The following is a 180,810-nucleotide window of genomic DNA, read 5'->3' as shown; positions in this document are numbered from 1 at the left end:
GGCCCCCCCCGGGGCCGGCCCGGCGGCCCCCCGCCGCCCCGCCGCGCGCGGCGGCGCCGGCGTCCGGCGGGTGGATCAGACGGCCGTCCGGGTGTGGACGTAGTCCACGAGACGGGTCAGGGCGTCCGGGTCGGTGGTCGGCAGGACGCCGTGGCCGAGGTTGAACACGTGGCCCTCCAGACCCGCGGCGGCGGCCAGGACCTCGTCGGTCTTGGCCTGGACGGCCTCGGGGGTGGAGAAGAGGACGGCGGGGTCCAGGTTGCCCTGGAGCGCCTTGCCGGGGCCGACGCGGCGGACGGCCTCGTCGAGGGAGACCCGGTAGTCGACGCCCATGACGTCCGCGCCGGCCTCGCCCATGAGGCCGAGGAGCTCGCCCGTGCCCACGCCGAAGTGGATGCGCGGGACGCCGTACGAGGCGACGGACTCCAGGACCTTCGCCGACGCGGGCATCACGGAGCGGCGGTAGTCGGCCGGGGCGAGCGCGCCGACCCAGGAGTCGAAGAGCTGCACCGCGGAGGCGCCGGCCTCGATCTGGACCTTCAGGAAGGCGGAGGTGATCTCGGCGAGCCGGTCGAGCAGCTCGGCCCACAGTCCGGGGTCCCCGTACATGAGGGCCTTGGTGTGTTCGTGGTTCTTCGAGGGACCGCCCTCGACGAGGTAGCTCGCGAGGGTGAAAGGCGCTCCGGCGAAGCCGATCAACGGGGTGCCGCCCAGTTCACCCGTGAGCATGCCGATCGCCTCGGTGACGTAGGAGACGTCCTCCGGGGTGAGGTCGCGCAGCTGTGCGAGGTCCTCGCGGCGGCGGATCGGCTGGGCCACGACGGGGCCGATGCCCGGCTTGATGTCGAGGTCGACGCCGATGGCCTTCAGCGGGACGACGATGTCCGAGAAGAAGATCGCCGCGTCGACGTTGTGGCGCCGCACGGGCTGGAGGGTGATCTCGGTGACCAGGTCGGGGCGCATGCAGGACTCCAGCATGGCCGTGCCCTCGCGCACCTTGCGGTACTCGGGGAGTGAGCGGCCGGCCTGCCTCATGAACCACACCGGGGTGTGCGGCACCGGCTCCCGCCGGCACGCCTTCAGGAAGGCGGAATCGTACGTCTGACTCGGCTGGCCCTTGAGGGGTTCGTTGGCGCTCACGACCCAAATCTTCGCACGTATGAAGAAGTGCCCGGCCCGGCCCGGGTGTCCCTGCGCCGTACGGCCGCTCGTTCCGCCTAGTCTTCCCGGCATGGCTGCGGCTCAGGGACGATTTTCAGATGGTGCCGACGGTACGGACAGCGCGAAGGAGACCTCCGTCCCGCTCCCGTTCCGACGGGCGGTCGAGGGCTTGAGGAAGGCGAGACTGCGGCCCGGGATCGAGATCGACCCGACGAAGCCGCCGCAGCGCCTGGCGCCGTACGCGTACGCGCTGGAGGCGGCGGTCGTCGACGGTGAGGACGATCTGGCCGACGGGCGCCTGATCCTGCTGCACGATCCCGACGGGCACGAGGCGTGGCGGGGCACCTTCCGGCTGGTGACGCTCGTCAGGGCGGAACTGGAGCCGGAGATGGCCTCCGATCCACTCCTGCCGGAGGTCTGCTGGTCCTGGCTGACCGGGGCGCTGGACGCGCGCGGGCTGACGTACGGGGAGGCGAGCGGCACCGTCACCATGGCGAGCTCGCACTACTTCGGCGGGCTCGGGGAGCGGCGTCCGGCCACCCAGATCGAGATCAGGGCCTCGTGGACGCCCCGCGAGGGGATGGGCGGGGTGCCGGACACGCCCGCGCACCTGTCGGCGTGGTGCGAGCTGCTGTGCCAGGTCGCGGGGCTGCCCCCGGTGGGGCCGACGGACACGGCGACGGGCGTGGTGTCCCTGCCACAGCGTCGGGGTCCGCACCACCCGTAGGCGACGGGGCGCGCGGGGCCGATCGGACGCGGCCCGGCGGCCGTCCGGGGGCGCGCGCGAGGGGGGCGACGGCCGGTCGCGGCGTTGACGGGCTGTCAAAACCGTGCGCGCGCTGCGGGCTTCTGACCGTACCGTGATCGATCGTGCGTCCGAATTGCCCGAATTGTTACTCACCAAATCGTGATCATTCCCTAAAGCCGGGCGGGTGACGTGCCGAAGGAGTCAGTGACCATCCGCACGGTTCGCACCGGCTTCCTTCCCCGAGCCGGCCCGTCCCGCCACTCCCCCAGGAGGCCTAGGTGTCCGTTCTTCTCGAGCAGCCCGCAAGCCTGGTCGCCTACCGCCCGAACAAGCCGACGGCCATGGTCGTCGTGGCCGACCCGCGCGTCCGTTCCACCGTGACCCGCCATCTGTGGGCCCTCGGAGTCCGTGACGTGATCGAGGCGTCGTCCATCGCGGAGGCCCGCCCCCGCGTCGGCAGCCCGCGCGACATCTGCGTGGCCGACGTACACCTGCCCGACGGTTCCGGTCTCACCCTGCTCTCCGAGACCCGCGCCGCCGGCTGGCCGAACGGCCTGGCCCTGTCCGCCGCCGACGACATCGGTGCCGTGCGCAACGCCCTCGCCGGCGGTGTGAAGGGCTACGTCGTCACCGGTACGCGGACCAACATCGGGCTCCCCACCCGGCCCGGCGCCGCCCCCATCGGCGCCGCGGCCGCCCGCATGCACCGCCGCCCCCCGGGTGCCCCGAGCCACCCGGGGGGCTACCGCGAGCTCTCCGGCCGCGAGGTCGAGGTCCTGCGCCTCGTCGCGGAGGGCCAGTCCAACAAGGCCATCGGCGTCTCGATGGGCCTGTCCGCCCTCACCGTCAAGTCCCACCTCGCCCGGATCGCCCGCAAGCTGGGCACCGGCGACCGGGCCGGAATGGTCGCGGTCGCCCTGCGGACGGGGATCATCCACTGAGCCCGTCCGGAATACCCCGGGCGAACCCCCGGGGAACCCCCGGAAACGCCCCCTCTCCCCCCTCGCGCCCGTCGACGGAACGTTCCGGCGACGGGCGCGTCACATCCACCGATACCCTTGACCGGTGACCGACGCCCAAGAGACCGCAGCACACCTGCGCACCACCACCGGGGGCGGCCCCCCGGACGAAGAGGTTTCGTCCGATGGGCCCATTCCCCTGCTGGAACCCCGTGAGGGGATCCCTCCGGTCGTGGCCGACCCCGAGTCCCTCGCCCGGGTGGTCGCGGCCTTCGCCGCGGGCACCGGCCCCGTGGCCGTCGACGCCGAACGCGCCTCCGGATACCGCTACGGCCAGCGCGCCTACCTGGTGCAGCTGCGCCGCGAGGGCGCCGGGTCGGCGTTGATCGACCCGGTCGGCTGCCCGGACCTGTCGGCGCTCGGCGAGGCCCTCTCCGACACCGAGTGGATCCTGCACGCCGCCACCCAGGACCTGCCGTGCCTGCGCGAAATAGGCATGGCCCCGACCACGCTGTTCGACACCGAGCTCGCGGGCCGACTGGCCGGCTTCCCCCGGGTCGGACTCGGCGCGATGGTCGAGAGCGTCCTCGGCTACGTCCTGGAGAAGGGCCACTCCGCGGTCGACTGGTCCACCCGCCCGCTGCCCGAGCCGTGGCTGCGCTACGCGGCCCTGGACGTGGAGCTGCTCGTGGACCTGCGCGACGCCCTGGAGAAGGAGCTCGACCGCCAGGGCAAGCTGGAGTGGGCCCGTCAGGAGTTCGACGCCATCGCCGCCGCGCCGCCCGCCCCGCCCCGCAAGGACCCGTGGCGGCGCACGTCCGGCATGCACAAGGTCCGCCGCCGCCGGCAGATGGCGGTCGTACGGGAGCTGTGGGAGTCCCGCGACCGGATCGCGCAGCGCCGTGACGTGTCCCCCGGGAAGGTGCTGGGGGACGCCGCGATCGTCGAGGCGGCCCTGGCCCTGCCCGCGAACGTGCACGCGCTGTCGGCCCTGCCCGGGTACGGGCAGCGGATGGGGCGCCGCCAGCTGGACCAGTGGATGGCCGCCGTGGACCGGGCCAAGGAGCTGCCCGAGAACGAGCTGCCCCAGCCGGGTGCCACCCCGGCCGGTCCGCCGCCGCCGCGCTCCTGGGCGGACAAGGACCCGGCCGCCGCGGCGCGCCTGTCGGCGGCCCGCACGGCCGTCACCACGCTGGCGGAGCGGCTGAACCTGCCGCAGGAGAACCTGATCACCCCGGACACCGTGCGCCGGCTGTGCTGGGAGCCCCCGCAGCGACCGACGCCCGAGACGGTGGCGGCGGCCCTCGCCGGGTACGGCGCCCGCCCCTGGCAGATCGAGCAGGTCACCGCCGCCCTGGTCACCGCCCTCGGCGCGACCGCCTGAGCGGACCCCCGCGTAACAGAAGAGCCCCCGGCTTCCCGCCGGGGGCTCTTCTGTTACGCGGTCATGACATCCACACCCTTTTGAACACGCTCAAGAAGATCTATGTTCTTGAACATGATCAAAAATCTGTACGCGTCATGGGTCCGCGACTTCGAGGCCGAGCGGGAGCGGCGGGCCGGCCTCGGGGACCCCGACTGGAGCGTCGGCGCCCACCTGCCCCCGGAGCTGGTCCGCAGCCTCCAGACGTTCCAGGTCGGCGAGGACGGCGACGGCTCCGCGCTGCGCGCCAAGGCCGACGGCGCCGGGGACGCCTCGTACTCCGCGGCGATCCGCCTGTTCATCGCCGAGGAACAGAACCACGCCCGCCTGCTGGCCCTGCTCCTCGAGGCCGCCGGGGCGCCGACCCTGACGGGCCACTGGAGCGACGCGGTCTTCGTGAGGGCCCGGCGACTGATGGGGCTGCGGCTGGAGTTGATGGTGCTGATGGTCGCCGAGTCGGTGGCCCTCGGGTACTACCGGGCCCTGCGCGACGGGGTCGGCGATCCGCTCACCGCCGAGGTCGCCTCCCGGCTGGTGGCGGACGAGGAACGCCACGTCCCCTTCCACTGCCGGCGGCTGCACGAGGGCCTGGCCCCGCTCCCCCGGCCGGCCCGCCGCGCGGTGGTCGCGGGCTGGCGGGCCATGGTCGCGGGCGGGGCCGTCGTGGTGGCCGCCGACCACGGGCCGGCCCTGCGCGCCCTCGGCACCGACCGGCGCTCCTTCGTCGCGGGCGTGGTGCGCGACTCGGCCGCGATGGCCTCGGCGATGTGCGACGGGAGCGCCGGGGCGGGGGTGGGGCGACCCTCGGCGACCACGGCGCGGGCGGAAGGCGGAGTGTGACGTTCGCCGCTCCTCGGCGAGGGGGTGTCCACACCAGTTACTCGCAAGTAGCATGGCGGGGTGAGCGGGCGCTCAGCGATGGACGCCCCCGCGCGGCAGTGCACACCCGCACCTGGAGGAGAGCCAACGTGCCTCGTACCGTCAGGGACGTCGTCTTCGTCGACGGCGTCCGCACCCCGTTCGGCAAGGCGGGCCCGAAGGGCATCTACCACGAGACCCGCGCCGACGACCTCGTCGTGAAGGCGATCCGGGAGCTGCTGCGCCGCAACCCGGACCTGGACCCCAAGAAGATCGACGAGGTCGCCATCGCCGCGACCACGCAGATCGGCGACCAGGGCCTGACGCTGGGCCGCACGGCCGGCATCCTCGCGGGCCTCCCGCAGTCCGTCCCGGGCTACTCCATCGACCGCATGTGCGCCGGCGCGCTGACCGCCGTCACCGCCGTCGCGGGCGGTGTGGCCTTCGGTGCCTACGACGTCGCCCTCGCCGGCGGTGTCGAGCACATGGGCCGCCACCCCATGGGCGAGGGCGTCGACCCGAACCCGCGCTTCGTCTCCGAGAAGCTGGTCGACGAGTCCGCCCTGTTCATGGGCATGACCGCCGAGAACCTGCACGACCGGTACCCGACGATCACCAAGCTCCGCGCCGACGAGTACGCCGTGCGCTCGCAGGAGAAGGCCGCCAAGGCGTACGCCGACGGCAAGATCCAGCAGGACCTGGTCCCGATCTCGGTGCGCAACACCAACGCGGAGGTCGGCGAGACGGGCTGGGGCCTGGTCACCACCGACGAGCCGATGCGTCCGGGCACCACCCTGGAGAACCTGGCCGGCCTGAAGACCCCCTTCCGTACGCACGGTCGGGTCACCGCGGGCAACGCCGCCGGTCTCAACGACGGTGCCACGGCCGCGATCATCGCGTCCGAGGACTTCGCCCGCGAGAACAACCTCCCGGTCAAGATGCGCCTGGTCTCGTACGCCTTCGCGGGCGTCGAGCCGGAGGTCATGGGCTACGGCCCGATCCCGGCCACCGAGAAGGCCCTCGCCCAGGCGGGCCTGTCCATCGAGGACATCGGCCTGTTCGAGATCAACGAGGCCTTCGCCGTCCAGGTGCTGGCCTTCCTGGAGCACTACGGCATCGCCGACGACGACGCCCGCGTGAACCAGTACGGCGGCGCGATCGCCTTCGGTCACCCGCTGGCCTCCTCCGGCGTCCGCCTGATGACGCAGCTGGCCCGCCAGTTCGAGGAGCAGCCGCACGTCCGCTACGGCCTGACCACCATGTGCGTCGGCTTCGGCATGGGCGCGACCGTCATCTGGGAGAACCCGAACTTCACCGCCGAGGGAGACGCCAAGTGAGCACCACCGCCGAGCTCCTGAAGGGTGCGGCCGAGCTGTTCCCGGACGAGGTCGTCACCTCCGCGCACGTCCGTCACCTGGACCTGCCGTTCGGCGCCGGGCGCTTCGCGCTCGTCACGCTGGACAACGGTTTCGACCACACCAAGCCGACCACCTTCGGCCCGCAGTCCCTCGCCAACCTCAACGCGGCGATCGACCAGGTCGAGCAGGAGGCCCTCGCGGGCTCCATCGTCGGCGCGGGCATCACCGGCAAGCCGTTCATCTTCGCGGTCGGCGCCGACCTCAAGGGCGTCGAGCTGCTGAAGGCGCACGACGAGGCGCTGGCCATCGGCAAGGGCGGCCACGACGTCTTCAAGCGCCTCTCGGCGCTGGCCGTCCCGACCTTCGCGTACTACAACGGCGCGGCCATGGGCGGCGGCGTCGAGGTCGGTCTGCACTGCTCGTACCGCACCGTCTCCAAGGCCATCCCGGCCTTCTCGCTGCCCGAGGTCTTCCTCGGCCTGGTTCCGGGCTGGGGCGGCTGCGCCATCCTGCCGAACCTGATCGGCGCGGAGCGCGCGGTCTCGGTCATCATCGAGAACTCGCTCAACCAGAACCGGCAGCTCAAGGGCAAGCAGGTCTTCGAGCTCGGCATCGCCGACGCGATCTTCGAGGGCGCCGACTTCCTGGAGCAGTCGCTGATCTGGACGGCGAACGTCCTGAACGGCACCACCGAGGTCGTCCGCGCCGACGTCGACCGCGGCGAGGCCTGGGACGCGGCCGTCGCCAAGGGCCGCTTCGTCGCGGACTCCAAGGTGCACGGCGCCGCTCCGGCCGCCTACCGCGCGCTGGACATCATCGCCGCGGCCAAGGACGGCGACCTCCAGGCCGGCTTCGACGCCGAGGACCAGGCCCTCGCGGACCTGATCATGGGCGGCGAGCTGCGCTCGGGCATCTACGCCTTCAACCTGGTGCAGAAGCGCGGCAAGCGCCCCGCCGGTGCCCCGGACAAGTCGCTGGCCCGTCCGGTCACCAAGGTCGGCGTCGTCGGCGCGGGCCTGATGGCCTCGCAGCTGGCGCTGCTGTTCCTGCGCCGCCTGGAGGTGCCGGTGGTCCTCACCGACATCGACCAGGAGCGCGTGGACAAGGGCGTGGGCTACGTCCACGCCGAGATCCAGAAGCTGCTCGGCAAGGGCCGCATCAACCAGGACAAGGCCAACCGCCTGACCGCCCTGGTGACCGGCGTCCTGGACAAGGCCGAGGGCTTCGCGGACGCGGACTTCATCATCGAGGCCGTGTTCGAGGAGATGTCCGTCAAGCAGAAGGTGTTCGCGGAGGTCGAGGCGGTCGCCCCGGCGCACGCGATCCTCGCCACCAACACCTCCTCGCTGTCGGTGTCGGAGATGGCCTCGAAGCTCAAGCACCCCGAGCGCGTGGTCGGCTTCCACTTCTTCAACCCGGTCGCGATCCTCCCGCTGCTGGAGATCGTCCGCGGTGAGCTGACCGACGACGCCTCGCTGGCCACGGCCTTCGGTGTCGCCAAGAAGCTGAAGAAGACCGCGGTCCTCACCAAGGACGCCCCGGCGTTCGTCGTGAACCGCATCCTGACCCGCTTCATGGGCGAGATCCAGAACGTCATCGACGAGGGCACCCCGGTGGCCACGGCGGAGAAGGCCATCGAGCCGCTCGGCCTGCCGATGTCCCCGCTGGTGCTGCTGGAGCTCGTCGGTCCGGCGATCGGTCTGCACGTCTCCGAGACCCTGAACCGGTCCTTCCCGGAGCGCTTCACGGTCTCCCCGAACCTGGCGGCCGTGGTCAAGGCCGGCAAGCGCGGCTTCTACGTCTACGATTCCGGCAAGCCGGAGCTGGACCCCGAGGTCGCCGCCCTCCTGGTGCAGGGCGACTCCGTCCTGACCGAGGAGCAGGTCCGCGACCGCGTCCTCGACGCGGTGGCGCAGGAGATCGGCCTGATGCTGGAGGAGGGTGTCGTGGCCGAGGCCCAGGACATCGACCTCTGCCTCATCACGGGCGCCGGCTGGCCCTTCCACCTGGGCGGCATCACGCCGTACCTGGACCGTGAGGGCGTCTCGGAGCGGGTGAACGGCAAGCGGTTCCTCGCCCCGGGCACCGCGAGCGTCCCCGCCTAGTCCGCGCGACAGTGGAAGGGCCCGTCCGCACCAGGGGTGCGGGCGGGCCCTTCCGCGTGCGCGGCCGGCGGCCGACCGGCGGGCGTACGCCGCCGGCCGGCGGGTTCACTTCCTGCGGCCGAGACGGCCCGGCTTGACCAGACGTTGCGCGGCGGGCGACTCGGGGTTGATGCGCAGGGCGTTGCGGCCCGCCTCGCGGCGCATCTCGTCGCCGGCCCGGCCCATCTTCGCGGCGGTCTCCGCGATCCGCAGCCACACCAGGGCCCGCCCGCTGTCGGCGGAGATCTCCATCGCGCGCCGCAGGCGCCGCTCGGCCTCCCCGGTCTCCTTGCGGCGGATGTGCGCCTGGGCCATGCCGACGAGCAGGTCGAGGTTCTCGTACTCGGCGAGGAGGCGGGCGCCGACCTCCAGCACGCCCCGGTCGTCCCTGGCCTCCACCAGGGAGGCGAACCCGGCGAGCGTGATGTCGGTGAACGGCGCGTCGTCCAGGCCGCGCTCGCGCGTGGCGAGGAAGGTCCAGCCCGTGCCGCGGCGCCACTTCCAGGTCCGCGGGCCCGGCAGGTCCAGGCGGACGCGGGTGCGCTCGTTGAAGTGCATGGACAGCTCGGGGCGTTCGTCCCACCGCTCGACGGCGGCGGCCACGTAGGTCTCGGCGACCTCGCGCAGGAAGGCGTACCGCTTGGGCTGCATGCAGTAGCCGACGGCCTGGACGTACGGGGTGACCTCGGAGCGGATGTGCGCCACGTCCAGCACCCGGTCCTCGACGGCGCCCGCCTCCTCCTCCAGGTCCGGCAGCAGGGCGTGCGTGAGGGTGGCGGGGATGCGGTTGCTGTTGGCGTACGGCCGCATCCGGCGGATGACCTCCAGCGCGCCGATCTGGGCCACGGGGATCCCGTAGAGGGCGCGGGCGGTGAACAGGCCGGTGGAGAAGCAGCCGATCACCCGGCGCGGTGCCAGGTGGGCGAAGACGGCCTCGGCGAGGACGGGGACGTCCAGGACGAGGAAGGGGACCTCCGCCGCGCGGGCCGCCTCGCCGAGGGTGTCGGCGAGGCTGGAGGGGGCGCTGGGGTGCGGTTTGAAGACCACGGAGGTGAAGCCGAGCCGCAGCGCGCCGTGGAACATGCGCAGGTGCAGCTCCTCCTCTTCCTCCTCGGTGAGGATGCCGAGCGGGGAGAGGTACTGGCCGAGCAGGACGGCGGTCTCGGGGCCGCGCGCGGCCAGGTCGGCGGGGATCACCCGTTCGAGGATCGGCCGGCACTCCTCGGTGACCTCCGCCATCAGCTTGAGGACGGCGCCGGTGTGCACGGGCTCGGAGGGGATCCCGTACTCGGTCAGGAGCATGGGCGCCAGCGTGGGGACCAGGTCCAGGTAGAGGACCCGGGTGATGCGGCCGTGCAGGGAGCGGGGCAGGTCGTTGCGGGTGGGGCCGTAGCTCATGACGCCGTCGGCGTAGACGGCGAGGGTGGCGTCCGAGAAGATCTTGCAGAGGGTCTGGGCGGGTTTGACCTGGATGGACTCGACGACGAGTTCCAGGGGGCCGGGGCGCAGCCCCATCTTCTCGGCCATGACGGTGCGCCACAGGGGGGCGTCCTCATCGCGGGGGGACCACAGGGCCGGGTGGAACGGGTAGATCAGGTCGTTCCAGTAGACGACGCGGTGGAAGCGTTCGAGGACGGGGGCGGCGCCGGGCATGTGGTGCAGCGGTGTGGCGACTTCGGGGATGTCCACGTTGTTGCACACGAGCAGGACGCGTTCGCGGTCGTCGTCGCCGAGTTGACCGGCGTCGACGGCGGCGGCGACGGTCATGGCGCCGTAGAGGGTGGAGGCGGCGAATATGCGGGTCATCGGCCGGCGACGCCCTGCCGGTGGGAGAGCAGCGCCCTGAGCTTGTTCACGCGTACGGAGTCCATTCCCTCCAGTGTCCCTTCGAGGACGTCCCGGGGCAGTTCTTCGAGGAGCAGTGCGGATCGCTCCATGAGCAGGGTCCGGGTGAGTTCCTCGTAGGACTCGGCGCGGTCCATGTGAATGACGACGAGGGCGCACAGAGTTCGCATCGCCTTGAAGGAGAGTTCATATCCGCGGGGGTGGCGGGCGAGCTCTTCGAAAATCAGTCGGAAGGCGGGGAGGAAGTCGAGCTGTCGTTCGTCGGGGGCCTTGGTGAGCGAAGTCGACACGTCGCGTCGGTAGAAGACCCCGTGGAGGTCGACGACCCCGAAGGAACGGGTGCGCAGGTGCAGCTTGTAGAACCAGGGTCGGTCCTCGGCGGTGCGCAGGCTCTCGTCGAAGAAGAGGGCGTCGACCTCGCGCAGGCGCTCGCGGTCGTAGATGCCGGCCCAGGACTGCGGGTAGTCCATGAAGGTGGAGGCGTCGACGGGTCCGATGTAGTCGGTGGGGTCGAGGGGGAGCGCGCGGGGGGCGAGCGGCGCCGTGACGATCTTCCGCTTCCTGCCGTAGACGCGGACGTGGCCGGTGCGCAGGAAGTCGACGCCGGACTGACCCATCCAGCCGACGAGTTGCGCGAGATATCCCGGGGCGTACCAGTCGTCCCCGTCGAGGAAGGTGAAGAATCGCCCGCGGGCGGCCGCGAGACCGATGTTCCGGGTGGCCGATATGCCCAGGTTCCGCTGATTGCGTATCAACAGGGCGCCGGGAATCCGGGGCACCATCTCCTGGAGAATCTCTGACGTTCCGTCAACGGATCCGTCGTCCACGACGATGAACTCGAAATCCTCCCGGGCATTGAGCGCCAGGGATTTGAGTGCCGTCCGGCAGTAGTCCCTGACGTCACACATCGCGACGATCACCGAAAGGGTCACCATCGGAAGCACTCACCATCTCCCCATTTTCACCACACCCTCGCCAGGCCGCCCGGACGGGATGTCCGCGCACTCCACCGGCCTACGTTCGGGTAACACATCGGCCATCATGGCAGAAGCCGTACGCGACCCCGAACGATCACCGGGGTGTGACGTACAACTCCTTCTCCATCGAAGCGTCTCCGTGACATGTAAAGCCGAGATCAGCATGTATGGTTCTGTCGGACTGCGCGGCGATCCAGGCTGTGCCACCGCCCACCTGTGGGTATGTCGAAGGCAGTTGGGCCTCCCCCACCGAACCGGGAATCACCAGTGCGCATCCACGTGCTCGCAGACTCCGACACCCGCTGGAAATGGGGCGCGGGGCTCGCGGTGGGTCTGGCACCGGGCAGCGAGGTCCACGCCCACATGCTCCGCGGCCGGAGCACCCCGACGGCCCGCCAACTGGCCGAGGTCGGCATCGCCCCCGCCTCCCTCACCGAGGCCACGCTCGCCGAGTTCGCCGCGGCCCCGGAACTCGACCAGGCGGACCTGATCATTCTGGGCACGGTCGGCGGCGCCACGCACGCGGCCCTGCACGCCCTCGCCCGCCGCTTCGCCGGATCCCCGCGCCGGCCGATCCTGATGACCGGCTACGTCGGCGTGGTCTACGAGAAGATGGCGGACGGCCTGCTGCTGCGCGCCGGCGCCGACATCGTCCTCGCGAACAGCCCCTTCGACCGGCGTCGTTTCCGCGAGACGTACGAGCCCCTCGGAATTCCCGGATCCTGCGTCGTGCAGACCGCCCTGCCCTTTCTCGACCAGCGGCCCTACGACATGAACCGGACGCACGCCGAACACCCCTATACCGTGTGTTTCGCCGTCCAGCCGTCCGTACCCGCCGACCGGAACGGCCGCCTGTACATGCTGCGCCGCGCGATATCCCACGCGCGACTGCGCCCCGGCCGGGACGTCCTCGTCAAACTCCGCAGCAAGCCGGGCGAGGCGACCACCCATGTGGAGGCCTATCACTACCAGTCGCTCGCCGAACAACTCGACGAGCCGCTGCCGCCCAATCTGCATTTCGTGTACGGCAACATGTCCCAGACCCTCGACCGCACCGACCTTTTGGTGACGGTGAGCTCCACGGCCGCCCTGGAATCGATGCACCGGGGAATGCCGACCGCGATCCTGAGCGATCTCGGCGTACGGGAAATACACGGAAACCACTATTTCGTCGGCTCGGGTTGCGTCACCGACTGGTCGGCCATAGACGAGGGCGCCGCTCCCCTCGCGCACGAATCCTGGACGGTCGACCAGGGAATCCGCTCGGCCGATCCCTTCGGTGAACTCCGCGAACGGATCGTCGCGTTGCGCGGGATTCCACTGCCCCCGATCTCCCCGTACTACACGGCCGACAGCGCCCCCGAGTACGTCGGTACGCTGCTGCGCCGCCGCGGCCTCGACCCCGACGGCTCGCCCGGCGCGGGGGCCCTCCCCGGGCATGGTTCCGGACCGATGCGGCGCACCTCGCGCCGCGTCCTGCGGGTCGCCTACCGGTTCGGGGTCCAGCGCGTGGCCCCGAAGATCCAGCAGTGGGGCGGCGTGTGAGCGCCGTCCGCGCCCGGGCCTCCCGGGCCGCCCGCCTCCGGGCCGCCCGCCCGCGCACCACCCGCCCTGCCACCGTCGACACCCCGGGGAGAACCTCGTGAACGTCACCGCCGTCATACCCGCCCGGGGCGGCTCCAAGGGCATCCCCGGGAAGAACGTCGCCGAGGTCGGCGGGATCCCCCTCGTCGCCCGCGCCGTCCGCGCCTGCCGGGACGCCGCCCACGTGACCCGGGTGGTGGTGTCCACCGACGACGGGGCCATCGCCGCCGCCGCCCGCGCCGCCGGCGCCGAGGTCGTCGAGCGCCCGGCCGAACTCGGCTCGGACCTGGCCTCCAGCGAGTCGGCGCTCGCGCACGCCCTGGACCGGCTGGAGGAGGGCCAGGCGCCCCCGGTGGACGTGCTGGTGTTCGTCCAGTGCACCAGCCCGTTCCTGACGGCCGAGGAGGTCGACGCCTGCGTCCTCGCCGTCCTGCGGGACGGCGCCGACTGCTCCTTCACCGCGGCGCCCTTCCACGGCTTCCTGTGGAGCGCCGCGCCGGACGCCGGCCCCGGACACCGGGCGGACGGCGTCAACCACGACAGCTCCTTCCGCCCGCGCCGCCAGGACCGTACGCCCGAGTACCTGGAGACGGGCTCCGTCTACGCCATGCGCGCCGACGGCTTCCGCGCGCACGGCCACCGCTTCTTCGGACGCGTCCAGCTCGTGCCCACGGCCCCCGAGCGGGCCATCGAGATCGACGAACCGGGCGACCTCGCCCGGGCCCGCGCCCTCGCCCCCCTGCTGGACGCCCCGCCCCCGGGCGGGGTGCCGGCGGCCCGGCAGAACCCGGCGGCCCCCTCCCCGCCGCGGACCCCGCAGTACCCCCGAAAGGAACTCTGAACAGTGGTGCACAGCAACCGGATCCGCCGCATCGGGAACCGTGAGGTCGGCCCCGGCCGGCCCACCTACGTGATCGGCGAGATCGGGATCAACCACAACGGCGACCTCGCATCCGCCCTCGCGCTGATCGACGCGGCCGCCGACGCGGGCTGTGACGCGGTGAAGTTCCAGAAGCGCACGCCCGAGATATGCACGCCGCGCGACCAGTGGGACATCGAACGCGACACTCCCTGGGGTCGGATGACCTACATCGACTACCGCCACCGCGTCGAGTTCGGCGAGGACGAGTACCGCGCCGTCGACGCGCACTGCGCCGAGCGCGGCATCGACTGGTTCGCCTCCCCCTGGGACACCGAGGCCGTCACCTTCCTGGAGAAGTTCGACGTGCCCACCCACAAGGTGGCCTCCGCCTCCCTGACGGACGACGAGCTGCTCCTCGCGCTGCGCGCCACCGGCAAGACGGTCATCCTGTCGACCGGCATGTCCACGCCGCAGCAGATCCGGCACGCCGTGGAGGTGCTGGGCAGCGAGAACACCGTCCTGCTGCACGCCACCTCGACGTACCCGGCGAAGGCGGAGGAGCTGAACCTGAGGGTGGTCAACACCCTCCAGGACGCCTACCCGAACGTGCCCATCGGCTACTCGGGTCACGAGACCGGCCTCCAGACCACCCTGGCCGCCGTCGCCCTCGGCGCCTGCGTCATCGAGCGGCACATCACCCTCGACCGCGCGATGTGGGGCTCCGACCAGGCCGCCTCCGTCGAGCCCGGCGGCCTCACCCGCCTCGTGCGCGACATCCGCACCATCGAGACCGCCCTCGGCGACGGCGTCAAGCGCGTGTACGACTCCGAACTCGCCCCGATGAGGAAGCTCCGCCGGGTCCCGGGCGTCCTCGCCGGCGAAGGCGTGACGGCCTCGGCATGACCGAAACCCTCGCCCTGGTGGAGAGCCCGGCTCAACTACTGAACGTCCTGGAGTGGGCCCACGTCCACCCGGGCGAGGCAGCGTCCCTCACCATCGCCGTCCTCCAGCCGACGGACCCGCGCTCCCGCGCGCAGGTCCGGCGGCTGTGCGCCTTCGCCTCCCGCGCCCGCCTGGTCTGGCGACGCTACGAGGTCCGCGCCGGCTACCTCGGGCGGGCGCACGAACTGGTGCGGCTCGGACGGGCGGTGGCGGGCGCGGACCGACTGGTGATCGGGGACCTGTTCTCCCGCACCATCCAACTGCTGCTGCCGCGCTCCAAGGCCCGCGAGGTCGTCGTGGTCGACGACGGCACCGCCACGACCGAACTCGTCAGCCTGCTCACCGAGGGCGCGCAGCTCACCCGGTGGCACCAGGGCGAGGCCAGGCCGGCCGCCAAGGGCGGGGCCGTGAACCGGTGGCTGGCCCGCGCCGAGCTGGACCGCGCGACCTTCTTCACCTGCATGCCCGTCACCGCCCCGCCGGGCACCGAGGTGCGGGCCAACGAGTACGCGTGGAGCCGGGAGACCTTCGGGCCGGTGCGCGTGCGGGCGGGGGCCGACCTCGCGGGCAGCTCCCTGGTGGAGACCGGGGTCGTCGACCAGGACCGGTACGTCGAGGCCATCGGCTGGATCGCCCGCACCCGCGCGGCGCGCCGCTACCTGGCGCACCGCCGGGAGAGCCCGCCGAAGCTGGAACGCATCGCGGTCGCCACCGGCCTGGAGATCGTCCACCCGGAGCTGCCGCTCGAACTGACCGCGCTCACCGAGCCGATCGGGCAGACGGTGCTGACGTTCGCGTCGACCGTCGCCTACACCCTGCCGATCGTCCTCGCGGGCTCGCCCGTGCGCGTGGAGCTGTGCGAGCTCGACGAGGCGTGGATCACCCCCGACACGGCGGAGCGTTCGGTGGACTTCCTGCGCCGGATCTCCGCGCTGGCGGTGGCCCGGCACGGCCTGGCGAGCGTCCCGCCGCAGGGCCGGGGGCGGGCGCACGACCGTCAGCAGCGGTGCCAGGAGCCCAGCGACAGGGACGCGCTGTCCTTCTGACGGGTCACCAGCAGCTCGCCGCGGACCCCGATCGAGGCGACGACCACCCGCCCCAGGGCGTCCACGGCGAGGGCCGGCGCCCCCAGGCCCTCCTCGCCGATCTCGGTCCACCACAGCCCGGCGGCCTCGTGTTCCGTGGGGTACGCGGCCAGCGCGCAGCGCCCGTCGGCCGCGCGGTGGGCCAGCACCGTGCAGTCGTAGCCGTCGACGACCGCGCGGACGGCGGCGAGCGCCCCCGGGCCGGCCGGGCCCCCGCCCAGGGCGAGGACGCCGGCCCCCTCGCGGTGGCCGAACACCCCGCTGCCGTCGGCCGCGTGCCAGAAGAGGGTGGTGCGGCCCGGCGCCGTCTCCACCAGGCACAGCGAGCCGTCCCGCGCCGGGTGGGGGACGTCCGCGCCCTTCGCCGGCGGGCCGCCGTCGCGTCCCTGCGCCCACAGGGAGACGCCCTTCTCGCCGGGCGCGGCGAGCAGGACGCGGCCCTCGGAGGTGGAGCCGGCGCAGCCCCCTTCGAAGGTCTTGCTGCCGTGCAGGTCCTGCCAGGCGACCCAGGCACCCTTCGCGTCCTGGCGGCGTACGTGGAAGCCGCGCCCCGCGTTGCGGACGAACACGTACGGGGCTCCCCCGCCGTCGACCGCGACGGTCGGCGGGCCGCCCCGGTGGGACTGCTCGCGCCGCTGGTAGAGGGTGCCGAGGGATTCCCAGGGGCCCAGGGGCCGGCCGCTCTGGTACTGGACCGCGTGGTGGTAGGTGACGGTCTCGGCGTCCCCGTCGCGGGTGCGGCGCCGGCCGACGAAGTGGGCGTACCCGTCAAGTCCCTGACCCACCGCCAGGTCGGTCAGGGCGTCGGTGGGGAAGAGGTCGGGGCCGTCCCAGTCGGGGCCGCCGGGGCTCCGCTCGGTCCAGCGCAGCAGGCCGCCCTCGGCGCGGGCGTAGGCGCTGAGGCGACCGTCCTTGCCGGCGAGGAGCCAGCGCCCGGCCAGGGGGCCCGCGGCGGCGGGGTCGCGCTCGTGCGCCGGGGAGGCCCCCGGTCCGGACGGTCGGGTCGCGGAGGTGCGCGTCCCGCTCTTCGATCGCGTGCCCATGGACCCCGGACAGTCCTTTCCCGTCGCCCTCAAAGAGAGAACGAGGATACCCCGGGGGCTTTCTGACGTGTTCCTGCCCTATGTTGTAGCCCGCGAGAATCCACACATCCGTTCGGAAGGCCGGTCCCCGGGCATGACAGCAGACACCAGCGCCACGACGAAGACCGTCGAGGACGCGGACCCGGCGTCGCGGCCGGACACCCCCCGCCCGCCCCGTTCGCGCGCCCGCCGGATCCGGCGGGGCCTGGCCTGGACCGCGGCCGGGCTGGTCCTCGTCGCGGCCGGCGGCGGCTGGTGGGCGTACGAGCACCTCAACGGCAACATCGACAGCGTCGACCTGGACCAGGCCATCGGCACGGACAACCGCCCCGCCAAGGTGGTCGCGGACGCGCAGAACATCCTGGTGCTCGGCTCCGACTCGCGGGCCGGCGCCAACGGCGACCTCGACCACGGCGACGTCAGCGGGGCCCGTTCCGACACGGCGATGCTGGTGCACCTGCCCAAGGGCCGGGCCCGGGCGACCGCGGTGAGCATCCCGCGCGACACCCTGATCACTCGACCCGAGTGCAAGGACGCGGACGGCGAGACGGTCGCCGGGGCGCAGCGGGTGATGTTCAACTCCGTCTACGCGCTGGCCGGTCCGGCCTGCGTGGTCAAGACGGTGGAGCAGATGTCCGGCATCCGCGTGGACCACTTCGTCGAGGTGGACTTCGCCGGCTTCAAGGGGCTGGTGGACGCCCTCGGCGGGGTCACGGTCACCCTGGACAAGCCGATGAAGGGATCGAAGGGCGGCCTCAAGCTGGACGCGGGCACGCACCGGCTGAACGGCACCGACTCGCTGAAGTTCGTCCGGACCCGCTACGGGTACGGCGACGGCAGCGACCTCGGGCGCATAGGCCTCCAGCAGCAGTTCATGCTGGCCATGCTGAGCGAGATCAAGAAGCAGGACGCCTTCGGCAACCCGGCCCGCCTCTACAGGCTCGCCGACGCCGCCACCAAGTCGCTGACCACCGACAAGGAGCTGGCCTCCCTGACGGCCCTGTCCGACTTCGCGCGGAGCGTGAAGGGCGTGGACCCGGGGACGATGGAGACCATCATGCTGCCGGTGGACTACGACAAGGTCGACCGCAACCGGGTGGTCGTGGCCGAGCCGCAGGCGACGGGGCTGTGGGAGGCCCTGCGCAACGACGAGAAGGTCCCGGCCTCGGCGAAGGACTCCCCCGCCAAGGCCCCCGCCAAGGGGTGAGCCCCGGCGCCCGACGCGGCAGGGCGCGGCGGGCCCGTACGGGAGGTGCTTCCCGCGGGGCCCGCCGCGCCCTGCCGGACGGTCGGCGGGTGTTCAGAACTCCGCGTCCCGGCCGGTCTTGTGCAGGCGGCTGTTGCGGTAGCCGTAGGCGAAGTAGACGAGGAACCCGAGGGCCATCCAGATCGCGAACCGGATCCAGGTCTCGGCCGGCAGGTTGAGCATCAGCCAGAGCGAGGCGGCGATCGAGAGGATCGGGACCACGGGGACCCACGGGGTGCGGAAGGAACGGTGCAGGTCGGGGCGGGTCTTGCGCAGGACCATCACGCCGAGGGCGACCACCACGAAGGCGAACAGGGTGCCGATGTTCACCAGTTCCGCGAGCTTCGCCAGGCTGGTGAACCCGGCGACGACCGCGATGACGCAGCCGAGCAGGAGGGTCGCCCGGTACGGGGTGCGGTACTTCGGGTGGGTGACGGAGAAGACGCGCGGCAGCAGTCCGTCACGGCTCATCGCGAAGAACACGCGCGTCTGGCCGAGCAGCAGGATCATGCAGACCGTGATCAGACCGACGGACGCGCCCAGACTGATGGCACCGGCGAAGAACGGCTGGTTCACGGATTTGAAGGCCTCGGCGAGCGGCGCGGTCGGCGACATCTCCGAGTACTTCTGCATGCCGGTGACCACCAGCGTCACGGCGACGTAGAGCACCGTGCAGATGAGGAGCGAGCCGAGGATGCCGCGCGGCATGTCCCGCTGGGGGTTCTTGGTCTCCTCGGCCGCCGTGGCCACGACGTCGAAGCCGATGAAGGCGAAGAAGACGAGGGAGGCCGCGGTGAAGATGCCCATGACGCCGAAGTTGGTGGGCTCGTAGCCGAAGAGGAGCTGGACGAGCGGCGCGTGCAGGCCGCCGCCGGCCTCCTGCGGCTGGGCGGGCGGGATGAACGGGCTGTAGTTGTCCGCCTTGATGAAGAACAGGCCCGCGATGATGACCAGCAGCACCACGGTGACCTTGATCGCGACGACCACCGCGGTGATCCGGGCCGAGAGCTTCGTGCCCACCACCAGGATCGCGGTCAGCACCAGGACCAGCAGGAAGGCCAGCAGGTCGAAGGTGCCGCCGGCATCGGGGCCGGACAGGGAGGCCGGCAGGTCCCAGCCGAGGTTGGTGTGCATGAGATGGCGTACGTAGCCGGACCAGCCGACCGCCACGACGGCGGTGCCGAGCGCGAACTCCAGCACCAGGTCCCAGCCGATGATCCAGGCGGGCAGCTCGCCGATCGAGGCGTACGAGAAGGTGTAGGCCGAGCCGGCCACCGGGACGGTGGAGGCGAACTCGGCGTAGCAGAGCGCCGCGAGGGCGCAGACGATGCCCGCCGCCACGAAGGCCAGGGCGGTGGCCGGACCGGCGTTGTTCCGGGCGGCGATGCCCGTGAGGACGAAGATGCCGGTGCCGATGATGACGCCCACACCGAAGACCGTGAGGTCCCAGGCGGAGAGCGACTTGCGGAGCGCGTGTTCCGGCTCCTCCGTGTCGCGGATGGACTGCTCCACCGTTTTGGTGCGGAATGGGCTGTTCAGATCCTTGCTCACCGACGCCTCCGAGAGGTGACGACGCACGAACGGGCCGGGAGGCCCACCCTTCCAGGGTGATCTCCCGGCCCGTGACGTGCAACCGCGCGATCCGGCCGCCGCGGCGGCCCCTCGGCTAGTCGACGGTGGCGGCCTGCTCGCTCTCGTAGCGTCCGTCCAGCTTGGCGACGAGCCCGGTGACCTGGCGGGCGATGTCCGGGGCGGTCAGACCGATCTCGGCCATGATCTCCTTGCGGAGGGCGTGGTCGAGGAACCGCTGGGGGATGCCGAAGTCGCGCAGCGGGACGTCGACGCCCGCGTCGCGCAGCGCCTGCGCGACGGCGGAACCGACGCCGCCCGCGCGGCCGTTGTCCTCGACGGTGACGACGACCCGGTGGCGGTCGGCCAGCGGGGCCAGGGCCTCGTCCACGGGCTTGACCCAGCGGGGGTCGACCACGGTCGAGGTGATGCCCTGCTTGTCGAGGAGGTCGGCGATCTCCAGGCACATCGGCGCGAGGGCGCCGACGGCGACGACGAGCACGTCCGGACGGGTGACCTCGGGGGCCGGGGCCCGCAGGACGTCCATGCCGCCGATGCGACCCACGGCCGGGACGGCCGGGCCGACGACGCCCTTGGAGAACCGCACGACGGTCGGTGCGTCCTTGACCTCGACGGCCTCGCGGAGCTGGGCGCGCAGCTGCTCGGCGTCGCGCGGGGCCGCCAGGCGCAGGCCGGGGACGACCTGGAGGATGGACATGTCCCACATGCCGTTGTGGGACGCGCCGTCGTCGCCGGTGACGCCCGCGCGGTCCAGGACGAAGGTGACGCCGCACTTGTGCAGGGCCACGTCCATCAGGACCTGGTCGAAGGCGCGGTTGAGGAAGGTGGCGTAGACGGCGAAGACCGGGTGGACGCCGCCCGTGGCCAGGCCGGCGGCCGAGGTGGCGCCGTGCTGCTCGGCGATGCCGACGTCGTAGATCCGGTCCGGGAAGGCCTCGGCGAACTTGTTGAGGCCGACCGGGTGGAGCATGGCGGCGGTGATGCCGACGACGTCCTCGCGGTCGTGGCCGAGCTTGACCATCTCGTCGGCGAAGACGGAGGTCCAGCTCGCGGCGGCCGTCTTCACCGGCAGGCCGGTGTCCGGGTGGATGACGCCGACCGCGTGGAAGCGGTCCGCCTCGTGCTCCAGGGCCGGGGTGTAGCCGCGGCCCTTCTGGGTGAGGCAGTGGACGATGACGGGGCCGCTGAAGCGCTTGGCGCGCTGGAGCGCGGACTCCAGGGCCTCGATGTCGTGGCCGTCGATGGGGCCGATGTACTTCAGGCCCAGGTCCTCGAACATGCCCTGCGGGGCGATGAAGTCCTTCAGGCCCTTCTTGGCGCCGTGCAGGGTCTCGAAGAGCGGCTTGCCGACGACCGGCGTGCGCTCCAGGAGCTCCTTGCCGCGGGCCAGGAAGCGCTCGTAGCCGTCCGTGGTGCGCAGGGTCGCGAGGTGGTTCGCGAGGCCGCCGATGGTGGGGCCGTACGAGCGCTCGTTGTCGTTGACGACGATGACCAGCGGGCGGTCCTTGGCGGCGGCGATGTTGTTCAGCGCCTCCCAGGCCATGCCGCCGGTCAGGGCGCCGTCGCCGATGACGGCGGCGACGTGGTGGTCCTCGCGGCCGAGCACCTCGTTGGCCTTGGCGAGGCCGTCGGCCCAGCCGAGGACCGTGGAGGCGTGCGAGTTCTCGATCACGTCGTGCTCGGACTCGGCGCGCGAGGGGTAGCCCGAGAGGCCGCCCTTGGAGCGCAGGTTGCCGAAGTCCTGGCGGCCGGTGAGCAGCTTGTGGACGTAGGCCTGGTGGCCGGTGTCGAAGAGGACCTTGTCCTTGGGCGATTCGAAGACCCGGTGCAGGGCGATCGTCAGTTCGACCACGCCGAGGTTGGGGCCGAGGTGCCCGCCGGTCTTGGAGACGGCGTCGACGAGGAAGGACCTGATCTCGTCGGCGAGCTGGTCGAGCTCCTCGCGGCCGAGCCGGTCCAGATCGCGCGGTCCCTTGATGCGGGTCAGCAGCACCCGTGCCTCCTTGCAGTTGCTTGCTGGTCTGTCGAGTCTAATGTTCCGCTCGCGCGGGCCGTCATCGGGCGGTACCGCCAGGGTCACACCTTTGTCATACCTGTACACCCCGTCGCTCCGTCACACCTCTCATACGGGCGTATACCCGCACGGCTGTGCGCACAGGTGTACGCACGGGTGCCCGGTGCCACACGGAGTGTGGCACCGGGCACCGTGACGGGTACGTCCAGGTGGGGCCGGGTGTCAGGCGCGCCCGGCCGACTTCTGGGTCTTGCGGGTGACCGAGTCGATGACGACCGTGGCGAGCAGCACCGCGCCCGTGATCATGTACTGGATCGGGGTCGCGATGCCCTCCAGGGCCAGACCGTACTGGATGGAGGTGATGACCATCACGCCGAGGAGGGCGTTCCAGGTCCGGCCCCGGCCGCCGAAGAGGCTGGTGCCGCCGATGACGGCCGCGGCGATGACGTTCATCAGCAGGTCGCCGGCGCCGGCGCTCTGGTTGGCCGCCGCGATCTTGGAGGCCCAGAAGAGGCCGCCGATGGCCGCGAAGGTGCCCGCGATCGAGAAGACCGCGATGCGGATCCCGGCCACGTTGATGCCGGCGCGGCGGGAGGCCTCGACGCTGCCGCCGAGGGCGAAGACGTTGCGGCCGAAGGTGGTGCGGCGCAGCAGGAAGTCGGTGCCGACCAGCGCGAGGATGAAGAGCACGACCGCGAGCGGCAGGCCCTTGTACTGGTTGAACACCACGGCCGGGCCGAAGGTGAAGACGGCCAGGACGCCGGTGCGCAGCAGGATCTCGGTGAGGGGCCGGGAGGGGACCCCGGCGGCCTCGCGGCGACGGTTGTCGAAGTAGGTGGCGAGGAAGTACGCCACCACGGCGACCGCCGCGAGCCCGTAGCCGGCGGCCACGTCGGAGAAGTAGTACGTGGTGAGCTTGCCGACCACGCCCTCGGAGTCGAGGTTGATGGTGCCGTTGCTGCCGAGGATCTGGAGCATGGCGCCGGACCAGAACAGCAGGCCCGACAGGGTGACGGCGAAGGCGGGGGCGCCGACCTTGGCGAAGAAGAAGCCGTGGATCGAGCCGATCAGCGCGCCGCCGGCGATGGCCGCGAGGATCGCGACCCATTCGTTCACGCCGTTGGTGACGGCGAGGACGGCGACGATCGCCCCGGAGACACCGCTGACGGAGCCGACCGACAGGTCGATCTCGCCGAGCAGGAGCACGAAGATGATGCCGACGGCCATCATGCCGGTGGCGACCATCGTGATCGCGATGTTGGTGAGGTTCTCCGGGGAGAGGAAGTTCGAGTTCAGCCCCTGGAAGATGCTCCAGATGACGATCAGGCCGAGGACGACCGGTACGGAGCCCAGGTCACCGGCCTTCAACTTGCGACGGAACTCGTTCAGGTAACCGGAGAGGCCCTGCTCGCGCACGAGCAGGCGGGGGTCGACCGCGGGGATCGCGTCGGCCGCGGCCGCCGGGTTGACCGGGTCGACGTGTCCGCGGTCGGCCGGCTCTCCGACGGGACCCTTGCCCAGCGGATCGACGACGGGGTCGTGGGTGCTCACTTGCGGGCCTCCCCGGTGCGGGCCGCCCGGCGGGTCACGGCGTTGTCCGTGGCCCCGGTGATGGCGGAGATGATCTCTTCCTGCGAGGTGTCGGCGACGCTGAAGACACCGTTGTTGCGGCCCAGCCGCAGGACCGCCACCTTGTCGGCGACGGCCTTGACGTCGGCCATGTTGTGGCTGATGAGGATCACGGCGTGACCGCGCTCGCGCAGCCGCTCCACGAGGTCGAGCACCTGTGCGGTCTGCTCGACGCCGAGGGCGGCGGTGGGCTCGTCGAGGATGACGAGCTTGGGCTCGCCCAGCATGGAGCGGGCGATCGCCACGGTCTGGCGCTGACCGCCGGAGAGCGAGGCGATGGGGATGCGGACGCTGGGGATCCGGATGGACAGGGTGGTCAGGAGCTCGCGGGCGCGGCGCTCCATCTCCACCTCGTCGAGGATGCCGAAGCGCTTGAGTTCGCGACCCAGGAAGAGGTTGCCGACGACGTCGATGTTGTCGCACAGCGCGAGGTCCTGGTAGACGGTCGCGATGCCCAGGTTCTGGGCGTCGTGGGGCTTGCCGATGGAGACCGGGCGGCCCTCCCACTCGATGACTCCGTCATCGATGGGGTGCACGCCGGCGATCGTCTTGACCAGCGTGGACTTGCCGGCGCCGTTGTCGCCGACCAGGGCGACCACCTCACCGGAGTGGATCTCGAGTTCTACGTCGGTCAGGGCCTGGACGGCGCCGAACCGCTTCGAGACCCCTCGCAACGCCAGCACGGGCGCAGCGGACACATGAACCATCTCCTTCGCCGCCTGACCGGCGGGGATGTCGTGCAAAAGAGCAGGAGCGGGGCGGATGGGGGGTACGAGCGAGAAAGAGGGGAAACGATTCTGCCCGGCGCCCCGCGGGTGGCGGGGTGGAGAGGGCGGGGCGCCGGGCAGGGCAGGAGGGGCCGGGTCCCCCGGAGGGGAGGCGGCGGGGCCTACTTCAGGCCGAGGGTGGCGCAGGCGGCCGCGTACTTGTCGGTGCAGATCTCCTCGACCTTGTAGACGCCGTCCTTGACGACGGTGTCCTTGATGTTGGCCTTGGTCAGGGAGACGACCGGGATCAGCACGGACGGGACGCCCTTGGTGGTCGGGCTGTCGACCTTGTTGTTGATGACGCCGTCGATCTTCTCGCCCTTGGCGAGGGCGACGGCCATCTCGGCGGCGGCCGCGGCCTCGGGGGCGTACGGCTTGTAGACGCTCATGAACTGCTCACCGGACACGATCCGCTGCACACCGGCGAGTTCGGCGTCCTGGCCCGTGACGGGGGGCAGGGGGGACAGGCCGGCCGCCTTGAGGGCGGTGATGATGCCGCCGGCCATGCCGTCGTTGGCGGAGTAGACGCCGATGACCTTGTCCTTGCCGAGCGCGGAGAGGGCGCCCGCCATGTTGGTGTTGGCGTTCTCCGGCTTCCACTCGACGGTGTCGTACTCCTTGCCGATGTTCACCTTGCCGTCGAGGACGGAGTGCGCGCCCTTCTTGAACAGGGCGGCGTTCGGGTCGGTGACCGAACCGTTCATCATGACGATCTGGCCGTCCTTGGCCTTGTCGCCCAGCGCCTCCAGCAGGGCCTTGCCCTGGACCTTGCCGACCTCTTCGTTGTCGAAGGAGGTGTAGGCGTCGATCGGACCCTCGGCGAGGCGGTCGTAGGCGACGACCGGGATGCCCGCGTCCTTGGCCCGCTTGACCGCGCCCGCGATGGCCTTGGCGTCTACCGCGTCGAGGATCAGCACGTCCACCTTGTTGGTGATCATCGTGTCGACCTGGGAGTTCTGCGTGGTCGCGTCCTGCTTGGCGTTGGCGTAGACGACCTCGGCCTTGCCGCCGGTGAGGTCCGCGACCTTCTTCTCGATCAGCGGCTTGTCGAACTTCTCGTAGCGCGCGGTCTGGTTCTCCGGCAGGAGCAGACCGACCTTGATCGCGTCACCCTTGGCCGCGCCCGATTCCTTCGGCTTGTCGCCCGCTTCCTTGGCACTGCCACAGGCGGCCAGCGAAACGGCCATGGCGCCGGCGGCGACGGCAACGGCGGCTCTACGCATACGCGTGTTCATGGGTTGAACCTCCCTGACGAGGCCGCAACACCGCGGCCGAGGTGGATGTGAGTCAACCCCGGCCGCGAGTTTGCCGTCAAGGAGTGAATCCTTAACGAGATGACAACGGTGCCATCCGTTATCTGTTTGAAGACATGACCGCGGGTGCCCGCACCCCAGTCCCATTTTCCGCCAAAAGCGTTGAATCGCCCATCTCGCTCAGGACGAGGGCCAGCGCGCCGAGGACCTCGGCGCGGCTGCCCAACGACCCGGTGAGGACCGACAACCGGCGTGCGGCGCTGGGGATCGCGTACCTCCCCACCGATTCACGGATCGGAGCCAGGACCAGTTCACCGGCCTCGGCCAGGGAGCCGCCCAGGACCACCCGGCTCGGGTTCAGGAGGTTGCACAGGCTGGCCACCGCGCTGCCGATGTGGCGGCCCACGTCGGTCACCACCCGACGGCATCCGGGGTCCCCGTCGCGGGCCAGCTCGACCACCCGCTCCATGGTCAACTCCGGTCCGTGGCTGCCCTGGAGGAGGGGCAGGACGTAGCGGGCCGCGGCGAAGGTCTCCAGGCAGCCGCGGTTGCCGCAGCGGCAGACGGGACCCGATTCGTCCAGGGTGATGTGCCCGATCTCCCCGGCGGTGCCGCCCGGACCCCGGTAGATCTGACCGTTGATCACCAGGCCCGCGCCGACGCCGCTGGCGACCTTGATGTACGCGAGGTCCTTGACCCCGCGGCCGCTGCCCCACACCGACTCGCCCAGGGCCCCGAGGTTGGCGTCGTTGTCCACGTGGACGGGCACCCCGAGGCGGCGCGAGAGCTCCTCGCGGGGGTTGATACCGGCCCAGCCCGGCAGGATGGCGGTGGAGCCGAGGGTCCCGGACTCCACGTCGATGGGACCGGGGACGCCGAGGCCGACCCCGATGACCTTGTCCCGACTGACGCCGATGCCCTCGACCAGGCGTCCGACCAGCGCCTCGGCCCGGTCGAAGCCCTCCACCCAGGAGGCGTCCACGTCCAGCGGCTCGGACTCCTCGGCCAGCACCCGGTGGGCGAGGTTGCCGACGGCCACCCTCAGGTGGGTGTGGCCGAAGTCCACCCCGATGACGATGCCCGCGTCCCCGCTGAGGGAGACGCTGCGCGCCCGCCGACCCCCGGCGGAGGTGTCGGTGACCTCGACCGTCCCGCCTTCCTTGAGCTCACGGACGATGTTGGAGACCGTGGCCGCCGACAGTCCGGTGGTGCGGGCGATCTCCGCCTGCGTCAGCGATCCCGCGAGGCGCACGGCCCGCACGACCCGTTCGAGATTCGCGCGATGCAGTGACGACTGCGATCCGGGAGTCTGCACGACTCATCCACTCCTGCCCATAAGCGACGGCCGGCCGTCGCCCCCCGGCCGGGCGTCGCGGATGCGAGTTCCAGGACCCCGGCGTCTCTCCAACTTGTGAACCTTAAGTCGAGCCTTTGCCCCTCCCGACGTCAAGAGGCTGACGCGGCACGAACCGGACACGTCCGACCAAAAGTATGAACAACGGTGCTCCGAGATCGTGCTACGGTCGCTAAGGCGCCGGTCATCTGCGACTTTTCCGGTCGGATCGGGCGCCCGCCATGACAGCGCTACGCAAGGAGGTGTTCGGGATGAGTCCCGACCGAAGTCCTCGCAGCGCTCACGTCCGCTGACCCTTCCGGGCCGGCCGACCTTCCGCGCGTACGTGCGGCACCGCCTTTCGCCGCTCCGTGCATCTTTTCATTCCTCGCGCATGCCCCGCATTTCGTGTCGGGCACGCGCCCCCATGCCCCTCGGCTCGGCCGTGGCCCCTCGCGCCACGCCGCGCCGCACCATGACCACTCCACGTGACCGCGCGGCCGCGCGCCGCTCCGGCACCGTGGAGGGAGGGATTCGTCATGACCATGCTCACCCCCCGTACCCCGACCAAGCTCGCGCCGCCGGGCCGCACCCGCCGCGAGCGCAGGGCCGCCGAACTGGAGGCCGGGACCCGCCGGGTCGCCGAGCGCCTCGCGGCCGTCGCCGCCCGCCCCGTCGTGCGGGTGCTCCAGGACGTCGACACCTCGCGCGAGGGCCTCACCCACGCCGAGGCCGCGCTGCGCCTGGAGCTCCACGGCCCGAACGCCGTCGACCGCGAGCGCGCGCCGCGCTGGTTCGCCCAGCTCGCCAAGGCGTACTGCAACCCCTTCATCGGCGTCCTGGTCTTCCTGGCGGCCGTGATGTTCTGGCAGGACCCCGCCGACCCGGGCGTCGTCATCCTGGGCGTGATGGTCGGGGTCAGCGGTCTGCTGCGGTTCTGGCAGGAGTACCGCTCGGGCCGCGCCGCCGACGCGCTGCAACGGCTCGTCACCACCACCTGCGCGGTCCAGCGACGGGTCGGCAGCGGCGCGGCGCCCACCACCTTCGAGGTGCCGATGGACCGGGTGGTGCCGGGCGACATGGTGAGGCTCGCGGCGGGCGACATCGTCCCCGCCGACCTGCGGCTCGTCACCGCCAAGGACCTGATGGTCGCTCAGGCCGCGCTGTCGGGCGAGTCGTTGCCGGTCGCCAAGGCCGACACCCGGCCGGACGACCTCGGCCGGGAGGGCTCCGGCGACCCCGTCGAGGCGGACAACCTCTGCCTGATGGGCACCTCGGTCACCTCCGGCACGGCGACCGGCGTCGTCGTGGCCACGGGCGCCGACACCTGGTTCGGTTCCATGGCCGGCTCGCTCGTGGGCGAGCGCCCGCAGACCAACTTCGACAACGGCGTGCGCCGGGTCAGCTTCCTGCTGATCCGCTTCATGCTGGTCATGGTCCCGGTCGTCTTCATGGTCAACGGGTTCACCAAAGGCGACTGGAACGAAGCCTTCCTCTTCGGTGTGGCGGTGGCGGTCGGCCTGACCCCCGAGATGCTGCCCATGGTCGTCTCCGCCAACCTGGCGCGCGGAGCCGTGGCCATGTCCCGGCGGAAGGTCGTCGTCAAGCGGCTCAACGCGATCCAGAACCTGGGCGCGATGGACGTGCTGTGCACCGACAAGACCGGCACCCTGACCGAGGACCGCATCGTCCTGGACCGCTACCTCGACGTGCACGGCGCCGAGGACGGCGAGGTCCTGGAGTACGGCTACCTCAACGCCCACTTCCAGACGGGCCTGCGCAACCTGATGGACCAGGCGGTCATCGACCGCGTGGACGAGGCCGAGGAGGTTGTCGTCGACGCACGGTTCTCGATGGTCGACGAGATCCCCTTCGACTTCGCCCGACGCCGCATGTCCGTGGTCCTGTCCCGCAACGCCCTCGCCGCCGGCGCCGGCCCCGCCGAGCACGTCGTGATCACCAAGGGTGCGGTGGAGGAGGTCCTCGCCCTCTGCACCCACCTGCGCGACCGCGGCGAGACGGTGGAACTCGACGAGCGGCTGCGCGACCGCGTCACCCGCGTCGCCGAGGACCACAACCGCCAGGGCCTGCGCGTCCTGGCCGTCGCCACGCGCACCGTCGACGCCCCGCGCGACACCTACACCGTCGCCGACGAGGACGGCCTGACCCTGGTCGGGTTCCTGGCCTTCCTCGACCCGCCGAAGGCCTCCGCCGCCGCGGCCCTGCGCGGCCTCGCCGACAAGGGCATCACGGTCAAGGTGGTCACCGGCGACAACGAGCTGGTCGCCGCGCGCGTCTGCGCCGACGTCGGCATCGAGGTCGGCCACGTGGTCTCGGGCGGCGAGGTCGACGGGCTCGACGACACGGCGCTGCGCGCCCTGGCCGCGCGTACGAGCGTCTTCGCCAAGGTCAACCCGGTCCAGAAGGCCCGGATCGTACGGGCCCTCCAGGCCGAGGGACACACCGTCGGCTTCCTCGGGGACGGCATCAACGACGCGGCCGCGCTGCGCGACGCCGACGTCGGCGTCTCCGTGGACACCGCCGTGGACATCGCCAAGGAGTCGGCGGACATCATCCTGCTGGAGAAGGACCTCACCGTCCTGGAGCAGGGCGTCGTCCAGGGCCGCACCACCTTCGGCAACACCATCAAGTACATCAAGATGACGGCGTCCTCGAACTTCGGCAACGTCTTCTCGGTCCTGGTGGCGAGCGCGTTCATCCCCTTCCAGCCGATGCTCGCGATCATGCTCCTGGTGCAGAACCTCGTCTACGACATCTCCCAGCTCGCGACCCCCTGGGACCGCATGGACGAGGAGTACCTGCGCAAGCCGCGCAACTGGGACGCCAAGGGCATCCTCCGCTTCATGGTCACCATCGGCCCGATCAGCTCGATCTTCGACATCGCCATGTTCGCGATCATGTGGAACGTGTTCGCCGCGAACAGCGAGGCGCACCAGGCGCTCTTCCAGTCCGGCTGGTTCGTCGAGGGACTGCTCTCGCAGACCCTGATCGTCCACATGATCCGCACCCGGAAGATCCCCTTCGTCCAGTCCCGCGCCTCCTGGCCGGTGATGGTGATGACCGTCCTCGCGGTGCTGACGGGACTGTGGCTGCCGTTCTCGCCGCTGGCCCCCTCGCTGGGCTTCGTGGCCCTGCCCGCCTCCTACTTCCCGTGGCTGGTCGGCGTGCTGCTCGCGTACTGCACCCTCACGCAGTTCGTGAAGACCCGGTACATCCGCCGCTTCGGCACCTGGCTGTAGCCGGAGCGGACACCGCGCCGGGAGGCGGGGAAGGAGGACGGCGATGAGCACGATCATCGGCGAAGGACAGATGGCCGCGCACCTGGCCGCCGCGCTCGGCTTCGGCTCGATCATCGGCCTGGAGCGGCAGTGGCGGGCCCGGATGGCGGGCCTGCGGACGAACGCCCTGGTCGCGGGCGGGGCGGCGCTGTTCGTGCTGCTCTCGCAGTACGGCTTCCTGAGCACGGTCTCGGAGGTCGGGTACGACGGCTCGCGGGTCGCGGCGCAGATCGTCTCCGGGATCGGCTTCCTCGGCGCCGGGGTCATCATGCGGGACGGGCTCGGCATCCAGGGCCTGAACACGGCCGCCACCCTGTGGTGCTCGGCGGCCGTGGGCTGCCTGGCCGGGGTGGGCCTGTTCGTCCTGGCGGCCTGCGGCACGGCGGGCGTCGTCGGGGCCAACCTGCTGCTGCGCCCGCTGGGCCGGCGGCTGGACCGGGCGCCGCGCGGCGGGGCCGAGGTCGCCCGTGACTACCACTTCGAGGCGGTCTGCCCCGAGGCGGAGGAGGCCCACCTCCGCCGCCGCGTGGTCGACGCGCTGGGCCGGCCGGGCTGCCGACTGCGGGAGATCCGCAGTGTCGACGGCCCGGCCCCGGGCCTGGTGACGGTCTCGGCGCTGCTGACCGCCGAGGGCGAGGAGGGTCGCGCGTTGGAGGAGGCGGTGGGCAACCTCTCGCTCGACCCTGCGGTCTCGGCGGTCGGCTGGTCGCTGGTCCCCGACGGCGCCCGCTGACGGCGCGCCCTGACGGCGCGCCGCCGAGGCGGGGCGCCGCCGCGGGGCGCGCTACTTGAGGGTGGCGGAGGTCAGTCCGGCCTGGATCTGGCGCTGGAAGGAGAGGTAGACCACCAGCATGGGGATCATCGCGATGGTCACGCCGGCGAACAGCACCGGCAGGTCCGTCTCGTAGCCCATCTGGTACTGGAGTTGGATCAGGCCCTGGGTGAGCATGTAGCGCTCGGGGTCCGATCCGCTCTGGGGCTGCATCAGCACGGAGGGCAGGATGTACTGGTTCCACTGGCCCAGGACATTGAATATCCCCACGCTGATCAGGCCGGGCTTGGCCATCGGCAGCATCACCTGGAAGAAGATCCGGGTGTCGGAGGCCCCGTCGATCACCGCCGCCTCGTGCACCGCCGTCGGCAGGGTGCGGAAGAAGGAGTGCATGAAGAAGACGGTGAAGGGCATCGAGTAGGCGACGTAGACCAGGATCAGCCCCTGGTACGTGTTCAGCATGTCCAGGCGCTTGACCATGAAGAACAGCGGTACGAGCGCCAGGAACACGGGGAACATCGCCCCGCTGACGAAGAAGTAGTAGACGATCCGGTTCCCCCGGAAGGGGTAGCGGGCCAGGACGTACGCCGCCATCGAGCCCAGCAGCATGGTCAGCGGCACGGAGAAGGCCAGCACGATCAGCGTGTGGCCGAAATAGCCGCCGATGCCCTTGTCCCAGGCGCGGGCGAAGGCGTCGAAGTGCCAGTTGGAGGGCCAGCTGAGGGCCGAGCCGCCGATCTGCGAGTCGGTCTTGAACGAGCCGAGCGCCAGCCAGATCAGGGGCAGGACGATCAGTATGGCCCACAGGGCGAGGAAGCCGTGGGAGAAGACGTTGAGCACCACGCCCTCGGAGCCGGTCTTCCGGTCCCCCTTCGGACTGCCGTCGCCGCCGGACTTCTCGGCCGCGGACTCGCCGGGTGCCTTGATGACTGTGGTCACGGTGTCTCCCGCTCAGAACTCGATGCGCTCGCGGCGGGTGGCGCGCAGCGTGATGACGGAGAGGATCATCGTCAGGACCAGCATCACGACGCCCATGGCGCACGCGTAGCCGCTCTTGCCGAAGTACAGGAAGTTGCGCATCAGGACGGTGGCCATGACCTCGCTGTGGTGGTCGGGGCCGCCGCCGAACTGGCCGGAGGTCATGGTCGACACCAGGACGAACATGTCCATCGCGGCGATGCCCAGGTAGACCGCCGAGGTCTGTACGGAGTCCCAGAGCAGGGGCAGCGTGACCTTGACGAAGGTCTGGGCGCGGCCGGCGCCGTCGAGCAGGGCGGCCTCGTAGATGTCCTTGGGCACGGACTGCATGGCGGCCGAGAAGAGGACGAGGTAGAAGCCGACGCCGTGCCAGACCACGACGAGCAGCAGGCACCACAGGACCAGGTTGGGCTGGTTGAGCCATTCGACGGGACGGGCCGGGTCGACGAGGCCGATTTTGGCGAGGAACCCGTTCAGCAGGCCGCCGGCGTCGCTGCGGTACACCGCGCCGAAGAGGACCGCGAGGATGGCGAGGGAGAGGACCTGCGGGAAGAAGTAGACGATCTTGTAGACGGCCGATCCGCGGACCCCGCGCACCCCGCCGGCCCCGCTGCGCCCTCCCGCGTTCACCATGAAGGCGAAGAAGAGGGCGAGCAGGATGGTGATCGTCGGGACGAACACCAGGAGCAGCAGGTTGTGCCACAGGGCGCCGCGGAAGACCTCGTCCTTCATCAGGGCCGAGTAGTTCTCCAGGCCGACGAAGTCGAACGTCGGCGACTGGCCCGACCAGTTGGTGAAGGAGTAGCCGAACGTCTGAACGTACGGCCAGATGACGAAAGTCAGATACAGGGCGAGCGGCAGGATGAGGAAGCCGGCGATGAAGCCGGTCCGTCCCCTGCCCCTGGCTACTTGGCTCATGGTGTCCGTCCCTGATGACGCTGCCGGTGGACGTGGGGTCAGCTGCGGTGGTTGTTCTTGGCGTTGGGGTCCTTGGCAGCCTTGTCTACCGCAGCCTGTGCCCGCTTGATCCACTCCTTTGGCTGGATCCGCTGGGCCATCAGCTCATTGGACGCGTTCTGGATCTCGGTGTCCATCTCGCTGTACCAGTCGGGGTAGAGGTAGTTGAAGGTGTTCTCCCCGGCCGTCTTGACGGCGGCCACGGCCGACTGGGTGCCCGGGCGGAGCTTGACGCTCGGGTCCACGCCGTCCTTGACGACGGTGAGCGAGTTGGCCTGCTGAGCGAAGATCGTCGACCATTCGCGGGAGAGCATGGAGCGCAGGAACTCCAGGCCGCCGGCCTTGTTGGCGGCCTTCTCCGGGACGATGAAGGGCTCGTTGGCACCGGCGCGGATGGCGGTGAAGGGCAGCTTGCTGTCGGCGAGGACCGGCACCGGCAGGAACTTCATGTCGAAGTCGTCGGGGGTCTGCTTGAGCTGCTCGTTCTCCAGCCAGGAGCCGGAGGGGATGAAGGCCGCCCGGTACTGGTTCCAGGCGGTCTGGGACTCCGTGTGGGTGAGGCCGTTGGTGCCGGGCATGAGGTAGCCCTTCTCCACCACCTCGTAGACCGCCTCGACGGCGGCCAGGGCGGCCGCGTTGCCCTCGAAGGCGTTCGGCTCCAGGTTGTCGATGGCCTTCATGGCCTCCAGACCGCCCTTCTTGGCGATCAGGTCCATGATCACGACGTTGATGTAGTACGGGTACTTCCCCTGGTGGGCCAGGCCGCCGATGCCGGCCTCCTTGGCCTTGGCGCACACGGCCAGGAACTCGTCCCAGGTCTTGGGCTCGGTCCAGCCCTTCTCCTTGAAGAGCTTGCCGGAGTACCAGAGGCCGAACACGGTGTAGACGTAGTTCAGGGAGACGAACTTGCCGCCCTGGGTGCCCTGTTCGACGGTGCCCGCAATGAGGGTGTCGCGCACCTTCTTGGTCGGGTCGTCGAGCGAGGGGGCGTCGAGCACGACGGTGAGGTCGGCCAGCTGGCCGCCCTTGGCGAGTACGTCGACCTTGATCTGCTGGGCGCCGGAGTCGTCGACGACGTCCGGCGGGTTGCCGCCGTTGAAGCGGGGCTGGAGCTTGGCGGCGATCTCCTGGGTGCCGAGGTGGGAGCTGGTGGTGCCCCACTTCTTGTCGAAGGCGGCCTCCCAGGCCTTGGCGTAGTCGTCGCCGAAGCCGCCCTTGAAGACGACCACGTCGAGTTTGCCGCCCTTGGCGACGCCGAACGGGTTCTCCTTGGACACGAGCCCCTTGTCCGGGCCCTTCGTGGAGGTGTCCTCGCCGCCGGAGGCGCAGGCCGACAGGAAGCTCATCGTCGGCACGGCGATCAGTCCGAGCGCCGCGGAACGCTTGATCAGATCACGGCGGCCGAGGCCCTCACCAGTGGATCCCATGCTCATGTCCTCGCCTTCGTCAGAAGTGTGAAGGAGGCCGGAAATCACGGCAGTTGCTGCCCAGGAGGGCATCATCGCAGGTCACCGCCATCCCCCGGTCCGGGCCCGCTCGTCGCGCGGTGGCCCCGGACGGGCACAGGTATAGTCCACTTCCGCTCGCCGGAGCAAGATCGTGCACAAGGATCGTTCCCGGCTTTTCCGAGTTGAGACCTGTCCGTCATCTGGGACCTCGCCGCGAAAAGCGGAAGGGCCGTATCCCCTTCGCAGGGGATACGGCCCTATGGTGCCGACTGTCGGCGCCGGGGAGACTGATTGGCCTCCGCCTGGCGTGCCCTGGTCCTTAGCCGCGGATCAGGTTGCGCAGCACGTACTGCATGATGCCGCCGTTGCGGTAGTAGTCGGCCTCGCCCGGCGTGTCGATGCGGACGACCGCGTCGAAGGAGACACCGCTGTCGGTGGTGACCTTGACGGTGCGCGGGGTGGTGCCGTCGTTCAGCTCCTCCACACCGGTGAAGGAGAAGGTCTCCTCGCCGGTGAGGCCGAGCGAGGCCGCGGTGGCGCCCTCGGGGAACTGCAGGGGCAGGACGCCCATGCCGATCAGGTTCGAGCGGTGGATGCGCTCGTAGGACTCGGCGATGACGGCCTTGACGCCGAGCAGCGCGGTGCCCTTGGCGGCCCAGTCGCGGGACGAGCCCGAGCCGTACTCCTTGCCCGCCAGGATGACCAGCGGGATGCCGGCGGCCTGGTAGTTCTGGGAGGCGTCGTAGATGAAGGAGACCGGCGCGCCCTCGACGGTGAAGTCGCGGGTGAAGCCGCCCTCGGTGCCCGGCGCGATCTGGTTGCGCAGGCGGATGTTGGCGAACGTACCGCGGATCATGACCTCGTGGTTGCCGCGGCGGGAACCGTAGGAGTTGAAGTCGCGGCGCTCGACGCCGTGCTCCGTGAGGTACTTGCCGGCCGGGGTGTCGGCCTTGATCGCACCGGCCGGGGAGATGTGGTCGGTGGTGACCGAGTCGCCCAGCTTCGCCAGCACGCGGGCGCCGGCGATGTCGGAGACCGGGGTGGTCTCCATCGTCATGCCCTCGAAGTAGGGGGGCTTGCGGACGTAGGTCGACTGCGGGTCCCACTCGAAGGTGTTGCCCGTCGGGATCGACAGCGCCTGCCACTGGGCGTCGCCCGCGAAGACGTCCTGGTAGGACTTGCTGAACATGTCCTCGCCGATGGCGTTCGCCACGACGTCGTTGACCTCGGCCTCGGAGGGCCAGATGTCCGCGAGGAAGACCGGCTTGCCCTCGGCGTCGGTGCCGATGGCCTCGCTGGTGATGTCCACCTTCATCGAGCCCGCGATGGCGTACGCGACGACCAGCGGCGGGGACGCCAGGTAGTTCATCTTGACGTCGGGGTTGATGCGACCCTCGAAGTTGCGGTTGCCCGAGAGGACCGAGGTGACCGCGAGGTCGTGCTCGTTGATCGCCTTCGAGATCTCCTCGTCCAGCGGACCGGAGTTGCCGATGCAGGTGGTGCAGCCGTACCCGACGAGGTTGAAGCCCATCTTGTCGAGGTACGGGGTCAGGCCGGCCTTGTCGAAGTAGTCGGTGACGACCTTCGAGCCCGGGGCCAGGGTGGTCTTGACCCAGGGCTTGCGGGTCAGGCCCTTCTCGACCGCCTTCTTGGCCACGAGCGCCGCGGCGACCATGACGTAGGGGTTCGAGGTGTTGGTGCAGGAGGTGATCGCGGCGACGGTGACGGCGCCGTGGTCGATCTCGAAGGAGGTGCCGTCGGCCAGGGTGACCTGGGTCGGACGGGTCGGGACGCCGTTGGCGGCGGCCGGGGCGTCGGACGCCGGGAAGGACTCCTTGCCGGCCTCCTCGTCGTCGCTGACGTAGTTGCGCACGTCCACGGCGAACTGCTCGGCGGCGTTGGCGAGGACGATGCGGTCCTGCGGGCGCTTCGGGCCGGCGATGGAGGGGACGACCGTGGAGAGGTCGAGCTCCAGCTTCTCGGAGAAGTCCGGCTCGGCGGCCGGGTCCAGCCACAGGCCCTGCTCCTTGGCGTACGCCTCGACGAGCGCGACCTGCTGGGCGTCGCGGCCGGTCAGGCGCAGGTACTTCAGGGTCTCGCCGTCGATCGGGAAGATCGCGGCGGTGGAGCCGAACTCCGGCGACATGTTGCCGATGGTGGCGCGGTTGGCCAGGGAGGTGGCGGCGACGCCCTCACCGTAGAACTCGACGAACTTGCCGACGACGCCGTGCTTGCGCAGCATCTCGGTGATCGTCAGCACGAGGTCGGTGGCGGTGGTGCCGGTGGGCAGCTCGCCGGTCAGCTTGAAGCCGACGACGCGCGGGATCAGCATGGAGACCGGCTGGCCGAGCATCGCGGCCTCGGCCTCGATGCCCCCGACGCCCCAGCCCAGCACGCCCAGGCCGTTGACCATGGTGGTGTGCGAGTCGGTGCCGACCAGGGTGTCGGGGTAGGCCTGGCCGCCCCGGACCATGACCGTGCGGGCCAGGTGCTCGATGTTGACCTGGTGGACGATGCCGGTGCCCGGGGGGACGACCTTGAAGTCGTCGAAGGCGGTCTGGCCCCAGCGCAGGAACTGGTAGCGCTCCTTGTTGCGGCCGTACTCCAGCTCGACGTTCTGCGCGAAGGCGTCCTTCGTGCCGAACTTGTCGGCGATGACCGAGTGGTCGATGACCATCTCGGCCGGCGACAGCGGGTTGACCTTCGCCGGGTCGCCGCCGAGCGCCTTGACGGCCTCGCGCATGGTGGCGAGGTCGACGACGCAGGGGACGCCGGTGAAGTCCTGCATGATCACGCGGGCCGGCGTGAACTGGATCTCCTGGCTGGGCTGGGCCTGGGAGTCCCAGCCACCGAGCGCCCGGATGTGGTCGGCGGTGATGTTCGCGCCGTCCTCGGTGCGGAGCAGGTTCTCCAGCAGGACCTTCAGGCTGTAGGGAAGGCGGGCGGCGCCTTCGACCTTGTCCAGCCGGAAGATCTCGTACGACTCGTCGCCCACCTGCAGCGTGCTGCGGGCGTCGAAGCTGTTCGCCGACACGACAGTCTCCTTCATGCATGATTCGCGCGTATTACCGCAATCCTGCCGCCACGCCCTCTGGCCAATCCGCTAAGGTAAGGCTAAGTTAGGTAACCCTTACCAGCGGGGGCGGCTGCGGTACGCCTTCGGCAGATATCTCGATGTCGAGATAACTCTAGTACATGTCCGGGGCGACGACGAGGCGCGCGCCCCACGACCCGTCGCGACCTTCCGTCGACCGGGGGCACGGGCCTGCCCGGACGCGCGCGGCGGACGCCCTCGACCGAGGCGGCACGGGGGCCGCGGACGAGGCCCACCCCCCTCCCCCGGACGGCCGCGCGCGGGGCCGGCGGTCGGGACGGACGAAGGGGGCGACGAGGCGCCGGGGCCGGGAGGCCTGGCACCACCGAACGGCCGAACCCGCCGGGCGGACCCCCGTACACCATGCTCCAATTCATCACAGGACACGCAAAACGGACCAACTTCCTTTTGCACCCTGGAAACAACAGCAGCCCCACCCGCCCCGACGGACAACGACGCAGCTCACACCCCGCACACCCGCCGCACCGGGACCGCGAACTGACGGGCAGTAACACCCGTCCGCCACGTCCGAAGCGATCTCCATCTCATATCTGAGATACCGTGCACCCATGGCAGACGACTACCTCGTACGCATCGGCAAGCTCATCCGTGACGCCCGGCAGCACCGTGGCTGGACACAGAGTCAGCTCGCCGACGCGCTCGGCACGAGCCAGAGCGCCGTGAACCGCATCGAGCGCGGCAACCAGAACATCAGCCTTGAGATGATCGCCCGGATCGGCGAAGCGCTCGACAGCGAGATCGTCTCCCTGGGTTACGCCGGCCCGATGCACCTGCGCGTCGTCGGCGGCCGACGGCTCTCCGGCGCCATCGACGTCAAGACGAGCAAGAACGCCTGCGTGGCCCTGCTCTGCGCCACGCTGCTCAACAAGGGCCGTACGGTCCTGCGTCGGGTCGCGCGCATCGAGGAGGTCTACCGCCTCCTGGAGGTGCTGAACTCCATCGGCGTCCGCACCCGCTGGATCAACGACGGCGTGGACCTGGAGATCGTCCCCCCGGCCCGCCTCGACATGGACGCCATCGACGCGGAGGCGGCCCGCCGCACCCGCAGCATCATCATGTTCCTGGGCCCCCTGCTGCACCGGATGGACCAGTTCCGCCTGCCGTACGCCGGTGGCTGCGACCTCGGCACCCGCACCATCGAGCCGCACATGATCGCCCTGCGCCGCTTCGGCCTGGACATCACCGCGACCGAGGGCATCTACCACGCGCAGGTCGAGGCGGGCGTCTCCCCCGACCGCCCGATCGTGCTGACCGAGCGCGGGGACACGGTCACCGAGAACGCCCTGCTGGCCGCGGCCCGCCACGACGGCGTCACCGTCATCCGCAACGCCTCCTCCAACTACATGGTCCAGGACCTGTGCTTCTTCCTGGAGGCGCTGGGCGTCGAGGTCGAGGGCATCGGCACCACCACCCTCACCGTCCACGGCGTCCCCGTGATCGACGTCGACGTCGACTACTCCCCCTCCGAGGACCCGGTCGAGGCGATGAGCCTGCTGGCCGCCGCCGTGGTCACCGAGTCGGAGCTGACGATCCGCCGGGTCCCGATCGAGTTCATGGAGATCGAGCTCGCGGTCCTGGAGGAGATGGGCCTCGACCACGACCGCTCCGCGGAGTACGTCGCCGACAACGGCCGCACCCGCCTGGTCGACCTGACGGTGCGCCCCTCGAAGCTCGAAGCCCCGATCGACAAGATCCACCCGATGCCCTTCCCCGGGCTGAACATCGACAACGTCCCCTTCTTCGCCGCCATCGCGGCCGCGGCCCAGGGCCAGACCCTGATCCACGACTGGGTGTACGACAACCGGGCCATCTACCTGACCGACCTCAACCGCCTCGGCGGACGCCTCCAGCTCCTGGACCCCCACCGCGTCCTGGTCGAGGGCCCCACCCGCTGGCGCGCGGCCGAGATGATGTGCCCGCCGGCCCTGCGCCCCGCGGTGGTCGTCCTGCTCGCGATGATGGCGGCCGAGGGCACCTCGGTCCTGCGCAACGTCTACGTCATCAACCGCGGCTACGAGGAACTCGCCGAGCGCCTCAACTCGGTCGGCGCCCAGATCGAGATCTTCCGCGACATCTGACCCGGTCGCAGGCCATGACGTCCGCCGGAGGGCGGTCCCCCGTACGCCGCGGGGGGCCGCCCTCCGGCGTCTTCGGGGCGGGGCGGCGCGTACGTGCCAAAGGTGCGGCGAGCCGGTGCCTTTTGGCCGGATGACCTGAACGCGACCTCGCCGGAACACGGGTTCGAGCGTCAGAATCGGTCCGTCGGTACGGTTTCGAGGGGGCGGCCATGGCAGTGGACACCGGGCACGGCACGGGTACGGGTACGTCGATCCCCGACCTGGAGGGGGTCCCGCTGCTCGGATCGCTCCCCGACCTGAAGGCCGACTCGCTCGGCACCTACCTGCGCGCCAACCGGCGGCACGGGGACGTCGTACGGGTCCTCGCCGGCCCGCCCGGCCTGCGCGCCGAGCTGTACTGCGTGTTCTCGGCCGAGGGCGCCCAGCGGGTGCTGGCCGGCGAGGCGGCCAACTTCCGCAAGGACAACACCTTCTACCAGGAGGTCCGCACCTCCTTCGGCAACGGGCTGCTGACCAGCCAGGACGAGGACTACCTGCGCCAGCGCCGGCTGGTGCAGCCGCTGTTCACCCGCAGGCGCGTCGACGGGTACGCCGCGGCCGTCGCCGGCGAGACCGACGCCGTCCTCGCCTCCTGGGCGCGGGCGCGGGACGGGATCGTCGACGTCTCCTCCGAGATGATGCACCTGGCCCTGCGCGCCGTCGCCCGCATCCTCTTCGGCACCGACGTGGAGACCACCGTGGACGTGGTCGACCGGTGCTTCCCGGTCATCACCGAGTACGTGCTGCGCCGCGGCTACTCCCCCGCCAACATCCCGCGCGGCTGGCCGACCCCCGGCAACCGGCGGGCCGCCGCCGCGATGGACGAGTTGTACGCCGTCTGCGACGCGATCATCACGGGGCGGCGCGACGCCTCCCACGGCGAGGGGCTGGGCGAGGACCTGCTGACGCTGCTCGCCGCCGCGCAGAGCGCGGACGACGCCGCCTTCGACGCCACCGAGCTGCGCGACCAGGTGCTGATCTTCCTGCTGGCCGGTCACGAGACGACCGCGACCTCGCTGGGCTTCGCCCTGCACCTGCTGGGCCGTCACCCCGAGGAGCAGGCGCGGGCCCGGGAGGAGGTCTCCCGCGTGCTGGGCGACCGTACGCCCGAGGCGGCGGACCTGGACCGTCTGCCGTACCTGACCCGGGTCCTCAAGGAGGCCATGCGGCTCTATCCGGCGGCCCCGGTGATCGGGCGCAGGGCCGTCGCCGCGACCGAGATCGGCGGGTACACCATCCCGGCGGGGGCCGACGTGATCCTCTCGCCGTGGGTGACGCACCGCCACCCCGCCTACTGGAGCGAGCCGGACCGCTTCGACCCGTCCCGGTTCACCCCCGAGGCGGAGGCGGCACGGCCGCGCTACGCCTGGTTCCCCTTCGGCGGCGGGCCGCGCGCCTGCATAGGTCAGCACTTCTCGATGCTGGAGTCGGTGATCGCGCTGGCCATGATCCTGCGCGCGTACGAGTTCGAGGCCGTGGACACCGAGGTCCCGGTGAGCGCCGGGATCACCCTGCGCACGGAGGGTCCCTCGCGCTGCCGGATCCGTCGGGTGGACCGCTGAGCCCGGCCGTGTCGTCCGCCGCGGTACCGCGCGGCGCGGGATTCCCCGGGTTGGCGGTCGCGGGCGGGGGGCGGCGCGGGTTGGATGGCGGGGTGGAGCAACTGCTGAGGGTCCAGAACTTCAACGTCTCGCGCGACGGGTTCGGCGCCGGCGAGGGGCAGAGCCTGGAGCGGCCGTTCGGGCACGCCGAGCCCGCGAAGATGTTCGCGTGGGCCGGTGCGACGGCGAGCTGGCCGGGGCGCACCGAGCCGGGCGGCAGCCGCGGCCTCGACGACTACTTCACCCGGGACTTCGGGCACAACATCGGGGCCGAGATCATGGGCCGCAACAAGTTCGGACCCCAGCGCGGTCCGTGGCGCGACCACGACTGGCGCGGGTGGTGGGGCGACGAGCCCCCGTTCCACACCCCGGTGTTCGTCATGACCCACCACGAGCGGCCGTCGTTCACGCTCTCCGACACCACGTTCCACTTCGTCGCCGGCGAGCCGGCCGCCGTGCTCGCGCGGGCGCGGGAGGCGGCGGGGGGCAAGGACGTGCGCCTCGGTGGCGGGGCCGGCGTCATCCGGGAGTTCCTCGACGCCGACCTCGTCGACACCCTGCACGTGGCGGTGTCCCCCGTCGACCTGGGGTCGGGGGCGCGGCTGTGGGAGTCGCCCGCCGAGCTGCTCGACCGGTTCCACCTGGAGGTGGTGCCGAGCCCGGGCGGCGAGGTCACGCACCACCTGTTCTGGCGGAGGTGACCCCGGGCCGGGGTCGAGGTCGAGGTAGGGGTCGGACTAGCGGTAGTCGTCCGGGTGGTCCTGCATCCAGCTGTTGATCTCGTCGCGGGTGGAGATCAGGACGCTCTGGTGCTTCTTCAGGTTCTCGAAGGTCCGGTCCCCGCCGAGTTCCTTGTCGAGCTTCGCGATCAGGGCGATCGGCTCGGGGAAGTGGCCCGGCCCCTTGGCGTCGGCCTTCATGGCACGGTCCATGCGGTGGAGCTCGTCGTAGACCCGCCCGAGGAAGTACGCGCAGTTGCCCGGGGTGCACGACTCCTGGAGGGTGGCCTGGAGCCCCGCGAAGGCGTCGCGGACCAGTTCGGGCGGCGTGCCGGTCGTGCCCCCGGAGGCCGAGGGGGCCGCGGAGGCGCCGCGCGGGCTCGACGGGGAGGCCGAGACGGAGGCGGAGGCGGAGGGGCTCGAAGCCGGAGCCGATGCCGGAGCCGAGGCGGGCGCGGAGGCCGACGACTTGGCGGTGGGCGCGGTCGGCTTCTCCTCGCCGCCGCAGCCGACGGCGAACGCCGCCAGCGTGACGGTGAGCGTCGCGAGCGCCGCGCGGCGCATGGTCGATCCGTACATTGGTGTCCCCCCGTGGTCCGATGATCCGTCGACCCTACAGACCCTTGTCGCCCGGGACGGGTGCCGGGGTGTGGTTGCCCTGAAGTCGTGCCAGGTCGGAGGGGCGGACCTGGATGACGAACACCGCGATCACCGCGCCGACGAGGGTGAACAGCGACGCCGCGACGAAGGACGCGCTCACGCCCGAGGTGAGGACCCGCTCGGCCCACGGTCCGGGCAGCTGCCCGGTGCGCGCGAAGAGGGCCTTCTGTACGGGTCCGGCCGTCTCCAGGAAGGCCGGCACCTGCACCTTGGCCTCGTGCCGGCTCGCCGTGCCGAAGACGGTGACCAGGATGGACAGGCCGAGCGACCCGCCGATCTGCTGCATCGTGTTGAGCAGGCCGGAGGCCGCGCCCGACTCCCGGTCGGGCACGTTGGACAGGGCCATCAGGGTCAGCGAGACGAACTGGAGGCCCATGCCGGTGGCGAAGACCACCATCGGCCCCAGCACGCTGCCCAGGTACGTGGAGTCGACGTCCGTACGCGTCAGCCAGGCCAGTCCGACGGCGCAGCACAGCGCGCCCGCGACCATGAAGGGTTTGGGTCCGAAGCGGGGCAGCAGCTGGGAGGCGAAGCCGGCCGCCAGCGCGATCATCACGCTGACCGGGAGGAAGGCGAGGCCGGCCCGGAGCGGGCTGAAGCCGAGGACGTTCTGGACGAAGAGGGTGAGGAAGAAGAACATGCCGAAGATCGCGCAGGCGAGGAAGAGCATGATGCCGTAGGTCCCGGCGCGGTTGCGGTCGGCGAACATGTGCAGCGGCGTGATGGGTTGGGGGGAGCGGCGTTCGTTGAGGACGAACAGGGCGAGCAGGACGACGGCGGCGGCGAAGGAGCCGAGCGTCACCCCGTCGCGCCAGCCCTCCTGGGAGGCGCGGATGAACCCGTAGACGAGGGCGACCATGCCGCCGGTGGACAGCAGCGCGCCGGCGAGGTCGAAGTGTCCGGGGCGGCGTTCGGATTCGCGCAGGACGCGGGCGGCGAGGACGGCGATGAGCGCGGCGATGGGGACGTTGACGAACAGGACCCAGCGCCAGTCGAGCCATTCGACGAGGAGGCCGCCGGCGAGGAGGCCGATCGCGCCGCCGCCCGCCGACACGGCGGCGAAGACGCCGAACGCGCGGTTGCGGGCGGGGCCTTCGCGGAAGGTGGTGGTGATCAGGGCCAACGCGGTCGGGGAGGCGATGGCGCCGCCGACTCCCTGGAGGGCGCGGGCGGCCATCAGCTGGCCGGCGTTCTGGGCGAGGCCGCCGAGGAGGGAGGCCAGGCCGAAGAGCAGGACGCCGAAGATGAAGACCCGTTTGCGACCGAGGATGTCGCCGGTGCGTCCGCCGAGGAGGAGGAGTCCGCCGAAGGTGAGCGTGTAGGCGTTGACGACCCAGGACAGGCTCTCGGTCGAGAAGTCGAGCGCGGTCTGGATGTGGGGCAGCGCGATGTTCACGATGGTGATGTCGAGAACGACCATGAGCTGGCAGGAGGCGATGACGAACAGGGCCAGTCCGTTTCCGCTCCCTCGGACCGTGCCGTCGGTCCCGTTGTTGGTCGGCTGAGCGTTCGGGTCCACTAGTCGACGCTATGTCCGGTTTTCAAGGACCACCACTCGAATGGGCTAGGCCATGTGATATTTCACATGCCACACTGCCGTTATGGACCCCTTCCTCAGGCTCTCCGCCGACACCGCACGCTTCACCCACGGAGCCCCCCGCGCCTTCTCGTTCGGCGACGACGGCCGCCTCCTGTGGTTCCTGCGCTCGTCCGGCCCCACCGACCCGCTCGACGCCCTCTGGGTCCTCGACACCACCACCGGCGCCGAGACCCTGCTGGCCGACCCCCGCGCCCTGCGCGTCCCCGGAGGCCGACTCCCGCTCGCCGAACGCCGGTTGCGCGAACGGACCCGCCTGGTCGCCGACGGGATCGGATCCTACGCCCTGACCGCCGACGGCCGGCGCGCCGTGTTCTGCCTCCACGGACGGCTCCACGCGGTCACCGCCGGCGCGGACGCGCCCCCCGAGGAACTGCCGACCGCCGTTCCCGCCTTCGACCCCCGCCCGAACGCCGACGGCTCGCGCACCGCCTACGTCGGCGACGACGACGCCCTCCACACCGTCCCGGGCGGGCGGATCAGCCCGGACGACGGGGCCCGCTGGGGCATCGCGGAGTTCGCCGCCGCCGAGGAACTCGGACGCGCCCGGGGCCACTGGTGGGCACCGGACGGGCAGAGCCTGCTCGCCGCCCGCGTCGACGAGGGCGCCCTGCCGCGACGCTGGTTCGCCGACCCGGCGCACCCCGAGCTGCCGGCCGAGGACTTCGCCTACCCGGAGGCCGGCGGACCCAACGCCGACGTGCGGCTGTGGGTGCTCGGCCCGGACGGCCCCCGGGTGCGCCTCGACTGGGACGTCGAGGAGTTCCCGTACGTCTCCGACGTCGACTGGACCGGCGACGGCGCGGGCCCGGGCGAGATCCTGCTGACCGTCCAGGACCGGCTCCAGCGCACCGTCCTGCTGCTCACCGCCGACCCGACCACCGGCCGCACCCGCGAGCTGTCGCGCACCACGCACCCCCGCTGGGTGGACCCGATGGTGCCGGGCACCCCCGCGCGGCTGGCCGACGGACGGACGCTCACCGCCGTCGACACCCCCGACGGGGCCGCCCGCGGGCTCGCCGTCGACGGCAAACCCCTCACCGACGACGGGATCCAGGTGCGCCGCGTGGTCGGCGTCCACCAGGGACGCCTGATCGTCGAGGCCGGCCTGCGCGACCCCTCCGAACAGCAGGTCCTGCTGCTCGACCCCACCACGGGCGAGCGGACCCCGCTCGCCGACGGCCCCGGGGTGCACTCCGTGGCCACCGCCGGCGCCGGGGCCCTGCTGCTGACCTCCGCCGACGCCGACGGAGTGCGCTTCGCCGGACGCACCGCCGACGGCCGGGAGTTCGCCCCGGCCGACCTGTCCTCCCCGCTGCCCCACCGGGTCGTCCCCCTCCTGGAACGCGTCACCGAGCACGGCCTCCCCACCGCACTCGTACTGCCCCGCCACCACGTGCCCGGACACCGACTGCCCGTCCTGATGGACAGCTACGGCGGCCCAGGCTTCCAGGACGTCTGCGCCGAGCCCCGCCGCTGGCAGGCCCGCCAATGGTGGGCCGACCAGGGCTTCGCCGTGGTCACCGTCGACAACCGGGGCACCCCCTACGTCTCCCCCGCCTTCACCCACGCCGTGCACCGGGGCTTCTCCGACGTCACCCTGGAGGATCAGGTCGCAGCCCTCCGGGCCCTGGGCGCCCGCCACCGCGACCTGGACCTCGGCCGGGTCGGCGTACGGGGCTGGTCCTACGGCGGCTACCTGTCCGCCCTGGCCGTGCTGCGCCGGCCCGACGTCTTCCACGCGGCCGCCGCCGGGGCCGCGCCCACCGACTTCCGCCACTACGACACCGCCTACACCGAGCGCTACCTGGGCCTGCCGCAGGAGCACCCCGAGGTGTACGAGCGGGACTCGCTGATCCCCGACGCGCCCTCGCTGAGCCGGCCCCTGCTGCTGGTCACCGGCCTGACCGACGACAACGTCCACCCCTCGCACACCCTGCGCCTGTCCCGCGCCCTCACCGACGCGGGCCGCCCGCACCGGCTGCTGGCCCTGCCCGGTGTCACGCACATGACCCCGCACGGCACCCGGGAGAAGGTCATGGCCCAGGAGCTGGCCTTCTTCCGCGAGGCCCTGGCCCTCTGACGGCTCCCACGCGGAAGGGCCCCGGAGGCTTCATCGGCTCCGGGGCCCTTCCTCTTCCCGTGGATCCCCGTCAGTCACCCGGGAAGTGACACGCCACCTCGCGCGAGGCGGCCGTTCTCAGTACCGGCCGTTCGGTGCGGCAGACCTCCTGCGCCTTCGGACAGCGCGGGTGGAAGCCGCACCCCGGCGGCGGGGAAGCCGGGCTCGGCGGATCACCGAGGAGCACGATCCGCTCGCGCCGCCGCTCCGCCGCCGGGTCGGGCAGCGGGACCGCGGACAGCAGCGCCCGGGTGTAGGGGTGCTGCGGGTCCTCGTACAGGGACCGCTTGTCCCCGATCTCGACGATCCGGCCGAGGTACATGACGGCGACCCGGTCGGACACGCGCTTGACCACGGACAGGTCGTGCGCGATGAACACGTAGGCGAGGCCGAGTTCGGCGCGCAGCCGCTCCATGAGGTTGACGATCTGCGCCTGCACCGACACGTCGAGGGCGGAGACCGGTTCGTCCGCGACGACCAGCCGGGGGTTGGTGGCCAGCGAGCGGGCGATGCCGATGCGTTGGGCCTGTCCGCCGGAGAACTCGTGCGGGTAGCGGTCGATGTGCTCGGGGATCAGTCCCGTCAGCTCCATCAGGTCGGCGGCCCGGCGGCGGGCGTCGGCCGCGCTCCACCCCTGGACCAGCAGCGGGTCGGAGATGATCCGGGCCACCGTCTGGCGGGGGTTGAGGGAGGAGTGCGGGTCCTGGAAGACCATCTGGATGTTCCGGCGCAGGGGCCGCAGGGCCCCCTGCGAGAGCCGGCTGATGTCCCTGCCCTCGAACGTCACGCTGCCGGAGGTGGGCTCCAGCAGCCGGACCAGCATCCGGCCGGTGGTGGACTTGCCGCAGCCCGACTCCCCGACGAGCCCCAGGGTCCGGCCCGCCTCCAGGTCGAAGGAGACCCCGTCGACGGCCCGCACGGGCGCCCCCCGGCGCCCGGTCAGGGTCCGCTTCCCGGGGAAGGTCATCGTCAGGTCCCGTACGGACAGCAGGGGCGCGGCGGCGCCCTCGGTGGGCGGGTTCGGGCTCATCGGGCCGCCTCCTCGGCGCTACGGGTCCCCGCGCCGGCCGGCCGCGGGTCTCCCGGGAAGTGGCAGGCGACGCCGCGCTCCGGGCGGTCCCCGTACGTCTCGAACGGCGGCCGCGTCCCGGTGCAGGGAGCGGCCGCGCGGGGGCAGCGCGGGGCGAAGGCGCAGCCCGGGGCGGGGGCGAGCAGGGACGGCGGGGAGCCGGGGATGGAGGGCAGGGGGACGTCGTCGGCCGTGTCCAGGCGCGGCAGGGAGTCGAGCAGTCCGCGGGTGTAGGGGTGGGCGGGGTCGGCGAACAGCGCGTCGACGGGCGCTCGTTCGACGGCCCGGCCGCCGTACATGACGAGCACCTCGTGGGCGACGCGGGCCACCACGCCCAGATCGTGGGTGATCATGACGACGCCGAGGCCGCGTTCCTGTTGGAGGCGGGCGATCAGTTCCAGGATCTGGGCCTGGACGGTGACGTCGAGGGCGGTGGTGGGTTCGTCGGCGATCAGCAGGTCGGGCTCGCAGGCCAGGGCCATGGCGATCATCGCCCGCTGGCGCATGCCGCCGGAGAACTGGTGCGGGTACTCCCCGGCGCGCCGGGCGGGTTCGGGGATGCCGACCTCGCCGAGCATGTCGACCGCGCGTCTGCGCGCGGCGGCCCGGCCGGCCTTGAAGTGGACCCGGAAGTGCTCGGCGATCTGCTCGCCGACGGTGTAGTAGGGGTGCAGGCTGGAGAGCGGGTCCTGGAAGATCATGGCCATCCTCCGGCCGCGCACGGCGGAGAGCTCCTTCTCGCCGAGGCGGTTCAGTTCCCGTCCGGCGAGCGTGACGGAGCCGGTGACCTCGGCGCCTTCGCGGTGCAGGCCCATGACGGCGAGGGAGGTCACGGACTTGCCGGAGCCGGATTCGCCGACGATGCCGAGGGTGCGTCCGGCCTCGACGGTGAAGTCGAGGGAGTCGACGGCGCGGACGGTGCCGCGCGGGGTGGTGAAGGTGACGCGCAGGTCGCGGACGTGGAGCAGCGGGGCGTCGGGGGTGGCGGTGGGAGGGGGCATCAGTACCTCACCCTCGGGTCGATGACGGCGTACAGGAGGTCGACGACGAGGTTGGCGACGACGATGAAGAAGGCGGCCAGCAGGGTGACGCCGAGGACCACCGGCTGGTCGGAGTTGACGAGCGCCCCGTAGAAGAGGCGGCCGATGCCGGGCAGGCCGAAGATGGACTCGGTGATGACGGCTCCGGCGAGGAGGCCTCCGAGGTCCATGCCGAAGATGGTCAGGATGGGGGTCATCCCGGAGCGCAGGCCGTGTTTGACGACGACGGTGCGCTCGGGCATGCCCTTGGCGCGGGCGGTGCGGATGTACGGCTCGGCCATCGCCTCGATCATCGAACCGCGGCTCTGGCGGGCGTACATGGCGGCGTAGAGCAGGGCGAGCGCGATCCAGGGCAGCAGGAGGTTGCCGGCCCAGGCGAGCGGGTCGTCGGTGAGGGCGCGGTAGGTGGGGTACGGCAGGAGTCCGGCGATGCGGATGACTCCGTAGATGAGCATGACGGAGGTGAAGTAGACCGGCAGGGAGGCGGCGGCGACGGCGCCGACCATCAGGGCCTTGTCGGTGGCGGAGTCCTTGCGCAGGGCGGCGGTGACGCCGGCGCCGAGGCCGAGGACCATCCACAGGACGGCCGCGCCGAGGGCGAGGGAGGCCGAGACCGGGAGCCGGTCCATCAGCAGGTCCCAGACGGGCAGGGAGTTCTCGTACGAGTAGCCGAGGCAGGGGAAGTCGCAGTGCAGGGCGTACTGGCCGGTGCCGAGGGTGCGGCCCGTGAAGATGCCGGTGACGAAGTCCGCGAACTGTCGCCACAGGGGCTGGTCGAGGCCCAGGTGGACGCGTACGTCGGCGAGGCGTTCGGCGCTGCACGTCTTGCCGCAGGCGGCGGCGGCCGGGTCGGAGGGCAGGACGTAGAAGATGAGGAAGGTGACGGCGGCGATGGCCAGGAGCACCGCGGCCAGGGCGATCAGGCGGCGCAGGAGGTAGAGGATCACGTGCGGCCGCCCCTCGGGTCGAGGATGTCGCGCAGGGCGTCCCCGAGGAGGGTGAAGGCGAGCACGGCGAGGAAGAGGAAGACGCTCGGGATCACGAAGTACATGGGGTCGGTCTCGTAGAAGGCGACGGACTCGGCGATCATCTGGCCCCAGGACGGGGTGGGCGGGCGGACGCCGACGCCGAGGTAGCTGAGCGCGGCCTCGGTGCTGATCATGCCGGGGATCAGCAGGGTGGTGTAGGCGATGACCGGTCCGGACACCCCGGGGAGGATGTCGCGGGTGAGGATGCGCCAGGAGGTCGCGCCGCCGACGCGGGCGGCGTCGACGTACTCGCGGTGTTTGAGGGAGAGGGTCTGGCCGCGGACCACGCGGGCGACGCCGGGCCAGCCGAAGAGGCCGATGACGGCGGTCATGAGCACGATCCGGTTGACGTCCTTGGCCACCGACAGCATCGCGATCATGAAGATGAGGGAAGGGAAGGACATGGTGAGGTCCATCAGCCGGGAGAGCGCGGCGTCGACGCGACCGCCGAAGTAGCCCGCCGCGATGCCGGCCGCGGTGCCGGTCAGGACCACGATGGCGGTGGCGGCGAAGGCGATGAGGAGGGAGACCTGGGCGCCGTGGACGACGCGGGCGAACAGGTCGCGGCCGGTGACGGGTTCCACGCCGAGCCAGTGTTCGGCGCTGATGCCGCCGAAGGAGCCCAACGGTTGTCCGCCGAGGTAGGGGTCGATGGCGGTCTTGTCGAACTCGTCCGGGGACCAACCGCCGAGCGCGCCCAGCCAGGGCGCGGCGACGGCCATCAGGACGAACAGGAGGACGACGCAGAGGCTGACGCGGACGGCGGGGCGGCGGCCCAGTTCCCGTCGGGCCAGTTGCCAGGGGCTGCTGCCGGGGGCCGTCGCGCGGGCGTCCCCCTCGCGGGCGGCCTCCTCGCGGGCGGCCGGGGTCGGTGCGCCGTCCGGGGTCGGGAGCGTGGGCCCGCCGGCGTCCGGTGCGGTGGTGGTCATGGTGTCGTCGGCTCCGGCTTCCTCAGCCCTGGCTCTTCGACGGGTCCTTGAGGCCGACGGTGGCGTAGTCGATGCTGCCGGTCCACACGGGGTGGCCGTGGGCGCCCGCGACGTTGGGTCCGACGAGCAGCGGCTTGCGCTCCAGGAGGAGCGGGACGGACGGCGACTTCTTCATGATCTCGGCGTCGAGGTCGATCCAGGCCCGGTTGGCCTGCCCGGCGTCGGCCATGGCGTTGATCTCGTCGATCCGCTTCATGGTGGCCTCGTCGCGGAACTGGCTGTTGTTGCCCTGGTTGCCCTTCTCCTTGATGGTGCGTCCGTCGAAGACGAAGGGGATCCAGGTGGAGCCGGAGGGGTAGTCGGGGCACCAGCCGGAGAGGGTCATGTCGGGGGTGGTGGAGAGGTCGCCGATGACGTCGTAGTAGGCGCCGGGGTCGATGGTGTCGACGACCACCTCGACGCCGGCGCGGGCCAGGCCCTGCTGGAGGGCCTCGGCCTTGCCCTTGTCCCCGGTGGAGACGGCGAGGGAGACCTTCAGTTTGTCCTTGCCGGCGGCCTTGAGGAGTTCCTTGGCCTTGGCCGGGTCGCCGGCGGCGGGGATCTTCAGGGTGTCGGCCTGCTTGCCGCCGGAGAGGGCGGGCGGCAGGTAGGCGGTGGCGACCTCGTTGAGGGCGGGGCCGCCGCCGGCGGTGATGACGGCCTCCTTGTCGACGGCGTACTGCATGGCCTCGCGGACCTTGGGGTCGTCGAAGGGGGCGCGGGAGTTGTTGAGGTGGAGCATCTCGGTGCAGCCCTGGGACTCGGCGAGGAGGCGGGCCTTGACGTCGGGCTTGGGCAGCACCTTGGGGGCGCTCTCGGGGCGCATGTCGGCGTACTGGACGGTGGAGGCGTCGGCGCCCTCCCCCGCGATGATGCGGTCGTCGATCTGGCCGCCCTTGAGGCCCATGACGACGACGAACCGGTCGGGGTAGGCCTTGCGGACGGTGTCGGTCTTCGGGTCCCAGTGCTCGTTGCGGACCAGGACGAGCTTCTTGTCGCGGTCGTACGAGTCGATCCTGTACGGGCCCGAGGAGAAGGGGCGGGCGTCGTACTGGGTGCCCTTCTCCTGCGACTGCGGGACGGGCGCGAAGGTGGGGAGGGTGGCGGTGGCGGAGAACTCGGCGACGGGGCGCTTGAGTTCGAAGACGATGGTGCGGTCGTCGGGGGTCTTGATCGAGTCGAGGTGCTGCCCCTGGAGGGGTCCCTTGTAGCCCTCGGTGCGGGCCAGGTACTGGGCGGCGTAGTCGGGACCGCCGGTGAGGTCGGGGGCGAAGGAGCGCTCGACGTTGTACTTGATGTCCTGGGCCCGGATCGGGGTGCCGTCCTCGTACTTGACGCCCTCCTTCAGGGTGAAGGTCCAGGTCTTGCCCCCGTCGGAGGGGGTGCCGAGGTCGGTGGCGAGGTCGGGGACCAGTTCGCTGCCGGCCTTGCCGGGCTCGGCCTTGAAGGTGACGAGGGTGCGGTAGAGCAGGCGGGTGCCGAAGTCCATGGCCGGCATGACCCAGTTGCGGGCGGGGTCGAGGTGGGCGAAGTCCTGGTTGGACAGGACGGTGAGGGTGCCGCCCTTGACCGGGGTGCCGCCGAGGACCTTCCCGTCGTTGGCGGCGGCGGGGTTGACGCCGCCGCTCGCCGCGGGGGCCTTCGCGGGGTCGGAGCAGCCCGAGGCGCCGAGTGCGAGGGCCGCCACCAGGGCGGTGGCGAGGGCGAGTTGGGTGCGCTTGGTCATGGGTCACTCCAGTGAAGGGCCGCGCTCTATGATGTGACCGGTAACATAGTAATGTGAAATTGTACTGACAAGGGGTTGGCGGCGCCGTTATCCAGCCGTGTCCAAATCGGCTCGGTTCAGGACCCGTTGACGTGACCCGACGCGACCCGACACGGCCCGTGGGCGCCGGTCCGCGGTCCGTGGCGCCGGTCCGCGGTCCGTGGCGCCGGTCCGCGGCCGGGCTCCCGACGCGTCGGCCGCCGCGCACGCGGAAGCGGCCGGCGGGAACCCCCCGCCGGCCGCTCGCGACCCACTTCTCCACCCGCACCATCTCGCGTACGCGGGTACGGTCCCGACATCGGCCCCGACGCGGGCCCCGGAGGGCCCCGGGGCCCTAGACGCCCGAGCCGAGACCGCCGGACGGGCGGCCCACGGGTTCGTCACGGCCCTGGGCCCAGAGGGAACGGACGTGTCCGAGGTGGCGCTGCATGCAGGCCTTGGCCGCTTCGGCGTCGCCCGTGAGCATCAGGTCGAGCAGCTCGATGTGCTCCTCGGCCGAGGAGACCAGCTTGCCCGCCTCGTCCAGCCCCGTCAGGCCGTACAGGCGGGAGCGCTTGCGCAGGTCGCCGACGGTCTCCACGAGGCGGTCGTTGCCGGCGAGGGCCAGGAGGCCGAGGTGGAAGCGGCGGTCCGCCTCCAGGTAGCCGATGAGGTTGTGCTCGCGCGCGCTGGCGACGATCTCCTCGGCCACCGGACGCAGGGCCTCCAGCTGCTCGGCCGTGGCGATCTCGGTGATCCGGCCGATGGTCGGGACCTCGATCATCGTGCGCAGTTCGGTGTACTGGTCGAGGTCGCGCTCGCTGACCTCGGTGATGCGGAAGCCCTTGTTGCGCACGGGCTCGACCAGGCCCTCGCGGGCCAGGTCGAGCATGGCCTCGCGCACGGGCGTGGCCGAGACGCCGAGTTCGGCGGCGAGGCCGGGGGCGGAGTAGACGCTCCCCGGACGCAGCTCGCCCGCTATCAGGGCCGCTCGGAGGGCGTGGCCGACCTGGTCGCGGAGCCGTTCCTGGGCCTTGATGAGACTGTTCTGCTTCAGGTCACCCATGTGCTCTTCCTCCGAGACCCCCGACACCGCCACAGTTGGGCAGGGGCACCAGCGTACAATGTCACGTTGTGCCATCTGCTCCGGCGGCCTCGTAGAGCGCGACCGCCACGGCAAGATCTTCCCAGGCCATGCCGACGCTCTTGAAGAGCTGTGGACAACCCGGCCGCCCTCCCGCGGGAATCCGCTCCGCGACCAGGTCGGCCAGGGTGGCGGTGATATGACCGGGCCCGATGGCCCCCTCCGCCTCCGGCACCAGCAGGTCCCCCGCCTCCCGCAGCGCCGCCGCACGCGATTCCACGTACACGGCGGACCGCCGCACCAGGGCCGTGTCCGTCTCCCGGGCGTCCGGCTCGTGCGAGCCGACCGCCACCACCACCGCCCCGTCCGGCACCAGGCGCCCGTCGAACAGCGGTTCGCGCGCGCTGGTGCAGCAGACCACCAGGTCCGCCACCGCCACCGCCTCCGGCGCGCCCGTCCGGGCGTCGACGCCGAGCGAGCGGGCGTGCGCGACCAGCAGGCCCGCCCGCCCCGGATCCCGGGCGACGACGATCACCTCCGCCAACTCCCGCAGCTCCAGGATCGCTTCGAGGTGTCCGTACGCCTGCGGCCCCGAGCCGAACAGCACCAGCCGCAGCGCCCGCCCGGTCGGGGCCAGTCTCCGCAGGGCCAGCGCGGAGACCGCCGGGGTGCGCAGCGCGGTGAGGGCCTCGCCGTCCATCAGGGCCAGCGGGCGCAGGGTGGGACCGTCGAGGAGGAGGTAGCCGCCGGTGATCCGGGGCAGGCCGCGCGCCGGGTTCCCGGGGGCGACACCGGCGATCTTGACGCCCGCGTACGCCTCCGACGCGGCCGGCATCAGCAGGAGTTCGCCGCCGGGCGCGGCCACGGCGGTGCGCCCCGGGCAGGCCTCGGGGTCGAGTCCGGCGCGCAGGACGTCGGCCAGGGCGTCCGCGGCCCGGGCGGGGGTGAGCAGTGCGGCCGTCCGCTCCGCGCCGAACTGCGGCAGCGGGGCGGTCGGGGTCGACGCGCTCGCCCGGCCCGTCACAGGGTGAAGCCCGCGGCGAGGGCGTCGTGCGGGTCGACGGTGAAGAGGTGCTCGCCGGTGCGGTAGGCGGTGCCGGTGACCTCGGTGACCCCTCCCGCGAGGGCGCGGCCGGTGAACACCGTGCCCACCACGGACTCGTGCAGCAGGTCCTCCCCCGCCCCCAGGCGCCCGTCCTCGGCGAGCAGCGCCAGCCGGGCCGAGGTCCCGGAGCCGCAGGGCGAGCGGTCGACCTGTCCGTCGGCGAAGACGGTGACGTTGCGCTGGTGCGGGCCGAAGGGGGTGTCGCGCAGTTCCTCGTGGAGGATCACCCCGTACACGCCGGAGAGCAGCGGTCCGTCGGGGTGCCAGGTCGCGGGGTAGGTGGCGAGCGCCGAGCGGATCTCGCGGCCGACGCGGACGAGTTCGGGCAGGCGGGCCCGGTCGACCGTCAGGCCCAGGTCCCGGGCCGCGACGGAGGCGTAGCAGGCGCCGGCGTGCGCGATGTCGACCTCCGCCACGCCGAGGGTGGTGGCGACGGGTACCTTGCGGGCGCCCACGCGGGCCGGGACGTTGCGGAAGGTGACCCCGGTGGTGCGGCCGGCGGTCCGGTGGACGGTGGCGGCGACCCGGCCGGAGGGGACGTCGATCCGCACCTCGACGTCCCCGTCGGCGGGGGCCGCCACCCGCCCGGTGTCCACGGCCCAGGCGCCGAGCGCGATGGTGCCGTGGCCGCACGCGGTGGACCAGCCGTCCTTGTGCCAGAACAGCACCCCGAAGTGGGCGCCGTCGTCGTCGGGCGGCACGACGAACCCGCCGTACATCCCGGCGTGCCCGCGCGGCTCCTGCACGAGCAGGCGTCGTACGTCGTCCAGCGGGCCCCGGCGCGGGGCGGTGCCGGAGCCGCCCGCGCCGATGACGGTGGCGCAGCGTTCGGCGACGGTGTCCCCGGGGGCGGGGGCGACGGGGTCGGTGGTGAGGTCGACGATCCGGAAGGGTTCGCCCGCCGTGTGGTAGTCGGTGGCGCGGACGCCGGTCGGCGCGGTGGGTGGGGGCGTCACAGCAGGAACCCTCCCGGGAAGGGGTCGGACGGGTCGAGGAAGTACTGGGCGGTGCCGGTGATCCAGGCGCGGCCGGTGACGGTCGGGACGACGGCGGGCGCCCCGCCCACGGTGGTCTCCCCGATCAGGCGGCCCGTGAACTCGGTGCCGATGAAGGACTCGTTGACGAAGTCGGTGTCCAGGGGCAGCAGCCCCCGGGCGTGCAGCTGGGCCATGCGCGCGCTGGTGCCCGTACCGCAGGGCGAACGGTCGAACCAGCCGGGGTGGATGGCCATGGCGTGCCGGGAGCGGCGGGCGTCGGAGCCGGGGGCGGCGAGGTAGACGTGCTTGACGCCGGCGATGGCGGGGTCCTCGGGGTGGACGGGCCGCCCGGGCGAGGAGTTGATCGCCTCCATGACGGCGAGGCCGGCCGCGAGCAGGTCGTCCCGGCGGGCCCGGTCGAAGGGCAGCCCGAGGTCGTCCAGTTCGACGAAGGCGTAGAAGTTGCCGCCGTAGGCGAGGTCGTGGGTGACCGTGCCGAAGCCGGGGACGTCGACCTTCCGGTCGAGGCCGACGCAGAAGGAGGGGACGTTGGTGAGGGTGACGGCCGTGGCGGCGCCGTCCTCGACGCGGACGTCGACGGAGACGAGCCCGGCCGGGGTGTCGAGCCGCACGGTGGTGACCGGCTCGACGACCGGGACCATGCCCGTCTCGACGAGGACGGTGGCCACCCCGATCGTGCCGTGCCCGCACATGGGCAGCAGTCCCGACACCTCGATGTAGAGGACGCCGAAGTCGGCGTCGGGTCGGGTGGGGGGTTGCAGGATGGCGCCGCTCATCGCCGCGTGGCCGCGCGGCTCGTACATGAGCAGGGTCCGGACCCGGTCCGAGTGCGCCGTGAAGTGGAGCCGTTTCTCGGCCATGGTGGCGCCGGGGATCACCCCGACTCCCCCGGTGATCACCCGGGTCGGCATGCCCTCGGTGTGCGAGTCGACCGCGTGGTAGATGTGGCGTGTGCGCATCGGGTGCCCCCTCCTGTCTGCGGGCCGGTGGCCGGCCGCTCGTCGGTCCCCCTGGGGGGACGGCCCGGATCACCCCGGATCGTCCCGGATCATTTCCCCGGATCCCGCCGGTCGGCCCGCGGCGTCGGGACGTCACGCCGAACGAAGCGGGCCGGACCGGGCCGGATCCGGAAGGGGCGGCCTAGTGGAGTCCCTCGGCGAGGGCCTTCTCGGTGGCGGCGCGGACGGCGGCGTCGATCTCCCCGGTGAGGGGGAAGCGCGGCGGGCGGGTGGCTCCGCCGGGGCGTCCGGCCAGGTCCATGGAGAGCTTGATGGCCTGGACGAACTCGGTCTTGGAGTCCCAGCGCAGCAACGAGTGCAGGGACCTGTACAGCGGCAGGGCCGTGTCGAGGTCGCCGGCGACGGCGGCCCGGTAGAGGGTGGCGCAGGAGCGCGGCAGCGCGTTGGGGTAGCCGGCGATCCAGCCGACGGCGCCGGCGAGGGCCAGTTCGAGGAGCACGTCGTCGGCGCCGATGAGCAGGTCGAGGCCCGGGGCGAGTTCGGCGATCTCGTAGGCGCGGCGGACGTCGCCGCTGAACTCCTTGACGGCGACGATGCTGCCGTCGCCGTGCAGTCGGGCGAGCAGGTCGGGGGTGAGGTCGACCTTGGTGTCGATGGGGTTGTTGTACGCGACGACGGGCACCCCGGCGCGGGCGACGTCGGCGTAGTGGGCGCGGACCGTGGCCTCGTCGGCGCGGAAGGCGTTGGGCGGCAGCAGGAGTACGGAGCCGGCTCCGGCCTCGGCGGCCTGTTCGGCCCAGCGGCGGGCCTCGGCGCTCCCGTACGCGGCGACGCCGGGCATGACGCGGGCGCCGTCGCCCGCGGCCTCGACAGCGGTGCGCACGACCCGGGCCCGCTCCTCGTCGGTGAGGGTCTGGTACTCGCCGAGGGAGCCGTTGGGGACCACGCCGTCGCAGCCTTCGGCGATCAGCCAGGCCACGTGTTCGGCGTAGGCGTCGTAGTCGACGCCGAGGTCCTCGCGCAGGGGCAGGGCGGTGGCGACCATGATGCCGTGCCAGGGGCGGGTGCGGGTGTCGGGGCGGGGCGCGGGGGTGGGCGCGTGGGTCATGGGTGGCTCCCTAGTGTGGTGTGTGACATTTTACTAGTGGGTGCGAGTCGGCCACAAGGGCCCGGAGGGGCCCGATCGGCGGCCGGACGGGGGAAGCTCGGTGGTGGGGGCGCCGGGGTCGCGGCGCGCCGGCTACGGGGCCGGCGGCGTCTCCGGCAGCGCCGCGAGGTGGCGCAGCGGGACCGGGCAGGACAGCGGTCGGCGGTCGGCGGACGGCTCCGCCCCCGCGAGGGCCGCCACGGCGGGGCCGCACATCCGCCCCTGGCACCAGCCCATCCCGGCCCGGGTGAGCAGTTTGACCGTACGGGCGTCCCGCGCGCCGAGGTCGCGGACCGCCTCGCGGACCGTGCCCGCCGGCACCTCCTCGCAGCGGCACACGTCGGCTTCGTCGGTCAGCCAGTCGGTCCAGCCGGATCCGGGGCGGTGGGCGGCGGCCATCGCCCCGGCGAAGGCCCGCAGCCGGGCGCGGGCCCGCCCGAGGCCGGCGGGCACGGACCGGCCGGCGATGGCGTGGGCGGCGATCTCCCCTTCGGTCAGCGCCAGCTGGGCCCCGCCGATGCCTCCGGTCTCGCCGGCGGACCAGATCCCCGGGACCGAGGTGCGCTGCGCGGCGTCCAGCTCCAGGGCGACCGTGCCGTCGGGGGCGGGGCGGGTGGCGCAGCCGAGGCCCGTGGCCAGTTCGAGCTGGGGCACGAGCCCGTGGCCCACCGCGACCGCGTCGCAGGGCACGCGCCGCGCGGTGCCGGGCACGGGGCGCCAGTCGCGGTCCAGGCGGGTGAGGGTGACGGCCTCGACCCGGGCCCGGCCGTGGGCCTCGGTCACGGCGTGCCGGGTGAGCAGGCGGATGCCGTGGCGCACCAGGGCTCCGCCGTACGTGGCGCCTTCGGCCAGCTTGCCGGGGTTGCGCAGCAGGGCCGCGGCGCCGGAGGCGTAGCCGGTGTAGGAGGCGGCCTCGACGACGGCGGGCACGCGCGCGCCGGCGGCGGCCAGCGATCCGGCGACGGCGAGCAGCAGGGGGCCGCTGCCGGCGACGACGATCCGCCGACCGGGCAGGACGAGACCGCCCTTGAGCATGGCCTGCGCCCCGCCCGCGCCGATCACCCCGGGCAGGGTCCAGCCCGGGAACGGCAGTTGGCGCTCGTAGGCGCCGGTGGCCAGGAGCACGCGGCGGGCCCGCAGGGTCGCGGCGGCCTCCTCGGGGCCGGCGACGGCGTGCAGGATCCAGCCGTCGCCCTCGGGGAGCACCGTCCAGACGTGGTGCAGCGGCAGGTAGGCGACCCGGCCCGCCGACACGTGGGCGCGCAGGACGGCTTCGCGGTCGGCGAAGGCCCGCCAGTCGTGGTGCAGGGCCTGGGGGCGGGCGGCCCCCAGGCCGGGGGCGGGGTGGCGGTAGTACTGGCCGCCGGGGCGTTCGCCGGCGTCGAGCAGGGCGACCCGCAGGCCGAGGTCGGCGGCGGTGACGGCCGCGGCGAGGCCGGCGGGGCCGGCGCCGACGACGGCCAGGTCGTGCGTCGCGGCGCGGGCGGGGGGTTCGGCGCGACCCGATGAGGCGGCCGACACGGCGGACGGCGGGGCGGCCGGTGGGGCGGACGCGCCGCGGGGCGGTTCAGACGGCGAGGTCGCCATGGCCGGTGCCCTCCTGGGTGGTGACGGCGTCCCCGGGGCGGGCCGGGACGAGGCAGGCGCGCTGGTTGGGGCGGCCGTTGACGGTGACGAGGCAGTCGTGGCAGGAACCGATCCCGCAGAACACGCCGCGCGGGGCGCCGCCCTCGCGGGTGGTGCGCCAGGCAAGGATCCCGGCGGCCCACAGCACGGCGGCGACGGACTGGCCGGGCAGGGCGGGCAGTTCACGACCGTCGAAGGTGACGGTGTGCGCGGGCTCGGGGGCGCCGCCCACCAGGAAGCGGGGGCTGCGACGGCGCATCAGGGGTTCCTCCTCGGAACGCTACGGGACCGCCCTGCCGGCCGGGCTCCCTCCGGCGGGGCCCCGTCGAACCGCTCGGGGCGGAAGGGGTGCGCGGGCAGCGGGGGTTCACCGCCCGTGAGGGCGGCGGCGAGGAGCGCGCCGGTGGCCGGGGCCAGGCCGATGCCCGCGCCCTCGTGGCCGCAGGCGTGGAACAGCCCGGGCACCCGCGGGTCGGGGCCGATCGCCGGAAGGTGGTCGGGCAGGTAGGGGCGGAAGCCGTGGTAGGTCCGCATCACGCGGACGTCGGCCAGTACGGGGAAGAGCGCGGCCGCCTGCGCGGCGAGCCGGCGCAGGGCCTGCGGCGAGAGGCCGCGGTCGAACCCGACGCGCTCACGGGTCGCGCCGATCAGCACCGGCCCCGCGGGCGTCCCCTCGACCACCGCCGAGGACTGGAGCGCGGCGGAGTCGCTGGCCACGTCCGCGATGTAGTCGGCAGCGTAGACCTTGTGGCGGACCACGCGTGGCAGGGGTTCGGTGACGAGGACGAACCCGCGGCGCGGCAGGACGGGCAGGGTGGTCCCGGCGAGGGCGGCGACCTCCCCGGCCCAGGTGCCCGCCGCGTTGACCACGGCCGGGGCCAGGAGGGTCCGGGCCGCGGTGCGCACGCCGCGCACGGCGCCGTCCGAGGTGAGCACCTCGACGACCTCCTCCCCCAGGTAGGCGGGGGCGCCGGAGGCGGCGAGCAGCCGTGCGGCGGCCTGCGCGGGCTGGACCTGGGCGTCCTGCGGGTAGAGGAAGCCGCCGGCCGGGCCGGGGGCCAGGTGCGGTTCCAGCTCGCGCAGCGCGTCGCGGTCCACCTCGACGGCCTCGACCCCGCGGGCGCGCTGGCCCTCCGCGAAGGCGCGCAGGGCCTTCAGGGTGGTCTCGTCCGGGGCGACGACGAGGCCGCCCTTGGCCTCGTACTCGGTCTCGGCGGGCAGGACGTCGGCCAGCTCGCGCCACAGCCGGGTGGACAGGAGCGCGAGGTCGAGTTCCGGGCCGGCCTCCTTGTCGGAGACCAGGAGGTTGCCCTCCCCGGCGCCGGTGGTTCCGCCGGCGACGGGGCCGCGGTCGACCACGGCCGCAAGGAGGCCGGCGGCGCGGGCGTAGTACGCGCAGGCGGCTCCGACGACGCCGGCGCCGATGATCACGACGTCCGGGGATGGGGTCTGGGACACGGCAGTAATATGTCACATTCTTTAGAAGGTTCCCAGTGTCTCCTGGGGTGCCCCGGCCGGTCCCGCCCCCCGTTCGGGTCCGGGACCGGCCTGGGGCCTGCGGCGGCCGGGATCAGCCGCGCAGCGGGCCCTCGCAGTTGTAGGAGGAGGTGCCCGCGGTCTTGTTGGACCAGATCTCCAACGGCCCGAAGGAGCAGTTCATGTCGGCCAGGTTGTTCGAGGCGGCGCCCGCCCGGTCGAGGATGAAGTAGTCCACCGTCTCGGACATGTCCTTGAAGTTCTGGTCGTCGCTGCGCCAGTTCTTCAGGTTCGCCGTGATCCGCCCGGTACAGGTGAAGCGGCGCTTGCCGGGCTCGCCGTTCTCCACGCAGTCCGGGGTGTTGTAGGTGGCCGTCGCGAAGGAGGACTTGACCGAGGCGAGGGCGGAGTCGCGCAGCTGCTCGTTCGGGGTGAAGGTGGTGTTCGGCACGAACAGCTGGTCGACCTTGGCGATCTGCGCGTCCAGGAACCGGTTGTAGTCGCGCTGGAGGTAGGAGTCCGAGCCCATCCGCACGCGCCAGGCGTCGTATCCGGCGACGTCGTTGTTGCGCAGGTGCGTGTACATCTCGCGCAGCGCCGAGGGCTTCTCCGCCCACAGGAACTCGAAGAAGGTGCCGGCGTAGCTGTAGAAGCGGAATCCGTCGCCGTCGTAGGTGGCGTTGAGGATCTGCTGCACCGTCATGCGGGGGCCGCCGCCCGCGGTGTCGCCGATGATGCTCTTGACCAGGGACTTGCGCACGGCTATGCCGTTGTCGCGGGTGGCGCCGTCGAAGAACTCGGCCGTGCCCTCGTCCATGGCGGTGGTCCGGTCGCCCTCGTACCAGGGGCCCTGGCCGAAGAAGCCGGGGACCGCGAAACGGCCGTTGAGGTAGTGCGTGTACTCGTGGCGGAAGAGCTCTTCGAGGGTGAGCGAGGAGTCCTGGGGGACGCGGCGCTGGTAGGTGTAGAAGGTGGCGCCGTTCTCGATGTAGATGCCACCGTTGTCGGTGTCGTACCCGGTCAGGATCGGGTGGTAGTTCTCGTAGTCGGCGCGGGAGGCGTAGAGCACGATGTTCAGCGTGGAGTTCGGGTCCCCGGCGAGCGGCTGGTCGGTGCCTATGACGCGGTGGAACTGCGACTTGACCTGCTTGCTCGCGTAGTAGAGCTGGTCGACGGTGGCCCGGTCCAGGGCGGTGCGGACCTTGATGGCGCCGCCGTCGTAGGAGTAGGTGTACGGGAAGATCTGCTTCTCGATGTCGTCCTTGCACACCGCGTACGGCTTGCAGGCCTCGTAGAAGTTCAGCCAGGACACGAGCTTGGCCCACGGTTCGCTGCCGAAGTCCGCCTTGACCGGGCCCAGCAGGGCGCCGAGGTCGGCGACGACGGAGTCCCGCAGGCCCGCGATCTGGCCGAAGCGGCCGTACTCGCCGAGCGCGTCGCGCACCACCCAGGCGTTCGCGGTGCCCTTGAGGTGGGTGTACCCGGCGAGGGCCTTGAAGGCCTCGCGGTAGGAGGCGTCCGCCTTGGCCGCCGCGTGGAAGGCGGCGTCGTTGTTGCCCGGGTAGACGCCCAGGTAGTTGGTGGACAGCGCGGCGAGGGCGGCGCCTCCCCAGCCGGGGTCGCGGTTGGTCGCCGGGTGGGAGGCGTCGAGGGTGGCCAGGACCTTCTTGATCAGGCCGAGCTGGTGCTGGCGCAGGCCGGGGCCCGCGGCGTAGAGGGCCTCGCGCAGGGTGCGGGCGTTGGAGGGCGTCGCGTCGAAGGTGCGCGCGGCGTTGCCGAAGTCGTCGATGGCCTTGCGGACGGCGGCGACGGTCGGGGCGTCGGTGGTGTCGATCTCGTCGCGCGAGAAGTCGTGGTAGGCGACGGCGTGCAGGTACGTGAACATCTCCTCCAGGTGGGAGGAGTTGGCGCCGTCGTGGGCGGCGGCCAGGCCGGATATGCGGCGGGCGACCGCCTGGACGTGGGCGTCGGACATGACGGGAGCCAGTCGGGCGTCCCAGGTCCAGATCAGCCCGCGCAGGCAGCCGTCGGCGAGGACGGCCTGGTCGCCGAGGAAGTCGGCGAACTGCTCGGGGCCGAGGCCGGTGATCCCGTCAAGGGTGCAGGGGACGCCGCCGGCCACGCTCCGGGCGGTGGGCGCGGCCGCCGCGGCGCGGCTCTTCTCCGCGCGTTCGGCGGAGGCGGTGGAGTTCGGCGTGGAGACGGCCGGGGCGGCGCCGGGGATCCGGCCGTCGGAGGCGGCCTTGCCGCCGGGGGCCGGCGCGGGGGCGGCGACGGGCTGCCGGGCGTCGGCCAGGTGCTCGACCTCGTCGAAGGGGTTCGGCGCGGTGGAACCGGGGGCCCCGGAGGCGAAGGTCGCGGGCGCGGTGGCGCCGTTCGCCGCCACGGGGGCGCCCCGCTCGGCGGCCTGGGTCACGGCCTGGCCGGCGGTGGCGAGGAGGGTGACCGCGACGGCGGCGGAGAGGAGGGAGGTACGCACGGCTCTGTGCTGGGACACCGAAAACTCCTGGCGTGGAGGGGAGGTGGGGGAAATCTGCGTGAACTGCCCTGCTTCACGCGGCGTTTGACGGGGATTAACGTGCCGCGGTGTGAGCTGTAACATAGTAATGTGAAATTGCACTGGCAAGACCTGTGCGCCCACCAGTTCAGCGCTTCTTGAGGGAGCCTCCGTGACAGACACCCGCTCGCGCCTCAACATCGGCAGCCACGACCTGCCGGTATCGGCGGAGTTGTCCCGCTTCATGGCGGGGAATTGGGCGGCATCACCGCTCTCCGCGTCCGCTCGCGTGCCCGCCCACGCCGTCACCCCCGCCCGCCGGGCCAAGCTCTCCGCGCGCTTCCCCGGCGAGCGGCTGGTCATCCCGGCCGGCGAGCTGAAGGTGCGCACGAACGACTGCGACCACCGCTTCCGCCCGCACAGCGCGTACGCCTGGCTGACCGGACTGACGGGCGAGGACCAGGTGGGTCACGTCCTGGTGCTGGAGCCGTCCGGGCCGCACGGTCACGAGGCGGTGCTGTACCTGCGGCCGCGCTCACCGCGCGCCGACGGGAACGAGGAGTTCTTCCGCGACCGCCGCTACGGCGAGTTCTGGGTCGGCCGCCGCCCGGACCTGGCCGAGGCCGAAACCCTGACCGGCATCCGCTGCGCGCACCTCGACGCCCTCGGCTCGCCTCCGGCCCGCCACGCGGACACGGACGCCGAGCTGGCGAGCGCCCTGTCCGAACTGCGCCTCGTCAAGGACGCCTGGGAGGTCGAACAGCTCCAACTGGCCGTGGACCACACCACCGCCGGGTTCGAGGACGTCGTACGGGCCCTGCCCCGCGCCCTCGCGCACCCGCGCGGGGAACGCTGGATCGAGGGCGTCTTCGGCCTGCGCGCCCGGGCTGAGGGCAACGGCACCGGCTACGAGACCATCGCCGCCTCCGGCGCGCACGCCTGCGTACTGCACTGGATCCGCAACGACGGCCCCCTCGACCCGAACCACCTGCTGCTCCTGGACGCGGGCGTGGAGACCGACACCCTCTACACCGCCGACATCACCCGCACCCTGCCGCTGTCCGGCCGCTTCTCGCCGGTCCAACGCCAGGTGTACGAGCTGGTCCTGGCCGCCCAGGAGGCCGGCATGGCCGCGCTGCGCCCCGGGGCGAGCTTCCGGGACTTCCACCGCGCCGGCATGCGGGTCATCGCGGAGGGCCTGACGGAGTGGGGCGTGCTCAAGGACGCGGACGGCGACCTGCACCGGCGCTACACCCTGTGCAGCAGCGGGCACATGCTCGGCCTCGACGTCCACGACTGCGCCAAGGCCCGCGCCGAGACGTACCTCGACGGGGTCCTGGAGGAGGGTCAGGTCCTGACCGTCGAACCCGGCCTGTACCTCCAGCCCGACGACGAGACCCTCCCCGCCGAACTGCGCGGCATCGGCGTACGCATCGAGGACGACCTGGTCGTCACCGCCGACGGAGCCCGCCTGATGTCGGGAGCCCTGCCGCGCACGCCGGCGGCCATCGAGGAGTGGATGGGCAACCTCCTGAACGGGTAGGGCGTGTCCGACAAAAGATCCTCTGGCTCGTGGAGCCGGAGGATCAGCGGGGCCAGGAGGTTCCGGCACGGTAGCGGCCGGCGAGCCGGTCGAACCCGGTCGCGACCACACGGAACCGCTTGGACGGGCGAAGCGCGCTCTACCGCGGCCAGATCGCGGTCGCGGTGGATCGCCTTGTCGAAGCCGGAACCACGGCCACCGTGACGCTTCGGCCAATAATCGCCTCGCCTCCGCCGCGCCCGGATTCCGTTTGTGCAGCGGCGTCGGCCGGCGCCTGCGCGGCAGGCATCCAGTGCCCCTTCCCCGCGGTTCCGGGCGGGGGGTGAATGCCGGCCATATAGGCTCTGACTTGCGAAAATGGCCTCTCCAGGTCGAGTGTGGATGCCTAAGATCAACTCCCACTCACATGGGGGATCCATCCTTATGAACAAGCACCTTCTCCGGGCCTCTGCGGTCGCCTCAGCCGCCGTCGTCTTCTCGGGGATCATTTCCGTCTCGCAGTCCGCCGGCGCGGCGCAGACCTGCTCGGCAGCCGATGCCAACGCGCGGATCCAGTCGATGCCAGGCGGCATCCCCGAGGCGCAGCTCTACGTGCCGACCTGCGTCGAGGCCCTCCCGGGCAACAAGGTCCGCGGGAAGGCGACCGTCAACTGGGGCTTCATCAACGACGGCGAGATCGACAACAGCAAGCGCTTCGCCTCGTTCAAGGTCACGACGCGGCTGGAGAGCCGTGTGCCGGGCGGCACCGACGTCGTGGTCAACAGCAAGACCTGTGACCTCACGGCCGACATCAACGCCACGAACAACGGCGCTTTCACCTGCCTGAGCCCGGAGGCCACCTTGGACCCGAGCAAGCGGTGGTCCGGCGACGCGACGGTCGTCTACGACATCGAGGGCGACAAGAAGGGCGCCATCACCTGGCAACTGGTCGGCTCGCCGCTGATGGGCCAAGGCGTGTCTGGCAAGTAGTCACCTGGCCGGCCCGCTGTCGGACAGGTCGTGGTGTCGTGACCGGAACACCCGCCCCCGGAGGGGCGAATCCGGGTCTACCGGCTCCGTCTGCGGAGCCACAGCCCACTGCGCGGGCGGCCGTCGGCGGCGGCGGCCGAAGTGATGCGGTCGATCAGGCGGTACGCGATGTCGTGGCCGTGGAAGTCAGCGAGGTCGACCGCGCTCATCCGCCCGGGGGGCCGCGGTATCGGATCCGCTCCGTAGGCCGGCAGAATCACGGTGAGGCGGCTGTCGACCGGGCTTCCCGACCGAAGCGCCGCGTCACCCTCCAGGTCGATGGCGTGCTCCAGCAGGGTCACCCCACCACAGACCTCGTTCACGTCCGCCCCCTCGTCGAGGAGGCGGATCAACCCGTCGTAGTCGCTCGCCCCGACGGCCTGATGCGCGGGGGTCCAGGAGTTCTCGGTCATCCGGCCTCGCATCCTACGGGCCGTCGGGGTCGGGGTGGCCGGAGAGGGCGATCACACGGTCGGGCCGTGCACCGCGCGCGTCGAGCGGTGGCGCGGCCCCGCCGCTCGACGCGACGGGACCGCCACCACCCACCGCGTCGATACCCCGCCCCGCCCCGGCCCCGTGCGGTCGGAGGTGTCCGAACCCGGGCGGCAGGGCGGGGCCGGGTCGTCAGGGGAGGACCGCGATGCCGTCGAGTTCGAGGAGGGCCTCGGTGTCCCAGAGGCGGACCACTCCGACCACCGCCATCGCCGGGTAGTCCCGGCCCGCCAGCGCGCGCCAGATCCGGCCCAGCTCCGGGGCGTGGGCGCGGTACGCCTCCACGTCCACCGCGTACACCGTCACCCGGGCCAGGTGCGCAGGGGCGCCGCCCGCCGCCGCGAGGGCGGTGAGGAGGTTGCCGAGGGCCCGCTCGAACTGCGCCGGCAGGTCCTCCCCCACGACCTTGCCGGAGCCGTCCAACGCGGTCTGCCCGGCGAGGAACACCAGCCGGCCCCCGGTGGCGGTGACGGCGTGCGTGAATCCCGTCGCGGGCGACAGCTCCACCGGGTTGATCCGCTCCAGGCCGCCCGCGCCCGGAGCGTCGGCACGGTCCGGGCTCATCGGGCCGCCACCTCCCGGTAGAGCTCCTTCGCGATGATGCTCCGCTGCACCTCGCTCGCCCCCTCGTAGATGCGGGGGGCGCGCACCTCCCGGTACAGGTGCTCCAGCAGGTGGCCGCGCCGCAGCGCGACCGCCCCGTGCAGCTGCACGGCGTGGTCCACCACGTACTGGGCGGTCTCGGTGGCGAGGAGCTTGGCCATCGCCGCGCGCCTCGGCACGTCCGGGGCGCCCCGGTCGTAGGCGCCCGCCGCCGCGTAGACCAGCAGACGGGCGGCCTCGGTGCGGGTGGCCATCTCCGCCACGCGGTGCGCGACCGTCTGGAGGTCCGCCAGCACCCCGCCGAAGGCGGTGCGGTCGCGGGTGTGGGACAGGGTCGCGTCCAGGGCCGCCCGCGCCATGCCGACGGCGAACGCGCCCACGCTCGGCCGGAAGAGGTTCAGCGTCCGCATCGCGACGGCGAAGCCCTGCCCGGGCTCGCCCAGGACGTCCTCAGGGCCGACCGGCACCCCGTCGAAGGACAGGGAGCCGATGGGGTGCGGCGAGAGCATGTCCAGGGCCCGGCCCGTGAGCCCCGGACGGTCGCCCGGCACCAGGAAGGCCGTGACGCCCTTCGCCCCCGGGGCCTCGCCCGTGCGGGCGAAGACCGTGTAGAAGTCCGCCTCGGGGGCGTTGGAGATCCAGCACTTCTCCCCCCGCAACCGCCAGCCGGAGCCGTCCGGCTCCGCCGCCAGGGCCAGGGCCGCCGCGTCCGAACCGGCCCCCGGCTCACTGAGCGCGAAGGCCGCCACCAGCCGGCCCGAACGCACCCCCGGCAACCACCGGTCCTGCTGGGCGGTGGTGCCCGCGCGCAGCACCGGATCCGCGCCCAGACCCTGGAGGGCGAGGGCCGTCTCCGCCTCGGTGCAGCCGTAGGCGAGGGATTCGCGCAGCAGGCACAACTGCAACGCCCCGGAGGTGAACACCCGGTCCAGCAGGCCCAGTTCCCCCAGTGTCGCCAGCAGCGGCCGGTTCACCCGGCCGGGTTCGCCCTTCTCGGCGAGCGGCCTGAGCCGCTCGCCCGCCATGGCGCGCAGACCGGCGCACCATTCCTCTTCTTCCGCCCCGAGCGCGAATCCGGTCATCCGAATGCCCCAGTCTTATCGCGTCCTGTTGACTGCCGTCACCATCACGATACGCTTTGAAGGCGACCGCACGGCCGGCTCCACCCCAATTCCGGACGTTGCAAGGGGGCGAACCCGCCTTGGAGCTCAAGCCTTCCGCTCACGCCGACACCTTTGCCCGCGACCACCTGCCACCCGCGCAGGCCTGGCCGCGACTGCTGTTCGAACTGCCCGAGTTGGCCTATCCGGACCGGCTGAACTGCGCCACCGAGCTCCTCGACGCCACCATCGAGCGGTTCGGAGCAGACCGCCCGGCCTTCCGCGGCGGATCCGGCGAGGTGTGGTCGTACGGGGAACTGCGCGACCGCGTCGACCGCGTCGCCCACGTCCTCACCGAGGACCTCGGCGTGGTCCCCGGCAACCGGGTGCTCCTGCGCGGACCCACCGGCCCCTGGCTCGCCGCCTGCTGGTTGGCGGTGATGAAGGCGGGAGCGGTCGCCGTCACCGTACTGGCGCAGCAGCGGGCCCAGGAGCTGGCCACCGTGTGCGCGATGGCCGAGGTACGGCACGCCCTGTGTCACGCCGACGCCCTCGACGACCTGGCCAAGGCCCAGGTCCCGGGTCTGCGGATCACCGCCTACGGGGGCCGGGAACCGGACGACCTGCTGCGCCTGGCCGAAGCCCACACCGCCCCCTACACCGCCGTGGACACCTCCGCCGACGACGTGGCGCTGATCGCCTTCACCTCGGGGACCACCGGACGCCCCAAGGGGTGCATGCACTTCCACCGTGACCTCCTCGCCGTCGCCGACACCTTCTCCCGCCATCTGCTGCGCCCCCGCCCCGACGACGTGTTCGCCGGCAGCCCGCCCCTCGGGTTCACCTTCGGTCTGGGCGGACTGGTCGTCTTCCCGCTGCGCGCCGGGGCCTGCGCGCTGCTGCTGGAGCAGGCCGCGCCCCGTCAGCTGCTGCCGGCCCTGGCCGAGCACCGGGTGACCGTCCTGTTCACGGCGCCCACCGCCTACCGGTCGATGCTGGACACCCTGGGGCCCTACGACACCGGCGCCTACGACCTGTCCGCGCTGCGCCGCTGCGTGTCGGCGGGCGAGAACCTGCCCGCCGCGACCTGGCAGGCCTGGTTCGCCCGCACCGGACTGCGCATCATCAACGGCATCGGCGCCACCGAGCTGCTGCACATCTTCATCTCGGCCGCCGACGGGGACATCCGCCCCGGCACCACCGGGCGGGTCGTCCCCGGCTGGGAGGCCCGGATCGTCGATCCGTCCGGGCGGCCCGTCGCGGACGGCGAACCGGGACTGCTGGCCGTGCGCGGCCCGGTCGGCTGCCGCTACCTGGCGGACCCGCGGCAGGGCGATTACGTGCGGGACGGCTGGAACCTGACCGGCGACACCTACGTCCGCGATCCCGACGGCTACTTCCGCTACGTCGCCCGCGCCGACGACATGATCATCTCCTCCGGGTACAACATCGCCGGCCCGGAGGTCGAGGAGGCCCTGCTGCGCCACCCCGACGTCGTGGAGGTCGCCGTGGTCGGCCGGCCCGACGAGCGCCGCGGACAGGTCGTGGTCGCGTACACCGTCCTGCGCGAGGGGGTGTCCCTCGGCGAGGAGGCCCTGCGGGACTTCATGCGGGGCGAGCTCGCCCCGCACAAGTGCCCCCGCTCCTTCGTCTTCGTGCCCGTGCTGCCGCGGACCGCCACCGGGAAACTGCAGCGGTTCCGGCTGCGCGATCTAGAGTGAACCCGTGGTCGAGCAGCACACTCCGCGATCCCTGATCGTCACGTTCTACGGCGCCTACGGGCGGGCCTTCGAGGGGCCCGTGCCGGTGTCCGCGCTGGTCCGCCTGCTGGGCGCGGCCGGCGTCGACGCGCCCTCCGTCCGTTCCTCCGTGTCCCGGCTGAAGCGGCGCGGCTTCCTGCTGCCCGCCAAGGCCGCGGACGGCGCGGCGGCATACGCCCTCTCGGACGAGGCCCGGCAGCTGCTGGACGACGGGGACCGGCGGATCTACGGGACCGCCCCGGTGTCGCAGGAGTGGCTCGTCGCCGTCTTCTCCGTCCCCGAGCAGGAGCGCAACAAGCGGCACCTGCTGCGCTCGCGCCTCGCCCGGCTGGGCTACGGATCGGTCGCCCCGGGGGTGTGGATCGCCCCCGCCCAGGTGGCCGAGGAGACCGGGCACACCCTGGAACGGTTGGGCCTCACCGCCTACGTGGAGCTGTTCCGGGGCGCCCACCTCGGCTTCGCCCCCACCGCCGAGGCGGTGGCCCGCTGGTGGGACCTGGCCGCGCTCGCCAAACAGCACGAGGAGTTCCTCGACCGGCACGAACCGGTCCTGCGCGCCCTCCAGTGCGGTCCCGAACCCTCCCCCGAGCAGGCCTACCGGGACTACCTCCAGGCCCTGGACACCTGGCGGCGGCTGCCCTACGCGGACCCGGGGCTGCCGCGCGACCTCCTCCCCTCGGACTGGCCCGGTGACCGCGCCGCCGCCGTCTTCGCCGAACTCCACAGCCGTCTGCACGCCACCGGCGCGCTCTTCGTCCACCCCTGAGCGCCACGCCCTCGGCAACGCCCCTGCCCACGCCCACGCTCCTGCCCACGCCCCTGCCCCTGCCCCTGCCCGACCGTTCACGGTTCCTCCTCGTCCGGGGCCCCCGCGGGGCCCGGGGGTGCCCTCCGGCACCCTCCCTTCGCTCTCACCCCAAGATCCCAACACCGCCGACCCCCGCCCTCCCCCGCGCGGGGGGACCCGCTCCCCCGCACGGGGGAGACGCTCCCGTGCGAAATCCCGGTGCGGCCCGCCGCGCGCCCCGGCACGATGGGGCATGACCTGGACCTTCAGCACCGATCCGGCGGCCTTCCCGCCCGCCGCGCGCCGGGCCGTGAACGCCCGGCCCGTCGTCGACACCCACCTCGTGACCGTCCTGGACACCCTGGAGCGGCGCGGACCGCACGCCTACGGCCCGCACGCCCCCCTCTTCGGCTGGTGGACGGACCCGACCGGGGCGGTCACCGGAGCCCTGGTGCGCACCCCGCCCTTCCCCCTGCTGCTCGGAGTGGTGCCCGAGGAGGCGGTCCGGGCGTTGGGCGCGGCCTTCACGGCCGAACCGCTCCTCGCCGACGTCGACGCCGTCAACGCCCGCCGGGCGGACGCCGAGGTGCTGGCCGCGAGCTGGGGGGCGCCGGCCCGCGTGACCGAGGAGAACCGGCTGTTCCGGCTGGCCGCCCTGGCGGACCCGGACCCGGCGCCGGACGGGCGGGCGCGGACCGCCGTCGAGTCGGACCTCCCGCTGCTGCTGGAGTGGGCGCGGGCCTTCGACGCGGAGATCGGCTCGCCCGCCGTCGCCTCCGAGGCCGCCCTGCGCGAGCGGATCTCGTACGGCGGCGCCCTGCTGTGGGAGCGCGACGGTGCCCCGCGGGCCCTGGCCGCCTTCTCCCGCCCCGTCGGCTCGGTCGCCCGCGTCCAGCTCGTCTACACGCCGCCCCGGGAGCGCCGCCACGGTTACGCCGCCGGGATCGCGCACGCCACGAGCCGGGCGGCGTACGCGGCCGGGGCGCAGGAGGTGGTGCTCTTCACCGACCTGGCCAATCCCACCAGCAACGGCGTCTACCGCCGCCTCGGCTTCACCCCCGTCGAGGACCGCGTCAGGCTCGAACGGGGCTGACCCCGGCCGGCGGCCCGCCGGCCCTACCCCCGCCCGGTCGGCGGTTTGCGGCTGCCGGCCCGGTAGGGCGCCGGCCAGGGTGCGGCGGGGCCCGCGTACTCCTGGTCGACGGCGGCGTGCAGGGTCCAGTGCGGGTCGTAGAGGTGGGGCCGGCCGAGCGCGCACAGGTCGGCGCGACCGGCCAGGAGCAGCGAGTTGACGTCGTCCCACGAGGAGATGGCGCCGACGGCGATCACGGGCACGCCGAGCGTGTTGCGGATCCGGTCGGCGTAGGGGGTCTGGTACGAGCGCCCGTACTCCGGCTCCTCGTCGCTGACGACCTGGCCGGTGGAGACGTCGACGGCGTCCGCGCCGTGCGCGGCGAAGGCGGCGGCGATGCGCACCGCGTCCTCGGGGGTGGTACCGCCGGGCGCCCAGTCGGTGGCCGACAGCCGGACGGTCATGGGGCGGTCCGCCGGCCAGACCTCGCGGACCGCGTCGAAGACCTCCAGCGGGAAGCGCAGCCGGTTCTCCAGGGTGCCGCCGTAGGCGTCGTCGCGGTGGTTGGTGAGCGGGGACAGGAAGCCGGAGAGCAGGTAGCCGTGGGCGCAGTGCAGTTCGAGCAGGTCGAAGCCGCAGTCCGCGGCCCGTACGGCGGCGGCCGCGAAGTCGGAGCGGACGGCGCCGAGGTCCTCGGTCGTCAGGGCGCGCGGCACGGCGGAGACGCCGGCCCGGTAGGGCAGCGCGGAGGCCGCGGACAGGGCCCAGTTGCCGTCCGGCAGCGGTTCGTCCATCCCCTCCCACATGACGCGGGTGGAGCCCTTGCGGCCCGAGTGACCGAGTTGGACGCCGAGGGCCGTGCCGGGCGCGGAGGTGTGGACGAAGTCGACGATCCGTTTCCAGGCGGTGGCCTGCTCCGCCGTCCACAGGCCCGCGCAGCCCGGGGTGATGCGGCCCTCGGGGCTGACGCAGACCATTTCGGTCATGACCAGCCCGGCGCCGCCGAGGGCCCGCCCGCCCAGGTGTACGAGGTGGAAGTCGCCCGGTACCCCTTCGTGGGCCGAGTACATGTCCATCGGGGAGACCACGACGCGGTTGCGCAGCGTCAGACCGCGCAGCGTGAAGGGGGTGAACATGGGCGGCACGCCCCGGCCCGACCCGGCCTCCGCCCCCGGCCCCTCGGCTCCCTCCGCGCCGGCCACGCCGGTCGTCTCCGGCCCGCAGCCGAAGTCCCGTTCCACCGCGCGGGTGAAGCGGGCGTCGCGCAGCCGCAGGTTGTCGTGGGTCACGCGGCGGCTGCGGGTCAGCAGGTTGAAGGCGAACTGCCGGGCGGGCTGGTCGACGTAGACGCCGATGTCCTCGAACCACCGCATGCTGGCGGCCGCCGCGCGCTGAGTGCTGGCGACGGCGGGCCTGCGCTCGTGCTCGTACCGTGCGAGCGCCTCGGGCACGGCGAGGCCGGTGCCGATCGCGTCCGCGAGGGCGAGGGCGTCCTCGACGGCGAGTTTGGTGCCGGAGCCGATGGAGAAGTGCGCAGTGTGCGCGGCGTCGCCGAGCAGGACGACGTTGCCGTGGGACCAGCGCGCGTTGACGACGGTGCGGAACCGGGTCCAGGCGGAGCGGTTGCCGCGCAACGGGCGTCCGCGCAGCGCCTCGCCGAAGATCTTGGCGCAGCGGGTCGCGGACTCCTCCTCGTCGCACAGGTCGAAGCCCGCCGCCCGCCAGACCTCCTCGCGCATCTCGACGATGACGGTCGAGGAGTCGGCCGAGTACGGGTAGCCGTGCAGCTGCATCACGCCGTGCTCGGTCTCGGCGATCTCGAAGCGGAAGGCGTCGAGGGCGAAGTCGGCGGCCAGCCAGATGTAGCGGCAGCGTCCGGGTGTGACGGTGGGCCCGAAGTGCGCGGCGCCCTGTTCGCGGGTGGGGCTGTGCACCCCGTCGGCGGCGACCACCAGGTCGTACGCGGTCGCGAGCCTGCGGGTGTCGGGGGCGGCGGTGTGGAAGCGGAGCCGGACCCCGAGTCCGGCGCAGCGCTCGTGGAGGATCTCCAGGAGCCGGCGGCGGCCGAGGGCGGCGAAGCCGTGGCCGCCGGAGGTGAGCAGGCGGCCCCGGTGGACGATCTCGACGTCGTCCCAGCGGACGAACTCGGCGCCGAGGGCGGTGTGGACGGCCGTGTCGGCGCGCTCGATGCCGCCGAGGGTCTCGTCGGAGAGGACGACGCCGAAGCCGAACGTGTCGTCGGGGGCGCCGCGTTCCCACACCTCGACGGCGTGCCCCTGGCGGGCCAGCAGCGCGGCGGCGTACAGTCCGCCCGGTCCGCCGCCCACGACGGCCACCCGCATGGCGCGCACGGACATGTGGCTACCTGCCCTTCCACTCCGGCGGCCGCTTCCCGGTGAAGGCGGCGTGGAACTCGGCGTAGTCCCGGCCGTGCATCAGCAGGGCCTGGGTGTTGGCGTCCAGCTCCACGGACGCGGCCAGCGGCATGTCGAGCTCGGCCGTCAGCAGGGCCTTGGTCTGGGCGTGGGCGAGGGTGGGTCCGGCGGCGAGCCGGGCGGCCAGTTCGGCGGCCCGGACATCGGCCTTGCCCTCTTCGACGAGCTCGCTCAGCAGGCCGATCCGTTCCGCCTCGGCGGCGCGTACGGGCTCTCCGAGCATCAGCAGCCGGGTGGCGTGGCCGAGGCCGACGACCCGGGGCAGGAGGTAGGCGGCGCCCATGTCCCCGCCGGAGAGGCCGACGCGGGTGAAGAGGAAGGCGAAGCGGGCGGTGGGGTCGGCGATCCGGAAGTCGGCGGCGAGCGCGAGGACGGCGCCGGCTCCGGCGGCCACCCCGTGGACGGCGGCGATCACCGGGAAGGGGCATTCGCGGACGGCGCGCACGACCTGGCCGGTCATCCGGTTGAAGTCGAGGAGCTGGGCGGTGTCCATGGCGAGGGTGGCGCCGATGATCTCGTCCACGTCGCCGCCGGAGCAGAAGCCCCGACCCTCCCCGGCCAGCACGAGGGCGTGCACGGAGCGTTCGCGGGACAGCTCGGCGAGCAGATCGCGCAGGTCGGCGTAGGCGCCGAAGGTGAGCGCGTTCAGCTTCTCGGGACGGTCGAGGGTGACGGTGGCGACGCCGTCCTGCCGGGTCACCCGCAGGTGGCGCCACCGTTCGGTCGCTGGTGTGGAACCGATGAAGGGGCTCACGTCGTCGACGGTATCACCGACTGGTGACTGCCGTCACAGAAACGCGACAACGCGGTGGGGGCGGCGACACGGACCGAAGGTCCCGACAGCCGGTGACGGTGGTCCCTTGCCGTTCGGCCGGGGTGCCCTACAGAGTCACGCGCGCGCTCCGTATCGTTGAACTTGAAATCGAAACCCGGAGTTCTCACCCCGGACTCCCGCCGCTCACCCCACCGCCCGCCACCCGCCCCGCCCGCACCTCCTGCCCCGCCCGCACCGCCCGCACCTCCTGCCCCGCCTCCACGACTCCCGGAAGGACGGACCAGCCGTGCCCGACGACTCCGCCTGGCGGATCGCCCTCCCCCACACGACCGCCGCCGTGCCGATGGCCCGCGCACTGGTGCGCACCGCCCTCGCCGAGACCGATCCGTCCGCCGACCGCGACACGGCCGAGCTGCTGACCGCCGAGCTGGTCGCCAACGCCGTCGAGCACACCGCGCGCGGGGCCTCGATCGAGCTGGTCGTCGAACTGCCGGGGGGCGGCGGCGGCTGTCAGGTGGAGGTGCACGACGGCGACCCGCGACCGCCCGGCGACCTGACCACCCGTCCCGGGTCCGAGCACGTCGACCCCTGGCAGGAGCACGGCCGCGGACTGCTGCTCATCCGGGCGCTCAGCTCGGCCTGCGGCCACCGCCGCACCGAGCGCGGCAAGGTCGTCTGGTTCACCCTGGCGGCGCGCGCCTGAAGCCGCGCAGGCGACCGGCGCCCGGCGCACGGCCACGTCCGCGCCCCACCGCGTCGTACCGCGCGCTACCGCGCGAGGAGCGCGACGAGCACCGCCTTGATGGTGTGCAGCCGGTTCTCCGCCTCGTCGAAGACCACCGAGTGCGCGGACTCGAAGACCTCGTCCGTCACCTCCAGCGAGTCCAACCCGTGCCGCTCGTACACCTCCTGGGCCACCTTGGTGCCCAGGTCGTGGTAGGCGGGCAGGCAGTGCAGGAACTTCACGTCCGGGTTGCCGGTGGCGCGCAGCACGTCCATGGTGACGGCGTACGGGGACAGGGCCGCGATCCGCTCGTCCCAGACCTCCTTCGGTTCGCCCATCGACACCCACACGTCCGTGGCCACGAAGTCGGCCTGCGCCACGCCCTCCGCGACCTCCTCGGTCAGGGTGACGCGGGCGCCGCTGACGGCGGCCAGCTCGCGGGCCCGGTCCACGACGGCCTCGGCCGGCCAGTAGGCCCGGGGCGCGACGATGCGTACGTCCATGCCCAGCAGGGCGCCGGTCACCAGGTAGGAGTTGCCCATGTTGAACCGGGCGTCGCCGAGGTAGGCGAAGGCCACGCGCTCCAGCGGCTTGTCGCAGTGCTCGGTCACGGTGAGCACGTCGGCGAGCATCTGGGTGGGGTGCCAGTCGTCGGTGAGGCCGTTGAAGACGGGCACGCCGGAGTGCGCGGCGAGCTCCTCGACCGTCTTCTGGCTGTCGCCCCGGTACTCGATGCCGTCGAACATCCGGCCCAGCACCCGCGCCGTGTCCCTGATCGACTCCTTGTGGCCCATCTGGGAGCCGGCGGGGTCGAGGTACACGGTGCGGGCGCCCTGGTCGGCGGCGGCGACCTCGAAGGCGCAGCGGGTGCGCGTGGAGGTCTTCTCGAAGATCAGCGCGATGTTGCGACCCTGGAGGTGGGGGACCTCGGTTCCGGCCTTCTTGGCGGCCTTCAGCTCGGCGGCGAGCGCGACCAGGCCGCGGAACTCGGCGGCGGTGAAGTCGAGCTCCTTGAGGAAACTGCGGCCGAAGAGGTCGCTGGCCATGGGGCACTCCAGGGTGGCACTGACAGGGGATGATGGAAGTATATACGATACTCCGTATTGATATACAGGGCTGGAGGGCCGGAGAAGCAGGTCAGACGGCGTCCCGCTGCACAGGACAACTCATGCATCGGGGCCCCCCGCGCCCCCGCCCCAGCTCGCTCCCCGGGATCTCGATCACCTCGATGCCCTCCTTGCGCAGGTGCGTGTTGGTCGTCACGTTCCTCTCGTACGCCACCACCACCCCCGGTTCGACGGCCAGCACGTTGCACCCGTCGTCCCACTGCTCGCGCTCCGCCGAGTGCACGTCCTGGGTGGCGGTCAGCACCCGCACCCGCTCCAGCCCGAGCGCCGCCGCGATGGCCCGGTGCATGTGCTCGGGAGCGTGGTCGGTGACCCTCAGTTCGCTCGCCCCCTCGCCCGGCCGGATCGTGTAGGAGCGCAGCATGCCCAGGCCCGCGTACTGGGTGAAGGTGTCCGCGTCCACCATCGTCATCACCGTGTCCAGGTGCATGAAGGCCCGCCGCTTGGGCATGTCGAGGGCCACGATCGTCGACGCCGACCCGGCCGCGAACAGCCCCCGCGCCAGCATCTCCACCGCCTGCGGAGTGGTGCGCTCGCTCATCCCGATGAGCACGGCGCCGTTGCCGATGACGAGGACGTCCCCGCCCTCGATGGTCGAGGGGTAGTCGGCCTGCCCCTGCGACCAGTAGTGGAAGGGGCCGGAACCGGTGAAGAGCGGGTGGTGGCGGTAGATCGCCTCGAAGTGCACGGTCTCGCGCCGCCGCGCCGGCCAGCGCATCGCGTTGATGGACACCCCGTCGTAGATCCAGGCGGAGGTGTCCCGGGTGAAGAGGTGGTTGGGCAGCGGGCCCAGCAGGAAGTCGTCGAGGTCGAGCGCGTGGAAACGTACGGAGACCGGTTCGGGGTGGCGCTCCAGGAACTCCCGCTTCGTCATGCCCCCGACGAGCGCCTCCGCCAGTTCGGCCGAGGGCAGGCCGTCGAAGGCGGCGCGCAGGTGGTCGGTGGCGAGCGGACCGTACTCCTTCTCGTCGAAGACCCGGTCCAGGACCAGGTGCCGGGCCTCGGTGATGTCGAGGGCCTCGCACAGCAGGTCACCGAAGAGGTGGACGTCGACACCCCGGTCGCGCAGCACGTCCGCGAACCCGTCGTGCTCCTGACGGGCCCGGCGCACCCACAGCACGTCGTCGAAGAGCAGGGCGTCCTTGTTGCTTGGTGTGAGCCGCTTCAGCTCCAGATCGGGCCGGTGGAGGATGACGCGGCGGAGCCGCCCGGTCTCGGAGTCGACATGGAATCCCATGCCGTACACGTTCCCAGACCGAGCGGCCTTTCGAACCGGCCTTTCGTACCGACGCCGTCGAACCCGCCCCGCGGGCGCGGCCGGACGCCGGCCCCGGACGGGGCCCTCAGCGCAGGCCGAGGAGCGCCGAGGGGGCGCCGACCAGCTCCGGGGCGGTCAGGCCCAGCTTCGGGGCGGTCAGGTTCGGCAGCCCGAAGTTGCTCCCGTCCGGCATGGTCAGCGGGGCTCCGACGACCGCGCCGGGCGTGCGGGTGCGCAGCGTCGTCTCGGGGGACTCCACGGACCCCTCGCCGTCCGTCTCGGGCGCGCCGGCGAGGTTCGGCACCGCCGAGGCGACGCGGGTGTCGCCGAGTTCGGTGGCGATCGGGACGACCGGGAGCAGTGGGACCGGCAGCAGGTCGCCCTTGTGGTGCCGGGGCGCCTCGGGGGCGCCGACGACGGGCATCGGGACCCCGGTGGCCACGCGGGGGGCGGCCACGCCCAGCGTGGTCTCGACGGCGTCCAGCGGCACATCCACCGGCACCGCGTCGGCGACGGCCGGGGAGGCCGCTCCGACCGCGGCCATACAGGTCATCAGTGCCGCAAGGCTTCCGCGCGCGGTCATCTTCATAGGTGACGTTCCGTCCTTCCAGGGTCGCGGACATTCCGCTGCCCTGGATGAACGATCCCGCCGGTGGTTTCCCCGGAGTTCCCGGCGAAAGTTCCCTCATAAGGCCTACGTGAGAGCGATTCCGGGCCGGGCCGCGACGAGGTTCACCCGTCCGTGGCGGACGATCGTCCGTCAAACGCTTGACCCGACAGGTGGATTGTGCCACCGGCTACAGCCGGGGACGGCGGAGCGGGCGGGGACCCGTGGCCCCCACCCGCTGCGGACCGGCCGGCGGCGCGGCCGGCGCGCCCCGTCACAGCCGGGGGTCCACCGGCTCCGATTCCAGCGCCAGCACCGCGAAGACCGGTTCGTGGACCCGCCACAGCGGCTCGCCGGCCGCGAGCCGGTCCAGGGCTTCGAGGCCGAGCGCGTACTCGCGCAGCGCGAGCGAGCGCTTGTGACCGAGGAAGCGCTGACGCAGCCTCTCCAGGTTCTCCGGTCGCGTGTACTCCGGGCCGTAGATGATCCGCAGGTACTCGCGCCCGCGCACCTTCACGCCCGGCTGCACCAGCCGCCCCTTGCCGTCCCGGACGTACGCCCCGAGCGGCTTGACGACCATGCCCTCACCGCCGGCGGCGGTCATCTCCCGCCACCATTCGGTGCCCGCGCGCACGGAGGCCTCGTCGGTGGTGTCCACGTGGATCCGCGCCGTGCGCCGCAGCAGCGGGGCCGCCGACCGCCCGTCGGCGTCGGCCAGCCGGTCCAGCCAGGCCAGCTGCCGGTCGTGCGGTACGTCGGCCAGGGACCGTCCGGCCACCGCGAGCAGCTGGAACGGCGCGAACCGTACGCCGTCCAGCCCGTCGGTGGTCCAGCAGTAGCGGCGGTACGCCTCGGTGAACGCGGCGGCGTCCTCGGCACGGGCCCGCTGGCGCGCCGCCAGCTCCCCCGTCTCCACGCCCCGGGCCGCGGCCGCCTCCAGGGCGGCCAGTGCGCCGGGGAAGACGGCGCGGGAGGCCGCGCCGACGGCGGCGTACTGGTTGCGCAGCAGGCCGGTGGACTTCAGGGACCAGGGCAGCAGCTCCCCGTCGAGCAGGAGCCAGTCGGTGTCCAGCTCCTCCCAGAGGCCGGCGGCGTCGACCGCCGTCCGGAGCCTGCCGAGGAACTCCTCCGTGACCCCGGGGTCCTGGAAGAACGGCCGTCCGGTGCGGGTGTACAGGGAGCCCGAGGCCGCGCCGTCGGTCCCGAACCGCGACCGGGCCGTCTCGGCGTCCCGGCACAGCAGGACGGTCGCGCGGGAGCCCATGTGCTTCTCCTCGCAGACGACCCGCTCGACGCCGTCGGCGCGGTACTGCGCGAAGGCCTCCGCCGGGTGTTCGAGGTGGCCGTCCTCGCGGGAGGTGGCCGTCGGGGCCATGGTCGGCGGGAGGTAGGGCACCAGGCGCGGATCGACCGCGAAGCGGCTCATGACCTCCAGCGCCGCGGCGGCGTTCTCCTCGCGGACGCCGACGTTGCCCAGGTGGCGGGTCTCCACGACGCGGCGCCCGTGGACGTCCGCGATGTCGAGCGGGCGTCCCTCGTGGCCGCCCGGCGCCTCGGCGGCGAGCGGCTTGACCGGCTCGTACCAGACCTTCTCGGCCGGTACGTCGACCAGTTCGCGTTCGGGCCAGCGCAGGGCGGTCATCCGGCCGCCGAAGACGGCGCCGGTGTCGAGGCAGATGGTGTTGTTGATCCAGGTGGTGTCCGGGACGGGGGTGTGGCCGTAGACCACGACCGCCTTGCCCCGGTAGTCCTCGGCCCACGGGTAGCGCACCGGCAGCCCGAACTCGTCGGTCTCGCCGGTGGTCTCCCCGTACAGGGCGTGCGAGCGGACCCGGCCGGAGGTGCGGCCGTGGTACTTCTCGGGCAGGCCGGCGTGACAGACCACCAGCCGGCCGCCGTCGAGCACGTAGTGGCTGACCAGGCCGGCGATGAACTCCCGTACCTCCTTGACGAACTCCTCGGGCTCGCGGTCGAGCTGTTCGATCGTCTCCGCGAGACCGTGGGTGCACTGGACCTTGGACCCCTTGAGGTGGCGGCCGAGCTTGTTCTCGTGGTTCCCGGGCACGCACAGGGCGTTGCCGGACTTCACCATGCCCATCACGCGGCGCAGGACGCCGGGGCTGTCGGGGCCGCGGTCGACGAGGTCGCCGACGAAGACGGCGGTGCGGCCGTCGGGGTGGGCGCCGTCCCGGTAGCCGAGCTTGGCCAGCAGGGTCTCCAGCTCGGAGGAGCAGCCGTGGATGTCACCGATGATGTCGAACGGTCCGGTGAGGTGCGTGAGGTCGTTGAATCGTTTCTCCAGGACGACCTCGGCGGACTCGACCTCCTCGACGGTGCGCAGGACGTGCACCTTGCGGAACCCCTCGCGCTCCAGGCCGCGCAGGGAACGGCGCAGCTCGCCGCGGTGGCGCTGGATCACCCGGCGCGGCAGTCCGGCGCGGTCGGGTCGGCCGGCGTTGCGTTCGGCGCAGACCGCCTCCGGCATGTCGAGGACGATCGCGATGGGCAGGACGTCGTGTTCGCGGGCCAGGCGGACCAGCTGCCGGCGGGCCTCGGGCTGGACGTTGGTGGCGTCCACGACGGTCAGCCGTCCGGCGGCGAGCCGCTTGCCGGCGATGTAGTGGAGGACGTCGAAGGCGTCCCGACTGACGCTCTGGTCGTTCTCGTCGTCGCTGACCAGGCCCCGGCAGTGGTCGGAGGAGAGGACCTCGGTCGGCTTGAAGTGCCGGCGGGCGAAGGTGGACTTGCCCGATCCGGTGGCCCCGACGAGGACGACGAGGGACAGGTCGGTGACGGGAAGGATCCGGTGGGCCGGGCGGGGGGTCGCGCGGTCGGTCTCGGTGACGGTCATGCCGCCTCACCCTCCTTCGGAGTCGTGGTGGTCTCGGTGGTCTGGGTGGTGGCGGGTTCGCCGGTGGCCGTGAAGACGGCCATCTGGGTGGGCGGGCCGACCTCGGGGTCGTCCTCGCCGACGGGCACGTACGCCACGGCGTACCCGTACCGGTCGGCGACGCGCCGCGCCCACGTACGGAACTCCTCGCGGGTCCACTCGAAGCGGTGGTCGCGGTGGCGGACGTGCCCGGCGGGCAGCGTCTCCCAGCGGACGTTGTACTCGACGTTCGGAGTGGTCACGAGGACCGTGCGCGGGCGGGCCGCGCCGAACACCGCGTACTCCAGCGCCGGCAGGCGCGGCAGGTCCAGGTGCTCGATGACCTCGCTGAGCACGGCCGCGTCGTAGCCGACGAGCCGCTTGTCGGTGTACGCCAACGACCCCTGGAACAGCCGGACACGGGAACTCTGCCGCTCCCCCATCCGTTCCAGACGCAGGCGACGCGCGGCGACGGCCAGGGCGTGCGTCGAGACGTCGACACCGACGATCTCGGTGAAGGTGACGTCCTTCAGCAGGGCCTGCACCAGCTGCCCCTGCCCGCACCCGAGGTCGAGGACGCGCGCCGCGCCGGCCGACCGCAGGGCGGCCAGGATGGCCTCGCGGCGGCGCACGGCGAGCGGGACGGGCCGCTCCTCGGTGTCGCGCGACTCGTCGACGGCGTTGTCGACCTCCTCCGGTTCGCTCCCGTCGACCTCGGCGAGGCGGGCGAGCTCCAGGCGCTCCATGGCGTCCCGGGTGAGCCGCTTGTCCCGGGCCAGGTAGCGGGCGGTGATCAGCGCGTGCTCGGGGTGGCCGGCCAGCCAGCCGTCGCCGGCCCGCAGCAGCTTGTCGACCTCGTCGGGCGCGACCCAGTAGTGCTTGGAGTCGTCGAGCACGGGCAGCAGGACGTACAACTGGCGCAGGGCGTCGTCGAGCCTCTGCCCGCCGTCCAGCACGAGCCGTACGTATCGGCTGTCGCCCCACTGCGGGAACTTCTCGTCCAACACCACGGGCTCGACGTCGACCCGGTCCCAGCCCAGCGGTTCGAACAGCCGGCGCACCAGGGCGGCGCCGCCGCGCGCCGGGAGCGCGGGGATCTCGATCCGCAGCGCCAGCGGTCGCCCGGGCAGCTCGGGGCGGGCCGTGCACCGGCCGTTGAGGGCCGAGCGGAACACCCCGCCGAGGGCGACGGCGAGCAGGGACGAGGCCGCGTACGGGCGGTCGTTCACGTACTGGGCGAGGGCGGCGTCGGGGGCTCCGCCCCGACCCTTCTCCCGACCGCGCCGCACGAGCGCGACGGGGTCCACCTCGAGCAGCAGCGCAGCCGTGCACCGCTCGGCCGAGGCCTCGGGGTAGAAGACGTGCGCGGTGCCGTGCGAGGTGGTGAACGCCTGCGCCCTCCCGGGATGCTTGTGCAGCAGAAAGCCCAGGTCGGTGGCGGGTTTCTCCGTCGTGCCGGTGGTGCTGATCGTGAGGAACATGCGCTTCAGTATCTGCCGCGCGCGGGCGCGGGCCCACTGCTTTTTCACCCGGCTCCCGACCCCCGGCGCAGGGCGGGGCGCAGGGCGGCGACGGCGCTCGGGCCGACGCGGCAGCAGCCGCCGACGATCCGGGCGCCGGTGCGGAGCCAGGCGTCGACGGGCCAGGGCGGCGGGGTGCGCGGGCGGTGCCAGGTGGCGGTGGTCGCCTCCCAGACGGAGCCGTCGTTGGGGTAGGCGAGCAGGGGTTTGGTCGTGACCGAGGCGGCGGTCTCCAGGGCGGGCAGGACGTCCCGCGGATCGCAGCAGTTGACGCCGACCGCGATGACCTCGGGCGCGGCGGCGGCGAGGGCGAAGGCCTCGTCGAGGGGCTGGCCGGCGCGGGTGCGGTCGCCCTCGACGGTGTAGCTCACCCAAGCCCGCGCGCCGCTCGCGGCCAGGACGCGCAGCAGGGCCCTGGCCTCGTCGGTGTCGGGGAGGGTCTCCAGCGCGAGGACGTCCGGGCCGGCGGCGAGCAGGGCCTCGACCCGCGGCCGGTGAAAGGCCTCCAGCCGGGGCCCGCCCAGCCCGTAGCGGCCCCGGTACTCGCTGCCGTCGGCCAGGGCGGCCCCGTACGGGCCGACGGAGGCGGCCACCCACACCTCGTGCCCCGCCGCCCGCGCCGCCCGGTCGGCGAGGCGCACGGACGCCGCGGACAGCGCGGGGTCGTGCCCGGTCTGGTAGCTGGCCGTGATCAGCACCTCGGCGCCGGCCTCGACGTAGGCCGTGTGGGCGGCCTCCACCTGTTCCGGGTGCTCGGCGAGGACCCGGCCCGTCCACAGGACGCCGGACAGGTCGCAGCCCTGGGCGGCGAGGCGTTCGGCGAGCCCGCCGTCCAGGAGCACGGGCCCGACCGCCAGGGCGTCGGCGAGGGGGCGGGTCGCTCGGGGCACGGGTCCTCCTGTGTGCGGTGGGTCGTCAGCCGAGCCGGCCGAGGACCTGGGAGGAGATCAGCTCCAGGTGGTCCAGGTCGTCGAGGTCGAGGAGCTGGAGGTAGACGCGGGAGGAGCCGATGGCGGCGTAGGTGCCGAGCTTGTCCACGACCTCGGCCGGGGAGCCCGCCAGGCCGTTGGCCTTGAGCTCGTCGACCTCGCGGCCGATGGCGGCGGCCCGCCGGGCGACCTCGGCGTCGTTCTTGCCGACGCACACCACCAGGGCGTTGGAATAGACGAGTTCCTCGGCCTTGCGGCCGACCCCGGCGGCGGCCTCGCGGACGCGGGCGAACTGCCGGCGGCTGTCCTCCACCGAGGCGAAGGGCATGTTGAACTCGTCGGCGTACCGTGCGGCGAGGCGCGGGGTGCGCCGGGCGCCGTGCCCGCCGATGAGGATCGGCACCTTGGCCTGGGCGGGCTTGGGCAGCGCCGGGGAGTTCTCCAGCCGGTAGTGGGTGCCGTGGTGGTCGAAGGTGGCTCCGGGCTCGGTGGCCCACAGGCCGGTGATGATCGCCAGTTGTTCCTCCAGCCTGGCCATCCGTTCGGCCGGGAAGGGGATCCCGTACGCCTTGTGTTCCTCTTCGAACCAGCCGGCTCCCAGGCCCAGCTCGACGCGCCCGCCGGACATCCGGTCGACCTGGGCGACCTGGATCGCGAGGACGCCGGGAAGCCGGAAGGTGCCGGCCGTCATCAGGGTGCCGAGCCGGATCCGCTTGGTCTCGCGCGCCAGTCCCGCGAGGGTGATCCAGGCGTCGGTGGGCCCGGGCAGCCCGTCGACGGAGCCCATCCGCAGGTAGTGGTCGGACCGGAAGAACGCGTCGAAGCCGAGGTCCTCGGTGGCCTTGGCGACGGTGAGGAGGGTGTCGTAGTCGGCGCCCTGCTGGGGTTCGGTGAAGATTCGGAGCTCCATGGCTCCATCCTGCCCGCCTCCCACCCCTGCAGGGTGAATCTGCGTCAACCCGGCGGTCCGCGCTTCGCCCCGCCAGTGACCTGCGCGGACGGTGATCGTTGGCTCGGTCGGAGCCGGACCGCCCGGCCCGCGCGCCGGCGGCCTGCCGACGACGCGTCCACCGCCCCCTTCCGCCTCGGAAGGGCCAGGGCCGAGGAGGCCGCCATGTCCCACGAGGTCGCGCCGGAGACCCCCCGACAGACCGGGCACACCGGACAGGCAGCACACGAACAGGCACACCGGGAGTCCGCGGTGCCCGCGCAGGGCAGCGCGCCGAAGGGGCTGCTGCAGCAGATGGAAGAGCTGATGGCGGCGCTGAACGCCGATCTGTCCCGGCTCGACGCCGACCTGAACACCGCGGACCGCGCTCCCGCCGCCGCGCCGACGACCGCGGCCGGCCACGTGTCCGGGAGCGACCGCGGGACCCACTCCGACCGGGGGTTCTGACCGGACCCCCGCGACCGGTCGGCGCGACCGTGCGGGTCCCGCCGTGCGCGGCGGGACCCCGCGACCCCGACCGAAGCCCGGGTCCTCAGAGCACGCCCGAGGCCGAGCCCCGTTCCCGTACCGCCATCCTGCGCAGCAGCGCCCGCACGCGGTCGCTGGACTCGTCGGCCGCGTCGATCGACTCGATGCACTGCCAGTACAGGCTTTCGTCGTCCGTCGCGCAGGCCACCCCCACGAGGGCTATTCCGACCTCCCCGAGCAGCGCCTGGATCCCGAGCAGCGCTTGACGGACATCGGCCACGCCGGTCAGTCGCGCCGCCCTCGGCGGCGTCTCGGGCGCGCTGCCCTCGCCGCGCAGGGCGGCCCGGTCGACGACCCCGCAGCCTCTGCCTCCCGCCTCCCCCAGTCCCCGTGCCTCCGATCTGAGCTCCGGCGGCCCGGTGACCGCCAGCCATCCCCCGATCCCCTGCGCCAACGCCTGGGCCTGCCAGGCCTCTCCCACGATGTCCCACGCGGCGCCGCTCTGTGCCAGAGCGTGCCGGCCGGCCGCGATGAGCCGTACCGCATCCATATGCCGTCCCCCGTCCGCACGACATCCCGCCGTTCTCCACTACCCAGAGTGAAGGCAACGAGCCAGTAAAGCCAGGGGTATTCGGAAATCTGTGGACACAAACATGGTTGTGGACGACGCCATCACTCCGAAGAGTGACGATCAGAAGGCGTCGTACCGGTCACCGGGAAGCGCTGTTCGTTCCTTTCGATCTTCGCCGCCAGCGCATCCAGCACATCCACCCCGAGAACCTCACAGAATTGCAGCAGATACGCCAGTACGTCGGCCACCTCGTCGACCACTCGGTGTGCGCGTTCCGGCTCTTCCATCACCGCCGCCGACTGTTCCGGCGTCAGCCATTGGAAGATTTCGACCAGTTCCGACGCCTCCACGCTCAGTGCGACGGCCAGGTTCTTGGGGGTGTGGTAAGGGGCCCAGTCGCGGGCGGCGGCGAACTCGGCGAGCCGCCGCTGGAGTCGGTGGAGTCGTTCGTCTTCGGGTTCCTCGGGGGCGCTGTTCATGGGGACAGGTCTACCACCGAGACGCCGGGGAGCCCCTGCGCGGTTGCGGCACCCTCGGCTCCCGTCGTCGCGACCAGGCGGACGTGCCCACGCGCGCAGGACAGCAGGGCCAGGCGCAGCAGTTCGGCGCGTTGGCTGCGGTCGAGGTCGCGGTCGAGGCCGTCGGCGAGAACGGTGAGGGCCTGTCGGGCCGAGAGCAGTTCGGCGGCGGGGTCCACTGCCAGGACCCCGGGTCCGGTGAGCAGCACGAGCGCGAGGGCGAGGAAGCGCAGCTCGCCGGCGCCGAGGCGGCCGAGTGCGGTGGCGGGCCGGTCGGGTCCCCGGTCCAGGCGGGCGGTGACGAGTCCTCCGCCGGGCCCGCCGGGGCCCCGGGCCACGAGGTCGGCGACGGGGCCGGCGCAGGCGGTGCGGGCGGCCGTGACGAGCAGGGCGTGGCGGGTGGCGCATTCGTCGCGGGTCCGGCGCAGTACGTCGGCCAGGTTGGCGCAGTCGCCGCGCAGTCGGCCCTCGCCGGTGGGGACCGGGGTCCGCATGCGGGCGGGGTTCGGGGCGCAGGGGAAGACCGAGCGCAGGGCGACGACCACCTGCTCGACGGCGGCGAGGACGTGCCGCTGGTCGGCGGTCGCCCCGGCCACGCGCAGCGGGAGCAGGGCCGTGCCCAGGCGGTCGTCGGGGAGCGGGGCGCGGGTGACGCCGACGGCGCCGCCGGTCAGCCAGGCGGCTTCGACGGAGCGTCGGCGGGGGTCGCGTTGGGCGGTGCTGAAGAGGGTGCGGCCGTCCTGCGTGAGCCGTTCGCCGGCGATGCGCAGCGTGGGTTCGGCCTGGACGGCGAGGTCGAGGCTGACGGGGCCGACGGGGCCGTCGACCGTGCAGCCGATGCGGAAGCCGCGGCGGCCGTCCGCGTCGGGGCGGGCCCGTTCGGGGACGCGGGCGGACGGGTCGGGGAAGACCTCGTCCAGGGTGCGGCCGCAGCCGAGGGCCGCCAGGGCCCCGTAGGCCTCCAGGGCCTGGGACTTGCCGCTGCCGCTGGAGCCGGTGAAGAGGGTGACGGGGCCGAGCGCGAAGCGGGCGGCGCGGTGCGGGCCGAAGGCGGCGAGGCGCAGCTCGGTCACGGCGGGGCGGAGCGGGCCGCCCGCGGGTGCGGTCGGGGATGCGGTCGGGGATGCGGTCGGGGCCGCTCCGATCCGCGGGCCCGTCTCCGCTCCCGCCTCCCCTTCGGCCTTCGGCCTCGCGGTCGGCGTCACCGCGCCGGGTAACGGGGTCGTGCCCGGGGGCGCGGCCGTCGGCCCCGGCGGGGCTTCGGTCCGGGGCGGGGTGCTCGGGGTGCGGCGGGCGGGGGCCGGGATGGTCGGCGTCGCGTCCAGGGTGGCGTCCATGGCCGGACGGTACGGGCCCCCGGGGTGTCCGGGGGCCCGCCGAACCGTTCCGTCGTCGCGACCTTCCTACGATCGGGGGACGGCCGCGGCCGCGATCCCCTCGACCTCGGTCCCGACGGGCGCCAGCAGGAAGACGTTGCGGTCGACCCGGTGCATCCCGCTGCCCAGGCCGAAGACCACGCCGCTGCTGAAGTCCAGGATCCGCTTGGCCACTTCGCTGTCGGCGCCGGTGAGGTCGAGGAGGACCGGGATCTGCGCGATCAGGTACTCCGCCACCTCTCTGGCGTCGGCGAAGATCTGGACCCGGATCACCACGAAGCGCCGCTGTTCCGCCGCGGTGGCCCCGGCGGCCTTGGGGATCGTGCGGTGGTCCACCCGGGAGGGCCATTCGTTGCGACTGCGCAGCGGCACCACCTGCGCGAGTCCCTCCCACTGTTCGTCGGTGACGTCGTACCTGCTCACCGGGCCGCCTCGGCCTCGCGCTTCATGTGCATCCGCCCATCCTCTCGCGTTTCACCCGTTCAGCCCAACACCGACACGAGCGGGTGCGCGGAAGCGGAGGGGCGGGGTTCTGCTCGGGCGGCCGATGGGCTAGGTTAGGTTAGGCATACCTAACCCACTCCGATCGATGGAGAGACCGCATGCGCCTGCCCGGTGATCCCGCCGCCATGCCCGCCGCCGCCCGGCCCACCCACGCCGAGCGGGTGCGGTCCATCCTCGCCGCCGCGCACTCGATGACCGTGGTCACCGACGGCGTCCGCAGCGAGGTCCGCCACCTCGACGGCAGCGACGTCCTCGGCCGGCTCCACCTGCACCCCGCCCCGCCCGCCGCCGGCCACCCGTTCTCGGCGCTGACCGACGAGCGCCCCGCCATCCGGCTGGAGTTCACCGACATCGCCCCCACCCCGGTGCGCGACCGGGTGCGCGCCCGCGTCACGGTGCTGGGCCGGCTCCTGACCCCGTACGCAGACGAGGAGTCCGAGCCCGGCGCCACCACCTGCGTGGAATACGGCCAGGCGATCCTGGAGACCGCGGAGGGCACCTCGTACATCGGGCTGGACGAGCTGGACGAGGCCTGGCCCGACCCGCTCGCCCCGTACGAGGCGGGCATGCTCACCCACCTCCTCGACGACCACCCCGAACTCGTCACCCTGCTGCTGCGCCTGGTCCGACCGGCCCCCTCCCACGCCCTCGTGCGCGCGCTCCCGCTCGCCCTGGACCGCTACGGGATCACCCTGCGCCTGGAGGAACGGCGCGGCCACACCGACGTCCGGCTGCCCTTCCCCTCCCCGCTGGACGACGTCGAGCAGTCGGGCGCCCAGATCCAGGCCCTGCTCAGCGCCGCCCGACGCCGTTCGCACCCCAACTCGCTGCCCGCGTGAACGGCGCGTGAAGCCGCGCCCGGCCCCGGAATAGGCGGCGAAGCGCACCGGTTGGCGGTGATCATGAAGGCAATCGCGTACAGCGCATACGGAACTCCCGCGCCCCTCGAACTCGTCGACGCGCCGGAACCGAAGGTCGGCCCGGGCGAGGTGCTGATCCGCGTCAAGGCGGCCGGGGTCAACCCCGTCGACTGGAAGCTCGCCGCCGGATACCTCGATCCGGTCCTGGAGGTCCGCCACCCCGTCATACCCGGCTGGGACGTGGCCGGCGTGGTCGAGGCCCTCGGCCCGGACACCCACGACCACTCCGTGGGCGACGAGGTGTACGGCTACGTCCGCAAGGAATGGGTCCAGCTCGGCACGTACGCCGAGCTGGTGGCCGCCCCCGTGCGCACCATCGCCCGCAAGCCCCGCGAGCTCAGCTTCGAGCAGGCCGCCGGCATCCCGCTGGCCGGGCTCACCGCCTACCAGGCCATCACCCGGGCCGGCGTCACGGCCGGACAGACCGTCGTCATCCACTCGGCGGCCGGGGGCACCGGCTCGCTGGGCGTGCAGATCGCCGTCTCCCTCGGCGCCCGCGTCATCGGTACGGCGGGCACCCACAACCACGACTACCTGCGCGAACTCGGCGCCGAGCCCGTCCTGTACGGGGAGGGCGCGGCCGAGCGGATCCGCGCGCTGGCGCCCGAGGGCGTCGACGCGGGCCTCGACTTCCACGGCGAGGGCGGCGTCGAACTGCTGCGGTCGGTCGTCCGGGACGGGGCGCCGGTGATCTCCATCGCCGACAACGACGCGGACGCCAAGGGGGCCAGGCACATCTGGGTGCGCCCGGACACCACCGACCTGACGGCCCTGGCGGAACTGGCCGACGCGGGACGGCTCGTCGTCAACGTGGCCCACTCGCTGCCGCTGGCGGAGGCCGCCAAGGCCTGGGAGCTGAGCGCCGCGGGCCGCACCCGCGGCAAGATCGTCCTCACCGTCTGAGCGGCTCCTCGGGGGAGGGCGCGGGCCCTCCCCCGACGCGCCGGACGGCGCCCTCAGCGCGCGTACCGGTTGGCGGGACGGGGCAGCCCGTAGTTCTCGCGGAGCGTGGTGCCCGTGTACTCCGTACGGAAGAGGCCGCGCCGCTGGAGGATCGGCACCACGTGGTCGACGAAGTCGGTCAGGCCGGTGGGCAGGACGGGCGCCATGATGTTGAAGCCGTCGGCGGCGCCCTGGGTGAACCACTCCTCCAGCTGGTCGGCGATCTGCTCGGGCGTGCCCGCGAAGACGCGGTGCCCGCGGCCGGCGCCGAGACGGGCGATCAGCTCGCGCAGGGTGAGGCCGTCGCGGCGGGCCAGTTCGGCGACGAGCGTGAAGCGGCTCTTGTTGCCGTTGATGTCGCGCTCTTCGGGCAGGTCGGGCAGCGGGCCGTCCAGGGGGTGGCCCGTCAGGTCCACGTTCAGCATCCCGGAGAGCTGGGCGAGGCCGTACTCGGGCACCTGGAGGTCGGTGAGCCGCTGCTCCAGGGCCTTGGCCTCGGCCTCGGTGGAGCCGATGACGGGGGCGATGCCGGGCAGGACGAGGAGCTGGTCCTCGGTGCGGCCGTACCGGGCCAGGCGGGACTTGAGGTCCTTGTAGAAGGTCTGTCCGTCGGCGAGGGTCTGCTGGGCGGTGAAGACGGCCTCGGCGTGGCGGGCCGCGAACTCCTTGCCGTCCTCGGAGGAACCGGCCTGCACCAGCAGCGGGTGGCCCTGGGGCGAGCGGGGGACGTTCAGGGGGCCGGCGACGGAGAAGTGCTCGCCGCGGTGGGCGGCGGGGTGCAGCCTGTCGGTGTCGGCGTAGACGCCGCGCTCCTTGTCGAGGACGATCGCGTCGTCCTCCCAGCTGTCCCACAGCTTGCGGGCGACCTCCAGGAACTCGTGGGCGCGCTCGTAGCGGACGCCGTGTGCGAGGTGCTCGTCGCGGTTGAAGTTGCGGGCCTCGTCGACGGTGCCGGAGGTGACGATGTTCCAGCCGGCGCGGCCGTTGCTGATGTGGTCGAGGGAGGCGAACTTCCGGGCCGTGTGGAAGGGCTCGTTGAAGGTGGTGGAGACCGTCGCGATGAGCCCGATGTGCGAGGTCACGGCGGCGATCGCGGAGAGCAGGGTGAGCGGTTCGAAGCCGCCGAGGGCGTTGTATCGGGCCTTGCCCCACAGGGCGAGGCCGTCGGCGAAGAAGATCGAGTCGAGCTTGCCGCGCTCGGCCGTACGGGCCAGCTCCTGGAAGTAGGCGAGGTCGGTGACGCGCTCGGGGCTGGAGTCGGGGTGGCGCCAGGCGGCGTCGTGGTGGCCCGCGTTCATGAGGAAGGCGTTGAGGTGCAGGGTGCGGGGCGTGGCTGCGGACATGTCGGTTCCCTGGGGTGAACGGCGGAGCGGGGCGCTCCGCGGGGTGATTCGGGTGGACGGCCGGTCGGGACGCGGTGGAGGGCCGGTCCGGTCGCCGCGGCCGGGGTGGCTCCGGCCGCGGCGGTGGTGGCGGTCGGGAGCCGGCGGTCAGGAGGTGGGGACCCGCCACAGGCTCAGGCGGCGTTCGACGGTGACCAGGAGCTGGTTGAAGGCGACGCCGATCGCGGAGATCGTGATGATGCCCGCGTACATCTGGGGAATGGCGAAGTTGAACTGCGAGGCGTTGATCAGGTAGCCCAGCCCGGCCTTGGCGCCGATCATCTCGGCGGCGACGAGGACCAGGATGGAGACCGCCCCCGCGAGCCGGATGCCGGTGAAGATGGCCGGCACCGAGGCCGGGAGGATCACCTTCTGGAAGAGCTTCGGGGTGGACAGGTCCATCGAGCGGGCCAGCCGGACCAGGGTCGGGTCCGCGTTCCCGACGGCGCTGATCGTGTTCAGCAGGATCGGCCAGACGCAGGCGTAGACGACGATCGAGACCTTCGAGGTCTCGCCGATGCCCAGCAGCAGCACGAAGACCGGCAGCAGGGCGAGGGCGGCCGTGTTGCGGAACAGCTCCAGCAGCGGGCCGAGGAAGGCGGCGACGGGCCGGTACCAGCCGATGAGCAGTCCCAGCGGGACGGCGACGACCACGGCGATGGCGAACCCGCCGAAGGACCGGGTCAGGCTGGCGCGGGCGTGTTCGCCGAGCTGTCCGTCGCCCAGCAGCTCCCACCAGGCCCGGGCGACCTCGCTGACCGGGGGCAGGAAGGTGGCGTCCACGAGGCCGAGCCGGGGCGCGGTCTCCCACAGCGCGAGCAGCGCGAGGATCGCCGCCGAGCGGATCAGCGCCGCGCGCAGCCACCGGGCCGCCGCGCGCGGCACGGACGTACGGGAGGCCCGTGGAGCAGCCGGAGCAGGGGCCGGTGCCGGGGTCGGGGCCGAGGTCGAAACCGGGGCCGTGGCCGGCGGGGCCTCGGCGGTCGTGTCCCCGGTGTCCGGATCGGCCTTCGCGGCCGTTCCCGCGTGGGTGGCGGGGGCGGTGTCGGTGCTCATGCGGAGGCCTCTTCCTTCTCCAGTTGCTGGGCGCGGGCCACCTCGTCGTGGAGCAGGGTCCAGATGTGATGGCGGTGGCGGGCGAACTCGGGGCTGGAGCGCAGGTCCTCCCCCGTGGCACGGCCGTCCCGGTCGCCGAAGGAGACCGGGACGATCTCCTTGATCCGGCCCGGGCGCGAGGTGATGACGGCCACCCGCTGACCGAGGTACACCGCCTCCTCGATGCCGTGCGTGATGAAGACGACCGTCTTGCCGGTGCGCTGCCAGATGCGGCGCAGTTCGTCCTGGAGGGACTCGCGGGTCTGGGCGTCGAGGGCGGCGAACGGTTCGTCCATCAGCAGCACGTCCGGGTCGTACGCCAGCGAGCGGGCGATGGCGACGCGCTGGCGCATGCCGCCGGACAGCTCGTGCGGGTGGCGGTCCTCGAAGCCGGTGAGTCCGACGAGGTCGAGGAACTCCCTCGCCTTCGCCGCTCGTTGACGGCGCGGGACACCGGTGGCCTCCAGGCCGAACTCGACGTTGCCGAGGGCGGTGCGCCAGGGCAGCAGCGCGTACTGCTGGAAGACGATGCCCCGGTCCAGGCCGGGGCCGGTGACCGGCCGGCCGTCGAGCAGGATCCGGCCGGAGCTGGGGCGGGTCAGCCCGCCGAGGAGGTCGAGGAGGGTGGACTTGCCGCAGCCGCTGGGGCCCACGACCACGAGGAACTCGCCCGCCTCGATCTTCAGGTCGATCCCGTCGAGGGCGGTGAACTCCGCCGCCTCCCTGCCCTTGCCGGCCTTCCTCGGGAAGGTCTTGGTGACGTCCTGGAACTCGATCTTCGCCATGGTGGCGGTCAGCCCTTCCCGTAGCCGTTGAACTCGTTGGTGTAGAGGTCCGCCGGCTTCAGGCGGCCCTGCGGGATCTCGCCGCGCTCGCCGAGCCAGTCGAGCCACAGCTGGAACTCCTTGTCGGCGATCCGGCCGCCGGTCTCGGCGATGCCGTAGGAGCGCCAGAATTGGAGCGTCGCGGTGTCCTCGTTGCGGCCCCGCTTCTTGACGATCTCCGTCATCCGGGCGATGACCTGCTCGCGCGGGGTGGTGCGGGACCACTCGATGGCCTTGGCGACGCCGGTGGCGAAGGTGCGTACGGTGTCCGGGTTCTCCTTGATGAAGCGCTCGGTCATCACGTAGGTGCCGGCGCTGAAGGGGCCGAGCAGCTCGACGTCGGAGAACAGGGGGCGGATGCCGCCGGACGCGAGGGCCTTGTCGCGCAGGACCCCGGTGAGCACGCCGACCTCGATCTGCTTCTGGCGCAGCGCCTGTTCGGTGTTGACGGGCGGCACCACGAGGGCCTCGACCTTGCCCGCGTCGGCCTTGGAGAGGCCGTTGCGGCTGAGGTAGACGTCGAGGAGGGCCTGGTAGTGGGCGCCCAGGGTGTTCATGCCGACCTTCTTGCCGATGAGGTCGCGGGCGGACCGGATCGGGCTGTCCTCCAGGACGTAGTAGCCGGCGAAGGACTCGCGGTCGGAGCCGTAGGAGGAGACGACGGCCTTGATGGGGGCCTTGCCGGCGGCCAGTTTGATGACGGCGCCGTTGAAGGCGCTGCCGAAGTGGGTCTGGCCGGTGGCGGCGGACTGGATGTCCTGCGGCCCGCTGATGGTGTTGCCCACCCATTCGAGGGTGACGTCGCCGAAGTGGCCGAGGTCGGCTGCGAGTTCGGGAAGGGTGACGGCGCCGACGGCGCCCTGGTACTTCAGGGTGGTGATCTGCTTGCCGGATCCGGAGCCGGAGCCGCCCGTGGCGGTGGCCGTGCCGCAGCTCACCGCGGCCGCCGAGATGCCGAGCAGGGTGAGGAACTGGCGCCGGGTGCGGATGGTCGGGGTGGTGGCTGCGGGCATGACGGATCCTTGTTGTCGCGGTGGAGGGGTGGGGCTCGGGTCAGGGGGCGGGGGTGAGGGTGGCGACCCCGGCGGCGCGCAGGGCGTCGGCGAACTCGTCGACGGCCTGGAAGAGGTCCAGCTCCGCGTCGGGCCGCAGCCGGTCCGGGCCGGCGCCGCGCTCGACGGAGGAGTCCAGGACGAAGCGGCCTGCGGTGACGTGCCGGGCGCCGAGGGCGGCGAGGACGGGGCGCAGGGCGTAATCGATGGTCAGGACGTGGGCGAGGCTGCCGCCGGTGGCGATCGGCAGGATCGTTTTGCCGGCCAGGCCGTCCTGCGGCAGCAGGTCGAGGAAGGCCTTGAGCAGGCCGGTGTACGAGGCCTTGTAGACCGGGGTCGCGATGACCAGGCCGTCGGCTTCGGCGACGGCCTCCAGCGCGCGACGGACCTCCGGCTCGCCGCGGCGGGCGGACAGCAGGTCGGCTGCGGGCAGCTCGCGCACGGCGAGGTGGGCGGTCTCGAATCCGGAGTGGGCCAGGCGGCGCAGCACGTGGTCGGCGACGACGGCGGTGCGGGAGTGGGTGGAGGGGCTGCCGGTGAGGGCGAGCAACTTGGGCATGGAGGCTCCTGGATCGGCGGCGGTACGGGAGGCGCGGGTGACGCGGGTGGTGTGTGGTGCGTGGGCGGGACGGGCCGTACGCGCACCCGTGCGGGTGCGGATGCGCGTACGGCCCGTACGGGCGCCGCGGGCGTTCCGGTCAGGCGGAGGCGGCCGGGGTGGCGGTCGAGGCGCCGGAGGGGATGCCGAAGGAGGGGTCCGGCACGGTCTCCGGGGTGACCAGGCGGGAGGGCTCGCCGTCGGGGCCGACCGGGACGTCGCCGTCGACGGTGACCCGGCGCAGGGTGCGCTCGTGGTCGTCGGAGTCGTCGACGCCGTAGTGCTGGGTGGCGCGGTTGTCCCAGATCGCGACGTCACCGGTCCGCCACTGCCAGCGGACGGTGTTCTCCGGGCTCTCGACGTGCGCCTGGAAGAGGTCGAGCAGGGCCCGGGAGTCGCGGCCGGTCAGACCGGCGATTCGCTGGACGAAGTTGCCGAGGAGCAGGGTGCGTTCGCCGGTCTCGGGGTGGACGCGGACGACCGGGTGCTCGGTGACGAAGGAGGTGGAGGTGAACACGTCCCGGTACTGGGCGAGGGCCTCGGGGAGGGCGCCGGGCTTGAGGGCGGCGTAGTCGTACTCGTTGGAGTGCAGGGCGCGCAGGCCGTCGGCGAGGGCGCGCAGCGGCTCGGGCAGGTGGGCGTAGGCGGTGGCGGTGTTGGCCCACAGGGTGTCTCCGCCGTAGGGCGGGATGGTGACGGCGCGCAGGATGGAGAAGGCGGGGTAGGCGGGGACGAAGGTGACGTCGGTGTGCCACTGGTTGGCACGGGCGCCGTGGTGGGAGTCGATGCCCAGGGCGTAGCGGCCGTCGGCGGAGGGGACGGTGGGGTGGGCGACGGGGGTGCCGAGGAGCCGGGCGAAGGCCTCGTGCGAGGCCTCGTCGAGGTGGTCCTGGTCGCGGAAGAAGACGACCTTGTGGGCGAGGAGGGCCGCGCGGACCTCGGCGACGGTCTCGGGGGCGAGGTCTCCGCCGAGGCGTACGCCAGCGATCTCGGCGCCGATGCGGCCGCCGATGCGGGTGACGGTGGTGGCGGTCGTGGCAGTGGTCACGGTTGCTCCCTGATGGGACGGCGGAGGTTTATTTCCGCTGCGGAAGGAATGTGGTTACGGCTGGACGTGGGGCGCGTACGAGCGGGTTCGCGGGGCGGCGGCCGGGGACACGGACGGGGTTCGGCGCGGATGGGGTCGCGGGCGCCCCGGGACGCGGCGTGATGGAGCGGCGTGGCGTACGGGGCACGTCGGACGGAATCGGGACCACCCGCCGTCGCGGAGCCGGCGGGTGCGCCGACGGGGCCGCCCCGACCGGATCCACCGGCGCGGCCCCGTACGGACGGCGGATCCCCGGATCCGGACGCGAGGCGCCCGCGGACGTCGGACCGCACGCTCCCGGGCGTCGTTCGTACGGGTCGAACGGCCTGCGGGAAGGAACGGACGGAGCGGAGCCCGGCCCCGCGTCGGGGGCTACCCCGACGCGGGACCGCGACGACGGGCGGCGCGGGGGCGCGGGGCCCGGATCAGGGGCGGCGGCGGGCCGGACAGCGGCCCGGACACGCGCCCGGCGCGGTACAGGGGCCGGGGGTGAGGAGCCGCGGGGCGAGGTGGTCGTTCGCGGTCATGGCTCGGAGCCTGTCAGCGCGCCCGCCACCGGTCAACCCCCGACCGCGCTTCCGCCCCGCCCCGGCCGCACCCCCTTTGACCTGCGACTTCCCCTTCCCTGGGCGGCCGAAAACCGTGGCCGGATTTCACGGCCCCGCAACGCGCCCGCCACGCGCGACCCGCACGCGCCCCCCGCCCCCGGCGGACACGCCCCGGCCCGACGCCGCCGGACGCACCCCGGCCCCGTCGCCGCCCGCCGCACCCCGTCCCGCGCCGTCCCGCGCGGGCCGCCACCGGCGGACGAGCCGCCGCGGACGCCGCCTCGCGCCCCCGACCGGCCGACGACAGCGCCGTGCGTCACAGCCCCCAACGGGCCCGCACCGGCCACCCCGTGCCACCCCGCGAGCCACCGGCGCCCGGCGTGGGGCCGGCGTCGGGGGCCCGGCATGATCGGGGGATGACCCGAATGGCCGGCGACAGCCGGAGTTCCGCCAACGCGGCCACCGTGCTGCGCACCGTGCTGGAGCACGGGCCCGTCGCGCGCAGCGGGATCTCCGAGCTGTGCGGGCTCAGCCCCGCCTCCGTGTCACGGCAGGCGACCGGGCTGCTGCGGGACGGCCTGCTGCGGGAGCTGCCCGAGCCCCCGGGTCCGGCGGCCTCCTCCGGGCGGCCCCGGATCCCGCTGGACCTGCACACCGGGGCGGTGGGCGGGCCCGTCGCCGCCGGGCTCCACATCGGGGTGCCGTCGTCCACCTTCGGCCTCGTCGACCTGCGCGGGCGGATCCTGGCGCACCGCTCCTTCCCGCACCCCGACCCCGCCGACCCCGCGCTCCGCGACCGCATCGGCGAGGAACTCGGGCGCTTCCTGCGGGAGTCGGGCACCGGCCGGCCGCTGCTCGGGGTCGGTGTCGCGCTCGGCGGCCGGGTCCGGCCCGACACGGGGACGGTCGTGCACCACCACGCGCTCGGCTGGCGCGACGTACCGCTGGCCGCCGAGCTGGCGGCCTCGCTCGACCTGCCCGTGCGGATCGACAACCACGCCCGGGCGGTGGCGGGCGCGGAGATCCTCTTCGGGCATCCCGACGCCCGCGGCAGCCTGGTGCACCTGTTCATCGGCAACGTGGTCGACGCGGCCTTCGGGATCGAGGGGACCGTCCACCAGGGTCCGGGCTCCGCCGCCGGTGACGTGGCGCACCTGCCGGTGCCCGGGTCCCGGGTGGCGTGCGACGGGTGCGGCCGTTCGGGTTGTCTTCAGGCGACGGCCTCCGACACCGCGCTCGGCGCCGAGGCGGTGCGCCTCGGGATCGTCCCGGAGCCGACGGTGGCCCTGGTCGTCGACGCGGCGGCCGCCGGGGACCCCCGCGCGGACCGGCTCCTGAGGGAGCGGGCCCGCGCCGTCGGGCGGGCCGCGGCCCTGCTGCTGGACGTGTTCAACCCCGCGGTGATGGTGGTCACCGAGCTGTCCAGCGTGCTGCACGAGGACTATCTGGAGGAGGTCCGGGGCGCGGTGGGCGAGTGGTCCCACGTACGGGTCGACCCCGGAAGGATCGTCGCGCCGCACTCGGGTCCCGCCGTACTCCCGGAAGCGGCGGCGACGGTCCTGTTGGGGCCGCTCTTCCGGGATCCGGCGGCCGTACGGCCGGTCTGACCTGGGAGTGCGAGATCACATCCGGCGCTTATGGTCTCGATTGAGCGGCCCCCCTAGCATTCGAGCCATGACGGTCCTGCCTGACGACGGGCTCTCCCTGGCCGCCGAGTTTCCTGACGCGACGCATGAGCAGTGGCAGCGCCTGGTGGAAGGCGTACTGCGCAAGTCGGGCAAGGAAGTATCCGGCGAGGCGGCGGAAGCAGCCCTGTCCACCACGCTCGAGGACGGGCTCATCACCCGCCCGCTGTACACCGCGCGCCCCGACGGGGACGGTCCGGACACCGGCTTCCCCGGTTTCGCGCCGTTCGTGCGCGGCGGCACGCCGGAGGGCACCTCGGCCTCCGGCTGGGACGTCCGTCAGCGGATCGCCGGCGGGGACCCCGTACGGGTGAACGAGGCGGCCCTCGCCGACCTGGAGAACGGCACCACCTCGCTGTGGCTGACCGTCGGACCGGGCGGACTGGCCGCGGGTGACCTGGGCCGGGCGCTGGAGGGCGTCTACCTCGACCTCGCGCCGGTCGTCCTCGACCCCGGCGCCTCCTACGCCGAGGCCACGCGGGCGCTGCTCGCCCTGTACGCGGAGCGCGGCGTGACCCCCGAGGAGGCGCGCGCCTGCCTGGGTGTCGACCCGCTGGGCCACGAGGCCCGCACGGGCGAGGCCCTGGACCTGCCCGCCGCCGCCGCGCTGGCCCGCGAGACGGCCGCCGCCTGGCCGGGCGTGCGCACCCTGACGGTGGACGCCCTGCCCTACCACGAGGCGGGCGGCTCGGCCGCCGAGGAGCTGGGGCTGTCCCTGGCCACCGGTGTCGCCTACCTGCGGGCCCTGACCGAGGCGGGCGCGGACGCCGAAGCCGCCTTCGCCCAGCTGGAGTTCCGCTACGCGGCCACCGCCGACCAGTTCCTCAGCATCGCCAAGCTGCGGGCCGCCCGCCGGCTGTGGGCCCGTGTCGCCGAGGCCTGCGGGGTGCCCGCCGCGGGCGCCCAGCGCCAGCACGCGGTGACCTCGCCGGTGATGATGACCCGCCGCGACCCGTGGGTGAACATGCTGCGCACCACCGTCGCCTGCATGGCGGCGGGCGTCGGCGGGGCGGACGCGGTCACCGTGCTCCCCTTCGACAGCGAGCTGGGGCTGCCCGACGCCTTCGCGCGCCGCATCTCCCGCAACACCTCCACCGTCCTGCTGGAGGAGTCGCACCTGGCGCGGGTCATCGACCCGGCCGGCGGTTCCTGGTACGTGGAGCGGCTGACCGACGAACTCGCGCACGCCGCCTGGGAGTTCTTCCAGACGGTGGAGAAGGCCGGCGGTCAGGCCGCCGCGCTGCGCTCGGGTCTGGTCGCGGAGCGGCTCGCCGCCACCTGGGCGACCCGCTCGAAGAAGCTGGCCACGCGCCGCGAACCGATCACCGGCGTCAGCGAGTTCCCGCTGCTGTCGGAGAAGCCCGTCGTGCGCGAGCCGCTGCCCGGCGTGCCCGCCGGCGGTCTGCCCCGCGTCCGGCGCGACGAGGCGTACGAGGCGCTGCGCGCCCGCAGCGACGCACACCTGGCCGCCACCGGCGCCCGCCCCCGGATCTTCCTGGCGGCGCTCGGCCCGGCCGCCGCGCACACCGCCCGCGCCACGTTCGCCTCCAACCTCTTCCAGGCGGGTGGCGTCGAGCCGGTCCACGACCCGGTGTCGGTGGACGCGTCGAACGCCGCCGAGGCCTACGCCGCGAGCGGCGCGGACGGCATGGCGGTGCTGTGTTCCAGTGACGCCCTCTACGAGGAGCGGGCGGCGGAGGTGGCCGAGGCCCTGCGCGGGGCCGGCGCCACGACGCTGTTCCTCGCGGGCAGGCCCGGTACCTCGGCCGGCGCCGTGGACGAGTACGTCTTCGCCGGCTGCGACGCGGTCGCCGTGCTGTCCTCCGTACTCGACCGGATGGGAGTGCCCCGTGAACAGTGAGCACCGTGTGAGCATCCCCGACTTCTCCGAACTCGCCCTCGGCGACGGCCCCTCCGCCGGGACGACCGAGGACCGGTGGCGGGCCGCGGTGAAGGAGTCCACCGGGTCCGCGACGGGCGACCTGCTGTGGGAGACCCCCGAGGGCATCGGCGTCAAGCCGCTGTACACCGGGCGGGACCTGGAGGGCCTGGACTTCCTCGCGACCTATCCGGGCGTGGCCCCGTACCTGCGCGGCCCGTACCCGACGATGTACGTCAACCAGCCCTGGACGATCCGTCAGTACGCGGGTTTCTCCACGGCCGAGGAGTCCAACGCCTTCTACCGGCGCAACCTCGCCGCCGGCCAGAAGGGCCTGTCGATCGCCTTCGACCTGCCCACGCACCGGGGGTACGACAGCGACCACCCGCGCGTGACGGGTGACGTCGGCATGGCGGGCGTGGCCATCGACTCGATCTACGACATGCGCCAGCTGTTCGACGGGATCCCGCTGGACAGGATGACGGTGTCGATGACGATGAACGGCGCGGTGCTGCCGGTCCTCGCCCTCTACATCGTGGCGGCGGAGGAGCAGGGCGTCTCCCCCGACAAGCTCGCCGGGACCATCCAGAACGACATCCTCAAGGAGTTCATGGTCCGCAACACCTACATCTATCCGCCGAAGCCCTCGATGCGGATCATCTCGGACATCTTCGCGTTCACCTCGCAGAAGATGCCGCGCTACAACTCCATCTCGATCTCCGGCTACCACATCCAGGAGGCCGGGGCCACGGCCGACCTGGAGCTGGCGTACACCCTCGCGGACGGGGTGGAGTACCTGCGGGCCGGTCAGGCCGTGGGGCTGGACGTGGACGCGTTCGCGCCGCGCCTGTCGTTCTTCTGGGCGATCGGCATGAACTTCTTCATGGAGGTCGCGAAGCTGCGCGCGGCCCGCCTGCTGTGGGCGAAGCTGGTCAGGCAGTTCGACCCGAAGAACGCGAAGTCGCTGTCGCTGCGCACCCATTCGCAGACCTCGGGTTGGTCGCTGACGGCGCAGGACGTCTTCAACAACGTGACGCGCACCTGCATCGAGGCGATGGCCGCGACGCAGGGCCACACCCAGTCGCTGCACACCAACGCCCTGGACGAGGCGCTCGCGCTGCCGACGGACTTCTCGGCGCGCATCGCCCGCAACACGCAGCTGTTGCTCCAGCAGGAGTCGGGGACCTGCCGGTCGATCGACCCGTGGGGCGGCAGCGCGTACGTGGAGCGGCTGACGTACGACCTGGCGCGGCGGGCCTGGCAGCACATCCAGGAGGTCGAGGCGGCCGGCGGCATGGCGCAGGCCATCGACGCGGGAATCCCGAAGCTGCGCGTGGAGGAGGCCGCCGCCCGTACGCAGGCGCGGATCGACTCCGGCCGTCAGCCGGTGATCGGCGTGAACAAGTACCGGGTGGACAGCGACGAGCAGATCGACGTGCTGAAGGTCGACAACTCCTCGGTGCGCGCCCAGCAGATCGCCAAGCTGCGGCGGCTGCGCGAGGAGCGGGACGAGGCCGTCACGCAGGACACGCTGCGGGCGCTGACGAACGCCGCCGAGCGCGGTGAGGGCAACCTCCTCGCCCTGGCGGTGGACGCGGCGCGCGCCAAGGCGACGGTCGGCGAGATCTCGGACGCGTTGGAGAAGGTGTACGGGCGGCACGCGAGCCAGATCCGTACGATCTCCGGTGTGTACCGCACCGAGGCAGGCGAGTCCCCTTCCGTGGAGCGCACCCGTGCGCTCGTCGACCGGTTCGAGGAGGCGGAGGGGCGGCGTCCGCGCATCCTGGTCGCCAAGATGGGCCAGGACGGCCACGACCGCGGCCAGAAGGTCATCGCGACGGCCTTCGCCGACCTGGGCTTCGACGTGGACGTCGGCCCGCTGTTCCAGACCCCGGCGGAGGTGGCCCGTCAGGCCGTCGAGGCGGACGTCCACGTGGTGGGCGTGTCGTCGCTGGCGGCCGGCCACCTGACCCTCGTACCGGCGCTGCGCGAGCAGCTGGCGGCGGAGGGGCGCGAGGACATCATGATCGTGGTGGGCGGGGTGATCCCGCCGGCCGACGTGCCGACGCTGCTGGAGATGGGCGCGACGGCGGTGTTCCCGCCGGGCACGGTCATCCCGGACGCGGCCCACGACCTGGTGACGCGGCTCGCCGCGGATCTGGGCCACGAGCTGTAGGCGGCGCCGGTGCCGAAGATCGACATCGAGGCCTACGCGAAGGGGGTGCTCGACGGGAAGCGCGCGGTGATCGCCCGCGCCATCACCCTCGTCGAGTCCACCCTGCCCGCCCACCGGGCCCTGGCCCAGGAGTTGTTGACGGCGCTGCTGCCCCACGCGGGGCAGGCCCGCCGGATCGGCGTCAGCGGGGTGCCCGGGGTGGGCAAGTCCACGTTCATCGACGCGTTCGGCACGATGCTGACGGGGCTGGGCCACCGGGTCGCGGTGCTCGCCGTCGACCCTTCGTCCACCCGTACGGGCGGCTCCATCCTCGGCGACAAGACGCGGATGGAGCGGCTCGCGGTGGATCCGGCGGCGTTCGTGCGGCCGTCCCCCTCGGCGGGGACGCTGGGCGGGGTCGCGAAGGCGACCCGCGAGTCGATGATCGTCATGGAGGCGGCCGGCTACGACGTCGTCCTCGTCGAGACCGTGGGCGTGGGCCAGTCGGAGACGACGGTGGCGGGGATGGTCGACTCGTTCCTGCTGCTGTCCCTGGCCCGCACCGGCGACCAGCTCCAGGGCATCAAGAAGGGCGTGCTGGAGCTGGCCGACGTGCTGGCGATCAACAAGGCCGACGGCCCGCACGAGCGCGAGGCGAAGGCCGCCGCCCGGGAGCTGTCCGGCGCGCTGCGCCTGATGCACCCCTCGGACGCGGCGTGGACCCCGCCGGTCCTCACGTGCAGCGCGCGCGAGTCGGCGGGCCTGGACGAGGTGTGGAACCGGCTCGAACAGCACCGGCGACTGCTGGAGGCGGACGGCCGGCTGGCGGCCAAGCGGGCCGCGCAGCAGGTGGAGTGGACCTGGTCGATGGTCCGTGACGCGCTGCTGGAGCGGCTGCGCTCCGATCCGGCCGTACGGGGCCTCGCGCCCGCCCTGGAGGCCGAGGTGCGCGCCGGGACCCTGACGGCGACCTCGGCGGCGGACCGGATCCTGGGGGCGTTCGGCCGGGACTGACGCGCGGCGCCGACCGGCGCGCCGCCGACCGGATGCGCGAAGCGCCCGCCCGCCCCCTCGCGGGGGTGGGCGGGCGCTTCGCGTTCTGCGGGGGTGGGTGCTACGCGTCGACGAGGACGGAGTCCGGGGTGCCCAGGGCGCGGCGCAGGAGGCGGACCCGCTCGGCGGGCTCGTCGGCGGCGAGGAGGGCGGAGAGCACGGCGATGCGCGCCTGGCCGGCCCGCAGGGTCCCGGTGGGGACGGCCCCGGCGGCGACCAGGTCGACGGCGCCGCCGTGGGTGTAGATCTCGGTGACCGGGCCGGCCGCGACCCGGGTGGTCAGCGCGACGAGGACGCCTCGGGCGACGGCGGCCCGGACGGCCTCGACGATCTCGGGGGTGGCGTTGCCCGCGCCGGTGCCGACCAGGACGATGCCGCGGGCGCCGGCCTCGACGGCGGTGTTCAGCAGGAGGGCGTCACCGTCGCAGTGGTGCATCACCATGTCCACGCGCGGCGGCAGTTCCGGCATCGCGGGCAGGGCGAGGGGCTCCGGCCGCTGCGGTTCGCGCAGGACGGCGACCTTGCCGAAGCCGATCTTGCCGAGGAGTTCCTTCGAGGGGTCCGCGAAGGCGTCGAGGGCGACGGCCTGGGTCTTCACGGTGCCCCGGGCGGCGTGCACCCGTCCCGCGAAGGTGATCAGGACGCCGAGGCCGCGCGTGGTGGCGGCGGTGAGCAGGGCGTCGTAGAGGTTGCCGGGGCCGTCGCCGTCGGCGGACCCCATGGGCAGCTGCGAGCCGGTGAACACGACGCTGCGGGCGTCGTGGTGGTGGAGGTCGACCAGGAAGGCCGACTCCTCCAGGGTGTCGGTGCCGTGCGTGACGACGACGCCGTCCACGGTGGGGTCGGCGAGGACCTCGTGGACGGTGCGCAGCAGGGTCAGCTGGTGCGCGGTGGTCAGGCGGGGGCTGTTGACCCGGAACAGGTCGACGACCTCGACGCTGACGTCCTCGGGCAGCGGCGCCGTGGCCATCACCTCGCGGCCGTCCGCCTCGGCGGCGAAGCCGGAGCCCATCCACCGGCTGGCTATCGTCCCACCGGTGCTGATGACGACGATGCGTCCCATGGCCACCCTTCCCTCACACGGGATACAAGGGTCCCACGCGGGCCCTCGTACAGATTTGCTAGAGGTAGCAATGATAGTGAGATCTACGCGCAATGCGATTGCGCGTTGCAGCGCACCCCGCAATAAACACTGCTGGATAATTGCGTCATGGACGCTATCGATCGTGAAATCTTGCGCGAGCTCCAGCGCGACGGACGCCTCAGCAACCAGGAACTCGCCCTGCGGGTGGGTCTGACCCCCTCCCCCTGCATGCGCAGGGTGCGGCAGCTGGAGCAGGACGGGGTGATCCAGGGCTACCGCGCGGTCATCGACCCGGAGGCGGTGGACCGCGGCTTCGAGGTGCTGGTGTCGGTGGAGGTGCGCCGCGACCGGGAGGCCGTCGAGGCCTTCGAGGCGGCGCTCCAGGACATCCCCGACGTGGTCGAGGCCTACCGGTTGTTCGGCAGCCCCGGCTGTCTGCTGCGCATCGCGGTCGCCGACCTGCGCGCGTACGAACGGCTGTGGATCGAACGACTGACGGCACTGTCGGGGGTCACCGAGGTGAACTCCCAGATCATCATGAAGCGCGTCAAGGAGGCCCGGGGACTGCCCGTCTGACGCCCCGTGAGGCCGCGCCGCCGCTCGCGCGCTCCCCCGCACCACCGTCCCGACCAGGGGATATCGCGGCCCGTCCGGTGCGGCACGACGAGCGATAACCCTCCAATAAGGCCCCCGATTAGCTTCTGGAATCCACAACGGATGCTCACACCAGAAGGGGGTGCCGCATGGACTTCCGGCTGCTCGGGCCGATCGAGGCCAAACGGGGAGGCGGCAGTACGATCCCGCTCTCCGGTTCCAAGGTCCATACGGTACTGGCGGCGCTGCTGCTGTCCGAAGGACGCGTGGTCTCCGACGCCCGGCTCAGCGCACTGCTGTGGGGGTGGGACCCGCCGGCCACGGCCGGCGCGCAGATCTACACGTACATGTCGCGGCTGCGCAAGCACCTCGGCTCGGAGGTCGAGATCGTCCGGCGCCAGCCCGGCTACGTGCTGCGCGCGCCGGGGGCGTGGATCGACCTGATCGAGTTCGACCGGCTCGACCGGCTGGGCCGCGAGGCGCTCGCCGAGCGACGCTTCGAGGAGGCCGGCACGCTGCTGCGCGACGCGCTGGAGCTGTGGCGGGGCACCGCTCTCGCCAACGCGACGGAGCAGATGATCGAGGCCGAGCTGCCCCGGCTGGAAGAGGCGCGGATGATCGCGCTGGAGAGCCGGATCGAGGCCGACCTCGCCGTCGGCCGGCACGAGCAGGTCACGGCCGAGCTGACGGGGCTGGTCTCCGAGCACCCGGTGCGCGAGCGCCTGCGCGCCCAGCTCATGACGGCCCTGTACCGCTGCGGACGCCAGGCCGACGCCCTGCACACCTACTACGAGGGCCGCGCGGTCCTCGCCGACCAGCTCGGCGTGGACCCCGGCGAGGCGCTCGGCTCCACCTACCAGGCGGTGCTCGGCGGCGGCCTCGGCTGGGACACCCTGCCCGCCGGTCGCCCCGGCGCGGCCGGCCCGCGCGCCCCGCGGACCTCCGCCCCCGCGACGGACGCCGTGCCCGCCCCGGCGCCCCGCGAGCGGCGGATCCCCGCCCAGGCGGCCCCGGCCGCGCACCGTCCGACCCCGGGCCGGCAGGCCCCCGCGATGCTGCCGGCCCCGTACGGGGAGTTCACCGGCCGTCGCGAGGAGCTGGCCGCGCTGCGCGGACGGCTCGGCCGCGAGGACGGCCGCCCGCGCCGGCTGCTGATCACCGGCATGGCCGGGGTGGGCAAGACGGCGCTGGCGGTGCGCGCGGCACAGGACTGTGCCGCGTACTTCCCCGACGGGCAGTTGTTCGTGGAGCTCTGCCACCCGGACGGCGCCCCGAAGGAGCCGGCCGAGGTGCTGGTGCGGCTGCTGCGGGCGCTCGGCGAGCCGCCGGCGCCGGCGGTGGCGGGCGATCTGGAGGAGCTGGTCCGGCTGTACCGGACCCGGACCTCGGGCGCCCGGCTGCTGCTGGTGCTGGACGGCGCGGTGGGCGACCGCCAGGTGGCCCCGCTACTGCCGGGCGGTCCGGAGTCGGCGGTGCTCATCACCAGCCAGGCCCGCCTGGCCCGGGTCGCCGGCGCGGACACCACCGCGCTGGCCCCGGTCGACGACGAGGAGGCCTCGGAACTGCTGGCCTCCCTGGTCGGCCGGGACCGCCTGGAGGACGACCCGGACGCGGCCGACGACCTGGTGGCGTACTGCGCCGGCCTGCCGCTGGCCCTGCACGTGGCGGGGGCCCGTCTCGCGGCCAGGCCGCACTGGCCGGTGGGCCGCCTGGCGGCCCGGCTCGCCGACCCCGACACCCGGCTGGGCGAGTTGGCGTACGGCGACGTGAGCGTGCGAGAGGCCCTGGTGCACTCGGTGCGCCGGCTGCACGCGGCGGAACTGACGGTGCTGACGGGACTGGCCGACGGGGACTCGGAGCCCTTCTGCGCCCAGTACGCGGCGCTGGTGCTCGGCACCGCGGAGGAGGAGGCGGAATCGTCGCTGGACGAGCTGGTGGACCACGCCCTGCTGGAACTGTCCGGGCTCGACGCCCAGGGCAGGCCCCTGTACCGGTGGAACGACCTGGTACGCCTGCTGGCGGGTTCCCTCACGACCCGTGACGCCTTCCCCTCCGCGGTGGGATGAGCCGGGGCGGGCCCGACGTGATCAGGAAGGAGCGGGCCGGGCGGCGGGTCTCACCACGAGCTGCGGGAACGCTGCCAGGCCGTGGTGCCCGTCGGGCGCAGGGCCGGCTCGATGGTCTCCCGCACGATGGTCCACACGTCGCCGACGATCCGCTCGCGCGGGGGCCGCGGGGAACGCGACAGCGCGTCGGCGGCGATCGCCCAGGCCGCCGCGACCGCGGCCGTGGCCCGCACCTCGGCGGAGGGCTTGGCGGCCTTCGCGCGGGCCCGGCCCACGTCGATGCGGAACGCCAGCTCCGCGGCCTGCGCGAGCTGGGCCTCGCGGACGATCCGGCCGGCCGGGAGCGCGAAGACGGCGGGCGAGAGCGGGTGTGCGCAGACCTGGCGGACCCAGGTGGAGAAGCGCAGCCGCTCCCGCTCCTCCCAGCCGCCGCGTGCGGCCGGACCGGGGTCGTCCCGTTCCACGGCCTCGGCGATCGCGTCGAAGTACGCGATCAGGTCCTCGTCGGTCAGTCCCAGCAGCTGTTCGGGGGCATCGCCGGCGGAGGCGGCCTGGAAGGCGTTCTCCGCGATCAGCTGTTCCACGGGGAAGAAGGACTCGATGGTCATGGCGCTGTGGCCTTTCGCTGAGGCGGTTTCGGAAGGTGGGCGGAGCGGGGCGGAGCAGGGCGTGCGGTGCGTACGGTGCGCGCCGGCGGGACGGGTGGGAGGGACGACCGGAGGGTGATCGGGTCAGTGGTCCGTGTGGTGGTGGACGGGGCCGTGCGCGGCGGGTCCCGCCGGGCGGGCCAGGGCCACCGCGACGTCCTCGAACAGGTGGAGGTCCTCGACGGTCCAGGCGGTCGTGCGGCCGCGGTGGGTGTGGGTGACCCGTACGGGACCGACGCGGGCGGGATGGGTTTCCAGCAGGCCGAGTTCGACCCCGGACAGCCCGAGGCCGGTGGCCTTGACCACGGCCTCCTTGCGGGTCCAGATGCGGTGGAACGCCGCGTCCCGCTCCGGGCCGGGCGCCGCCCGCCCCAGGTACTCCCGCTCGGAGGCGGTGAGGTCCGGGTCGCGGGTGGCGCCGGCGCGCACCGGGCGCAGGGACTCGGCGTCGATGCCGATCGCGGTGCCCGCGCCGACGGCGAAGACCCCGCAGCCCGCCGTACGGCTCGTGCTGAGCGCGATCCGTACGGGCGGGGAGACGAGCCGGGGCGGACCGTGGCTGCCGTCTCCGCAGCCGGGACAGTCGCGCCGGCCCAGGGCGATCTCCCCGGGGTCGAGGTCGAACAGCCCGGCCAGTGCCCGCCGACCCGCGGCGCGGGAGCGGACGAAGGCGGCGGCGTCCCGTTCGGCGGGCAGGGACAGCGCCCGCCGGAACTCCTCGGTGTCCAGCAGCGGCAGATCGTCCGGATCGGTGCGTTCCGGTGTCCGCCACCACCAGACGTGGGCCTCGCCGCGGACGCCGAGCGCGTCGGCCGCGGCCGTCGCCGCGCCGTGGGCGGAGCCCTCTTCACGTAATGCCATGGAAGTCCTCCCTTCTTCTCCCCCGTCGGATGGTGCGGGTCACGCGGCGATGCACCGGAATTCGCGAAGACTTTCACCGCGAAACCGTGGACAAAGCCGCCCCCACACCATGAGGCGGGGCACTATGTCCTGCCTATACGCATGTGCCGGGCCTGCCGCGAACAAATTCCCATAGGAATGGAATAGGACAGGTCCGGAAACTGGCTCGGGTCATCGCTCATCAACCCGAGGATTTCTTCATGCCGCGGACCCAGGAACACACGCTCACCCTCACCGCGACCGGGACGACCCCGGACGCGTTCACCCTCACCGACGAGGAACGCGACGGGATGATCGCCGTCGCCGGAGAGGTCCTCGCCGCCACGCCGGCGCTCATCGACGACCCGGCCTGGCTGGACGTGGTCCGCGACGCCTCCGCGGCGCTGCCCCGACCGGTCCTCACCGCGCTGCGCCGGTTCCGGCACGACGCGGGTCCCGACGCGGTGCTGCTGCTGCGCAACATGCCGGTGGTGGCCAACGACCCGCTGCCCGAGACCCCGACCGTCCCCGGTTCGGTGGAGCGGGTGCCGGCGGTGGCGTCGGCGCTCGTCACGGCGGCGATGCTCCAGCTCGGCGAGGTCATCGCCTATCGCAGCGAGAAGACCGGCGCCCTGGTGCAGAACGTCGTCCCGGTTCCGGGCAGCGAGCGTTCGCAGAGCAACGCGGGCTCCGTCCTCCTGGAACTCCACGTCGAGAACGCTTTCCACGACAACAAGCCCGATTATGTCGGCCTGCTGTGCGTGCGCGAGGACCCGACGGGCGATGCGAAGCTCTGCACCTCTTCCATTCGGCGGGCCCTTCCGCTGCTTTCCGAACACACCGTTTCGGTATTGTCCGCGCCGCGGTTCCTGACCGAGCCGCCGCCGTCCTTCGGCGATCTGAATTCGGTGACTCCGGCGCACGCGGTGCTCGTCGGCGATCCGAAGGACCCGAACATCCTGGTCGACTTCGCGGCGACGCACCCGTTGGACGACGAGGCCAAGGTCGCCATGGGCGAGCTGCGCGAGGCGCTCATGCGGACGATGTCGGCGCTGGCCCTGCGCGTCGGGGACCTCGCGGTCGTCGACAACCGGCTCGCGGTGCACGGCCGGACCTCCTTCACCCCTCGTTACGACGGCCAGGACCGCTGGCTCCACCGGGTGTACGCGCACCTGGACCACCGCCGCAGCCGTGTGGACCGCAAGGACGGCGGCGCCGTCCTCAACTGATCCACCGCCCGACCACCGAGGCGACAACGGCCGGAGGGCCGGCCCCCCGAGGGGGCCGGCCCTCCGGCCGTTGTGGTGCTACTGGCGGGAGCCGATGACGTCCGCGGGCCGGCCGGTGAGGGCCAGGCGGCCCGGTACCAGCGTGGCCAGGGCCGTCAGGAGCGCCGCGAAGCCGAGGACGCCGAGGTACATCCACCCGTCGATGGAGGGGGACGCGGAGCCGGTCATCCCGACGCTGAAGGCCGTCAGGACCGCGAAGGCCACGCCCGTGCCCAGGACCGAGGAGATGACGACCACGAGGGCCGCCTCGATGCGCAGCATCCGCATGACCTGGCGCCGGGTGGTGCCGACCAGCTGGAGCAGCGCGAACTCGCGGGTGCGGTCGGAGACCGACATGGCCAGCGTGTTGACCACCGCGATCGCCGTGAAGGCGATGATCAGGCCCATGGCGACGTAGTTCACCTCGGCGTTGGACTGCTGCACCTCCGCCTGGAGGTCCTCCACCTGGTCGCGGTCGAGGACGCCGACGCCGGGGAGACCGCCGAGCGCCTTCTGCAGTTCGGCCCGGCCGGGCTTGCCGGCGTCGGCCGTCTTGACGAGCAGCGAGGAGGCGAGCGGGTTGTCGACGTGCTTGGAGACCAGCGCGTGGGACATCGTCAGGTCACCGAAGCCGAGGCCCCGTTCGTAGACCGCGGCGACGTTCAGCTCGGTCTCGGTGCCGTCGCCGAGGGTCAGCTTCAGCTTGTCCCCGGGCTTCTTGCCCAGGTTGTCGGCGGCGACGTCGCTCAGGGCGACGCTCTGCGCGTCGAAGCCCTCCAGGGTGCCGCCGGTGACGCCCGGGTCCCACGTCAGGGTCAGGCCCTGGGTGGAGACGCCCTGCGCGGGGTACTTCTCCAGGCCGACGCGCACGGAGGTGCGGACGACCTCGGTCACCGCGGAGACGCCGGGGACCTTGCGGAGGTTCTCGGCGGCCTGTGCCGGAACACCGGGGCCGGCCGCGCCGACGACCCAGTCGGCCTTGTTGCCGGCCTTGGCCTGGGCGGTGGCCGCGGCGCCCATCGTGGTCTGGACGAAGAACACCGTGCAGGCCATGCCGATCAGCAGGGCGAGCGGGGTGACCGCGGCGGAGACCCGCTTGGTGTTGGCGCGGGCGTTGGCCGTGGCCAGGTAGCCGCCGACGCGGGAGGCCCGCAGCGGGATCCCGAGGACGGCGACCGCGAGGCGGGCGATCAGCGGGCCCAGGAGCGAGATCGCGGCCGACAGGACGACGACCGACAGGAAGGTCACCGGGGTGGACGCGGGCTCGCTGCGCAGCGCGGCGAGGACCACGAGGAGGACGATGCCGCCGGCCAGGAAGGCGACGCCGGTGCCGATGCGGCCCCAGGCGAAGTTCCGCTGTTCCATGGAGGCCTCGGACAGGGCCTCGGCGGGACGGATGCGGGCGGTGCGGCGGGCCGAGATCCGGGCGGCGGCCCAGGCTCCCAGGAGCGCCGCGCCGATGGCGGCGAAGAACGGGAAGACGCTGAAGGTGACTTCGAGGGTGTCCGGGATGGCCTTGAAGCCGACGAACTTCCCGTGCAGCCAGTAGGCGATCGGCAGACCGGTGACGGAGCCGAGGACGCCGGCGAAGAAGCCGACGATCAGCGCCTCGCGGCCGATGAGCTGGCGGACCTGCTTGGGGGTGGCGGCGATGGCGCGCAGCAGGGCCAGTTCGCGGTAGCGCTGCTGGATGGAGAGGGCGAAGGTGCCGACGACCACGAGGATCGCGACGAGCAGCGAGGTGCCGCCGATGGCGCCGCCCATGGAGACCAGCTTGATGCGGGCCTTGGCCGCGTCGAGGAACTCGACCGGACCGCGCTCGCCGCCGGTGACCACCTGGGCGGAGGTGCCGTCGAGGGCCTTGGAGACCTGCGAGGCGAGTTCGCCGGTGGACACGCCGTCCTTGGGCAGGACACCGACGACGGCCACCTGGCCGGCGCGGCCCGAGAGCCGTTCGGCCTCGGCGTCCGAGAAGAACAGCGAGGTCTGCTGCTTGAGGTCGCCGCCGGACGGGGCGGCGATGCCGCTCACCCGGTAGACGCGGGGGGAGCCGGTCGCCTGGACGGTCAGCTGGGCACCGGGCTTGATGTCGCCGCGGCGGGCCAGCTCACGGTCGACGACGACCTCGTCGGCGCCGACGGGGGCGGCGCCCTCGGCCAGGGTGAAGGGGGTCAGGGCCGCGGAGGTCCAGGAGTGCCCGTAGGAGGGCTTGCCGTCCACGCCGGGGACGACCTGCCCCTTGGGGGTGACCGCGTGGGCCGGGAAGGTGATCTCGGGCAGGGCGGCCCGGACGCCGGGCAGGGAGGCCAGCGTGGTGACGGTGTCGGCCGGGAGCCAGACGCGCTCACCGAGCGGCTTCTCCTTCTCCTTCGTCTTGGTCTTGTCGCCCTTCTGCTTGACGGTGACCTGGTGGACGTTCTGGTCGCCGCCGACGATCACCGGGGCGCCGGAGTAGCGTTCGGTGCCGATCGTGCCGCGAAGGCCGGTCTCCAGGAGGATGCCGCAGGCCGTGACGAGCGCGGCCGCGCAGAAGAGGGCGAGGAAGGCCCCGATGAAGCCGCCCTTGCGGGCGCGCAGGGTCTGCAGGGCGTAACGCAGCATCAGGCCCACGCTCCCAGGTGGGTCATGCGGTCGGCGACGCGGTCGGCGGTGGGCGCCTGCATGCGGTCGGCGATCCGGCCGTCGGCGAGGAACAGGACGGTGTCGGCGTAAGAGGCGGCGACCGGGTCGTGGGTGACCATGACCACGGTCTGACCGGTCTCGTCGACGCAGGAACGCAGCAGGGAGAGGATCTCCTTGGCGGTCACCGTGTCGAGGGCGCCGGTGGGCTCGTCACCGAAGATGACGTCGGGGCGGGTGATCAGGGCGCGGGCGATCGCGACGCGCTGCTGCTGGCCGCCGGAGAGTTCGGCGGGCCGGTGCGTGGCCCGACCGCCGAGGCCCACCCGGGTGAGGATCTCCTCCAGCCAGACCGGGTCGAGGCGCTCGCCGGCGAGGCGCAGCGGCAGCTCGACGTTCTGGCGCACGGACAGCGCGGGAATCAGGTTGAAGGCCTGGAAGACGAAACCGATGCGCTCGCGGCGCAGCTTGGTCAGCTGGGTCTCGTTCATCCCCCCCAGTTCGGTGTCCCCGATGAAGGCCTTGCCGCTGGACGGCTTGTCGAGGCCGGCCGCGCAGTGCAGGAAGGTGGACTTTCCGGAACCGGACGGTCCCATGACGGCCGTGAACGAGCCGCGCTCGATGCCCACCGAGACCCCGTCGAGCGCGCGCACGCCCCGGCCGGTCTTTCCGTACTCCTTCACGACGCCGTCCAGGCGCAGCGCGAATCCGGGAGATCCGGCGGCGCTGCGCCCGCGGAGGCTGTTCGTCTCGGTCCTCATGCGCGACCAGTCCTTCCAATGCTTTTGAGGGGGGAATGTCAGCAGCCCCATCCGCACGGGTGGCGGATGCAACGCCACCGATCCTGGATCGCGGATCTATATTGCCTCTACTGGGAAGGCCCGGAGGTACGCCTTTCGGCCGGGGGCGGGGAGCCTCCGGCCAAAAACCGTCTGCGCGGGGTGGGTTGTTCGCCTTCAGCGGCCTCGGCGGCTCCTCGTCCAGCGGTGACCGAGGGCCGCCGCGGTGGCGGCGACGCACAGGCCGTAGGAGACGAGGACCCACGGGGCGGGGGCGCGTCCGGCGCCGAGTCCGTGGACGAGACCGGCGAGCCAGGCGGCGTAGGCCAGTCCGTGGAGGATGCGGAAGGGGCGGATCCAGCGGCGGGTGGCGAAGACGCCCCGCCACAGACCGGTGACGAGGGCGAGGACGAACAGCTGCGCCGCGAGGGTGCCGAGGTCGACCAGGAGGTCGCCGGTGCCGAGGAGGGCGTCGGTCGCGGCGATCCGCTCGCCGGCGACCTTGACTCCGATGTGGACCAGCAGGAAGCCGACGCCGATCAGGCCGGCCGCGCGGTGCAGGGTCTGGGCGAGCTGCCGGCGGCCGGGGGTGAGGACGTCGCGGAAGACGGTGGCGAGGCCCAGCATCACGGAGAGGGACAACGAGACCAGGGCGAAGACCCCCGCCATCTCGTCCAGGAACTCCTGGACGGCGCCGCCGACGAGCGCGCCCGCCGACAGCAGCAGCGCGACGACGAGCAGCCCGGCGCTCACGGCGCGCAGCCCGGGGGCCGGGGTGTGCGGCGGCCCCTTCCGCACGGGCGCGGCGGGTGCGGGTGCGGGTGCCGGGGCGGTGACGGCGGCCGGGGCGGGGGTGGTGGCGGTGCCCGGGGCGGGGTCCGTGGCGGGGTCGGCGGTGGAGGTGGCGGGCTGGGCCATCGGGAACTCCGTGAGGGGTCTGGTTCACCGTGCGGGAGGGTGGTCCGGCCCGGCCCGGACCCCACGGGGTGAGGGTCCGGGCCGGGCGGTACGGGGGCCGGCGGGCCGGCGGGAGCGCTACGAGGGACCGTGGCGCAGGATCGGGCCGAGCGGGGAGCCGTCGATCGGCCGGGCCAGCGAGGCCGACCAGTTCCCGTTGAGGTCGAGGTCGTCGACCTGCCAGCTGCTGACCTCTCCCCGGTAGCCGTGGTCCACCACGAGCGGGCCCGGCACGGCGGGCCGCACGTCCAGGGCGTTGAGGTCGATGCCGAGCAGGCCGAGGCCGACGCCCTTGAGGACGGCCTCCTTGCGGGTCCACACCCGGTGGAAGGCGGCGGTCCGCTCGGGGCCGGCCGGCAGCGACAGGATGTACGCGTGCTCGGCCGGCGCCAGCACCACACTGGCGAGGGAGCCGGACTCCACCGGGCGCAGCGCCTCGATGTCCACGCCGATCCAGTCGCCGGCGTGCAGGGCCAGCACCCCGCACCCGCCGGTGCGGGTCAGGCTCAGCGCGAGCCCGACGGCGGGACTCGCCACGGCCGGCGGGCCGTGTTCGAGGTCGCCGCAGCCGGGGCAGACGCGGCGACCGAGGGCCACCGTACGGGCGTCCACGCCCAGCAGTTCGCCGATGGCGCGGCGGGCGCCGGCGCGGGTGCGGGTGAACGCCGCGGCGTCCCGTTCGTGGCGGTAGCGGCGGGCGCGCACCTGCTCGACCTCGTCGAGCAGGTCGAAGTCGGCCTGGTCCACGTGGTCCTCGAAGGGCCACCACCAGACGTGGGCCTCACCCGTGGCCTTCAGTCGCGCGGCCTCCCGGGCGGCCGCCTCGGGCACGGGCAGCGCCCCGGTGCGGTTCGTGTGATCGATGGGGCCGCGGGCCGCGGCCAGGGTCTGGCTGGTCATCGGATCCTCCTCTCACCCTGGAGGGTGTTGTTCAGGTCAGTCCGCCGAGGCGCAGGAGCAGGTCCTTGACCTCGGTGGCGTGGTAGCGGGCCCGTTCCTGGGACGGGTCCGAGCAGAGCAGCATCGGCCCGTCCCGGTCGTCCTCGGGCAGACGTCCGTGGCTGCCGCGGACGCAGCCGGGGTCGAGCGGCACCACCTGGAGCGGTGCGCGCATCCCCGCCTTCTTCTTCAGCACCGCGAGGGCCGCCTTCGCCTTGGCCGCCGGGTCGGCGGGGTCGAAGAACAGCTCGGCCGGGTCGTAGCCGGGCTTGCGGTGGATCTCGACGCCCCGCGCGAAGTCGGGCGCGCGCCGGTCGTCGAGCCAGTAGTAGTAGGTGAACCAGGCGTCGGGTTCCGATACGGCCACCAGTTCGCCGGAGTTCGGGTGGTCGATGCCGTAGTCGGCCTGTTGCGTGCGGTCCCAGATCTCGTCGACCCCGTCCAGGGACTTCAGCACGTCCCGGACGCGCGGGATGTCGACCGGGTCGGCCACGTAGACGTGGGCGGCCTGGTGGTCGGCGACGGCGAAGGCGCGGGAGGTGTACGGGTCCAGGTACTCCATGCCGCGCTGGGTGTACACGGACAGCAGGCCCTCGCGGCGCAGCGCGCGGTTGACGTCCACGGGCCGGCTGACCGGGGAGATGCCGTACTCGCTGAGGGCCACGACGGTGGTGCCGCGGGCGCGCAGGTCGTCCAGGAGCGGTCCGAGGGCGGCGTCCGCCTCGCGGGCGGCGCGGACGGCCTCGGGGCTGTCGGGACCGAACCGCTGGAGGTCGTAGTCGAGGTGGGGGACGTAGATGAAGGACAGGTCGGGGTCGCGGGTGTCGGCGACGTGCCGGGCGGCGCCCGCGATCCAGCGGGTGGAGGTGAGCGAGGCGGTCGGCCCCCAGTAGCTGAACAGCGGGAACTCGCCTTGCGCTGCGGTCAGTTCGTCCCGCAGCGCGGCGGGCACGGTGTAGCAGTCCGGGGCCTTGCGGCCGTCGTAGTGGTAGACGGGGCGCGGGGTCAGGACGGTGTCGACGTCGGCGCCCATCGCCCACCACCAGCACAGGTAGGCGGTGGTGTGGTCGGGGTCGTGGCGCCGGGCGGCCTGCCAGACCTTCTCGCCGCCGACGAGGGCGTTGTGCTGGCGCCACATCATGACCTCGCCGTGGTCGCGGAAGTACCAGCCGTTGCCGACCGCCCCGTGCTCGCGCGGCAGGGTGCCGGTGGTGAGCGTGGCCTGGACGGTGGCGGTGACGGCGGGGAACACGGTGTCGAGCGGGGCGGCGAAGCCCTGCTCGCCGATGGCCCGCAGGTTCGGCATGTGGGGCAGCAGGCGCGGGGTGAGGCCGACGGTGCACAGGACGGCCGTCTTCCTCCGGGCGGAGGGGCGGGCGGAGGCGGTCACGATCCTGGCTCCTTCTGCGCGGTGGCGGCGGCGCTGGTGGCTCGGCCGGTGGCGGTGGCGGTCGGGGTGTCGGTCCGGGTGTCGGTAGGGGCCGGGGTGGTGGTCCTGAGGCCGAGGGCGGTCAGCTCCCGCGCCGTCCAGTCCAGTTCGGCGGCGATGCCCCGGGCCAGGCCGGCCCCGCCGACCGGCCGGCCCTCCTCGGGCAGCACCGACCAGGTGTAGGTCTCGACCTCGATGTGGTCGGTGACGGCGTGGGCACCGCCGAACAGCGTCCGCAGCGTGTCGCGCAACACCGGCGAGGTCGAGGCGAGCGGCGGGGCCGGCTCCTCGTGCAGCGGTACGTGGTAGTGGATCCGCCAGGGCGCCTCGCCGGGCAGGGCGCCGGCGAGGGCCGGCCCCAGGTCGTCGGAGCCGAGCAGCTCGCCCCCGTTCGGCGCGGCCTCCCGGGTCTGGTGCAGGAACCGCGGCTCGGCGAAGGCCGCCAGCGCCTCCCGCACCCGGGGGTCGTTCGGGTCGGCGGCCTCCAGGGCGCTGGAGGCCTGCACCTTGACCACCTGGAGCCCGGCCGTGAGCAGGCGGGCGACGGCGGTGTCCGGGTCCTCGTGCGCCACCGCGAGGTGGCACGTGTCGAGGCACAGCCCGATGCGTTCGTGGTCGACGTTCCCCAGCACCTCGACGGCCTGCTCGGTGGTCTCCGCCACGCAGCCCGGCTCGGGTTCGACGGCGACCCGGATCGTGCGGCCCGTCTCCGCCTCGACTCGGCGCAGTCCGGCGGCGAGCGCGTCGAACTGCCGCATCGCGGCCGCGGCCTGCGTGCGCGACCAGGCGGTGCGCCAGGCCAGCGGCAGGGTGGACACGGAGCCCCGTGCGGCGTCGTCGGGCAGCAGCCCCGCCAGGACCCGGGCCAGGTTCAGCGTGTAGTCCAGGCGCGCGGGCTCCGACCAGTCCGGGTAGTACACCGCCCGTTTGACGACGGGAGCGTGGAAGCCCTTGTACGGGAACCCGTTGAGGGTGACGGTCTCCAGCCCGCGGACGGTCAGCTCGCGGCGCAGCCGGGTGACGGCGGCCGGGTCGGCGGCGAGGGCCGACGCCGCGTCCACCGGCAGCCACAGGCCGAGGCCGATGACGGGGGCGCCGGTGGCCCGGCGCACCGGTTCGGCGTACGCCGAGAGCTGGGCGGTGATCCCGTCGAGGGTTTCGGCGGGGTGCACGTTGGTGCAGTACGAGAGGTGGACGGCGGTGCCGTCCGCGTGGCGGAAGCGCATCAGGCGGTTCCTCTTTCCCTGATCAGTTTCCGCCGCGGGCGATCGAGTTGCCGGCGTAGAGGCCGGCGACCTGCTCCTCCGTGTACCCGTCGAGACCGAGCCGGCCGGACTGCGCGTAGAAGGTGACGGGGTTGCGCCACAGCACGCGGTCCACGTCGTCCTCGTCGAAGCCGGCGGCGAGCATGGCCTCGCCGGTGGCACGGGTGAGCAGCGGGTCGCTGTGGCCCCAGTCGGCGGCGGAGTTGACGAGGATCCGCTCGGTGCCGTGTTCCTTGAGGATGGCGACCATCCGCTCGGGGGTCATCTTGGTGTCGGGGTAGATGGAGAAGCCCATCCAGCAGCCGGAGTCGTGGACCTCGCGGACGGTGACCTCGTTGAGGTGGTCGAGGACGACGAAGCCGGGGTCGATGCCCGACTCGCGGACGACGGCCAGGGAGCGGCTGGTGCCGCCCGCCTTGTCCCGGTGCGGGGTGTGCACGAGGGCGGGCAGCGCGAACTCGACGGCGAGGCCGAGCTGGACGGCGAAGGCGTGCTCCTCGGCGTCGGTGACGGTGTCGTAGCCGATCTCGCCGACGGCGACGACCCCGTCCTTGGCGAGGTAGCGCGGCAGCAGGTCCAGGACGGGCGTGCAGCGCGGGTCGTTCGCCTCCTTCGGGTTGAGGCCGATGGTGCAGTGGTGGCTGATGCCGAACTGCGCCGCCCGGTAGGGCTCCCAGCCGAGGAGCGCGTCGAAGTAGTCGGTGAAGCTGGAGGGGGAGGTGCGCGGCTGGCCCAGCCAGAACGCGGGCTCGACCAGCGCGCGGACGCCGGCGGCGTGCATCGCTCGGTAGTCGTCCGTGGTGCGGGACGTCATGTGGATGTGCGGGTCGAAGATGCGCATGGTCGGGCTCCGGTAGGGGGGTGGGGGGAAGGTCAGTTGTCGAGGGCGGCCACGGCCCACAGGTCGGCCGGTACGGTGCGGTCGGCGGCCCGTCGCTCGGCCGCGAAGCCGTGGGCCATGCGGGCCAGTTCGGCGTCCCGGCGCTCGTGCAGTCCGGCCACCTTGGCCAGGGGGATGCCGGTGAACAGGCACTTGAGGACGGCCTGGCGCCAGCGGTACTGGTCGAGGTGGGCGCGGGCGTAGGGGCCCAGGGCGGCGGCGATGAGCCGGTTGTCGTTGGTGCGCACGGCGTCGTCGGTCAGGTGCGTGGCGCGGTCGCCGATCGGCAGGAACGGCAGCGCGCGCAGGACGCCCCGGCGCTCGGCGGCGTCGCCGTGCGCGTAGCGGTCGGCGGCCTCGCGGGCGAGGGCCTCCCCGGTGACGGAGCCGGAGCCGTGGCGGGTGAGGGCCAGCAGCAGGACGGTGCGTACGGCGTCCTCGACGGCCCAGTCGGCCCAGCCGGGCAGGGGGCCGCGGCCGTACTCGCGGCCGGCTGCCGGGAAGCGGCGGTCGAGGGCGGCGGGGCCGTCCGCGGCCACGGCGGCGACGGCGGCGGTCAGCCGGACCCGGTGCTCCTGGTCGAGGACGGAGCGCAGGGACTCCTCCAGCGTGCGCAGGGTCAGCGCGTCGTGGACGGCGCGGTCGGCGTGGTCGGCGCGGTCGGCGTGGTCGGGCGCGGTGGCGGGCGCCGACGGGGCGGGCGGGGCGAGGGTGGGAGCGGTCATGCCGGTACGGCCTCCTTCTTCGACGCGTGGCGCTCCGGGGAGCCGGGCGGCCCGGGGAGCGGGGGGAACCGGTCCGCCGGGGACGGTGTCGCCGTCGACCGGCGCGCCCGCGGGTGCGTGGCGGCGGCGCGCAGGAAGGCGATGCTGTCGGCGGCGGTCTTGGCCCCGGCGTGGCTGTGCCGGGGAAGTTCTACGGAGACCAGGCCCCGGTAGCCGGTGTCGGCGAGGGCGCCCAGCACCGGCGGGAAGTCGATCTCCCCCTCCCCGAAGGGCAGGTGCTCGTGGGTGCCCCGGCGCATGTCCTCGATCTGGACGTGGGCCAGGCGGTCGGCGGCCAGTTCCACGCACCGGGCGACCGGATGGGGTTCCAGGCACTGGCAGTGTCCGAGGTCCAGGGTGAGCCGCAGCCGCTCGGGCCGGCCGAGGTCGGCCAGGAGCCTGCGGTATCCCGCCAGGTCGGCGACGAGCATGCCCGGTTCGGGTTCGAAGGCCAGGTCGACGCCGGTCGCGTCGGCGTGCGCGACGAGCCGGGCGCAGCCGTCGACCAGCCGCTGCCAGGCCTGCTCGCGGGTGGTGTCCGCGTCGGCGGTGCCGCTCCAGAAGTGGACGGCCTCCGCGCCCAGTTCGGCGCCGATGTCGACGGCCCGGCGCAGCAGGTCCAGGCGCAGCTCGCGGCCCTCGGGCGCGGCGGACAGCAGCGTGGGCCGGTGCTTGCGGCGCGGGTCGAGGAGGTAGCGGGCGCCCGTCTCGACGACGACGGCCAGACCGGTGGCCTCCAGGGTGCGCCGGACCTCGTCGACGCGGGCGGCGAGCCCGGGGGCGTACGGGTCCAGGTGCTGGTGGTCCAGGGTCAGCGCGACGCCCTCGTAGCCGAGGTCGGCGAGCAGCCGCAGGGCGTCGCCCAGGCGGTGGTCGGCGAGGCCGTTGGTGCCGTAGGAGAAGCGGGGCGCCGGGCCGTGGGGGGCGCTCACGTCGAGGACACCTTCCGGGCGAGGCGGCGTACGAGGGGCAGGGCCGCGGCGAGCGGCACGGCGACGCGGGGGGCGCCGCCCCGGACGGCCAGGGCCGCCTGGAGCGGGAGCAGGGCGTGGATGCCGGCGCCGACGGCCCGGCGCACCTCGGGGGCGGCGCCGGGTCCGCGCAGCACGCGGACCAGCTCGGGGGCGTGGCTGCCGGCGTACAGGGCGAGCGCGGCCGCCTGGGCCGCTCCGGTCGTACGGCGGAGCGTGCCGGCCGCCGCGACGGCGGAGGCGGCCAGCGCCAGGGCAGCCTCGCGGGGCGGTGCGCCGTCGACCTCGTGTCGGCTGAGCCGGGTCAGGCCCAGGGTGTGCGCGGCGACGGCGGCGGCCGGCGCCAGGGCCGGGCGGGCCGGTCCGGGGCCGGTGCCGTGGAGGACGTCCAGGGCGCGGGCGGCGGCCATCACGGCGGGGCCGAGCGGGGTGTTCTTGGCGCCGAGGTCGTAGGCCCACACGGCGGCGGCCAGGGGCAGGGTGCGGCGCAGGACGGTGCGGGGGCCGCCGGAGAGGGCGGCGACGCCGAGGCCCGCCGCGGTCAGTCCGGCCGCGGTCGCCAGGGCGGCGCGGGGGGTGATCCGGCCGGAGGGCAGGGGGCGTTCGGGGCGTTCCACCGCGTCGAGTTCGCGGTCGGCCCAGTCGTTGAGGGCCATGCCCGCCCAGTACAGGCAGACGGAGGAGGCGGCGAGGCCGAGGGTGCGGGCCCCGGTGCCGCGCCCGGCGGCCAGGGCTCCGGCGAGGACGTCGCCGGGGACGGTGATCGCGGCGGGCGCGCGGACCAGTTCGACGTGGGCGCGCAGGGCGCGCCGCGCGTGGAAGGCCCGACCGGGGAAGGGCGGCAGGACCAGGGGCGCGTCGGCGGCGGGCGCCGGCGCGGCGGCGGGCCGCGCGGTGCTCCCGGCCCCGGCCACCGTCCCGGCCGCGCCGGCCGGCTGGAGGGTGGTCACGGCCGGGCCCCCGTCAGCGGGTGGGCGCGTCCGGCCGCCCGCACCGGGTCGGCGTTCGCCCAGGCCGTCAGGGCCTCGTACTGGAGGGTGAGGTTGTGCTCGGCGGAGCCCGCCGGGTCCTTGAAGAAGAAGCCGAGGGCTGGCAGCGCGCCGCTCTCGCCGCGGCGGGCGCCCAGGGCGGCCAGCCGCACCAGGTCGAGGACCAGGGGGGCGGCCAGCGCGGAGTCGCAGCCCTGCCAGGTGAACTGCATGGTCATCCGCACGCCGAGGAAGCCCTCGAAGGAGATGTGGTCCCAGGCGGTCTTCCACTCCCCCATCTCGGGGACGTTGTCGATGTGGGTCTGGCCCTGGACCGCGTGGCCGACGGTCTCCTCCAGGCTGCGCTGCTTGGACTCGGTCTTGGAGCGGGCCGCCGCCGGGTCGGCGAGGGTCGCGCCGTCGCCGCCGCCGAGGAGGTTGGTGCCCGACCAGGACCGCAGGCGCAGCGCCCGCTGGGTGAACATCGGCGCGAGGGCGCTCTTGACCAGGGTCTCGCCGGTCTTTCCGTCGCGGCCGGCGTGGGGGACGCGGCGCAGTCGGGCGAGCTCCTCCAGGGCGGGCAGCGCGGCGCCGGCGGAGGGGGTGAAGTTGACGTAGGCGCAGCCGGCGGTGAAGGCGGCGTAGGCGTAGAGGGAGCTGACGGGCAGGGTGAGGGAGCCGTCGGCGAGCGCGGACTCCAGGGCGGCCAGGTTCAGGAAGGCGGGGTCGGGCTCGGGCAGCGGCTCCGTGGAGGAGACGTTGACGACGACCACCTGTTCCAGGCCGTGCCGGTCGCGGAAGGCGGCCATGTCCGCGGCGAGGCGGGCCGCGGTCTCGGACTGCGGCTCGCCGGCCCGGGGGGAGCCGTCGCGTATCTCCAGTTCCGCCGCGGCGAGCGGGGTGTCCAGGGCCCCCAGGATCGAGTGGGGCAGGACGCCCGCCTCGGCGAGTTGGCCGGCCCTCGCCGACAGCGGGGTGTCGACGACGTCGTGGCCGCCGAACACCAGGTCGGCGAGGGCCGGCAGGGGTGCGTCACGGAACGGGGGCGTTTCGGTGACGCACCCGACGGGGGAGGCGGCACCCGCGACGATGGCCGCCGCGCCGGCGACGGCGGCCGTCGCGACGGAGCCTCGCGCGCCGACCATCCAGACGCCGATTCGGGGAGAAGGTCCGGTCGTGTCTCGCATGGTGTGCCAATCCTCCTGAGTCATGTGGAACGAGGGGTGGAGCGGGCTTACTTGCCCATGTCGGCCGGGTAGGGGAAGACGTCGAACGCCTTGTTGACCCGGTCGTTGGAGCGCAGCAGCCACTTGGTGGTGACCTGGTGGACGACGCGCTTCGGCAGGTGCTTGTTGTCGTTGGCGTCGTTCACGGGCTTGCCGATGGACTGGAGCTCCCAGGCCGCGCCGACGAGCCGGTTGACGTGCGACCACCACGCCTTGTCGATGTCCAGGAGCTGGAACGACTGGAGGAAGGGGTGCCAGCGGTGGTAGGCGTGGGTCGGGTTCGGCGGCGTGTAGTTCATCATGTGGACCTTGTTGCCGGCCGGGCGGCGCGGGTCGAACAGGGTGCCCTGGCCGAACTCCTGGAACGCGAAGATCAGCCCCCGGGGGTCACGGCCGTAGAACTGCTCGTAGACCTCCTTCTGGGCGCGGGACAGGAGCTGGAACTCCTTGCGGTACGGCTTGATGAGCTCGACCCAGCTGCGCGGGTAGCGGCCGCCCTGGCGGGTGGCGACCCAGGCGTCGTAGGACTTGGTGAAGCCGCCGAACTGGCCGGTGATGGCGCCGACGGCCGCGGAGAGCTCCGGGGTCGGGGTGTAGTAGAAGCGCTCGTCGTACTCGTACCAGAACTCGTTCGCCCAGCGGTCTCCGACCATGCCCTCGACCTTGGGAAGCTGCGGGCGGCGGTTGCCGTGGGCGGCGGCGGGAGCGGCTCCCACGAGCGAGACCGCGGCCGCGGCGCCCGCCGCGCCCAGGGCGGTCCGCAGGACGGTCCTGCGGTCCATGGAGTTGAGCGGCATTGTCGTGCTCCTTTGGAGTCTGTCGCGGATGCGGGGGGGGGATCGTCGGTGGTGCGATGGCTGTACTCTCCCGGGCCCCGCCATACCTGCCCTATATCGCGTTTCCGCAGGTCACAGGCGGGGCCCGGACGGGCTTTCAGGAGGCCTTCGCGGGCTTGACGGCCTTCTCGTCGAGCGGGTTGCGGCGCAGCGCGGGCGAGAGCAGCGCGACGAGCGCGGTGAGGCCCATGGCGGCGCTCAGGCCGAGGACGGTGCGGGTGGGGCCGAACGCCTCCAGGGCGAAGCCGGCGGCCACGGGGCCGGCGGCCATGGCGCCGGAACCGACCAGCATGGCGAGGGAGTTGGCCCTCCCCCGCATCCGGTCGGGGGCGACGCGGACCATGAACACCCCGCCGGCGACGTTGAACACGCCTCCGACGTAGCCGCTGGCGGCGAAGAGCGCGCCGAGGGCGTACGGGTCGCGCAGGAAGGCGACGGGGACCATGAGGGCGGTCCACACGAGGAGGCCGCCGAGGACCAGGGTCCGCAGGGGGAAGCGGGTGGCCCACCAGCCTCCGCTGATGGCGCCGACGAGCCCGCCGGCCCCGCTGAGGGAGAGGACCACGCCGATCTGGAACTGCGATCCGTGGTTCTCCTGGATGCCCGTCATGACCGCGAGGTTGAGGCCCTGGAAGAGGACGTTGGAGACGGCGACGGCGGCCATGACGGCCCGCAGGAAGTGCTGGCGCCACATCCACACGAGGCCTTCCCTGACCTCCTGCCGCAGATCGGCGCGCGGTCCGGTGCGTTCCGCCTGGAGCTTGCCCTTGACGCCGAACAGCAGTGCCACGGAGGCGAGTTGTCCGACGAGGGCCGCGACGTACGGGAAGGAGGCGCCCAGGGCGACCAGGCCGCTGCCGAGCGGCTGCCCGGCGATGGCCGCGCCGCGGGTGCGGGCCTCGTTGCCGGTGAGGGCGGCCGGCAGTTGCTCCACCGGGACCACGGCCGGCACCGCCGCCCGCTCCGCCAGTTGGTGCAGGACGCCGAGGGTGCCCTCGACGAAGGCGGCGGCGAGCAGCGCCCACAGCCAGACGTGGCCGCTGAGCAGGAGGGCGGCGACGGCTCCGGCGACGAGCGCCTGACCGAGGCCGGAGAAGAGCATGATCCGGCGCCGGTCCCAGCGGTCGACGAGGGCGCCGCCGGGGAGCTGGACGAGGAGCTGCGGCAGGAGCAGAGCGGTGCCGACCAGGCCGGCGTCGCCCGGCGAGCCGGTGAACCACAGGACGGTGAGGGGGTAGGCGACGGCGGTGGCCCGGCCGGCGAGCAGCGACAGTCCGGCGCCGCCCCACAGCAGGCCGAAGTCGCGGTTGCGGCGCAGCGGTACGGGCCCGTCGGCGGCCCCGGGGTCGGGTTGCGCGTCGGTCCCGACCGGCGCCGCGAGCGCGGTCCGGTCCTCGGCCCGGTCCTCGGTACGGGCGGCGGGGACCGCCGGCGCGACCGGCGCTCCGTCGGTCGCCCGCTCGGGGGCCGCGCCGTCCTCGGCGAGGCTCCAGGGCAGGACGGCCGGGTCCGTCACGGTCTTCGGCGGCGGGGTCACCGCGCGGCCGACACGAGGCGCGGGGCGGCGGCGTCGTCGGCGTCGTCGGCCGGGAGTTCGGCCGACGGGGCGGCCGCCGGGTCGGCGTCGTCGTGCGGGTCGGAGTGGGTGTACTCCAGCACGGCCATGGCGCTGTGCATCTTGTTGGTGGCCTGGGCGAAGGCGATGCTCCGGGGCCCGTCCAGCACCTCGGCGGTGACCTCCTCGCCCCGGTGGGCGGGCAGGTCGTGCATGAAGACGGCGTCCGGGCTCGTGTCCCACAGGGCGGAGGTGACCTGGAACGGGGCGAAGATCTCCCGCCAGTTCGCGTCCGGCTTCTCGGTGCCCGTGGTCTGCCAGCGGGTCGTGTAGACCACGTCGAAGCCCTCGGGCAGCGCGTCCATGTCGTGGCGCTCCACGAGGACGGCGCCGCTGCGCTCGGCCCGGGCCCGGGCCCGGTCGGCGACGGAGGGGAGCAGCCCGTAGCCGGGCGGGGTGCGCAGCTCGAAGTGGACGCCCGCGTAGCGGGTCAGGGCCAGGGCGAGGGCGGCGGCGGTGTTGTTGCCCTCGCCGACGTACAGGATGCGCAGCCCCTCGACGCGGCCGAAGTGGCGCAGCAGGGTGGTCAGGTCGGTGAGGGCCTGGGTGGGGTGCTCCTCGGCGCTCATCGCGTTGACGACGGCCATCCGGTCCTGGGCGGCCCAGCCGCGCAGTTCGGCCTCGGGGCCGGCGGTGCGGGCGACGAGCACGTCGAGCATCCCGGAGAGCACCCGGCCGGTGTCCTCGACGGACTCGCCGGTGTTCAGCTGGAGGTCGCCGGGGCCGTAGGCGACGATCCTCGCGCCGACGCGCAGGGCGCCGGAGGAGAAGGCGGTGCGGGTGCGGGTGGAGGTCTTGGCGAAGTAGACGCCGGCGACGAGCCCGTCCAGGGCGTGGGAGTGGGTGACGGTGCCCGCCGAGAACTCGGCGCCGCGGGCGACGATGCGGCGCAGGTCCCGGTCGGTGAGGTCGTCGATGGAGATCAGGTGGCGGGCGGGACGTCGGCCCGGCCGTGCGGTGGTGTGCTGGTCCATCGGGTCAGCCCTTCTCGGGGTGGTCTGCGCCGGCTCGGGGCGCGGTGGCTTCGATCGCCGCGGCGGTCCGGGCCACGGTGTGGTTGCGCAGGGCGGTGGCGAGGTCGAGGGTCAGGCCGTGCCGGCGGGCGGTGACGAGCAGCGGGGCCACCAGCAGCGAGTCGCCGCCGAGGTCGCGGAAGTCGTCGTGGACGCCGACCTGTTCGAGGCCGAGGACCTCGGCCCAGACCTCGGCGAGCACCTTCTCCAGGTCGGTGCGCGGGGCGGTGTACGGGAGCGGGGTCGCGGTCGCCTCGCGGGAGGCGAGGGCGGCCTTGTCGCGCTTGCCGTTCGCGGTGAGCGGCAGGTGGGCGACGACGGTGACGGCGGCGGGGATGGCCGCGGCGGGCAGTACGGCACGCAGTCGTTCGCGCAGGGCCGGCACCTCGACGGAGCATCCGTCGGCGGGCACCACCCAGGCGGCGAGCCGCTTGCCGCCGTCGGCCGCGTCCACGGGCGTGACGAGCGCCTCGCGGACGGCCGGGTCGGCGGTGAGCGCCGCCTCCGCCTCGCCGGGTTCGACCCGGTGGCCGCGGACCTTGACCTGTTCGTCGGCGCGGCCGGTGAACTCCAGGACGCCGCCGGGCAGCATCCGGGCGAGGTCGCCGGTGCGGTAGAGGCGGGTGCCGGGCAGGCCGTACGGGTCGGGCAGGAACGCGGCGGCGGTCAGGGCGGGCGCCCCGGCGTAGCCGCGGGCCAGGCCCTCGCCGCCGAGCCACAGCTCGCCGGTGATCCCGTCCGGTACCGGGCGCAGCCGGTCGTCGAGGATGCGCAGGAGGACTCCGGGCAGGTTCGAGCCGAGCGGCACGAGGGTGCGTCGGGAGTTGGGCCGTACGTGCCCGAAGGTGGCGGCGACGGTGGCCTCGGTGGGTCCGTACTCGGCGCCGAGGAGCATCCGGCCGCCGCCGGCGGCGATGCGGGCGGTGACCCGTTCGGCCTGCGCGGTGGGGTAGGAGTCGCCGGCGCAGACGGCGATGCCGGCGAGGCCGCCGAGTTCGCCGTCGTCGAGCTGGGCCTCCAGGAGTCGCAGGTGGCCGGGGGTGAGGCCGACGAAGGCGTACGGGGCGCCGGCCATCAGCAGCGGTCCGAGCTCCTGCGGCTGCCAGTCCTGCGGGAGCAGCCGGACGGGCTGTCCCGTCAGCAGCGGCGCGTACAGGGCGGGCATGCCCAGGTCGAAGCCGACGGAGGTGAACCAGGGGGCGCCGCCGGAGCCGGCCTCGGCGTAGGCGCGCACCGCCCAGTCGAGGTAGTGGGCCAGGGAGCGGTGGGTGATCTCGACGCCCTTGGGGGTGCCGGTGGAGCCGGAGGTGTGCAGGACGTACGCGAGCCGGTCGGGGTCCGGGGCCGGGACCGGGGGGCTCTCGTGGCCCTCGTCGCCCTCGTCGCCGATCGTCTCGACGGCGAGGACGCGCCCGGGCGGGGTGTGTCCGGCGAAGCGGTCGGCGTACGCGTCCTGCGTGAGCGCCAGCTCGAAGCCGAGGGCGGCGAGGCGGGCGGTCGGGGTGCAGGGGTCGACGGGCACCTGGGCGGCGCCGGCCTTCCACACGCCGAGCAGGGCGGCGACGAGTTCGGGTCCGCGGTCGAGGAGGACGGCGATCCGGGTCTCGGGGCCGGCGCCGAGGGCGCGCAGCCGGCGGGCGATCCGGTTGGCCCGCGCGTCGAGCGCGGCGTACGAGGTGCCGGAGGCTCCGGTGCCCTCGCCGGTCAGGGCGGTGGCCCAGGGGGTGCGGGCGGCCTGTGCCTCGAAGCCGGCGAGCGTGTCGACGGGGGTGTCGGGGTGGGGCAGGGCGGGGGCGGTGAGGCGGTAGTGCTCCTGGGCGGTGGGGAATCCGGTGGTGGCGTCGCCGTCGGCCCCGGTGCGGGCCATGTCGGTGAGCACGGCCTTGTAGAGGGCGGCGAGGCGTTCGGCGTGGGGCTTGGCGAGGGTCCGGGTGCGGGAGGCGAGGGAGAGGTGCCCGCGCACCGGGGTGCCGACGACGAGCGGGAACTCGTTGGGGCTGTCGTCGCGGCTGGCCATGATGTCGATGAGCTCCACGTCGACCTGGTGGAAGTCCAGGTAGTGGAAGAGCACGTCGATGAGGTGGCTCTCGCCGCCGCTCGCGCGCATGGCGGGCATCGGGTAGCGGCGGTGCGGCCACAGTTCGACCTCGCGGGCGAAGACCTCCTGGGCCAGTTCGCCCCAGGTCGCGGCGCCCTTGCGGTAGGGGAAGGGCACCGAGTTGAGGTACATGCCGGAGACGCGTTCGGCGCCGGCCTCCTCGGGGCGGGCGTCGGCGACCATGCCGCCGCGGAAGGCCCCGGAGCGGGTGAGCAGCGACAGGACCTTGCTGTGCGCCGCGTGCAGGACGCTCTTGTACGGGACCTGCGCGGCCGAGGCGAGGGCGCGCAGGCCGGGCTCGATCTCGCCGAGCCCGATGTCCATGCGGTAGCGCTCGTCGGCGGCGGAGCCGTCGCCGGCCCAGCCGGTCGGGATGGTGAACTTCTCGTGCCCGTCGACCAGTTCGCGCCAGTAGTCGCGGTCCTCGGAGGACTCCAGGGAGCGCAGCTCGCCGGCGATGAAGTCGGCGTAGCGGACGGCCGGGACCGGCGGGGCCGGGTCGGGTTCGCCGCCGGTGCGGATCGCCCGGTAGGCGCGGAGCAGCTCCATGAGCTGGGAGTGGTAGCTCCAGCCCTCGATGACGGGGTGGCATTCGGTGATGGACAGCCACCAGCTCTCGTCGTCGACGAGGTGGACGGCCATCCGCATGAGGGGGGCGACGGCCAGGTCGAAGAGGTCCTCGCGGTCGCGGTCGGCGAAGGACCACAGGGCTCCCTCGCGGTCCTCGCGCGGCAGGTGTCGCAGGTCCTCGAAGAGGCAGGGCATCGACACGGTGTCGACGGCGTGGACCAGTTGGAGGGGCTCGCTGTGGCCGGAGAGGGCGAACGAGGTCCGCATGACCTCGTGGCGCTCGACGATCAGGTCGGCGGCCCGCTGGAAGGCGGCGGGGTCGAAGGGGAGTTCGTCGCGGATCCGGAAGGAGGTGATGTTGTGGTAGCGGTTCTCGCCGCTGCGGCCGTGCATCTCGACGAGCATGCCCGCCTGGATGCGGGAGACCGGGTAGGCGTCGGTGACGTCGGCGGGCAGGCCGGCGCGGTCCTCCTCGCAGATGAGGGCGAAGGGGGCGACGGGTCCGTCGGTGCGCTCGGCGGCGCCGTCGCCGACCTGGTCGGCGAGGGCCTCGCGGAGCCGGGCGACGGTGCGGTGTTCGAAGACGTCGCGGACGGTGGTCTCCCAGCCGGCCTCGCGCAGCGCGCCGACGAGGGTGACGGCGCGGATGGAGTCCCCGCCGAGGTCGAAGTAGTTGTCGTGGACGCCGACCGTCTCCAGGCCGAGGACCTTCGCCCACACGGCGGCGATGGAGGCCTCGGCGTCGTCGCGGGCCTCGACGTGTTCGCCGACGGTGGTGGCCTCGCGGCCGGGGGCGGGCAGGGCGCGGCGGTCGAGCTTGCCGTTGGCGGTGAGCGGGAGGGCGTCGAGGGCGAGGTAGGCGGAGGGGACCATGTAGGCGGGCAGGGCCTCGCCGAGCGCGTCGCGCAGGGCGGCGGGGGCGAGCGCGCCCTCGGCGGCGCCGGGCGCGGGGACGACGTAGGCGACGAGCTGCTTGTCTCCCGGGGTGTCCTCGCGGACGAGGGCGACGGCCTCCTCGACGGCGGGCAGCGCGGTGAGGGCGGACTCGATCTCGCCGAGTTCGATGCGGTAGCCGCGCAGTTTGACCTGGTGGTCGATGCGGGCGACGAAGTCCAGGGTGCCGTCGGGCAGCACCCGGGCGAGGTCGCCGGTGCGGTAGATCCGGGCGCCGGGGGCGCCGTAGGGGTCGGGCAGGAAGCGTTCGGCGGTCAGGTCGGGGCGCCCGGCGTAGCCGCGGGCCAGGCCGGTGCCGCCGATCCACACCTCGCCGGGGACCCCGAGGGGCAGCGGGCGCAGTCGCTCGTCGAGGACGTACATGGTGGTGTTCGGGATGGCCCGGCCGATGGAGACGAGTTCGGTGGTGACGGGGCCGTCGCAGGTGCCGTCGGCGGTGAGGAAGTGGGCCGAGTTGCCGACGGTGATCTCGGTGGGGCCGTATTCGGCGGCCAGGCGGGTCCCGTCGGGGCCGGCCGCGGCCGCCCAGCGCTCGGCGAGGCGGTGGGTGAAGGAGTCGCCGGCGGCGATGACCAGTCCGGCCAGGTCGCGGGCCTGCTCGTCGGTGAGCTGCTGGGAGAGCAGGTCGAGGTGGCCGGGGGTGAGCTTGATGAAGGCGTACGGTCCCCCCGCGGCGAGCAGGGTGCCGAGGTCGGCGGTGTCGAAGTCCTGCGGCAGGAGGTGGACGGCCTGCCCCGTCATCAGCGGGGCGTACAGGTCGGGCACGCCGAGGTCGAAGGCGACGGAGGAGAACAGCGGGGCGCCGCCGGTGCCGGCCGAGGCGTACGCGCCGACGGTCCAGGTGAGGTAGTTGGCCAGGCCCCGGTGGCCGATGAGGACGCCCTTGGGGCGGCCGGTGGAGCCGGAGGTGTAGATGACGTAGGCGAGCCGGTCGAGGTCGGAGGCGATGGGGAGTTCGGCTTCGGCGGTGGCCAGGGCGGTCCGCTCGGCCGGGTCGTCGACGACGACGAGTTCGGCGTCCTCGAAACGGTCGGCGTGCCGGGCCTGGGTGACGACGAGGCGGGTGCCGGTGTCGCCGAGCATGAACGCGATGCGCTCGTCGGGGTAGCCCGGGTCGATCGGCACGTAGGCGGCGGCGGCGCGCCAGATGCCGAGGAGGGCGGCGACGAGGTCGGGGCCGCGGTCGAGGAGGACGCCGACGGTCTCGTCGGGGCGGACGCCGAGCTGGAGCAGGCGGCGTGCGAAGCGGTCGGCGCGGGCGTCGAGCGCGGCGTAGGTGAGGTCGCCGTCGGCGTGCCGGACGGCGACGGCGTCCGGGGTCTCGGCGACGCGTTCGGCGATGGTCTCGAAGACGGGCCGCAGGGCGGTGGCGTCCACGGGGGCGCCGACCGGTTCGGCGGGGCCGTCGAGCAGCAGGGCGCGTTCGGCGTCGCCGAGGAAGTCCAGGGTGGACAGCGGGGCGTCCGGGGCGTCGGCGACGGCCGTGAGCAGGGCCGCGTAGTGGCCGGTGATCCGCTCGGCGGTGGTGGCCTCGAACAGGTCGGTGGCGTACTCCAGGGCTCCGTGCAGGGAGCCGTCGGGGCGCTCCGCGAGGTGCATGGTGAGGTCGAAGCGGGCGATGCGGCCCTGGGCGGCGACCGGGCCGACGGTGAGGCCGGGCAGGTCTGGGGTGTCGGAGCCCTGGCCGGAGGCCAGGTCGAACATCACCTGGAAGAGCGGGGTGGTCGACAGGTCGCGCTGGGGTTCGAGCTCGTCGGCGATCCGGTCGAAGGGGGTGTCCTGGTGGTCGAAGGCGTCCAGGACGCCGGCGCGGTTGCCGGCGAGCAGTTCCCGGAAGCCCGGGTCGCCCTGCCAACGGCCGCGCAGGACGAGGCTGTTGTAGGCGTAGCCGGCCATCTGGCGCAGCTCGGGGCGGGTGCGTCCGGAGACGGCGGTGCCGACGGCGACGTCCTGCTTGCCGGTGTAGCGGCCCAGCAGTGCCTGGTAGGCGCTGAGCAGGACCATGAAGAGGGTGGCGCCCTCGCGTTCGGCGAGGGAGCGCAGCCGCACGGCGTCGGCGGCGGGCACGTCGAACTCGGCGACGGCGCCGCCCCAGCCGCGCACCGAGGGGCGCGGGCGGTCGGTGGGCAGGCCGAGCGGTTCGACTCCGGCGAGCCGGCCGCGCCACCAGTCGAGGGCCGCCTCGGCGGCGGGGCCGCTCTGGCGGGCGTTGAGCCAGGCCGCGTAGTCGGCGTACTGGACGGGGGGCTCGGGCAGGACGCCTTCCAGCGGGCCGCTGACGGCGCCGGCGGCCCGGTAGCAGGCGGCCAGGTCGGCGAGGAGCAGCGGCCGGGTCAGGGCGTCGCAGGCGATGTGGTGCATGACGACGACCAGGACGTGGTCGTCGGCGGCCAGGCGCAGCAGGCGCACGCGCAGCGGTGCCTGGGTCGCCAGGTCGAACACCTCGCCGGCGCGGGCCTGGGCGAAGGCGGTGGCGGCGGCGTCGCGGTCGGCCTCGGCGACCCCGGTGACCTCGGCGACCGCGTAGTCGACGGGGCCGGCCGGGTCGATGAGCTGGCGGGGCTCGTCGCCGTCGAGGACGTAGCGGGTGCGCAGGATCTCGTGGCGGGCGGCGAGGGCGTCGAAGGAGCGGCGCAGGGCGCGCTCGTCGAGGTCCCCGCGCAGCCGGTACGCGAGCGGCAGCAGGTACTCGGGGCTGTCCGGGTCGAGCTGGTGCAGGAACCACAGCTGGCGCTGGCCGGCGGAGAGCGCCGGCGGGGTCGTGCGGTCGACGCGCGGGATGCCGGTACGGGCGGGGGCGCGGCCCGCGCCGCGGCCCGCGCGGCCGGCGAGCCGTCTGCGCAGCAGTTCCGCCCGCAGCTCTTCCTGCGTGGGTGCGGTGGGTGCGGTCACGGCTGGTACTCCCTGTGGGCGATGGCGAGTTCGGCGTGGTCGAGGGTTTCGATCTCGATGCGTACGGCCTCTTCGACGGCGGCGGCGAGGCCGGCGACGGTGGGGTGTTCGAAGACGGCGCGCAGCGGCAGCTCGACGTCGAACTCCTCCTGGAGGCGGGCGATGACCCGGGCGGCGAGGACGGAGTTGCCGCCGATCCGGAAGAAGCCCTGGCGGGCGCCGATCCGGCGGGTGGTGCCGTCCTCCCCGGCGAGGACCTCGGCCCAGATCTCGGCGACGATCTCCTCGACCGGCCCCTCGGGGGCGATGTGGGGCTCGTCGGCGAGGGCCGCGGTCAGGTCGGGGGCGGGCAGCGCCTTGGTGTCCACCTTGTTGTGGCGGGTGAGCGGGATCTCGGGGACCGGCACCAGCAGCGCGGGGACCATGTAGTCCGGCAGGCGGCGGGCGCAGTGGTCGAGCAGGGCCGCGTCGCCGGGCGGGTTGTCGTCGCGCGGGACCCAGTAACCGATGAGCGCGGCGGTGGAGCCGCTGCCGTGGACGACGACGGCGCACTGCGCGACGCCGGGGTGTTCGGCGAGGACGCCCTGCACCTCTCCGGTCTCCACCCGGCGGCCGCGGATCTTGGCCTGGCCGTCGGCGCGGCCGGCGAACTCCAGGGTGCCGTCGGGCAGCATCCGGGCGCGGTCGCCGGAGCGGTAGAGGCGGGAGCCGGGCGCCCCGTACGGGTCGGGCACGAAGGTGGCGGCCGTCAGGTCGGGGCGGCCCTGGTAGCCGCGGGCCAGTCCCTCGCCGCCGATGCACAGCTCGCCGGTGACCCCGTACGGGACGGGCTCCAGGTACGCGTCGAGGACGCGGGCGGTCACGTGCGGGTAGGCGCGGCCGACGGGGACGGACGTGGCGTCGTCGTCGGCGTCCCAGCGGGTGGCGGCGATGGTGGTCTCGGTGAGTCCGTACTCGTTGACGAAGCGCAGCAGGCGGCGGGACAGCTCGCGGGCCAGGGCGGGCGGGCAGGGCTCTCCCCCGGTCTGGCCGACGAGGGGGCGCCGGCCCAGGCCCGCGTCGATGAGCATCTGCCAGTGCGGCGGGGCGACCTGGAGGTGGCTGACGCCGTGCTCCTCGATGAGCCGCAGTTGCGCGGCGTGGTCGGCGAGGTCCTGCTCCCGGGCCAGGACGACCCGGCCGCCCGCGACGAGCGGCATGAACAGTTCGGTGCAGGAGATGTCGAAGGTGGGCTGGGCGAGGGCCAGCCAGGCGTCGTCGGGGCCCTGACCGAAGTCGAGGTGGGCCTGCGAGGCGCGCAGCATGGCGAGCAGGGTGCGGTGTTCGACGGCGACGCCCTTGGGGCGGCCGGTGGAGCCGGAGGTGTACATGATGTAGGCGAGGCGGGCGGAGTCGGCCCGCTCGCGGGGACGCTCCCCGGCCGGGCCGGTGTCGGCCGCGGACCGGGCGGCGAGGCCGTCGGCGGTCAGGGCCGGGTCGCTGCACGCGGCGAGGGCGGTGGCACCGGGTGCGGCGACGAGCGCCGCGCCGCCCGTGGGGGCGTCCGTGACCCGGTTCCCCGCGTCGTGCCCGGCGCCCGGGACGTCGTGCCCGGCGTCGAAGGCGGCCAGTCGCTCGTCGGTGTCCGCGGCGAGCCAGGGGCCGTCGTGCCGGCCGCGCAGCCGGGCGGCGCCGGCCAGGTCGGAGACGAGCAGCCCGGCGCGGGAGTCGTCGAGGACGTAGCCGAGCCGCTCGTCGGGGGCCGCCGGGTCGAGCGGCACGTAGGCGGCGCCGGTCTTCCAGACGCCGAGGTAGGCGGCGATCAGGTCGGGGGTGCGGCCGAGCAGGACGGCGACGGTGGTCTCCGGGCCCGCGCCCAGCTCCCGCATCCGCCGGGCGAAGGCCTCGGCGCGGCGCTCCAGGCGGCCGTAGGTCCACCGCTCCGCTCCGCAGACGACGGCGATCTCGTCCGGGGAGGTACGGGCGACGGCCTCGACCGCGGTGTGCACGGTGTCGTCGGACGCGCCGGACGCGCCGGGCTCGGGGGCGCCGGGGCCGAGCGCGAGGAGTTCTCGGCGCAGGGCGTCGGGCAGCATCGACGCCCGGTCGAGGCGGGTGCCCGGCGCGTCGACGAAGGACTCCAGCAGCCGGACCCAGCCGTCCGCGAACCGTTCGACGGTGGCGGGGTCGAAGAGGGAGGTGGCGTACTCGACGAGGCCGAGGAGCGAGCCGTCGCCCTGCCGCTGGAGGACGAACGTGAGGTCGGTGCGGGCGCTGCGCCAGGCGCCCCGGAAGGCCTCGATGTCGCCCTCGGCGGTGGCGGTGCCGGTGCGGCCCTCCTCGTGCAGGTCGAACATGACCTGGTAGAGCGGGGTGCGGGCCGGGTCGCGGGCCTCGTCCAGTTCGGCGACGAGCCGGTCGAAGGGCAGGTCCTGGTGGGCGAAGGCGCCGCGCGCGGTGTCCCGGACGCGGACCAGGGCCTCGGTGAAGGGGGCGTCGGCCGGGGCGTCGCAGCGCATGACGAGCGTGTTGAGGAAGAAGCCGACGACGTCGGCGACCTCGGGCCGTTCGCGGCCGGCGACGGGCACGCCGACGGGCACGTCCCACTGGCCGGTGAGGCGGGCCACGAGGGTGGAGAACACGGTCAGCAGCGTCTGCTGGAGGGTGGCTCCGTGGCCGCGGCCGAGGGCGGCGGCCCGTTCGGCGAGGGGGGCGGGGACGGTGAAGACGTGGGCGGCGCCGACGCCGTCGCGGACGGCCGGGCGGGGCCGGTCGGCGGGCAGGTCGACCGGCAGGATCCCGTCGAGGGCCTCCTTCCAGTGGGCGCTCTCCTCGGCCGCGGCGGAACCCGCCAGTCGGCGGCGCTGGTGGACGGCGTGGTCGGCGTACTGGACGGGCAGCGCGGGCAGTTCGGCGCGCGTGCCGCGGTGCGCGGCCTCGGCGAGGGCGAGCAGGTCGCGTTCCAGGACCACCGAGGACCAGCCGTCGCAGGCGATGTGGTGGATGGACAGCACCAGGTGCAGGCTGTCGTCGCCGCGCACGCTCAGGGCCCGCCAGACGGGACCGTTCTCCAGGTCGAAGGGGCGGCCGAACTCGTCCTCGATGAGGGCGTTGCGCGCGGCGGCGGTCCGTGCGCGGGTGGTGCGCAGTTCGACGCGGGCGTCGGCGTCGGCGATCTGGACGGGCTCGGTGCCGCGCAGGGCGTAGCGGGTGCGCAGGATCTCGTGGCGCTCGGCGAGGGCGGTCAGGGCCGCGGCGACGGTCTCGTCGGCGTAGCCGGGGGGCAGGGTGATGAAGACCGGCGCGTTCCACTCGGCGCTGCCGGGCCGCATCCGGTCCATCAGCCACAGGCCCTGCTGGCCGGGCGACAGCGGCAGGCCCTCGGCGGTGCGCGGCACCGGTCGCACGCCGGCCTCGGCGGCGCTCTCCCCCGGGCCGTCCGTACCCTGCGCGCCGGGCGCGCCGGGGTACTCGGCGAGCAGCGCGGCCTGGGCCTCGACGGTGGTGGCGGTGAACAGCGCCCGCAGCGGCACCCGGACGCCGGAGGCCTCGGTCAGGGCCTGGGCGAGCCGGCTCAGGAGCAGGGAGGCCCCGCCGAGCTGGAAGAAGTCGTTGCCGGCGCCGATCCGCGCGGCGGGGATGTCGAGGAGGGCGGCCCACTGTTCGGCGACGACCCGCTCCGCGGCGGTGCGCACGGGGACGTGCGCGCTCTCGGCGGCGGCGGCCGCGGCGACCGGGTCGGGCAGCGCCGAACGGTCGATCTTGCCGTTCGCGGTGAGCGGGAACTCGGCGACGGGCACGTACACGGACGGGATCAGCGGGTCGGGCAGGGACCGGCGCAGGAAGGTGCGCAGCTCCTCGGGGCGCAGGTGTTCGCCGCGGGACTGGACCCAGGCGACGAGACGGTGTCCGCCGGAGCCGTCGGGAACGGCGGCGGCGACGGCCGCGCGCACCCACGGGTGGGCGGCGAGCGCGGCCTCGACCTCGCCGGTCTCGATGCGGACGCCGTTGACCTTGACCTGGTGGTCGAGGCGGCCGAGGTACTCCAGGGTGCCGTCGGCCAGCCAGCGGACCCGGTCGCCGGTGCGGTAGAGCCGCTCGCCGGGCGGACCGTAGGGGTCGGGCACGAAGCGCTCGGCGGTCTGGTCGGGACGGCCCTGGTAGCCGAGGGCCAGACCGACCCCGCCGGCGTGCAGTTCGCCGGGGACGCCGACGGGCACGGGCCGGCCGGCCGGGTCGAGGACGAGGGTCCGCATGTGGGCGATGGGGCGGCCGATGGGGACGGCGCCGGTCTCCTGCGCCGGGTCCCAGCGGTGCTCGGTGATGTCGACGGAGGCCTCGGTGGGCCCGTACGTGTTCCAGATCTCGGCGCGCGGCGCGAGTTCGGCCAGGGCGCGGCAGAGTTCGGCGTGCAGCGGCTCACCGGCGCTGAAGATCAGCCGGAGGGCCTCGGCGCTCTCCCGGCCGGACTGCTCGACGAGCCGCCGGTAGACGGAGGGGACGCCCTGGAGGACGGTGACGCCGTGGTCGGCGACGGCGCGCAGCAGGGCGGCGGGGTCGCGTTCGGCGTCCTGCGGGGCGATGGCCACCGCTCCCCCGCTGATCAGCGGCGAGAACAGTTCCAGGCCGGCGGCGTCGAAGCCGATGGTGGTCTTGAGGAGGAACCGGTCGGCGGGGCCCAGCTTGTGACGGTGGGCCAGCCAACGGACCCGGTTGGCGATGCCGGCGTGGGGCACGACGACGCCCTTGGGGCGGCCGGTGGAGCCGGAGGTGTGCAGGATGTACGCGGGTCGGGCCGGGTCGGGCGCCACGGGGAAGGCGGCGGCGTCCTCGGCGGTGACCGCGGCGGTGCCGTCCGGGGTGGTGACGTCCAGCGGGGTCACCGAGCCGGGCAGGCGGTCGGCGGCGCCGGGGCCGGTGAGCACGACCCGCGCGCCGGAGTCCTCCAGGACCAGGGCGAGCCGGGCCCGCGGATAGGTCGGGTCGAGCGGTACGTAGGCCCCGCCCGCGAACCAGACGCCGAGCAGCGCGGCCACCAGCTCGGGACCGCGCGGCAGGCACACCCCGACGAAGTCGCCCGGGGCCACCCCGGCCGCGCGCAGCGCCGCGGCGTGCCGGACGGCGAGCCGCTCCAGGGCGGCGTAGGTCAGGCCCGCGCCGTCGGCGGCGAGCACGGCCGGCGCCTCGGGGCTGCGGGCGGCCTGGGCCCTGAACAGGGCGGGCAGCAGCAGACGGCCGGGGGCGGATCCCGACTGCGTACGGTCGTTCACGTTCTCTCCTTCATCGGGATCGTGGTGGCGTCGGCCGCGTCCCGGGGCCCTGGGGCCCGGGATCGCCCGAACGTCCGGATGGTCAGGCGGCGGTACCGGCGGCCATCCGACGGCGCAGGCTCGCGGGGCGCAGGTCGGTCCACAGCTCGGTGATCCTGGCGAGGCACTCCTCGCGGGTGCCCTCGAAGCCCTCGGCGTTCCAACCGGCGGGCAGTTCGCGGTCCGCCCACCAGATCGAGTACTGCTCCTCGTCGTTGAGGACGACGCGGTACGCCGTCTCCGGCGCCTGGTCGGTCTGCTGTTCGCTCATCGCTGTTCCCTTCGCGTGGTCAGGTGTCGCCCATCCTTGAAGAGGGCGCTATCGATGCCCTATCGAGCGCATATACGTCCCGGCACGCGAACGGGCCCCCGACGCCGGATGGCGTCGGGGGCCCGTGGGCGGGCGGGTCAGGCGGCGAGCGCCGCGACGGTGGCGGGTTCGGCCCCGGGGGCGTCCTCCTCCGGGGCCGCCTCCAGGGCCGCCTCGACGTCGTGGTCGAGGATCCAGGTGACGTCCTCGGCCGCGGCGGCCACCCCGCCGGGGCGGGCGTCGCCCCGCGGCGGGGCCGGGCGGGCGCCCTCGCGGGAGCCGAGCTGCACCCGGGTGGTGTGCGGCCGGCGCAGTGCCTCGTAGCGCTCCAGCGCGGCGGTGATCCCCTCGGCGTCCTCCGTCGCCCGTGCCAGGCACACCGCGAGCGCGACCGCGTCCTCCACGGCCTGGTTCGCGCCCTGGCCGTGGTGCGGCAGCATCGGGTGGGCGGCGTCGCCGAGCAGGGTCGTGCGGGCCGTGCTCCAGCGCTCCAGCGGTGCCCGGTCGTACAGGGCCCAGCGGCGCACCTCGCCCGCCGCGTCCACCAGCGCCCGCACCTCGGGGGCCCAGCCGGCGAGGACGGCGTCCAGGTCGGCGCGGTCGCCCGCGGAGGTCCACGACTCGGCGTCGCCCTCCGGGGAGGGGGTGACGGCCACGTACGTGAACCGCCGCCCGCCGTCGACCGGGTAGCACAGCACCCGGGCGGCGGGGCCCGCGAACATGTACATCCGGGTCGGGTCCAGGTCGGGCACGTCCGCGGCGTCGACGAGCCCGCGCAGCGCGCTGTTGCCGGAGTAGACGGGGGCGTCCTCGCCGGCGACCGCGCGGCGCACCGCCGAGTGCACGCCGTCCGCGCCGATCAGGACGTCGGCCCGGGCGGTGGTGCCGTCGGCGAACTCCAGCAGCACCCCGTCGGCGTCCTCCGCGAAGCGGACCAGCTCCCGCCCGGTGTGGACGCGATCGTCCGGGACCAGGGAGGCCAGCATGCGGTGCAGGTCACCGCGGTGGACGGTGAGGTAGGGGGCCCGGAAGCGGCTCTCCCAGGCCTCCCCCATCTCCTGCTCCGCGACCTTCGCGCCGTTGTGGAAGGCCCGGACCTCCAGGGCCTCGGGGCGCACCGCCAGCTCGGCGAGGCGCGGTCCGAGCCCCAGGCGTTCCAGCAGCCGGGTGCCGTTCGGTCCCAGGTGCATGCCGACGCCCTGTTCGCGCAGGGCCTCGCCCCGCTCGTACACCTCGACGTCCAGACCCCGGGCGTACAGGGCCGCCGCGGCGGTCAGACCGCCCAGTCCGGCGCCGATCACGGCCACTTTCAGGCTCACCGGTACTCCCAGGCGCTCTCGAAGGACTCGAAGTCGTCGGCCGCGTCGAAGGAGCCGAAGTCGGCTCCGCCGCCGGACCCCAGCGCCAGCAGCGCGGCCAGCTCCCCCTCGCCGGCCAGTTCCACGTCGGCGACGGCCGTGTCGGGCTCGGCGACGGCCGCCGCGAGCATCCGCTCGTAGCCGTCGGCGAAGCGGGCGACCGTCTCGCGGTCCAGCACGTCCGTGTCGTACGAGAACACGGCCGTGACGCCCTGCGGGGTCTGCTCGATGCGCAGCAGCAGGTCGAGCTGGCCCTCCTGCTGCGGTACGTCGATCAGGGCGATGTCCAGCCCGGCGTACGGGATCGACGGGCCCTCGCCGGCGCCCGGCGCGACGTTCGGCACCGGCGGCTCCATGCGGTCCATCTGGACCAGGAACAGGGCGGTACGGAACACCGTGGCCCGGGGGAAGGCCAGCGCGCACGGGTAGCGGACGTTGACCATGCCGCCCATGACCCGCTGTCCGGCCTGCTCGGCGGCGCTGCGGAAGGTGGAGCCGGCGGTGAAGTCGGCCCGGACCGGCATGGTGTTGAGGAAGCAGCCGATGACGTCGCGCTGCGCCCGGCCCATGCGGCTGGTGGCGGGCACGCCGAGCACGAAGGCGTCCTGGCCGGTCCAGCGGTGGGTGAGGGCCTGGAAGACCGCGAGGAGGTACGCGAACGGGGTGACCCCGGCCGTGGCGGCCGCCCCGGCGAGGCCGACGGTGGTGTCCTCGGCCAGTTCCCGGACGACGGTCCCACCCTGGTAGGAGCGCAGCGCGGGGCGCGGGCGGTCCAGGGGGAGTTCGGCGGCGGGGGCCTGCCCGACGGATTCCTTCCACAGTGCGGCGGCGCGCAGGCCGGCGTCGGAGGCGGTGTAGCGCAGCTCCTCGGTGGTGTGGTCGTCGTAGGAGCCGGGGATGGGCCGCCAGCGCGGCTCGCGACCGGTCGCGAAGCCCTCGTAGGCGTCGAGGACGTCGCGCACCAGCAGCCAGCGGGAGGTGAAGTCGCTGACGATGTGGTGGGCGGAGGTGACCAGGGCCCAGTCCTCGTCCGTGCGGCGCAGGAGCACCACGCGGAAGGCGCCGGACTCCAGGCGGAAGGGGCGGGCCCCGGCCTCCTCGGCGGCCCGGTGCAGGCCCTCCTCGTCGACGCCGTCGAGGTCGCGCACCTCCAGGCGGACCAGCGGCTCGTCGCCGACGGTGCGCTGGACGCCCGAGGCGGTCTCGGTGAAGACCGAGCGCAGCAGTTCCTGGCGGGCGCCGACGGCGGTGACGGCGGCGTCCATGGCGACGGGGTCGACCCGGCCGCGCAGCCGCAGGGGCATGACGATGTTGTAGGCGGAGGCCTCGGGCGAGACCCGGTAGGCCGTCCACATGGACCGCTGGATCGCGGTCAGGGGCAGGGCGCGCACGGCGGCCGGGGACTCGTTCGCGGCGGTCACGGCGGTCATCCGCAGCCTCCCGCGTGGCTCATGTCCGTGGTGCGGCCGGCGCCGACGGCGGCGAGTTCGGCCTCGGCGGGCTCGACCGGCTCGGCGGCCGGTGCGGGCTCCGCGGGCTCCGCGTCGTCGAAGGAGGCGACGAACTCGGCGACCCGGTCGAGGCCCCAGTAGGGCTCGCTGCCGTTGACGAAGAAGGGGACGCCGAAGACGCCGTCGCGGTGCACGTCCAGCAGCGCCGCCGTGGCGCGCTCGCGCAGCCGCGGGTCGTCGACGGCGCCCTTGACGGCGTCGGCGTCGAGGCCGATCTCCACGGCGAGTTCGACGACGGTCTGCGGGTCGCAGATGTCGCGGCCCTCCAGCCAGCGGGCGCGCCCGGCGCGGGCCACCCACTCCCGGCCGAGGCCGGCGTCGACGGCGAGGAACCAGGTCAGGTGGGCCGGCTCCCACCACGGCGCGCGGTCGGCGGGCCAGGTCAGGGCGAGGCCGCGGGCCGCGGCGAGGCGGCGTACGTCGCGCAGGATGTAGAACTGCTTGGCGCGGGTCATCGGCGTGTACGGGAACTGCCCGCGCGCCTGCTCCAGCAGCGCGGAGGCGGTCTCGTCCGGCTCCCAGAAGGGGCGCCATTCGAGGCGGTCGAGCAGCTCGGGGTGGTCGCGCTCCAGGTCGTGCAGGGCGAAGAAGTTGTAGGGGCTGCGCAGGTTGAAGTAGAAGCGGGGCGGCTTGGCGGCACGGCCGGCCATGTCGGACTCCTCTGTCGTGGGGTCGGGTCGAACTGGTCGGGCCGGGTCAGACGACCAGTCCGCCGTCGATGTGGAAGACCTGTCCGGTGATGTACGCGGCACGGTCGGAGGCGAGGAAGGACACCAGTTCGGCGACCTCGTGGGCCTCGCCGAAGCGGCCGAGCGGGATCCGCGCCGTCATCTCCTTGGCGTGCTTCTCGGACAGGCCGCCGACCATGTCGGTGGCGATGAAACCGGGGGCCACGGCGTTGGCGCGCAGTCCGCTGCGACCGGATTCCTTGGCCAGGGCCTTGGTGAAGCCGATGATCCCGGCCTTGGTGGCCGCGTAGTTGCTCTGCGTGGGGTTGCCGGCGGCGGCGACCGAGGACAGGGTGATGATGGTGCCGCGGCGGCGCTTCATCATCGGGAAGGCGAGCGCCTTCGCGAAGTTGAAGGTGCCGTCGAGGTTGGTGCGGACGACCGCGTCCCAGTCCTCGTCCTTCATCATCGCGAGGTGGCTGTCGCGGACGATGCCGGCGGCCGTGACGAGCACGTCCACCGGTCCCAGCTCCGTCTCGGCCTCCGCGGTGAAGGCGCGGACCTGCTCGCGGTCGGTGACGTCCACCCGGCGGAAGAGCACCCGCGCCCCCAGGGCCCGCGCGGACTTCGCGGCGAGCCGGGCGGCCTCCTCGTTGGACTGGTAGCAGAAGGCCACGTCGTGGCCGTCCCGCGCCAGGGTCTCCACCACGGCCCGGCCGATGCCGCGTGAGCCGCCGGTGACGAGGGCTACCGGCCTCGGTGTCTCGGACATGGATAGATGCCTCTCTTTCGGGACGCGGGGGACGCGTGGAATCGGGGATGGGGTGGGGTGGGCGGGGTGCGGGGGATGGCCGGCCGGGGATCGCGGGGGCCGGGCCGGGGGGCGCGGGCGGGCGCCCCCCGTCGGGTCAGCCGAGCCGCAGCAGGGTGGCTCCGACGGTGCCGTCCCGGTCCAGGGCGGTGACGAGCGCGAGCCGGTCCACCAGGGCGGGCCGGGCGCCGGCGTGCGCCAGGACGGCGGCCAGCTGGAACGCGGCCGACGCGGCGGTGGCGTCGCCGACCAGGGGGCGTACGGTGATCCGCTCGCCCGCCACGCCGTCCAGCGCGGCCTCCTCCTGCTTGCCGAGCAGCCCGGGCGGGGTGCCGGGGGCGACGAGGGCCACGTCCGCGGCGTCCACGCCGGCGTCGGCGAGCACCTCGGCGACGCAGCGCGACAGCGCGGCACCGGCCCGTCCGGTCTCCGGGAAGGCCCGGAAGCGGGAGCCGAGCACGGTGGCGAGCACCCGGCGGCCCCCCTCGCGGGCGGCCTCCCCGCTCTCCAGCAGGAACAGCGCCGCGCCCTCGCCGAGCGGGTCGGCCTCGGCGCCGCCGTGGTCGGCGACCCGTTCCAGCCGGGCCCGCTGGACGGAGAACTCCTCGGCCGCGCCGGCCAGCAGCGCGTTGGCGTGACCGCCGCGCAGCAGCCGGGAGGCGTAGTTCAGGGCCAGCAGGCCGGTGGCGGATCCGCCGGAGACGGTGACGTTGGGGCCCTTGAGGGTGTGCCGGATGGCGCTCTGGCCCGTCGGGCAGTTCATCACCGTGTTGGGGAAGCGGGCCGGGTCGACGAGGTAGGGCTTGTCCCCCGTCAGCGCGTCCTTGGTGAAGTCCATGATGGACTGGACGCTGCCGGAGGTGCCGAGCACGAGGCCGGTCTTCTCCGGGTCGGCGGCCAGGCCCTGGCCGAAGTCCTCCAGGAGTTCGCCGACGGTGACGACGGCGATGCCGGTGGCCCGGTCCATGGAACGGGTGCCCTTGCGGCCGAGGACCGCCTTGATGTCGAAGTCCGGGATCAGGCCCGCGTCCTCGTAGGGGACGGGCCAGGTGTCGGCGTCGACGGGGGCGGTCGCCCCGGTCCCCGCGAGGAGTCCCTCGGCGAAGGACCGCCGGCCGAGCCCGTACGGGGAGGTCACGGCCCAGCCCGAGATGACGAGCCGGCGCCCGCGGGGCTCCGCGTCCGTGTCCGTTGCCGTGTCCGGTGCCGTGTCCGTGCTCATGCGACCGCGCTCCTTTCTTCTTCCCAGTGGCCGAGGACCAGGACGGCGTTGTTGCCGCCGAAGGCGAGTCCGTTGTTCTGCACGACCTTGAGGTCGGCCTCGACCGCCTCGTTCGGTACGCAGTCCACGCCGCACTCCGGGTCCGTGGTGCGGTGGTTGATGGTGGGCGGGATGAACCCCTCGCGCAGGGCGAGGGCGCAGGCCGCCGAGGCCAGGGCGCTGGCGGCGCCCATGGTGTGGCCGATCATCGACTTGATGGAGACGGTGCGCGGCAGGTCCTCGCCGAACACCTGGCGGATGGCTCCGACCTCGGTGACGTCGTTGGCCTTGGTGCCGGTGCCGTGCGCGGAGATGAAGTCCACGTCGGCCGGCGTGATGCCGGCGTTGGCGTGGGCCGCGGTGATGCAGCGGGCGATCGAGTCCCGGTCGGGGGCGACCGGGTGGCTGGCGTCGCAGGACAGGCCGTAGCCGAGGACCTCGGCGTAGATCCGGGCGCCGCGGGCCAGCGCGGACTCCAGCGACTCCATGAGGAGGATGCCGGCGCCCTCGCCCGTGAGGATGCCCTGTCGGTCGGCGTCGAAGGGCCTGCACACGTCGGGGGCGATGGTGCCGAGCCGGTAGAAGCCGGTGAAGGTCTTGCGGCACAGGGCGTCGGCCCCGCCGCAGAGCGCCATCTCGACGTCTCCGGAGCTGATGGCGTCGTAGCCGTAGCCGACCGCGTAGTTCCCGGCGGCGCAGGCGGTGGGGACGGTGACCGTCTCCACGTCCTCCAGGCCGAGTTCGCGGACGATGCCGGCGGAGAGCCGGCCCGGCCAGACGCGGCGGGCCACGACGGGGTCGAGGGTGTCCTCGCCCTGGGCGACCTGGAGCCCGGTGAGGTGGTCCAGGTCGCGGGACTCGCCGTCGGTGGTGCCGATGGAGACCAGGGAGCGCCGGGCCCGGACGTCGGCCTCGGTGAGTCCGCCGTCGGCCACGGCCATACGGGCCCCGGCGACCGCGAACTGGGCGGCCCGGCCGAGCTCGTCGGCCGGCAGCTCCCGCAGCCAGGCCTCCGGCTCGAAGTCGGTGATCTCGCAGGCGTTGGAATGGGCGAAGCCGGTGGTGTCGAACGCGCTGATGGGCTTGGCCCCGCTGCGTCCGGCCCGCAGGCCCTCGGCGAAGGCGTCCACGCCCGTGCCGATGCTCGTCACGACACCGAGACCTGTGATCACCACCCGGTGCCGGGCAGCGGCGCGCTGCCCCGTCGCGGCCGTCTGGGAGGTCACTTGCCCTCGGCCTCCGCGATCACGGCGTACACGCCGACCAGGTTGACCATGCGGCTGAGCTCGGCCTGCTCCAGCGTGATGCCGAAGACGCGCTCCAGGGAGGCGAGGATCTCGATGGTGCGCAGGGAGTCCGCGTCGTGCTCCTCCTTGAAGAGGCTCGTCTCGGTGACCTCGTCGAGGTCGAGTTCGAGGATGTCGCAGACGATTTCCTTGATCTGCTCCTTGCGCTCGGCGTCGAGGGCGGGGATCTGGGTGGTCATCCGAAGTACCTCCGATGAAGGGCGGTCCGGGACGGACCTGTCGGTGCCGTGCCGGGTGGACGCCCGGTGGGGTGGGTGGGTGGGGGACGTGCGTTGTGACCGATGACTCGATGGTGGGAGCGGCCGCTATCGGTGGCCTATATCGACCAGGCTCGGGGTGAGGCCGGCGGACCGGTCGTCCTTCCAGAGGTGCGAGACCTCTCCGAACTGCCGGTACACCCAGGCGTCGTCGTAGATCGTCTCCAGGTAGCGGTCGCCGCCGTCGGGCAGGACGAGCACCACGTTCGAGCCGGGGATGATGTCCGGGGCGATCCGTTCCAGCGCCGAGACGACGGCTCCGGAGGAGCCGCCGGCGAGGACGGCCTCGTGGCGGACGAGCCGCCGGCAGCCGACGACGCAGTCGAGGTCGCTGACGTGGATGACCCGGTCGGCGTCCGAGGGACGCAGTAGCCGCGGCACGACGGAGGCGCCGTGGCCCGGGATGAGCCGGGTGCGGCGTTCCTGCGGGCCGAAGAGCACGCTGCCGAGGGCGTCCACCGCGTTGATGGTGGTGGTCATGCCGTGCCGGCGGATGTACTCGGCGCAGCCGCCGAGGGTTCCGCTGGTGCCGGCGGACACGACGAGCTGGTCGACGCGGCCGTCGAGGGCCTCGGCGATCTCGCGCATCGTGGTCTGGTGGGCGATCGGGTTGAGGGGGTTGGAGTACTGGTCGGGCCAGTAGGCGTCCGGGGTCTCGGCGACGAGGTCGGCGACGCGGCGCAGGCGGGCCGGCAGCAGCTCGCCGGTGGTCGGGTCGGGGTCGACGACGATCTCGACCTCGGCTCCGTAGGCCCGCAGGATCGCCACGTTCTGGCGGGTGGTCCGGGCGTCCACCACGCAGATGAAACGCAGTCCGAAATAGCCGCAGATCTGGGCGAGTCCGATGGCGAGGTTGCCGGAACTCGATTCGATGACGGTCGACCTGCCGGGAACGAGTTCCCCGGTCCTGATGCGCGCCAGCACCATGGAAAGTGCCGAGCGGTCCTTGATACTTCCTCCGGGATTGAACCGCTCCACCTTGGCGAACACCCGCGAGCCGAGGCCCGGCAGCAAACGCTCCAGTTCAATGAGCGGAGTTCCTCCCACGGTAGAGAGGATTCCCTTCGTCCCTTCGTCGTACGGCATCTGATGCAGCCATCCTCTGCTGGGAGTTGCGGGGTGCGGATACAGCGTGACGAGATTCGGCCAATCCGCTATATCGCCGCCATACGACCGGTTATAGCCGGCACATAGCGGCCGGCCGGAATCTGTTGCACATCGCACCACGGAACTCCCCATGCAGACGGAAGAGAGAGTCCCTCACATGACCGGCACCGACTCGCGCATTCAGAAAGTCGTCATCCTCGGCGGCGGTACCGCCGGCTGGATGACCGCCGCCTATCTCGGCAAGGCGCTCCAGGGCACCGTGGACATCACCGTCCTGGAGGCGCCGGCCATTCCGCGGATCGGTGTCGGCGAGGCCACCGTCCCGAACCTCCACAAGGTCCTCTTCGACTACCTCGGCATCGCCGAGGAGGAGTGGATGCGGGAGTGCAACGCCAGCTTCAAGATGGCGGTCCGCTTCGTCAACTGGCGCACCGGCGGCCAGGGCGAGCCGAACGCCCGCACGCTGGAGAACGGCGGACCGGACCACTTCTACCACCCGTTCGGGATCCTGCCCGACAGCGACAACGTCCCGATGTCCCACTACTGGGCGAAGTCGAAGCTGGAGGGCCAGACGGACGAGCCGTTCGACTACGCGTGCTTCCGCGAGCCCCCGGTCATGGACGCGAAGCTGTCCCCGAAGTGGATCGACGGCACCCCCTCCACCCGCTACGCCTGGCACTTCGACGCCGCGCTGGTCGCCGACTTCCTGCGCCGCTTCGCCACCGAGAAGCAGGGCGTCAACCACGTCCAGGACGAGATGACGCACGCGGAGAAGGACGAGCGCGGCTTCGTCACGGCCCTGCACACCAAGGCCGGCCGGGTGCTGGACGCCGACCTCTTCGTGGACTGCTCCGGCTTCCGCGGCCTGCTGATCAACCAGGCCATGGAGGAGCCGTTCATCGACATGAGCGACCACCTCCTGTGCGACAGCGCCGTGGCCACCGCGGTCCCGCACGACGACGAGGCGAACGGCATCGAGCCCTACACCTCCGCGATCGCGATGTCCTCCGGATGGACCTGGAAGATCCCGATGCTGGGCCGTTTCGGCTCCGGCTACGTGTACTCCAGCAAGTTCACGACGAAGGAGGAGGCCACCAAGGAATTCAGCGCCCTGTGGGGTCTGGACCCGGAGACCACGAAGTTCAACCACGTGAAGTTCCGCGTCGGCCGCAACCGCCGCGCCTGGGTCAACAACGTGGTGAGCATCGGGCTTTCCTCCGCCTTCCTGGAGCCGCTGGAATCGACCGGCATCTACTTCATCACCGCGGCCATCTACCAGCTGGCCAAGCACTTCCCGGACCGGAACTTCAACCCCGAGCTGGCCAACAGCTTCAACCGTGAGATCGAGGTGATGTTCGACGACACCCGCGACTTCATCCAGGCGCACTTCTACTACGCCCCGCGCAACGACACCCCGTTCTGGCGGGCGAACAAGGAGCTGACGCTCCCGCAGAACATCCAGGAGAAGATCTCCGCGTACAAGGCCGGTCTGGCGATCAACTCCCCGATCGCGGACGAGTCCACGTACTACGGGAACTTCGAGGCGGAATTCCGCAACTTCTGGACGAACGGCAGCTACTACTGCGTCTTCGCCGGCCTCGGTCTGGAGCCGGACGCCCCGCTGCCGATCCTCGCGCACAAGCCCGACTCCGTCGCCGGCGCCGAGGCCATGTTCGGCAAGGTGAAGCAGGAGCAGCAGCACCTGCTCGACACCCTCCCGAGCACCTACGACTACCTGCGCAAGCTGCACGGCAAGCAGTAGTCCCCGAGCTCCCTCCCCGATCGCTTCCGGTGCGCAGGCCCGGAGCCGGCCCCTCCCTCCGGCTTCCGGGCCCGCGCCGCACCCCAGCTTCAGGAGTAACCAGTCATGTCCCACACGCCCCAGCCGTCCCCGTCCGTCCGTCCCGGCAGCCCGTCCGCCGGTGCGGTCGAAACCGACATCAGGCCCCTGATGGCGGCCTTCCCGTCCGGCGTATCGGTGATCACGACGATCGGTGCGGACTCCGAACCCCGCGGTATGACCTGCAGCTCCCTCGCCAGCGTCGCGCTCTCCCCGCCGACCATCGTGCTGTGCCTGCGCACCGAGAGCCCCACCGCGCGGACCGTCCTGGAGACCGGTCACGTCGCGGTCAACCTGCTCCACGAGAACGCCCGCCTCGTCGCGGACCTCTTCGCCTCGGGCGCCGCGGACCGCTTCCAGCGCACCGAGTGGCGCCTCCCGCTGGGGGCCGGCGGCCCGCACCTGACGGAGGCCGCGCACGCCATCGCGGACGGGGAGGTGACCCACGCGGTCGAGTTCGGCACCCACACGGCGGTGTTCGTGCGCGTCACCCGCGTCTCGCAGCACGACGACGTCGACCCCCTGCTCTACGGCAAGCGCAGATACGCCCGCTGGACCGACGCCACGGGCGTCCCCGGACCGCCCGCCGCGGCCCCACCCCTGTCGGCGATGTCCGCCGCCCCGGTCCAGGCGGCACCCGCTTCCGCGCCCTCCCCCGCCTCCGTCGCGGGTGCCGCGGCCGACCGGCCCGTCGCCCCGGCCGTCGCCGGCACCGCGAAGGAGGCCGCCCGTGTCAGCCCGTGACCCGCTCCCCGACCTGCTGATCGCGATCCCCGCGGTCATCATCGCCTGCAAGGCCGGCGCGATGCTCTTCCGCCGCATGGGTCAGCCGCCGGTCATCGGCGAGATCGCCGTCGGCATCCTGCTCGGCCCCTCGCTGCTGGGCTGGCTGTGGCCCGACGCCCAGACATGGCTGTTCCCCGGGACGGTCCTGCCGTTCACCGGGGCGTTCGGAAACATCGGTCTGCTGGCGTTCATGTTCCTGGTGGGCCTGGAGCTCAACCTCTCGGCCCTGCGCGGGCACAGTCGTACGGCCATCTCCGTCAGTCAGGCGAGCATCGCGCTCCCGCTGCTCCTCGGCACGGGCCTGGCGCTGCTGATGTACGACACGATGGCCCCCGACGGGGTCTCCAAGCTCGCGTTCGTCCTGTTCATCGCGGTGTCCATGAGCATCACGGCCTTCCCGGTGCTCGCCCGGATCCTCACCGACCGGGGCATGTACAACACGCGCATCGGCGCGCTGGCCATGGCCTGCGCGGCCGTGGACGACGTGACCGCCTGGTGCCTGCTGGCCGCCGTGGTCGCCGTCAGCACCAGCAGCTCCCCCGTCGAGGCGTTCACCACCGCGGCCCTCGCCGCGCTGTTCCTCGCCTTCATGATCTACGCGGTCCGGCCGCTGCTGGCGAAGTGGGCCGTACGGGCCGCCCGCACCGTCGACTCCGTCGTCCTGGTCGTCCTCTTCAGCGGCCTGTGCCTGTCCGCCTTCACCACCGACCAGATCGGCGTGCACGCCCTGTTCGGCGCCTTCGTCTTCGGTGTGATCACCCCGCGCGGCTCCCGCGTCATCGAGCTGTGCGCGGCGCGGCTGCGGGCCTTCACGATCCCGATCCTGCTCCCGCTGTTCTTCGTCAACACCGGGCTGAAGACCGACGTCGGACTGCTGGCCGGCGACCCGATGATGTGGGTGTGGGCCGCCGCGATCATGGCCGTCGCCTTCCTGGGCAAGTGGGGCGGCAGCACCGGCGCGGCCCGGGCCAGTGGCCAGTCCTGGCGGGACTCGATGCAGATCGGGGCGCTGATGAACTGCCGGGGCCTGACCGAGCTCGTGGTCCTGAACCTCGGCCTGGAGCTCGGTGTCATCGGACCCGAACTGTTCACGATGCTGGTGCTGATGGCGCTCGTCACCACCGCCGTCACCTCACCCGCGCTGTCCTGGATCCGGCGGGGCCTGCCACCGGGCGAGGACTCCGGGAACCTGCCCGAAGGCCCCCCGGTCCACGAACCGGTGCGGTTGCCGGCCAAGGCGGCGGCCCCGGCGACCGCCACGACCGCGGCGCCGTCCGCGCCCTGAGCACGGCCGCCGCCCGCACCGCCGTGCGGCCGCGCCGTCCCCCCTCCCAGGGGACCGGCCCGGCCGCACGGCGGCGTCGTACGGGCGTCGCCGTTCACCGCCCCGCGGCGGCGAGCGGCGCTTCGGCGTGTCCGGCGGCGGCGCGCACCCAGCGGTCGAGCACGGCCTCGGCGGCCCCCGAGTCGAGGGAGGCCGCCGCCCGCGCGACCGCCGCCCGCAGCCGCTCGGTGACGTCGCGGCCCCGCGCCGGCTCGCCCGCGGCCAGCGCTGCGCCGGCCGAGAGCAGCACCGCGTCGCGCACCGCCCCGCGCTCCCCGCCGGCGAACAGCCGGCGGGCCACCGCCGCGTTGTACACGGCGTCGGCGCCGCGCAGGGCGTCCACGGGGGCGAACGGGATGCCGATGTCGCGGGGGTCGAAGGATTCCTCCCGGACCCTTCCCCCCTCGACGCTCAGCACCGTCGAGGTCGTGGTGACGCTGAGCTCGTCGAGCCCGTCGTCCCCGCGGAAGACCAGTCCGCTGCCGCCGCCGCGCGCCAGCACCCCGGCGATCAGGGGCAGGAGCCGCGCGTCGGCCACGCCGACCGCCTGGGCGGTGGGCCGGGCCGGGTTGGTGAGCGGCCCGAGCGCGTTGAAGACCGTCGGGATCCCCAGCTGCTTGCGGACGGTGGCGGCGTAGCGCATGGACGGGTGGAAGTCGGGGGCGAAGGCGAAGGTGATGCCCGCCTCCTCCACCAGCGCCGCCACCCGGGCCGGCGCGAGGCGCAGGGTCACGCCCAGCGCCTCCAGCACGTCGGCGGATCCGGAGGCCGAACTCGACGCCCGGTTGCCGTGCTTGACGACCCGGGCGCCGGCGCCGGCGGCGACGATGGCGGACATCGTGGAGATGTTCACGGTACGGGCTCCGTCGCCGCCCGTACCGACCACGTCGACCGTGGCGCCCGGTACGTCGAGGGGAACCGCGTGGTGGAGCATGGCGCGGACCAGGCCCTCCAGCTCGCCGACCGTCTCCCCCTTGCCGCGCAGGGCGACGAGGAAGCCGGCGAGCTGGGCGTCGGTCGCCTCGCCGCGCATCACCTGGTCCATGGCCCAGGCGGTGTCGGCGGCGGCCAGGTCCCGACCGGCGAGCAGGGTCTCCAGCAGGACGGGCCAGGTGCGCTGTCGTACGGCCGGTTCTGGTCTGACGGTGGTCACTTGGATCCCCTCGGTGGGTGGTTTCGTGTGGAGGCTCAGTTCCACTCGTCGTGGTCCGGCGACGCGGACACGGTCGCGGTCGGACGAGCCGGAGCCTGCGGGATGATGGCGTCCGCCGTCACGCTGCTCGCGCTCTCCGCCGCACCCTCGTTCGCGATCTGCGCCCCACCCGCGACGGCCACCGCCGCGATGATCGCGATGGTGATGCGCTTGACCTGGGTGCGCCACGTGATCTGCATTTCTGTTCTCCCCCGTTGACTTCTGCTTGAGCTCCGGTCTGTTCCGGTGAGAAGAACACTAGGAAGGGGCGGCTTCGAGCTGATATCGCTGCGTACATCGGAGCCACAGGATTTCGATAATGGCGATATAACCGCTGATCAGAGGGGGTCCCGATGGCGATAACGAACCTCGGGACCCACCTTGACCACCACCCTCGGTCCGCCAGAGGGACGCTCGAAAGTCCCTCGTCGACCCGACGGCGACAATACGAGAAGCGGAGGCTTAGCGTTCCCGATACATTTCGGCCACCAGGAAGGCCAGATCGAGCGATTGCGTGCGGTTGAGCCGGGGGTCACACGTGGACTCGTAGCGTTCGCTCAGTCCGTCCAGACTGACCTCCTCGCCACCGCCCACGCATTCCGTGACGTCTCCCCCGGTGAATTCCAGGTGCACGCCCCCGGGATGGGTCCCGAGCTCGCGGTGGACCTCGAAGAAGCCCTTCACCTCGTCGACGATGTCGTCGAAGCGCCGCGTCTTGAGGCCCGAGGGGGCCTCGAAGGTGTTGCCGTGCATGGGGTCGCTCACCCACGCCACCGGCGCCCCCTCCGCGGCCGTCTTCTCCACCAGTTCGGGCAGCCGGTCGCGGACCCGGCCCGCGCCCATCCGGACGATGAAGGTGAGCCGGCCGGGCTCGCGTTCGGGATCGAGCCGCTCGATCAGCCTCAGCACGGTGTCGGAGTCCGTGGTGGGCCCGAGCTTGACCGCGATCGGATTGGCGATCTTCGAGAAGAACTCCACGTGCGCCCCGTCGAGGTCGCGGGTGCGCTCCCCGATCCAGAGCATGTGACCGCTGGTGGCGTAGTGGCGCCCGGTCACCGGGTCCTCCCGGACCAGCGGCTCCTCGTACTCCAGCAGCAGCCCCTCGTGGCTGACGAAGAACTCCACGGCGTGCTGGATGCGTTCGTCGGCCCCGCAGGCCCGCATGAAGTTGAGGGCCTGGTCGATCTGGGTGGCGAGCGCCGCGTAGCGTTCGCCGACGGGCGAGCGGGCCACGAAGTCCTGGTTCCAGGCGTGCGCCTGGCGCAGGTCCGCGTACCCGCCGGTGGTGAAGGCCCGTACGAGGTTCAGCGTGCCGGCGGCGGCCTGGTGCATCCGCAGCAGCCGCTCCGGGTCCGGTTCGCGTTCGCCCGGCTCGAAGGGGAAGCCGTTGACGGCGTCGCCCCGGTAGGCGGGCAGGGTCACCCCGCCGCGGGTCTCGGTGGGCTTGGAGCGGGGTTTGGCGTACTGCCCCGCCATCCGGCCGATCTTCACGACCGGTACGGAGGCGGCGTACTGGAGGACGAGCGCCATCTGGAGCAGGGTGCGCACCTTGCGGCGTACGGAGTCCTCGCGGACGTCCGCGAAGGTCTCGGCGCAGTCCCCGCCCTGGAGGAGGAAGGCCTCGCCCCGGGCCACGGCGCCGAGCCGCTGCTTGAGCTGCTCGCACTCGGCGGCCACCACCAGCGGGACGGTGTCGCGCAGGCGCGTGCGTACGGTGTCCAGGGCCCGGGGGTCGGGCCACTCGGGTTGTTGTGCCGCGGGCAGGGCCCGCCAGGAATCCACGTGCTCCACGAGATGCTCCTTTGTCACCCGACGAGGGTGTCTGCGGACGGGGTCCGTGCGGTGGTCAGGAAGTTCTGCAGGAGCCGCATGCCGCCGACCGTGGTGATCGACTCGGGGTGGAACTGCACCCCTTCGACGGCCAGGGTGCGGTGGCGCAGGCCCATCACGTAGCCGTCGTCGACCGCGTGGGCGGTGGCGATCAGCTCCGGCGGCAGGGGCTGCTCGACGATGAGCGAGTGGTAGCGGGTCGCGGTCATGGTGGTGCCGAGGCCGGCGAAGACGCCCGCGCCGTCGTGCGTGACCTCGCTGGTCTTGCCGTGCTTGAGCCGGTCGGCCACCCGCACCCGGCCGCCGTGGGCCAGGGCGATGGCCTGGTGGCCCAGGCAGATCCCGAGCAGCGGCACCCGCCCGGCGAACCGGTGCACCAGCTCGACGTGGCCCGACTCGGCGGGGTGTCCCGGGCCCGGGCCCAGGACCACGGCGTCGGGGCGCCGCGCCGCGAGGGCGCCCGGGGTCTCGGTGCGGGAGCGGACGACCTCGGTGGTGGCGCCGAGGGTGCGCAGGTACTGGTCGATGATGTGGGTGAAGCTGTCGTAGGCGTCGACGATCAGGACCTTCACGGCAGCAGCTCCTCACCGGTGAGCGCCCAGTAGGCCGCTCCCATCTTGTGCAGGGTCTCGCGCCACTCGGCGGCGGGCGAGGAGTCCGCGACGATGCCGGCGCAGCTCTGGGTGGAGTACGTCGACCCGTCGTGGGTGACCGTGCGGATGCACAGGGCGAGGCGGGACCACCCCCGGACGTCGACGAGGCCGACGGCGCCCGCGTACATGTTCCTCGGTTCGCACTCCAGTTCGGAGATGATCTCCATGGCGCGGATCTTGGGGGCGCCGGTGACGGTTCCGGCGGGGAAGGTCGCGGCCAGCGCCGACCAGGTGTCCTCCCCCGGCGCGAGCAGGCCCTCGACGGTGGAGACGAGGTGGAAGACGTGCGAGAAGGTCTCGACCGTCATCACCTCGGGGGCGTCGAGGGTGGCCGGCAGACACACCCGGCCGATGTCGTTGCGGCACAGGTCCACGAGCATCACGTGCTCGGCCCGTTCCTTCTCGCTGGCGAGCAGGGCCTCGATACGCGGACGGTCCACCTCCGGGTCCCCGCTGCGCGGGGTGGTGCCGGCGATGGGGCGCATGACGATGCGGTCGCCCTCGGTCCGGAAGAGCACCTCGGGGCTGGCGCCGATCAGCGTCGAACCGTCGCGGGGGACGAGGTACATGTACGGGGAGGGGTTGCGGGCGCGCAGGCGCCGGTAGACGTCCGCGGGGGTCAGCGCGCTGTCCACCTCGATGCGGTGGCCGATCTGGATCTGGTAGATGTCGCCGACGCCGATGTGGCGCAGGCAGCGTTCCACGTGGGCCCGGAAGGAGGCCTCGTCGGTGCTGTCGCGGACGGCGCTCGGCGCGGGCGCCCCGGGGGTGCGCCCCGCGGGCTCGCTCATGCCGGCGGTGAGCCGCTCCACGATCCCGGCGAGGTCGGTACGGGCCGCGGGGCCGCCGTCGGGGCCGAAGGCGCCCTGGGCGCGGGCCGCGAGGCGGACGGCGGTGCCGGCGTCGAGGTCGTACCAGACGGTGTCCTGGAAGAGGGTCAGGACGAGGTCGGGGGCGCCGTCGGCGGAGGCGGGCCGCTCGGGCAGTTCCTCCATGTACCAGGCGGCCCCGTAGCCGATGGTGGCGAGGAAGCCGAAGGCGTAGTCGGGGCGGGGGCTGTCGACGTCGAAGGAGGCCTGAACGGCCCGCAGCACGTCCCAGACCTGCCCGGGGCGCTCGAACAGCCGGTCGCCGCCGGGGCCGACGGCCAGGCCGAGCCGGTCGGCGACCTCGGAGAGGCGGGCCAGTACGGAGGGGACTCCGACGGCGGAGATCCGCCCGGGGTGGATCCGCAGCTCGGCGAGCCGGCCGAAGCCGACGACGGCGGAGTTCCCGTCGAACTCGGGGCTCTCCAGGGACTCCAGGAGGAAGACGTCCTGCCCGAACCGCGCCCGCAGGGCCTCGTACAGCTCCATCGGCGGGTGCGGGTCGAGGGGGGTCTCCTCGATGTGGACGCGCAGTGGGGGGCGGCCGTCGTCGGCCGGCGCCCGAGTGGTGGTGTCGAGCAGTGTGGTCACTGGTTCTCTTTCCTCGGAGGGCTCGGGACCGGGCCTGACCGGGCGGGGGTGGCGCGTGGGGGGGTGGTGCGTGGGGGGCGTGGGGGGTGTGGCGCGGACTCAGCCGTAGCGGCGCATCTCGTGGAAGAAGTCCTCCACGACGCCGAGCCGGCCCTGCTCGCGGAGGGTGTCGTAAATGTGGCGGCCGACGGCGAGGTCGAGGACGCCCAGGCCGAAGGGGGAGAAGAACACCGGCTTGTCCTCGGGGACGGCGAGCCGCCCGGACAGCACGTCGTAGAGGGTGCCGTCGACGAAGTCGCGGCTGCCGGTGAGCTGTTCGGCGAGGTGGGGGGAGGTGTCGGCCTTCAGGCAGTGCTCGATGTCGTCGACGACGTTGAAGCCGGAGAGGATCACCTCGGGCGACAGGTCGCGCAGCGAGACGTGCAGGACGAGCGGGTTGTGGGTGAACCAGTCCGGGTCGGTGACGTGGGGGGTGCCGGCGACGGTCGCGAAGACGACGAGGTCGCTCTCGCGGATCAGCTTCTCGGCGCTGTCGTGGACGGTGACCGGACCCTGCTCGCCGGAGCGGGCGAGGTAGTCGGCGAAGCCCTCGGCGTGCTCGGTGGACAGGTCGTGCACACCGATCTCGTCGAACTCCCAGCCGGTGCCCGCCAGGTACTGGTGGATGAAGCGGGCGATGAGGCCGACGCCGAAGAAGCCGATCCGCCGGGGGCGGCGACCGGCCGGGCTGAGCCGGTCGGCGGCCAGGGCCGCGGAGGCGGCGGTACGGGCCGCGCTGATGATCGAGGATTCCAGGCAGGCGATCGGGTAGCCGGTTTCCGGGTCGTTGAGGATCAGCACCGCGGAGGCGCGCGGAATTCCGGCCGCCACGTTCTCGGGGAAGCTGGAAATCCACTTCAGGCCGTCGACCGGCGCCTCTCCCCCGATGGACGCCGGCAGCGCGATGATCCGCGAGGTCGGACGGTCGGGAAAGCGCAGGAAATAGGACGGCGGATTCACCGTCCCGCCCTCGCCGTGCACCCGATAAGCGGATTCGATCAATCCGACCACATCGGGCGCACGGCCGTCGAGGACTTCGTGCACCTGGGCACCGGGAATCACGGCAAAGGAAGGCGCACCGGCCGTACGTGACATCGCAGACTCCACAACTTGGGCGGTTTTCTCGTCTGCGTTGACGCTAGGGAGCGCACTTATCGCGGGGTTATTGGCCGGTTACGCGGCCCGACCTCATCCCGGTGCGACCGCGTCCAGCTCCCGCAGCGCGCCGACGGCCTTCTCCTCCCAGGGCGGGGAGCCGATCCCCCGGAAGATGGCGAGCGCGGCGGTCACGTGCGCGCGGCCCTCCTCCGTACGGTCGTCGCCGCAGTGGAGCTGTCCGAGGCCCAGGCGGATCTGCCCCTCCAACAACGGCGTGTGGTTGCGCCGCGAGAGGTCCAGCGCCTCCAGGTACGTCTCCTCCGCCGACGCGACCGCCCCGGCCGACCTCCGGGTCTCCGCCAGGCCCAGCAGCGCGTACGCGAGGCCGATCAGGTCGGACTTCTCCTTGACGAGGCGGACGACGTCGGCGAAGGCCTTCTCCGCGGATTCCAACTGGCCCAGCGCGTGATGGGAACGGGCCAGCCTGTACGTGGCCAACGCCATGCCCCGCTTGCCGCCCGGATTGCCCTCGCAGACCCTGACGGCCTCCTGGCTCAGCTCCAGCGCGGACTCGGGGCAGCCCTGGTCGAGGGCGAACTGGGCCATGTTGTGGAGCGCGGACGCGACGGCCACCCGGTCGCCCTCCTCCCGGAACACCGGCAGCGCCTCCTTCAGCCGCGCCATCCCCTGCTCGTAGTCCCCTCGGATCCGGTCGATGAGCGAAAGGTTGCTGAGCGCGAGCGCCCCGCCGTGGGCGTGTCCCGCCTCCCGGTAGAGGGCGAAGGCGGTCTCCTGCCGTTCGGCCGACTCGGCGAGACGGCGCAGCCGCAGTTCGACCACGCCCAACTGCATGTGCATGGCCGCCTGCCCGCGGAGGTTGCCGCCGGCCCGCGCCGCGTCGAGGGCGTGGTTGCTGCACTCCTGCCAGTCCTCCAGGTAGTTGCGCGTCTCGAAGAGCACCTGCATGGTGTTGACGAGGTCCCAGGCGAGGTCGTGCATGCCCAGCCGGGCCGACTGCTCGACGACCGCCACCAGGGAGAGACGTTCCGCCTCGAACCATTCCAAGGGGGACGTCACCAACTCGTCCAGCAGGAACGCGTCGATCTCCCGGCGCGGTACGTCGCCGTGCACGATGTCGTGATCGCCGCCGTTCTCCCGCCGGTGCGCCTGTTCCGCGATGGTCAGGCAGGTGCGGAAGACCCGGTCGCAGGCCTCAAGGCGGTCCTCCTCGCTCTCCTCCGCCCGCGCCAACTCGTCCGCGTACAACCGCATCAGGTTCTGGAACCGGTAGCGCAGCTGGCCCGTGGCGTCGACGCCGACGACCTCCAGGAACTGCGCGTCCACCAGGTGCTCTATGAGCCGTTCCGCGTCCAGGACGTCCTGGTCCATCAGCGCGGCCCCGACCCAGGCCGTGAAGTCGGGTACGCCGAGCAGCCCCAGCAGCCGGTACAGCCGGGCGGCGTCCTTGTGCAGGTAGCGGTAGCTCAGTTCGAAGCTGGCCCGGATCTGGGACTCGCCCTGGCTCAGCTCGTCCAGCCGGCGGCGGCCGTCGGTGAGCCGGGTGACGAGGTGGCGCACCGTCCAGTGCGGCTTCGAGGCGAGTCGGGCGGCCGCGATGCGCAGGGCCAGCGGGAGCCGGTCGCACAGCTCGACGAGCCGCGCGGACTCGGCGGGCGCCGCCAGGACCCGGGCCTCGCCGACGATCCGACCCAGCAGCTCGACGGCGTCCTCCTCGGGCAGCAGGCCCAGGTGGACGCGGGCCCGCTGCGGCCAGGTGATGAGCTGCTCCAGCTGCTCGCGGCTGGTGACCAGCACCGTGCAGCCGCCTCCGCCCGGCAGCAGCGGGCGGATCTGCGCGAAGGTGCGGACGTTGTCGAGGACGATCAGCACGCGGCGTTCGGCGAGCACGCTGCGGTAGAGCGCGATCCGGTCCTCCAGCCCGTTGGGCACGTCGTCGCTGTCGACGCCGAGGGAGCGCAGGAACCGGCTGAGGATGTCGCCCGCGGTGGTCGGGGCGTGGTGCTCGTCATAGCCGCGCAGGTCGGCGAACAGCCTTCCGTCCGGGTACTGTTCAGTAACCCGGTGCGCCCAACGGACGGCGAGACCGGTCTTGCCCACGCCCGCGACCCCGGTGATCAGGCCGACCGTGGGGGTGCGCGCACCGTCGTCGCCCTGGCCGTCCACCAGGGTGTCGAGGGAGGCGAGTTCCTCGCTCCGACCGGCGAACCCGGGTACGTCGGGCGGTAGTTCGGAGGGGACGACCTGCCCCCGGGTCGACGCCGGCTCCGGCGCGGCCTCCAGGGGCACCGCCCCCAGCGAGGGGTCGTCGCGCAGGATCGCGTCGTGCAGTTCCTGGAGTTCGGGTCCCGGCTCCATGCCCAGTTCGTCGATGAACTGGCGGCGCGCCTCTCTGAAGCTCTCCATCGCCTCGGCGCGCCGGCCCGACCGGTACTGCGCGAGGATCAGGTGGTAGCGGGTGCGTTCGCGCAGAGGGTGTTCTCTTACCGTCGCGGCGAGTTCGGGCAGCAGGAGCTGGTGGCGTCCGAGGTCGAGCTGCACGCTCGTCAGCGCCTCGTAGGCGTTGATGCGGACCTCTTCCCAGCGGGCCGCCTCGTCCTCGACGAGCTGGCCGGTCACGCCGGCCAGGGCTGGGCCTCTCCACAGGGCGAGGGCCTCCGCGTAGAACCGGGCCGCGTCGGCGGGCCGCTGTTCGCGTACGGCGATCTCCGCCTCGGCCACCAGGGTGGTGAAGGTGGCGGTGTCGAGTGCGTGGCCGTCGGCGCGCAGCAGGTACCCGGGATGCGCGGTGGCGATGACCTCGTCGGTCACGCCCTCGGTCTTGAAGGCCTTGCGCAGGGCCGCGATGACGATCGCGACCTGGGTGCGCGCGGTGGCCGGAGGCCTCCCGTTCCAGACTACGTCCACGAGTGTGTCAACCGGCACAATCCGCCCGGGACTCAGGAGCAGAAGGGCCAGAATCGTACGTTGCCGGGCACCTCCTACCGGAACCGACCGCTCCCCCACGGTGGCCATAAGTGGACCAAGAATTCTGAAACTGAGTCGCTCGCCCAATGTGTCTCCCCCCGTCACTGACCGGGCCCGGCCAGCCTGTGCAGCCTACCTGTCTGTCGCTGACAGAAAAGAGGCACGGCACAAGCCATGTGGCTGGTGGGGCACCCATGACCGAAAGCTGATCCGTCATGTGGTGATTGGCTTGAACTCATCCTTCGGGCCCTCCCCGGGTCCTCGTCGGGAGGGCAAACATCAAGCCAATCGGCGGCAAACCGGAAGCCCCCCGCCGGGGCCCTCGAAACCCGTCACCGCAACCAACGAAGGCCGCCCGCCGAGGTTGCGCGTGACGCGCTGCCCCGGCGGGCGGCCTGCTCCCCGCGCTCCGGTCAGTCCCCGGCGAAGACCGCCGCCAGGGCGGCCGTGGCCGCGAGGAAGGCGTCGTTCTCCTCCGCGGATCCGATCGATACCCGCACCCCGTCGCCCGCGAACGCCCGCACCGCCACCCCCGCCTCGGCGCAGTGCGCGGCGAAGGCGAGGGCCTGTTCGCCCAGCGGGAGCCACAGGAAATTGGCCTCGCTGGGGTCGACGCTCCACCCCTGTTCGGTCAGTGCCGCGCGGACGCGGGCGCGCTCGGCCGTCGTGACGTCGACCCGGGCCGTCAGCTCGGCCCCCGCCCGCAGCGCGGCCAGCGCCGCGGCCTGGGCGAGGCCGCTCACCCCGAAGGGGACGAAGGCCTTGCGGATCGCCGCGATCGCGACCGGGTGGCCGACCGCGTAGCCGACGCGCAGCCCCGCCAACCCGTAGGCCTTCGAGAAGGTGCGCAGGACCACCAGGTGGGGCCGGCCGGCCCGCAGGGTCAGGGCGTCGGGGACCTCCGCGTCGCGGACGTACTCGTGGTAGGCCTCGTCGACGACCACGAGGCAGTCGGCGGGCACCCGGTCGAGGAAGGCCTCCAGCTCGCCGCGGCGCACGACGGAGCCGGTGGGGTTGTTCGGGTTGCAGACGAGGACCAGCCGGGTCCGCGCGGTGATCGCGTCGGCCATCGCGGGCAGGTCGTGCGCCCCGTCGCGCAGCGGGACCTCGACGGGCGTCGCGCCGGAGAGCCCGATCAGGAAGGGGTACGCCTCGAAGGAGCGCCAGGCGTGGACGACCTCGGCGCCGGGCTCGGCGACGGCCTCCAGCAGCATCCGGGTCACGTCGACCGAGCCGGTGCCCACGGCGATCTCGTCCTCGGCGACACCGAGGCGCGCGGCGAGCGCGGCGATCAGCTCGACGCAGTGGTTGTCCGGGTAGCGGTTGACCGCGAGGGCCTCCTCCCGGATGGCCTCGACCACCGACGGGAGCGGCCCGTACGGGTTCTCGTTCGCGGCGAGCGGGTACGAGCGGCCCTGGGGGGACACGACCGCCTTGGCCGGTGTGAAGCCCACGATCCGGTCGAGCACCGAGCGGAACCGGGGCGTCGTCGGCGCGGGGCGGGCGGGTTCGGACATGCGGGGGTCTCTCCTTCTGTCGCGCGGTACCGGCGGTACTACGGGGTGCGGACGGCCTTGCGCAGCGGCACGTCCGGATCGGTGAGCAGGTCGACGTCCAGCGCGACGCCGTCGGCGATCAGTCGCCGGGCCTGTACGAGGTCGCGCGGCCGGTCGACGGTGAGGACGGCCTCCAGCCGGTCGCCCGCGAGCCACAGCACGGCCCGGTCGGAGCCGTCCGGCGCGCCGCGCGACACCTTCCGGTCGGCCGCCGCCTGGTGGCCCGCGTACTGCACCATCCGCCCGAACTGCTCCGACCAGAAGTACGGCACCGCGTCGTAGACGGCGTCGTGGCCCAGCAGGCTCGCCGCGGCGGTCTCGGGGGCGTTCAGCGCGGTGTCCCAGTGCTCGACGAGCAGCCGGCGCCCGTACCGCCGCGACCACCACGCGGCGCAGTCGCCGACCGCCACCACCTCGGGCCGCGAGGTGCGCAGCGAGGCGTCGACGACGACGCCGCGGTCGACGGCGAGCCCGCTGCCGTCGAGCCAGTCCACCTCCGGGCGCGCCCCGACGCCGGTCACGACCACGTCGGCCGCGACGCGGGTGCCGTCGGCCAGGGTCGGCCCGCCCTCGTCCACCGAGGCCACCGCCACCCCGCAGCGCAGTGCGACGCCGGCCTCGGCGTACCAGGGGGCGGTCAGGGCTCCGGCCGCCGTGCCGAGGGCGCCGGCGAGCGGGGCGGCGGCGGATTCCAGGACGGTGACCCGGCAGCCGCGCGCGGCGGCGGCGCCCGCCACCTCGGCGCCGATCCAGCCCGCGCCGATGACGACCACGCGCGCGCCCGGGGCGAGGGCGCCGCGCAGGCCGCGCGCGTCGTCCAGGGTCCGTACGACGTGTTGCGGACCCTCGCCGGGCAGCCGGACGGGGGTGGCGCCCGTCGCGAGGACCAGCCCGTCGTACTCCAGCGCGCCCGCGTCCGTCTCCAGGACCCCGCCGAGCCGGCCGGTGTGCGGACGCAGGGCACGGGCCCGTACGCCGAGGCGCGGGACGCAGGCGAGCGCGTCCCAGTCGGCGGGCAGGGTGGTGTCGTCGGTCGCGCCGGCGAGGACGGCCTTCGAGAGCGGGGGCCGGTCGTAGGGGGCGTGGGGTTCGGCTCCGACGAGGGTCAGTCCGCCCTCGTAACCCTGGGCGCGCAGGGCTTCCGCGGTGCGCAGGCCGGCGAGTCCGGCGCCGACGACGATCACGTTCCTCACGGCTCAGGCCTCCGGTTCCTGTGCGGCGGCGATCGATTTGGCCAGGGCCGTCTTGATGGGGATCCGCAGGTGTTCGGCGGCGGCCACCACGTCCTCGTACTCGGGCTGGGCGTTGACGGTGCGTCCGCGCAGGGTGGCGACCTTGACGCGGACGGGGGCGCCGTCGAGGAAGACGGTGGTGAAGGCGCGTTCCAGTTCGCTCTTGGCCACGGTGTGCGCGCGGGTGCCGATGGTGGAGGTCTCGGTGGTGATCGTCTCGCGCACCAGGGGCAGCAGGGCGGGCGGGCAGAGCACCGACAGGGTGTGGGCGGGGCGGCCCTTCTTCATCAGGATGGGGGTGAGCCAGGCGTCCGAGGCGCCGACGGCCATGAGGCGCGCCAGGACCTGGGGCCAGATCCGCGGGTCGAGGTCGTCGACGTTGGCGCTGACGACGACCGCCTCCGTGCCGGTCTCGGGGGCGGCGGGCGGCGGCGGTCCGGTCGGGGTGCCGAGGACGACGCGGACCACGTTCGGTTGTCCGGGCAGGTCGCGGGAGCCGGCCCCGGTGCCGAGGGCGCTCAGGGTGAGCGGGGGCATGGCGCCCCAGGCGGAGCAGAGGGTGAGGACGAGCGCCGCCCCGGTCGGGGTGCACATCTCGTACGGGAGTTCGCCGGAGCGGGCCGGGGCGCCGTGGTCGGCGAGCAGGCGCAGCACCGCCGGTACGGGGACGGGGATGTCGCCGTGGGCGGCGCGGACCCGTCCGCTGCCGAGGACCAGCGGGGTGGCGCTCGCGGTGGTGAGGCCCAGGGCGTGGAAGGCCGCGCACACGCCGACGACGTCGGCGATGGCGTCGAGGGCGCCGACCTCGTGGAAGTGGACGTCGTCCACCGGGATCCCGTGGACGGCCGCCTCGGCGCGGGCCAGGCGGGCGAACACGGACTGGGCCGACTCCCGTACCGCCTCGGGGAGGTCGGCGGCGGCGAGGGTGGCGCGGATGGAGCCCCAGGTGCGGTGGTGGGAGTGACCGGGGCCAGGGTGGTCGTGGTCGTGGTCGTGGTCGTGGTGGTCGTGATCGTGGTCGTGATGATCGTGGTCATGGTCGTGATGGTCGTGATGGTGGTCGTGCCCGGCATCGTGCCCGGCGTCGTGCCCGGCGTCGTGCCCGGCGTCGTGCCCGGCGTCGTGCCCGGCATCGTGCCCGGCGTCGACGTGGGCCTTCGTCGCCGCCAGCCCGCACCGGGTGACGCGCTCCACCCGCAGGGTGATCTCGCCGGGGGCCACGGCGTCCACGGCCCGCCGGACCTCCTCCAGCGGCGCGCCCGCGTCGAGCAGCGCGCCCAGGAGCATGTCGCCGGAGGCTCCCGAGGAGCAGTCGAACCAGGCGTCGGTCGCCGCGCTCACGGCTTCACCGCCGGACGACGGGTCATGCGCGCGGCGGCGACGGCCGCCCCGAAGCCGTTGTCGATGTTGCACACCACCACGCCCGGACCGCAGGAGTTGAGCATGGTGAGCAGCGGGGCGATGCCGCCGAAGGCCGCGCCGTAGCCGACGCTGGTCGGGACCGCGATGACGGGGGCGCCGACCAGCCCGGAGACCACGCTCGGCAGGGCCCCGTCCATGCCGGCGACCACGATCAGGCAGTCGGCGGCGTCGAGTTCGTCGCGGACGGCCAACAGCCGGTGGATGCCGGCCACCCCGACGTCGCGCACCTGGTCGACGTCACAGCCGAACTCCCGTGCCACGAAGGCCGCTTCGCGCGCCACCGGCTCGTCCGAGGTGCCGGCGGTGACCACCAGGACCCGGCCGCCGGCGCCTTCGCGCGGGGGGCCGACGGCGGCGCAGCGGGCGACGGGGTCGATCCGGGCCCCGGGGAAGGCGGCGCGGACCGCCTCCAGTGCCTCGTCGGGCAGCCGGGTGGCCAGGCCGGAGCGCCCGCCCGGCTGGTCGCGGAGCGCCTCCAGCAGGGCGACCGTCTGCTCCGGGGTCTTGCCCGCGCCGTAGACCACCTCGGGGTCCCCGGTGCGCAGGGCGCGGTGGGTGTCCAGGCGGGCGAAGCCCAGGTCCCGGGTGCCCGAACGGTCGGCGCCGCCGTCGAGGGGGCCGCGGACCAGGGTCCGCAGGGCCTCCTCGGCGGTTTCGGCTCCCGAGGAGACCCGTGTCAGGAGTGCGTGGACTTCTTCACGATCCATGGCCGATCTGTTCCCTGGTCTCTTCGGTCTCGTTGAGTGATCCGGAGCGGAATCCGCGGGGGTCGACCTCCACGGAGGCGAACCCGGTGCGGCGTACGGCGTCCAGCGCCGGCGCGCAGGCCGCGACCGCCTCGACGGCCGCCGGGTCGACCTGGATCAGCGCCCGCCGCCCCAGGTCGCGGACCCGCAGGTCGTAGCTGGCGATGCCGGCGCGGCGCAGGCCGTCGCGCAGGGCCTGTTCGGCGGCGTCCACCCGGGCGAGGCGTTCGCGGGTGATGGTCAGGCCGTAGGCGACCCGGCTGGAGAGGCAGGGTGCGGCGGGCTTGTCCCAGGTGCGCAGGTTCCAGTGCCGGCCGGCGGCGCGGACCTGCCGTTTGGTCAGGCCGACGTCGGCCAGCGGGGTGACCGCGCCGTGTGCCGCTGCCGCCCGGATGCCCGGACGGAAGCGGTCGGTGAGGTCGTCGGCGTTGGTCCCGGTGGCGACGTGGGCGAGGCCGTGTTCGGCCGCCACCGCGACGAGCCGGCCCACCAGTTCGTCCTTGCAGAACCAGCAGCGGGAGCGGGAGTTCTCGCGGTAGCCGGGGGATTCCATCTCGTGGGTGGCCACGAAGGTGTGGGGTGCGCCCAGCTCGTGGACGATCTCCCGTACGCCGTCCCGTTCGCGGTGGGAGAGGCTCGCCGAGTCCCCGGTGGCGGCGAGCACCCGGCCGGGGCCGAGCGCGCGCACGGCCGCGGCCAGCAGCAGGGCGGAGTCCGTGCCGCCGGAGAAGGCGACGACCACCGATCCCAGTTCCGTCAGCCGGCGGTGCAGGGCGGCGAGTCCGTCGAGGGGGGCGGGGTCGTCCGGGTCGGGTCGCATGCCCGTCACTCGATTTCGAGGGCGGACGTCATGGCTTGGAGCTTCGCGCAGGTCTCCTCGTACTCGGTCTGCGGGTCGGAGTCGGCGACGAGCCCGCAGCCCGCGTACAGGGAGGCGGTGGCGCCGTCGAGGAGCGCGGAGCGGATCGCGACGGCGAACTGGCCCTGGCCCCGGTGGTCGGCCCAGCCGACGGCTCCGGCGTACCAGCTGCGGTCGAGGCCCTCGTTGCGGTCGAGCCAGTCGAGGGCCTGTGCGCGCGGGTGGCCGCCGAGGGCGGGGGTGGGGTGGAGGCACTCGACGAAGTCGAGGACGCCCGTCGGGGAGTCGCCCGACAGCCGGCCGCGCACCTTCGTGGACAGGTGTTGCACGGTGGCGAGTTTGACCACGCGCGGCGGTGTCTCGGCGTCGACCTCGGCGCAGGAGTCGGCGAGGGCGCGGCGCAGCATCCGGACGACGACCTCGTGCTCGTGGCGGATCTTGGCGCTGTCGACCAGCTCCCGTTCGTGGGCCTCGTCCTGTTCGGGGGTGGCCCCGCGCGGGGTGGTGCCGGCCAGGCCGAGCGCGTGGACGGTGGGGCCGTCGACGCGTACGAGGTATTCGGGGGTGGCCCCGAGGAAGGTGCGCCCGTCGTGGTCGACGGCGAAGAGCGTGGTGGCGGGGTTGGCCTCGCGCAGGCGGCGTACGGCCCTCGGCACGTCGAAGGGGCGGGACGCGGTGACGCGCAGCTCGCGCGCCAGCACCACCTTCTCGAAGGCGCCGGCCCGCATGCCGTCGGTGGCGTCGCGCACCAGTCGCTTCCAGTCCTCGGCGGCGGGGAGTTCGGCGCACGTGTGGGTGCGGGCGGCGGGCGACGGGGGCGCCGCGGGCGGCTCCGACGCCGGGTCCGCCTCGGCGGGCAGGCAGGCGGCGGCGAGGGCGGCGAGTCGCTCGGCCGCGCGCTCGGGGTCGTCGCCGGGCGACAGTACGGCGTTGAGCCGCAGTTCGGCGTGGCCGGGGGCCCGGGGGGCCTCGGGGGTGGGTTCGAGGCTGCGGATCTGCAACGCGGGGACCCACATCAGGGTGTCGGGGAGCCGCCCGGGTGATGCTCCCCGGTCGGGGGCGAAGGCGAAGCCGCCGACGGCCAGGGGGCCTTCGCCGGTGCCGAGTGCGTCGTCGCCGGTGCCTCCGGCGACGAGGTCGCGGGCGAGCCGGGTCCACTCCTCGCGGACGGTGCGCACCCGGTCGGCGCCGTGTCCTCGCAGGTCGTGCGCGGTACCGAGGGCGATGAGGGAGCCCTGGTCCCAGGCCGACCGCCACAGCAGGGCGCGCGGGGTGTGGAGCCTGGCCCGGCCCCAGAGGGCGAGCGGGTCCACCCCGGGTAAGGGCGCGGCCCAGGCGGCGAGCGTCGGGCGTCCGGTGCGGCGGGCCCGGTCGGCGGCCCGTACGCAGGTGGCGAGCAGGCCGCGCGGGTCGGTGGGGTCGAGCGGGTCGCCGTGGCGCGGCGGTGCGGTGGCGGGGGCGACGCCGGGTGCGGTGGGTGCGGGGCGGGGCGGCGCCGTACGGGACGACGGGGCGGTGCGGGGCGGCGCGGTGCGGGACGGGGTCGCCATGCTCAGTACACCCCTTCGATGGCGGTCGGGCCGCCCTCGACGGTGAGGGGTTGCACGTCGGCCAGGCCGTCCTGCGGGTACCGCGCGGTGGGCCGGACGCGGACCACGGAGTCCCGCTCCAGGGTCCAGGGCAGCAGCAGGTCGCGGGAGACGAGGCTGATCCTGGCCTGGCCGCGCTCGCCGTGGGCCACCGGGGTGAGGGTGTCGTCGGGGTCCACGACCGTCACGCGGCTGTAGGGGTGGAAGGGTACGAAGACGCAGCGCTCCTCGTCCTGTCCGCCCGCGTCCCGTCCACCGGCGCGTGGACGCTGCGGAGCGATGCCCATCATCGTGTTGCCGTAGAGGCCGACGACGACGGCCTGCGGGAAGAGTTCGTCCTCGAAGACGGCGAGCGTCTCGGGGCTGACGCTGGTGCCGGCCCAGATGATGCCGCGGACCTTCTCGCGGACCAGGTCCAGCAGCCGCTCGTCGGCGGCGATGGCCTCCAGCACCGGCGGGGTGGCGAACAGGACGGACACGGGCTGGGTGGCCAGGACGTCGTGGGCCTGCGCCAGGATGTGGCGCACGTAGCGGCCCGCCTCCTCGGCCCGTCCCTGCTTGACGCTGCTCTTGACCCAGCGCGGGTCGAAGTCGATGTAGTGGCAGAAGGTGGTGCGCAGTTGGGCCAGCAGGCCGATGGACCGGCCGACGATGTGCGGTCCGGTGGGCCCGATGTGGAGCCAGTGTCCGTCGCCCTCGCCGGGAATCCCGTGCTCGGCGAGGACGGTGCTCACCCACAGCACGCCGTTGCGGCGGGAGTGCGATTCGACGATGCGCTTGGGGCGTCCGGTGGTGCCGCCGCTGTCGAATACCTGGAAGTTCCAGCCCTGTCGGCCGATTCCGGCGGGGACGAGCGCGTCGACGGGTATGTCGCGCCATTCCTCGCTGACATCGGGGAAACGGTCGAGGTCTTCCCAGGTCGCGATGTCGGTCAGCGGGTCGAAGTCCAGTTGCGCGGCGCGTTTCACCCAGTACGGGGAACCGGTTTCGGGAGAGAAGTGCCATTGCATCGCGGCGCGGATGAACTCTTCCGGTGCGAGGTCCGCGGTGAAGGGCTCAGGAGTGTCGTCCGGCATGTGGGTCTCCAGGAGGATGCGGTCAGACGGAGGCGAGCGTGTGCGCCCGGGTGGGGGCGAGCGTCCGGCCCACGGCTTCGACGACGGGCGCGAGGCGGGCCATGACGGCGGCGAACTGCTCGCCGTCCAGCGCCTGGGCGCCGTCGCACATCGCGTTGCGCGCGTCCGTGTGCACGTCGATGATCAGACCGTCGGCGCCGCAGGCCGCGGCGGCCAGCGACATGGGCCCGACGAGGTGGGGCCGTCCGGTGCTGTGGCTGGGGTCGACGATCACCGGCAGGTGGGTCAGTCGCTTCGCCTCCGCAACGGCGCTGAGGTCGAGGGTGAAGCGGGTGCTGCGCTCGTAGCTGCGGATGCCGCGCTCACACAGGACCACGTCGCCGTTGCCGGTGTGCATGAGGTACTCGGCGGCGAGCAGCCACTCCTCGACGGTCGCGGACATGCCGCGCTTGAGGAGGACGGGCCGGCCGCAGGCGCCGGCCTCGCGCAGCAGCTCGAAGTTCTGCATGTTGCGGGTGCCGATCTGGAGCATGTCGCTCTCCTCGGCGACGACCTCCACGTCCTTCGGGGTCACGACCTCGGTGACCACCGGCAGTCCGGTGCGCGTGCGCTGCTCGGCGAGGAGGGTCAGGCCCGCGACCCCGAGGCCCTGGAAGCTGTACGGGGAGGTGCGGGGCTTGAAGGCTCCGCCGCGCAGGACGGCCGCTCCGCTCGCGACGACGGTGTCGACGGCCGCGTTCATCTGTTCCCGGCTCTCGACGGCGCAGGGGCCGGCGACGACGACGAATTCCGGCCCTCCGAACACCGCGGGGACGGCATTGCCGACCCGTACCGGGCTGTTTTCCGGCCGCAGGAGCCGACTGGTCAGACGCTGCGTCCCGGGGACCGTGACGACGCGTTCGACGAAGGGGAGTTCCTCCACGGTCGACGTCAGTTCGGCGGGGGCGATCCCCTCGCTGACGACCATGGTGGATTCCATGACGGATACGACCACGGAAGACATTGCGCGGTCGTGGAGTCTTTCCTTGACGGATTCAATCTGTTCACGGGTGGCGTGCGAATGCAGAACCACAATCACGTCGGCGCCTTCCATTTGATCAATCACTGGATTTCGGCGTTCAGATCGCGGCGAGGCTAGCGCATCGGGTTTTGGCCAAGCAACCACCAGATATGGAGGCCACTCCTCCGCACACACTTCCGGCCAAGATCGAAAAGTGGCCGGAAATTACCCGAAGGGACGGGTTCCGGGAGCACACAATTGGAAGGTTAAAATCCAGATAGAAATGCCTGGCCGGCTGTACGTCGAGCCGCCGCGCTGTGGTAGAAAGTCATGCCGCCGCGGCCCCAACTCACACGGGAACTTCGCGAGTTGGTCATCCCTACGACCCGGACGACCACCCCTGCCCCCGGTGTCGCCGTGCTAGCTTCCGCATGCTCCCCGCGCAGCCGTGACAAGAAATGTTCGCTGCTCAATCAGATGGAGTGGATCATGAAGATGATTGACATTAGCCAGGGCTGGCACGAGGGAATGCCCTCCTACGACGCCCCCTGGTACCCGAAATTCGGCATCCGTCGGGCGATGACCCCCGAAACGGACCCCGCGCGGGGCGGCAGGACATTCTCGGACCTGCAGATATTCCCGCACAACGGGACACATGTGGAGTCCGGCTACCACTTCTTCGAGGACCGCGAGAAGATCGACGAGGTCCCCCTGGAGACGTTCGTCGGCCGGGCCTGCGTGGCCGATCTGTCCCACAAGCGCGATCTGGATCCGGTCACCGGCGAGGACCTGGAGGAGGCGCTGCGCGACGTGTGGCAGCCCGGCGACCGGCTCCTCATCCGCACCGACCACCCCAACCGTTACCTGGGCCGCGACGACTACTGGGACAAGCCCCCCTACCTCACCCTCTCGTCGGCCGACTGGATGGTCGACAACGGCGCCTCCCTCGTCGGCATGGACTGCATCACCGAGCGCCCCGACGACCGCAGCGGCCAGGTGCACCGCCGCCTGCTGGCCGCCGGCATCCCGATCCTGGAGAACATCCAGAGCCTCGACCAGGTGGAGAACACCGTCGTCCAGCTCATGGCCCTGCCGATCAAGGTCGCCGGCGTCGAGGCCGCCCCGGCGCGCGCCGTCGTCTTCGACGGTTGGCAGTTCTGACCCGGGCCCTGACCCCGGGCCCTGCCCCTGCCCCGGCCCCACGCCCCACGCCCCACGCCCCGCGCCCCGCACCCCGCGCACGCCAAGGGAGTTCACATGACCGGCGAGCCCACGGCCGTTGCCCTCACCCGAACCGAGGCCACCACGGCCGAGGCCGTCGACGCGGCGGTCGCCCACGTACTGGACCTGCTCGGCGATCCCCTGCGGGACGTCGGTCGAGGCGACCGCGTCGTCATCAAGCCCAACATGTTCCAGCGCAAGGCCGGGTTCCGCACCAGCCCGGAACTCCTGCTGGCCCTCGCCAAACGGGCCGGCGAACGCGGGGCGGAGGTGTTCGTCGCCGAACGCACCCACGTCATCAAGGAGATCCTCCAGGACAGCCCGATCCACCGCCACGCGCAGGTCGTCAGCTTCGACGACCGCCCCCTGCGCATCACCCAGCTGCCCGGCGCCACCTCCCTGCGGGTGCCGATGGCGATCCCCGACATCGTCCTGGACTGCGACTTCTTCATCGGCGCCCCGCAACTGCGCACCCACTCCAGCGTGGTGCTCACCAACGCCATGAAGAACCTGGTCGGGCTGCTGCCGGGATTCACCACCCGCGTCGTCCACATGGCCGGCGTCGAGGAGTCCATCGTCGACCTCAACCTGCTGCGCCCCCAACACCTCGTGGTCTGCGACGCCATGACCGTCATCGAGGGCAACTACCCGATGGAGGGCGTCTCCCGCGAGGTCGGCCTGCTCTCCGCCTCCCGCAACGCCGTCGCCCTCGACCTCACGATGGCGGCCGTCGCCGGCGTCGAGGCCTGGGAGCTGGCCTACCTGCGCGACGCGCACCGCCGGGGCCTGGGACCGGGCGGCCTCGACGAGATCGAGGTCCGGGGAGCGAAGATCGAGGAGGTGGCGTTCACCCTCGACCGCGCGCCCGTGGACCTGACGCCGCCGCGCGAGGGCATCCACGTCCACGCCGACACCGCCTGCGACGACTGCCGGCGCTGGCTCGCCGCGGCCATGCACCTGCTGCGCGCCGAACTCCTCGCCCATCCCGGGGAGATCACCCTCGTCTCCGGCCCCATGGAGCGCCTGCCCGCCCTGCGCGGCGCGGTCGTCCTGGTCGGCAACGCCCTCTACGAACACCGCGAGGCCGGCGTCTACCTGGAGGGCTGCCCCCCGCGGGCCATCCAGACGGCCGGCCTGCGCCACGCCCTCGGGCTCGACGTCACCGAACCGGAGCGGACCCAGTTCCGGGTCCCCAGCGAAGGTGCCCCGCACACCGCCGACCTCCCCTGGCCCGCACCCGAGGAGCTGGTCTGACATGACGCTCGCCATACCCGTCATACGCGACGGGCGGGAACGCGCCTCCCGCGACACCCGGATCCTGCACGGCGTCGACGGCGCCCCGCTCGCCACCGTCCACGAGGCCCCCGCCCTGGTCACCCGGCTGACCGTGAAGGCCGCGCGGCAGGCCCCGCCCACGACCCGCGAGGAACGCCTGGCCGTCCTCGCCAAGGCGGGCGCCCTGTTCGCGGGCGCCACCCTCGGCGGCACGACCCCCGAGGAGTACTGCCGCGTGCAGGCCCTGGCCTCCGGCGTGCCCGTCACCGTGGCCCGCCGGACCCTGGCCCGCGTCGCCGACACCTGCGCCCGCCTGGGCGGGATCCTCGACGCGCAGGCCCCGACGGGCACCGGCCGCGGCGCCCGTTGGGTGCGGCGCGGCTCCGTCTTCGGGGTCGTGGCGCCCAGCAACCACCCCGCCACGCACGGCGCCTGGCTCCAGGCCCTCGCGCTGGGCTACAAGGTCGTCGTCCGCCCCGGGGCACGGGACCCGTTCACCCCCCTGCGGCTGGTGCGGGCCCTGCTCGAAGCCGGTCTGGAGCCGGGGTGGATCAGCCTGCTGCCCGGCTCCCACGCCGCCGCCGACGCCCTCGTGGACACCGCCGACCTGTCCCTGGTCTACGGCGGCGAGGACACCGTGGCGCGGCTGCGCGGCAACGACCGGGTCCTGGTCCGCGGCCCCGGCCGCAGCAAGGTCCTGGTGGACGGCCCGTTCGACGGGGTCACCCTCGACCACCTGGTCGCCGAGATCGCCGGCGACGGCGGCGTCCGCTGCACGAACACCACCGCGGTCCTCACCTCCGGCGACCACCGGGCCCTGGCCGCGGCCCTCGCCGAACGGCTGGCCGCGCTCCCGGCCCACCCGGTCACCGACGAGCGGGCGGTGCTGCCCGTACGCCCCCGCGCGGAGGCCGAGGGGCTGCGCGCGGCCCTCGACCGGGCCGCCCGGGGCGCCCCGGACCTCATGGCGGGCCATCACGAGGACGGCCCGCTGCCCCTCGTCGCCGACGACGCGGTGGCCCTGCGCCCCGCCGTGATGTGCGTGGACGACGCCGACCATCCCGGCCTCGCCACCGAACTGCCTTTCCCCTGCGTCTGGGTCGCCCCCTGGGAGCGCGCGCGGGGCGTCGCCCCGCTCGACGACTCCCTGGCCCTGACCCTGCTCACCGAGGACGCCTCCCTCGTCGCCGAGGCCCTCGACAGCCCCGGCGTCCGCACCGTCCTGCACGGGCGCGTCCCCGACTGGTGGAAGGACCCGTACCTGCCGCACGACGGGTACCTCGGGCAGTTCCTCAACGAGGCGCGCGGGTACGCCGCCCCGGCCTGACCGCCCACCGGCACGCGGCCGCGCCCGTGCCGCCCTCCCTCCGGCCGTCCCGACCTCCCGAGGTGACCGACATGTTTGCCGCCTGCCCTGACATCCCCCTCGTGGTGCTGCCCGCCGACAACCTGGTGCGCACGAGCACCCGCCCCTCCGAACCCGTCGCACGGGCGCTGGACGCCGCCGTCGCGGGCCTGGACCGCCTGCACGCCGAGCTGCTGAACCCGCTCGGGGCGGGCGCCGCCGTCAAGGCCGCCACCGACGCCGCGGTGGAACTGCTCGACCGACTCGCCGCCGCCGCGCACGTCGACCCGATGGACACCGCGCCCCTGGTCCCGATCGTGCCCAACCACACCTACTTCGGGGTCAGGACCGCCCCGCTGAGCGACGCCTATCTCACCTCCGAGGTCACGACGGTCCTCGCCCGCACCCTCACCGACCTGCGCGAGGCCCGCCTCGACCTCAACGACCAGGCCGCCGAGGTGCTCGCGATGGCCCGGATCCTTCAGGGCCTGCTCCCCGCCGACGGGCGACCGGCGGAACCGGCCGCCCCGCCCGCGGGTGCCCCGTACGTCCCGGGCACCGACGAGCTGACGCGGTGGATCGTCACCCACCACTTCTACTTCGTCCTCAACCTGGCCGCGGCCGACGCCGTCAACCGGGCCGTCGCGGCCTTCCGGGCGGCCGACCGGGACGCGGCGCTCGCCGCCGTGGAGGAGGCCATCGTCCACGTGCGCGGGTTCACGGCGGCCATGCTGCACTCCGGCGACATGTCCGCCGCCTGCTACGGGGCCACGGTCCGCCCCACGATGGCGGCGCCGGCCTGCCCGGTGGCCCTCACCGGTCGTACCCAGCCCGAGCACAAGTCCTTCCGCAAGGCCATGCGCCACCTGATCCGGGTCTCCGCCGAGCCCTTCGCCAAGCTGGCCGCGACCGACCCCGAGCTCGCCGCGGCCCGCGACGCCCTGCTGGAGGCGGACCTTCAGGACATCGAGAAGCACGTCGTCATCACGGCCAAGCTCGTCGGGGACGACCGGTCGATCGTGCAGGGGGAGGACTCCGAGAGCGCGATCGCCGTACTGCGCACGATGCGCCACGCGCGGGCGGAGTCGTACCGCGAGCTGATGCGGTTCGGCGACAACGTCACCCTCGTCGGCGGCTGACCCCGGGGCCCGGCCGGTCGGTCCGCCCGCCGGTGGGCGCCACCGCACCACCCGCACCACCGCACCCACCCCTCGGAAGGATCCCGATATGGCGCCGCGTATCGCCCTGCTGGGCGGCCGCCCGGCCGTACTGAAGTCCGCGCACGACCTCGGCTGCGACGTGGTCATGCTCCACACCCCGGGCGTGTACGACCCCGCCGTCGCCCGGAAGTACACCGTCCAGGTCGTCGAGACCGTCCTCGCGGACGAGGAGGCCACCGTCGCCGCCGGCCGCCGGGTCTTCGCCGAACAGCCGGTGGTCCGCTTCTTCTCCCCCGCCGAACTGGGCCTGATCGCCGCCGCCCGACTGAACGAGGAGTTCGGCCTCGGCGGCAACCCGGTCGGCACCGTCCGCATGCTCAAGGACAAGTCCGCGATGCGGCGCCGGCTGGCCGAGGTGGGCCTCTCGCCCGTCCGCTTCCGCGTCGTGGAGAGCGAGGCGGAGCTGCTGGAGTTCGTCACGGAGCTGGCGGGCCCCGCCATGCTCAAGCCCCTCGACTACGGCGGCAGCCGGCACGTCCACAAGGTCGACGGGCCCGAACAGGTCGCGCCGACCTGGCGGGAGGTCGAGGCGGTCGGGCGCGACCGGATGCTGGCGGAGGAGTTCCTCACGGGCCACGAGGTGAGCGTGGAGAGCTTCTCCCGGGACGGCGTACACACCGTCGTCGCCGTGACGGACAAGCTGCTCGGCAAGGGCGGCACCGGGTTCATCGAAGCCGGTCATTCCGTCCCGGCCCGGGTGGACGGATCGACCCGGGCCGACATCGTCGAGCTGACGGCGCGACTGCTGGACGCCGTCGGCCTGGTCGAGGGGCCCGCCCACACCGAGATCATGATCACCGGCGCGGGGCTGAGGATCATCGAGTCCCACGACCGCGCCGGCGGCGACAGCATCCCCGAACTGGTGCGGCACGCCTACGGGGTGGACCTGGTGCGCAGCGCCGTGGCGGTCCCCCTCGGCATCGACGCCTGGGACCCGAACCCCCCGGCCGCCCGCGCGGGCGCGGCGATCCGCTTCCTGTCCGCGCAGCCGGGCGTGGTCACCTCCGTGGACCTGCCCGCGTCCCTCGGCGAGGGGATCACCCTCGACCTGAAGGCCGAGCCGGGGACCGTCGTCCCCCCTCTGACCTGGTCCGTCGACCGGGTCTGCGGTCATGTGATCGCGGTCGGCGCCGACGCCGAGGAGGCCGTCGCCCGCTGCGAGGCCGCCGTGGCCGCCGTCACGATCACCACCGAGCCCGTCGACTGACGCGCCGCCGCGCGCCCGTCCGTACCGTCCACTGTCGAGGGAATCCATGAGTGTTGATCCGGCCGCCCGTCCGGTCGTCATCGTCGACGCCTACGCGAGCGCGCGCTGCCTGGCCCCGCTGTTCCGGGCGCGGGGCCACACTTGCGTCCACGTGCAGAGCACCCCCACCATCCCGGCGGCGTACGCGCAGAGCTTCCGGCCGGGGGACTTCGTCGCCAACGTCGTCCACGACGGGGACCTCGACCGGACCCTGGCCGCCCTCGCCGCGCACGCCCCGCGCGCCCTGGTCCCGGGCATCGAACGCGCGGTGGTCCTCGCCGACCGGCTCGGCGAGGCGCTCGGCCTGCCGACCAACGGCACGGCGCTGAGCGCCGCCCGCCGCGACAAGTACCGCATGATCGAGACCGTCAAGGAGGCCGGGGTACCCGGCACCGAACAGGTGCTGGCCCACGACCTCGACACGCTGCTGCGCTGGTACGAGAAGGACCGGGGACGCGTCGTCCTCAAGCCCGTCAGCAGCGCCGGCAGCGACGGCGTCCACTTCTGCGACGACGAGCGGGAGGTCCGCGCGGCCTTCGAGGCGCTGATCGGCAGCACCAGCGCGCTGGGCCAGGACAACCACGCGGTGCTGGCCCAGGAGTACCTCGTGGGCAGCGAGTACATCGTGAACACCGTGAGCCTGCACGGCCGTCACCGCGTCACCGACATCTGGAAGATGCACCACCTGAGCGCCAACGGGGTGCGCGACCTGCCGGCCGGCGCCGAGCTGATGACCCGCCACGGCGAGGAGCAGGACCTGCTGGTCGCGCACACGGAGCTGGTGCTCGACGCCCTCGGCATCCGCAACGGCCCCGCGCACACGGAGCTGAAGCTGACCCCGGCGGGTCCGCGCCTGGTGGAGACGGGCACCCGGGTGTGCGGGGCCGACGTCCACGTGCCCGTCGAGGCGGCGATCGGCGAGAGCCAGCTCGACTGGACGGTGGACGCCTGCACCGACCCCGAACGCTTCGAGCGGCGCCGGGGCGAGCCGTACGAGGTGCTGCGGCACGCCCGGATCGTGAACATGGTCGCGCCGGTCGCGGGCGAGCTGCGCTCCTACCCGAGGATGGCCGAACTGCGCGCCCTGGAGAGCTTCCACGACGTGCTCTTCCGCGTCACCCCCGGCAACCCGGTGCGCGCCTCGGTCGACGACTGGACCTTCCCGCTGCGGGTGTACCTGCTGCACGAGACCGCCAGCACCGTCGCCCGCGACGCGCTGACCACGCGGTACATGGACGGGCCGGGCTTCTACGAGATCACCTGAGCCCCTCCCCCTCTGCCCGCTTTGGAGTTCCATGTCCTTCCTGCGCCCCCGCTTCCCCGGCGAACGCGCCCTGGCCGCCGGCATCGCGATCGACGCGGTCGGCACCGGGATGTACGTCCCCTTCAGCCTGGTGTTCTTCCTCCACGTCACGGGGCTTCCGCTGACGACGATCGGCCTCGTCCTCACGGTCACCGGCCTGATCGGGCTCGGGGCGCTCCCGGTGGCGGGCATCGCCGTCGACCGCTTCGGCGCCCGCCGGGTGCAGCTGTTCCTGTACGTCCTGCGCGGGCTGAGCTTCGCCTGTTTCCCCCTCGCCCACTCGCCGACCGCCTTCGCCGCGGTCGCCCTGGTCACCTCCATCGGCACCCGTGCCTTCCCGGCCACCCTCCAGGCGCGGCTCGGCGAGCTGGTCGACGGCGAGAACCGGGACCGGATGCAGGCCCTCAGCCGCAGCCTCGGCAACGCCGGGCTCGGCGTGGGCACCCTCGTCGCCTCGCTGCTCATCGCCGGCGCCGGCGACACCGGTTACCTGGCGGCGGCCTGGCTGAACGCGGCGAGCTTCCTGGTCGCCGCGGTCCTGGCCGCACGTACGCCGGTCACCGCGCCGGTCGGCGCGGCCGGCGCCGCTCCCGGCTCCGCTCCCGGCGCCCGTGCGCGGGCCGACCGGAGCGGCGGCTACCGGCTCTTCGCCAAGGACCGTCCCTTCCTGTCGCTCACCCTCGCGAACCTGCTGGTCGCATTCGGCTACACCACCCTGAGCGTGCTGCTGCCGGTCTACGCGATCGACTGGCTGCACGTGCCCCAGGGACTCACGGGCGTCGCGTTCCTGGTCAACACCGTGCTCTGCGCGACCATCGGCGTGCCGGTGGCCGCGTACGCCCGGCGCCTGTTCACCACCCGCACCCGGGCGGCGGCGGCCGGGGCGGTCCTGTTCTCGGGCGGCTTCGTCGGCCAGATCGTGCTGGGGACGATCCGCCCGCAGAACGTGGCGGTGCTGATGGTGGGCCTGGTCGTCGCGGTGATCGTCCTGACCTTCGGCGAGATGGTCCACAGCACCTTCTCGGGCTCCCTCTCCCAGGCCGCGGCGCCCGCCGAACTGCGCGGCCGCTACCTGGCGGCGTACCAGCTGTCCTGGTCCGTGCCCTACGCCCTGGCACCCACCCTGTTCACCTCGCTGCTCACCGTCGACGGCCGGCTGCCGTGGCTGGTGGTCGCGACGACGACGCTGCTGGGCGGGCTCCTGCTGCTGCGCGTCGAACGCTCCCTGGCCCCTGCGGCGGTCGCCTTCCCACCGCCGCGCCCCGCCGCGAAGGCGGCGGCGACCAGCGGCGGTTGACCCGCCCGCTCGCCGACCCGCCCCCTCCTCGACTCCCCCGCACCGCCCGCTCCCCGACTCCCCCGCCTCCACCACACCCGAAAGAGGTCCGCATGGATCGCGTCTCCCTGACCGCGGAGTACCTGGCCGAGCTGGCCGAAGGCAAGCCGACGACGAGCGAGCTGTTGGGAGGGCTCCCCGAGAACAAGATCCTCAACAGCGACAAGCCGAACGGGCGCGGGCAGTGGCTCTCGCGCCCCCTCTTCCTGGGCCGCGAGGAGCACACCCGGCTCGCGGCCGACCTCGACCACCTGCTGACCGCCCTGGCGAGCCTGCCCGAGCGGCTGTTCGGCGGGGACTTCGCCGCGTTCGCCCGCGCCGGCGGGCTGAACGAGGTGCAGGTCGCGGCCGTGATGAGCAACCGGGGCGCGACCATGACCCGGCAGACCCGCGCCGACATGATCTGCGACGGCGAGGGCTTCAAGCTGCTGGAGCTCAACATCGGCAGCGCGGTCGGCGGCATGGACAACGTCGACGTGTGTCGTGAGCTCCTCGCGCACCCGACGCTCTCCGCCTTCGCCGAGCGGCACGGGCTGACCTTCCGCGACTCGCTGCGCGAGCAGGTCACCAACATCCTGGTGGAGAGCGGGTTCACGGAGCGGGACCGGCCGGTGGTCGCGCTGACCGAGTGGCCGACCGTCTTCGAGAACGAGATCCCGTACATGACGCAGCTGTGCGAGCGGTGGGGGGAGCTCGGTCTGGAGGCGTACCCCGCGCACCTCGGGCAGTTGGAGGTGCGCGACGGGCGCGTGTGGCTGCGTGATCGGCCCGTCGACATCATCGTGCGCACCTTCCTCATCCGTGACGTCCTGGCCCCGGACGCCGAGCTGCTCACCCGGCCCGTCTTCGAGGCGGCGGACCGCGGCGAGGTCAAGGTCTTCACCCCGCTCGACACCACCGCGTACGCCAGCAAGGGCGCCCTCGCGATGCTGTCGGACGAGCGCAACCGGGAGCTGTTCGCCCCCGAGGTGCTGGAGAGCCTGGACCGGATCCTGCCGTGGACGCGCATGGTGCGGCCCGGCACGGTCACCCTGGAGGACGGCGCGCGCGTCGACCTCCTGACCTACGCCGTCGAGCACCGGGAGGAGCTGGTCCTCAAGCCGACCTCGCTGTCCGGCGGCAAGGGCGTGGTGCTGGGCTGGGCCGACGAGGTCACCCCCGAGCGCTGGCGCGAGCACCTCGACGAGGCGCTCGGCAGCCCGTACGTCATCCAGCGCAGGATCCGCTCCGTCCTGGAGTCGGTGCCGGCCGAGGACGGGGGGCTGCGGCGCTTCCGCCCGGTGTGGGGCATCGTCACCGGGGTCAACGGCTTCACCGGGGCCAGCGTCCGGGCCATCCCGGAGTCCTCGGGGGACGTCGTGGTGAACGTGGCGCACGGGGCGCACGTGGGCGGCGTACTGCACCAGGTCGCGCAGGCGGACCCGGACCCGGCGGCCTGAGCCGGGTCGCCCACGGGGGGCCCGCGGACGAGCCCCCGCTCGCCCGCGGGCCCTTCGGCGTGTCGCGGCGGCCTCCGGCCCGTGCGCGGGCGGCGCTCAGGGGCCGGGCGGCAGCAGGGTGTGCGGGCTGAGCAGCCGGTCGGGGTCCAGGGCCGCCTTGATCGACCGCATCACGGCGATGTCCGCGGCCGATCGGGTCAGGTGCAGGTGGCGGGCCTTGGCGCGGCCGATGCCGTGTTCGGCGCTGATGCTGCCGCCGACGGCCGCGACCCGCCGCAGCACGGCCTCGGTGACCGCCTCCTCGTCGGCGGCGGCGACGTCGAGGAGGTTGACGTGCAGGTTCCCCTCGGCCAGGTGGCCGAAGAGGTACGGCCGGGCCCGGCCGGCCAGCAGCGCGGGCAGCTCGGCCACGAAGTCGGGCAGCACGGCGAGGGGCACGGTGACGTCGAGCTTCAGGGGGATCCCGACGGCGTTGATCGACTCGGTGTGCCGTTCCCGGTAGGCGGCGAGCCGGCGCCGGTCGGGGGCGTCGAGGGCGACGGCCACGTCGCGGACGTCGTCGCGGACGTCGGCCCCGTCGAGCGCTTCGGCCAGTTCCTCGGAGGGGTCGCGGCGGCCGGCGCACTCGACGAGGAGGTAGACGGGATGGGCGGTGCGGAAGGGGGCGGGCAGGCCGCTCTGTTCCAGGACGAGTGCCAGGCCGTCGGCGGTGAAGAACTCGGCCAGCTCCAGGGAGTCGAGCAGCCTCAGCCGCGCGAGGACGCCGACGGCCGCGGCGAGGGAGCCCAGGGCCAGGAGCGCGGTGGCCCGGTGCGCGGGGCGCGGTACCAGGCGCAGCCGGGCCCGGGTGACGACGGCCAGGGTGCCCTCGCTGCCGACGAGCAGGTCGGTGAGGTCGTAGCCGGTGTTGTCCTTGGGCAGCCCGGCCAGTCGGTCGAGGACGGATCCGTCGGACAGGACCGCCTCCAGCCCGGCGACGTTGGCGCGGGTGGTGCCGTACTTCACGACGCGTTCCCCGCCGGCGTTGGTGGCGATCATCCCGCCCAGGGTGGCGGAGTCGCGGGCGGCGAGGTCGACGGCGAAGTCCCAGCCCCGCGGCCGGAGCCGGCGGTGCAGTTCGGCCAGGGGCACCCCCGCGCCGACGGTGATCCGCCGCGCGTCGGGGTCGAGGGGGCCGATCCCGGTGAGCCGGCGCAGCGACAGGACGACCTCGTCCCCGTCGGGGCCGGGTACGGAGCCGCCGACGAGGCCGGTGTTGCCGCCCTGCGGGAGGACCGGGACCCCGGCCGCGTGGCACAGGCGCAGCACGGCGGCGACCTCGGCGGTGTCGGCGGGGCGGACGACGCAGC

The 180,810-nt window shown here is 73.2% G+C and carries 140 protein-coding genes (1 of these 140 cut by a window edge); 44 read left to right on the top strand and 96 right to left on the bottom strand.

The annotated features are described in order from the left end of the window. Nucleotides 1-75 precede the first annotated feature (75 nt). The gene (gene hemE, locus AB0D01_RS01405) at nucleotides 76-1,140 is read right to left on the bottom strand and encodes a uroporphyrinogen decarboxylase (protein ID WP_363052914.1); all 1,065 of its coding nucleotides are present in this window, start codon (nucleotides 1,138-1,140) and stop codon (nucleotides 76-78) included. A gap of 91 nt (nucleotides 1,141-1,231) precedes the next feature. On the opposite strand from hemE, the gene AB0D01_RS01400 reads away from it, so the two are divergent. The 6 genes from AB0D01_RS01400 to AB0D01_RS01375 all read left to right on the top strand — a co-directional run bounded on the left by AB0D01_RS01400 (nucleotide 1,232) and on the right by AB0D01_RS01375 (nucleotide 8,612). After that, nucleotides 1,232-1,888, top strand: coding sequence for a DUF3000 domain-containing protein (locus tag AB0D01_RS01400; RefSeq protein ID WP_363052913.1), 657 nt, complete (start codon nucleotides 1,232-1,234; stop codon nucleotides 1,886-1,888). Between the two features lie 299 nt (nucleotides 1,889-2,187). After that, complete coding sequence (locus AB0D01_RS01395; RefSeq protein WP_007267191.1) at nucleotides 2,188-2,850, top strand: response regulator transcription factor; 663 nt, start codon at nucleotides 2,188-2,190, stop codon at nucleotides 2,848-2,850. 124 nt (nucleotides 2,851-2,974) lie between these two features. Further along, nucleotides 2,975-4,252: a ribonuclease D gene (locus tag AB0D01_RS01390; RefSeq protein WP_363052911.1), complete on the top strand. Its 1,278-nt coding sequence runs from the start codon at nucleotides 2,975-2,977 to the stop codon at nucleotides 4,250-4,252. A 114-nt stretch (nucleotides 4,253-4,366) separates the two neighbouring features. Continuing rightward, nucleotides 4,367-5,131: a ferritin-like domain-containing protein gene (locus AB0D01_RS01385; protein WP_363052909.1), complete on the top strand. Its 765-nt coding sequence runs from the start codon at nucleotides 4,367-4,369 to the stop codon at nucleotides 5,129-5,131. 128 nt (nucleotides 5,132-5,259) lie between these two features. Next, nucleotides 5,260-6,486: an acetyl-CoA C-acyltransferase gene (locus AB0D01_RS01380; RefSeq protein WP_363052907.1), complete on the top strand. Its 1,227-nt coding sequence runs from the start codon at nucleotides 5,260-5,262 to the stop codon at nucleotides 6,484-6,486. After that, nucleotides 6,483-8,612, top strand: coding sequence for a 3-hydroxyacyl-CoA dehydrogenase NAD-binding domain-containing protein (locus AB0D01_RS01375; RefSeq protein ID WP_363052905.1), 2,130 nt, complete (start codon nucleotides 6,483-6,485; stop codon nucleotides 8,610-8,612). The genes AB0D01_RS01380 and AB0D01_RS01375 overlap by 4 nt, the downstream gene beginning before the upstream one ends. A 105-nt stretch (nucleotides 8,613-8,717) precedes the next feature. Here AB0D01_RS01375 and AB0D01_RS01370 read toward each other — a convergent pair whose 3' ends face one another. Together AB0D01_RS01370 and AB0D01_RS01365 are read right to left on the bottom strand one after the other, a co-directional pair. Then, on the bottom strand, nucleotides 8,718-10,457 hold the full coding sequence (locus tag AB0D01_RS01370; protein ID WP_363052903.1) for a polysialyltransferase family glycosyltransferase: 1,740 nt from the start codon (nucleotides 10,455-10,457) through the stop codon (nucleotides 8,718-8,720). Next, entirely contained in the window at nucleotides 10,454-11,431 is a 978-nt protein-coding gene (locus AB0D01_RS01365) for a glycosyltransferase family 2 protein (protein WP_363052902.1), read from the bottom strand. The genes AB0D01_RS01370 and AB0D01_RS01365 overlap by 4 nt, the downstream gene beginning before the upstream one ends. 264 nt (nucleotides 11,432-11,695) lie before the next feature. On the opposite strand from AB0D01_RS01365, the gene AB0D01_RS01360 reads away from it, so the two are divergent. The 4 genes from AB0D01_RS01360 to AB0D01_RS01345 all read left to right on the top strand — a co-directional run bounded on the left by AB0D01_RS01360 (nucleotide 11,696) and on the right by AB0D01_RS01345 (nucleotide 15,907). Beyond that, nucleotides 11,696-13,018, top strand: coding sequence for a DUF6716 putative glycosyltransferase (locus tag AB0D01_RS01360; protein ID WP_363052900.1), 1,323 nt, complete (start codon nucleotides 11,696-11,698; stop codon nucleotides 13,016-13,018). A gap of 97 nt (nucleotides 13,019-13,115) precedes the next feature. Next, nucleotides 13,116-13,898, top strand: coding sequence for an acylneuraminate cytidylyltransferase family protein (locus AB0D01_RS01355; protein WP_363052898.1), 783 nt, complete (start codon nucleotides 13,116-13,118; stop codon nucleotides 13,896-13,898). 6 nt (nucleotides 13,899-13,904) lie between these two features. Then, on the top strand, nucleotides 13,905-14,822 hold the full coding sequence (locus AB0D01_RS01350; RefSeq protein ID WP_363053043.1) for an N-acetylneuraminate synthase family protein: 918 nt from the start codon (nucleotides 13,905-13,907) through the stop codon (nucleotides 14,820-14,822). Then, on the top strand, nucleotides 14,819-15,907 hold the full coding sequence (locus AB0D01_RS01345; protein ID WP_363052896.1) for a hypothetical protein: 1,089 nt from the start codon (nucleotides 14,819-14,821) through the stop codon (nucleotides 15,905-15,907). The genes AB0D01_RS01350 and AB0D01_RS01345 overlap by 4 nt, the downstream gene beginning before the upstream one ends. On the opposite strand, the gene AB0D01_RS01340 is transcribed toward AB0D01_RS01345, so the two are convergent. Beyond that, nucleotides 15,859-16,989, bottom strand: a complete 1,131-nt coding sequence (locus AB0D01_RS01340; RefSeq protein ID WP_363052894.1) for a hypothetical protein — start codon at nucleotides 16,987-16,989, stop codon at nucleotides 15,859-15,861. The two genes, AB0D01_RS01345 and AB0D01_RS01340, sit on opposite strands and share 49 nt — an antisense overlap. A 133-nt stretch (nucleotides 16,990-17,122) precedes the next feature. On the opposite strand from AB0D01_RS01340, the gene AB0D01_RS01335 reads away from it, so the two are divergent. Beyond that, on the top strand, nucleotides 17,123-18,235 hold the full coding sequence (locus AB0D01_RS01335) for an LCP family protein (protein WP_363052893.1): 1,113 nt from the start codon (nucleotides 17,123-17,125) through the stop codon (nucleotides 18,233-18,235). Between the two features lie 93 nt (nucleotides 18,236-18,328). On the opposite strand, the gene AB0D01_RS01330 is transcribed toward AB0D01_RS01335, so the two are convergent. The 6 genes from AB0D01_RS01330 to AB0D01_RS01305 all read right to left on the bottom strand — a co-directional run bounded on the left by AB0D01_RS01330 (nucleotide 18,329) and on the right by AB0D01_RS01305 (nucleotide 26,842). Beyond that, on the bottom strand, nucleotides 18,329-19,825 hold the full coding sequence (locus AB0D01_RS01330; protein WP_363052891.1) for an amino acid permease: 1,497 nt from the start codon (nucleotides 19,823-19,825) through the stop codon (nucleotides 18,329-18,331). Between the two features lie 115 nt (nucleotides 19,826-19,940). Next, entirely contained in the window at nucleotides 19,941-21,857 is a 1,917-nt protein-coding gene (dxs, locus tag AB0D01_RS01325) for a 1-deoxy-D-xylulose-5-phosphate synthase (protein WP_363053042.1), read from the bottom strand. Nucleotides 21,858-22,100: 243 nt separating this feature from the next. After that, nucleotides 22,101-23,399 carry a sugar ABC transporter permease gene (locus AB0D01_RS01320; protein WP_363053041.1) on the bottom strand — a complete coding sequence of 433 codons (1,299 nt, stop codon included), beginning with the start codon at nucleotides 23,397-23,399 and terminating at the stop codon, nucleotides 22,101-22,103. A gap of 26 nt (nucleotides 23,400-23,425) precedes the next feature. Further along, nucleotides 23,426-24,214: an ATP-binding cassette domain-containing protein gene (locus AB0D01_RS01315; protein WP_363052889.1), complete on the bottom strand. Its 789-nt coding sequence runs from the start codon at nucleotides 24,212-24,214 to the stop codon at nucleotides 23,426-23,428. 182 nt (nucleotides 24,215-24,396) lie between these two features. Next, nucleotides 24,397-25,509, bottom strand: a complete 1,113-nt coding sequence (locus AB0D01_RS01310; RefSeq protein WP_363052887.1) for a substrate-binding domain-containing protein — start codon at nucleotides 25,507-25,509, stop codon at nucleotides 24,397-24,399. Between the two features lie 118 nt (nucleotides 25,510-25,627). Continuing rightward, complete coding sequence (locus tag AB0D01_RS01305) at nucleotides 25,628-26,842, bottom strand: ROK family transcriptional regulator (protein ID WP_363052886.1); 1,215 nt, start codon at nucleotides 26,840-26,842, stop codon at nucleotides 25,628-25,630. A 557-nt stretch (nucleotides 26,843-27,399) separates the two neighbouring features. Here AB0D01_RS01305 and mgtA point away from each other — a divergent pair. Continuing rightward, nucleotides 27,400-30,120: a magnesium-translocating P-type ATPase gene (gene mgtA / locus AB0D01_RS01300; RefSeq protein WP_363052884.1), complete on the top strand. Its 2,721-nt coding sequence runs from the start codon at nucleotides 27,400-27,402 to the stop codon at nucleotides 30,118-30,120. A gap of 43 nt (nucleotides 30,121-30,163) precedes the next feature. Next, nucleotides 30,164-30,892 (top strand): MgtC/SapB family protein, encoded by a 729-nt coding sequence (locus tag AB0D01_RS01295; protein WP_363052882.1) that lies wholly within the window; start codon nucleotides 30,164-30,166, stop codon nucleotides 30,890-30,892. A gap of 51 nt (nucleotides 30,893-30,943) precedes the next feature. Here AB0D01_RS01295 and AB0D01_RS01290 read toward each other — a convergent pair whose 3' ends face one another. From AB0D01_RS01290 to acnA, 4 genes are all read right to left on the bottom strand, one after another. Further along, nucleotides 30,944-31,870 (bottom strand): carbohydrate ABC transporter permease, encoded by a 927-nt coding sequence (locus AB0D01_RS01290; protein WP_363052880.1) that lies wholly within the window; start codon nucleotides 31,868-31,870, stop codon nucleotides 30,944-30,946. A 12-nt stretch (nucleotides 31,871-31,882) separates the two neighbouring features. Beyond that, nucleotides 31,883-32,827 carry a sugar ABC transporter permease gene (locus AB0D01_RS01285; RefSeq protein ID WP_363052879.1) on the bottom strand — a complete coding sequence of 315 codons (945 nt, stop codon included), beginning with the start codon at nucleotides 32,825-32,827 and terminating at the stop codon, nucleotides 31,883-31,885. A gap of 38 nt (nucleotides 32,828-32,865) precedes the next feature. After that, nucleotides 32,866-34,299, bottom strand: a complete 1,434-nt coding sequence (ngcE, locus tag AB0D01_RS01280; protein WP_363052877.1) for an N-acetylglucosamine/diacetylchitobiose ABC transporter substrate-binding protein — start codon at nucleotides 34,297-34,299, stop codon at nucleotides 32,866-32,868. 334 nt (nucleotides 34,300-34,633) lie between these two features. Continuing rightward, complete coding sequence (gene acnA, locus AB0D01_RS01275) at nucleotides 34,634-37,348, bottom strand: aconitate hydratase AcnA (protein ID WP_363052875.1); 2,715 nt, start codon at nucleotides 37,346-37,348, stop codon at nucleotides 34,634-34,636. Nucleotides 37,349-37,977: 629 nt separating this feature from the next. On the opposite strand from acnA, the gene AB0D01_RS01270 reads away from it, so the two are divergent. The 3 genes from AB0D01_RS01270 to AB0D01_RS01260 all read left to right on the top strand — a co-directional run bounded on the left by AB0D01_RS01270 (nucleotide 37,978) and on the right by AB0D01_RS01260 (nucleotide 41,848). Continuing rightward, nucleotides 37,978-39,507: a UDP-N-acetylglucosamine 1-carboxyvinyltransferase gene (locus AB0D01_RS01270; RefSeq protein WP_363052873.1), complete on the top strand. Its 1,530-nt coding sequence runs from the start codon at nucleotides 37,978-37,980 to the stop codon at nucleotides 39,505-39,507. Between the two features lie 209 nt (nucleotides 39,508-39,716). Beyond that, nucleotides 39,717-41,108 (top strand): cytochrome P450, encoded by a 1,392-nt coding sequence (locus AB0D01_RS01265; RefSeq protein WP_363052871.1) that lies wholly within the window; start codon nucleotides 39,717-39,719, stop codon nucleotides 41,106-41,108. A gap of 92 nt (nucleotides 41,109-41,200) precedes the next feature. After that, a complete protein-coding gene (locus tag AB0D01_RS01260; RefSeq protein WP_363052869.1) occupies nucleotides 41,201-41,848 on the top strand; it encodes a dihydrofolate reductase family protein in 648 nt (215 codons plus the stop codon). Between the two features lie 36 nt (nucleotides 41,849-41,884). On the opposite strand, the gene AB0D01_RS01255 is transcribed toward AB0D01_RS01260, so the two are convergent. Both AB0D01_RS01255 and AB0D01_RS01250 read right to left on the bottom strand, forming a co-directional pair. Beyond that, a complete protein-coding gene (locus tag AB0D01_RS01255; protein ID WP_363052867.1) occupies nucleotides 41,885-42,445 on the bottom strand; it encodes a hypothetical protein in 561 nt (186 codons plus the stop codon). Nucleotides 42,446-42,479: 34 nt separating this feature from the next. Next, nucleotides 42,480-44,045, bottom strand: a complete 1,566-nt coding sequence (locus AB0D01_RS01250) for an MFS transporter (protein ID WP_363052865.1) — start codon at nucleotides 44,043-44,045, stop codon at nucleotides 42,480-42,482. Nucleotides 44,046-44,127: 82 nt separating this feature from the next. On the opposite strand from AB0D01_RS01250, the gene AB0D01_RS01245 reads away from it, so the two are divergent. Next, complete coding sequence (locus AB0D01_RS01245; RefSeq protein ID WP_363052863.1) at nucleotides 44,128-46,206, top strand: prolyl oligopeptidase family serine peptidase; 2,079 nt, start codon at nucleotides 44,128-44,130, stop codon at nucleotides 46,204-46,206. 70 nt (nucleotides 46,207-46,276) lie between these two features. Here AB0D01_RS01245 and AB0D01_RS01240 read toward each other — a convergent pair whose 3' ends face one another. The 14 genes from AB0D01_RS01240 to AB0D01_RS01175 form a co-directional block, all read right to left on the bottom strand. Continuing rightward, complete coding sequence (locus AB0D01_RS01240) at nucleotides 46,277-47,275, bottom strand: dipeptide ABC transporter ATP-binding protein (protein ID WP_363052861.1); 999 nt, start codon at nucleotides 47,273-47,275, stop codon at nucleotides 46,277-46,279. Next, nucleotides 47,272-48,315, bottom strand: a complete 1,044-nt coding sequence (locus AB0D01_RS01235; protein WP_363052859.1) for an ABC transporter ATP-binding protein — start codon at nucleotides 48,313-48,315, stop codon at nucleotides 47,272-47,274. Before AB0D01_RS01235 ends, AB0D01_RS01240 begins: the two co-directional genes overlap by 4 nt. Further along, nucleotides 48,315-49,301, bottom strand: a complete 987-nt coding sequence (locus AB0D01_RS01230; RefSeq protein WP_363052857.1) for an ABC transporter permease — start codon at nucleotides 49,299-49,301, stop codon at nucleotides 48,315-48,317. Before AB0D01_RS01230 ends, AB0D01_RS01235 begins: the two co-directional genes overlap by 1 nt. Continuing rightward, the gene (locus AB0D01_RS01225) at nucleotides 49,298-50,311 is read right to left on the bottom strand and encodes an ABC transporter permease (RefSeq protein ID WP_363052855.1); all 1,014 of its coding nucleotides are present in this window, start codon (nucleotides 50,309-50,311) and stop codon (nucleotides 49,298-49,300) included. Before AB0D01_RS01225 ends, AB0D01_RS01230 begins: the two co-directional genes overlap by 4 nt. 22 nt (nucleotides 50,312-50,333) lie before the next feature. After that, complete coding sequence (locus AB0D01_RS01220; protein WP_363052853.1) at nucleotides 50,334-52,076, bottom strand: ABC transporter substrate-binding protein; 1,743 nt, start codon at nucleotides 52,074-52,076, stop codon at nucleotides 50,334-50,336. Nucleotides 52,077-52,449: 373 nt separating this feature from the next. Next, nucleotides 52,450-53,160 (bottom strand): GntR family transcriptional regulator, encoded by a 711-nt coding sequence (locus tag AB0D01_RS01215; protein WP_363052851.1) that lies wholly within the window; start codon nucleotides 53,158-53,160, stop codon nucleotides 52,450-52,452. 61 nt (nucleotides 53,161-53,221) lie between these two features. Further along, a complete protein-coding gene (locus AB0D01_RS01210) occupies nucleotides 53,222-54,202 on the bottom strand; it encodes an ornithine cyclodeaminase family protein (protein ID WP_363052849.1) in 981 nt (326 codons plus the stop codon). Next, entirely contained in the window at nucleotides 54,199-55,239 is a 1,041-nt protein-coding gene (locus AB0D01_RS01205; protein ID WP_363052847.1) for a proline racemase family protein, read from the bottom strand. The genes AB0D01_RS01210 and AB0D01_RS01205 overlap by 4 nt, the downstream gene beginning before the upstream one ends. Then, the gene (locus AB0D01_RS01200) at nucleotides 55,236-56,240 is read right to left on the bottom strand and encodes a proline racemase family protein (RefSeq protein ID WP_363052845.1); all 1,005 of its coding nucleotides are present in this window, start codon (nucleotides 56,238-56,240) and stop codon (nucleotides 55,236-55,238) included. The genes AB0D01_RS01205 and AB0D01_RS01200 overlap by 4 nt, the downstream gene beginning before the upstream one ends. 181 nt (nucleotides 56,241-56,421) lie before the next feature. Continuing rightward, nucleotides 56,422-57,348, bottom strand: coding sequence for a dihydrodipicolinate synthase family protein (locus AB0D01_RS01195; protein WP_363052843.1), 927 nt, complete (start codon nucleotides 57,346-57,348; stop codon nucleotides 56,422-56,424). A 132-nt stretch (nucleotides 57,349-57,480) separates the two neighbouring features. Beyond that, nucleotides 57,481-58,974, bottom strand: a complete 1,494-nt coding sequence (locus AB0D01_RS01190; RefSeq protein WP_363052841.1) for an NAD(P)/FAD-dependent oxidoreductase — start codon at nucleotides 58,972-58,974, stop codon at nucleotides 57,481-57,483. Beyond that, nucleotides 58,955-59,272 (bottom strand): (2Fe-2S)-binding protein, encoded by a 318-nt coding sequence (locus AB0D01_RS01185; protein WP_363052839.1) that lies wholly within the window; start codon nucleotides 59,270-59,272, stop codon nucleotides 58,955-58,957. Before AB0D01_RS01185 ends, AB0D01_RS01190 begins: the two co-directional genes overlap by 20 nt. Next, nucleotides 59,272-60,471, bottom strand: coding sequence for an FAD-binding oxidoreductase (locus AB0D01_RS01180; RefSeq protein WP_363052837.1), 1,200 nt, complete (start codon nucleotides 60,469-60,471; stop codon nucleotides 59,272-59,274). Before AB0D01_RS01180 ends, AB0D01_RS01185 begins: the two co-directional genes overlap by 1 nt. Nucleotides 60,472-60,583: 112 nt before the next feature. Next, a complete protein-coding gene (locus tag AB0D01_RS01175) occupies nucleotides 60,584-62,986 on the bottom strand; it encodes a collagenase (protein WP_363052835.1) in 2,403 nt (800 codons plus the stop codon). Nucleotides 62,987-63,158: 172 nt separating this feature from the next. On the opposite strand from AB0D01_RS01175, the gene AB0D01_RS01170 reads away from it, so the two are divergent. Next, nucleotides 63,159-64,529 carry an aminopeptidase P family protein gene (locus AB0D01_RS01170; protein ID WP_363052833.1) on the top strand — a complete coding sequence of 457 codons (1,371 nt, stop codon included), beginning with the start codon at nucleotides 63,159-63,161 and terminating at the stop codon, nucleotides 64,527-64,529. A 423-nt stretch (nucleotides 64,530-64,952) separates the two neighbouring features. Next, on the top strand, nucleotides 64,953-65,498 hold the full coding sequence (locus AB0D01_RS01165; protein ID WP_363052831.1) for a hypothetical protein: 546 nt from the start codon (nucleotides 64,953-64,955) through the stop codon (nucleotides 65,496-65,498). Between the two features lie 77 nt (nucleotides 65,499-65,575). Here AB0D01_RS01165 and AB0D01_RS01160 read toward each other — a convergent pair whose 3' ends face one another. From AB0D01_RS01160 to AB0D01_RS01150, 3 genes are all read right to left on the bottom strand, one after another. Next, entirely contained in the window at nucleotides 65,576-65,950 is a 375-nt protein-coding gene (locus tag AB0D01_RS01160) for an ankyrin repeat domain-containing protein (RefSeq protein WP_363052830.1), read from the bottom strand. Between the two features lie 211 nt (nucleotides 65,951-66,161). Further along, nucleotides 66,162-66,593 carry a RidA family protein gene (locus AB0D01_RS01155; RefSeq protein WP_363052828.1) on the bottom strand — a complete coding sequence of 144 codons (432 nt, stop codon included), beginning with the start codon at nucleotides 66,591-66,593 and terminating at the stop codon, nucleotides 66,162-66,164. Beyond that, nucleotides 66,590-67,714, bottom strand: coding sequence for an acyl-CoA dehydrogenase family protein (locus AB0D01_RS01150; RefSeq protein WP_363052826.1), 1,125 nt, complete (start codon nucleotides 67,712-67,714; stop codon nucleotides 66,590-66,592). Before AB0D01_RS01150 ends, AB0D01_RS01155 begins: the two co-directional genes overlap by 4 nt. Before the next feature lie 119 nt (nucleotides 67,715-67,833). On the opposite strand from AB0D01_RS01150, the gene AB0D01_RS01145 reads away from it, so the two are divergent. The 3 genes from AB0D01_RS01145 to AB0D01_RS01135 all read left to right on the top strand — a co-directional run bounded on the left by AB0D01_RS01145 (nucleotide 67,834) and on the right by AB0D01_RS01135 (nucleotide 71,372). Next, nucleotides 67,834-69,453 (top strand): AMP-binding protein, encoded by a 1,620-nt coding sequence (locus AB0D01_RS01145; protein ID WP_363052824.1) that lies wholly within the window; start codon nucleotides 67,834-67,836, stop codon nucleotides 69,451-69,453. Between the two features lie 4 nt (nucleotides 69,454-69,457). Beyond that, nucleotides 69,458-70,258 carry a PaaX family transcriptional regulator C-terminal domain-containing protein gene (locus tag AB0D01_RS01140; RefSeq protein WP_363052822.1) on the top strand — a complete coding sequence of 267 codons (801 nt, stop codon included), beginning with the start codon at nucleotides 69,458-69,460 and terminating at the stop codon, nucleotides 70,256-70,258. 274 nt (nucleotides 70,259-70,532) lie between these two features. Further along, the gene (locus AB0D01_RS01135) at nucleotides 70,533-71,372 is read left to right on the top strand and encodes a GNAT family N-acetyltransferase (protein ID WP_363052820.1); all 840 of its coding nucleotides are present in this window, start codon (nucleotides 70,533-70,535) and stop codon (nucleotides 71,370-71,372) included. 23 nt (nucleotides 71,373-71,395) lie between these two features. On the opposite strand, the gene AB0D01_RS01130 is transcribed toward AB0D01_RS01135, so the two are convergent. Beyond that, on the bottom strand, nucleotides 71,396-73,708 hold the full coding sequence (locus AB0D01_RS01130) for a bifunctional salicylyl-CoA 5-hydroxylase/oxidoreductase (protein WP_363052818.1): 2,313 nt from the start codon (nucleotides 73,706-73,708) through the stop codon (nucleotides 71,396-71,398). Between the two features lie 4 nt (nucleotides 73,709-73,712). After that, on the bottom strand, nucleotides 73,713-74,540 hold the full coding sequence (locus tag AB0D01_RS01125; protein ID WP_363052816.1) for an enoyl-CoA hydratase family protein: 828 nt from the start codon (nucleotides 74,538-74,540) through the stop codon (nucleotides 73,713-73,715). A gap of 307 nt (nucleotides 74,541-74,847) precedes the next feature. Between AB0D01_RS01125 and AB0D01_RS01120 the strand changes: the two genes are divergently transcribed. Then, nucleotides 74,848-75,264, top strand: a complete 417-nt coding sequence (locus AB0D01_RS01120; RefSeq protein WP_363052814.1) for an ATP-binding protein — start codon at nucleotides 74,848-74,850, stop codon at nucleotides 75,262-75,264. A gap of 65 nt (nucleotides 75,265-75,329) precedes the next feature. On the opposite strand, the gene argF is transcribed toward AB0D01_RS01120, so the two are convergent. The 7 genes from argF to AB0D01_RS01085 form a co-directional block, all read right to left on the bottom strand. Continuing rightward, a complete protein-coding gene (gene argF, locus AB0D01_RS01115) occupies nucleotides 75,330-76,331 on the bottom strand; it encodes an ornithine carbamoyltransferase (RefSeq protein ID WP_363052812.1) in 1,002 nt (333 codons plus the stop codon). A 91-nt stretch (nucleotides 76,332-76,422) separates the two neighbouring features. Further along, nucleotides 76,423-77,649, bottom strand: coding sequence for an arginine deiminase (locus tag AB0D01_RS01110; protein ID WP_363052810.1), 1,227 nt, complete (start codon nucleotides 77,647-77,649; stop codon nucleotides 76,423-76,425). A gap of 106 nt (nucleotides 77,650-77,755) precedes the next feature. After that, complete coding sequence (locus tag AB0D01_RS01105) at nucleotides 77,756-78,223, bottom strand: hypothetical protein (protein ID WP_363052808.1); 468 nt, start codon at nucleotides 78,221-78,223, stop codon at nucleotides 77,756-77,758. A 328-nt stretch (nucleotides 78,224-78,551) separates the two neighbouring features. After that, nucleotides 78,552-81,128, bottom strand: a complete 2,577-nt coding sequence (locus AB0D01_RS01100; RefSeq protein ID WP_363052806.1) for a polynucleotide kinase-phosphatase — start codon at nucleotides 81,126-81,128, stop codon at nucleotides 78,552-78,554. Continuing rightward, nucleotides 81,125-82,627 (bottom strand): 3' terminal RNA ribose 2'-O-methyltransferase Hen1, encoded by a 1,503-nt coding sequence (locus AB0D01_RS01095; protein ID WP_363052804.1) that lies wholly within the window; start codon nucleotides 82,625-82,627, stop codon nucleotides 81,125-81,127. Before AB0D01_RS01095 ends, AB0D01_RS01100 begins: the two co-directional genes overlap by 4 nt. Nucleotides 82,628-82,671: 44 nt before the next feature. Continuing rightward, entirely contained in the window at nucleotides 82,672-83,556 is an 885-nt protein-coding gene (gene mmuM, locus AB0D01_RS01090; protein WP_363052802.1) for a homocysteine S-methyltransferase, read from the bottom strand. Between the two features lie 25 nt (nucleotides 83,557-83,581). Then, a complete protein-coding gene (locus tag AB0D01_RS01085) occupies nucleotides 83,582-84,505 on the bottom strand; it encodes an LLM class F420-dependent oxidoreductase (RefSeq protein WP_363052800.1) in 924 nt (307 codons plus the stop codon). A 204-nt stretch (nucleotides 84,506-84,709) separates the two neighbouring features. Here AB0D01_RS01085 and AB0D01_RS01080 point away from each other — a divergent pair, with 204 nt between their 5' ends. Further along, nucleotides 84,710-84,991: a hypothetical protein gene (locus AB0D01_RS01080; protein ID WP_363052798.1), complete on the top strand. Its 282-nt coding sequence runs from the start codon at nucleotides 84,710-84,712 to the stop codon at nucleotides 84,989-84,991. A gap of 85 nt (nucleotides 84,992-85,076) precedes the next feature. On the opposite strand, the gene AB0D01_RS01075 is transcribed toward AB0D01_RS01080, so the two are convergent. The 4 genes from AB0D01_RS01075 to AB0D01_RS01060 all read right to left on the bottom strand — a co-directional run bounded on the left by AB0D01_RS01075 (nucleotide 85,077) and on the right by AB0D01_RS01060 (nucleotide 87,900). Then, on the bottom strand, nucleotides 85,077-85,562 hold the full coding sequence (locus tag AB0D01_RS01075) for a DUF6099 family protein (protein ID WP_363052796.1): 486 nt from the start codon (nucleotides 85,560-85,562) through the stop codon (nucleotides 85,077-85,079). Nucleotides 85,563-85,684: 122 nt separating this feature from the next. Then, nucleotides 85,685-86,062: a nucleotide pyrophosphohydrolase gene (locus tag AB0D01_RS01070; protein WP_363052795.1), complete on the bottom strand. Its 378-nt coding sequence runs from the start codon at nucleotides 86,060-86,062 to the stop codon at nucleotides 85,685-85,687. After that, nucleotides 86,059-87,438 carry an ATP-binding protein gene (locus AB0D01_RS01065; protein ID WP_363052793.1) on the bottom strand — a complete coding sequence of 460 codons (1,380 nt, stop codon included), beginning with the start codon at nucleotides 87,436-87,438 and terminating at the stop codon, nucleotides 86,059-86,061. Before AB0D01_RS01065 ends, AB0D01_RS01070 begins: the two co-directional genes overlap by 4 nt. Nucleotides 87,439-87,504: 66 nt before the next feature. Beyond that, nucleotides 87,505-87,900 carry a cell division protein SepF gene (locus AB0D01_RS01060; RefSeq protein WP_363052791.1) on the bottom strand — a complete coding sequence of 132 codons (396 nt, stop codon included), beginning with the start codon at nucleotides 87,898-87,900 and terminating at the stop codon, nucleotides 87,505-87,507. A 179-nt stretch (nucleotides 87,901-88,079) separates the two neighbouring features. Between AB0D01_RS01060 and AB0D01_RS01055 the strand changes: the two genes are divergently transcribed. Both AB0D01_RS01055 and AB0D01_RS01050 read left to right on the top strand, forming a co-directional pair. Further along, nucleotides 88,080-88,820 (top strand): DUF2470 domain-containing protein, encoded by a 741-nt coding sequence (locus tag AB0D01_RS01055; protein WP_363052789.1) that lies wholly within the window; start codon nucleotides 88,080-88,082, stop codon nucleotides 88,818-88,820. 63 nt (nucleotides 88,821-88,883) lie between these two features. After that, nucleotides 88,884-89,804: an NADP-dependent oxidoreductase gene (locus AB0D01_RS01050; protein ID WP_363052787.1), complete on the top strand. Its 921-nt coding sequence runs from the start codon at nucleotides 88,884-88,886 to the stop codon at nucleotides 89,802-89,804. A gap of 53 nt (nucleotides 89,805-89,857) precedes the next feature. Here the strand turns inward: AB0D01_RS01050 and AB0D01_RS01045 are convergent, their stop codons facing one another. From AB0D01_RS01045 to AB0D01_RS01020, 6 genes are all read right to left on the bottom strand, one after another. Continuing rightward, nucleotides 89,858-91,186 carry an LLM class flavin-dependent oxidoreductase gene (locus AB0D01_RS01045; RefSeq protein WP_363052785.1) on the bottom strand — a complete coding sequence of 443 codons (1,329 nt, stop codon included), beginning with the start codon at nucleotides 91,184-91,186 and terminating at the stop codon, nucleotides 89,858-89,860. Between the two features lie 147 nt (nucleotides 91,187-91,333). Then, nucleotides 91,334-92,281: an ABC transporter permease gene (locus AB0D01_RS01040; protein ID WP_363052783.1), complete on the bottom strand. Its 948-nt coding sequence runs from the start codon at nucleotides 92,279-92,281 to the stop codon at nucleotides 91,334-91,336. Beyond that, entirely contained in the window at nucleotides 92,278-93,105 is an 828-nt protein-coding gene (locus tag AB0D01_RS01035; RefSeq protein WP_363052781.1) for an ABC transporter ATP-binding protein, read from the bottom strand. The genes AB0D01_RS01040 and AB0D01_RS01035 overlap by 4 nt, the downstream gene beginning before the upstream one ends. Nucleotides 93,106-93,113: 8 nt before the next feature. Further along, nucleotides 93,114-94,157 (bottom strand): ABC transporter substrate-binding protein, encoded by a 1,044-nt coding sequence (locus AB0D01_RS01030; RefSeq protein WP_363052779.1) that lies wholly within the window; start codon nucleotides 94,155-94,157, stop codon nucleotides 93,114-93,116. 40 nt (nucleotides 94,158-94,197) lie between these two features. Continuing rightward, a complete protein-coding gene (gene ssuE / locus AB0D01_RS01025; RefSeq protein WP_363052777.1) occupies nucleotides 94,198-94,755 on the bottom strand; it encodes an NADPH-dependent FMN reductase in 558 nt (185 codons plus the stop codon). A 139-nt stretch (nucleotides 94,756-94,894) separates the two neighbouring features. Then, the gene (locus tag AB0D01_RS01020; protein WP_363052775.1) at nucleotides 94,895-95,842 is read right to left on the bottom strand and encodes a TauD/TfdA family dioxygenase; all 948 of its coding nucleotides are present in this window, start codon (nucleotides 95,840-95,842) and stop codon (nucleotides 94,895-94,897) included. Between the two features lie 1,003 nt (nucleotides 95,843-96,845). Between AB0D01_RS01020 and AB0D01_RS01015 the strand changes: the two genes are divergently transcribed. The 4 genes from AB0D01_RS01015 to meaB all read left to right on the top strand — a co-directional run bounded on the left by AB0D01_RS01015 (nucleotide 96,846) and on the right by meaB (nucleotide 103,162). After that, on the top strand, nucleotides 96,846-98,036 hold the full coding sequence (locus AB0D01_RS01015) for an ROK family transcriptional regulator (protein WP_363052774.1): 1,191 nt from the start codon (nucleotides 96,846-96,848) through the stop codon (nucleotides 98,034-98,036). A gap of 67 nt (nucleotides 98,037-98,103) precedes the next feature. Next, nucleotides 98,104-99,975, top strand: a complete 1,872-nt coding sequence (locus tag AB0D01_RS01010) for a methylmalonyl-CoA mutase family protein (RefSeq protein ID WP_363052772.1) — start codon at nucleotides 98,104-98,106, stop codon at nucleotides 99,973-99,975. Between the two features lie 7 nt (nucleotides 99,976-99,982). Next, the gene (gene scpA / locus AB0D01_RS01005; protein WP_363053040.1) at nucleotides 99,983-102,169 is read left to right on the top strand and encodes a methylmalonyl-CoA mutase; all 2,187 of its coding nucleotides are present in this window, start codon (nucleotides 99,983-99,985) and stop codon (nucleotides 102,167-102,169) included. A gap of 9 nt (nucleotides 102,170-102,178) precedes the next feature. Beyond that, nucleotides 102,179-103,162: a methylmalonyl Co-A mutase-associated GTPase MeaB gene (gene meaB, locus AB0D01_RS01000; protein ID WP_363052770.1), complete on the top strand. Its 984-nt coding sequence runs from the start codon at nucleotides 102,179-102,181 to the stop codon at nucleotides 103,160-103,162. A 100-nt stretch (nucleotides 103,163-103,262) separates the two neighbouring features. Here the strand turns inward: meaB and AB0D01_RS00995 are convergent, their stop codons facing one another. Next, the gene (locus tag AB0D01_RS00995; RefSeq protein WP_363052768.1) at nucleotides 103,263-104,264 is read right to left on the bottom strand and encodes an asparaginase; all 1,002 of its coding nucleotides are present in this window, start codon (nucleotides 104,262-104,264) and stop codon (nucleotides 103,263-103,265) included. Nucleotides 104,265-104,411: 147 nt separating this feature from the next. On the opposite strand from AB0D01_RS00995, the gene AB0D01_RS00990 reads away from it, so the two are divergent. Together AB0D01_RS00990 and AB0D01_RS00985 are read left to right on the top strand one after the other, a co-directional pair. Continuing rightward, entirely contained in the window at nucleotides 104,412-104,861 is a 450-nt protein-coding gene (locus tag AB0D01_RS00990) for an Lrp/AsnC family transcriptional regulator (RefSeq protein WP_363052766.1), read from the top strand. Nucleotides 104,862-105,028: 167 nt separating this feature from the next. After that, the gene (locus AB0D01_RS00985; RefSeq protein ID WP_363052764.1) at nucleotides 105,029-106,945 is read left to right on the top strand and encodes a BTAD domain-containing putative transcriptional regulator; all 1,917 of its coding nucleotides are present in this window, start codon (nucleotides 105,029-105,031) and stop codon (nucleotides 106,943-106,945) included. Nucleotides 106,946-106,995: 50 nt separating this feature from the next. Here the strand turns inward: AB0D01_RS00985 and AB0D01_RS00980 are convergent, their stop codons facing one another. Together AB0D01_RS00980 and AB0D01_RS00975 are read right to left on the bottom strand one after the other, a co-directional pair. After that, nucleotides 106,996-107,553, bottom strand: a complete 558-nt coding sequence (locus AB0D01_RS00980) for a hypothetical protein (protein WP_363052762.1) — start codon at nucleotides 107,551-107,553, stop codon at nucleotides 106,996-106,998. Between the two features lie 123 nt (nucleotides 107,554-107,676). Beyond that, complete coding sequence (locus AB0D01_RS00975; protein ID WP_363052760.1) at nucleotides 107,677-108,453, bottom strand: 4'-phosphopantetheinyl transferase superfamily protein; 777 nt, start codon at nucleotides 108,451-108,453, stop codon at nucleotides 107,677-107,679. 239 nt (nucleotides 108,454-108,692) lie between these two features. Between AB0D01_RS00975 and AB0D01_RS00970 the strand changes: the two genes are divergently transcribed. Next, entirely contained in the window at nucleotides 108,693-109,700 is a 1,008-nt protein-coding gene (locus AB0D01_RS00970) for a TauD/TfdA family dioxygenase (RefSeq protein WP_363052758.1), read from the top strand. 78 nt (nucleotides 109,701-109,778) lie between these two features. Here the strand turns inward: AB0D01_RS00970 and AB0D01_RS00965 are convergent, their stop codons facing one another. The 25 genes from AB0D01_RS00965 to sbnA all read right to left on the bottom strand — a co-directional run bounded on the left by AB0D01_RS00965 (nucleotide 109,779) and on the right by sbnA (nucleotide 146,371). After that, nucleotides 109,779-112,340 (bottom strand): FtsX-like permease family protein, encoded by a 2,562-nt coding sequence (locus tag AB0D01_RS00965; protein ID WP_363052756.1) that lies wholly within the window; start codon nucleotides 112,338-112,340, stop codon nucleotides 109,779-109,781. Next, nucleotides 112,340-113,119 (bottom strand): ABC transporter ATP-binding protein, encoded by a 780-nt coding sequence (locus AB0D01_RS00960; RefSeq protein WP_363052754.1) that lies wholly within the window; start codon nucleotides 113,117-113,119, stop codon nucleotides 112,340-112,342. The genes AB0D01_RS00965 and AB0D01_RS00960 overlap by 1 nt, the downstream gene beginning before the upstream one ends. Nucleotides 113,120-113,314: 195 nt before the next feature. Beyond that, a complete protein-coding gene (locus AB0D01_RS00955; RefSeq protein WP_363052752.1) occupies nucleotides 113,315-114,055 on the bottom strand; it encodes a ferric reductase-like transmembrane domain-containing protein in 741 nt (246 codons plus the stop codon). Between the two features lie 117 nt (nucleotides 114,056-114,172). Next, entirely contained in the window at nucleotides 114,173-114,994 is an 822-nt protein-coding gene (locus AB0D01_RS00950) for a 4'-phosphopantetheinyl transferase superfamily protein (protein WP_363052750.1), read from the bottom strand. A 31-nt stretch (nucleotides 114,995-115,025) separates the two neighbouring features. Next, nucleotides 115,026-116,423, bottom strand: a complete 1,398-nt coding sequence (locus AB0D01_RS00945; protein WP_363052748.1) for a nucleotide pyrophosphatase/phosphodiesterase family protein — start codon at nucleotides 116,421-116,423, stop codon at nucleotides 115,026-115,028. Then, the gene (gene eboE, locus AB0D01_RS00940; RefSeq protein WP_363052746.1) at nucleotides 116,420-117,688 is read right to left on the bottom strand and encodes a metabolite traffic protein EboE; all 1,269 of its coding nucleotides are present in this window, start codon (nucleotides 117,686-117,688) and stop codon (nucleotides 116,420-116,422) included. The genes AB0D01_RS00945 and eboE overlap by 4 nt, the downstream gene beginning before the upstream one ends. A 22-nt stretch (nucleotides 117,689-117,710) precedes the next feature. Then, nucleotides 117,711-118,568 (bottom strand): TatD family hydrolase, encoded by an 858-nt coding sequence (locus AB0D01_RS00935; protein WP_363052744.1) that lies wholly within the window; start codon nucleotides 118,566-118,568, stop codon nucleotides 117,711-117,713. Between the two features lie 32 nt (nucleotides 118,569-118,600). Continuing rightward, nucleotides 118,601-119,332 (bottom strand): EboA domain-containing protein, encoded by a 732-nt coding sequence (locus tag AB0D01_RS00930; protein WP_363052742.1) that lies wholly within the window; start codon nucleotides 119,330-119,332, stop codon nucleotides 118,601-118,603. Further along, nucleotides 119,329-120,303, bottom strand: a complete 975-nt coding sequence (locus AB0D01_RS00925) for a sugar phosphate isomerase/epimerase family protein (RefSeq protein WP_363052740.1) — start codon at nucleotides 120,301-120,303, stop codon at nucleotides 119,329-119,331. Before AB0D01_RS00925 ends, AB0D01_RS00930 begins: the two co-directional genes overlap by 4 nt. Continuing rightward, nucleotides 120,300-121,292: an SCO3242 family prenyltransferase gene (locus AB0D01_RS00920; RefSeq protein ID WP_363052738.1), complete on the bottom strand. Its 993-nt coding sequence runs from the start codon at nucleotides 121,290-121,292 to the stop codon at nucleotides 120,300-120,302. The genes AB0D01_RS00925 and AB0D01_RS00920 overlap by 4 nt, the downstream gene beginning before the upstream one ends. After that, complete coding sequence (locus tag AB0D01_RS00915; RefSeq protein ID WP_363052736.1) at nucleotides 121,289-122,497, bottom strand: inositol-3-phosphate synthase; 1,209 nt, start codon at nucleotides 122,495-122,497, stop codon at nucleotides 121,289-121,291. Before AB0D01_RS00915 ends, AB0D01_RS00920 begins: the two co-directional genes overlap by 4 nt. Nucleotides 122,498-122,544: 47 nt before the next feature. Then, nucleotides 122,545-123,333 carry a Tat pathway signal sequence domain protein gene (locus tag AB0D01_RS00910; RefSeq protein WP_363052734.1) on the bottom strand — a complete coding sequence of 263 codons (789 nt, stop codon included), beginning with the start codon at nucleotides 123,331-123,333 and terminating at the stop codon, nucleotides 122,545-122,547. A 136-nt stretch (nucleotides 123,334-123,469) separates the two neighbouring features. After that, nucleotides 123,470-124,909, bottom strand: a complete 1,440-nt coding sequence (locus AB0D01_RS00905) for an MFS transporter (RefSeq protein ID WP_363052732.1) — start codon at nucleotides 124,907-124,909, stop codon at nucleotides 123,470-123,472. Continuing rightward, nucleotides 124,906-125,961, bottom strand: coding sequence for an ornithine carbamoyltransferase (locus AB0D01_RS00900; RefSeq protein WP_363052730.1), 1,056 nt, complete (start codon nucleotides 125,959-125,961; stop codon nucleotides 124,906-124,908). Before AB0D01_RS00900 ends, AB0D01_RS00905 begins: the two co-directional genes overlap by 4 nt. 4 nt (nucleotides 125,962-125,965) lie before the next feature. Continuing rightward, nucleotides 125,966-132,514, bottom strand: a complete 6,549-nt coding sequence (locus AB0D01_RS00895) for an amino acid adenylation domain-containing protein (protein ID WP_363052728.1) — start codon at nucleotides 132,512-132,514, stop codon at nucleotides 125,966-125,968. Beyond that, nucleotides 132,511-137,763 (bottom strand): amino acid adenylation domain-containing protein, encoded by a 5,253-nt coding sequence (locus AB0D01_RS00890; protein WP_363052726.1) that lies wholly within the window; start codon nucleotides 137,761-137,763, stop codon nucleotides 132,511-132,513. The genes AB0D01_RS00895 and AB0D01_RS00890 overlap by 4 nt, the downstream gene beginning before the upstream one ends. Before the next feature lie 82 nt (nucleotides 137,764-137,845). Next, the gene (locus AB0D01_RS00885) at nucleotides 137,846-138,073 is read right to left on the bottom strand and encodes an MbtH family NRPS accessory protein (RefSeq protein WP_363052724.1); all 228 of its coding nucleotides are present in this window, start codon (nucleotides 138,071-138,073) and stop codon (nucleotides 137,846-137,848) included. Between the two features lie 137 nt (nucleotides 138,074-138,210). Then, nucleotides 138,211-139,431 carry an FAD-dependent monooxygenase gene (locus AB0D01_RS00880; protein ID WP_363052722.1) on the bottom strand — a complete coding sequence of 407 codons (1,221 nt, stop codon included), beginning with the start codon at nucleotides 139,429-139,431 and terminating at the stop codon, nucleotides 138,211-138,213. Then, entirely contained in the window at nucleotides 139,428-140,900 is a 1,473-nt protein-coding gene (locus tag AB0D01_RS00875; RefSeq protein ID WP_363052720.1) for a condensation domain-containing protein, read from the bottom strand. Before AB0D01_RS00875 ends, AB0D01_RS00880 begins: the two co-directional genes overlap by 4 nt. Continuing rightward, entirely contained in the window at nucleotides 140,897-141,631 is a 735-nt protein-coding gene (locus AB0D01_RS00870; protein ID WP_363052718.1) for a DsbA family protein, read from the bottom strand. The genes AB0D01_RS00875 and AB0D01_RS00870 overlap by 4 nt, the downstream gene beginning before the upstream one ends. 46 nt (nucleotides 141,632-141,677) lie before the next feature. After that, entirely contained in the window at nucleotides 141,678-142,421 is a 744-nt protein-coding gene (gene fabG, locus AB0D01_RS00865) for a 3-oxoacyl-[acyl-carrier-protein] reductase (protein WP_363052716.1), read from the bottom strand. Nucleotides 142,422-142,557: 136 nt separating this feature from the next. Next, entirely contained in the window at nucleotides 142,558-143,682 is a 1,125-nt protein-coding gene (locus AB0D01_RS00860) for a beta-ketoacyl synthase N-terminal-like domain-containing protein (protein ID WP_363052714.1), read from the bottom strand. After that, nucleotides 143,679-144,947, bottom strand: a complete 1,269-nt coding sequence (locus tag AB0D01_RS00855) for a beta-ketoacyl-[acyl-carrier-protein] synthase family protein (protein ID WP_363052712.1) — start codon at nucleotides 144,945-144,947, stop codon at nucleotides 143,679-143,681. The genes AB0D01_RS00860 and AB0D01_RS00855 overlap by 4 nt, the downstream gene beginning before the upstream one ends. Then, a complete protein-coding gene (locus tag AB0D01_RS00850; protein ID WP_249768267.1) occupies nucleotides 144,944-145,207 on the bottom strand; it encodes an acyl carrier protein in 264 nt (87 codons plus the stop codon). The genes AB0D01_RS00855 and AB0D01_RS00850 overlap by 4 nt, the downstream gene beginning before the upstream one ends. Nucleotides 145,208-145,333: 126 nt before the next feature. Next, entirely contained in the window at nucleotides 145,334-146,371 is a 1,038-nt protein-coding gene (gene sbnA, locus AB0D01_RS00845) for a 2,3-diaminopropionate biosynthesis protein SbnA (RefSeq protein WP_363052710.1), read from the bottom strand. A 178-nt stretch (nucleotides 146,372-146,549) separates the two neighbouring features. Here sbnA and AB0D01_RS00840 point away from each other — a divergent pair, with 178 nt between their 5' ends. The 3 genes from AB0D01_RS00840 to AB0D01_RS00830 all read left to right on the top strand — a co-directional run bounded on the left by AB0D01_RS00840 (nucleotide 146,550) and on the right by AB0D01_RS00830 (nucleotide 150,303). Beyond that, nucleotides 146,550-148,154, top strand: a complete 1,605-nt coding sequence (locus tag AB0D01_RS00840) for a tryptophan halogenase family protein (RefSeq protein WP_363052708.1) — start codon at nucleotides 146,550-146,552, stop codon at nucleotides 148,152-148,154. 105 nt (nucleotides 148,155-148,259) lie between these two features. Beyond that, entirely contained in the window at nucleotides 148,260-148,976 is a 717-nt protein-coding gene (locus AB0D01_RS00835; RefSeq protein ID WP_363052706.1) for a flavin reductase family protein, read from the top strand. Next, entirely contained in the window at nucleotides 148,963-150,303 is a 1,341-nt protein-coding gene (locus tag AB0D01_RS00830) for a cation:proton antiporter (protein WP_363052704.1), read from the top strand. Before AB0D01_RS00835 ends, AB0D01_RS00830 begins: the two co-directional genes overlap by 14 nt. 94 nt (nucleotides 150,304-150,397) lie before the next feature. On the opposite strand, the gene trpD is transcribed toward AB0D01_RS00830, so the two are convergent. The 15 genes from trpD to aroF all read right to left on the bottom strand — a co-directional run bounded on the left by trpD (nucleotide 150,398) and on the right by aroF (nucleotide 169,169). Then, the gene (gene trpD / locus AB0D01_RS00825; protein WP_363052702.1) at nucleotides 150,398-151,495 is read right to left on the bottom strand and encodes an anthranilate phosphoribosyltransferase; all 1,098 of its coding nucleotides are present in this window, start codon (nucleotides 151,493-151,495) and stop codon (nucleotides 150,398-150,400) included. Between the two features lie 35 nt (nucleotides 151,496-151,530). Further along, nucleotides 151,531-151,734, bottom strand: a complete 204-nt coding sequence (locus AB0D01_RS00820; RefSeq protein ID WP_363052700.1) for a hypothetical protein — start codon at nucleotides 151,732-151,734, stop codon at nucleotides 151,531-151,533. Between the two features lie 262 nt (nucleotides 151,735-151,996). After that, entirely contained in the window at nucleotides 151,997-153,316 is a 1,320-nt protein-coding gene (locus AB0D01_RS00815) for a class II 3-deoxy-7-phosphoheptulonate synthase (RefSeq protein ID WP_363053039.1), read from the bottom strand. Nucleotides 153,317-153,339: 23 nt separating this feature from the next. Further along, nucleotides 153,340-153,936: an aminodeoxychorismate/anthranilate synthase component II gene (locus tag AB0D01_RS00810; protein ID WP_363052698.1), complete on the bottom strand. Its 597-nt coding sequence runs from the start codon at nucleotides 153,934-153,936 to the stop codon at nucleotides 153,340-153,342. Then, nucleotides 153,933-155,474: an anthranilate synthase component I family protein gene (locus AB0D01_RS00805; protein WP_363052696.1), complete on the bottom strand. Its 1,542-nt coding sequence runs from the start codon at nucleotides 155,472-155,474 to the stop codon at nucleotides 153,933-153,935. Before AB0D01_RS00805 ends, AB0D01_RS00810 begins: the two co-directional genes overlap by 4 nt. A gap of 99 nt (nucleotides 155,475-155,573) precedes the next feature. Continuing rightward, a complete protein-coding gene (gene sbnB, locus AB0D01_RS00800; RefSeq protein WP_363052694.1) occupies nucleotides 155,574-156,608 on the bottom strand; it encodes a 2,3-diaminopropionate biosynthesis protein SbnB in 1,035 nt (344 codons plus the stop codon). A gap of 93 nt (nucleotides 156,609-156,701) precedes the next feature. Further along, nucleotides 156,702-159,644: a BTAD domain-containing putative transcriptional regulator gene (locus AB0D01_RS00795; protein ID WP_363052692.1), complete on the bottom strand. Its 2,943-nt coding sequence runs from the start codon at nucleotides 159,642-159,644 to the stop codon at nucleotides 156,702-156,704. A 365-nt stretch (nucleotides 159,645-160,009) separates the two neighbouring features. Continuing rightward, on the bottom strand, nucleotides 160,010-161,113 hold the full coding sequence (hisC, locus tag AB0D01_RS00790) for a histidinol-phosphate transaminase (RefSeq protein WP_363052690.1): 1,104 nt from the start codon (nucleotides 161,111-161,113) through the stop codon (nucleotides 160,010-160,012). Between the two features lie 38 nt (nucleotides 161,114-161,151). Then, entirely contained in the window at nucleotides 161,152-162,345 is a 1,194-nt protein-coding gene (locus AB0D01_RS00785) for an FAD-dependent oxidoreductase (RefSeq protein WP_363052689.1), read from the bottom strand. 3 nt (nucleotides 162,346-162,348) lie between these two features. Then, complete coding sequence (gene larC, locus AB0D01_RS00780) at nucleotides 162,349-163,725, bottom strand: nickel pincer cofactor biosynthesis protein LarC (protein ID WP_363052687.1); 1,377 nt, start codon at nucleotides 163,723-163,725, stop codon at nucleotides 162,349-162,351. Further along, complete coding sequence (gene larB / locus AB0D01_RS00775) at nucleotides 163,722-164,513, bottom strand: nickel pincer cofactor biosynthesis protein LarB (protein ID WP_363052685.1); 792 nt, start codon at nucleotides 164,511-164,513, stop codon at nucleotides 163,722-163,724. Before larB ends, larC begins: the two co-directional genes overlap by 4 nt. Then, nucleotides 164,503-165,372: an ATP-dependent sacrificial sulfur transferase LarE gene (larE, locus tag AB0D01_RS00770; RefSeq protein WP_363052683.1), complete on the bottom strand. Its 870-nt coding sequence runs from the start codon at nucleotides 165,370-165,372 to the stop codon at nucleotides 164,503-164,505. Before larE ends, larB begins: the two co-directional genes overlap by 11 nt. A gap of 5 nt (nucleotides 165,373-165,377) precedes the next feature. After that, the gene (locus AB0D01_RS00765; RefSeq protein WP_363052681.1) at nucleotides 165,378-166,961 is read right to left on the bottom strand and encodes an isochorismate synthase; all 1,584 of its coding nucleotides are present in this window, start codon (nucleotides 166,959-166,961) and stop codon (nucleotides 165,378-165,380) included. Nucleotides 166,962-166,963: 2 nt separating this feature from the next. Continuing rightward, complete coding sequence (locus AB0D01_RS00760; protein WP_363052679.1) at nucleotides 166,964-168,076, bottom strand: phenazine biosynthesis protein; 1,113 nt, start codon at nucleotides 168,074-168,076, stop codon at nucleotides 166,964-166,966. 22 nt (nucleotides 168,077-168,098) lie between these two features. Beyond that, nucleotides 168,099-169,169 carry a 3-deoxy-7-phosphoheptulonate synthase gene (gene aroF, locus AB0D01_RS00755; protein ID WP_363052677.1) on the bottom strand — a complete coding sequence of 357 codons (1,071 nt, stop codon included), beginning with the start codon at nucleotides 169,167-169,169 and terminating at the stop codon, nucleotides 168,099-168,101. A 396-nt stretch (nucleotides 169,170-169,565) separates the two neighbouring features. Here aroF and AB0D01_RS00750 point away from each other — a divergent pair, with 396 nt between their 5' ends. The 8 genes from AB0D01_RS00750 to AB0D01_RS00715 all read left to right on the top strand — a co-directional run bounded on the left by AB0D01_RS00750 (nucleotide 169,566) and on the right by AB0D01_RS00715 (nucleotide 179,461). Next, a complete protein-coding gene (locus tag AB0D01_RS00750) occupies nucleotides 169,566-170,237 on the top strand; it encodes a cyclase family protein (RefSeq protein WP_363052676.1) in 672 nt (223 codons plus the stop codon). A 96-nt stretch (nucleotides 170,238-170,333) separates the two neighbouring features. Continuing rightward, on the top strand, nucleotides 170,334-171,551 hold the full coding sequence (locus AB0D01_RS00745; protein ID WP_363052674.1) for a DUF362 domain-containing protein: 1,218 nt from the start codon (nucleotides 170,334-170,336) through the stop codon (nucleotides 171,549-171,551). Nucleotide 171,552: 1 nt separating this feature from the next. Then, on the top strand, nucleotides 171,553-172,899 hold the full coding sequence (locus AB0D01_RS00740) for an aldehyde dehydrogenase family protein (RefSeq protein WP_363052672.1): 1,347 nt from the start codon (nucleotides 171,553-171,555) through the stop codon (nucleotides 172,897-172,899). Between the two features lie 71 nt (nucleotides 172,900-172,970). Further along, nucleotides 172,971-174,056, top strand: coding sequence for a hypothetical protein (locus AB0D01_RS00735; protein ID WP_363053038.1), 1,086 nt, complete (start codon nucleotides 172,971-172,973; stop codon nucleotides 174,054-174,056). 88 nt (nucleotides 174,057-174,144) lie between these two features. Continuing rightward, complete coding sequence (locus AB0D01_RS00730) at nucleotides 174,145-175,344, top strand: ATP-grasp domain-containing protein (protein WP_363052670.1); 1,200 nt, start codon at nucleotides 174,145-174,147, stop codon at nucleotides 175,342-175,344. Between the two features lie 46 nt (nucleotides 175,345-175,390). Next, a complete protein-coding gene (locus AB0D01_RS00725; protein WP_363052668.1) occupies nucleotides 175,391-176,647 on the top strand; it encodes an ATP-grasp domain-containing protein in 1,257 nt (418 codons plus the stop codon). Nucleotides 176,648-176,678: 31 nt separating this feature from the next. Then, entirely contained in the window at nucleotides 176,679-177,983 is a 1,305-nt protein-coding gene (locus tag AB0D01_RS00720; RefSeq protein ID WP_363052666.1) for an MFS transporter, read from the top strand. A gap of 92 nt (nucleotides 177,984-178,075) precedes the next feature. Next, on the top strand, nucleotides 178,076-179,461 hold the full coding sequence (locus tag AB0D01_RS00715) for a hypothetical protein (protein WP_363052664.1): 1,386 nt from the start codon (nucleotides 178,076-178,078) through the stop codon (nucleotides 179,459-179,461). Nucleotides 179,462-179,557: 96 nt separating this feature from the next. On the opposite strand, the gene AB0D01_RS00710 is transcribed toward AB0D01_RS00715, so the two are convergent. Then, nucleotides 179,558-180,810 carry the 3' portion of an FAD-binding oxidoreductase gene (locus tag AB0D01_RS00710; RefSeq protein WP_363052662.1) on the bottom strand. 124 nt of this gene lie beyond the right edge of the window, so only the last 1,253 of its 1,377 coding nucleotides appear in the window; its start codon lies beyond the right edge, outside the window; the stop codon is at nucleotides 179,558-179,560.

It is taken from the genome of Streptomyces sp. NPDC048606, from assembly GCF_040650855.1.
GTDB lineage: Bacteria > Actinomycetota > Actinomycetes > Streptomycetales > Streptomycetaceae > Streptomyces.
Note: the sequence above shows the minus strand (reverse complement) of the source record. Positions and strands in the feature narration are given on the sequence as shown.

Bases quoted from the DNA above. Each gene is read 5' to 3' on its own strand.
- AB0D01_RS00850 (WP_249768267.1), bottom strand. From the start codon at position 145,207: ATGACCACCCAGATCCCCGCCCTCGACGCCGAGCGCAAGGAGCAGATC.
- ssuE (WP_363052777.1), bottom strand. From the start codon at position 94,755: ATGCCCAAGTTGCTCGCCCTCACCGGCAGCCCCTCCACCCACTCCCGC.
- AB0D01_RS01265 (WP_363052871.1), top strand. From the start codon at position 39,717: ATGGCAGTGGACACCGGGCACGGCACGGGTACGGGTACGTCGATCCCC.
- AB0D01_RS01285 (WP_363052879.1), bottom strand. From the start codon at position 32,827: ATGAGCCAAGTAGCCAGGGGCAGGGGACGGACCGGCTTCATCGCCGGC.
- AB0D01_RS01195 (WP_363052843.1), bottom strand. From the start codon at position 57,348: ATGACCCACGCGCCCACCCCCGCGCCCCGCCCCGACACCCGCACCCGC.
- AB0D01_RS01030 (WP_363052779.1), bottom strand. From the start codon at position 94,157: ATGCCCGCAGCCACCACCCCGACCATCCGCACCCGGCGCCAGTTCCTC.
- AB0D01_RS01200 (WP_363052845.1), bottom strand. From the start codon at position 56,240: ATGCGCACACGCCACATCTACCACGCGGTCGACTCGCACACCGAGGGC.
- AB0D01_RS00725 (WP_363052668.1), top strand. From the start codon at position 175,391: ATGAGTGTTGATCCGGCCGCCCGTCCGGTCGTCATCGTCGACGCCTAC.
- AB0D01_RS01345 (WP_363052896.1), top strand. From the start codon at position 14,819: ATGACCGAAACCCTCGCCCTGGTGGAGAGCCCGGCTCAACTACTGAAC.
- AB0D01_RS01040 (WP_363052783.1), bottom strand. From the start codon at position 92,281: ATGAGCACCGACACCGCCCCCGCCACCCACGCGGGAACGGCCGCGAAG.
- AB0D01_RS01165 (WP_363052831.1), top strand. From the start codon at position 64,953: ATGAACAAGCACCTTCTCCGGGCCTCTGCGGTCGCCTCAGCCGCCGTC.
- AB0D01_RS01270 (WP_363052873.1), top strand. From the start codon at position 37,978: ATGGCAGACGACTACCTCGTACGCATCGGCAAGCTCATCCGTGACGCC.
- AB0D01_RS01160 (WP_363052830.1), bottom strand. From the start codon at position 65,950: ATGACCGAGAACTCCTGGACCCCCGCGCATCAGGCCGTCGGGGCGAGC.
- AB0D01_RS01295 (WP_363052882.1), top strand. From the start codon at position 30,164: ATGAGCACGATCATCGGCGAAGGACAGATGGCCGCGCACCTGGCCGCC.
- AB0D01_RS01335 (WP_363052893.1), top strand. From the start codon at position 17,123: ATGACAGCAGACACCAGCGCCACGACGAAGACCGTCGAGGACGCGGAC.
- AB0D01_RS01245 (WP_363052863.1), top strand. From the start codon at position 44,128: ATGGACCCCTTCCTCAGGCTCTCCGCCGACACCGCACGCTTCACCCAC.
- ngcE (WP_363052877.1), bottom strand. From the start codon at position 34,299: ATGAGCATGGGATCCACTGGTGAGGGCCTCGGCCGCCGTGATCTGATC.
- AB0D01_RS00760 (WP_363052679.1), bottom strand. From the start codon at position 168,076: ATGCCGGACGACACTCCTGAGCCCTTCACCGCGGACCTCGCACCGGAA.
- AB0D01_RS01315 (WP_363052889.1), bottom strand. From the start codon at position 24,214: ATGGTTCATGTGTCCGCTGCGCCCGTGCTGGCGTTGCGAGGGGTCTCG.
- AB0D01_RS00765 (WP_363052681.1), bottom strand. From the start codon at position 166,961: ATGGCGACCCCGTCCCGCACCGCGCCGCCCCGCACCGCCCCGTCGTCC.
- AB0D01_RS01190 (WP_363052841.1), bottom strand. From the start codon at position 58,974: ATGGCGACCTCGCCGTCTGAACCGCCCCGCGGCGCGTCCGCCCCACCG.
- AB0D01_RS01340 (WP_363052894.1), bottom strand. From the start codon at position 16,989: ATGGGCACGCGATCGAAGAGCGGGACGCGCACCTCCGCGACCCGACCG.
- AB0D01_RS01240 (WP_363052861.1), bottom strand. From the start codon at position 47,275: ATGAGCCCGAACCCGCCCACCGAGGGCGCCGCCGCGCCCCTGCTGTCC.
- AB0D01_RS00910 (WP_363052734.1), bottom strand. From the start codon at position 123,333: ATGCCGCTCAACTCCATGGACCGCAGGACCGTCCTGCGGACCGCCCTG.
- AB0D01_RS00915 (WP_363052736.1), bottom strand. From the start codon at position 122,497: ATGCGAGACACGACCGGACCTTCTCCCCGAATCGGCGTCTGGATGGTC.
- AB0D01_RS00835 (WP_363052706.1), top strand. From the start codon at position 148,260: ATGTCCCACACGCCCCAGCCGTCCCCGTCCGTCCGTCCCGGCAGCCCG.
- AB0D01_RS01045 (WP_363052785.1), bottom strand. From the start codon at position 91,186: ATGTCCGCAGCCACGCCCCGCACCCTGCACCTCAACGCCTTCCTCATG.
- AB0D01_RS00840 (WP_363052708.1), top strand. From the start codon at position 146,550: ATGACCGGCACCGACTCGCGCATTCAGAAAGTCGTCATCCTCGGCGGC.
- AB0D01_RS00935 (WP_363052744.1), bottom strand. From the start codon at position 118,568: ATGCGCATCTTCGACCCGCACATCCACATGACGTCCCGCACCACGGAC.
- AB0D01_RS00985 (WP_363052764.1), top strand. From the start codon at position 105,029: ATGGACTTCCGGCTGCTCGGGCCGATCGAGGCCAAACGGGGAGGCGGC.
- AB0D01_RS01360 (WP_363052900.1), top strand. From the start codon at position 11,696: ATGTCGAAGGCAGTTGGGCCTCCCCCACCGAACCGGGAATCACCAGTG.
- AB0D01_RS00730 (WP_363052670.1), top strand. From the start codon at position 174,145: ATGGCGCCGCGTATCGCCCTGCTGGGCGGCCGCCCGGCCGTACTGAAG.
- AB0D01_RS00995 (WP_363052768.1), bottom strand. From the start codon at position 104,264: ATGGGACGCATCGTCGTCATCAGCACCGGTGGGACGATAGCCAGCCGG.
- AB0D01_RS00930 (WP_363052742.1), bottom strand. From the start codon at position 119,332: ATGACCGCTCCCACCCTCGCCCCGCCCGCCCCGTCGGCGCCCGCCACC.
- AB0D01_RS00875 (WP_363052720.1), bottom strand. From the start codon at position 140,900: ATGACCGCCGTGACCGCCGCGAACGAGTCCCCGGCCGCCGTGCGCGCC.
- fabG (WP_363052716.1), bottom strand. From the start codon at position 142,421: ATGTCCGAGACACCGAGGCCGGTAGCCCTCGTCACCGGCGGCTCACGC.
- AB0D01_RS01185 (WP_363052839.1), bottom strand. From the start codon at position 59,272: ATGCGCCGTCGCAGCCCCCGCTTCCTGGTGGGCGGCGCCCCCGAGCCC.
- AB0D01_RS01050 (WP_363052787.1), top strand. From the start codon at position 88,884: ATGAAGGCAATCGCGTACAGCGCATACGGAACTCCCGCGCCCCTCGAA.
- AB0D01_RS01155 (WP_363052828.1), bottom strand. From the start codon at position 66,593: ATGAGCCCGGACCGTGCCGACGCTCCGGGCGCGGGCGGCCTGGAGCGG.
- AB0D01_RS01310 (WP_363052887.1), bottom strand. From the start codon at position 25,509: ATGAACACGCGTATGCGTAGAGCCGCCGTTGCCGTCGCCGCCGGCGCC.
- AB0D01_RS00885 (WP_363052724.1), bottom strand. From the start codon at position 138,073: ATGAGCGAACAGCAGACCGACCAGGCGCCGGAGACGGCGTACCGCGTC.
- AB0D01_RS00735 (WP_363053038.1), top strand. From the start codon at position 172,971: ATGTTTGCCGCCTGCCCTGACATCCCCCTCGTGGTGCTGCCCGCCGAC.
- AB0D01_RS01385 (WP_363052909.1), top strand. From the start codon at position 4,367: ATGATCAAAAATCTGTACGCGTCATGGGTCCGCGACTTCGAGGCCGAG.
- AB0D01_RS01215 (WP_363052851.1), bottom strand. From the start codon at position 53,160: ATGGGTGACCTGAAGCAGAACAGTCTCATCAAGGCCCAGGAACGGCTC.
- AB0D01_RS00740 (WP_363052672.1), top strand. From the start codon at position 171,553: ATGACGCTCGCCATACCCGTCATACGCGACGGGCGGGAACGCGCCTCC.
- hisC (WP_363052690.1), bottom strand. From the start codon at position 161,113: ATGTCCGAACCCGCCCGCCCCGCGCCGACGACGCCCCGGTTCCGCTCG.
- AB0D01_RS01110 (WP_363052810.1), bottom strand. From the start codon at position 77,649: ATGGGATTCCATGTCGACTCCGAGACCGGGCGGCTCCGCCGCGTCATC.
- AB0D01_RS00745 (WP_363052674.1), top strand. From the start codon at position 170,334: ATGACCGGCGAGCCCACGGCCGTTGCCCTCACCCGAACCGAGGCCACC.
- AB0D01_RS01255 (WP_363052867.1), bottom strand. From the start codon at position 42,445: ATGTACGGATCGACCATGCGCCGCGCGGCGCTCGCGACGCTCACCGTC.
- AB0D01_RS00955 (WP_363052752.1), bottom strand. From the start codon at position 114,055: ATGGCCCAGCCCGCCACCTCCACCGCCGACCCCGCCACGGACCCCGCC.
- AB0D01_RS01235 (WP_363052859.1), bottom strand. From the start codon at position 48,315: ATGCCCCCTCCCACCGCCACCCCCGACGCCCCGCTGCTCCACGTCCGC.
- aroF (WP_363052677.1), bottom strand. From the start codon at position 169,169: ATGGAAGGCGCCGACGTGATTGTGGTTCTGCATTCGCACGCCACCCGT.
- AB0D01_RS01130 (WP_363052818.1), bottom strand. From the start codon at position 73,708: ATGTCCGTGCGCGCCATGCGGGTGGCCGTCGTGGGCGGCGGACCGGGC.
- sbnA (WP_363052710.1), bottom strand. From the start codon at position 146,371: ATGCCGTACGACGAAGGGACGAAGGGAATCCTCTCTACCGTGGGAGGA.
- AB0D01_RS01035 (WP_363052781.1), bottom strand. From the start codon at position 93,105: ATGGCGAAGATCGAGTTCCAGGACGTCACCAAGACCTTCCCGAGGAAG.
- AB0D01_RS00900 (WP_363052730.1), bottom strand. From the start codon at position 125,961: ATGGACCAGCACACCACCGCACGGCCGGGCCGACGTCCCGCCCGCCAC.
- AB0D01_RS01010 (WP_363052772.1), top strand. From the start codon at position 98,104: ATGACGGTCCTGCCTGACGACGGGCTCTCCCTGGCCGCCGAGTTTCCT.
- AB0D01_RS00970 (WP_363052758.1), top strand. From the start codon at position 108,693: ATGCCGCGGACCCAGGAACACACGCTCACCCTCACCGCGACCGGGACG.
- larE (WP_363052683.1), bottom strand. From the start codon at position 165,372: ATGCGACCCGACCCGGACGACCCCGCCCCCCTCGACGGACTCGCCGCC.
- AB0D01_RS00750 (WP_363052676.1), top strand. From the start codon at position 169,566: ATGAAGATGATTGACATTAGCCAGGGCTGGCACGAGGGAATGCCCTCC.
- AB0D01_RS00980 (WP_363052762.1), bottom strand. From the start codon at position 107,553: ATGACCATCGAGTCCTTCTTCCCCGTGGAACAGCTGATCGCGGAGAAC.
- AB0D01_RS00950 (WP_363052750.1), bottom strand. From the start codon at position 114,994: ATGACCAGCCAGACCCTGGCCGCGGCCCGCGGCCCCATCGATCACACG.
- AB0D01_RS00720 (WP_363052666.1), top strand. From the start codon at position 176,679: ATGTCCTTCCTGCGCCCCCGCTTCCCCGGCGAACGCGCCCTGGCCGCC.
- larB (WP_363052685.1), bottom strand. From the start codon at position 164,513: ATGGATCGTGAAGAAGTCCACGCACTCCTGACACGGGTCTCCTCGGGA.
- AB0D01_RS01220 (WP_363052853.1), bottom strand. From the start codon at position 52,076: ATGACCAAGCGCACCCAACTCGCCCTCGCCACCGCCCTGGTGGCGGCC.
- AB0D01_RS00715 (WP_363052664.1), top strand. From the start codon at position 178,076: ATGGATCGCGTCTCCCTGACCGCGGAGTACCTGGCCGAGCTGGCCGAA.
- AB0D01_RS01055 (WP_363052789.1), top strand. From the start codon at position 88,080: ATGCGCCTGCCCGGTGATCCCGCCGCCATGCCCGCCGCCGCCCGGCCC.
- AB0D01_RS01085 (WP_363052800.1), bottom strand. From the start codon at position 84,505: ATGGAGCTCCGAATCTTCACCGAACCCCAGCAGGGCGCCGACTACGAC.
- AB0D01_RS01015 (WP_363052774.1), top strand. From the start codon at position 96,846: ATGACCCGAATGGCCGGCGACAGCCGGAGTTCCGCCAACGCGGCCACC.
- eboE (WP_363052746.1), bottom strand. From the start codon at position 117,688: ATGCGCTTCCGCCACGCGGACGGCACCGCCGTCCACCTCTCGTACTGC.
- AB0D01_RS01065 (WP_363052793.1), bottom strand. From the start codon at position 87,438: ATGGACGCCACCCTGGACGCGACGCCGACCATCCCGGCCCCCGCCCGC.
- AB0D01_RS01080 (WP_363052798.1), top strand. From the start codon at position 84,710: ATGTCCCACGAGGTCGCGCCGGAGACCCCCCGACAGACCGGGCACACC.
- AB0D01_RS00960 (WP_363052754.1), bottom strand. From the start codon at position 113,119: ATGAGGACCGAGACGAACAGCCTCCGCGGGCGCAGCGCCGCCGGATCT.
- AB0D01_RS00975 (WP_363052760.1), bottom strand. From the start codon at position 108,453: ATGGCATTACGTGAAGAGGGCTCCGCCCACGGCGCGGCGACGGCCGCG.
- AB0D01_RS01135 (WP_363052820.1), top strand. From the start codon at position 70,533: ATGACCTGGACCTTCAGCACCGATCCGGCGGCCTTCCCGCCCGCCGCG.
- AB0D01_RS01100 (WP_363052806.1), bottom strand. From the start codon at position 81,128: ATGACCGTCACCGAGACCGACCGCGCGACCCCCCGCCCGGCCCACCGG.
- AB0D01_RS01150 (WP_363052826.1), bottom strand. From the start codon at position 67,714: ATGACCGGATTCGCGCTCGGGGCGGAAGAAGAGGAATGGTGCGCCGGT.
- mgtA (WP_363052884.1), top strand. From the start codon at position 27,400: ATGACCATGCTCACCCCCCGTACCCCGACCAAGCTCGCGCCGCCGGGC.
- AB0D01_RS01075 (WP_363052796.1), bottom strand. From the start codon at position 85,562: ATGGATGCGGTACGGCTCATCGCGGCCGGCCGGCACGCTCTGGCACAG.
- AB0D01_RS01370 (WP_363052903.1), bottom strand. From the start codon at position 10,457: ATGACCCGCATATTCGCCGCCTCCACCCTCTACGGCGCCATGACCGTC.
- AB0D01_RS01365 (WP_363052902.1), bottom strand. From the start codon at position 11,431: ATGGTGACCCTTTCGGTGATCGTCGCGATGTGTGACGTCAGGGACTAC.
- AB0D01_RS00820 (WP_363052700.1), bottom strand. From the start codon at position 151,734: ATGCAGATCACGTGGCGCACCCAGGTCAAGCGCATCACCATCGCGATC.
- AB0D01_RS01225 (WP_363052855.1), bottom strand. From the start codon at position 50,311: ATGACCACCACCGCACCGGACGCCGGCGGGCCCACGCTCCCGACCCCG.
- AB0D01_RS00870 (WP_363052718.1), bottom strand. From the start codon at position 141,631: ATGGCCGGCCGTGCCGCCAAGCCGCCCCGCTTCTACTTCAACCTGCGC.
- AB0D01_RS01105 (WP_363052808.1), bottom strand. From the start codon at position 78,223: ATGACCTGTATGGCCGCGGTCGGAGCGGCCTCCCCGGCCGTCGCCGAC.
- AB0D01_RS00965 (WP_363052756.1), bottom strand. From the start codon at position 112,340: ATGCTGCGTTACGCCCTGCAGACCCTGCGCGCCCGCAAGGGCGGCTTC.
- AB0D01_RS00990 (WP_363052766.1), top strand. From the start codon at position 104,412: ATGGACGCTATCGATCGTGAAATCTTGCGCGAGCTCCAGCGCGACGGA.
- sbnB (WP_363052694.1), bottom strand. From the start codon at position 156,608: ATGTCACGTACGGCCGGTGCGCCTTCCTTTGCCGTGATTCCCGGTGCC.
- AB0D01_RS01070 (WP_363052795.1), bottom strand. From the start codon at position 86,062: ATGAACAGCGCCCCCGAGGAACCCGAAGACGAACGACTCCACCGACTC.
- AB0D01_RS00795 (WP_363052692.1), bottom strand. From the start codon at position 159,644: ATGGCCACCGTGGGGGAGCGGTCGGTTCCGGTAGGAGGTGCCCGGCAA.
- argF (WP_363052812.1), bottom strand. From the start codon at position 76,331: ATGGCCAGCGACCTCTTCGGCCGCAGTTTCCTCAAGGAGCTCGACTTC.
- AB0D01_RS01400 (WP_363052913.1), top strand. From the start codon at position 1,232: ATGGCTGCGGCTCAGGGACGATTTTCAGATGGTGCCGACGGTACGGAC.
- AB0D01_RS00860 (WP_363052714.1), bottom strand. From the start codon at position 143,682: ATGAGCACGGACACGGCACCGGACACGGCAACGGACACGGACGCGGAG.
- AB0D01_RS01095 (WP_363052804.1), bottom strand. From the start codon at position 82,627: ATGTTCCTCACGATCAGCACCACCGGCACGACGGAGAAACCCGCCACC.